We start from the raw sequence: 230,686 nt of genomic DNA, 5'->3' as shown, positions 1-230,686 counted from the left end.
CCGCATGGTGCGCCTCGCCAATCAGCGCTTGCGTCCCGGCGTCGGCGACCGCCCACAACGCCGAGGCTGACTTCGGGATCGAGAACGTGAAGTCGAACCCCGCCACCGCACGCCGCGTCCCACGCGCGCGCTCCTCGGCCTCGATCTGCGCGACCGCCTCACCCTTCGCGCCCGGACTCAGGTCCGCGTCCAGGTCGGCGATCCGCGCCTCGATGCGCTCGTACACCGACTTGTAGGCAGGGAACGACAGACCGAGCGGGTCGCCAGTCATTGGGTCGCGACCCATCCCCATCAAGAGCTGGAGCTGGGCCTCCGACACCCGATCACCGACCGAGAGCTGCCCCTTGCCGAGCGAGACGACACCTGAGCCCAGCCATTGGCCCGGTGGTGTTCCAGCCTCCACGTAGTACCTCGTCAGAGGCGTCGACAGCGACCTGTCGCCATCGGCCGCGGCGACCGTGCGGAGCAGGTACTTGTACCCGTCACCTGCACTCATCACCCGCATCGAAACCGTCACCAGAGCACCGCCTCTCGACAACCAGGTGAGCCGACGCCGACCGAGCGGAACACCGTCAACTTTGGTTGACGACCTCGACCTGCAAGACGCGTGGCAGCTTCGAGAGCGGACTGCCAATGCTTGGAAAGGGACTCGAAGGTGGTCCGCGGTGCGCAGGCCTCGTGGGTTGGCTGGCAAGCTTCGATGGCGGCTGAGCAGGTTCGTCCACCAGGTAGGTGATCAGCCTGTAGAACACTCCAAAGGGTTCGGTCCGGGGAGCGTCCGGAGCCCTCATGCACGACGGCATCCCCTGACTCGCGCGTCGCCTGAGGGTCGGGTCCGCTGTTCTCCCGATGCGGCGGAGTCGACCTCACCATCGAGCACAGCCGCCTAGCTCCCTCGGCCGCCGGCGCGGTGGAGGCGGACATCTGCCCTGCACACCGGTGGGCCACGCGACGTGGTTGCGTGCTTCTGTCGGCTGCTCGGGGTTGAATGGGAGCAGCAGCAGTGGTTCCCGAGACGATCGGGTTGGAGCGTAGGAGGCAACTCGTGCCCGAGAGTCGACATCGCTACCTCTACGAGCGCCTGGGCGACCACGACTTTCAGCAGCTGGTCAGCGCACTGCTCGCGAACCAGTTTCCCGACTACCTCCCGATGGCTCTCCGTCAGGCTGACGGCGGTCGAGACGGCCTGCGCAAGGTCGATGCTTCGAACGTGCTGATCTATCAGGTCAAGTGGTCGGTCAGCGGGAAGGAGAAGGACCCGGTCACCTGGCTTGACCAGGTCGTCAAGAAGGAGGAAGCCAGTTTGCGGCGCCTGGCCGCACAAGGAGTCCGCCATTACACGCTGGTCACCAACGTGGCCAGCACGGCTAAGGAGGAATCGGGCACGTTCGACCGGCTGGACAGCAAGCTCCAGGCGTATGCAAAAGACTTCGGCTACGAGCAGATGACCTGCATCTGGCGCGAGGCGCTCAACCCGTGGGTCGACAACGCACCGACCGAGACCAAGTGGGCCTACGCCGAGATGCTTGCGGGGTGGGATCTGGTCCGATACCTCGTCGCCGAGCACGTCGGTGCGGGTAAGGACAAGGCACATCGTGACCTGGTCCGCAAGGTCGCGGCCGCCCAGTGGGAGGACGACAAGCGGGTCAAGTTCAGCCAGTCCGATGTGGACCGAGAGAAGGTCGTGGACCTTTTCGTTGATGTCACCGCCGACCGCGTCCACACCGTAGCCAGCAAGCATTCGCAAGCACAATCAGCGACCACCTTGGGCGGTGCCGCCGCCTACCTGTTGCGAGCATCGGCGCCCTTCACCCTCGTCCGGGGCGCGCCAGGACAGGGCAAGTCGACCCTCAGCCAGTACCTCTGCCAGACCCACCGCAGGTCATTCATCCCCGAGAGCGACAGACCTGACTCACTACCCGAGCTGGATCAGCCGCGGTTCCCCATCAGACTAGACCTGAGCGATTACGCCCTCTGGCTCGGCGGCAACGACGTGTGGGACCACTCCGAGGTCCGCAAGCAACGCAAGGCCAAAGCACGCAAGAGTGAGCAGACAACGATCGAGTGCTTCCTCGCCGATCTGATGACGCACGAGAGCGGAGGGATCGCCGCTGGTGCCAAGACGGTTCAGGACATCTTCGAGCGCGTCCCCAGTCTAGTCGTGCTGGACGGACTCGACGAAGTAGGCAGCGCCACCATACGAGGCAGGATCGTCAACGAGATCGACAAGTTCGTCGGTCGTGGTAAGGCCTACACCGACCCGCCCAGAGTCGTCGTCACCACGCGCCCCAGCGCCGGTGAACTGCCCGAGCCGTCACCGAACCTGTTCGAGATCGTGACCCTCAACCAGCTCACCGTCGAGCAGCGTGACGCCTACCTGCGCAAGTGGTGCGCGGTCCGAGGGATCAGGGGCAAGGATGGTCGCGCCCTGCGGAAGAGCTTCCGGGAGAAGAGCCGCGAGCCCTACATAAACGAACTCGCGGGCAATCCGATGCAGCTGACAATCCTGCTCGACCTTCTCCATCAGCAAGGAGCAGCCACTCCCACTCAACGGACCGATCTCTACGACAAGTACGTCGAGCTGCTGTTGGCTCGCGAGGCGAACAAGCACCCCAAAGCGGTTCGCGACCACAAGGAAGAACTCCTTGAGATCATCCCGTTCCTTGGCTGGTACCTGCACGCGCACACCGAGGAATCGCAGATCAACGGCCGCATGAGCGTGGACGAACTCAAGGAGGCCATGCGGCACTTCCAGCGCACTTACGGCAACCGCGAGTCGATCGTCGACCAGCTCTTCGAGGGAGCCAGCGACCGGCTGTGGGCGCTGACCAGCAAGGTCGATGGGAGCTACGAGTTCGAGGTTCTCTCCCTGCGAGAGTACTTCGCCGCCCGATTCCTCTACCACAACGCGGGCGAGGACAACTCGGCCTTCGACAGCACGACCGTGCTGCGCGAACTGCTGCGTCGACCGTACTGGCTCAACACCGCCAGGTTCTACGGTGGCAACGCCAAGGGCAACGGCATCTACCCCCTGACCGCCGGGATCGAAGAGGAGCTGGCGCAGAGCACGTCGCCAGCCTCCTACCTCGCCACGTGGGCGTTGCTCACCGACGGTGTCTTCCTGCGCCGACCCCGCGAGGCACGCAAGATCCTCACGGCACTTTGCTCAGACGCCGGGATCACGATGCTGCTGTCCGCGCTCGACCGCCGCGACATCATCGCGCTGCCCGAACTGCCCTATCTCCCTGACGAGGACGGCGCCGACCCCACCTGGGTCCGGCTGACCACCTTGATCAGTAAGGACCCGGCCGACAGCGACAACACGCAACGGGTACGCGCTCTGCGCGAGCTGTTGAATCAGCGCAGCCAGTTCAGCGCATGGTGGTACGCGCAGCTCACCGCAACCATCGGCACACCACAGCAGAACGCATGGCTCAGACTCGGTGCCGAATGCGAGGCCGGCGCGGGAGTCACGGCATCGTTCGAGCACATCGACCTGTCCGAAGGCGCCGCCGAGCTCCTCCTCAGCACAGGGCTCATCCCTACGCCAGGAAGCTCACTCGAAGCAGCGCTTCTCGAAGCAGCATTGGATGGTGAATGCCCCCTCGTGACATCAACCCGGTCCATGCCAGCACAAGTCGCGGTGGCCTTGTCTCCGGGCGGCTTCTTTACGAGTTCCAAGACCGGTTTCGTCGGCAGTAATGAGAAGACGAAACGTCGCCGAACCGAGGCGGTCAACCAGCTCAGACGAGCCGGTTCGCCTTACGCCCAGATCGCCAAGCAACGAGCCTTCAAGGCGGGACAGAAGGGCAGTACGTTTCCCTGGGCGGATACTGCTGCTGCACTACACGAACACACTGGACGGCGCTGGCTCGCGTCGGAGATCGCCATCATCGGCGCCGCATCTCCCTTCCCGCCCGCGTACACCAAGAAGCCCGGCTCCACACCCTTCGGAAGCACGAGTCACCCTTCCGAACTCCTCGCACAAGCCCGAGCCAACAGCCGCAACGCCGACTGGTGGCGCGAACAGCTCGATGTCCTCGACGATGATCTGGCCAGATCGGAGTGGGCACTCGCTCTGTGGTGCACCGCATCCGGTCCTGTCGTCACAGAACTGTCGCCCACGCTGGAGTCCGTGCTCAGTCAGCTCCCCGCGCCACGTCGAAGCACAGTTCTGCGAGCCGCCGACCAGATCGCCCGTTACGGCTGGCTGAGCAAGCGACCGGTCACAGCCGCCACCGACGTCCCGGAGCTAGCCGCGCTGAATGAACTTCGCACCTCGGCGCCGCCGACAATTGGGCGAGACGGTGGAGCAGCTACATCACGCGACAGCTCCGTGTCGGCGCCCTCCTTACTCAGCGTTGCCCGCGAAGGGAAGTGGCTCAAAGTCGATGCGAAGCCCGCCTATAGATAGGGACAGTGCTGGGTGTCGACGACCTCACCGTGCCTGACCATGCGAGCCTGTGGATTCCTCCCACCTCTGAGCGACGTCGAGAGCGACACTCCGCTCGACGTCGTCCTCGGGAGCTTCAGCGATCGCGCGTAGCTCTATAAGCGCGCCCGGCGTGATGAGACTCGATATGCCAATCGCCGACCAGGCCGGGTAGGGCTTGGCCACATGCCGGTCCTTAATCGCGACGAACGATTCCAGATGGCTGGGCAGGTCGCCGTGGTAGGTGGTGATCTCGACCAGTGAGGCGAAGTCGCATCCGGCGACGGCCAAGTAGTCGCGTAGGTGGGTGAAGAGCTGCTCGAACTGCGCGATGGGGTCTGCCGAGACCGTCCCTCTCACCTGTTCCGGTGACGCCTGAGAGAAACAGCAGCCCTCGACTGCGTACTGCGTGGGAGAAGTGCCAATGGTTCTCGAAGCTAGTGCCTCGTCAAGAAGCGATGGGTAGGTAATCGGGCCGTCGGATCTTGGAGCCGATGGCGAAGTTGGTCTTGGGTAGGGCGCGCTTGTTCTTCCAGCGCAGGTAGCCGCCGATCGCGGCTTCCTGGGTGGCGTGGTCGGGGTAGTCGCTGCCGTCGAGGGTGAAATAGCGCAAGGCGGCGAATTCGGACTCGATCCAGTTCAACCAGGACGCGTTGGACGGTGTGAAGACCAGCTCGACGTCGTTGTCCTCGCACCAGGTGAGGACTTCGGTCTTCTTGTGCGGGGAGAAGTTGTCGCAGATCACGTAGAGCTTGCCAGCCAAGCGGCGCCGCAGCTGGCGCAGGAAGTCGAGGAACTCATGCCAGCGTTTGCGGTTCCGGAATCGGTACAGCATCCGACCGGTGGCAAGGTCCAACGCGCCGAACATGTGCCGCACGCCACCGGTGCGGTGGTAGGTCGCCCGCAGCCGAGCCGGCCGCTGGCTCGGGAACCAGCCCCGCCCGGGTCGCGGCTGCAGGTTCAACGGCCCGAACTCGTCCACGCACACCACGTGTCCGTCGGTCGGCGGGTCGTCGTAAAGCTCCAGCACCTGAGTCTTCTTCTCGGCGAAGGCTGGATCCGTCGAGCCTTTCCAGGTCTTGGTCGCCTGCCAGCTGACCCCGCCAGTCTTGAGGATCTGACGCACTGTCTCGGTACTGACGGTCTCCACGACCCGCTCGGCGATCAGGTGCTCGACCAGCTTGGACAGGCTCCAACATGTGAACGCCAACCCCAACTGTTGTGGCTCGCAGCGGGCGATCCGACAGATCTGCTCACGCGTTTCCGCGCCGATCCTCCTGGTCCGCCCGCCGCTCACTTTTGGGTCCAGCACCGTGAACCCCCGCTCGTTGAAGTCATGCACGACCCGCCGCACATAGCCCTCGGTAGTCGCGAACATCGCCGCGATGTCGGGCACCGACTGGCCCTGCGCCGAGGCCATCACGATCGTGGCCCGTCGCAGCCGCACCGGGTTCTTCGACGTCCTCGTCGTCCGCTGCAACCGCTGCCCCTCCTCGGCAGACAGCTCGCGAACGAACACCTCTGGCTTCCTCGCCATCGGATCGATCACCTCCACCGACAGAGTCGACGTCCATAACCGACAAGACAAGGGCGACACAGTTACCGACCCAACTCAACTTGACGAGGCACTAGCTGTACAACGTTCCACGAAGTGCTGCATGTCGCCAGCATCTCAGATCGGTTGGGCACACGAACGCTGGCAGACGGCCTGCGGATCGGACCGGCTTCGACGACCTTCTGCTACCGGTCCTTCTCCACGTGGGTGGTGTCGACGTCGAGTGCGATGCCGTCGGCCCCAATCAGCACGACCTCTGGCACAGGGTTGCCGGCTGAGTCGACGAGCGTGGAGTGCGCTTCGTCGGAGGCGAAGGCATGGCGTTCTCCCCACTGGCGCAATGTGACGACGACAGGCAGCAAGTCGCGACCTGCATCGGTGAGCACGTACTCCTGGCGACGGCCGGAGGTGGCGGTGCGCTGTTCGAGGATGCCGTGTGTGGCGAGCTTGCGGAGGCGGTCGGTGAGGATGTTGCGGGCTATGCCGGTGCGTCGCTGGAACTCGTTGAAGGAGCGTGCGCCGTCCATCGCGTCGCGGATCACCAGGAGGCTCCACCGGTCGCCGACGAGGTCGAGCGTGCGGGCGACCGGGCACTGCGGGTCGGTCCAGTCCAGAGCTGTGGCGCGTGTGTGGTTGTTCGTCATCACCCCTCCTGATCAGTTGCGAATTGAAACCATTGTGACGTACTGTCGGATCAGTTGCAATTTGCTACTGATCGAGGAGGTTGTCAATGGACGCGAAGCGACGATGGCTGCTTGCAGTGCTGTGTGGGGTCGCGGTCGCGAGCATCTACGCCGCCCAGCCGATGCTTGAGCCGATGGGGCGCGATCTCGGTGTGCCGGCAGGACTCACCGGCTGGATCGTCGCGACGGGTCAGCTGGGCTATCTGGCGGGACTGGTGCTGCTCGTGCCGCTGGGCGACGCCCTCGATCGTCGCCGGCTCATGGCCACGCTCCTGACCCTCACTGCGGCAGGAATGGTCCTGACAGCTTCCGCATCAGCCGCGTGGGTGGTGTTCGTGGGGCTGGCGACGACCGGCCTATTCGCCGTCGTGGTGCAGACCGCGGTGGCCTATGCCTCATCGGTCTCGACGCCGGCAGAGCGCGGCCGCAACATCGGCGTCGTGACCTCGGGTGTGGTCGTCGGCATCCTCGGCGCGCGAGTCGTTGCCGGTTGGCTTGCCGAGGCATGGGGTTGGCGCAGTGTCTATGTCGTCCTCGCGGTGCTGACATTGAGCCTGGCCGCACTCGTGCTCGTCCTGTTCCCACCAGAGACCCGCGCCCATCGACCTCTGACGTACTGGCGGATCGTGGGTTCGATGGGTGGGCTGCTCAGACAGCGCCTCTTCGTGACCCGCGCCCTCATCGCGTTCTTCTTGTTCGCGTCCTTCGGGAGCATGTGGAGCGGGTTGTCCCTGCCGCTGTCGGGTTGGCCGTGGGATCTGAGCGAGAGACAGATCGGGTTCTTCGGCATCGCAGGCCTCGCCGGGGCGCTCGGCGCGGCACGAGCGGGACGGTGGGCAGATTCAGGACGCGCGACCTCGGTCACGGGTCTTGCGTTAGCGCTGCTGATCGTCTCCTGGGCAGCGATCGCGCAACTGCCGTGGTCGCTGTGGCTGCTCGTCGCAGGCGTTATTCTCCTCGACTTCGCCGTCCAGGCTGTGCACGTCAGTAACCAACATCTGCTCACCGCCGCGCATCCAGAACGCACCAGCACTGTGATCGGGGGCTACATGGTCTTCTACTCCCTCGGCTCCGCCCTCGGCGCAGCCGCGACCACCGCCACCTACGCATCCGGCGGTTGGGCGGGTTCCAGCATCCTCGGAGCCGGATTTGCAGCCTGCGCCCTGATCGTCTGGGCCATCGACAAGCGAGCGACCCCACGCCGAGTACAAGCCCTTGATCCGAGCGTCGAGAACCTCAGCACGTGAAACCCACACGTTCGCCGCAGCAGCCCAGGTGCTGCCAGCTTGGCTTCGCCAAATCGGCCAGGAAAGACACTCCGGACTGGGCGGGCTGTCCGTGATGCGGCTCCGGTGACGCCCGATAGGAACAGTGGCCCGCATCGGTAGAACCGGTCAGGCCTCACGAATGGGTGTGTTGTCGGGGCAGCAGTGGGCTGTGGGCCCTGCGAGGTCGGCGATGCCGTCTCGGCGGGCGAGTTCAGTGATGTACAGCTGGATGACGACCAGGTCGGTGGGTGCGGTGTCGCGGAGACCTTCCACGGTCGGCAGTACTTCTTCCATCCACCACATCCCGGCCTGGGTGTGGGCGTCGACGTCGGCCTGACCGTCACGTTGTCGGCGAAATCTCCGGGCCAAGGCAGCATCGGCCAGACGTGCAGAACCAGCAGCCCACCGGCCTCAACGGTTCGAGGCACTACCGCTGGCATCGAGGGCCACGGCGACGGACCCATCGACGCTCCACCACGGTGCTCGACAACATGACGGTCCGAACCGAACTGCGGTTCGCACCGATCGTTGCGCGAACCACCGCCGTTCACCACCCCATCAGTCCGGTCGCCTACGACTGCGTGAAGGTCATCTTCGTCCGCGCGGGGTCCGCGATCCTGCTCAGCGAGTTCGGCGAGAAACCCGTTAAAGTCGGTGACGTCATTGCCCTTGCTGCAAACACGTTGTGCGGAAGCGAACCCGAAGGCTCGATCACCGTCAGCACCCTCTACCTCGACCGCGACTACATCATCGACCAGGTGTTCTGGCAGCACGCCGCGCTGCTCACGGATCGGTGGGACGCGCAGGATTTCGCCGACGAGCTGTACTCCGCGCCAGCCCAGATACTCCACCTCGGCGAGGACCGCGCCGCGATGCTCATGCCATGGCTCGACGAGCTGGTGGAACTCAGCATCGACGGCGCATCATCGGGTCGGTTCTACCGGATGCAAGCCCTACTCTTCGCGGTGCTCGACGTGACCACCCCCTACGTGAGGACCACCCCGGTGCGCCGCACGCCCAACCAGCGGAAGACCTCCCGCCGGCCCGGCTCTCCATCGCTTCGTCAGTTCGCGCCGTTGCGCACCGAAGCCCGGCAGGCGCTCAAACTGCTCCGTCACCACCCCGAGGAGCGGTGGACCCTTCAGAGGCTCGCCGCTGCCGTGCACTTGTCGCCGTCCCAGCTCGGCCGGGTCTTCGTAGACGCCTACGGCAAAACACCAATGACCTACCTCTCGACAGTGCGCGCCGAGCGATTGGCACGGCTGCTACGCGAGACCGACCTACCTGTCGAGACAGCAATGCGTCAGGCCGGCTGGCACAGCCGGGGCCACGCCGCCCGGATGTTCCGCCAGGCTGTTGGCGTCACACCGACCCGTTACCGGCAGCTCAGCAGGGAGAAGTCCATCGCCTGAACCTCGACACAGATCGTCGCATAGGCAAGACGCGTGTCGTCGGTGAGGGCTGGACAGCCCGGCGGTTGGACCACCGACGGTTTTCGAGTCCAGACTCACCCCCGTCTCGTTGCCTCACCTGGTCGTGCGCATCCCTCGTGCAAAGGGTCGCGTGTTGTGCCATCACTGGGGTGATGTGGCGGACTTCGGTGACTTGGCGGCGAGAACGGCACTGGCGATGGACTTCGCTTCTGCGAAAACTCTGCCATTCTGCCGATAGCTGGCGGTCACGACGGCACCGTCGAGAAGCAGCATCCACCGGCCTGCGAGGTCGTCGGCCGCTTCGATGCCTGCCGTGTCCAACAGCTCTGCGAGGTAGTCGGTGACGGCGGCTTTGTGTGACGCGGCGCGGCAGTGAATGGGATCATCGGGGTCGGTGACCTCGGCCATCGTGTTGATGAAGGCGCACCCTCTGAAGCGGGTGAGTCGTGCGCGTTCGGCGACCGCATCAAACACCGCGAGCGGTTCATTGCCCAGCTCACTGACGCGCGTTCGTAGCCAGGTGCGGTACTCGGCGTCATAGTCATCGAGCATCGCGGCGACCAGTTCGTCCTTGCTCGCGAAGTGTCGGTAGAACGATGCTCGGCCGACCCCGGACTCCTCTAGGAGTCGCTCAAGGCCCACTGCTCGCACACCCTCGGAGTAGAAGAGCTTCCCAGCCGTCTCCAGGAGCCTCTGTCGCGCTTTGACCGCCATGCCCTCCAGCGTAGTGGCACTTGACTCCAGACGGAACCGGTCGGTACCGTTACAAGAACGGTACCGACCGGTTCCATCTGGAGAGGAAGCGAACACCACCTGTGAAATATGTCGAAGAGAAGGACGCGCACCGAGCGCACCGTCTACCCGCCGGGGTGTTCGTGCTTGCCCTGGGCGTGTTCGTCATCGGCACGGGCGAATTCGTGCTGGCCGGCCTTATCCCGCTGTTCGCCGCAGACTTCGCTCTGAACTACAGCACGGCGGGGCAGGTGGTCACCGTCTTCGCGCTCACCTGCGCCCTCGCGGCTCCAATCTTGACTACGGTCACCGCGAAGTGGCCCCGCAAGCGAGTGCTGGTGACCGCTGGTCTGGCGTACTTGGTCGGCGCCGTTGCCACCGCCCTGGCACCGACCTTCGGGTTTCTGCTGGCTGGGCAGATCGTCGCGGCCGTGGGCACCGGCCTGTTCATCCCCAACGCGTCGGTCACCGCCGCCGACCTGGTTTCGAAGGACGCCGGAGGGCGTGCGATCGCAGCAGTGGTGACCGGTTTTACCCTCGCTGTCGCCTTCGGGGCACCAGCCGGCACCGCGATCGGTGCGCTGTATGGCTGGCGAATCACCATGTGGCTAGCGGCTGGTGTCGCCGTGCTCGGCGTTATCGGCGTGGCGATCCTCATCCCTCATTCTGTGGGGAGCACCGACACCAGTGGGCTCCGACAGCGACTGGCTCCGCTGCGCGACCGCCGCGTGCTGGCGCTGCTGGCCACCACCTTGGTGGCCTTCACGGCCGTCTACATCCCCTACACCTACATCGGTGCGATCTTCGACCCAGCCACCAGCGGTGACGGGTTGCGACTCGGGCTGCTGATGACCACTTTGGGCGTGACGGGCGCCATCGGCAATCTCGCGGCGGGTCGCCTGGTGGACCGGTACGGCGGCTCGCTGGTCGTACTCGTCGCCTTGCTGTGGCTGATCCTCAGCTTTGCGATGATTGCCTTCACCCAGACCGTCTACGCCTGGTCGCTTATCGCAATCGGGTTCTATGGCATCGCGGCCTTCGCGATCACCACTCCGCAACAACACCGACTCATCTCCCACGACCCCGACAGAGCTCCGGTCGTGCTGTCGTTGAACCAGGCCGTTCTCTACCTCGCCATCGGCACGTCGGGACTCGTCGGCGCTGCCGGGATCGAGGGTGTCGGAGCCGACCACGTCATCTGGATCGCGGCAGCACTTGCCCTCCTTGCCATCGCACTCTCGGCGTTTGGACGACCACAGAAGCAAAGAGCCGGGTCATCGCACACCCGGCCTTGACATTCATCGAGGCCCTGCTCTTCGATGAGCCGTTCTAGGCCGTCCAGATTCACGCGGGAACCGGGAGCCCGCGGACCAGGTCATCGAGCCCGGCTTTTATGCGCGCGAGCCTCATCCCTTGCTGTTCGCGCTGCTGGACGAACGTGCCAGCAGCCAGCGGCGCGAGGAGAGCCTGCGCCAGATACTCCGCGTCCGCATCGGGAGAAGCCTCATGAATCAGTGACGCTAGATGTTCGCGGTGGACCGTGTAGGGACCGCTGCGATGTCGTCTTTCCGGCGACATGGTCGCCTCGGCGGCCGCCATCAATGGCCCATAGGTGTCCAAGACATCGACGTACGCATGGAGAAACGCCCGGATGCGTTCGACTGGCTCGGCACCTGGGCCCAGCGGCGGCGGCCCGCTTGCCATCGCTTCCTGTAGGCGTCGCTCGCGCTCGTCCATCATCGCCTCGACCAAGCCGCCCTGGTCCTCGAAGCGGCGGTACACCGTGCCGACACCCACCCCGGCGGCCGCCGCGACCTCGTTCATCGTCAGGGCGGCGACGCCCTTGGCCGCGACGAGCTCTTCGGCAGCGGCGAGAATCCGTCCTCGGTTCCGCGCCGCGTCCGCACGCTCGGCGCGTGACCCTAGGCCGCTGGCGCGTGCCGTCGCCGACGCTGTCGTTGCCACGGGTGTGCCCTCCTACTCCTTCGGCGAACCTCACCTCGATCCTACCGGAGTCGATTGACATCCGGATAGCTATCCGTATAGTAGAAGCGGATAGTAATCCGGATACAGGAGGTAAATCATGGACGACGTGGGGTTGCTGCTGATTCGCGTGGTGGTTGGTGGACTGCTGGCCGGCCACGGTGTTCAGAAACTCTTCGGCTGGTTCGGTGGAGGCGACCCGGCTGAGACGGCTCGGCAGTTCGGCGCGATGGGCTACCGGGGAGGACGTGCCATGTGCGTCCTGGCTGGCCTGACCGAGCTCGTCGCCGGTCTGGCCCTCGCAACCGGCACAGCAACGGCGGTGGCGGCTGCAGCCGTGGTCGGAGTGATGATGAATGCGGCGGTAGCCGCGCATGGGAGCAACGGTCTCTGGGCGCAGAACGGTGGGTACGAGTACCCGCTGGTGACAGCGGTCGTCGCGACCGGAATCGCCGTCCACGGCCCAGGCGCGCTCTCGGTTGATTCCGTGCTCAGACTCCCGGCGACCGGCTGGGCGTGGGGCCTCGGCGGCGCCGCCGTCGGTGTGGTCGCCGCGATCGCCGTCCTCGCCTCGCGCGAACGTCAAATCCCCTCGGCTCAGGAGGGCCATGAACAAGCGGGCATGCCATGACTGATACGAGCCGGAATGACCCGGAGTCGCGTCGACAGCGGTCGTCGTTCAGCGTGCTCACCCTCGTCCTGCTGTGCGGAGCGCAGTTCATGGTCGTCCTCGACACGACCATCGTCAACGTGGCTCTGCCCGCTATCGGCAGAGACTTGCACTTCGGCTCCGATGCGCAATTGCAGTACGTGATCTCCCTGTACGCGCTGACGTTCGGCGGATTCCTCATCCTCGCCGGACGCATGGCGGACCTGTTCGGCCGCAGACGCTTCTTCCTCATCGGCCTCCTGGTCTTCACGGTCGCATCGCTGGCCTGCGGGCTTGCTCCCACGAGCGAGTGGATGCTCGGAGCGCGCGCGTTGCAGGGCATCGGCAGCGCCCTCGTGTCTTCGGCAGCACTCGCACTCCTCACCACCGAGTTCGCCGAAGGGAAGAACCGCAACACAGCGCTGGGTGTTTGGGGGGCGACCGGCGGCGCCGCGGGTGCCGCCGGCCTCATCGTCGGCGGCGTGCTGACCTCAGCCCTGGGATGGGAGTGGGTCTTCTTCATCAACGTCCCCGTGGGCGTGGCCATCGTGATCGCTGCACCCCGAATCATCGGGGCGAGCACGCCACCGACGACGGAGCGACACCTCGACCTGCTGGGCTCGGTCCTCGTCACAGGCGGCCTCGCCTTGCTGATCTACACCGCCACCCAGATCGAGCAACGCGGCCTCACGCCGGTCACAGCCTGGATGGCACTTAGTGTCGTCGCCCTGCTCGGTGCGTTCGGCCTGGTCGAACGACGCACCGAACAACCGATACTCCCGTTTCGACTGTTCCGGGCACCGGGACTCGCGCCCGCCAACGTCGTGGTCCTGCTCCTGAACGCCATCATCGCCTCGCACCTGTTCTTCACCACCCTGTACGTGCAGAACTCGCTCGGATACTCGGCCCTGCAGACAGGCTTCGCCTTCCTGCCGAATAGCGTCCTCGTCGTCCTCGGCGCCACACTGACCTCCCGGGTCCTTCACCGAATCGGGCTCAACTGGATGCTCACAATCGGGGTGGCTCTCATCGGCCTGAGTGCACTCCTACTCAGCCCCGCCCCAGCAGCCGGAAGCTACCTGCTCAACGTGCTTCCTGGATTCGCACTGGCCGGACTCGGACTCGGCATCGGCTTCACCACGGCGATGATCGCAGCGACCAACGGCGTGACGTCGCGTGATCACGGCGCGGCGTCGGGAGTCGTCAACTCCGCACAGCAAGTCGGGTTCGCACTGGGCATCGCCATCATCGTCGCCGTCGCCTCATCACTGGCCAGCGGTTTCCAGCCGAGTTCGCAGCAAGCGACGTACACCGCTGGATACCTCATCGATGCCGGAGTCGCGCTCATCGCGATGATCATCACCCTGTTCGGTTTGCGCACCTCTGGCCCGGGCGTCATCCGGCGTCAGTCAGAGAACACGTGATCCAGGTCGGCAACTATCCGGACCATGAGGAAATCGGCACGGGACGCGACCAGCTCATGAAAGCCGTCGCACTGCTTGCTGGCAACTCCTGCTGCACCCGGCTGGTCTGTCTGCTAATTGGACGGCAAGTTCAGTTCACGCCTCGCGGAGCCCCAACGTACGACCGAGCATGACGTAGACAGATGCGGCCCCGCCGGCTTGGTCATCCGCCCACCCCGATCCGAGCGCGGACACAAACTGTGCATCGCAGCGTCGCCTCGGTGGCCTATGAGTGCGTGTTATTGATCTTCGTCCGGCACGGATCGGCGATCCTGCTCAGTGAGTTCGGCGAGAAGCCGGTCAACGTCGGCGATATCGTCGCCCTCGCCTCGAACACCCTGTATGGGAGTGAGCCCGAGGGCTCGATCACCGTCACGACTGTCTATCTGGACCGTGACTACGTGATCGACCAGGTCTTCTGGCAGCACACGGCTCTGCTGGCTGACAGGCTGGAGGCGCAGGACTTTGCCGATGAGTTCTACTCCGAACCCGCACAGATACTCCACCTCGGCGAGGACCGAGCCGGGATGCTCATGCCCTGGCTCGACGAACTGGTGGCTCTGAGCCTGGATGGGCCGTCACCGGATCGGTTCTACCGGATGCAGGCGCTGCTGTTCGCGGTGCTCGATGTCATCACGCCCTATGTGAAAACGACACCCATGCGCCGATCAGAGACTCAGCGCAGAGCAGCGAATCCGAGTCCTGCGTGCCACCGAAAGCTCGAACCGTTACGAGTTGAGGCACGAGAAGCGGCGGAACTGCTGAGCGGAACGCCCGCTGAACGATGGACACTCCAGAGCATCGCCGATGCTGTTCATCTATCGCCTTCCCAGCTCGGACGCGTCTTCGTCGACGCCTACGGCAAGACCCCCATGACCTACCTGGCCACCGTCCGCGCTGAACATCTCGCCCGCTTCCTGCGTGAGACCGATCTGCCGATCGAGGAGGCGATGCGACAGGTCGGCTGGCACAGCCGAGGCCACGCCGCGCGCATGTTCCGCCAAGCCGTCGGTGTCACCCCGACACGTTACCGACAACTGGCCCGCCAGAAAGCTGCTACCTGAGGCAGCGATACAGATCACCGCAACTCCGATACAGGTATCCGCACCATCACCTGCCCCAGCAACCGAGACCACTGACGAGCTGATAGTCCGGAACAGACTCGTCGGGTTCACCACACGCCTGACGGTCACATCGTCCGTTGTCCGTCTCGTCTTGCTGGTGATCCCGGCGCACCTGATGGTCACCGAGGCCCAGCTCGGCCCGGTGCTCAGGGTATCGGGAGGACACGACGATGGCCACGACACGGGAGCAAACCAAAGCCGCACGGGAGGCGAAGCTCGACGAGCTGCACGAGCGCCTGACCGGCGCGGTCGAGCAGCTCGTCTCCGGCGAGGACTGGACTCGCGCGCTCGCATTCGCAGCACACTTCAGAACCAGATCGTTCTCTAACACCCTGCTGATCTGGGAACAGCACCAGGGCGCCTACGAGGCCGGCCTCGTGCCCGAGCCCTTCTCGTCCTATGTGGCCGGGTACCAGCAATGGCAGGGCCTTGGCAGACAGGTGCAGAAGGGCCAACCGGGGTATCAGATTCTCGCCCCGGTCACCGACCGCTTCGCCACCGCTACCCCAGCGGATGCGGAGTCGTGGCGGCGTCTGGGCAAGGGTGAGAAGCCTCGGCCCGGTGAGGTCGTGCGCACGCGGATGGTCGGCGTTCGCTCCGCCTACGTGTGGGACGCGAGTCAGACCACCGGTGACCCGATGCCCGAGCCACCGGCGCCGCGGCTGCTGGAAGGCGACGCCCCCGCCTCCGGGTACACGATCCCGTACGTGTCGACCTGGGCCGCACGGGTGGATGGCAAGGAACCCGTCGAAGTTGTGAAGGCCACCGGTGAGCGGGTCCGCAAGACCGCCCTGGCGGTCCTGGATCGGCTCGACACCACGCAGGTCGCCGACGGCACTCCGCCGGGCTTGGACCGAGACGTGGCCCACCGCGGAGCACCCGGACTCACACGCCCAACACCTCAGCAGGCTGCGCCGTTGCCTGACGCAGGTGCACGCCCGGTCCCGGTGGTTGAGGGGCGGGGGTTGTGATGGTCGAGCGTGGCGCTGTCTCCGCGGGAAGCTCAAACTGAGGGTGCGTCGAAACCAAGGACCATGCTGGGAGCGGCGGTCGCGGCCTCGTAGTGCTCGGCTCAGTTGATGTCGTTGGCAAGGCGAGCCAACATGCCGAGAGTCTGGTTTGAGATCGTCTCTGCTTAGCGTGACTCTGCGGTTGCTGCCGTTGTTGATCTGCCAGAACAAGCCAGGGCCAGAACAGGACGGAGGTCACGCTGATCCGGGCTCCCCTGCGGCGGCCTGCCAAGTCAGTCGGCGCAGGGAGTTGGCTACTAACGCCAGGGGTTCAGTGGATCGGTGAACTCTGGCGAGCAATTCTGCGCCTTCGACCATTGCGAGTACGGTTGTCGCCAGTTCGGCGGCATCATCGGCGGAGTATCCCGCCTGGCTCATTCGGGCACGAATCAGATCGGTCCAGCGCTCGAAAGCTTCGGCGGCAGTCCTCTGGAGTTCGACACTCACAAACACCGTTTCCAAGGCGGTCGTCGCCACCGGGCATCCGCGTTCCCAACTGCTCAACTGCAGCGTGTCCGCGGTATCGGAGGCGATGCGTGCGAGACACTCCGCCAGGTCGTCCGAGCTCTCCAGTGCCTGTGACAGGAGGGCCTCGAACTCTTGGGCGCCGACCGTCATGGCGGCGACCGCAAGCTCCTCCTTGCCGCCGGGGAAGTGATGGTAGAAGGAGCCCATCGGCGCATGGCCTTCGCGAGCTATCTCGCTGACACCGGTGCTCGCGTACCCCTGTTTTTGCAGCAAGCGCAGGGCGGAGACCACCAGTCGGTCGCGACTGTTCGAGCGGGTGCTTTGACGGCAACTAGTCATCACGCTACTATAGCAATCGTTCTACTATGATGAGCGCTCTAGATAGGAATTGGATGCTTCAACGACTTCACGGCCCGTCCGGCGGTGCCTTGCTGGCGCTGCTCGCGATGGGCTGGGGCTCGAACCAGTTCGCGCCGCTGATCGTGATGTACCAGTCCGAGCTTGGCGTGAACGCGGCCCAGGCGCAGGGGATGTTCGTGCTCTACGCAGTCGGACTCGTGCCCGGATTGTTCATCGGCGGGCGGTGGTCGGATCACCGCGGGCGGGCCCCCGTGGTGATGCTGGCTTTGATCGGGGTTAGCGTGTCCTCCGCCCTGCTGATGTGTGGTCCCGCAGCCCATGCCTGGCTGCATCTGGGCAGGCTGCTGGCAGGCCTTGCCTGCGGTATTGGATTCAGCGCCGGCACAGCCTGGGTCAAGGAGACAACTTCCGGCCACCATGGCCCGCGCAGAGCAGTCGCCGCCATGACATTCGGATTCGCCGGTGGCCCGTTGATCGTCGGCCTCTTGGCTTCCGGCCTCGTGGCTGCCGGCGCGAGGGCCCCAGCGGTATGGGTCTACGTGCCACACCTCGTGCTCGTCGCGGTGACTCTGGTGGTCATCAGCCGTACCTACGGCCGTGTGGATGCCAGCGCCGCCGGCCCGGCGGTCGACCTCGAAGAACGCGACGGAGGTCTGGGACTCCGAGACCCCCGCTTTGCCTGGATCGTGTTGCCTTTGGCCCCATGGGTCTTCATCACCGCATCGATAGCCCTCGCCATCCTGCCCGGCGCCATCCACTCCAGCGGCACCGGCGACCCCCTGACGTTCAGCGCCCTAGTCACACCGCTACCCGCGATTGCGGGCGTCAGCATCCAGATGCTCGTCGCCCGCCTCCACGAAAAGCTCACGCACCTGCTGGCCACCGCTATGTCACTCGCCACCGGTGGGCTGCTGTTAGGAGCGTGGGCGGTCACCGCGCAGTCACTGACGTTGACCGTAGTGGCGTGCATCGTGCTCGGGCTGAGCTACGGCGCCTGCCAAACCTGCGGGCTGCACGAGGTCATGAGGGCGAGCCCACCGGAACAGCTGGGACGCAACACAGCGATCTACCAGGCGCTGACCTACCTCGGCTACCTCATTCCCCTTCCGATCGCGCTCTTGGTCCCCCATGTCTCGCTGATCGGGATTCTCGTGGGTCTGGCCGCAATAGCCGGCCTGACCCTCGCCCTAGTCGTCAGCGCCAACATCAGAATCGAGGCACGCACGCCATGACCACTCCAACCACCGAAGGACTTCCAGAACTCCTCGACGTAGACGACATCAAGGCCGAACCGGGGTCGGCGGTAGCGACCATGGTGGTGCACGCCAAGCATCTGGCGCCGAACGGGCTGGTGCACGCCGCCTCTGTCGTCGCGTTGGCCGACACCGCCTGCGGGTACGGTTGTTTGGCCTCGCTCCCCGCCGGCCGGTCAGGGTTCGCAACCGCAGACCTGACCGCGCACTACGTTGGGTCGGCCCAGGTTGGCGACACGCTGACGGTCATCGCCACGATGCGCCATGGCGGCTCCACCACACAGTTATGGGACGCCACCGTCAGCCAACTCCAGCACGACGAGTCATGTGACATCGCGACCTTCCGATGCCTGCAAATCTTGCTCAGCCCAAAAACGCCGTCACCGACGCAACACTGAACCGAGGCCACGATGTCATATCAGCCAAACCGACCTACCATCCGTCCTATTGAGCCTGCGGACGAGGCGCGCTGGCGCGAACTCTTCCGGGCCTATCGAGAGTTCTACAAGCTGCCCGCCTCCGAAGTCGTCGTCGACCGGGTCTGGACGTGGCTCAACGATCCAAGCCATGAGACACACGGGCTCGTCGCCGTGCTTGGCACCGCGGTGAGTGGGATCGCCCATTACCGAAAGTTCGCCAGGCCCTCCACCGGGACCACCGGGCTCTGGCTCGACGACCTCTTTACCGACCCGGACGCCCGGGGCCAAGGCCTGGGGCGAGCACTCATCGACCAGCTCACCCAGAACGCGCGCGAGAACGATCTTTCAGTCGTCCGCTGGATCACCGCCGACGACAACCACCCGGCGCAGAAGTTGTACGACAGCATCGCGCGAACAACAAACTGGGTCACCTACGACGCGACTCTATAAACACCCGAACTCGTGGATCGGCTTCGAGAGTGGAAGAAGTATGGACATGGCGGCGCCGACAACGCCGCAATCGAGACTCGATCCGTAAAGCCCTGGAAGGAGAACCGCCGGTCAGCACAGTCACAGACATCGCGGGCTCAACCACAGCGATTGCTTCGCTTCGGACGGTTTGCAGGCGCTTGTTGTCCCGGCATCCGCAGGCACAGAGCGGGCTCAGTGGTTCGTCGAGCGATATGCCGAGTTCGGCGGGTGTGAACTCCACCTTCGGGGCACCTATTGATGGACTTCCCGGCGCACCGCCATCGCGCGTTCCGATTCACGTACGTGTTGGATCCAGGGGGGCGCCCGCCACCACCCATTTTGAGCACAACCCACGGATCAGGAGCACCCACGATAACTACCAAGACCCGACTCAAGCGCGTCGAGGTACAGGCCCGCGGTATCCACCGCATGTCGACGAGGACACCTGTTGCATCGACATCCTCACCCAGATCAGTGCCCTTACAAGCGGTGCCTTGGAGAACGTTGCCCTCGGACTACTTGACGACCACTTCAGGCACTGCGTCGCCGTCCACTCTAGGCCGCTGGTGCCTGTGAATACCCCAGCGGTGTAACGGTATCGGCGTGACAACGCACAGAGCCGGAGCGCACCATGATGCAGTCACCATCCCCATCGTGGGGCGGTTTTACCCCGATCATCGCGCGCACACGATCCTTCTACCAGACCATCGACCCTGTCGCCTACAACTGCCTAGAACTCATCTTCGTCCGACACGGCTCGGCGTTCCTGCTCAGCGAATTCGGTGAGCAGCTCGTCACCATCGGTGACGTCATCGCACTCGGCGCAAGCATCTTGTGCGGCGGCGAACCCGAAGACTCGGTCACCGTCACCACGCTCTACCTGGATCGGGACTACATCATCGATCAGGTGTTCTGGCAGCACGCCGCATTACTGGACGACCGGTTCGACGCGCAGGACTTCGCCGACGAGTTGTACTCCGAGCCCGCCCAAGTACTCCACCTCGGCAAAGAGCGCGCCGGCATGCTCACGGCCTGGCTCGACGAGCTGGTCACCCTCAGTCTCGACGGGCCGTCACCGGACGGGTTCTACCGACTTCAGGCGTTGTTGTTCGCGGTGCTCGACGTGATCACTCCCTACGTGAGGACCACCCCGATGCGTCGCTCGTCGACCCAGCGGAAGGCCTCCCGCCACCCTGGTCCACCCGCTCTTCATCAGTTCGCGCCGTTGCGCGCCGAGGCACGGCAGGCCGTCGAACTGCTTCGCGGGGCATCCGAACAGCGGTGGACACTCCGAGGGCTGGCTGCTGCGGTGCATTTGTCCCCATCGCAGCTCGGTCGGGTTTTCGTGGATGCCTATGGGAAAACCCCGATGACGTACCTGTCGACGGTGCGTGCCGAACGGTTGGCGCGTCTGCTGCGCCAGACCGATACGCCGGTCGAGCAGGCGATGCGGGAGGTCGGCTGGTACAGCCGGGGCCATGCCGCTCGGATGTTCCGCCAGGCGGTTGGGGTGACCCCGACCCGGTACCGGCAGCTCAGCCGGCAGCCGGCCATAGCCTGAGCCGCGCGATACACATGTCCGCATCGGCGATACGCGCATCCGCATCATTGGCGGTCCCTGACCCGTTGCGACTAATGGGCTGGTAGTCCGGTGGAGACACGTCGGGTTCACCGCCGCGCCTGACGGTCACATCGTCCTTCCGTTGTCCGTCTCACGTTTCTGGTGTTCCTGGCGCACCTGATGGTCACCGAGCCCGATCGGCTCGGTGCTCAGGGTAGCGGGAGGAGACCGGGGCGATGGTCAAGACACGGGAGCAAGCCCAAGCCGCACGAGAAGCCAAGCTCGACGAGCTGCACGAGCGCCTGACCGGTGCTGTCGAACAGCTCGTCTCCGGCGACGACTGGCGCCGCGCGCTCACCTTCGCAGCGCGGTTCAGAGCGAGATCATTCTCGAACACGCTGTTGATCTGGGCGCAGCATGGGGCGGGTTACGAGGCGGGTCGTGTTCCGGAGCCGATGCCGTCGTATGTGGCCGGATATCGGCAGTGGCAGGGCCTGGGTCGGCAGGTGCAGAAGGGCCAGCCGGGATACATGATTTTCGCCCCGGTCACCGGCCGATTCGCGACCTCCACACCATCCGATCCAGAGTCGTGGCGGCGGCTCGGCAATGGCGAGAAACCTCGGCCGGGTGAGGTGGTGCGGTCGAAGATGATCACCGCCAAGCCCGCCTACGTCTGGGACGCCTCCCAGACCTCCGGCGATCCGATCCCGGAGCCGCCGGCACCGAAACTGCTGGAAGGGGAAGCACCGGCAGGACTCTGGGATGGCCTGGCCGAGCTGGTTGAGGAGCGCGGGTTCGAGGTGCTGCGGGTGCCCCACGAGGGCATGATCCACGGCGCCAACGGGATGACCGACTACACCGCGAAGACGGTCGCGGTCCGCGAGAACATGGACCCCGCCGCGCAGGTCAAGACCCTCGCCCACGAACTCGGTCACGTTCTGCTCCACGGCCCTGACCAGGAGGATGCTCGCCAGCACCGTGGCATCGGGGAGGTTGAGGCCGAATCAGTCGCGCTGATGATCGGCGCTGCCCATCACATGGATACCAGCGGCTACACCATCCCGTACGTCTCGACGTGGGCGGCCAGGGTGGATGGCAAGGAACCGGTCGAGATCGTCAAAGCCACCGGCGAGCGAGTCCGCAAGACCGCCTCGACGATCTTGGACCAGCTCGACACCGCCCAGGTCAATGACGGGACGCCGCCGGGGCTTGACCGCGAGGCACCACAGCACGCCCCGCCGGCCCGCGACCAGGTCACGCACGAGCGGTCGGCGCCTGCACGGCCAGCGTCGCGGCGGCGGGTGGAACCACTGCCGGAACCAGAGCCCGCGGCCGTGTCGCCAGGTTCGGTGCGGGGGCTGTGATGCCTGAGCATGGTGCGTTCGCTGCCGCCCTGTTGCGGATGAACGAATCCTGGCCACTGTCGGCGGCCGCGCGGGAGTACGCGGCCGCCGCGGTTCCGGTGTTCCCGTGCCTGCCGGGCGGGAAGCGCCCGATCGCCGAGCACGGATTGCTCGATGCGACAACTGATCCCGGCCAGGTGGAGGCGTGGTGGAGGCAGACGCCAACGGCGAACATCGGCCTGCCCACCGGCGCCGCCTCGGGTGTCGTTGTCGTCGACGTCGACGTGCACGGCCCGGTCAACGGTTACGAGGCATTTGATCGCGCGGACAGGGCCGGGCTTGTCGACGGGTGGAAGTTCTTGGTGCATTCCCCGTCGGGCGGGATGCACGCCTACTTCCCGGCCATCCTGGAGTCGGAGCAGCGGTCCTGGCAGGCCGCACGTGCCGGGATCGACTTCCGCGGCGACGGCGGCTACATCATCGCCCCGCCGTCGCGCCAATTCATCAACGGCACCGAGATTCGTTATCTGGTGAACACGATCAACACCGGCCCCGCCACCAGCCTGGACGCAGATCGGCTGCGGGACTTCCTCGACCCCCGCCCGGCACTTCGTCGCTCGGCGAGCCAGGGTGTGGCGTGGGAGGTGGATGTGTCACGGCTGGCGGCGTGGGTCGCCGCCCGTGGTGAGGGCGAACGCAACCGTGGCCTGTTCTGGGCCGCGTGCCGCCTCGCCGAGAGCGGCATCCCCGCCTCGGACGGACTGGACGTACTGTCGGCGGCGGCTTCGGAAGCGGGGCTGGGTGAGCGGGAGATCGCCACGACCGTGCGCTCTGCCTATCGCACTGCCGCCCTCGGCACGCGGGAATCGTCGTCGCCGGTGCGGGGCACCTCGCCGCTGGCAGCCGATGGCTGGTTCGCCCAAGACACCACACGCCAGTCGCCGTCGAGGGTGCGGGGACTGTGATGACGGCGCACGCCCTCGACAGGCAGACGGGCCGGCGCTGGGCTGTGCTCACCGCCGTAGCAGGGACGGTGTTTATCGCTGCCGGCGCGTTCTGGCTGTCCTTCACTGCACTGGCTGATCTGGCTGCAAGGTCTGGGGTCGGTGCGGGGCAGGCGTGGGCGTGGCCCCTGATCGTCGACGGGATCATCGTCGTCGCCACCGTCGCCGTCGTCGCCCTCGCCGGTCACCGATCGGCGTGGTATCCGTGGGCGCTGTTGACCGGTGGCGCCGCCGTGTCGGTGACCGCGAATGCGATCCACGCCGTCGTCGCCGCCGATGCCGATGTCCCCGGTGTGCTGGCCGCTGCGGTCGCGGCGGTACCGCCGGTGGTGCTGCTGGCGATCACCCACCTGACGGTCATCCTCACCCGACCGGTGCCCGACGAGGCCATGCCCCGCGGCCACGCACCTGCCGAGCAGGTGCGGGGGCCTCTCGCCGCCTTCGTTGAGGAGCCAAGCCGCGTCGAGATGACGACACCCGGTCCGGCGGATGGCAATGCATCACGACCAGTGTCCTCGTTGGGGAGCGGCCGTCGCCCGGATCAGGTCATCGCTGGGCCGGGTCGTCGCGAACGCGCACAGGAGCTTCGGCGACGGGGGTGGTCGAACAAGAGGATCGCCCGCGAACTCGGTGTGCACGCGTCGACGGTCGGTCGGTGGTTCGCCGCCGCGCACCTGCTCGATGACGCCGTAGACACCAATGCGCAGGAGGCAAAGGACTCATGAGTACCGACCACGACCAGCAGCAAGCCCACCGCGAACGATCGGCCGAGCCGGACACGAGCCGCACCGCCACGGAGCCCGTGGAACAGGTTGAGGCACCCGAGGCGGTGCAGGTTGCGAAGACCGCCCGCCTCCGTGGCAACGACGAGACGCCGATTCAGGGCGCGGGCCGCCGTGTACGGGGTGTGGAGTGGGTGCGGCCCACGGACCTGCTGACCCGCCACGGCGCAGCGTTGGCCGGCCGGGGTATCGACTTCGAGGTCGAGCTGGCCCGCCGCACCCGCACCACCACGGCCACGGGCCTACGGGGTCTCGGAGATCGGGCGCGCCGGCTGCCGTCGCTGTCGGCCTTTGGCCGCAGCCACCACCCTCAGGACGCTCCGTTGAGGCCTGGGGTCGGGATGAGCTGAGCAGGGGAGCCGGTCATGCGCACCACCAAGGCACGCAGCACGAACGTCGTTCTTGGGGACGGCGTGCGCACCTGCTTGTCAGGAGGTGCCCCGACCATGACCGAGAACACGCACACCACCACTGACACGACGACCGAGCCCGGCGAGAACTTCACGACCAGCGAGGGCCTGCGCACGCTGCTGCACCAGCTCCACGCCGCCGGGCCGGGCGCGTGGGAGCACGACCCCATCGCCGCGGACCTGATGATCTTCACCGCGGAGAAGTACGCACCGCTGGCTCACAAGCACGGATTGGACCCCTGGGAGGCCGCCAGCGCAGCGTTCGACGTGATGCGCACCAAAGCAGCACGAGAGGCCGTTGATCCATGGGCCGTGGTCACCCACGCAGTGCGGATCACCTCCGTCTTCGAAGAACGCGCCCACGGGCTGCTGTGCTCGGTCCACCAGGCCAGGCGCCCACACGTCTCGGCGTTCCACGACCCCGAACGCTTCTCCGATCGCGACAACCCCCTGACCAACTACCACCCGGCGTTCCAGATCAGCGACCATGCGTCCGCCTTCGACGATGACGGAGCGGCAGCGCCCGAGGAGACTTCCCCGACCGCGACGCGGGCGTGCACATCCGCGTCCTCTGCGGTCGAGGACACGATCGCCCTGCTCAGCCTCCTGGGCTGGCCCCCAGCGGTCTCGCGAGCCGCAGTTGAGCACGTGTGCGGAGCGCTGACGAGAACCGGCACCCGCCCGGCCACCTACGAGGCGCTGCGGCGCGACAAGCACGCCCGCGCCCTCCTCGACATCCCCGGCGGCTCCTGGACCACCTTGCTGAAGACGCTACTGGGCAACCCCCACCCCGCTTACGCTGCCACCGCGACGGGTCGGGGCGTGCTGCTGCGGCTGCTGATCGGCGAGACACTGCCGGTGCTGCTGCGCGACGACGATCTCATCCTCGCCGTCTCTCTCGCAGCACCGGGCGGCTGCGGCGACCGCGGAGGTGGCCAGTCGTGAGTGCGACAGCGGGGCACATCGAGTTGGAGCGCACGGTCGTCTCGATCATGGTCGGCCGGCGGCACCGTGCCGAGCTGGGTGACATCGATGAGCTGGCCGCCTCCATCGACCGCGGCGGCCTCCTGCAACCCGTCACCATCACCCCAGACGGTGTGCTCGTCTGTGGTGCGCGCCGGTTGGCGGCGATCAAGCAGCTCGGCTGGAAGACCACCAACGTCTGGGTCCGCTCCGGCATCTCCGACCGACTCGGACATCTCCTCGCCGAGCAGGACGACAACGTCCTGCACAAGCCGCTGACCCAGACCGAGGCGGCTGCGCTGTATCGGGAACTGAAAGCGCTGATGGCCGAGGACGCCGCCCGCCGGCAGGCTTCGGCCCGGTTCAGCACCGAAAATCAACCGGGAAGTAACGGCGGTGCACATTTTGCACCACCGTCACACGGCGCACCCGGGAAGAGCCGCGAGCAGGCAGCCGCGATGATTCCCGGCGGTGCGTCCCACACCACGCTGGAGAAGATCGGCTACCTCCAGAAGATCGCCGACGACCCCACCCAGCCCGCCGACCTGCGCGAACAGGTGACCGCTGAGCTGGAGCGCATCGACGGCGGCGCGCCGGTGCACCCGATCTACGACGCTGTCCGCACCGCTGTCGAGGCCGCTCAAGAGCATCGCGAGGCCGACCTGCACCAGCTCGCCACCGACGCGCTCGCACGCGCCAAGAACGCGAAGACGAAGAAGCGCACCCCCCGGCCTAAACCAGTAACCGACGATGGTGGTGAGCCGGTGCGGTACCCGGTGCGGGCGTTCGTGCTGACCTGGACCGAACTGACCGACTGGTGGACCCACTACGACATCGACCAGCTCACCGCCGAACTCACCGCCGAGCAAATCGACTCCTTCCTTGCGACCGCTGAGGGCACGAGCCGGTTCGCTGAGGAACTGCGCGCCGCCCGCGACCGACGCACCGACATCGAATCGGTCCCAGCGCGGGGACACCTGCGCGCCCTCTGATCTGAGCTGAGCATCTGCGCGATCGCGGGTGCTCATGGTGCACCTACCGGGCATGAAGACTCCCGACCTCTCCGACCCCCGTTCCCGACACCGTGTGGTCGCCGTGCTCGCCGCTGCCGTGGCGGTCCTCCTGCTGACCGGTGTCGGCGTCTACGGCCTGATCACCGGACCACCCACCAGTGACCCAGGCAGCGATGGCGGGACCGAACCCGGGCCAGTGGTCACCATGCCCAGTGACCCGGCGCCCACCGCGACGCCGCAGCTGCCGACCGTGGCCGCGTCGGATGATCCGGAGCCCTTCGCCCGCAATGTCGCCGAGGCGCTGTTCGCTTGGGACACCGCCTCCGGGTTCATGCCTCTGGACTACACCTCCGTCATCCTCGCCGTCGGCGACCCCACGGGCGCCGAGCAGGCTGGGCTCGCCTCCGACATTGCCAGCTACCTGCCGAACCGGGAGGCCTGGATCGAGCTGCGCCAGTACGCCACCGCCCAGCACCTGACCATCGATAACCTGTTCGTTCCCGACGACTGGGACACGGCCGTCGCGCAGGCCCAGCCGAGCCAACTCGCGCCGGGCACGATCGCGTACACGATCGAGGGCACCCGCCACCGCGAAGGTCTCTGGAACGACGAAGAGGTCACCTCCGAACATTCGGTGGCGTTCACCGTGTTCCTCATCTGCGCCCCGACCTACGACACCTGCCACCTGCTCCGGTTGTCCCAACTCGACAACCCGCTCCGATAGGCGCGAGGTGATCGCTCGTGATGAAGAAGCTCGCCTTCGCTGCCCTCGCTCTGGTGTTCCTGGCCCCGTCGCTCGTGCTGGTCGGGGTCGGGGTGGTGATGAACCCTGCCGCCACCGCCACCGCCACCTGCACCGTCACCGGTAGCGGCGTCACGGTCGGCGACGTGCCCGAAGAACTCACCGTCACAACAGCGAACGGTGAGACCTTCACGTTGAACCAGGCGCAGTTGACGCATGCGGCGACGATCATCGAGACCGGCACGAGCATCGAGGGTATCGCCCGTGACGGCCTCGTCATCGCGCTGATGGCCGCGCTTACCGAATCCACCCTCCGACAGCTCGCCAACACCAGCGCCTACCCGGAATCGGCGAACTACCCCAACGACGGCGACGGCTCCGATCACGACAGCCTCGGTCTGTTCCAGATGCGCCCGCAGTCCGGGTGGGGCACGGTCGCCGAGCTGATGGACCCGACCTATCAGGCTCGGGCGTTCTTCGGCGGACCTGACGGCCCGAACTACCCGAGCCCCAGGGGGCTGCTGGATATCCCCGGGTGGGAGAAGATGGAAAAGGGCGAGGCCGCCCAAGCCGTCGAAGTCTCCGCGTATCCCGACCGGTACCGCAACTATGAGCCCGTCGCCGAGACCATCCTGACCACCCTCACTGGCGCCACCCCCACGATCACCGACGCCGTCAATGCGGGGACGTCGACCGGCGGCACGGTGGTTCCAGCGGCGACGGCGGCGGAGTCCTCGCGGGTGGTGTTCCCGCTGCCGGAGGGCACGTGGGTGCTGACCAGCGAGTACGGGCCGCGGGTTCATCCGATCTCCGGGGAGAGTTCGTTCCACGCCGGCACGGACTTCGCCGCACCGGACGGTACTCCGATCCTGGCCGCAGCCGACGGCACCGTCACCGTCGCGCAGTTCAGCGGTGGTTACGGCGGCCTCATCGTCATCGAGCACTCCATCGCCGGCCAGACGGTCGCGACGGCGTACGGGCACATGTGGGAGACCGGCATTCACGTGTCTCCCGGTGACCAGGTGACTGCTGGCCAGCACATCGGTGATGTCGGCTCTTCCGGCAACAGCACGGGTCCGCATCTGCACTTCGAGGTCCGACCGGGCGGCACCGACGGCGAGCACAGCGATCCGGCCGCCTGGCTCAACGCGCACGACGCCGCCGACCTGCCCGAACCCGCCACCGACGCCCCGGGCGGCTGTGATTCCGACACCGGGAATCCCGGCGATGAGCCCGACCCGGTCGACGGTGACCCGGGCCGCCTCGTAGACGACCCCACCAGCGACGGACGGATCACCGCCCGCCTCCTGCACCTCTACACCCAGGCCACCGCCGCGTTCCCCGACACCTCCTGGGTCTGCTACTCGCCGCGGCCCGGCACCGTCTCCGAACACCCGCTGGGGCGGGCCTGCGATCTGACCTTCGGTAACGCCATTGGCCAGCGCCCCACTCCGGCGCAGCTCGAAGCCGGGTGGCAGGTCACGAACTGGATGAAGGACCACGCCGAAGTCCTCGGCGTCGAGTACCTGATCTGGCAGGGAAAGATCTGGTCCCTCGCTCGTGACGACGCGGGATGGCGCGACTACAGCGGCGGCGGCATGCACGACCCCGGCGATGTCACCGGTGGGCATTACGACCACCTGCATGTCACGGTCCGGTCGGGGAGCTGAGCGGTATGGATGTGTTCCCGGACTTCGACGGATTGGGCGGGATCGGTGACCTGCGCGAGGTGATCGGTGCGCTACTCACCTTCGTCTTGGTGATCGCCGTGCTGATGCTGATCGTCTGCGCGATCGTCTGGGCCATCGCCGCCGCCAACGGCAACCACTCTGCCGCCACCAAGGCACGGATCGGGGCCTGGACGGCGCTCGGAGCTGCGGTTCTGGCTGGCGGTGGGGTGGCGTGGATGAACTGGCTCCTCGACCTCGGCCAGCAGCTCTGAGGCCCTGCCCGTCCTCGAACCTGTCCCGTCCCGCGCAGCTGGAGGGGCTGGCGGTGCACCTGACCGACGAACCCCTTCCGTGTTCCCCGCCCCCGGGCGGGTCCGTTCGTCAGGAGACACCATCGTGTTCGATCTCATCACCGTCCTGCCAGCGCTCGTGCCGATGGATATCAACATCGACCCCAACGATTCCGGCCTGCCCGGCATCGCCCAGCTGCGCACGATCGTCGGCGCCGTTATGACCATCGGTCTCATCCTGTCCGTCCTGGCGCTGATCATCTCGGCGATCGTGTGGGGCTTCGGCGCCAACTCCTCCAACCCGCACCTGGCGGGCCGGGGCAAGGTCGGCGTCCTCGTGTCCTGTGGTGCCGCGGTGATCTGCGGCGCGTCGGTGACGCTGATCAACTTCTTCTGGAACGTCGGCCAGCAGGTCTGACCCACCCCAATCGACTCGTCCTTTGAGGAGTGATTCCGGTGGGTGTGTGCGACGTCCCCATCATCTCGTCCGTGTGCGACACCGCCGGCGAGGCCGCCGCGTCCCTGGTCGCGGCCCCGTTCGACTGGCTCGCCCAAGCCATGGGCGCCGCCGCCGGCTGGCTGTTCGAGGCCGTCTGGACCGTGTTCGACACGACCACGCTGGTCGACGTCACGTCGCCGGAGTACGTGGCGGTCTACAACATCCTGTTCGGCATCGCGGTGTTCGTGATGCTGATCTTCTTCTGCCTCCAACTGATCACCGGACTGATCCGTCGCGATCCCACCGCACTGTCCCGCGCCGCGCTCGGGCTCGCCAAGTCGGTGCTCGGCTCGTTCGTCGTCATCACCCTGACGGCGTTGTTGTTGGAGATCGTCGATCAGCTCTGCATTGGGATCATCCAGGCCGCCGGAGAGACCACCGAATCGATGGGCGACAAGATCACCCTGCTCGCGGCCGGGCTGGTCGGCATTAACATCGCCGCGCCCGGTGTCGGGGCGATCATCACGATCTTCCTCGCCGGTCTCGCGATTGCCGCTGCTGCCATCGTGTGGCTGTCCCTCCTCGTGCGGAAGGCACTGCTGCTAGTCGCGATCGTGCTCGCACCGTTGGCGTTCTCCGGCGCCTCGTGGGATGCCACGGGGGGGTGGATCGGGAAGTGGGCGATGTTCGTCATCGCCCTGATCTGCTCCAAGCTCGTCCTCGTCGTCATGTTCCTGGTCGCGATCACCCAAGTGTCCGCGCCGATCGATGGCGACCTGTCCTCGGTGTCCGACCCGATCGCCGGGATCGTGCTGATGGCGATGGCCGCGTTCGCGCCGTATCTGACGTACAAGTTCCTGTCGTTCGTGGGCTTCGACATGTACCACGCGATCGGTTCAGAGCAGGACGCTAAACAGGCACTCAACCGGCCCATCCCGACACCCACCAAGCCCCAGGGCGGCGGTGAGCCGAAGAAGGTCCTCGACGGTGGTGAGGGCAGCAAGTCCGGTGGCGGGGGTAACGACAACGTAGGCGGTGGCGGTGGGAAGAACCCGCCGCAGCCGAAGAACCCCGCATCCCAGGCCTCTGGCGGTACTGCCGGAGCTGGCGGAGGCAAGGCTGCTGCGAGCGGGTCCGCGGGAGGCGGCGCGAGCGGCGGAGCAGGAGCAGGTGCGGGGGCTGCTGCGGCCGGTCCGGCCGCCGCGGCCGTGATCGGCGCCAAGGTCGCCAAGGACGCCGCCACCGCCGGACCCAAGGCCGGCAAAGCCCTCGGCGGCCAGGCCGAGACCGCCGCAGACGCCGCCGGGCAGACCGGGAGCACGCCACCGCCCGCGCAGACAGGACCGCCGCCGTCCTCGTCGGCACCCAAGGCTCCACCCGCTGCGGAGCCGAAGACGCCCTCGCCAGGCACATCAACGCCGCAGCCGCGTCCGCCGAAGCAACCACCGCCACCGGCTCCAAAGCCCAACGGAAAGGAGTAAGGGCGGCCATGACCACGAAGCAGAACGAGCGCACGGTGTCCTCGGAGCTGGTGCCGGTGAAGTTCTCCCGCCTCACCCGTCGAGGCGTGCTGCTGGGCCTCTCGCTATCCCAGCTCATCACCCTGGCCATCGGCGTGCTCTCTCTCGTCGGCGCGCTCTACGCCGGTGGCGGCATCCTGCTGGCCTACACCGCACCAATCTGGGTGCTGGCCGCGCTGCTGACCTGGATACCCGTCGCCGGACGCCCGGCTGTGGAGTGGCTGCCAGTGGCGTTCTGGTGGCTCTGGCGCACTACCGCCGGACAGCTCCTGTATCGGCGGCGCGTAGTGACACCGCGTCCGGTCGGCACCCTCGCTCTACCTGGTGACGTGGCCAGGCTGCGCGAGTACACCGACCCCGAAACGAACGCTGGGATGATCCACGACCCCCACCAGCAGACCCTGACGGTGATCTGCGAGGTGTCGCATCCGGCGTTCGTGCTGCTCGATCCCGGCGAGCAGGAACGCCGCGTCACCTCCTGGGGGCGCGTCCTGGCCACCGCCTGCCGCTCCGGTCGTATCGCCACCCTCCAAGTGCTGGAGCGCACGCTGCCGGATTCGGGAACCGGCCTCGCAGAATGGTGGGAGGCTCACGGGACCGACGACGACACCTGGGCAGCCACCACCTACGCCGAACTCATCGACCGTGCAGGCCCCGCCGGCGAGAGGCACGCCACCACGCTGTCCCTGAGCCTGGACCTGAAGAACGCCGCCCGGCAGATCAGGACCGCCGGTGGCGGCATCCGCGGCGCCGCCGCAGTCCTGCGTCAAGAGATGTCCACCCTCGTCGCGGCGCTCCGCTCGTCCGACCTGACACCATCCGGTTGGCTCACCCCCGGTCAGGTCGCGGTCATCCTCCGCGGGGCATACGACCCCGCGATCGCCGCGACCCTGGAGCGGCACGGCGAACTCGGCCAATCTCTTGCGACCGCCGGACCGGTCGCGGTCAACGAGTCCTGGACGAGGCTACGCACCGACTCGGCGCATCATGCGGTGCTGTGGGTCTCGGAGTGGCCGCGGTCGATGGTCTACCCGGGCTTCCTCTCACCGGTGTTGCTCTCGACCGGCATCCAACGGTCGTTCTCGCTGATCTGCACCCCGATGCGTTCCGACCAGGCCGCCCGGGACATCCGCAAGAAGAAGGTCGAGCACATCTCCGACCACGCCCAACGGGCGAAGATCGGGCAGATCGAAGACGCCGCCCACACCGCTGAGTACCAGGACGTGCTCCAGCAAGAGGCCGATCTGACCGCTGGCCACGGAGTGCTGCGCTACACCGGCCTCATCAGCGTCTCCGCCTCGTCGGTCGAGGAGCTGGAGGCCGGGGTGGCGGCGATCGAGCAGGCCGCGATCCAGGCCTCCTGCGAGACCCGGCTGCTCGTCGGGCAGCAGGCCGCCGCCTTCACCGCTGCCGCGCTGCCGCTGTGCCGCCGCATCTGACGCGACGCCTGGGCCAGTCGTGTGGCTGAGCGAGTGCACCTGACCAGCGACCCCGGATGTCGGGGCACTCGCTCGTCGCCTATAGGAGGCCCCACGATGCCCACCTTCCACGACCCACTCGCCGATGCCGCCGAAGCATCCGAAGCGCTACGCGGCCTGGCCCACGCCAGCCGGGTCTTCGACAATCCTGCCGACACCTACACCGTGTTCGGCGACATGGTCGCCGGGATGCGGTCACTGCGCCAAGTGCTCGACCAGCTCGCCACCACACACCTGGCCCATCGCGCCCGCGCGTTCGATGACAACGGCAACCACACCGCAGGAGCACAGGACGCCTTGGCCGCAGCCGACGAGCTGCACCAGGCCGGCACCCTCCTGGACCAGGCCTATGACCGACTCGATGCGGCGTTCTCCCATTCGGGACGAATCGCCTGGAACCCCGACCCCACCCTGTCGTCGGAATCCATCGAACACCAGGGACCGACCGAGGAACCCGTCTCGCGGTGGATCAGCGTCGTGTTTCTTCAAGGCGAGGAGGCCGACGACGTGCTGGAGCTGATCGACCGCGGCGGCCCGGATGCAGGCATCGAGCACCTGACGGGCTTCGACTACGGGGATGAGACGACCGACGCCGCCCTGGAGAACGGGCACGTCTACGACGAACCCCCAATCGGCCCGCTCGACCGGGTCGTCACCGAGGGCGACTACACCCTCACCTACAACCCGGCGATGGGGCACGTCAGCCTGCTCCGCGCCCATACTGTCCCGCTCGATCCGGCGCTGGACGACTCCGACGTGGTGCCGACGCGCGAGGCCATCGCCGGCAGCGGTGCCCTCGACCCGAGCGCGCCCGCCACGACTCCGGGCGCGGCGCCAGCGCCGGCGATGGCCGAGACGGACTGGTTCGCCGGCCCGGCCCGGTCGACCACATCTGTGGGGCGGGGGCTGTCCCTGTGACCGGGCAGGAGCCAGAGCGCCTGCACACCGCCGTTCTGGTCGCCCCGGCGAGGGAGCGTCGCCGACTGCGCAAGCAGCGGCGCCAGGCGGCCGCGAAGCTCCAAGCCGAGCAGCACCGCGCCGAGAAGGCGGCAGCGGAGGCCAAAGCGGAGGCGGAGCGCGCCGAACGCCGCGCAATGACCTACCTGCCCGCGGCTGGGGAGCCCGGTCCGGCGGCACTGCGCACCCCGGGCCGGTTCCGACTCCCACGACATCAGGACACGTCGGCGACGTTGGCTGGGGCGTATCCGTTCGTCGCCGAAGGCGGCCTAGGTGCGGACGGGGTGTTCGTCGGCCAAGACCTCTACTCCGGTGGCTCGTTCGTCTACGACCCGTGGGTGCTCTATGCCCGCGGGATCATCACCGCTCCCAATGTCGTGCTCGCCGGGATCGTGGGCTCCGGTAAATCGTCCCTGGCGAAGTCCCTCTACACCCGTAGCCTGCCGTTCGGGCGGCGCGTGTATGTCCCCGGTGACCCCAAGGGCGAGCACACCGCCGTCGCCCAAGCGGTCGGCGGGAGGGCGATCGTATTAGGCCACGGCCTCAACACGAGACTGAATCCCCTCGATGAGGGACACCGGCCCTCCGGGTTCTCGGATGAGGAATGGGCCACCACGGTCGCCTCCCGGCGCCGTGACCTCATCGGGGCACTGGCCGAAACGGTGCTGGGACGGGGGCTGACGCCGTTGGAGCACACCGCGATCGACCTCGCCCTGACCCAGACAGTGCGCGACAACGACGTGCCGATCCTGCCGATGGTCGTCGACCACATTCTCAGCCCCAACGCCGACGCCGACGGCGACGGGAGGTTGGCCGAGGACGGCCGGCTCGTCGGCCACGCCCTACGCAGACTGGTGGCCGGCGACCTCGCCGGCTTGTTCGATGGCCCCTCTACGGAGGCGTTCGACCCGTCGTTGCCGATGATCTCCCTCGACCTCTCACGCGTGACCGAGAACTCCATGCTCATCTCGGTGTTGATGACGTGCTCCAGTGCGTGGATGGAGTCCGCGCTGCTGGACCCTGCCGGTGGGCAGCGGTGGGTGATCTACGACGAAGCCTGGCGCCTCATGTCCCACCCCGCCCTGCTACGCCGCATGGACGCCCACTGGCGGCTCGCGCGGCATTACGGGATCGCGAACATGCTCATCTTCCACAAGCTGTCCGACCTCGACAACGTCGGCGACGCCGGCTCCGCCATGCGGTCGCTGGCCAACAGCCTCCTCGCGAACGCCGAGACCCGCATTGTCTACCGCCAAGAATCCGATCAGCTCGGCCCCACCGCCGCAGCGCTCGGCCTCACCGGCACCGAGCAGAAGCTGCTGCCGAGCCTGGGTGTCGGGCAGGGTCTGTGGCGGATCAAGGACAGGGCCTTCGTGACCCAGCACCAGCTGCATCCCGCCGAGCTCGAGCTGTTCGACACCAGCTCGCGACTCACCTCCGGGGTGACGTGATGAACCGCAAACCCCCACGCCGAGCGCCCTGGCAAGAGCCGGAGCAAACCCCGCTCGTGCTGCCACACGTCGTCATCACCGTGACCGAGGCCGGCACGCTGGATGTCACCGTCGACGGTGCCCCGTACCCGCCACCGCATGAAGGCCTCGACTGGGCGCGGAGCACCTTCGGAGCCCTGCTGGATGCCATCACCGCCGACCGCACAATCGCCGTGCGCGTCGAGGTCCACGAAAGCGACGGGAGTGTCTTCACTGACATCATCCGCGCTCGCCGCCGCACCACACCCCCACTACCGAAGACCGAACCCGATGGCCAACGCGGTAAGCGCAGCAAGAAGGCGCGAGAGCCACAACTGATCGAGGTCACCGCGGACGGATTCGTGCCCGGTGAGGACGTGGCCATCGCGACCATCGTCTCCCACACCGATGCCTCCGGCACCGGCGCTGCGCAAACTCTCCTCGACAAAGGTCAACTCGCCTCGGTGCTGCGTGACGGCACGGGCGAGGTCGTGTTGTTCGGTCGAGTCTCTGGCACCACGCATGTTCGGCGGCTGCCGTGAGCGTGCCACGGCAGCGGCAGACCGGGGGCATGGGCGATGAGCTGACCAACGCCGCCCTCATCGGGCTGGTCGGGATGTTCGGGATCGCGCTCATCCTCCGCGCCGCAGGCAGTGTGTCGGCGTTACTCACCGGCGCACCCCAACCCGAAGCGGGACCAGCATCCGGGCTCGGTGTGCTGTTCAACCCCGGCAACCCCGCCGCCGCCCTCGACAGCGACGAGCTGAACTCCGTCGCGTACTGGATCACCACCGCGTTGATGCTCGCCGGCCTCGTCGCCGCCGGTGTATGGGCGTGGGTGCGGCTGCGCCGTCACTCCCGGAAGGTCGAGACCGACCCGCGCCGGCTCGTCGGAACCGCCACCAACCATGACGTGGCACAGACCGCCTCGCCGAAAGCGCTGCTGTGCCGGGCCGGGACGCTGCGCCCCTCCCTGAACGATCCCGACGCAGGGGATGTCGGCTACCGGATCGGCACCTCCAAGGGCCGTGAGGTGTGGGCGAGCGTGGAGGACTCGATCCTGCTCATCGGCCCACCCCGCTCCGGCAAGGGCCTGCACATCGTGATCCCGGCGATCCTCGACGCCCCCGGCGCCGTCGTCACCACCAGCACCCGCCCGGACAACCTCACCGCCACCCTTCGCGCCCGCCAGCGCATCGGGCCGGTGGCGGTCTTCGACCCCCAACACCTCGCCGAAGGCATCCCCGCCGGACTGCGCTGGTCCCCGGTACGCGGGTGCGAGAACCCGTTGACGGCGATGATCCGCGCCACCGGCCTCGCCTCCGCCACCGGACTGTCCGCCGGTGGCGTGGAGTCCGGCGGCTTCTGGGAAGGCAAGACCCGCACCGCCCTCCAAGCCCTCCTACACGCCGCCGCCCTGGACCACCGGCCACCGGCTGAGCTGTTCCGGTGGACCCTCGACCCCACGGCGGCAGCCGAGGCCGTCGCGATCCTCACCAACAGCACCCAGGCGGCCACCGGGTGGGCGGACTCGCTCGCGGCGATGATCGACTCCGACCCCAAGACGAGGGATTCCATCTGGCAGGGTGTAGCCCTCGCCCTCGGAGCACTGGCCGACCCCCGCGTTCTCGATGCCGTCTCACCCGGACCGGGCGAGGCCTTCGACCCCGAACGCTTCATCCAAGAACGCGGAACCCTCTACCTTCTCGCCACCGGAGCCGGCGCCGGCGCATCTGCCGCGCTCGTGGCCGCGTTCGTCGAAGACCTCATCGAGACCGCACGAAAGATCGCCGCCCGCTCACCGGGCGCAAGGCTCGACCCGCCACTGCTGCTCGCACTGGACGAGATCGGCAACCTCGCACCCTTGCCGTCGTTGCCGACACTCATGGCTGAAGGTGGCGGCACCGGCATCACCACCCTGCCCGTCCTCCAGTCCCTCGCCCAAGCCCGCGACAATTGGAATGACAACGCCGCCGGAGCGATCTGGGACGCCAGCATCGTCAAAATCATCCTCGGAGGCGCCTCCAACTCCCGAGACCTCCAAGACCTCTCCACGCTGATCGGCGAACGCGACGAATACACCGACAGCGTGACCCTCGGCGACCACGGCACCCGCTCCAACCAACGCTCCATCCGCCGCGTGCCGATCCTGCCACCGGACCGGATCAGAACCCTGCCGTTCGGCACCGGCGTCACCCTGCTGCGCTCCGCGCCACCGATCGTGACCGACCTGCGCACCTGGCCATCACGTCCCGACGCCGATCAGCTCCGCGAGGACCGGGCCGGGATGGAAGTCTTGCTCCGCCGCCCCACCGACTCCTGACAGTCGTCCTGACATGCCGCATCCGCGGGTCCGCGTGTGCACCTGCCTGACACAGCGGCCCGAACGGATGGTCGCCATCGAGAAGTCAGGAAGGCACTGTCATGGCTATTCAGACGCAGGAGTCGTTGTCGGGCTTCATCGCCTCGGACCCGCAGTTGCGCGAGACGTCGAAGGGCGATGCCCGGTTCTACGCACGGATCGGCAAAGAGCACTTCCGGCGCGAAGACGACGGGACGTTCACCCGGATCGAAACGTCCTATCACCACATGGTGATGTTCGGCCGATCAGCCGAACACGCTCACGCGAGGCTCGCCAAGGGCGACAACTTCATCGCTGAGGGCTACACCCGCCCCGTCAGCTACGAACGCAACGGGCAGAACATTGAGGGTGAAGAGTTCGTGGCCAAGAAGGTCGGCCATGACGCCGCCCGCACCCGCTACGACGTGGACCGCACACCCCGCAGGTCTGCGGCGGAGCAAGGGGCGGCCGCGTACGAGGCACCACACCGGCCGACACCGGCGGCCCAGTCGTCGCCGCTGAGCCTGTGAACCGGGAGCGGCGACCATGACTGACGAGACCCCCGACACTCACCCCGGTGCCGGGATAGACGAATCCGTGCTGGACGAACCGGATGTCTTCGACAATCCGCCGCGGACCAGCGCTGCGGACGTGTCGGAACCACCGCACCCGGTGAACTGGAACCTGCTGACCGCACACGAGCTGGAACAAGAGTGGCTGGCTCTGAACCAGTGGGTGGACTGGCTGCGGCACACCTACGGGCTGCCCGCCAGTGTGATCCCACCGTTCTGGCACCACCACCCCGAGCTGGTGTGGGAGCTGTCCGCTCTGCATCTGCATTGGCTGTGCGCCTACGACGCCGAGCAGAACGGGTCCGCCCCCAGCGGGTGGCATCGCGACTTCGCCGAGACCCGCAACCGGCTCCGCGACTGGGTGGCCGCCTCCGGCACCCGCCTGGACCGCGACCGGCCCACCCGGCAGACCGTTTGGCCCGGCGAAGACCCCGCAACGCCGGTGGAGGACATCGTCCTCGCCGACCGCGACATGGAGTTCGTCGAATGGGTCCAAGCCGATGTGCGGCGCCGCCAGCAGGCCGAGGAAGAGTTCTACACCCACATCGACCCCGATGTCGATCCCGAGACCGGGGAGGTGCGGGACTGATGGGCTCCTATGCAAAGAAGACGAACCGCCGTCGATACGAGGACCGGTCGTTCTCCGTCCGCGCGGTCCATCGTGACCGGCCCGACCTGCACAAGCTCGCCGAGGTGCTGATCCGGCTGACCTTGCAGGAGACCGGCCGCACCCGCGCCGAACACCGGGCAACTGAACGACCCGACACCTACCGGCCCGCCACCGGCGGCGCCACGTCGGCTGCGGCTACCGCAGTGACGGACCAAGACAGTAGAATTGGCTAAGCAAGCCTCGCGTACCGCGTGAGGTGTTGTGGTCCTCAACCCCGCCGACTGGCGGGCAACACGCACCGTGGCCCCGTCGGGTCTCGTCCTACAGCCTTCGGGCTGCTCTCACGATCAACACCACCGTCCGAGCCTTCACCGGCTCACGGGCGCGAGGGTCGATCCGAGAGAGAGCAGGACCCGATGGCCAGCGCGTCCACCAACACCGGCCCCGTCCGCAACGACCCGGTACAGAGCCTCATCGACCCGCCCGACGGTGCCGCCGTAGCAGTGTCGTATCTGCGCGTGTCCACCAAGGAACAAGCGGAGAAGGGAGGCCGCGACGAGGGCTTCTCCATTCCCGCTCAGCGCGAAGCCAATCGGCGCAAGGCCGAACAGCTCGGCGCGGCCATCGTGGAGGAGTTCATCGACGCCGGCGAGTCCGCCCGCAAGGCAGACCGGCCCGAACTGATGCGGATGATCCGCTACGTCAAGCAGCACAAGGTCACCTACTGCATCGTCCACAAGGTCGACCGGCTCGCGCGCAACCGCGCCGACGACGTGACCATCCACCTCGCTCTCCAGCAAGCCGGGGTGCTGCTCGTCTCGGCGACGGAGAACATCGACGAGACGCCCTCGGGCATGCTGCTGCACGGCATCATGTCCACCATCGCCGAGTTCTACTCCCGCAATCTCGCCACCGAAGTCACCAAGGGTATGACGCAAAAAGCAGCCGGCGGTGGAACCCTCGGCAAGGCGCCCATTGGCTACCTCAACGTCCGCACCCGCGACGAGATGGACCGCGAGGCCCGCACCGTCGAACTCGACCCCGAGCGCGCGCCCCTAGTCGAGTGGGCATTCAAGGCCTACGCCTCGGGGAACTGGACTGTCAGCCAGCTCCACGACGAACTCACCTCCCGCGGTCTGATGAGTCTGCCCACACCGAAGCGCCCGTCCAAGCCTCTGGCGGTGTCCTCGGTGCACCGGATGCTCACCAACCCCTACTACAAGGGCGACGTGACCTACCGGGGCGTCAACTACAAGGGAGCCCATCAGCCACTCGTGCCCTCCGAGGTCTGGTACCAGGTCCAATCCGTGCTCACCGCGCACAAGTCCGCGGTCGAGGCGACTCAGGTTCACGATCACTACCTCAAAGGCACCATTTACTGCGGCCAGTGCGGCTCCCGGCTGATCGTCTCCAACGCGAAGAACCGGCACGGCAACGTCTACTGCTACTTCGTCTGCTCCGGCCGACACTCCAAGCGCACCACCTGTGACCGCGGCGCGATCCTCATTGCCGATGTCGAGAAGCTGATCGAGGACTACTACCAGCGCATCCAGATCACCCCAGCTCAGCACGGAGCAATCGCCGGGATGCTGCACCACGAGTTCGACCAACTCATGTCCGCAGAAGTCGAGGAACTGGCTCAGCTCACCGCCACCCGCGACCGCCTCCAACACGAGCAAGAACGGCTCCTCCAGGCCCACTACGCCGACGCGATCCCGCTCGCCCTCCTCAAGAGGGAGCAGGACCGCATCCTAGGTGAACTCGACCAAGTCAACCGGCGCATCGACGCCCACCATTGCGAGTACGCCGACGCCCGAGCCCATCTCGACGATGCGCTGGACCTGCTGGCCAACTGTGCCGACATCTACAACCGGTGCGATGACGCAAACCGTCGCCTATGCAACCAGGCGTTCTTCACCAAGGTCTATATCGACGAAGACGATCAACTCCGCGTCGAGAACAACCGGCCCTTCGAGATGCTGCTGGACCCCGAGATCAACGCCAATGCCCTCACCTGGGCCGAGAATGCAGACAAGGCCCGAACCACCACCAACGATTCTGTTGGCAAGGGTTCGAGCCTTGTGCGTCGGGTGGAGCTGGGGGGACTCGAACCCCCGACCCCCTGCATGCCATGCAGGTGCGCTACCAGCTGCGCCACAGCCCCGAAATTGGTCTCCCCCAGCCATCCAGCCGGGCGAGCGTCGTCAGTCTATGCAGACCGGCGCCAAGGACCAAATCAAGAGCGGCGTGCGTTCCGTCACGCGTCCGGCACGCCGCCGGACGCCGCTCGTCACTGCCGGGCTTCCGGCCCCGACTGCCAGGTGTCGAGCGGGTACCCGGCACCCACGTTGTGCGCCACCAGCCGCCACGCCGGCTCGGCGCCCGGCGCGGACGCACGCAGGTGGGACCAGTGCACGTTGTGCAGGCCGTGCAGCCCGCGCCACGTGGCCGGGTCGAGACCCAGCAGCCGGGTGATCGCCTGTGTGATCGCCGATCCGTGCGACACCACGACGAGCGTCTCGCCGGCACTCAGCGCATCGGCGTGCCGCAGCACCGCCTCCTCCATGCGCCGGGCGACGACGTCCTTGGACTCGACACCCGCGACGGACGGCTCCCCGCCGCTCCGCCAGACCGCGTGCTCGTCCGGCCAGCGCTCGGCGATCTCGGTGTCGGTCAGGCCCTCCCAGATGCCGAACGACCGCTCCCGCAGACCGGCGTCGGTCACGACCTCCGCGCCCACGTGCCGCGCGTACGCGGCGGCCGTGACGCGCGCCCGTTCCAGGTCGCTGGCCACCACGAGCGAGCCCTTGTGCGATGCCGCGAGCGCCGTGGCCCCCTGCTCCGCCTGCCAGCTACCGACCTCGTCGAGCGGGATGTCGATCTGGCCCTGCAGGCGCAGCCCGGCGTTGTATGCCGTGCGCGCGTGGCGCAGCAGCACGATCGTGCCCGCGGTCACCGGTGTGGGTCCCCGGCCAGGTGGATGGCGCCGTCGTCGGGGTCGCTGTACTCACCGGTGTCGCCGCCGCCCCGCGCGTCCTCCGGGAGCGGGATCGCGGGGCAGTCCTTCCAGAGGCGCTCGAGCGCGTAGTAGGTGCGGTCCTCGGCGTGCTGGACGTGCACCACGACGTCGCCGAAGTCGATCAGCACCCAGCGGGCCTCGGACTTGCCCTCCCGCCGGATCGGCTTGACGCCCTCCTTGAAGAGCGACTCCTCGACGGCGTCGACGATCGCCGAGACCTGTCGTTCGCTGGCGCCGGACGCGATGAGGAACACATCGGTCAGCACCAGCTGCTCGCTCACGTCGAGCGCGATGATCTCCTGCGCCTTGACGCTGCTCGCGGCTCGCGCCGCAAGGATCGCGAGCTCTGTAGCACGGTCTGTCGCGGTCATGCCGCACCACCTCCTGTGAAGCCGGCGGGTGACCCACCCGGCAGTATGCCCAGCAGTGCTGCGGCCTGGTCCTGCGGCAACGAGCTGTCGCCCTCGAGCACGAGCTTCCAGATCAGGAGGCCCAGCACGAACGCGACGACCACCAGGATGATGTAGTGGAGCCAGGTGTACTGCGGCCCCTCGTCCTCCTCCTCGCCCCACTCCTCGTCCGCCTCACGACGGGAGGACCGGGGGGGACCACTCGGGCCGGGGAACTGGCCGCCGGGTCCACCCGGCTGCTGCGGCCCCGGACCACCCGGCTGGCCCGCACCGGGACGGCCCGGGAACGGGGAACCGGGTGCCGCGGGACTGCCACCCGGCGGGAGCGACTGCGGTGCCGCTTGTGCGGCGCCGGACTCCCAGGGCAGCGGCGGCGCGGCGGCGCCCGCCATCCCGCTGGGGGGACCGCCCGCGGGCTGCGCCGGGCTGCCCGGGCGCTGCTGGGCGAGGCCGGGCGGTGCGCCGGGTGCGGGGGCACCGGGCCGGTTGCCGAACGGGTTCGGCGGGCTCGACGGCGCCTGTGCGGGCGCGGCCGGGCCGGCACCCCACTGCGACGTCTGGCCGGGGTCACCGGGCCGGCCGGGGCCGGCCGGACCATCCTGGCCACTAGGCATGCCGGGACCAGGACCCTGGGGTGCACCCTGTCCGCCGAACCGCCCGGACCGACCCTGCTGGGGGGCTGGCGGCACGGGAGCAGCAGACGGACGGGCACCGAACGGGCTGGGCGGACCACCCTGCGGACCGGGGCCGCCCTGCTGACCAAGACCCTGCTGGCCGGGACCCTGCTGGCCGGGACCCTGCGGCCCCGCTCCACCGGGCCCGGGGCCCTGCTGGCCGGGAGCACCAGGTCCGGGGCCGCCAGGAGCTGCAGGGCGCGCAGCGGGGCCGGCCGGCGGGGCGCCGTGGCCACCAGGACCGGACGGGGCGGCGCCCGGCCGACCCTGGCCGGGTCCACCAGCGCCGTACGGCGGCGGGTTGCCACCGGGCTGCTGCACGGGTGTCAGGCGTCCGGTCGCGTCCACACCGCGCGAGCCACCCGTCGCCTGCGGGGGCCGGGCGACCGGCGGGTTCTGCGGCGACCAGCCGCCCTCGGGCGCGGGCGCGCCGCGGTGCGGAGGCTGCTGCTGGCCGCCCTGCGGCGGGTAGGCACCACCACCGGCGCCACCGGATCCACCGGCAGCGGCGGCCGCAGCGGCAGCCTCACGCTCGCGGATCTCGCGGCGCGTCATGGGACGACCCTTGTTGTCACTCATCGTGAAGACCTCGATACAGTCCGTGCTTGGCGATGTACTGGACCACGCCGTCAGGCACCAGATACCAGACCGGCAACCCCTCCTCGGCCCGACGACGACAGTCGGTCGAGGAGATAGCTAGCGCAGGAACCTCGAGCGTCGTCACACCATCCCGAGGCAGCCCGTCCACGGAGAGCATGTGCCCTGGCCGTGTGACAGCGACGAAGTGTGCCATGTCCCACAGCTTCTCGGCATCCTTCCACCGAAGAATCTGCTGGATGGCATCGGCTCCCGAGATGAAATAGAGGTCCGCCTCGGGCCGCTGCTCACGCAGGTCCCGAAGGGTGTCCACCGTGTAGGTGAGGCCCTCCCGGTCGATGTCGACACGGCTCACCGTGAAGCGCGGGTTGGACGCCGTTGCGATCACCGTCATGAGATACCGGTGCTCCGCGGGGGTGACCCGTTGCTTCTGCTTGAATCCCGGCCGGCCCGTGGGGACGAAGACGACTTCGTCCAGCCCCAGGTGGGCGACCGCCTCGCTCGCGGCGACGAGGTGTCCGTGGTGAATGGGATCGAACGTGCCGCCCATCACCCCGATGCGCGGCCTGGTCCCAGTGGGGGCACTCATACGGTGGGTGCGCTCATCTGGTCGTCAGGCTCCCGTCTGGCGGATCAGTGCCGGTTACCGACGTTGCGGAACGCGAACGTGACGAGCAGCGCGGCCACGAGCGAGCCGAAGGCGATCAGGCCGAGGACGATCGGGGCGATCGGCTCGGCGGCGTGCTCCGAGGCAGCCTCGGCGACCAGAACGGCGGTATATGGCACGGGTTCTTCCTCCCAGTCGGACGTGCTCAGGTGGGCTTTAGTCTCTCACGGACGAATTGCGGGCCGTGCATCGCGGCTCCGGGTCGCAAGGAGATCCTGCGGAGGTCTCCGGCACGCCCGCGATCCCTCATGGTTTGACGTGCCCGTCGCCCGTGACGACCCACTTGGTCGTGGTGAGCTCGGTGAGTCCCATGGGGCCGCGCGCATGCAGCTTTTGCGTGGAGATGCCGATCTCCGCACCGAGGCCGAGCTCGCCGCCGTCCGTGAACCGGGTCGACGCGTTGACCATCACCGCGGCCGAGTCGACCTCCGCGACGAACCGGTCCGCCGCCGCGATGTCCCGTGTGACGATCGCCTCCGTGTGGCCGGAGGACCAGGTACGGATGTGCTCGATCGCCGCATCGAGCGAAGGCACCACGCGGACGCCGAGCTCCAGGGCCAGATACTCCGTTGCCCAGTCCTCGTCCGTCGCAGGGACCATGTCGGCGCCCCCGGGGGCAAAGGACATGGCTGCCGCGTCACCGTGCAGCACCACACCGGCGTCGGACAGCGCGGCGAGCGCCGCGGGCAGGAACGACGTCGCGGCGGCCTCGTGCACGAGCAACGTCTCGGCCGCGTTGCAGACGCCGACCCGCTGGGTCTTCGCGTTCATCACGATCGCGACGGCCATGGCGACGTCGGCCGTCGCATCCACGTAGACGTGCACGTTGCCCACGCCCGTCTCGATCACGGGCACCAGGGACTCGCGGACCACGGTCTGGATGAGGTCGGCGCCGCCCCGCGGGATCAGCACGTCCACCAGGCCGCGGGCCCGCATGAGCGCGACGCCGCCCTCCCGGCCGTACCCGTCGATCGACTGGACGAGGTCGGCCGGGAGGCCGCGTGCGGCGAGTGCGTCCTGCATGACCGCGACGATCACGGCGTTGGAGGCCGCGGCCGCGCTGCCCCCGCGCAGGATCACCGCGTTGCCGGACTTCAGGGCCAGGCCGGCGGCATCGACCGTGACGTTGGGCCGGGCCTCGTAGATCATGCCGACCACACCCATGGGTACCCGGATCTGGCGCAGGCGCAGGCCGTTCGGCAGGGTCTGCCCACGCACCACCTCGCCGACCGGGTCGGGCAGCCCGGAGACGTCGCGCAGCGCGTCGGCGATCTGCGCGATCCGCTCCGGGGTGAGGGCCAGCCGGTCCAGGAGCCCCGCGGACATCCCGTTCGCTCGTCCGCGCTCCAGGTCCTCCGCGTTCGCGGCCACGATCCGGTCCGCGGCGGTGACCAAGGCGTCCGCGATCGCACCGAGCGCGGCGTCCTTCGTCATGCGGTTCGCCGTGGCGAGGGTGCGCGAGGCGACCTTGGCGCGCCGGGCGACGTCGCGCACCGGGGCGGCGACGTCCACGGGCTGCGGCGTTGCTTCTCCGGCAGTCTCGCCCCCGGCACGGGCCACCTCGTCCTGGCTCACTGTCGTCATGCGTCGAGACTACGTCGGGCGAGGGCCGATGCCGAGGGCGAATCCGTGGTGCGGACACTCACCACGACGGGCGGGCTGCCCGCGGCGGGACGAAGTGCGTGAACGCCGGCTCGTGGTCCGACACGCCGGACACCGGGTCGAAGATCCCGAAGTAGTCGGGCCCCAGCTCCCAGGCCGCGCGGTTCAGCTGTCGGGGGCTCAGGCTCGGCCAGTGCCCCGCGTCGACCCGCCGTTCGAGCGCACGCAGCGCGACCAGCTCCTCGGCGACGCTGACCGTCAGGTGCGCGCCTCGCTCGACGTAGACGCTGCGGTACCGCTCGCGGTCCCCCACCTCGGCCACGCGGTCGCCGAAGGACCGCTCGTACGACGGCGGCGCACCGCCGTCGCCCGTGGTGTGCAGGGTGAGGACCGGCGACGGCGTGGTGCCCTCGGGCCGGTGCCGCACCAGGTTCGCCCGGGCGTCCGGGTCGGCCTCGACGACCGGCTCGGCGGCGAGCGCTGCGAGGTCGGCCGACAGGTCGGCGCCGGGTGCGGCAGCGTAGGCGGCGCGCACCTCGCGCAGGTCTCCGGAGTGCACGAGCCGGTGCGCCCAGTCGCCGTCGAACGACGCGGAGACGTTGCCGCCGAGCTCGGCCTCCCAGTCGACGCGGGCCGTCGGGCCGAGTCCCGTCGTGTACGCCCAGATGAGCCACTGTGCCTGGCCGTTGATCCAGTCCTCGAGGTCGTCGGGCCGGGGCCGCGTCACGTCGTACCAGCCGGTGATGTTGTTGAGCGACGCGATGAGCGCGATGCGGGCGCGCCCGTCGGGGGTCCGGACGGCCGCGGTGAGCGCGTCCACCAGCGCGGCGCGGCTCGCGACCGGGTCGCTGGGGTGCACCAGCTCGATGGGCTCGCCGCCGGCGTCCGTGCCGTCGGTGAGCAGCGCCTTGGTGGCGAGGTTGACGTCGAGGACGGTGTCGAGCATGCCGACCACGTCGATCGCGCCGCCGATCGTGAGGACGCCGTCGATCCGGTCCGGCTCCACCTCGGCGTGCTTGATCGCCGTCACCGCGCCCATCGAGGAGCCGGTGGTGAAGGTACGCTCCGGCTCGCCCACGTTCTGTTCGAACCAGTCCAGCAGGCGCGACTGGTCGCCGACGGCGGTCGGGACGGTGAAGTCGAGGCCGCCGCCCTGGAACAGCGACGCCGCGAGGGCATAGCCGCGGTCGGTGAGCGCGGCCTCGGTAGCGGGCTGGTTGGCGAGGAAGTGCGGCACGGGCCTGTCACCGAAGAACTCGGACGGGTAGTTGCCGTGGCTGTAGAGCAGCAGCGTCCCGTTCCAGTCCTCGGGGATCAGCACGCGGTAGGCGGCGCCGTCGATCTCGCCCGTGTGCTCGGTCGGCGGGGGCGCATCGTTGGCGGCCCGGGCGACCGTCGGCGCGATCAGCAGGGAGAGGAACAGCGCGGCCAGGGCCAGCAGCGCCGTCGGGATCTGTCGGGTACGTGGCATCGGGATCTCCTCGGGTAGCGCGGTGCGCACCGGTGCGCACCGCCTCACCCGGGTCGACGCGTCGCCCCCTAGGAACTCATCGGCCGGTCGAGCACCAGGTCGTCCCGGTGCACCACGACACGGTCGTACCCCTCCCCCAGCTCCTCGCGCAGCGCGTAGGTGGAGCGCCCCACCAGCGCGGGCAGGTCGCCGGAGTCGAAGGCGACGAGCCCTCGGGCGACCACCGTGCCGTCCGGTGCGACGAGCTCGACCGGGTCCCCGGCGTCGAACTGCCCCTCGGCCTTGGTGATCCCGGCGGGCAGCAGCGAGGCGCGGCCGCCCAGGACGGCACGTGCGGCGCCGTCGTCCAGGTGGAGGCGGCCCTCCGTACGAGCCGCGTGCGCTATCCACAGCCGGCGCGCCGACGTGCGCCGCCCGGTGGCCGTGAAGACGGTGCCGACGTCGTCCCCTGCGAGCGCCGCGGCGGCGTTCTGGGCGAGCGTGAGGACGGTCGGGACGCCCGCGCCGGTGGCGATCCGCACCGACTCCAGCTTGGTGACCATGCCGCCCGTGCCGACCGAGCTGCCCCGTGCGGTCACCTCGACGCCGGCGATCTCCGCGAGGTCGTCGACCAGCGGGATCCGGCGGGCGCCGGGGCGCGACGGCGGTGCGTCGTGCAGACCGTCGACGTCGGTCAGGAGGAGCAGGGCGTCTGCGCGGACCAGGTGGGAGACGAGCGCCGCGAGGCGGTCGTTGTCGCCGAACTTCAGCTCGTCGGTGGTGACGGCGTCGTTCTCGTTGATGACCGGTACTACGCCGAGCGCGAGCAGCCGCTCCAGCGCACGCTGCGCGTTGCGGTACCGGGCGCGGCGAACGGTGTCCTCGGCGGTCAGGAGGATCTGCCCGATCTGGATGCCGAAGGCCGCGAACTCCTCCTGGTACCGGCCCGCGAGCTGGCCCTGGCCCACGGACGCGGCGGCCTGCATGGTGGCGAGGTCGCGCGGTCGCGTACCGAGCCCGAGCGGGCCGATGCCCGCGGAGATGGCGCCCGAGGTGACGAGCACGATCTGGGTGCCCTCGGCCTGGCGGGCGGCGAGCACCTCGACGACGCCACGCAGTGCCCCGACGTCGAGGTGTCCGTCCGGGCCGGTCAGGGACGACGAGCCGATCTTCACCACCACGCGCCGCGCGCCGGCGATCGCCGACCGCGCGTGCTGGGCGGTCCGGACGGTCTCCGTGGGCTGAACGTCCTGGGTGCGCTGAAGATCCTGAGTGCGCTGAACGTCCTGGGGACTGTCATCCGAGGGATCGAGAGGGGTCACGCTCTCATCCTCCCCGGAGCACCGCCCGGCGCGCGCGGTCATTTCACGGGCCGGGCACCCGCCACGGTGACCGGATCGGTCAGTCGTCCTCGGGGTTCGTCCAGTGGCCGGCCTCGCGCTCGGTCCACAGCTCCCGCCGGGCCTCCGTCTTGGCGTCCATGCGCTCGTTGAACTCGCGGCGCTTGTCGCCACGCGTGGGGCGCTCGCTCTGCTCGAGCCGCAGGTCGGTACCGCGGCCGCCGAGCAGCTCGGGGCCGGTCTGCAGCGTGGGCTCCCAGTCGAAGACGACGGCGTTGCTCGGGTCACCGATGCGCACCTCGTCGCCCGCGACGGCGCCGGCCTTGAACAGGCCGTCCTCGATGCCGATCTTCGCGAGCCGGTCGGCGAGGAAGCCGACGGCCTCGTCGTTGTTGAAGTCGGTCTGCTTCACCCAGCGCTCCGGCTTGCTGCCGCGCACCTCGAACCAGAAGCCGGTCTCCGCGCCGCCCAGGCGGCGCACGGTGAACCGCGTCTCGTTCACGGCGCGCGGACGCAGCACCACCGGAGCCGGCTCCGGGGCGGGCGCGGCGGCACGTGCCTTCTCCACGATCTCGGCCAGGGCGAACTTGAGCTCGCGCAGGCCCTCGTGGCTGGCGGTGGAGATCTCGAAGACCCGCAGCCCGCGCGCCTCGAGGTCAGCCTTCACGAACTCCGCGAGCTCGCGCGCCTCCGGCACGTCGATCTTGTTGAGCACGACGAGGCGCGGACGCTCGTCGAGCGGCACCCGCCCGCCCTCGATGCCGAGGTCGCCGGCGTAGTTGGCCAGTTCGGCCTCGATCACGTCGAGGTCGCTGATCGGGTCGCGACCGGGCTCCAGCGTGGCGCAGTCGAGCACGTGCACGATCATCGCCGTGCGCTCGATGTGCCGCAGGAACTCCAGGCCGAGGCCCTTGCCCTCGCTCGCGCCCGGGATCAGGCCGGGCACGTCCGCGACGGTGAACCGGGACTGGCCGGCCTGGACCACACCGAGGTTCGGCACCAGGGTGGTGAACGGGTAGTCGGCGATCTTGGGCCGGGCCGCCGAGATGGCGGCGATCAGGGACGACTTGCCGGCGCTCGGGAAGCCCACGAGCGCCACGTCGGCGATCGTCTTGACCTCGAGCTCGATGTCGGCGGTGTCGCCCTCCTCGCCCAGCAGGGCGAAGCCGGGGGCCTTGCGCTTCTGGGAGGCCAGCGCCCGGTTGCCCAGGCCGCCCTTGCCGCCCGCGGCGACGACGTACTCGGCGCCGTCACCCACGAGGTCGGCCAGGACGTTGCCGTCCAGGTCCTTCACGACGGTGCCGTCCGGCACCTTCAGGATCAGGTCGCCGCCCTTGGCGCCGTCCTTGTCGTCACCCATGCCCTGGGTGCCCGACGTCGCGCGCCGGTGCGGCGAGTGGTGGTACTCGAGCAGCGTGGTGGTGCTCGCGTCGACGACCAGCTTCACCGTGCCGCCGTCGCCGCCGTTGCCGCCGTCGGGCCCCGCGAGGGGCTTGAACTTCTCACGGCGGATCGAGGCGCAGCCGTTCCCGCCGTTTCCCCCGGCGGCGTGAAGCACCACCCGGTCTACGAAGCTGGCCATGTCTCGATCCTCTCAAAGTGCTACTCGCAAGCACTGCTCAGTGGAGCCGCCCGGGACGGGCCGCTCGCGAAAAAGGCGAAGGGAGCGCACCGTCACCGGTGCGCTCCCTTACGCGAATGCCGAAGCTCAGACCTCGGCGGCGACGATGTCGATGACCTTGCGGCCACGACGGGCGCCGAACTGCACGGCGCCGGGGGTGAGGGCGAACAGGGTGTCGTCCTTGCCGCGACCCACGTTCACGCCGGGGTGGAAGTGGGTGCCGCGCTGGCGGACGATGATCTCGCCCGCCTTCACGACCTGGCCACCGAAGCGCTTCACGCCGAGGCGCTGGGCGTTGGAGTCACGACCGTTGCGCGAGGAGCTCGCGCCCTTCTTGTGTGCCATCTGCTGGACCTGTTCTTTCGGGACGAAGGAGAAGAAGAAGTATCTGGATCACGCGCGGGCCGTCAGGCCCGCAGCGGAAGTCACTTGATGCCGGTGACCTTGAGCCGGGTCAGCGACTGGCGGTGACCCTGACGCTTGCGGTAGCCGGTCTTGTTCTTGTACTTGAGGATCGTGATCTTGGGACCCTTCTCGTCCCGCACGACCTCAGCGGTGACCTTGACCTTCGCCAGCTTCTTCGCGTCGGTGGTCACCTTCTCCCCGTCCACGAGCAGAAGAGCCGGGAGCTCAAGGGTCTCACCGGGGGTCGCCTGGACTCGGTCCATGACGACGATGCTCCCGACGGACACCTTCTCCTGACGGCCACCAGCCTTGACGATCGCGTACACCACGTTCAACTCATCTCTCTAGTCTTGGCGTGCGCGCACGACGGGATCCATCGGCTTTGCTGTGACTCGCTCCGCCGCGGCGGTCGAGTGCGATGCGCCATGGGCACGCAGGACGGGTGCGCAGACAGCACACCGAAGCACTAGGTTACGCGAAGCCCCCGACGGGTTCAAACGGGTGCCGACGTGTCCTTGCCCACCGTCGCGGCGCGCCCACCTTCGCCGCCCGCCCCGAAACTTTCCCTCAGCCCGGACAGCAGGCCACCCTGCCGCCCCTGCCTCCGTGGTGCGGCCATTCCCGGAGTCACGCGTTGATATGGACGAAACAAAGCCAAAATGCGCCGTCTGCTAACGTCCATGACTGTTTTTTGACCGAGAATTCTTCGCCGCACCGAGAGGAACCTCCGATGGCGAGCCGCAAGAACAACGGCAAACCGACCGACCATCCCGCCCTGCTGCCCGGCCTGGGTGTCGAACGCACCAACAGCAGCTTCCGCACCAACTGGGGAGTGTTCGCGTTCGCCGCCGTCCTCGTCACCGGTGTGATCATCTGGGGAGTCGTGGCCCCCGAGGCGCTGGCAGCCGCGTCCGGCGCCGGCCTCGCCTGGGTCTCCGGCTCCTTCGGCTGGCTGTTCGGCCTGCTCACGGCCGCCGTCTTCATCTTCATGATGTGGCTCGGATTCGGCCGCCACCGCAACATCCGGCTCGGACGGGACAACGAGAAGCCCGAGTTCTCCACGGTCTCGTGGGTCGCGATGCTGTTCTCCGCCGGCGTCGGCATCGGGCTGCTCTTCTTCGGCCCGTACGAGCCGATGACGTACTTCCTCGACCTGCCGCCGGCCTACGAGAACCTCGACCCCGGCAGCAACCCCGCGATGCACGCGGCCATCGTGCAGACCCTGTTCCACTGGGGTCCGATGGCGTGGGCGTACTACGCGCTGGTCGGTGGCGCGGTAGCGTACGCCGCATACCGCAAGGGTCGCAGCCCCCTGATCTCGTCCCTGCTCGAGCCGATCTTCGGTGAGCGGACCAAGGGCTGGCTCGGCGCCGTCGTCGACTCCTTCGCGATCGTCGTGACCCTGTTCGGCGTCGCCATGACGCTCGGCATCGGCGCGCTCCAGATCGGGCGTGGCGTCGAGATCGTCGCCGGCACGGGCCCGCTCGGGAACACCGCGATCATCGGCATCATCGTCGTGCTCTCCATCGCGTTCATCCTCTCGGCGGTGTCCGGCGTCAAGCGCGGCATCCGGGCCCTGTCGAACATCAACATGGTGGTCGCCGGGCTGCTCGGGATCTTCGTGTTCGTGGTCGGCCCGACGGCGTTCCTGCTGAACCTGTTCCAGGGCACGCTGATGACGTTCGTCGGCGACGCGTTCCGCCTCATGGCGCAGACCGCCGCGACGACGCCGGACGCGCAGGGCTTCATGGACAGCTGGACCACCTACTACTGGGCGTGGTGGGTGTCCTGGACGCCGTTCGTCGGCCTGTTCATCGCCCGGATCAGCCGCGGCCGCACGCTGCGGGAGTTCGTCACCACCGTCATCGTGACGCCGAGCGCCGTGTGCCTCGTGTGGTTCACCATTCTCGGCGGCACCGCCATGTGGATGGAACAGGCCACCGGAGCGCTGAGCTCTGCTGAGTCCCCGCAGGACATGCTGTTCGCGCTCCTGTACGAGCTGCCCGCCGGCACCTTCACGTCGATCATCGCGATGATCTCCATCGTCATCTTCTTCGTGACCAGTGCCGACTCCGGCTCCATGGTCATGGCGAGCCTGTCCCAGCGCGGCAACCCGAACCCGAGCACCTGGGTCACGGTCGTCTGGGGCGTGGCGCTGGCCGCGATCGCCGGCGTGCTGCTCGTGGGCGGTGGCTCCGTGGCACTGAACGGTTTGCAGAGTCTCGTCATCATCACCGCGCTACCCTTCGCGTTCGTCGTGATGCTGGTCATGGTCGCCTGGGCGAAGGACCTCGCGCGGGACCCGCTGACCCTGCGCCGGCGCTACGCCCGCGAGGCGATCGTGCAGGGCGTACGCACGGGCATCGAGGACTACGGCGACGACTTCGTGGTCGGCGTCGTGCGCACCGAGGGCACCGACAACGGCGCGGGCGCGTGGCTCGACTCCGAGGACCCGGCGCTCACCGAGTGGTACCGGCCGGAGCATGCCGAGGTGCCGACGAACGGGTCGTCGGGCCCGGCACCGGACGCCGAGGAACCGGAACCCGTCGGGTCTCGCTGAGCCCCAGCACGCCGTCCGGGACACATCCCAGGGTAGGCACCTGGCGACCTGCATCCGCCTGTGCCTACCCTGGAACCGGGTGATCCCGATGGTCTCTGAACTGGCTGCTGAGCACGACGACATCGCACGCGCCATGCGCGCCGTCCCTCGTCGCGAGTTCCTGCCGCGGTCCCAGCGCCCGCTCGCGCACCAGGACCGGCCGCTGCCGATCGGGCGCGGGCAGACGTCGTCGCAGCCCGCGACGGTCGCCGCGATGCTCCGCCTGCTGCGGGTCCCGGTGGGCGCGCGCGTGCTCGACATCGGCGCGGGCTCCGGCTGGACCACTGCGCTGCTCGCGTACCTGGTGGGACCGCACGGTTCGGTCCTCGGCGTCGAGCGGGACGGCCGCCTCGCCAACTGGGGCGCGGCCAACGTCGCGCGGACCGGGATGCAGTGGGCGAGCATCGAGCAGGCGACACCCGGGGTGCTCGGCCATCCCCGGCCGAACGGCTGGGACCGGATCCTCGTGTCCGCGGCAGCGCCCGCGCTCCCCCGCGCGCTGGTGGAACAGGTCGGCTACGGGGGACGCATGGTCATCCCGATCCGGACGACACTCTTGCTGATCGAGCGCCTCCCGGACGGCAGGACGCGGGCGACCGACCACGGCGGGTACCGGTTCGTGCCGCTCATCGAGGACCTGGCGGAGTGAACGACCGGGCACCACGTGGTGAAGGACACCCTGCGGTCCGCGGACCGGCCACGAGCCCACTGGGCACGGATTCAAGTTCCGACTATTTGGGACTTTACCGACCAAAATAGGTCGGCAATGACAAGAACGGGTCAACGTACCGTCTACAAGCCTTCGCGAGGCGTCCACATGTGCCCCTCGCGACCGTAACCTACGGTCCCGTAGGCTCGGGGTATCTGCACCATGGACGAAATCGTCCGAATCCACGGCTGAGAAGCTGAAACCGAGCATGTGAGGACCACATGGCCCAAGCTGCCCCCAACGTCCGCGAAGGCTTCCGGCCGACGAAACCCCGCGACCCCAATGCGCAGCCGGTGACCAGCACCTATTCGTCGCTGGCACGCACCGTGCGCGACGCCGGACTGCTCCGCCGGGCTCACCACTACTACGCCTGGACCCTCGCCGCGCTCACTGTCGCGCTCGGCGGGATCATCACGGGGTTCGTCCTGCTGGGCGACTCCTGGCTCCAGCTGCTCATGGCCGGCGCACTCGGCCTGGTGCTGACGCAGTTCGCCTTCGTCGCGCACGAGGCGTCGCACCGCCAGGTCTTCGAGTCCGGTCCCCGCAACGACCGCGTGGGGCGCCTCCTCGCCAACGTGGTCGTCGGCATCAGCTACTCGTGGTGGATGAACAAGCACACCCGGCACCACGCGAACCCGAACAAGGTCGACAAGGACCCGGACATCGCGAACGACACCATCGCGTTCACCGAGGACGGCGCCCGCCAGCACCGTGGGCTCAAGCGGTGGATCAACCGCTACCAGGGCTGGCTGTTCTTCCCGCTCCTCACGCTCGAGGGCCTGAACCTGCACCTCACGTCGATCCAGTCGCTGTTCCGGGGAACGCCCGAGACCCTGCGTGCCCGCGTGCGCGAGCTGGTCCTCATCACGGTCCGCCTCAGCGTCTACATCGCGATCCTGTTCGTGGTGCTGCCCCCCGGCATGGCGTTCGCGTTCTTCGGTGTGCAGATGGCCGTCTTCGGCGTCTACATGGGCGCGTCGTTCGCCCCCAACCACAAGGGCATGGCGATCATCCCCGCCGACAGCCGCCTCGACTTCCTCTCGAAGCAGGTGCTGACGTCGCGCAACATCCGCGGTGGGTGGTTCATGAACATCCTCATGGGCGGGCTCAACTTCCAGATCGAGCACCACCTGTTCCCGAGCATGCCGCGGCCGCACCTCATCCGGACCGCCGAGATCGTGCGGGAGCACTGCGCCCACCTCGGCATCCCCTACACGGAGACGAGCCTGGCGCAGTCGTACATGATCGTCGTCGAGTACCTGAACCGGGTGGGGCTCGCGGCCCGCGACCCGTTCGACTGCCCCCAGTACAAGTCGCTCCGCAAGGTCTGACCGGACACCGGCCCCGGGCCCGCCACCGGGCCCGGGCCCGCGTGGTCGGTAGAACGTCAGGTGATCGGTAGCTCGGAATACCGATCACCTGACGTTCTGCCGATCACCCGGCGCCGATCACCCGGCGCTGATCACCCGGCGCTGATCACTCGGTCTGGTGTCTTCGGCAGCGCGCCTCGTACGACTCCGCCCCGCCCACGTGCGCGGCCACCGGAACGAGCGCGCCGCCCGGTCCGGCACCACCCGCGTCCGGGACGGGTGGTGCTCCCGGGACCCGGACGTGGAATGCCGCGTCCGCTCCGCACACGGAGCACACGGCCGTGAGCTTCCGCACCGACTCGGCCAGCGCCATCAGCTCCGGCAGGGGCGAGAAGGGCTGACCGTCGAACGTGACCGACAGCCCCGCCACGACCACCACCAGCCCCCGGCCCGCAAGATCCGAGACCACGGGCACGAGTCCGGCCCCGAAGAACTGGGCCTCGTCGATGGCGACGAGCTCGATCGCGGTGGCGGGGCCGGTGGCGGGGCCGGGGCCGGGGCCGGTGGCGGGGCCGGGGCCGGGGCCGGGGCCGGGGCCGGGGCCGGGGCCGGACTCGAGCAGGGCAGGGATGTCCGCGGCGTCCGACACCGTACGCGACGGCACGCCCTGTCCCGAGTGCGAGCTCACCCGGCCGACCCCCCGGCGGGCATCCAGGGCGTGGCTCACCACCAGCACGCCGCGGTGCGCGACCTCGGCGCGGCGCACCTGGCGCAGCAGCTCCTCCGACTTGCCCGCGAACATGGGGCCTGCGATCACTTCGAGGCGTCCAGCGCCCAGACCGTCTTTCATGGCGGCCAGTCAAGCACTCGATTACGTTGCCGCACATGCCCACCGCCGCTGAGACCGTACTGTTCCTCCCTGGCCTGGGTGCGGGTATCGACCCGTGGGCAGCTCAGCTGAGCGCCCTGCCGAGCGGGTTCACCGGCCTCGCGCTCGAGATTCCTGGGCTCGACCAGGCCGCGACTCCCGGCGCGTTCACGCTCGCAGGCGCGGTCGAGGCGCTCCGCGACCAGCTCGACGAGCGCGGGCTGGACCGGGTGCACGTCTGCGGCCTGTCGCTCGGCGCCATGACGGCCACCCAGTTCGCGCTCGCCTTTCCCCAGCGGGTCGCATCACTCGTGCTCTCGGGCAGCCAGGTGCGCCCACAGCCCGCGTTGATGTCGGTCCAGCGAACCATCGTCGGGATGCTGCCCGAGAGCACGGCCGCGGGTATGGCCATGACCAAGGCGCAGTGGCTCGGCGCCCTCCGGGTGGTCGCGAGGACGAACTTCCGAGGACAGCTCGAACGGATCGAGGCACCGACCCTCGTCCTCTGCGGCAGCCGGGACGTCGCCAACATCCCCGCGGCACGCGAGATCGCCGCTGCCGTGCCGAACGCCGAGCTGCGCATCATCCCGCGAGCGGGGCACCCGTGGAACCAGCAGTTCCCCGAGCTCTTCTCGCGGACCATCGGAGACTTCTACACCGGCTTGTCGACGGTCCGCTGACGGTGGTCCGGCGGCGCAGCACGCCCCCGGACGGCACGAGGGCCGCCACCTCGCGGTGACGGCCCTCGTCGGGATCAGGTCAGAGGCCGAACAGCCTCGCCCAGAATCCTCTCTTCTGCTCAGGCGACCTCGTCGCCAGCTCCTTTGGGCGGTTCCGGCTGCCCAGTGCCGGAGCCCCCCTCCGGCGTGTCGCTCACCGGCCGCGCGGCGTCCGGCGAGTCGGCGGAGTCCGGGGAGCCCGGGGAGTCCGGCGAGTCCGAGACCCCGGTCGGCAGCTGGATCTGGTCCAGGGTGACCGGACCGTCCTGCGCGGAGTCCCTCGGCTCGTGGGCGTGCTGCGCGGCAGCCGCGATCGTGGCGAGCGTGGCCTTGACGGCCTCGCGCGCCTCCGAGCGCTCCTCGGGCAGGCTGGCGACCGGCGCGGCCGGCTCCACCGCGGGGGCCGACTTCTCCTTGCCCTCCTTGCCACGCTTGCGGCGCGACCGCGCGGACCGCGGCCCCTCGTCGGACGCCGCCGGCGCGCTGCCGGAGCCCGAGCCGTTGCCGGACTTCTCGATGGGCTCCTCGTGCACGATGAACCCACGGCCCTTGCAGTGCTCGCACGTCTCGGAGAACGCCTCGACGAGGCCCTGACCCACCCGCTTACGCGTCATCTGGACCAGGCCGAGCGAGGTGACCTCCGCCACCTGGTGCTTGGTGCGGTCGCGGCCGAGGCACTCGACCAGGCGACGCAGCACCAGGTCACGGTTGGACTCGAGCACCATGTCGATGAAGTCGATGACGATGATGCCGCCGATGTCGCGCAGGCGGAGCTGCCGCACGATCTCCTCGGCCGCCTCGAGGTTGTTCCGCGTCACGGTCTCCTCGAGCGTGCCGCCCGCACCGGTGAACTTGCCGGTGTTGACGTCCACGACCGTCATGGCCTCGGTGCGGTCGATGACCAGCGAGCCACCGGAGGGCAGCCAGACCTTGCGGTCCATCCCCTTGGCGAGCTGCTCGTCCACGCGGTGCACGGCGAACACGTCGGTGTTCTCGGCCCACTTGGACACGCGCTCGCGCAGGTCGGGAGCGAGCTCCTCGACGTAGGCCGCGATCTCGTCCCACGCACCGGTGCCCTGCACCACCAGCGACGAGAAGTCGTCGTTGAAGATGTCACGGACCACGCGGATAGCCATGTCCGGCTCGCCCTGCAGCAGGGCCGGCGCGGAGGCCTTCTTCGACTTGGCCTGGATGGCGTCCCACTGCCCCTGCAGGCGCTCGACGTCGGCGCGCAGCTCGTCCTCGCTCGCCCCCTCGGCGGCGGTGCGCACGATCACGCCCGCACCCTCGGGGACCACCTCGCGGAGGATCTTCTTGAGCCGGGAGCGCTCGGTGTCGGGCAGCTTGCGGCTGATCCCGGTCATGCCGCCACCCGGCACGAACACCAGGTACCGGCCCGCGAGCGTGACCTGGCTGGTGAGCCGGGCGCCCTTGTGACCGATCGGGTCCTTCGTGACCTGCACCAGCACCGAGTCGCCCGACTTCAGCGCCTGCTCGATCCGGCGCGGCTGGCCCTCGAGCCCCACCGCGTCCCAGTTGACCTCGCCCGCGTAGAGCACGGCGTTGCGGCCCTTGCCGACGTCGACGAACGCGGCCTCCATGGAGGGCAGCACGTTCTGGACGCGGCCGAGGTAGACGTTGCCGGCCATCGACGCCTGCGACTGCTGCGAGACGTAGTGCTCCACGAGCACGCCGTCCTCCAGCACCGCGATCTGCGTGCGGCCGTCCTTCTCGCGCACGATCATCGACCGCTGCACCGACTCGCGGCGGGCCAGGAACTCGGCCTCGGTGATGATCTGGCGGCGACGACCGTGGTCCCGGCCCTCGCGGCGACGCTGACGCTTCGCCTCCAGGCGGGTCGACCCCTTGAGCGCGGTGACCTCGTCGGAGCGGCTCGAGCGGACGGCGGCAGCCTCGGCGCGCTCACCCCGCGTGCCCCTGCGACGACGCCGACGACGGCGGCTGCCGCCCTCGTCCTCACCGTCACCGGTGTCCTGCGCCGAGTCCCGCTCGCCCTCGTCCTCGGTGGACGCCTGTGCGTCCTCCTCGGAGTCGTCGCTCTCGTCCTCGTCCGCCGAGTCGTCCCCGTCGTCCGACCGGTTCGCGCGGCCGCCACGGCGACCACGTCCCCCTCGACGCCGACGACGGCGCGACGGGCGCACATCCTCGTCGTCGTACTCCTCGAAGTCCGCCGGGGCGAGCTCCTCGAGCGCGACGCCCTCAGCGGCGAGCTCGTCCTCGATGGCGCCGACCTCGTCCACGGCCGCGGCATCGTCCTCGCTCAGCTCGACCGGGGCGGGCTGCGGCGCTGCCTGGGCGCCCTCCGCGGGGCCAGGCGCCTCCGCGGCGGGCTCGGCCGCACTCTGCGCGGTCTCCTGGTCCTCGGGGCGAGCGGCCGGCTCGGTGCTCGGCCCCGTGCGGCGCACGGCCCGGCGGGAACCGGACCGGCGCGCCCTCGGCTCGGCCGGTGCCTCGGCAGCGGCCGGGGTCTCGGTCGCTGCCGAGGTCTCGGTCGTGGTCCTGGCTTCGGTCCGGGCCTCCGTGGACGGCTCCGCGACGGGCTCGGCCGTGCGCGGCGCCGGGGCCTCGGGGGCCGGCTCGACGGGACGGGCGACCGGGCGGGCGAACTGCGGCGTCAGGTCCTGCGGGCGCGGCGGCCCGGCCGGAGCCTGCGCGCGCCGTGAACGGCGTGCCGCCGACTCGTCCGGAGCCTGGAAGAGCAGCGCTGTCGTCGCGAGGCGCGGACCACGCGTGCCCGACGTGGTCGCAGCGGGCGACGACGCCGGCTGCGCCGGTGCCTCGGCAGCAGGCGTCTGAGCGGCCGGTGTCTGAGCGGCCGGTGTCTCGGCGGCGGGCGTCTGGGCGGGCTCCGCGGCTGGACGACGGCTGCGCCGCCCGCGGGTCCTCGGGGCTGTCTCGGCCGGAGCCTCGGCGACGGGGGTCCCGGCCGGCTCGGCGGCCGGGCGCTCCTCGGCGGGCGCGTCGGCGACGGGAGCCGCTGCGGGCTCCCCTGCCGTCGCTTCGGCTGCCGTCGCCTCGGACGCAGGCTCGACGACCGGCTCGACGACCGGCTCGGTCGTGACCGCCTTGCGGCGTGACCGGGCGCGCTTGGGCGCGGCCTCGGCAGCGGGCTCGGCAGCCGGCTCAGCGGCCTGCTCCGCGACGGGCTCCGCCTTCTTGCGGCCGCGCCGCTTCGGGGCGGTCTTCTCGGGCTCCGCCGCAGGGCCACCGGGCAGCACGATGTCGTCAAGGCTCGCGACCTCGTGGGCGGCCGGTGCGTCGGCGGGCGTCGCCACGGGCTCCGGCAGGACGATGCCGGCCGACGGGGACTCCTCGGCGGCGGGCTCGGGCGTCGCCACGGGCTCGGGCTCGGGCGTCGCCGCGGGCTGGGGCTCGGGCTCGGTGAGCTCGGCCTCGGGCTCCGCAACCGGCGTCGTCTCGGCAGTGATATCCGTCTCACTCGGGGCCTGCTCGGCAGGCGCGGCCGGCTCTGCGGCGACCGGCTCGGCCGCCGTCGGCTCGGCGGGCGCCGTGGGGGACGAGACGCCGCGCACCGCGCGTCGGCGCGGGCGCTTGGCGGCCGGCTCGCCGGCCGCGGAGGTCGCCACGACGGCGGTGCCGCTCGTGGTCACGGGCTGGGTGTCGGCCGGGGGCTCGACGGCGTCGGAGGAGCCGACGACGATCGGCTCGACGCTCGCCGTGGAGACGACGGACCTGGTGGCCCGACGACGCGGGCGCTTGGCCGGCGTGGTGTCCGCCGGAGCCTCCCCACCAGTAGTGACCTGGGCGTTCGCCGCAGATGCGTCGTGATCATCCTGTGACCCGCTGGTCGAACCGGTGGTGCTGGAAGGCGTCACGTGAGGTGCTCCTGTAGCCGGCGTCCGCTCCACACCACGCGGACCGCCAGGCGGTCGGTCGTCCGGTCACGCATCGCGGCGAAGCGACACACCGGACGGAAGTCTCGGCTGCGGCCCTGTTCCCGCGATCTTCGCGGACGCCTGCGGCCACGTTCTGTCGTGACCGCGGCACCGCGTGCGGATCGCGGGCGGTGTTGGACTCTGCAGGCCGCGCAGGGATGTGGGCCCACGCGGGTTCGACCAGTATCGCACAGGAGACCGGCCCTGCCCTTCCGGGGTCCACCTGCGTGTACAGTGGCTTGTGAAGACATTCACAAGCGACGATGAAACCCGTGTCAGGGCGCCGACCTGCTGGATCAGGCCACGCACCCCGAGGGCGACGTCGTTCGGAGACACCACAGGAGCCCGGAGTGGAAGCTCTCGACCTGGCACGCTGGCAGTTCGGCATCACCACCGTCTACCACTTCATCTTCGTGCCGCTCACCATCGGCCTCGCACCACTGGTTGCCGTGATGCAGACGGCCTGGGTCCGCACGGGGAACGAGCGATGGCTCAAGCTCACCAAGTTCTTCGGCAAGCTCTTCCTGATCAACTTCGCGCTCGGCGTTGTCACCGGCATCGTGCAGGAGTTCCAGTTCGGGATGAACTGGAGCGAGTACTCCCGGTTCGTCGGCGACGTCTTCGGGGCGCCGCTCGCGATGGAGGCCCTCGCCGCGTTCTTCGTCGAGTCGACGTTCCTCGGCCTCTGGATCTTCGGCTGGGACCGGCTGAGCAAGCGGGTGCACCTCGCCTGTATCTGGGCCGCGGCGGTCGCCGTCAACCTGTCGGCCTTCTTCATCCTGGCCGCCAACTCCTGGATGCAGCACCCCGTGGGCGCCCGCTACAACCCGGAGACGGGGCGCGCCGAGATGGAGTCGATCTGGGCGATCCTCGGCAACAACACGCTGTGGGCGGCCTTCCCGCACGCGGTGGCGGCCGCCTTCCTGACCGCCGGGACGTTCGTGGCCGGTATCGCCGCCTGGTGGATGGTGCGTCTCGTCCGGACCAGACGGCCGGAGTCCGTCGAGCTCGCCCGGAACGTCTACCGGCCCGCCGTGGTGCTCGGCACCGTGGTCATGCTGGTCTCCGGCGCCGGCGTCGCGCTGACGGGCGACGTCCAGGGCAAGCTGATGTTCGAGCAGCAGCCGGGCAAGATGGCGTCGGCCGAGGCGCTGTGCGCGGGTGAGGAGGCGGCACCCTTCTCGATCCTCACCATCGGTGACCTCTCCAACTCGTGCGAGGGCGTGCGCCACATCCTCGAGGTACCCGGCCTGTCGAGCTACCTCGGTACCGGCAAGTTCTCCGGCGAGGACAGCTACCTGCCCGGCGTGAACGACGTGCAGCAGGAGTACGCCGAGCGGTTCGGCGAGACCGACGCCGCCGGGAACCCCATCTCGTACACGCCCAACCTCGCGGTCACCTACTGGAGCTTCCGGCTCATGATCGGGTTCGCGGCAGGTTCCGCGCTGCTCGCGCTGGCCGCGCTCTGGTTCACCCGGCGAGGCCGGGTCAGCGACAACCCGTGGTTCGCCCGCATAGCCATCGCGGCGATCCCCACACCGTTCCTCGCCTCGTCGTTCGGCTGGATCTTCACGGAGGTGGGCCGCCAGCCCTGGGTGGTCGCCCCGAACCCGACGGGCATCGACCAGATCCGGCTGCTCACGATGCAGGGCGTCTCCACCGTGGTGAGCCCCGGCATGATCCTCACGTCGATGATCGTGTTCACCCTGCTCTACGGCGCGCTCGCCGTGGTCTGGTACCGGCTCATCCACCGGTACGCGATCGAGGGCGTGCCCTCCACCGTGCGCGACGAGTCGCCCGAGGCCGCCGGCGACGAGACCGACCGTCCGCTCTCCTTCGCCTACTGAGCCCGGCCTCCCCCGACCGGCAGACCGGCAGACCGACCACCCGCCAGCAGACCTGGCAGACAGACAACTGGCAGACAGACAAAAGGACGTGACCGTGGACCTCGCACTCGTGTGGTTCTTCATCATCGCGGTTCTGTGGACCGGGTACCTCGTGCTCGAGGGCTTCGACTTCGGCGTCGGCATGCTGATGTCGCTGCTGCCCCGCGGAGACGCCGCGCACCGGGAGAAGGAGCGGCGGGTGCTGGTGAACAGCATCGGCCCCGTGTGGGACGGCAACGAGGTATGGCTCCTCACCGCCGCCGGCGCCACCTTCGCGGCGTTCCCCGAGTGGTACGCCACCCTGTTCTCCGGCTTCTACCTGCCGCTGCTCGCCATCCTGGTGGCGCTCATCGTGCGCGGTGTCGCCTTCGAGTACCGCGGCAAGATCTCCGACGCCGTCTGGGCGCGCCGCTGCGACCTCGCGATCCAGGTCGGTTCCTGGGTGCCCGCCATCCTGTGGGGCGTGCTGTTCGCCAACCTGGTCCGCGGGGTGCAGCTCGACGAGGCGCACCAGTACGTGGGCGGGCTCGGCGCCCTGCTCAACCCGTTCGCGCTGCTCGGCGGCCTGACCACGCTCGTGCTGTTCCTGCTGCACGGCGCCGTGTTCGTGGCGCTCAAGACCGACGGCGCGATCCGGGTGCGGGCTCGGCGCTTCGCCGGGGCGCTGTCGGTCGTCGCCCTGGCCGTCGCGGGAGCCTGGGCGGTCTGGACGCAGATCGCGTTCTCGCCCGCCTGGACCTGGGCCGTCGTGCTCGTCGGCGCGCTGGCCCTGGTCGGCGTCCTGCGGACCAACCGGGCCGGGCGCGAGGGCTACGCCTTCACGCTCTCCGCGGTGACGATCGTCGCCGCCGTGGTGCTGATCTTCGGGTCCATGTACCCCGACGTGCTGCCCGGCCTGGCCGGTGGCAACTCGCTCAGCATCGCCGAGGCGGCGTCCACCCCGTACACGCTCACCGTCATGACGTGGGTCGCGGTGGCGCTCACCCCCGTCGTGCTCCTGTACCAGGGATGGACCTACTGGGTCTTCCGGCGCCGGCTCACCGTGGACCACATCCCCGCGCCGGCCGGTCTGACCTGGAAGAAGATCAAGGACGCGGCGTTCTGAACGGCTACGGGACCAGGAACGCATGAAGCCCCTCGACCCCCGGCTCCTGCGGCAGGCCCCCGCAGCCCGCCGGTACGTGGGACTGACGATCGGGCTGGGCGTCGCCGCCGCCGCGCTCATCGTGGCGCAGGCCCTGCTGATCGCGGCCCTGCTGGCACCGGTGGTGCGCGGAGACGCTCCGCCCGGATCCGCACTGGCGTGGCCCTTCGTCGGCCTGGCACTGGTGGTCGCCGGGCGGACGGGCGTCGCCTGGGCACAGGAACGGTACGCGCTGCGCGCCGCCGCCCGGACGATCGCCGAGCTCCGGCACGCCGTGGTCGAGGCCTGGGCGCTGCGCGGCCCGCGTCCGGCCGGCGGGGCCCACGCCCCGGCGTCGGGCAGCGGGCGCGGTGCGAGCCCGGAAGCCGAGGTCGCGACCCTCGCGACGCGCGGTCTCGACGCGCTCGAGCCGTACCTGGTGCGCTACGTGCCGCAGCTCGTGCTGACGGCGCTGGTCACCCCCGCGCTGGTCGGCGTGGTGCTGGGGCTGGACTGGGTGTCGGCGGTGATCCTGGTCGTGACGCTGCCGCTCGTGCCCGTGTTCATGGTCCTGGTCGGACGTCTGACGGCCGGGACGTCCGAGCGGCGCCTCGCCACCGTGGAACGGCTCGGCACCCAGGTGCTCGACCTCGTCGCCGGGCTGCCGACGCTGCGCGCCTTCGGACGGTCGTTCGGGCCGGGCGAGCGGGTGCGCGCGCTCGGCGACGCCTCCCGCCGAGCGACCATGGGAACGCTCCGGATCGCGTTCCTCTCCTCGATGGTCCTCGAGCTGCTCACCACGCTCTCGGTGGCGATCGTCGCGGTCGGCGTCGGACTGCGCCTCGTCGAGGGTGCCATGGAGCTGCAGCCCGCGATCGCGGTACTCGTCCTCGCACCCGAGGTGTACCTGCCGTTGCGCCGGGTCGGCGCGGAGTTCCATGCCTCGGTGGACGGGGTCGCAGCCGCCACGAAGGCGCTCGCCGTGCTCGACCGAGCGCCGTCCGCGGGTCCCGCCGCGTCCGCGGAGCACCGCCCGGTCACCGCGACGGGCGGCGTGCTCGTGCTCGAGGAGGTCTCGGTACGGGCCCCCGGCCGCGGGGTGGTGGCGCCCGCCGCGCTGACCGCGCGGATTCCGCTCGGCTCCGGGCAGCCCGGGAGCGGGCGGGTGGTCGCACTGCGCGGGCCGAGCGGCTCGGGCAAGTCGACGGCCGTGCTCGCGGTGCTGGGGCTCCTGGCCCCCGACGTCGGCCGGGTGCGGCTGGCACCACGCGGTGCGGCGACGGCCCGCGACCTGGCGGACCTGCCGGCGGACGAGCTGGAGGCCTGGTGGGCCGCGCTCACCTGGGTCCCGCAGCGGCCGTCGCTCCCCCCGGGACGCCTGCGCGACGTCGTGCTGGACGGCGCCGCACCCGGCACCGGGCCGAACCTCGCCGCGGCCGCCCGGCTGACCGGGCTCGACACGGTCGTCGCCACCCTCCCGGACGGCTGGGACACGCCCGTCGGGCTCGGAGGCGCCGGACTGTCCGTCGGCCAGCGGCAGCGCGTGGCCCTGACGGCCACCCTGCTCGACGACGCCGCGACCAAGCCCCTGGTGATCCTCGACGAACCGACCGCACACCTCGACGCGTGGGGCGAGCAGGCGGTGCTCGACACGGTCCGCGCCTGGCGCGACTCCGGCCGCACCGTGCTCGTCGTGGCGCACCGGGCGTCGCTGCTCGGGCTCGCGGACCAGGTGATCGACGTCCGCTCCGCGCCCGACGCCGCGGCCACGCCGGACCGGGAGGCAGCATGACCACCTCGACACAGCGTCCGGCCCGGGACGCGCACGCCGATCCCCTGCGCCGGGTGCTGCCGCTGCTGGAGGTCCGACCGGTCAAGGTGGCGGCGGCGATCGGACTCGGCGTCCTCGCGCTCGCCTGCGCGATCGGGCTCGCGGCCGTGGCCGCCTGGCTCGTCGCCCGCGCATCGCAGATGCCCCCGGTACTCACGCTGTCGGTGGCCGTGGTGGCGGTGCGGGCGTTCGGGATCGGGCGCGGCGTGCTGCGGTACTGCGAGCGCCTCGCCTCGCACGACGTCGCCCTGCGAGGCATGGCCGCACTGCGCGCCAACCTGTACGACCGGCTGGCCGCGGACGACCGTCCGGTCACGGTGCGGCGCGGCGAGCTCCTGGCGCGCATCGGTCAGGACGTGGACGACGTCGGCGACGTCGTCGTCCGCGCGATCGTGCCGGCGGGTGTCGCGGTGGTGACGTCGCTCGGTTCGGTGGTCCTCCTGGGCGTGCTGCTGCCGTCGGCGGGTGCGGCGCTGCTGCTCTGCCTGGTGCTCGCCGGGGTCCTGACGCCGTGGCTCGCCGCACGGGCGGCGGCGCGCACCGAGGCACGGGGCGCCGCCGCCCGGGGGGACGTGACCGCACTGTCCCTGGAGATCCTCGAGGAGTCGGCGCCGCTGCGGGTCGCCGGTCGGTTCGGCGCACGACTGGCCGGCCTCGACACGGCCGACGCCCGCCTGTCCGCCGTCGCCGACGACGGCGCCCGCACCTCTGGGTTCGCCGCTGCGCTGGGGGCGTTGGCCCAGGGTCTCGCGGTGCTCGCCGCGCTGGCGCTCGGGATCCCGGCCGCGCTGGCGGGTTCGCTGTCGGTGGAGGCGCTGTCCGTGATCGTGCTGACGCCGCTCGCCGTGTTCGAGGCGACGGCCGGGCTCCCCGCCGCCGCGGTCCAGCTCCACCGGTCGCGGGAGGCGGCGCGTCGGCTGCTGGCGCTCCTGCCCGCGTCCGATCCGGGATCGGTAACGCAGGCTGCCCCGGCGCAGGGCGCGTCGGGGGAAGCGGGGGCGCGCGGCGTGTCCGGGGAAGCCGGAGCGCCCGGCACGTCCGGGGAAGCGGGCGGCGCGCTGCTCGTGCTCGACGGCGTCGCCGCCGGCTGGCCCGACGCCGCCGGGCGCCCGCGCACCGCCGTCGAGGGGGTGTCCCTCACGCTGCGCCCTGGTTCCGTCGTGGCACTGGCCGGACCGTCCGGCGTCGGGAAGACGACGCTGCTGATGACCGCCGCCGGGCTGATCCCGCCAGTCGGTGGAACGGTCTCCGCGTGGTCGGCAGAACGTCAGGAGGTCGGCATTCCGAGTTACCGATCATCTGACGTTCTGCCGACCACACCGACCACACCGGCCACACCGAGCGCCCCGACCAGCTCAGGCCGGCTGTTCGTGGCCGAGGACGGGCATCTGTTCGACACCACGGTCCTGGAGAACCTGCGGGTGGCCCGCGGAGACGTCACGGCCGCCGAGGCCCGGACCGCGCTCGAGGCCGTCGGGCTGGGGACGTGGCTGGCCGCGCTGCCCGAGGGGCTGGACACCCTGGTCGGTACGGACGCAGCGGCGGTCTCCGGCGGTGAGCGCCGTCGCCTCCTGGTTGCCCGCGCCCTGCTCTCCCCCGCGCGGGTGCTGCTCGTGGACGAGCCCGCCGAGCACCTGGACGGCCGCACCGCGGATGCCCTGGTGAGCGCGGTGGCGGCGCACGCGCGGGCGACCGGGCGTGCGGTGCTGCTGGCGACGCACCGGCTCACCCCGCTGGCGGCGGCCGACGAGGTGGTGGCGCTCGGGGTCGGCGAGGGGGTCCGGGCGAGGGGTACGCACGCGGATCTGCTGCGGACCGACCCCGACTACGCGTGGTCGGCCGCGCAGGAGACCGACCTGCTGGACCCCGACCGGCCGGCCGCCGAACCAGGGTGAGAACCGGGGGCATCCCGGAGCCGCTCCGGCCGACCGCCGCCCTAGCGTCGTCGTCATGATCACCATCTCGGCGCTGACCAAGCGGTACGGGGACTTCACGGCCGTCGACGACGTCTCCTTCACGGCGCGGCCCGGCCGCGTGACCGGCTTTCTCGGGCCGAACGGCGCGGGCAAGTCCACGACGCTACGCATCCTCACCGGACTGGCCGAGGCGACGTCCGGCACCGCGCAGGTGCTCGGCCGCCGGTTCGCCGACCTGCCCAACCCGGGGCGGGAGGTGGGGGTGCTCCTCGACGCGTCGGCCCAGCATGCCGGCCGCACCGGACGGGAGTCCCTGGTGCTCGCCCAGCGCACCCTCGGCCTGCCCGCGGCCCGCGTGAGCGAGACGCTCGACCGGGTGGGCCTCACACCGCAGGAGGCCAAGCGGCGCGTGGGCAACTACTCGCTCGGCATGCGCCAGCGGCTGGGGGTCGCGACGGCGCTGATCGGCGAGCCGGAGGTACTCATCCTCGACGAGCCGGCCAACGGCCTCGACCCGGCCGGCATCCGGTGGATGCGGGACCTGCTGCGTGACTTCGCGGACGACGGCGGCACCGTGCTGCTCTCGTCCCACCTGCTCGCCGAGATCGAGACCATCGCCGACGACATCGTCGTGATCGGCGGCGGGCGGGTCGTTGCGGGCGGACCCAAGTCGGAGCTCCTGGCCGGCGTCGGCACCCTGGTCCGAGCCGACGACGCGGCGGCGCTGACCGCGGCGCTCGAAGCCGCCGGGCAGACGACGTCCCGCACGGACGACGGTGCGGTGCTCACGGACGCGAACCTGGCCGACGCGGGCCGCGTCGCCTTCTCCGCCGGCGTGCCGGTGACCGAGCTTCGGGCGGCCGACGGCGTGGGCCTCGAGGAGACCTTCCTCGCCCTCACCGCGCCGACCCAGCGGGACACCGCGCCCTCCGCCCCCACCACGACAGGAGCCGCCGCGTGAGCACGCAGCGCACCGCGCCCATCCCGTTCCGCCGGCTCGTCGACGTGGAGCTGCGCAAGCTGGCCGACACCCGGTCCGCGCTCTGGCTCCTGGTGAGCATCGCGCTGGTCGCCGTCGGCGCCGTCGCGGTCCTGGTCCTGTTCGCTCCCTTCCAGGCGACCTATGCCGACCTGGCCAACGCGGTCGCCTACCCGCTCGGGCTGCTGGTGCCGATGGTGGGCCTGCTGTCGGTCACGGGCGAATGGAGCCAGCGGGGTGCGCTGACCACGTTCACGCTCGTCCCCCGGCGCGGGCGGGTGATCGCCGCCAAGGCCGCCTGCGTGGCCGGGCTCACACTGGTCGCGACGGCACTGACGTTCGGGCTGGCCGCCTGCGGGGCCCTGCTGAGCGCGGCGGTCGAGGGGACGGCGCCGGTGTGGAACCTGTCCGTGGCCGACCACCTGTACCTGTTCACCTTCCAGGCCGTCGGCGTGGCCGTCGGGTTCACGCTCGGCACGATCCTGCGCCGGTCGTCCGTCGCACTGGTGGGCTATCTCCTGTTCGCGCTGGTCGTACCCTCGCTGTCCAGCCAGCTGGCCATGGCCGTGGAGTGGTACGGCGCCGCCGCGCCGTGGCTCGACCTCACGCACGCCCAGTACGCGCTGCTCGGCGAGACCGTCACGGGCGAGCAGTGGACCCAGCTCGGCCTCACGGCGGCACTGTGGATAGCCGCCCCGTTCGCCGCCGGTCTGTGGCGGCTCCGGCGCGCCGAGATCCGCTGACTGCGCTGGTCAGGCTGACCGGGCGAGAACGGGGTTGTGTTCCTCTGAGCACCGTTCAGGAACACAACCCCGTTCTCGCCTACTCCGTCAGCACCGACATGGCGGCCGCCCGGCCCGGGATCCCGCTCACGCCCCCACCCCGGCGCGCGCCCGCACCCGCCAGCAGGACCCGCGGGTGCGCAGTCTCGACGCCCCAGCGCCCGGCGTCGTCGTCGGACTCGGCGAAGGGCCAGCCGAGGTCCCGGTGAAAGATGTGCCCGCCCGGCAGCCCGACGTCGCCCTCCAGGTCGACGGGGCTGCGCACCTCGAGGCAGGGGGCGCCGTCGGCGTCGAGCGCGAGCACGTCCTCGATCGGCTCTGCCAGCACCGAGTCCAGGGACGCGAGCGTCGCCCGGAGCGCCTGGTCCCGTGCGCCGTCCGGGTCCGCACGGAAGAGGCGGGCCGGCATGTGCAGGCCGAACAGGGTGATGGTCTGCGCGTCGGTCGCGGCGAGCTCCCGGCCGAGGATGGTCCGGTCGGTCAGGGTGTGGCAGTAGATCTCGCTCGGCGGTAGGTCGGGAACCTGCCCGGCGGCCGCCTGTGCATGCGCGTGCTGGAGCTGGGTCAGGGACTCGTTGACGTGCAGGGTGCCGCTGAACGCAGCGACGGGGTCGACACCGTCGCGCAGCCGGGGCAGGCGGGTCAGCAGCATGTTGACCTTGAGCTGGGCGCCCTCGGGGGAGGTGCCGGGCGCCGCGGGCTCGCCGCCGAGCAGCCGGTCCAGCTCCGCCGGGGCGCAGCCGGCGAGCACGTGCCCCGCGGTGACGCCCTGCGTGCGTCCGTCGGCGTCGGTCCAGGCGACCTCCGCGCCCGCGGTGCCGGGGTCCACCGCGGTGACGGTCGCCGAGGTGACGATCGTGGCGCCGGCCGCCAGTGCGGCGTCGCGCAAGGCGCCCGAGACGGCGCCCATCCCGCCGACCGGCACGTCCCAGTCGCCGGTCCCGTTACCGATGACGTGGTAGAGGAAGCAGCGGTTCTGCCGCAGGGTCGGCTCGTCGACGTCGGCGAACGTGCCGATCAGACCGTCGGTGGCCGCGACCCCGCGCACGACGTCGTCGGCGAAGGTGCGGCGCAGCGCCGCACCGAGGGGCTCCTCGAAGAGCGAGCGCCAGGCTTCCTCCCCCACACCGTCGACCACCCGGTCGCGCACGACCGAGCGTGGGAGCAGCGGCTCGGTGAGGGTGGGCGCGAGGCGTCGGGCCACCTCGCCGGTCATGGCGTAGAAGCGCCCCCAGGCCTCGAAGTCGGCGTCCGACCCGGTGAGGTGACGGAAGGAGGCGCGCGTGACGGCGTCGTCCTGGCTGTCGACGAGGAGGCCGCCGTCGGCCACGGGTGTGTAGGAGGACCAGCGCCGGCGCTTCAGGGTGATGGGGAGCTCGAGCTCCTCGACCACCTGTCGCGGGAGGAGCGAGACGAGGTAGGAGTAGCGGGAGAGCCGTGCGTCCACCCCGGCGAAGGGCTGGGCCGAGACGGCGGCGCCGCCCACGTGGTCCGCTCGTTCGAGGACCAGGACCGACCGGCCGCCACGGGCCGCGTAGGCCGCGGCGGTGAGGCCGTTGTGGCCGCCGCCCACGACGACGACGTCGTACCGGGAACGCATGGAATCTGGCATGCACGTCATAGTCGCATGGGGCACTGATTACCAGCGAGGTTCCATCACAAGTTGGTATGTGACCTAATCGTGACATTTGCTCGATGGGCGGGTACGGTCATGACACCTCGCCAGTAACGGTGGGGTCCTGGTCCGGACGCCGAGCCCTGTCACCGGATCTGAGCAGCTACGACGTGACAGGGACGGGGGAACCAAGTAGGCCGGGCACGTGAGTGTCCTTGGGGTGAAGCCTCCTTGCGAGGCCGGGTGATCGCTCTCCCCATCCGAACCCGACAGCTCACTTCGTAGGCGTCCGAGGAGATCACTGGTGACCGTACTCACCGACCGCACCCATGACTGGGCGGACGACCAGGCAAACCGTCCCAGCAGCCGGGGCAGGCACCGCGCCGACGGCCCCGCGCTCACCCCCTTCACCGCACTGACCCAGACCGCCGCCGAGAACGCTGCCCGAACTGGCGCCATCGCGGTCGTCACGTCCGGCATGCTGGCGTCGGTCTTCACGCAGACCGCCCACACGGCGCCCCCCGAGACGCACACGCAGACGACGCTCGCCAACGCGACGCCGGTCAGCAACACCGTCGACTCCACGACCCGGGCCGGCTTCACCGAGAACCTCGTCACCAAGGTCGAGGTCACGCAGAACGCCGACTTCTGGGCCGAGCGCGGACGCGTGTCGGTGACGCCGTACGCCGAGACCGAGGCCGGCATCGCCGAGGCCAAGGCCAAGGCGGAGGCCGAGGCGCGCGCCGAGGCGGAGGCGGAGGCCGAGGCGAAGGCGAAGGCCGAGGCCGAGGCGGCCGCAGCAGCCGAGGCCGCAGCAGCCGCTGAGGCCGAGGCCGCCGCCGAGGCGGAGGCTGCTGCCGCCGTCGAGACCGTCGCCGACACCTCCGGCCTGGGCCAGCAAGCCGTCAACCTGGCCCTCGAGTACGTGGGCGTGCCCTACGTGTGGGGCGGAGCCTCCCCCAGCGGCTTCGACTGCTCCGGACTCATCCAGTACGTCTACGCCCAGCTCGGGGTCGACCTCCCGCACAGCTCGAGCGCGATGTCGACCGTCGGCTACCAGGTCTCCGCCGCCGAGGCCCAGCCCGGCGACATCGTGTGGACGCCCGGCCACGTCTCCCTGTACGCCGGCAACGGCATGGTCGTGGAGGCCCAGCAGCAGGGCACCCCCGTGCAGTACGGCGAGATGTGGCAGAACAACGCGGTGTTCATCCGCGTCACGGGCTGACCGCTTCTCGTACAGTTCTCCAGACCGGCCACGGGGTGGGTCGCACCGGACGTCCGGTGCGACCCACCCCGTGCTCGTCCGCGAGCACCGCGTTCGTCCATGAGCACCGTCCGGTAACGTCCCGGGCGTGAAGATCCTCGTACCGGACGTGCCCTTCGACCTCGACTTCCCGGCGCTCCTGCCCGACGCCGGAGCCTCCTTCGCTCCCGGCGGCCCCGACGTCGTCGCCACGTACGCGATGAACGACCCGATCCCCGAGGAGCACACGGACGCCGAGGTGCTGGTCACCTGGTCCAGCCCGCCCAAGATCGTCGCCGACGCCGCCCGGCGGCTGCCCCGGCTGCGCTGGGTGCAGACGCTCTCCGCCGGGCCGGACGTCGCGCTGGGAGCCGGGTTCGGCCCCGACGTGGTCATCTCGTCGGGCCAGTCCCTGCACGACGACACCGTCACCGAGCATGCCCTGGCCCTGGTCCTCGCGTCGGTCCGACGCCTCGACACGTCGCTGGCCGCGCAGCGGGAGCACCGCTGGGCCAAGGAGATCGCGTTCGCCCAGGCGGATCCCGTCACGGGCCGCGAGTACACGCTCGACGACGCGCGTGTGACGATCTGGGGTTTCGGTTCGATCGCCCTGCGGCTGGCGCCGCTCCTGACCGCGCTCGGCGCGCAGGTCACGGGCGTCGCCTCGCGGGCGGGCGAACGCTCCGGCTACCCCGTGGTGGACGCCGCCGGCCTGGACGCGCTCCTGGGCGAGACCGACCTGCTCATCTCGCTGCTGCCGGCCGTCCCGGCCACCCAGCACATTCTCGACGACCGCCTGCTGCGCCTGCTGCCGCCGTCGGCGCGCTTCGTCAACGTCGGCCGCGGCGCGACGGTCGACGAGGCGGCACTGGTGGAGGCCCTGCGGTCCGGGCGGCTCGCCGGTGCGGCGCTCGACGTCATGGAGACCGAGCCCCTGCCGGCCGACTCCCCGCTCTGGGACGCGCCGAACCTGATCCTCACCCCGCACGTGGCAGGCGGGCGGCCGCGCCGCGCGGCGCGGTTCCTGGCGGACCAGCTCACGACCTGGCGGGCGGCCGGCGACCTCCGCAACGTAGCCCCCCGCTGACCCTCCGTTGAGTGCTGGGTATGTGCGGGCTATTGGGCCGCATGCCAACAGATAGCCAGCACTCAACGAGGATTACGGGGTGCGGGTGCGCGGGGCGGGCTGGCAGACCGGGCAGCTGAATGATGAGCGGTTCATGAACGCGTCGCGGCGGACCAGAGCGCCGCAGCGGCGGCACTCCTCGTTCTCGCGGCCGTACACGGCGAGCGACCGGTCGAAGTAGCCGGACTGCCCGTTCACGTTGACGTACAGCTCGTCGAAGCTGGTGCCGCCCTGGGCGAGCGCCTCACGCATCACCTCGGCCGCCGAGTCCAGCACCCGCCGCACGTCCGCGACCCTGAGCTTGTCCGTCTGGCGTGCCCAGTGCACCCGCGCGCGCCACAGCGCCTCGTCCGCGTAGATGTTGCCGACGCCGGACAAGACCGTCTGGTCCAGCAGCGCGCGCTTGACCTGTGTCCGACGGCGGCGCACCCGCCGCACGAGGTCGTCCAGGTCCAGGTTCGGGTCGAGCAGGTCGCGGGCGATGTGCGCGACCGGCTCCGGCAGCAGGGGCAGGTCCGAGCCGTGCCCTGCCGGGACGGCCGACGGCGGGGTCGCGCTCCCCCGGGTCGGGACGTGGTCGTGCACCAGGTCCTGCACGCTCAGGTGTCCGAAGGTGCGCTGGTCCACGAAGTCGAGGTATCGCGCGCCGGAGGGCGCACCGGTCAGGTGCAGGCGGACCCGCAGGTGCGGGTGGCGCCAGTCGTCCGCGGCCGTCGCTCGCCCCGGCTCGTCGCCCAGCACCGCGGTCGGGGTCTGCTCTCCGCTGAGCACCGCCCCTCGGACCAGCAGCTGCCCCGACATACCGAGATGGGCGAGCAGGGCCGCTGCGGGGTAGGCCTCGACCGGCTCGGGCTGCACGGGCTGCACGGGCTGGACCGTGGCAGCCTCCTCCAGCGGCAGCCAGAGGAACTTGCCCCGGCGGACGGCGGCGCTCAGCCGCCGTCCGGCGAGCTGGTCACGGAACGAGCCGGGACCACCGTCGTGCCGGCGCACGCTGTACTCGCGGAACACCTCGACGTCACGCACGACGGCGCCGACGACGAGCCGGTCCAGACCATCGCGGACGGTCTCGACCTCGGGCAGCTCAGGCACCGGAGGCCGGGGCCTTGCTCTCGGAGCCGTGCACGGCGGACGCCTGATCGCCCTCGGGCTCGGACAGCGGGAACTTCTCCAGCAGCGTCCGGTAGGTCTCCTCGGCCGCCCCCTGCTCGGCGTGCTTCTTCGCGCTGCCGGAGCCGGAGCCGTAGGTGACACCGTCGATCACGACCGTCGAGTGGAAGACGCGCGCGTGCTCGGGGCCCTCGAACGTCGCGATGTAGTCCGGGGAACCCAGACCGCGTTCGGCGGAGGCCTCCTGCAGGGACGTCTTCCAGTCGAGACCGGCGCCGAGACCCGCCGCGACGTCGAGCGTCGAGTCCACGAGCCGGTGCACCAGCTCCCGCGACGTCTCGAGACCGTGCGAGAGGTAGGTGGCGCCGATCAGGGCCTCGACCGTGTCGGACAGGATCGAGTCCTTCTCGAAGCCGCGCGTGCGGATCTCACCCTTGCCGAGCAGCACGTACTTGCCCAGCCCGAGGGTGCGCGCGATCGCGGCGAGCGCGCGCTGCGACACCGTCGCCGCACGCATGCGCGCCAGATCGCCCTCCGACAGGTCGGGGTGCCGCCGGAACAGCGCCTCCGTGACCACCAGCCCCAGCACGGTGTCGCCCAGGAACTCCAGGCGCTCGTTCGTGGGGATGCCACCGGCCTCGTGCGCGAACGACCGGTGGGTCAGTGCCAGCACAAGAAGCTCGGGGTCCAGATGGACCCCGAGCTTCTCGAGCAGCGCGGTAGGTTCCGGCCTCGCCGGCGACGTCCCGCCCTTGGCCACGTCAGCCCGCGTGAACGGTCTTCAGGGCGTCGCGGTACGTGCGGCCCTTGTAGGTGCCACACGTCGGGCACGCCGTGTGCGGCAGCTTGTTGCCCTGGCACTGCGGGCAGGTGGTGAGGGTCGCTGCGGTGGTCTTCCACTGCGAGCGACGCGCACGGGTGTTGCTGCGCGACATCTTGCGCTTCGGAACAGCCACGGCTAGCTCTCTTTCGTCTCGTCCGACACGCTCGTAGATTCGAGCATGCTCTGAAGCGCCGACCAACGAGGGTCGACTACGTCATGGTGATGACCGGGATCGTCTGCCAGGCGTGCTCCGCACTCGGAGCACAGGCCGGGGCAGTCCTCCCGGCACAGCGGTTGAAATGGTAGTGCAGTCACGACCGAATCCCGAAGCGCAGGCTCCAGGTCGGCCATGTCGTCGTCGTCCAGGACGGATTCCTCGTCCTCGACGTCGTCGTCCCCCGCCTTGGCCGACGCAGCGGCCTTCTCGGGGTAGGCGAACAGCTCGGTGATGTCGACCGTGAGCTCACGGCTGATGTCGTCGAGGCAGCGGCTGCACTCGCCCTTTGCCGTGCCGCGGACAGTACCGGAGACCAGCACGCCCTCCATCACGGACTCGAGTCGAAGATCCAGCTCGAGGTCGGAACCTTCCGGGATACCGATCACAGCGGTACCGAGATCCGACGGCGCCTGCACGGTCGCGCTGTGCGTACGCATGGATCCGGCACGCCGAGACAGCTCGTGCGTGTCGAGCACGAGCGGTGAGTTCGGTTCGCGGGAAATAACAGGCTCCATGAAGGCAGTGTCCGAGAGGACGGTGAAGGGGGTCGGACCCGGCGCAATACCTCACGCCACGGGCCAAAAACCAATCCTACGACATGGATCGGGCCGCACGCGCGCCCGCAGGGGGTGACGGCCCTCACGGGCTAGCCCGTGGGCTGCCCCAGCGCCGACCGCAGCGCTGCCGTGACCCCGGGCGGAACCAGGTCGTCGACCGGTCCGCCGTGCCGTGCGATGTCCTTCACCAGGGACGACGCGACGTGCGCGTACCGCTGGTCGCCCGGCAGGAAGATCGTCTCGACGCCCGACAGGTGCCGGTTCATGAGCGCCATCGGCTGTTCCGCGTCGAAGTCTCCACCCCCGCGCAGACCCTTCACGACCGCCACCGCACCGGCCTCCCGGCAGAAGTCCACCAGCAGGCCCGGCACCACGGCGACGCGGACCCGCGACATCGCGGGCTCGGTCTGGGCCAGGGTGTACACCGCCGCGCGCACGAGCTCGGCGCGCGTCTCGAGGTCGAGCAGGCCGGACTTGCCAGGATTCTTGGCGACGCCGACCACCACCTCGTCGAACATCGTGGCGGCGCGACGCACGACGTCGAGGTGGCCGAGAGTGATGGGATCGAAGGACCCGGGGCAGACGACGGTGGTCACGCGCCCACGCTATCCGACGGCTCCGCACTGCCGGAGGGCTCCGCGTAGTACACCGCCGTCTCCCCGTAGTCCTTGCGCGCGAACGCGGCGAGGCCGACCGGCCAGGTCGGCTCGGGGGTGCGGATCGAGCGCTCGACGACCACGACGGCGTCGTCGGCCAGGACATCCGGCGCGGCCAGGTGCGTCAGGACGGCGGCGAGCGTGGTCTCGTCGAGGTCGTAGGGCGGGTCGAGAAAGACGAGGTCCAGCGCCGCCGTCGTGCCGGAGGTCGCGGCAGAGCCTGCACGCGGCCCGGCACCCGCGAGCGCCGCAGCGAACCGTTCGGCGGTCTCGGTAACGACGCGCACGGTGGTCAGCCTGAGCGTGGCGACGTTCTTGCGCGCGACGTCGGCGGCGGGGCGCGCGCTGTCCACGAGGGTCACCTCGGCGGCGCCACGGCTGGCGGCCTCCAGGCCGAGCGCACCGGAGCCGGCGTAGAGGTCGAGCACGCGGGCGCCGTCGAGCACGTCGAGGTGGGTCAGCCGGGAAAAGATCGCCTCACGGACGCGGTCGCTCGTGGGCCGGGTGCCCTTGGGCGGCACCGCGATGGTGCGGCCGCCAAGGGAGCCGGCGACGATCCTGGTCACGCCCGCGAGCCTAACGCGGCCGGCCAGGCCCCGGTTACGAGACCGCCGAGACCTGCCTCCTCGCCGGCTGCAGACTTGGTCATCACCCCGTTCGGTCACTGCAGAGTTGGTTGCGGTTTGAGAGGTGCTGAGCGCTACGAACTCTGCAGTCGGCATGGCGTGCTTCGCTCTGCGTCACGACCAAGGGGTGTCGATGCGGGCGAGGAGCGGGAGGTGGTCGCTGCCCGTCGCCCCCAGGGCGCGCACCTCGGTGACGGTGGCGCCGCGCGCGAGCACGTGATCGATCTGCGCCACCGGGAACGCCTCGGGGTACGTGAACTCGAAGCCGGCCGCCGGAGCCGTGACGAGGTTGGTCAGCGGCGCGACCGCGCCGTCGACGAGGACCGCGTTGAGGTCTCCCGAGACGATGACCGTGTCGCGCTGCTCGGCGTTGACGGCGTCCGCGAGCCGCAGCGCGCTGGCGTTCCGCAGCTCCGTCTCGAACCCGCCGCTACCGAGCCGGACCGAGGGCAGGTGCGCCGCGAACAGCGCGACCACCGCACCCTCGCGCTGGATCACCACCCGCAGGCAGCGGTCCCACGTGGCGTCCACTCCCTCGGGCCGGATGTCCACGGCTGTCGCACCCTTGAGCGGGTACCGGGACCAGATCCCGACGGTGCCCTGCGTCTCGTGGTGCGGCAGCACGTCGCCGAACTCCTGGGTGTACTGGCCGGCCGCCGCATCCGAGACCTCGGTGAGCGTCACGACGTCGGGCTCGGCCGCGAGGAGCACCTCCGCCGTGCCTGCCACGTCGGTGTTGGTGTCGCTGACGTTGTGCTGCACCACGGTCAGGTCGCCCGGTTCCGGCGCGACGGGACGCAGCTGGGGCAGGAACACCCAGATCCAGGCCGCAAGCGGGAGCAGGACGGCAAGGATCGCGAGCGCCGACCGCCGCAGCAGCGCGGCGAGGATCCCGAGCGGTACCGCCAGGCCGAGCCACGGCAGGAACGACTGGACGAGGCTGCCGACGTTACCCCAGCGGTTGGGCACGAGATCGTGGGCCACGAGCAATGCGGCAGCCACCACGGACCCGAGCGCGAGGAGCCTCCCGCGCTGCCAGGCGGTCTTTGCCGGCACGGCGGTGTGGATCGCATGTTTCGCGTCGACCGTCACGGGCCGTGACCCTATCGGCTGTGCCTTTCGGGCGTAAGGCGTAGGTCATCCCTTTCACCCAGCACGGTTTCACCCTCCCGCATCTGGCTCGCCGCGCCCCGCCGGGGGCTCAGGCCCGTTCGAGGAACTCCTCCTGGTCCTCGTCGAGCTGGGCCCGGATCGCCTCCGCGAGCTCCGGGAACTCCGCCAGGTCCGGGGACGCCCGCACGACGTCGACGGCCGCGGTCCGCGCCTCCTCGATGAGGCCGGCGTCCTTGACCACCCGCAGCAGGCGCAGGGAGCTGGTCCGGCCCGACTGCGCCGCGCCGAGCACGTCGCCCTCGCTGCGCAGCTCCAGGTCGAGGTTCGCGAGCTTGAAACCGTCGGTGGTCTCGGTCATCGCCTCCAGGCGGGCGAAGGCCGGCGTGCCGGGCTCGGCGTCGGACACCAGGAGACACAGGCCGGGGTCGGTACCGCGTCCGACCCGCCCGCGCAGCTGGTGCAGCTGGGAGATGCCGAACCGGTCGGCGTCGAAGATCACCATGGCCGTGGCCTCGGGCACGTCGACACCCACCTCGACCACCGTGGTCGAGACCAGGACCGGCGACTCGCCGGCGGCGAACCGGGCCATGGCCTCCTCCTTCTGGTCGGGCGGCAGCTGCCCGTGCAGCACGCCGACGTCGACGCCGGCCAGCTCCGGCCGGGAGCGCAGCTCCTCGGCCACCTCGAGCACGGCACGCAGCGGCGGGCGGTCGGCGGCCGTGCCGGTGCCGGGGTCCGAAGGGTCCAGGAACTCCGGCACGTCGTCGAAGTCCTTGGCCGCCTGCTTGGTGTCCTCGTCCGGGTGGATCCGCGCGCACACGACATAGGCGCGGCGGCCGGCGTCGACCTCCTCACGCACCCGGGCCCAGGTGCGGTCCGTCCAGCGGGTGTTGCCCGCGGGCACGGCGACGGTGGTGATGCCGGCCCGGCCCGCCGGCACCTCGGTGAGGGAGGACGTCTCCAGGTCGCCGAACACCGTCATCGCCACGGTGCGCGGGATGGGCGTGGCCGTCATGACCAGCAGGTGCGGCGACACCCGTCCCTTGGCCCGCAGGGCGTCCCGCTGCTCGACGCCGAAGCGGTGCTGCTCGTCGACCACGACGAGGCCCAGGTCGGCGAACTGGACGTGCTCCGACAGGAGTGCGTGCGTGCCCACCACGATCCCGGCCTCGCCGCTCGCTGCCTGCAGCAGCGCCGCCTTGCGGGCCTTCGCGCCGAGCGAGCCGGTGAGCAGCGCCACCCGGGTGCTCGCCCCGGTGCGCTCCGCCCCGAAGAGCGTGCCGCCCTCGGCCAGCGGACCCAGCAGGGCACGCAGCGTCCTGGCGTGCTGCGCGGCGAGCACCTCGGTGGGCGCGAGCAGTGCGGCCTGGCCGCCGGCGTCGACCACCTGCAGCATGGCGCGCAGGGCGACGACCGTCTTGCCGCTGCCGACCTCGCCCTGCAGCAGCCGGTGCATCGGGCGAGGGCTGGCGAGCTCCGCCGCGATCTCGTCACCGACGGTGCGCTGCCCGTCGGTGAGCACGAACGGGAGCGAGGCGTCGAAGTCCCCGAGGAGGCTCGGCTGGTCCGCGGGCAGCGGCGAGCGGGCGGTGGCGTCCTCCGCGGCGGTGCGGGCCCGGCGCTGCGCGAGCGCCGCCTGGAGCACGAACGCCTCCTCGAACCGCATCCGGTGCTGCGCCCGGTAGGCCTCCTGCAGGGTCGCCGGCCGGTGCAGGCTGCGCAGCGCGGCGGCCCGACCGGGCATCCCCTGGCGTTCCCGCACCTCGTCGGGCACCGGGTCCGGCACGTCGTCGTCGGTCAGCGTGTCGAGGACCACGCGCAACGCACCCTGGATCTTCCAGCTCGGGATGCCTGCCGCCGCCGGGTAGATCGGGATCGGCTTGGTCGCGTGCTCCAGGAGCGCCTCGTCACTGTCGAGGTCGGACTCCTCCCCCATGAGCGTGAAGTCCGGGTGGGTGAGCTGCCGGGCCCCCCGGTACAGGCCGACCGTTCCCGTGAACAGGCCCTTCGCGCCCGGGACCAGCCGCTTCTCGTGGTTGTAGAGCGAGCCGCGGTGCTTGCCGAAGAAGGTGAGGGACAGGCGGCTGTTGCCGTCCGTCACCACCACCTCCATGAGCGCGCCCCTGCGGTTGCGCATCGGCCGGACGGTCGCCTGCTCCACCCGGGCCAGGATCGTCACGTGCTCGCCCACCTCGAGCGCCGCGATGTCCGAGAGCGCGCCAGGATCGGCGTACCGGCGCGGGTAGTGGCCCAGCAGGTCACCCACCGTCCGCAGCCCGAGCTTGCCCAGGGCCGTCGCGGTCCGCTTGTCGAAGGCGCGCTCCAGCCGCTCGTCCGCCCGCTCGGTCATGCGTCCTCCTCCGTGCCCAGGTGCACCCCGTCGCCAGGCCGGCCCGTCGCCAGGACGACGAGCTCCGCCTCCGGCGCCCGCTCCGCGAGCACGGCGGCGAGCTCGTCGGCGAGCCCGTCCGGGACGTCCGCGTCGAGCAGTGCCGTCGCCAGCATCGTCGCCGGACCCGCCGTGTCCCGCAGGGCGTCGGTCGCGGCGGCTCCGCGCGCCACCACGACGGTCAGCGCGGCGAGCGCCTCGTCCACGATCGCGCGCGCGTCGACGTCGTGCGCGGCGGACCCGTCCGGCGGGCCGACCGGCAGCAGCGTCCCCAGGGCGGCCAGGGCCACGACGGCGTGGAGGTCCGTGGGCGTCGGCACCACGACGATCTCGTCGACGTCGAGCTGCGCCGTGTCACCCGCTCCCGGGTCACTCGCTCCCACGTCGGACGCCCCCACGTCGGACGCCCCCACGTCGGAAGCCCCCACGTCGGAAGCCCCGAGGAGCAGCACCCGCCGGGCACCGGTCGATGCGGCGGCACGCCCGACGTCGTCGGCCGTCAGCGGCTCGACGACGGTGCTACCGAGCCCGCCCGTGAGCAGCACGACCGCACCCGCGTGCGCGAGCTCCGCGGCCAGCCCGGGGGCGGAGGTCGCGGCGACCACGCCCCACTCGTGCTGGGGCACGGCTTCGAGATGGCGCACGTGCACCTGCGCCAGTGCGCCCGCCCGTGCCGCCTCCGCCGCGATCGTGAGCGCGCGGTCGAGGTGGTCGGTGTGGACGTGGGCCTGCCAGACGGCGGTCCCGGTGCCGGCGTCCCCGCCGACCACGACCACCGAGTCACCGATCTCGCCGAGCGAGGCACGGAGGCCAGCCGCCACGGTCTCGTACCCGGCCGAGGCCGGTGCGGTGAGCACGAACATCAGCTCCAGGCCGCCCGCGCCGGCCTCGACACCGTGCGGCCCGGTATCGGTCGGGGCAGTCGCGGCGGTCGCGGCGCTCACGTCGGTCACCGGCTGCCGGGCGCCGGCCTCGGTGCTGGCCTCGGTGCCGGTGCCGACCTCGGCGAGCAGGTGATCCAGGTTCACGGCCTCCATGCTGCCGTCCGCCACTGACACTCCGCCCGCGGCCGCGACGGCGAGGGCGTCGAGCACGAGGACCAGCCCCAGCGCCCCGGCGTCGAGTACCCCGGCCGCGCGCAGGGCGTCGAGCTCGTCGCGGCTCGCGCGGGCCGCGGTGTGTGCGGCGGCCGCGGCGGCGGTCACGATCGGCAGCGGCCCGGCGTCTGCCGCCGCACCCGGCGCGGCGCCCTCCAGCGAGCTCTCGAGGGCCCGCGCCGCCTCCGCCGCGGCGTCGGCCGCCGTGAGGATGGTGCCCGCGGCAGGCCGCGCCACCGCGGATCTGGCCGACGTCGCCGCCGACGTGAGGGCTTCCGCCGTGCCCGCGCCCCGGCGCACCGCGACCGCCAGGCCCCGGAGCCACTCGCTGAGGATCACGCCGGAGTTGCCACGTGCGCCCAGGAGGGCCGCCCGGGCGAGCGTCGCCAGCAGCTGCGTCCCCGTCGTCCCGGTGGGGGCGCCGGCGACCGCCCGGTCGCCCTCGCGGAACGTCAGATACAGGTTGGTGCCGGTGTCGGCGTCGGCCACGGGGAAGACGTTGATCCGGTCGATCGCGTCCCGCTCCCGGCGCAGGGCGGCCGTCGCCCCACGCGTCCAGGCGCGCACGAGGCTCGGGTCCTCGAGACGGACTCCGGCCGGGAACGGCTCCGGCTCGGGTCCGGCCGGCCTGCTGCCGCTGTCGACGTCGGTCACGCTCTGCCCTCCTGCACATGGCTGCACAACTGACCAGGCACCCGCCCGGACGGCTCCACCGTACCGAGCGTCCGGGCCGGTCGCGTGCGGCCGCCCACCGGCCTGACCAGGCGGCACAGCCAGGCCGACGGCGGTGTGACGCACCACCTGGCGGCTACGGTTTGAGGGCCCGGCCTGGGATCGGGTACTCTGTGGAAGTTGCCTGGCCCGCTAAGAAGCGTTGCTTGCTCTGAAGCGTCCAGGCTCCCCCTTTTTTGACCATCCATCACGTCGTGCTGTCGTTTCTGCACAGGCGTGCACGACATTCAGGAGACACCGTGGCTGCCAACTGCGACGTCTGCGGCAAGGGCCCGGGCTTCGGGCACTCAGTTTCGCACTCTCACATCCGCACCAAGCGCCGCTGGAACCCGAACATCCAGCGCGTCCGTGCGATCGTGGGCGGGACTCCCAAGCGCGTCAACGTGTGCACCTCCTGCCTCAAGGCCGGCAAGGTCACGCGCAAGGTCTCGGCCTGACGCTGCCGCAGCCGGGTCGCTGACGCGATCCGTAAATGCTTGATGAAGACGCCTGCCGGGTTTGTCCCGGTGGGCGTCTTCGGCGTTCCTGAACATTCATCCAGGACCAAAGAAGTAGTTGCGCCCCACACTCGGTGGTGAAAAGGTGAAGTCATGATGGCACCGGAAGACGTGACCATCCGCCCAGCAACGACGACCGACGCCGAAGCCATAGCTCGTGTCGACATCGCCTCCTGGCGTGGTGCTTACTCTGAGATCCTGCCCGACTCCTACCTGGACTCGCTCGAGGTCGCCGACCGGGCGGGACACTGGTCTGCCGCCCTGACCGCCCGAGGCAGCAGCATGCTCGTCGCCGAGGACACCGGGGAGATCATCGGGTTCACCAGCGTGGGCCCGTCCCGCGACGAGGACGCCGAACCCGACGACCTCGAGATCTATGCCATCTACCTGCATCCGCGGGCCTGGGGCACCGGCGTGGCGCGCGATCTGATGCGGACGGCGCTCGACGGCCTGGAGCCGGGCGCCGTCGTCAGCCTCTGGATCTTCGAGGGCAACGAGCGCGCGCAGCACTTCTACCGGCGGCACGGGTTCCAGCACGACGGCACCGAGCGCATCGACGACTTCGGCGGCCAGCCGCTCAAGCAGCTCCGCTTCCGCAAGCGCTGACCTGCCAGCCCCCCTCCACAGCCCGATGAGTTCGGTCGGATGGGATGAGATCGGTCGTTCAACTGACCGATCTCATCCCATCGGACCGAAGTCACTGGGTTCGGTCACCTGATCACGCGCTGAAGTGGTCCCAGCCAGGCTGGTCAGCGGGCAGGGCGCCACCGATCGTGACGGCCGGCCCGGCCGCGCCCACCCCGGCCTCGCCCGCCGCATGCACCCGGCCGACGGCGGACCAGCCCACCGGCAGCTGAGCTCCCGCCGGGAACGTCGCAAGCAGCCCGTGGTCCTCTCCCCCGGCCCAGACCCACCGCCCGACCAGCCCGTCGATGTCGGCGTTCCCCGGGCCCCAGCCGGGATCGCCCAGCCCGGTCGCCGCGGCCACGGCACGCGCCGCCGAGCGCAGCGCGTCCCGGTCGGCGGCGAACGCTCCGGCGTCGAGGTCCAGCCGAACGCCGCTCGCGCGGGCGATCCGGCCGGCATCGCGCAGCAGGCCGTCGGACAGGTCGAGCATCGAGGTGGCTCCCGCCCGCGCTGCCGTGATGCCCGCGGCGAGCGGTGGTTCGGGTCGCAGGTATGCGGCGACGAGCCGCTCCCAGGCATCCTCGAGCAGCACCCCGTCGCCGACCTCCAGCGGGGCGGCGGACAGCGGCGTGCGGACCAGCCCCGCCTCCAGGAGCGCCAGCCCGGCCGCCGACCGCCCCCGCACCCCGGCGTGCGCGACGACGTCGCCCGGCCGAGCGCCCGACCGCAGCACCGGCGGGCGTCCCTCCAGGTCGCCGTGCACGGTGATGCTCACGACCAGGCACGGACCGCCGGACAGGTCACCACCCACGGCGCCCGCACCGACCGGTGCGCAGGCGTCGGCCAGGCCCGTGGCCAGGCCGGTCACCCAGTCCAGCTCGGTGTCGCCCGGCACCACGAGGGAGGTCACGAGCGCGGTGGGGCGGGCCCCCATGGCGGCGATGTCGGCGAGGTTCTGCGCGGCGGCACGCCGTCCGACGTCGTAGCCCGTGGACCAGCGGGTGCGGAAGTGGCGGTCCTCGACGAGCACGTCGGTCGACACCACGAACCGGCCGTCGGGCGCCGCGAGCACCGCGGCGTCGTCGCCGGGGCCGAGCAGCGTGGCGTTCCCCCGGGGCAGCAGGGGCACTATGCGTTCGAGGATCTGCTCCTCGGAGAGGTCGCGGACGCGGGTCACTGGTAGACCCTAAGGGCCAGGCGCGGCCGGGCGGCGCAGGACGGCCACCGCGCGAGCCGCACACCGGCCGCGAACGGGCACCGGGGACGGCCACCACCCCGGGACAGGTAACGTATCTCCGTGCTTCCCGCCCGTTTCCTCACCGCTCTGACCGCCGCCGCCCTCACCGTCGTGGCACTGGCCGGCTGTGCGCGGACGATCGGGGTGGAGGTGGCCCCGGAGGCCGCCGACCCGCTGTGCGCCGAGGTGATGCTGGCCGTGCCGGACGAGCTCGGCGGCGACCTGCCGAAGGTGCCGACCGACGCGCAGGCGACGGCGGCGTGGGGCGAGCCGGGCGCCGCGGTCACCATGCGGTGCGGCGTGATACAGGACGGGCCCTCGGCCGACTGCCAGCACGTCGACTCGGGGGACGGGACCGCCGTCGACTGGATCGTCACCACCGACGACGCGGGTACCTGGTCGTTCGTCACCTACGGCCGCGAGCCCGCGGTCGAGGTGATCGTGCCGCCGGCCGTCACCGAGGACCACTCGACGTCGTTCATCGCCGACCTCGCCGGCGCCGTGACACAGGTACCTGCCACGAAGGAGTGTCAGTGAGCCCGGCCAGCCCAGCGCCAGCCCCCGCCCCGCCCGTGCAGTCCCGGCGCGAACGTCTGCGCGACGAGCTGCGGCGGGAGGTGCTCGACGCCGCGCGCCACCAGCTCGCCGGGCAGCACGGCCTGAGCAAGCTCACGATGGCCGCCGTCGCGAAGGAGGTCGGCGTCACCCCGCCCGCGCTCTACCGGCACTTCGAGAACCGGCAGGACGTCATCGCGCAGCTCTGCGTGCTCATCGTCGAGGAGGTGCTGGAGGAGCTCGCCGCCGCCGTCGCACGGCAGGATCCGGGCGACATCGCCGCGGCGCTCGTGGCGTCGACCCGGGCCTCGCTCGACTGGGCGGTGCGCAACCCGGCGGAGTTCGACCTCGTCATCGGCTCCGGGATCCGCGCGGAGCTCGCCGACAGCCACGCCCTCCAGCGCCGCATGGCCGAGATGGTCGGCGGGCACTACGTGCCCCTCTTCCGCGAGCTGGCGGCGTCGGGCGTCCCGCGCCCGGCCGACGACGAGATCGGTCCCGAGCTGGCCGAACAGGTCCGCCGGTACCGGGACGCGGTGGGTGGATCCGATCTGCCGCTCGGCGTCGCGCACCTCATGGTGACCAGCTGGCGGCAGGTCTACGGCCTGCAGTGCATGGCGGTCTACGGGCACCAGGAGTTCGCGTTCGGCGACCATGTGGCGCTCCACGAGGACCTCGTCTCCGCGCTGCTGGTCCAGATGGGCCTGGAGCCGCGCCCGACCGTGCGCTGACCCGAACCGGCGCTGAGCCGACCAGACCCGGGCCCGGCGGACGGTCAACGCACCATCGAGTCCCGGCTGGCCTCCAGGGTGTGCAGCGTGTCGGCGTTCGTGATCAGCTGGACGGTCCCGTGGTAGGAGATGGTCGGGTCCTTCATCGCCGCGGCCAGCAGCGCCGCGAGCGCCGCGAGGTGCCGGGCGTCGTGCGCGCAGATGCGGTGCACGTGCTGCGTGGCAGTGACCATCTGCAGGGCGAACACCGGGTACTTCCACAGCGGCTTCCAGAACTGGGTGCGCTGCCAGGCGCGCGCCGCCGGCCAGGCGAGCCCGGCGCAGGCCATGGCGACCGCGGCCTCCCACGGGACGGCGTCGGCCCCCACCATGCGGAGCAGCAGCACGACCACTGCGACGATGCAGAAGGGGAAGGCCACCTGGTTCGCCCAGGCGCCGACGGGCTGGGGTTTCGCGACGCCCACCACCTCGACCCGCATGACGTTGCTCAGGGCGAAGGTGGTGAGCCCGATGGTGAGGGTCCCGTTCGCGACCCGCACGTCACGCGTGGCGTACCTGTAGCGGGGTCCGCCCCACATCCTGCCTCCTCAGACGCCATTTCCGGCCGGGTCGGCCGGGGTGCCGACCGGTGCCGACGACCGGTGCCGAGAGGCAGGGTACAGGCGATCAGCGCAGGCCGGTGGGCCGCTCCAGAGCGAGCTGGATGAGCTCGTCGATCAGCTCCGGGTAGGTCAGTCCGGAGGCGTCCCACATGCGCGGATACATCGAGAACGGGGTGAAGCCCGGCATGGTGTTGATCTCGTTGACCACCACCTGGTCCTCGGACGTCACGAACACGTCGACCCGGGCCAGACCCTCGGCGTCGACCGCCTCGAACGTCCGCACGGCGATCTCCTGGATCTCCTTGATGACGTGGTCGGGCAGGTCGGCCGGGCAGGAGAGCTCGACCGCCGCCTCGTCGAAGTACTTGGCCTCGTAGTCGTAGAAGCCGTTCTTGGTCTCGTCGGTGACCAGGATCTCGCCGGGCAGGGAGGCGCGCGGGCGCTCCCCGCCGCGGCCGCCGAGCACGGCGCACTCGATCTCCCGGCCGACGATGCCCGCCTCGACGATCACCTTGGGGTCGTGCGAGCGGGCTTCCTCGACGGCGGCCTCCAGGTCGTCCAGCGAGTCGACCCGGGACACGCCGAGCGACGACCCGGCGCGGGCCGGCTTGACGAACAGCGGCAGCCCCAGGGGCTCGATGGTCTGCAGCACGACGTCGCGCCGGTTCGCCCAGTCGCCGGGCTTGATCACGGCGTACGGGCCGATGGGCAGGCCCTGGCCGGCGAACACCATCTTCATGAAGTGCTTGTCCATGCCGACGGCGGACGCGAGGACGCCGGAGCCGACGTAGCGCGCGTCGGCGAGCTCGAGCAGGCCCTGGACGGTCCCGTCCTCGCCGTACGGGCCGTGCAGGAGCGGGAACACCACGTCGACGTCGGCGAGGGCCGACGGGACCTGGCCCGGCTCGAGCACCCGCAGCGCGGCGTCGCCGACGGTCAGCGGCAGCACCACCTCGGCGGAGGACGCCGGGACCTCCGGCGCCCTGCCGTCGGTGATGGCCCAGCGCTCGGGCTCGTCGGCGGCGATGACCCACTGCCCGTTCGGGGTGATGCCGACGGGCACCACCTCGTACTTCGAGCGGTCGATGGCGCCCATCACGCCGCCGGCGGTGGCGACGGAGATCCCGTGCTCGCCGGAGCGTCCACCGAAGAGGATCACGACGCGAGTCTTGCGGGCAGCGTCCGGCGTCGGCACGGGGCTCGTGGAGTCCCCGGCGGAGGCTGGTTCAGGTGTGTGGTGCGACATCGCGCCCGACCCTACCGGACCTGCCGTACGAGACCCGTGCGCAAACGGCCCTATGGCGCCGCCTTGAGGTCCTTGCGCAGGATCTTGCCGGACGCCGACTTGGGCACCACCTCGATGAACTCCACGGCGCGGACCTTCTTGTACGGCGCGACCTGCTCGGCGACGTACGCGATGACGTCGCCCTCGGTCAGTGACTCCCCCTGCGCGGTCACGACGAACGCCTTCGGGATCTCGCCGGCCTCGCCGTCGGGCAGGCCGATCACTGCGGCGTCCGCGATCTTGGGGTGGGACAGCAGGAGCGCCTCCAGCTCGGCGGGCGGCACCTGGTAGCCCTTGTACTTGATGAGCTCCTTGAGCCGGTCCACCACCCGGAACACGCCGTCGGCGTCGACGGTGACGATGTCGCCCGTGCATGAACCCGTCGGGCTCCAGCGTGTCCGCCGTCGCCTCGGGGTTGCCGAGGTAGCCGACCATCACGTTCGGCCCGCGGCACAGGAGCTCGCCGGGGGCCGAGACGCCCTCGGCGGGCTGCTCGATCTCCGTGCCCGTCGCCGGGTCGACGATCTTGGCCTCCATGCCGGCGACGAGCAGGCCGACGGTCCCGGGCGAGATGTCCGCGCGGTCGAACGGGATGCAGTGCGAGACCGGCGACATCTCGGTCATGCCGTATCCCTGCAGCACCCGGACGCGGTCGCCGAGCCGGTCGAGCACGGCCTGGGCGAGCTTCTCGTCCAGCGGCGCGGCGCCCGACAGCACGGCCCGCACGCTCGAGATGTCGTGGGCGTCCACGAGCGGGTGCTTCGCCAGGGCCAGCGCGATGGGCGGCGCCACGAACAGGAACGTCGCCCGGTGGTCCTGGATCACCCCGAGGTACTGCGCCAGGTCGAACCGGGGCAGCGTCACGAGCCGCGCCCGGGTGCGCAGCGCCAGGTTGAGCAGCACGGTCATGCCGTAGATGTGGAAGAACGGCAGCACGCACGGCACGACGTCGTCCGACCTCACGCCGATCGCGAGGGACTGCGCCACGTTCGCCACGAGGTTGGTGTGCGTCAGCATGACGCCCTTGGGGCGGCCGGTCGTGCCGGACGAGTAGGGCAGCACCGCGAGGTGGGTCGCGGGGTCGAACGAGACGTCGGGAGCCGGGTGCGGGTCGGCCAGCAGGTCGGCCAGGGTCGCGTAGCCCTCGACGCCGCCGTCGAGCACGACGAGCTGCTCGTCGGTGAGGCCGGCGCCCCGTGCCCCGGCCTGGCCGGCCGCGAGCAGCGGTGACACGGTGATCATCAGCCGGGCGCCCGAGTCGGCGAGCTGCTTGGTGATGTCGGGACCGGTGGCCAGGGCGTTGACGGTGGTGACGGTGACCCCGGCCCGCAGCAGACCGTGGAACACGGTGACGTAGGCGGGGACGTTGGGGGCGTGCAGGGCGACCACGTCGCCCACGCCGAACCCCCGCGCCGCCATGGCGCCCGCAACCGCGTCGATCTGCGCGAGGAGGGAGCGGAACGTCGTCCCCGCCCCGCTGACGCCGTCGACCACCGCCACGCGGTCCAGCTCGTCGGCGGCGATATCGGCGAACAGGTACTCGTAGACGCTGACCGGCGGGATCTCCACGTCGGGCAGCGGGCTCCGGACAACCATCATCGGTCTCCTTCACTTCGGTCGCCGGACCACCGTCGGCCCGGCACGGGCGTCGGTCCCCCATTGGACCGGCGCAAGAGCATTGTGCAGGTAGACCGCTCCGTCACGCGCGGAACGCGGCGAGCAGGACCGGGATCAGCCGGCTCCACGACGGCGCCGCCGCGTAGCCGGTCAGCCGCCGGCCCGTCTCCGTCCCGCTCCGGGAGCCGCTGAACCACGGCGGCTTCGGGAAGAGGGAGAGCTCGCCGTGCAGCACGCTGCGGGGGAACGGGCGGAACGGCCCCGTCACGACGCTGCGCTCGGGCTCGGCCAGCAGGTGCCCGTTGTGCACGACGTCGATCCCGGAGCCGACGTCGGCCAGCGTGTGCCCGGGGAACGCGCCCCAGGTGGCTCCGGGCAGGAGGAAGCCGACACCCGTCCAGGCGTTGATCGCGATGTTGCCGTAGCGCAGGTCGGCGATCGCGGCGTCGAACGCCGCACCCAGCGCCGCACGGTCCTGGGGCCGCACGACCACGTTGGCGCCCAACGTCCCGGCCAGGGAGTCGTTGGCGAAGCCGACGGCGTTCCGCAGGAAGTCCGCGCCCTCGCCCGGCAGCCCTGTCCAGGCCAGCACCGGCGCGAAGTACTCGTCGGCGCACGCCGGGTCGCCCGGTGCCACCTCCATCAGGAGGCGTCCGCTGACGTGCTCGGCGTCCGGGTGTGCCCGCTCGGCGCGCGCGACCTTCGCGTCCGTGCCCGGGTACCACGGCGTCCGGCCCGGCATCGTCGCCAGGGCGCGGCGCAGCTCGGCGAGGAACGCGTCCTTCTGGTCCCAGTCCGCCGACAGCACGACGACCTGGCCCGCCACGCAGTTGTGGCCGGCGTTGTGCAGGCGCATGGAGACGAGGTGCTCGGCCTGGAAGCGCAGGTCGGCGGGGCTCCACCGGCCCGGCACCACGATGATGGGCGCGACGCCGCCCAGCTCGCTCGTGATGGGCACCCGCAGCCGGGGCTCGTTCGCCGTCCTGCGCCGCTCGGCGTCCTCGCCGGTGCCCCACACGATGGCGTCGTGCGTGCCGGCGGACCCGGTGATGTGCACCTTGTCGATGCCGGCGTGCTGCGTGAGGTAGGCACCGACGGCGCCGTCGCCGTTGACCACGCGGACGACGCCCGCCTCGATCAGCGGCGCCAGCGCCCTGCGGTACACCCCGAGCAGCGCACCGAACGTGGGGTTGAGCTTCACGAGCGAGGCGCGATTGTGCGCGGCGAGCTCGTAGAAGGCGTCCAGCGGCGCGATGGACGAGATGTTGCCGGCACCCAGCACCAGGCCGACACCCCCGTACTCGCCGACCTGACCCGCCCGCAGGCCGGCGCCGTCGCGCACCTGCCGCTCGGTCACGCCCGGCGGCATCCAGACCTCGGCCGTGAACCCGTTGAACAGCACCCACTCCTTCGCGGTGCGGGGCAGCACGCGTACCGCCACGCGTCCGCCGGGCGCGGTACCGACGGCGAGCCCGTCGAGGGGCGAGCCGCCGGCCGCGAGCGCCTCGTACGACCGGGCGTAGGTGGCGGCGCTCTCCAGCGCGCCGTACGGGCCGGTCATCCATTCCTCGCCGGCGTACGGGGCGGACGGCGCGACGTGCTTGGCCGCTGCGGCGGTCGTGGCCCATTCCTCGGCCACCTCGGCGATCGACGTGTGCACCCGCCGGAACAGTGCTCCCCGGTCCGCGACGGGCAGCTGGGCCCAGCGCTCCGCACCGACCTTGAGCTCGTCGATCGCCCGGTCGAGCTCGCGCTCCGTCGTGGCTCGCGTGTCCGTCACGCTCATCAGCTGTCTCCTTCGACCGCTCGGCATCCGACCGTCCCCGGGGCCATCACTGACCCGGGCTCCAATAGCCTGGGCCCCATAGCCTAGGGCTCCGTACCCGCCAGACGCGAGACCCAGTACCGGTTTACATTTTGGCCTTCAGTGCACAACGCGGCGCCTCCGCCGTTAGGCTGCCTGGCATGTCGGACATCGTTGGAGACGGGCGCCATGACCTCCGCGATGCCCTCGAACGCCTGAGCGCGCAGGTGGCGGACGGCATCCTGCACGCGGAGCCGACCTCCCAGGAGACCCGGTTGCCCGCCGCCGTCGTCCAGCCGCTCGTGCGGGCGAACGTGGCGGAGATCCTTGCCGCGCTGGCTGGTGAGACGTCGTCTCTCGCGCCCGCCCGGGAGACCGGCCGGGTCACCGCCGCCGAGGGGATGCCGCTGGACCTGCTCCAGCACGCCTACCGCCTGGCCGGGCTGCGCATCTGGGAGGAGCTCGCGCGGCGGCTGCGGTCCCAGAGCGACACCGCTGCCCTGCTCCGGGCCTCGTCCCGGGTCTGGTTCGCCATCGACCGCTCCTCGAACGTCGCCGTGCGGGCGCACCTGGAGACCGCCGCCGGCCTGGGCGAGAACATGGCCCGTACCGAGCTCCTGCGCGGAGTCCTCACCGGGGCGGTGCACGATCTGGAGACCGCACGGCGCGCGCTCGGCCTGCCCGCCGACATGATGCTGATGGTGGCCGTCACGGCGGCCGGAACGCCATCGGTCCCGGCGCCCGGTGCAGCACCCGCCTCGGAGGGCATCGGCGTGGAACCCACCCGGGTGACCACGCGCCGGCTCACGCACGAGGGCGCCCGGCTCACACTGGTGGCCGCCCCGACCTCCGAGGAGGCCCACGACGCCGTGGCCCGCCTCGCCGTGAACGCCCGGACCGGTGCGAGCCGGCCCTTCACCAACCTGGCCCACGCACCGGCCGCCCTGGCTCAGGCCCGCACGGCGGTGCGCTCCCTGCCGCCGGGGCAGTTCGGGCTCGCCCGCTACGGCGACCGTCCGCTGGACGCCCTGCTGGTGGCCGACGGCGAGCGGGCCGCCGAGCTCGCCACCGCCGTGCTCAGCGGCCTGCGGGACCGCGACCCCCGGGACGAGGAGCTGCTGCTCGCCACCATCGAGGCCTGGTTCGAGCACGGCGGGTCGGGTACCAAGGCGGCCGCGGCGCTGCACTGCCACCGGAACACGGTGCTCAACCGGCTGGCGCGCGTCGCCGACCTGACGGGCCGGGACATCAACGACCCGCGCGCCGCCGCCGAGCTGTACGCGGCGGTGCGGGCGCTCCGCCTCCAACGCGACCCGGCCTAACCCGGTCGCCGGGGCTCCTGACCCTGGTTCAGCAGGCTGGAGAGAGCCGTTATCCCGGTCTTTGTGGTCGCTCGGAGCCTGTTGAACCCGAATCAGCCCGGCGGTGCAGCACAACGTCCAGGCCTGGGGCTAGCCTCGTCGGGTGACCTCCCTCCTGTCCGACGAGCTGCTCGCCACCTTCCGTGACCGGGCCGCCGACTACGACCGCGACAACGCCTTCTTCGCCGAGGACCTGGCCGATCTCCACGCCGCGGGCTACCTCGGTGCGATGGTGCCCGCCGGCCTGGGCGGCGGCGGTCTCTCGCTGCGCGAGACGGCGCGCGAGCAGGCCCGGCTGTCCGCCCACGCGCCGGCGACGGCCCTGGCCGTGAACATGCACCATGTGTGGGTGGGCGTGGGCCGCTACCTGCACGAACGCGGCGACTCCTCGCTGGACTGGCTGCTCGCCGAGGCGGCGTCGGGCGAGGTGTTCGGGTTCGGCTACTCCGAGCCGGGCAACGACCTGGTCCTGCTGGGCTCACGCACCGAGGCACGGCCCGACGGTTCCGGCGGGTACACGTTCCACGGCACCAAGATCTTCACGTCCAACTCCCCCGCCTGGACCCGGCTGGGCGTGCTCGGCCTCGACTCGTCGAACGGCGAGCGCCATGGGGCCGAGCCGCGGCTCGTGCACGGGTTCGTCACGCGTGCCGGCGGCGGTTTCGAGATCCTCGACGACTGGGACACGATCGGCATGCGCGCCTCCCAGTCGCGCACCACGATGCTCGACGGCGCCCACGCGCCCGCCGACCGGGTGCTGCGCCTGTTGCCCCCCGGCCCGTCGCTCGACCCGTACGTCCTGGGCATCTTCACGTCGTTCGAGGTGCTGCTCGCCGCCGTGTACGCGGGGATCGCGGACCGGGCGCTGGAGCTCGCCGTCGAGGCCGTGGGGCGGCGCACGTCGATGAAGACCGGCAAGCCGTACTCCCAGGACCCCGACGTGCGCCGCCGCGTCGCCGACATGGCGCTCACGCAGGACAGCGTGTGGCTCCAGATCGACGGGATCACCCGCGAGCTCGAGGCCTCGGCGTCGGACGGCACGCTCGACCGGGGCGCCGGCTGGTTCCGGGCCACCGCGGGCCTGAAGGTGCGGGTCACCGAGGCTGCCCGGGACGTCGTGGACCAGGCGGTCCGGGTGTCCGGCGGGTCGACCTACTTCAACACGTCCGAGCTGGGTCGCCTCTACCGGGACGTGCTCGCGGGGATCTTCCACCCGTCGAGTGACGACTCCGCCCACGCGACGGTCGCCCAGTCCCTGCTGGGCCCGCTGGACTAGCCGGGGGGCACGCCGGACGGTCGGTAGAACGTCAGATGATCGGCAGCCCGGGGTGCCGATCACCTGACGTTCTACCGACCACCCGGGCGATCTACCGGCCGGCCACCCGAACCGGGGTCAGGTCCGGAGCGCCTGGTCCAGGTCCCGCCAGAGGTCCTCGATGTGCTCGATGCCGACCGACAGGCGCAGCAGGTCCTCCGGCACCGTCACGGCCTCGGTGCCCCAGCGACGGCGGCGCTCCAGCATGGACTCCACGCCGCCCAGGGACGTGGCGGGGAGCCACAGCCGCACGGCGTCCACGACGGCGTCGGCCCGCTCCACCGCACCCAGCCCGGCCCGCTCCCTGGGCCGGACGCCGATGATCGCGCCGAACCCGTTCATCTGCGCCCTGGCCCGCTGGTGACCGGGGTCGTCCGGCAGCGACGGATGCCGCACCTCGGCGACCTCCGGGTGGTCCGCGAGCCGTCGGGCGAGCTCGGCGGCGTTCGACTGCGCGCGCTCGAAGCGCAACGCCAGCGTGCGCAGGCCGCGCAGGGCGAGCCACACCTCGAACGGCCCGGGGATGGCACCGTGCAGCGTGCGGTGCTCGCGCAGGGTGGCGGCGAGCCCGGCGTCGCGGGTCACGAGGGCGCCGAGCACGACGTCGGAGTGACCCGCCAGGTACTTGGTGACGGAGTGCAGCACGATATCGGCGCCGTGCACGAGCGGCCGCTGGCCCAGCGGCGTCGCGAACGTGTTGTCGACGACCGAGCGCACCCCGCTCGCGCGCGCCGCGCCGAGCACGGCGGGCAGGTCCGCGACCTCGAGCATCGGGTTGGTGGGCGACTCCACCAGCAGCAGGTCCGCGCCGTCGAGAGCCGCCACCACGGCAGCCGTGTCGGTGATGTCGACGTGGCGCAGCGTCACGCCGTGCCGATCCCTGACCTGGTCGGCGAGCACCATGCCCGCCTGGTAGGCGTGGCGCGGCAGCACGATGGTGCCGCCGTCGGGCACCAGGGCGAAGACGGCGGCGATCGCCGCCATGCCGGAGCTGAAGACGATGCCCTCGCCCGCACCGGCGTCGCCGTCCGTCCCGTCGCCGCTCTCCAGGGCGACCAGCGCCTGCTCGAACGGGTGCCAGGCATCGTTGTCGCCGCGCGCGTACGACAGCTCGCCGGGCGTGACCACGCCACGCGACACGTACGTCGAGTTGAGCGGGAGGGACGGGTTGATGTGCCCGCCCTGGACGCGTTCGGGGCGCCCGGCGGAGACGACGATCGTGGCGGGCGAGAGCTCGGAGTGCTCAGGGGTAGTGCTCATGACGGCGAGAATACGGCGGACCGCGCCCGTGGCGACCGGCCCGTCCGCCACCGGACGGCACGTACCGGACTCCGCGGTCACCCGGCACAGCGACCCCAACACACGGCATCGCATCATCGGCGTGTCACGTGCGGTCCGTTGGGGTCGCACCTGGCGCGGTGGCCGTCAGAGGTCCGCGCGAGCGGACTGCACGTCCGACAGCGCCGCTCGCTGCCGCCGGATCACCAGCGACATGAGCGCTGCCCCCGCGCACAGGGCTCCGGCGCCGTACCAGACGGCGTCGTACGAGCCGGTCACGTCACGCACCAGGCCGCCCGCGAACGCCACGACCCCGGCCCCGATCTGGTGCGCGGCGAGCACCCAGCCGAACACGATGGGTGCGTCGTCGCCGTAGAACTCGCGGCACAGGGCGAGCGTGGGCGGCACGGTCGCCACCCAGTCCAGCCCGTAGAACACGATGAAGAACACCATCGGCAGCTCGACCTGCGGAGCCATGAGCGACGGCAGGAACAGCAGGGCGACACCCCGGAGCGTGTAGTAGACCCCCAGCAGCACCCGGGGCGAGAAGCGGTCGGTGAGCCAGCCGGATCCGATGGTGCCGATCACGTCGACGACACCGATCACCGCGAGCAGGCCGGCGGCGACCGTGATCGGCATGCCGTGGTCGTGGGCGCCCGGTACGAAGTGCGTCCGGACCAGCCCGTTCGTCGTCGCGCCGCAGATGGCGAACGCGCCGGCCAGCAGCCAGAAGGGGCCGGTGCGGGCGGCGTCGAACAGCGCGGTGACCGTACGCTTCGCCACGCCGCGCACGGGCGCCGGCTTCGGGGCGTACTCGCCGCCGTACGGCGCCAGCCCCATATCGGCCGGGTGGTCGCGCAGCAGGAGGACGACGAGCGGGACCGCCGCGAGCGCGGCGATCGCCACCGTGGCCGACGCCGGACGCCACCCCTGGTTCTCGACGATCCACGCCAGCAGCGGCAGGAACACGAGCTGGCCCGACGCCGTGGCCGCCGTCAGCACGCCGGAGACCAGGCCACGCCGGGCGACGAACCAGCGCCCGGTGACCGTCGCGGTGAAGGCGAGCGCCATGCTGCCGCTGCCGATGCCGACCAGGAGGCCCCAGCCGAGCAGGAACTGCCACGGCTCGGACATCCAGACCGTCGACAGTGCGCCGCCCGTGATGACGACCAGCGCCAGCGTGACCACCGGCCGCATGCCGAACCGGTCCATCAGGGCGGCGGCGAACGGCGCCGTCAGCCCGTAGAGCACCGACTGCAGGCCCACCGCGAGGCCGATCGTGGCGCGTGACCAGCCGAGCTCCGCGTTCAAGGGTTCCACGAAGAGTCCCGGCACCGCGGTGAACGCGGCGGCACACATGATGGTGACGAAGCTGACCAGCGCCACCCACCAGGCCGGGTGGACGCGTGGTGCGGGACGGCGCGGCGGGCCAGGCGGGGCGGCGGGGGCCGGGCGCTCGGGTGGGCCCTGGGGCGCCGGGACGGCGGCGGTCTGCGTCATGCCGTCAGCATGGGCGAGCGCGCCGGCCCGAACCAGTGGCCCGGGGGACAGCCATCGCTAGGATCGGGCCATAGGATGTGGCCATGGGCCTCCATCGCGTCGCAGTCCTGATCCGACCCGGATTCATCCCGTTCGAGCTGGGCATCCCGCACCGCATCTTCGGCACGGCGCGCGACGCGGCGCTCGCGCCCCTGTACGAGGTGGTGACCTGCACGCCGGGCGGCCCGGGGCTCGTGCAGTCGGACTCCGACGTCGCGGTCCACGTGGCCCATGGTCCTGAGGCGGTGGAGAACGCGGACACGGTCGTGGTCCCGGCGTCCCACGAGTACGGGCCCGTGTACGAGAAAGGGCTGCTCACGCCGGAGCTCGCGGAGGCGTTCCGCCGGATCCGGCCCGGTACGCGGATCGTGTCGATCTGCACCGGGGCGTTCGCGCTGGCCGCCGCCGGCCTGCTCGACGACCGGCCGGCCACCACGCACTGGGCGACGACGGACCGGTTCCGGAAGCTGTTCCCGCAGGTCCGGCTGGACCCGGAGGTGCTGTTCACCGACGACGGCGACGTACTCACCTCGGCCGGCGTCGCCTCGGGGATCGACCTGTGCCTGCACCTCGTGCGCCGCGACCACGGGGCCGCCGTCGCGCAGGACGTCGCCCGCCGCACCGTGGTACCGCCGCACCGCGAGGGCGGGCAGGCCCAGTACATCGAGCGGTTCCTGCCCGACCCGGACGGTGCCGGTACGGTGGCGACCCGCGCGTGGGCGCTGGAACGGCTCGCCGAGCCGCTCACGCTCGCCGCGATGGCCCGGCACGCGGCGGTGTCGGTACGGACGTTCACCAGGCGGTTCCGCGACGAGACCGGGGAGAGCCCCGGGCAGTGGCTCACCCGGCAGCGCATCGAGCACGCCAGGACCCTGCTGGAGTCCACCGACCTGCCGATGGAGCAGATCGCCCGCCGGTGCGGCTTCGGCACCGCGCAGTCGCTGCGGGCCCACGTCCAGTCGACGCTCGGCGTGACGCCGACGGCCTACCGCAGGACGTTCCACCGCGCGGCGTGAACGAACCACCGAGGTGGGGCTCCACGATGCGGGGCCCCACCTCGGCGGTCGGTCGGTCCGTTGCGGTCAGTCCTCCGGGACCGGGTAGGGGAACGTGTCGGTGACACCGATCAGGTCGTACTGCATCCGGGTCGGGTCGAAGCCGTCCTCCCAGTCGCCGTTCGTGACCTCGTTGCACCGGTACGACTGGTACGACTGGTCCGTGGTCTCGCCCACCTCGATGTCGCTGAACGAGAAACCACAGCCGCCCGCGTCCATGTGGATCCCCCGGGTGCCGCTGTCCGGCATCGCGCCGGCCGGGTCCGGGATCACGTCACCGATGACCATCTGCTCAACGGTGTTGCGCACCGGGTGGGGCTCCTGGTTGGCCACGCCGTACGTGTAGAACGCACCCATGTCCCCGGAGTCCAGGCCCGCCTCCTCGAGCCTGATGTACCGGAACGTGTTGTCGTCCGTGTACTGGTCGCCGTCCACCACCTCGGGCCGCGACTCGAGGCTGATGCCGTAGCGCGACGAGTGCCGCACGTGCACGTGCTCGACGGTGTTGCCACCGGTGTCCATGAGCTCGATCCCGGCCGAGTCGCCCGGCACCAGCTCACCCACATGGTGGATGTAGAGGTTCCGGAACGTGTGGTCGTGGGACAGGTCCCCCTCCCCCGGCCAGCCGCCCTCGACCTTGATCCCGTCGGCACCGAGGTTCTCCATGAGCGAGTTCTCGACGGTCAGCTGGTCGTTGGCGAACAGCGCATAGACGGCGTGGTACCCCGTGTCGCGCAGATGCATCCCGGTGAGCGTGATGTCGCTCGTGTTCTCCAGGGTGATGGCGCCGAACCGGTTGCGGGGCATCTCGATCTGCCGGTCGTACTCCGGGTACTTGTGCACCTCACCCGAGTCGCCCGAGCTGATCCACCCCGTGCGGTACCAGCCGACGTAGTCGGTGTACTGCACGCCGATACCGTCGAACGTGATGTCGTGCGCCCGGTCCTCGGGCGACGCACCCTTGATATCGATGGTCCTGGCGACGGTCGGTCGCATGACCTGCACGTCGTCCATGTCGCCGTGCGGCTTGTAGTACACCTCGCCGGCCTCGTGATCGAGGTAGTACTCCCCGGCCTGGTCCAGGAAGTCGAGGGAGTTCTGCAGGAAGTAGCGCGACCCGCTGCGGCTGTTGATCATCGCGTACCGCGTCCAGTGGTCCAGGATGATCTTGTTGTCGCTGTCGGCGGTGTCGGCGTTCTTGATCGGCACCGTGTCGGTGAACCAGCTCCACGAGCCGCCCGACCAGATGGTCACCTGCGCCGGCCAGCTCGTGTAGGAGCCGAGGTCGGCGGACTCGTCCCACTCGCCGGGGTTGTACCCGATCTGGTCCCGGACCCCTTCCTTCTCCGGCTCGATGAGCCGCGAGAACAGGTAGGGCGCGTGGGTGTCCTCCGACGTCCGGTTCGGGTGGCGGGCCGTCGTCGCCCGCTCCTCGTCGACGAAGAGCGTGTAGAACGGTGTGTCGCCGTCCACCTTCGCCTTGTAGATGCCGTCCTCGTGCGGCTCCCAGCCGGTGATCTCCTCCGCACCGACGAGGTTGGCCTTGCCCGGGCCGTCCGCGCTGCGGTAGACGACCTGGTGCCCGCCCCCGCCCGAGTCCTGCTCCGTGAACTCGATGGTCTCGGTCACGGGATAGTCACCCGCCGCGAGGTTGACCGTGACGTCGCACTTCATCCGGTTCTCAGAGCGTTATTCAGCTGGCCAGTCGGTAGAACTCCAGGTTGACGATCACGTGGATGACGGTTGGGAGTTCGCTCAGGCGTCCGCGGTAGCCGGTGGCGAGGGTCTTCCACTGCTTGAGCAGTCCGATGGCTCGTTCGACCGGGGCGCGGAAGCTGGCTACGGCGCGGTTGAACGCGATGTCTTCGGGTGTGCGCTCGACATCCTTCGGCTTCTTCAACGGGGTCCAGTCGGTGTGCCGGCTGTAGGCGCTGTCGCCGAAGACGGCCAGCTGCGGGTTGTGGTCGGTGGCGGCACGGATCTGGTAGCCCCACCCCACCAGGTCCAGGGCCACCGAGTCGTGGCGGCGGCCGGGCACGGGGTCTGAGACGTCGGTCAGGGTGCCGTCGGGCCGGGCCGCGACCTGCACGTTGAGTGCCTGCTTGCGGTGCTTGCCGTTGAAGTTCTCCTTCCCGGTCGCGGTGCGGTTGCCGGTCGGGACCGGGGTCCCGTCGATTAGGACGACGCCGGAGGCGAGAGCGTCGGTCAGGCGGGCGCGGTCCATCATCGTGACCATGCCCAGGATCGGTAGCAGGTAGCGGTAGATCCGCGAGACCGTGGACTGGGAGACGCCGTGCAGGTCTGCGGTGACCTGCTGGGCGAGGTTGTGGCGCACCATCACCAGGACCATCACCACCGCCTGGTCGACCGGCATCTCGAAGTCGTACCGCTGCTCGTCGGGACGGGCGGCGTGGACCTGGTGAACGCGGCCGATCAGCTCGGAGGTCTGGGCAGGGCTCAGCCCGCAAGTAGAGTGGTACGGCATCGGTCCTTCGCTCGGCTTGATGGGGTCTCGACAACCACGATCAAACCGGACGCAAGGACCGTTGCGCTATCTGCCCGATCTTGACCCTGACAAGCAACGATGCAGGTCAGGGCGTCACACAGTCATGGGCACTCCCAAGCCGCTGAATAACGCTCTCACTGTTGAGACCCATCTCCCGGATGTGGTCACGGGCCTTGGCCACCGACTTCCACGGATCGTCGGCCGTTCCCTTGGCCTGGTCGTTCCCCGACGGGGAGACGTAGAGCTGCGGGCACGCGCCGGAGGTCACGGCGGTGGTCAGGCGGTCGAGTGCGACGCCTCCGCCGGTCATCGTGGCGACAAGACTGAACGCGGCGACCGCCACGGTACTGTTCCGAATCCACTGCCTGGACATCGTCGTCAGCCCTTCGGGGTCGGGTAGGGGAAGGTGTCCGTGACGCCGATCAGGTCGTACTCCATCTGGCCGGCGTCGAAACCGTCCTCCCAGTTGCCGTTGGTCACGTCGTTGCAGCGGTAGGACTGGTACGACTGGTCCGTGGTCTCGCCGACCTCGATGTTGCTGAACGAGAAGCCACAGCCACCGGCATCCATGTGGACGCCGCGGGTGCCGCTGTCCGGCATGGCGCCGGCCGGGTCGGGGATCACGTCACCGATGACCATCTGGTCCACGGTGTTCTTGATCGGGTGCGGCTCCTGGTTGGCGACGCCGTAGGTGTAGAACGCGCCCATGTCCCCGGAGTCGAGCCCGGCCTCGTCGATCCGGATGTACCGGAACGTGTTGTCGTCCGTGTACTGGTCGCCGTCCACGACCTCGGGCCGCGACTCGAGGCTGATGCCGTAGCGCGACGAGTGCTTCACGTGCACGTGCTCGACGGTGTTGCCGCCGGTGCCCATGAGCTCGATGCCGGCGGAGTCGCCGGGTACCAGCTCACCCACGCGGTAGATGTAGAGGTTCCGGAACGTGTGGTCGTGGGACAGGTCCCCCTCCCCCGGCCAGCCGCCCTCGACCTTGATCCCGTCGGCACCGAGGTTCTCCATGAGCGAGTTCTCGACGGTCAGGTGGTCGTTGGCGAACAGCGCATAGACGGCGTGGTAGCCGGTGTCGCGCAGATGCATCCCGGTGAGCGTGATGTTGCTGGTGTTCTCGAGCGTGATGGCGCCGAACCGGTTGCGGGGCATCTCGATCTGCCGGTCGTACTCGGGGTACTTGTGCACCTCGCCCGAGTCGCCCGCGCTGATCCAGCCCGAGCGGTACCAGTCGACGAAGTCGGAGTACTGCAGGCCGATGCCGTCGAACGTGATGTCGTGCGCGCGGTCCTCGGGCGACGCACCCTTGATGTCGATCACCTTCGCGACGGTCGGCCGCATGATCGTGACGTCGTCCATGTCGCCGCGCGGCTTGTAGTAGAGCTCACCGGCGTCCTTGTCGAGGTAGTACTCGCCCGGCTGGTCCAGGAACGCCATCGCGTTCTGGATGTAGTAGCGCGACCCGCTGCGGCTGTTCACCATCGCGTAGCGCGTCCAGTGCTGGAGGGTGGCGAAGTTCTTGCGGTAGTCCTGGCCGATGATCGGCACCGTGTCGGTGAACCAGCTCCACGAGCCGCCCGACCACACGGTGACCTGGGCGTCCTTGAGCGGGTTGTGGTCCGGGGTGTCGTCCCAGGCCGGGTCCCAGTCGCCGTCCTCCCAGTAGAGCCAGGAGCGCACGGCCTCCTTCTCCGGCTCACCGAGCACGGAGAACAGGTACGGGGCGTGCGTGTCCTCCGACGTCCGGTTCGGGTACCGCGCCATCTCGGACCGCTCGCCGTCCTCGAACAGCGTGTGGAACGCCTGACCGGGGTCCACCTTCGCCTTGTAGATGCCGTCCTCGTGCGGCTCCCAGCCGGTGATCTCCTCCGCACCGACCAGGTTGGCCTTGCCCGGGCCGTCCGCGCTGCGGTACACGACCTGGTGCCCGCCCCCGCCCGAGTCCTGCTCCGTGAACTCGATGGTCTCGGTCACGGGATACTCGCCCGCCGCGAGGTTGACCGTGACGTCGCACTTCATCCGGTTCTCACTGTTGAGACCCATCTCCCGGATGTGGTCACGGGCCTTGGCGACCGTCTTCCACGGGTCGTCCTGCGATCCCTTGCCCTGGTCGTTCCCGGTGGGCGCGACGTAGAGCTCCGGGCACGCGCCGGAGGTCACGACGCTGGTGAGCCGGTCGAAGGCGATCCCTCCGCCGGCCATGGTCGTCGCCACCAGGCTCAGTGCTGCGACGGCGACGGTGCTGTTCCGGATCCATTGTCTGGACATCGGTGTCCTTTCGTGGGTGTGGGTCGTGCGGGTGGCCGGAGCCGCCGGGTGGGTCCCGGGGCCCGGCGACCGGTCAGGTCAGCGGCTCGACCACGTACGTGGCCCCGCGCTGGGTGTCGAAGACGGCGAGGCCGTCCTCGGGCCGGTCGACGTCGACCGGACCACCAGGGCCGGACACACGCACCGGCCCGTCGGTCCGCAGCCGGACGGTGTTGCCGGCCAGCGACCGGAGCCGGGCCGTGCTGAGGCGCCGGTCGGCCCAGGTGATGGAGAGCTCGAAGGCGCCGCGGGCGCGCAGCCCGCGGACCCGGCCCGCCGGGAAGGCGTCGGGCACGCAGGGCAGCAGCCAGACCTCGCCGGAGTGGCTCTGCACGATGGTCTCGTTGATCGCCGACGTGCCCCCGAAGTTCCCGTCGATCTGGAACGGTGGGTGCAGGTCGAACAGGTTCGGCGCGGTCCGGCCGGGCGAGAGCAGCTGGGTGAGGTGGGTGTACACCCCGTCCGCCTGGAGCAGCCGGGCGCGGATGTTCATCTTCCACGCCAGTGACCAGCCGGCCGTGACCCACGGCCCCCGCAGCTCCAGCGAGCGGTCCGCCGCCGCGGCGAGGTCGGGGGTGCGTCGCGGGGTGATCTGGTCGCTGGGGAACACGCCCCACAGGTGCGACACGTGGCGGCTGGTCTCCGTGGCCGCCTCCTCCCAGTCGATCAGCCACTCCTGGAGCTGGCCGAGGTGGCCGATCTGGTTCGGCGGTAGCTGGTCGCGTGCGGCGATCGCGTCCGCGGCCATGGCACGGTCCTGGCCGAGCACCGCGGAGGCCTTGTCGAACGCCGTGAAGAGGTCCCGCAGGATCTGCATGTCCATGGTGGGACCGGCGCAGATGCTCACGCTCTCGCCGTCGACCTCGTGGTGCTTGATCTCCGGGGAGTGCGAGGGGTTCGTCACGAGGTAGCCCGTCGCGTCGTCCCGGACCATCGTGTCGAGGAAGAACTCGACCGCTCCGCGCAGGACGGGGAAGTACTCGCGCAGCACCTCGAGCTCCCCGGTGTACTCGTAGTGCTCCCAGAAGAGCAGCGAGAGCCACGCGCCGCCCATGGGCCAGACGCCGTAGAACGCGAAGTCCACCGGGGCCGACCCGCGCCAGAGGTCCGTGTTGTGGTGCGCGACCCAGCCCTTGGCGCCCCACATCTTCTTCGCGGTCCGGGCGCCGGACTCGGCCAGCTCCTCGATCATCGCGAACAGCGGCTGCCAGCACTCGGCGAGGTTGGCCGGCCCGGCCGGCCAGTAGTTCATCTCGCAGTTGATGTTCAGGGTGTACTTGGACTGCCACGGCGGCAGCATCTTGTCGTTCCACAGGCCCTGCAGGTTGGCCGGCTGGCCCGGGGAACGGGAGCTGGAGATCAGCAGGTAGCGGCCGAACTGGTAGTACAGCGCCGCGAGCTGGGGGTCGTGCCCGTCCCGGAAGGCCGCGACGCGCTGGTCGGTCGGCAGGTCGACCGACGGGGAGGTGCCGAGGTCGATGTCGACCCGGCCGAACATCTCCTGGTAGTCCCGCACGTGCGCCCGGCGCAGGAGCCCGTACCCCTGGGCCGGCGCCTCCTCCAGCGGCGCCACAGCCTTGGCGAAGTGGTCGTCGCTGACGTCGAGATAGTTCCGGTGGCTCGTGCCGATGGAGACCACCAGCGTGACGGCGTCCGCCCCGCGCACGCGCAGCCGCGTGGCGTCGCAGGCCACGGAGCCGCCCTCGGCCAGGGCCCGTGCCAGGCTGACGAAGCGGACCTTGCCCTCGAGCCCCTCGGCCTCGCCGCTGCGGCCCTCGAGGGCCAGCGTGCGGGTGTCGTACGCGTGGGTCGACGTCTCCTGGAGCGACCCGTAGCTCGCGTCGAAGGAGATGCCGCCGGGTGCGTCGGAGGTGAACCGGGCGACCATCAGCTGGTGGGCGTGGCTGCTGAACACCTCCCGCGTGTGGCGCACGCCGTCGACCAGGAACGTCGTCGTGGTGATGGCCGTGCTGAGGTCGAGCGACCTGCGGTACTCCGTGACGTCGCCCGCCACGTCGGCGAAGTCGAGGTGCAGGTCCCCGACCGGCTGGTACTGCATCTGCTCCGTCGGCCGGCCCATGAACCGCTCGTCGGCCAGCCGCTGGGCCTCGCCCCACTTCTCCTCGTTGATCAGTCGGCGGATCTCCGGGAGCGCCTCGGCGCCCCGGGGGTCGGCGTAGTCGTGCGGCCCGCCGGCCCACACGGTGTCCTCGTTCAGCATGAGCTTCTCGGCGGCTACCCCGCCGAACACCATGGCGCCGATCCGTCCGTTGCCGACGGCAAGCGCCTCCAGCCATTCGGTCGCCGGGGCGGTGTACCAGAGCTGCATGGGGTTGGTCTCCGGTGCGTCGGCGGCGCCACTGGGGCTCGCCGCCGCGCTGACCGGGGCCTGACTGGTGAGGGCGATAGCGCCCGCGGTCAGACCTGTGGTGCGCAGGAGATCTCTTCGCGTGATCGGTTTCATCGCAACCTTCCTCGTTCGGGCTCGCCAGTGAGTCGAACTGCGTGAGGTAAATGTAGTATATAACATGTCTCACAAGTCAAGAGTGCGGACCGGATGGATCTCCGGCGGACGCGGCGCCGGAGCCCGGGCGCGGGCCGCTCAACGGTGTCCGGCCGGCCTCTGACCAGCCACGGCACCCGAACAGGCTCTACGCTGGAAACATGGGACGAGCCGGACACCGCACAGCCTCGACAGCCGCAGCACTCGCAGCGGCCGCCGCGTTGCTCCTGGCCGGGTGCACCAGCGGTCAGCCCAGCTCGCAGGAGCCCGGGGTCGGCTTGTCCAGCCCTGCGCCCATCGCCTCGGCGCCGGGCGACTCGCCGTCCGCGGACGACGGTTCAGCGGGCGATGGTGCAGGGGGCGATGGTGCAGGGGGCGACGACACGGACGACACGCCGGAGCCGACCGCGTCCGCCACGGAGACCGCTGCGGGCCCGCCCTTCCCCGCGAACACCCGGCCCGACACCGCCGAACCGTCGGGCGAGGGCAACACCTTCCTGACCGTGACGGACATCCGCGTCGCGGAGCACGACCGGTACGACCGCGTCGTGTTCGACCTCGACGGCACCGGCGACGGCGCGCCCGGCTGGCGGGTCGAGTACGTGGACCAGGCGTCCGACGACGGCTCGGGGCAGGCCGTCGAGGTCGACGGCGACGCGATCCTGCGCGTGTCGCTGTCCGGCACCGCGATGCCGGCGGACAGCGGCGTCGAGGAGTTCCCGGGCGAGCGCGTCGAGCCCGACGACACCGACTCCGTGGAGGAGATCGTGTACCGCCACTGGTTCGAGGGCTACACGACGACGTTCGTCGGCGTGGAGGACGACCGGCGCCCGTTCCGGGTGTTCCTGCTGGAGGACCCGACGCGGGTCGTGGTGGACGTCCAGCACTGACCGCTCAGCCGGCGACCTCGGACTTCTGGGGCCGCGCGAGCAGTGTCGCCGCGAGCTCGGACAGGGGCAGCTTGCCCGCCAGGACGTCCACGACGCCGGCCGTGATCGGCATCTCGACGTCGTGCGCGCGGGCCAGCTCCAGCACGGACTGCGACGACTTGACGCCCTCCGCCGTGCCGCCGGTCGCCGCGATGGCCTCCTCGAGCGTGAGCCCCTCGCCGAAGTGCTTGCCGAGCCGGTGGTTGCGCGACAGCGGCGACGCGCACGTCGCCGTCAGGTCGCCCATGCCGGCCAGCCCGGAGAACGTAGCGGCGTCGGCCCCCAGCGCGAGTCCGAGGCGCGTGATCTCGACGAGACCGCGCGTGATGAGCGTCGCGATGGTGTTCCAGCCGAAGCCGCGGCCCTGGGCCATGCCCGCCGCGAGGGCGATGATGTTCTTCACCGCTCCGCACAGCTCGACGCCCACGACGTCGGTGTTCGTGTAGGGCCGGAAGTACCCGGTCCAGCACGCTGCGGCCACCCGCTGGGCCGTGGCCTCGCTGCGCGAGGCGACCACGGTCGCCGTCGGCTGCCGCTCGGCGATCTCCGGTGCCAGGTTGGGCCCGGAGACGATGGCGACACGCTCGTCCGGCAGGTCCAGCACCTCGGCGATGACCTGGCTCATCCGCTTGTCCGTGCCGAGCTCGACCCCCTTCATCAGGGAGACGACGACGGCGTCCGGTTCGACCAGGTCCTTCATCGACGCCAGGGTCGCGCGGGCCACCTGCGACGGCACCGACACCACCACTATCGACGCGCCCTGGAGCGCGACTGCGGGGTCGGTGGTGCCGTGCATCGCGGGCAGCTGGACGCCGGGCAGGTACTTCTCGTTGCGGTGTGTCCGGTCGACGGCGTCGAGCACAGCGGCGTCACGACCCCACAGGGTCACGTCGCATCCGGCGTCGGCGAGGACCATCGCGAAGGTTGTGCCCATCGATCCGGCGCCGAGCACGGCAACCTTGGTCGGGGCGGCGGTCAGGGGCGCGCTCAGGGGCGCGGGCGCGCTCACGGGCGCTCCACCGGGGGGTAGCTCGTCATCTTTGCCTCGTACTCTGGGTGCTTGCGCAGGTCGAACCGCGGGGTGGGGGCCACCTCACCACGGATCTGCTCCAGCTCGGTGGTGATGGCGTCCATGATGCGGCTCGTGGCCTCGCGCAGGGTCGCGGTGTCCTGGGGCCGGTCGTACAGGTCGCTGAGGTCGACGGGCGGGCCCGTCTGGATGGTCACCTTCTTGCGCGGGTACGGCCAGCGCAGCCGACCGTACCGGGGCATGATCTCCGTGACCCCCCACTGGGCGACGGGGAGCACCGGCAGGCGCGTCGTCAGCGCGATGCGGGCCACGCCGGTCTTGCCCTCCATGGGCCAGAGCTCGGGGTCCCGCGTCAGCGTGCCCTCGGGCAGGATCGCGACGCAGGCGCCGTCACCGAGCTGGTTGGCGGCGTTCTTCAGGGACTGTGTGGCCTTGGCCGACTCCCGGTCCACCGGGATCATCTTGGTGCCCCGCAGGGCCCACCCCGTCAGCGGCGAGGTGAACAGGCCGCGCTTGGCCAGGATGCGCGGCTCCCGGCCGTTGTCGAAGAGGTAGTGCGCCAGCGTCAGCGCGTCGAGCTCCGTGACGTGGTTGGCCGCGGCGATGAACCCGCCCTTGGCCGGGAAGTTCTCCCCGCCCTTCCAGTCGTACTTGCACAGGGAGAACATGAGGTTCCGCACGATGAACGCGATGAAGCGGTACATGCGTGACTCGGGGCGTGGGATGGACACGGTCCAGAACAATACTCGGCTCCCGACGTGTCAGACGCTCACGTCACCCGAGTGACCTGAGCGTCCGACACGTGGAGGGGGTCAGCCGCGGGCGACGTCGGCGCCCAGGGCCTCCAGCTTCTCCTGGAAGTTCTCGTAGCCGCGGTCGATCAGGCCGATGCCGCGCACCGTGGACCGGCCCCTGGCTGTGAGCGCCGCGATGAGGTGCGAGAACCCGCCGCGCAGGTCGGGCACCTCGATGTCGGCGGCGGAGAGCGGCGTCGGGCCGGAGACGACGGCGGAGTGGTGGAAGTTGCGCTGCCCGAACCGGCAGTCGCGGCCGCCCAGGCACTCCTTGTAGACCTGGATCGTCGAGCCCATCTTGCGCAGCGCGTCCGTGAAGCCGAAGCGGTTCTCGTACACGGTCTCGTGCACGATCGACAGGCCCTTGGCCTGGGTGAGCGCGACGACGAGCGGCTGCTGCCAGTCGGTCATGAAGCCGGGGTGCACGTCGGTCTCGAGCACGATGGACTTCAGGTCGCCGCCGGCGTGCCAGAAACGGATGCCGTCGTCCTGCACCTCGAACCGGCCGCCGACCTTCCGGAACGTGTTGAGGAAGGTCATCATCTCGGGCTGGGTGGCGCCCTTGACGGTGATGTCTCCCCCGGTGGCCAGGGCCGCCGCGGCCCAGGACGCGGTCTCGATGCGGTCGTTCAGGGCGGTGTGGGTGTACCCCTCGAGGCGGTCGACGCCCTCGATGCGGATCACGCGGTCGGTGTCGACCGAGATGATGGCGCCCATCTTCTGCAGCACCGCGATCAGGTCCATGATCTCGGGCTCGATGGCCGCGCCCGAGAGCTCGGTGATCCCGTCCGCGCGGACCGCCGTGAGCAGCGTCTGCTCCGTGGCGCCCACGGACGGGTACGGCAGGGCGATCTTGGTGCCCTGCAGGCGGCGCGGCGCCCGCAGGTGGATGCCACCGGCCCGCTTGTCGACGACGGCGCCGAACTGCCGCAGGATGTCGAGGTGGAAGTTGATCGGCCGGTCGCCGATGCGGCAGCCGCCCAGGTCAGGGATGAACGCCTCGCCGAGCCGGTGCAGCAGCGGTCCGCAGAACAGGATCGGGATGCGGCTGGAGCCCGCGTGGGCGTCGATGTCGGCCACGTGGGCCGACTCCACGTTGGACGGGTCGAGGTCCAGGATGCCCGCGTCGGTGTCGTACTTGACGTTCACGCCGTGCAGGTCCAGGAGCCCCGAGACGACCTTGACGTCACGGATCTGCGGTACGTTCCGCAGCACACTGGGGGTCTCCCCCAACAGGGAAGCCACCATGGACTTCGACACGAAGTTCTTTGCGCCTCGAACGGTGATGGTTCCGTTCAGCGGGGTGCCGCCGTTCACATACAGCAGATCGTTCATATGCTCGTCGTCGTCTCGTTCGTTCCGATGATGGTTGTCGATGGGCCCCGGGGGCGCCCGGTCGATCCTGCCCCCCACCGCCGGTCGTGCCAACACGCGCACGGACGGGAGTATTCACCGTTCACTACACCTTCACGCACGACGCACGCCGGCGCAGTGCGACACGCCACGTGCCCCCACACCCGCGCGGAACCGCCGTGGGCCGGCTGCGTCAAGGGATATCCACAGAATGAGACGCGGTTCCCGGATCGCGGACACGCTGCTTAGTGTCCCGGCCATGAGCACCTCCGCATCACCGACCGTCGGAACCACCGGCGAGCAGGGCGCGCCTCCGGCAGGCAACCCCCGGGGCCGCGTCGTCGTCGCGTCCCTCATCGGTACGTCCATCGAGTTCTACGACTTCTACATCTATGCCACCGCCGCGTCGCTGGTGTTCCCCGCGCTGTTCTTCCCGAACGCCGAGGACCCCACCACCCAGCTCCTGTCGTCCTTCGCCGTGTTCGGTGTCGCGTTCGTGGCGCGACCGCTCGGCTCGGTGCTGTTCGGCCACTTCGGCGACCGGGTCGGCCGCAAGGCCACCCTCGTGGCGTCGCTGCTCACGATGGGTATCGCGACGGTCCTGATCGGGCTCATCCCCGCGGCGTCGACGCCGGGCTGGGCCCTTGCCGCGCCCGCCGTCCTCGTGCTGTGCCGGTTCTGCCAGGGGCTCGGCCTCGGTGGTGAGTGGAGCGGCGCCGCGCTGCTGGCGACGGAGAACGCGCCCCGGGGCAAGCGGGCCATCTACGGCACGTTCCCGCAGCTGGGCGCACCCATCGGCTTCATCCTGGCCAACACGGTCTTCATCTCGCTGTCGAGCGCCCTGACGCCCGAGCAGTTCGCCACCTGGGGCTGGCGCATCCCGTTCCTCGCGTCCGCGATCCTCGTGATCATCGGCCTGTGGGTGCGGCTCTCGCTGCTCGAGACGCCGGCGTTCCGCAAGGTGGTCGAGACCTCCGCCGTCGCGAAGGTGCCGGTGGCCCGCGTGTTCCGCACGTCGTGGAAGCAGATCGTGTCCGGCACGTTCATCATGCTGGCCACGTACGCGCTGTTCTACCTGATGACGACGTTCACGCTGAACTACGGCATCGCCTCGACCGACCCCACCGACGGCTCCCCCGCGGGGCTCGGCTACGAGAAGATCGACTTCCTCTGGATGCTGATCATCGGCGTCGTGTTCTTCGGCATCTTCACGCTGGTCTCCGGGCCGATGGCGGAGAAGTTCGGTCGCCGTGCGCACCTCATCTGGGTCACCGTGGCGATCGCGCTGTTCGGCGGGGTGTGGGTGCCGCTGTTCTCCGCGGGCCACATCGGCGTGCAGAGCCTGCTGATCATCGGCTTCACGCTCATGGGCCTCACCTTCGGCCCGATGGCCGCCGTGCTGCCCGAGCTGTTCCCGGCCAACGTGCGGTACACCGGCTCCGCCGTCGCGTACAACCTGTCGTCGGTGCTCGGTGCGGCGGTCGCGCCGTTCATCGCCGTGTGGCTGTGGGCGAAGGCCGACGGCTCGCCGGTGCTGGTCGGCGTCTACCTCGCCGCGATGGCGGTCATCACGTTGGTCGCGTTGCTCCTGGAGCGCGAGACCCGCGACGTCGACTACGACGACAACGTCACGTCCTGACCCTCGCCTCGTGGACGGCGTCGAACGTAGGTCTGGTCGCTTCATGAGCCCCGTGCGAGCGACCAGGCCTACGTTCGACGTCGGATAGCGTGACGGCGTGGAGACGACGGCCCTGATCGCAGCGTGTGCCGCCGTCGTACTCGGAGCCGGGCTGCAGCGGGTCGCCGGGATGGGCCTGGGCATGGTGGCGGCCCCCGTGCTGACGGTGCTCCTCGGCGCCTCGGTGGGCGTGCTGGTCAGCAACGTGGCGGCGATCGTCACCGCCCTGCTCATCCTGCGCGCGCTGCGGGACCGGGTGGACTGGCGGCGCGTCGTCACGATCCTGCCGCTCATGCTGGTGGGCTCCGTGCTCGGTGCGCTCACGGTGCGCGAGGCGAACTCCGCGTGGCTGGACGTGATCGTGGGCGGTTCGGTACTGGCCGCACTCGTCGCCTCGGCGCTGCTGCGCCGCCGCGTCCGGGTCAAGGGCCGCTCGGTGGCCGTGGTGACCGGCCTCGCGGCGGGCTTCATGAACACGACGTCGGGCGTGGCCGCGCCGGCGTGGACGGCGTACGCGCTGGCCACCCGCTGGGACCACCGCTCGTTCGCCGCGACCCTGCAGCCGCTCCTGATCGTCATGAACACCATGTCGGTCGCGACCAAGCTGGGCCTCGGCGCGATCCCAGCCGGCGCCGTGCCCGCCTGGTGGGTGTGGCCGGTGCTGCTCGCGGCCGTGCTCGGCGGGGTGGGCGTCGGCACCGTCCTGGCGCGCCGGATCCCCACGCGGGTCGCGGCCCGCATCGCGCTGACCGTGGCCGTGGCCGGTGCGGTGACGGCCCTGACCCGGGGCCTGCTCACGATCTGATGGCGACCGCGGTCACTCGTCTTCGGCGAACACCACGTCCCGCTTGCGCCGGATCGACGGCAGCACCGCGACCACCAGCGCGAGCACGGCGAGACCGAGCAGCACCCCCGAGATGGGCCGGGTGACGAAGACCGTGGGATCGCCGCGCGAGATGAGCAGGGCTCTGCGCAGGTTCTCCTCGAGCAGCGGACCGAGCACGAACCCGAGGAGCAGCGGCGCGGGCTCGCACCCCGACCGCACGAGCACGAAGCCCAGCACCCCGAAGACCGCCACCGCGAACACGTGGTACGGGTTCTGCCCCAGCGAGTAGGTCCCGATACAGGCGAACACCACGATGACGGGGAACAGCACCGAGTACGGCACCGAGAGCATGCGCACCCACAGCCCGATGAGCGGCAGGTTGAGCAGCACCAGCAGCACGTTGCCGATCCACATGGAGGCGATCAGGCCCCAGAACAGGGTGGGCTGCTCGGTCATGACGTTGGGCCCTGGCGTGATGCCCTGGATGATGAACGCCCCCACCATGAGGGCCATCACGGGGTGCGCCGGCAGCCCGAGCGTGAGCAGCGGGATGAACGACGTCTGCGCCGCGGCGTTGTTCGCCGACTCCGGCCCGGCCACTCCCTCGATCGCCCCGTGCCCGAACTCGCCGGGGTTCCGCGAGATCCGCTTCTCGACGGCGTAGGAGGCGAACGAGGCGAGCACGTGCCCGCCACCGGGCAGCACACCGAGCAGGGAACCCAGCCCCGTGGCGCGGAGCACCGGGCCCACGATGCGCCGCAGCTCCGTCCTGCTCGGCCAGAGGTTGGCCACCCGGCTCACCATGCGGGTCCTGGTGCGGGGGTCGTGCAGGTTGCGCAGGATCTCGGCGACACCGAACACGCCGACGGCGACCGCGACGAAGCTCAGCCCCTGATAGAGCTCCCGCACGCCGAACGTGAAGCGCGGTGTGCCGGTGTACAGGTCCTGCCCCATCGTGCCGAGCAGGATGCCGAGCACGATCATGGCGAGCGCCTTGATCGTGGACCCGCTCGCCAGGGCGATCGACGCGATGAGGCCGAGCACCACCAGCGAGAAGTACTCGGCGGCGCCGAACGAGGTGGCGGCCCGCGCCAGCGGCGGCGCGGCCACCGCGAGCACGACGGTGGCGACGGTCCCCGCGGTGAACGACCCCAGCGCGGCCACCGCGAGCGCCACGCCGGCCCGCCCGGCGCGCGCCATCTGGTGCCCGTCGATCGCCGTCACCGCCGCCGACGACTCCCCCGGCAGGTTGAGCAGGATCGCCGTCGTGGACCCGCCGTACTGGGCCCCGTAGTAGATGCCGGCGAGCATGATGAGGGCCGACGTCGGGTCGTCGAACCCGAACGTGATCGGCAGCAGCAGGGCGATGGTCGCCGTCGGCCCGATGCCGGGCAGCACGCCGACGGAGGTGCCCAGCGCGACACCGAGCAGGCAGAACAGGATGTTGTGCCATTGGAGCGCCTCGGAGAAGCCGAGCGCGAGGTTGTCCAGGAGGTCCATCGCGTCCCCTACCCACCGAGCCAGTCGCCGAACAGCGCGAGGCGCAGCTGCAGGAGGACCACGAAGATGACCCAGCTCGCCAGCGTCAGGCCGGCGGCGATGACGAGCGCCCGTACCGGTCCGGTACCGCGTCGTGCGAGCGCGGCGAGCAGCCCGGTGCCGAACGTCGCGGGCAGCAGCCCCAGGCCGTCGGTGGTGAGCGCGAAGAAGGTCACCGCGGCGAACACCGCCACGGTGGGGCGCCACTGGATACCGGCGAGCGGCCGTGGGTCGAGCTCCTCGGTATCGGCCGGCACCGTGTCAGGCAGCTCGGCGTCCGCCACCGTGCCGGCGGGCGCCTCACCCGGGGCCGGGTCCGGCGCGACGTACGCCTTGATCGCCGTGCCGAGGCCGAGCGCGACGAGCACGATGCCGAGGACGAGGGGCACGTAGCCCGGCCCCATCTCGAGGAGTGATCCGAGCTCGTACCCGAGAGCGCCGACCGCGAAGGCCGCACCGAGCCCGACGAAGATCAGGCCCGCGACGAGATCGCTCGTCGAGCGGGGGCGCAGGGTGCCGATCTCAGCCTCCCTGGCTGGCGCCGATGATGTCGGCCCAGGTCGCGGTCTGCTCCTCGAGCAGGGTCGCGTGAGCCTCCGGAGTGGCCTGCTCCTCGCTCACGGGGGCCGTGCCGAGGTTCGCCATCTGATCGATGACGCCCTGGTCGGTGAGCGCCGCCTGGAGCGAGTCGGTGAGCTGGGTGACCACCTCGTCGGGCGTCTCGGCCGGGACGTACAGGCCGTGCCACACGCTGACCTGGATGTCGGGCTGGCCGGCCTCCGTGGTGGTGGGCAGGTCGGGCAGGGCCTCGATGCGCTCCGGCGTCGTCGCCGCGTAGGCCTTGACCTCGCCCGCCGTGATCTGGCCCGTCGTGTTCGTGGTCTGGTCGCACATGAAGTCGACCTGACCGCCCACCAGCTCGGCCATCGCGGGCCCCGTGCCGTCGTACGGGACGGCGGTGACCTCGACCCCGAGCGCGTCGGTCAGCAGGAGACCGCACAGGTTGGACGCGGATCCCTCGCCGGCGTGCGCCATCGTCACCGTGTCGGCGTTCTCCTGGACGTAGGTGACGAACTCCTCGAACGTCTCCGGCTCGAAGTCGGAGCTCGCGATGATCGTCATGGGCACCTCGGTGACGAGGCCTACCGGCTTGAAATCGGCGATCGGGTCGTAGGCGAGGTCGTCGTAGAGCGCGGGCGCCGTGGACATCCCGATGTGGTGCATGAGCACGGTGTAGCCGTCGGGGTCTGCGGTGGCGGCCTGGCCGGCGCCGACGGTGCCGCCCGCGCCGTCGATGTTCTGCACGACCAGCTGCACGCCCAGGTCCTCCGACATGGGCTCGGCGATCATGCGGGTCACGGTGTCGGTGGGACCACCCGCGGAGAACGGCACGATCACCTCGATGTCGTCCTCGGGATACGCGGCGGGGTCAGTGCCCGAGGAGCAGGCGGCGAGGGTGAGGCTGAGGCCGGCCAGCGCACCGAGGTACGCGGCCACCTTCCGGGTTCCGGCAGGGGTCATGTCCGTCTCCGATCATCGTTGATCCGGCAGAGGTTGATCCATAGTGAGGTTGCGCAGGGGGTGAATCCGGTCGAGACCGTGACAGTACCGCCGCACCTGTGACACCCGCCACAAACTTATGACGGTTTGACCGAATGGTGACCTCGGCCGGGCCGCGTCCGCCAGGTCCTCGGGCGCGAGCCGCGTGACGTGCCGACGGTGCTGGCCGAGGCGCTCACGGCAGATCGGCCCGCGTGACGCGAGCCCGCCCCTCCGCCCCGTCGGCCACCGCGCGCACGCGGCGGACGCGTTCCCGCATGAAGGCTCGCCGGTCGTTGAAGAAGGCCTTGGGCATCCGTTCGCCGGCCAGCCGGATCACGCGCCCGGACCGCGAGTCCACGACGTCCACGTCCACCCTGAACTCGTCCGCGACAGCGTCGCCGAGCTGTGTGCTGTAGCCGGCGGAGCGCTCGGCTCTCGCTCTGCGCTCCTCCACCCAGCTGAGGGGGCCGCCGAACCGCCCACCGAACAGCACGACGGACACGAACCACGCCAGCCCGATGGCCAGCAAGTAGGCGGGCCGCAGGTGCACGGCGGCGAGCAGCGTCAGGATCAACAGCACGATCGACGCGGTACCAGCACCGAGCCACAGCTGTCCCCAGAATCCAGCAGAACGGCCAGGCAGGACGTCGCGTCGCAGGTCAGGATGCTACTCGCTCGCCATCACGTACCTCACGGTTCGCCGGTGCAGCTGTCCGGCTGAGGATACTGCCCCGCGGCTTGCCGGACGGCGATGAGCACCGGCCCTGTGCGCCGTCTGTATATGCGGGCGCCAGGACGCGCCACATCCGAGACGCAGGAGGACACCATGACCGAGCAGTCCGTCACGAGCCCCGCTACGACCGGGTCTCCTGGCCGTCCGCCCGTCGTCGACTGGGACACCTGGCAGGCCACGCGCGAGGAGTTCCTCGCGCGGGAGAAGGCGCACACCCGAGCGGGCGACGCACTGGCCGCCGAGCGCCGGCGGCTGCCGATGGTCGAGCTGGACGCCACCATGCAGGTCACCGGCGCCGACGGACCCGTGCCGCTCGTCGACCTGTTCCAGGGCCGCGACGAGCTCGTGGTCTACCAGCACATGTGGCACGACGGCGACCCGTTCGAGGGTCAGTGCCCCGGCTGCACCATCAACGCCTGGCACATCCAGCAGGCCGCCCCGTACCTCGCCGCGCGCGGGGTCTCGTTCGCCATGCTGACCGAGGGTCCCTGGGACGAGGTCGCCCCGTTCCTCGAGTTCATGGGCTACACCGAGCCCTGGTACTCGGTGCGCGGGCTGGAGGCACCGGTCGGCGTGGACATGGGCCACATCGCCTGCTTCCTGCGCGACGGCGACCGGGTGTACCTCACCTACCGGACCACGGGACGGGGCAACGAGCCGGCCTCCGGGGTGTTCGGCCTGCTCGACATGACGCCCTACGGTCGCGGCGAAGCCTGGGAGGACATGCCGGACGGGTGGCCGGAGGGCCGGAACTCGTGCTGGTACTGGGCCACGGACGCCGACGGTGGCGCCACCTGGGGGCCGACCCGCCGGCCGGTGCCCCAGTGGACGCGGCCGGGGGCGACGCCGGTAGCACCCGGCGCCGGCCACGAGCACCACCACTGAGTCGCGACGGCGCGCAGGGCGCGGCCGGCGGCTCAGGGTGGGCTCATGGGCTCGGGGTAGGCGCTAGATGATGGTGCGCCCCTCGGCCTTGGCCGCACGCACCTCGCGGTAGAACGCGCGCCCGATCACGAAGAGCACGCCGGCCACGATGACCGGCCAGACGAGCACGTAGAGCGTGAGCAGGAATGTCATGAGATCTCCCCTCGGACCGCGACGGGCTCACCCGGGCGCGGCTCGTCGTCCGGGCGGTCGGCGCCCGGTTCGTTGTCGAAGTCGCCGGTGCGCTCCTTGATGAGCGCGAAGTCGAACGTCCCCTTGTTCAGCAGGGTCAGGGCGACACAGACGATCGTGCTCACCGCGTAGGCGACGAGTGATCCGGACAGCACCGGGTAGATGTGCAGGAACCCGATCGCGAACGGAGCGGCCGCGAGCGTCGCGACCGTGCCCACGACGAGCGCGACCCGCTTGCCGAAGAAGCCGAAGGCCATCAGCCCGAGCACGATGCCGATGCCGACGGTGGACAGGACGTCCGAGGCGAGCCCCAGCCCACCGGAGAGGTCGACCCAGGAGAAGCGGACCGGCAGGAAGGCGGCGAGGCCCGCCACGACCGCGATGCTGAAGGCGGCGTTCGTGACGCGGCCCCAGTAGAAGCTCGCGATCACGGGGAACACGAGCGCTCCCCACAGCGCGCCGACGAACACCAGCAGGTCCAGGATGTTCAGCTTGGTGCCCGCGAAGACGAGCGCCGCCGCGATGGCGATGACCATCGTGATCCGGCCGATGAGGACCATCGTGCGTGGGTTGGCGCGCTTCTTCCCGGCGATGTTCTGGCCGTAGACATCCGTCATCACGATCGACGAGAGGGCCGTGAGGTCGGAGTCCGCCGTCGAGGACAGCGAGCCGATGATCATCACGAAGAACAGGCACAGGAGCACCGGGTTCAGATACGTGGCGGCCATCTGCGGGATCAGGTTGTTCAGGTCGCCACCCAGCGGCTCGACCCCCGCGTACAGGGCGATGACCCCGAGCATCCCGACGCCGATGATCGTCGCCCCGTAACCGAACGTCGCGGTGACGAAGGTCTTCTTGATGAGGTCCTCCCGGACCGCGAAGAGCCGCTGGGCGATGGTCTGGTTGCCGATCGCGTACGCCAGCACCGCCGCGATGTACGGCGCGCCCTGGTTGAAGAACGCGTCCGAGGAGAAGAAGTCCTGCTGCTGGCGCGTGAGGTTCTCCGCTCCGGTCTCGAACAGGCCCGGCCCACCGGCGGCGAAGAACACGATCGGGATGATCACCACGACCGCGCCGAGCATGGCGAGCACCTGGGCGAAGTCGGTCAGCACCGACGCACGGAACCCGGACCACAGCGTGTACAGGAGCACCCCGGCCGCGATGGCGATGATGCCCTGCGTGAAGGTGTAGGGCGTGAGCATGTCGACGAGCGCGCCGCCGGCGATGAGGTTGGACGTCAGGCTGATTACGCTGCCGAGCACGTTGGAGCCGGCGAGCATGAGCTGGCTCGAGCGCCCGTGCCGGGCGAACATGACCTCGGCGATCGTGTGGGCGCGGGGCGCGACGGCGCGGATCCGGCGCCCGAAGGGGTAGATCAGCAGGATCATCAGGGCGCCCCAGAGCCCGTAGTGGATGGGGCCGGAGATGCCGTACGTGTAGCCGGAGGTGGCGGAGGCGTACATCGACGACGCCCAGATCCAGGTGGCGGTCATCGACGCGGCGGAGATGCCGAACCCGATCTTGCCGCCGCCGGTCATGTAGCCGTCCGCGTTCTCCTTCTTCTTGCTGATGCGGACCGACATGTAGAAGCTGCCGCCGAAGAACAGCAGCATCAGCAGGATGACTACGGGACCGGATAGATGTTGTAGTTCGCCCAAGGCGTTCTCACTTTCTCGTCAGGGATCGGTCCGGAAGCCGGACCGGATGAACGGGTGCAGTGGGAACGGCAGCTAGGTGGGCGGTATCCGCCGTCGGTGGAGTGGACCCGTCGCACGGGGCCGGGTGGTGCTGTGCCGTGCTGGCCGGCAGTAGAGCACAAAGCTCCTTTCGTTCGTCCACGGTCCGGGCCCGGGCGCACTTCGGCGCAGGCCAGCGACCTTCAAGTGCCGGCACAGGTCCGTGCCGGCGAGGCAGTGACGGACCCTGCGGGCTCGCGCGGGATGGCGCGGCGACGACGAAGGGGCGGAGTTCCACCGGGCGCAGCGCGGGGCGCTGGCGGTCGGGATCCGTCGGAAATGGTTCTACCACATCAAGGCAGTGGAATGCCCAAGCCGCATGCCTGCTGGTCGTCGCCGCTCATGAGGCTCATTCGGACATCAAGCACGCCTCACCGGCCCTCAGCGTGTGATCTCTGCGGGGGGTGATCTCTGCGTCCCGGCGGGTGGCGGCGTCGAACCCGCCGTACTTTGGATGCTCCGGGGGCGGATCGGGTTCGCCCAACCTACCCGGACGCCTTCCGCCACATGGAGGTGGTGAACATGAAGCGCGTCTTCATGGTGTTCGTCGTCGCTGCAGGCCTGAGCCTGGGCGGTGGAATGTCAGCGCAGGCCGGTGAGACCAGCGGGACCGGGGCTCCGGTTCCCGGCGGGGCCAACGCCAGCTCGGCCTGCGCGTACTCGGGGCTGGACCTGCCCGACGACCAGGAACCCCAGCCGCCCGAGTTCGACGACGACTTCGTCACGGACGGACACGTCCAGACCTACGGCAAGTGGGTCAGCCATGGCTTCAAGGGGGTCGTGCCGAGCCCTGGCGAGGCCTGCCGCGGCAACCTGGGATCCGAGGGGTAGTCGGCGGGGAGCAACTCAGCGGGGTAGCACCTCGGCCCGTCCCCGCACGGGTGTCGCCCAGGTGGCGCCACCCGTGCGGTCCCCGGCCCCTCCGGCGCGGCTCCGCGGGGCCCGGACGACGGCTCGCTACGATCGCGCGGTGCCGGTTCCCCCGCCCCTCCCTGGGCTCTCGTTCACCGCGATCGACTTCGAGACCGCCAACCCGAACAAGGCATCGGTGTGCGCCGTCGGTGTCGCCCGGGTGCGCGACGGACAGGTCGTCGAGACCCACGGGACGCTTGTCCGACCGCCTGCGGGACACGACGAGTTCGGGTACTACAACGTCCGTGCCCACGGGATCCAGGCCCGGCACGTCACGAGCGCCCCGTCGTGGCGTTCCGTGCACGCGACGATCGTCGACTTCATCGGCGCCGACCCGATCGTGGCCTACAACGTGCCCGCCGACCGGCCGGTGTTCGAGAAGGCGTCAGCGGTCTACCGGCTGCCCGCGCCGCCCAACGAGTGGGTCGACGCGCTCCGGATGGCCCGGCGGCACCTCGTGCTGCCGAAGTACTCGTTGCCGCACGTCACCACCGCGCTCGGGCTGCCGTCCTTCACGCACCACGATGCCCTCGCGGACACCATCGCCGCCGCGCACGTGACGGTCGCGCTGTGCCATCGGTTCGGGCTCATCGGGCTCGGTGACAACGGGCTCGGTGACAACGCTGCGATCAGCGGTGCGCCGGCGGTCGGCCATGCTGCGCGTCGTGCGCCATGACGGCGAGGATCTCCCACACGGTGTGCGCGGCGGCGAGGCCGGTCAGCTGGGCGTGGTCGTAGGCGGGTGCTACCTCCACGAGGTCGGCGCCGACGATGCCGAGCCCCGTGAGCCCGCGCAGGGTGGTGAAGAGCTCCCGCGTGGTCAGGCCGGCGACCTCCGGTGTGCCCGTGCCCGGGGCGTGCGCGGGGTCGAGCACGTCGATGTCGACCGAGAGGTAGACGGGACCGCCGTCCACCCGGTTGCGGATGCGCTCGATGATCGTGCCGACGCCCTGCGCCTCGTAGTCGTCGGCGCGGATGACCTGGAACCCGAGGGCCTCGTCGGCCTCGAGCTCGGACTTGTCGTAGACACCGCCGCGCAGGCCGACGTGGACGCACCGGCCCAGGTCGAGCAGTCCCTCCTCGGCGGCGCGACGGAACGGCGACCCGTGCCACACGGGCGCGCCGTGCAGGGTGTCCCAGGTGTCGAGGTGCGCGTCGAAGTGGATCACCGCGACCGGGCCCTGGCGCTTCGCCACGGCGCGCAGGAGGGGCAGCGCGATGGTGTGGTCGCCGCCGAGGGCGATCAGGCGGGTCCCGTCCGCCGCGAAGGCGTCGGCCTCGCTCTCGATCGTGGCCACGGCATCATCGATGGAGTACGGAGAGACGCCCAGGTCACCGGCGTCGACCACCTGGTGCACCGCGAACAGCGAGACGTCGTGGGTCTGGTGGTACGGGTGCAGCTGCCGGGAAGCCTCCCGGATGTGGCTCGGTCCGAAGCGGGCACCCGGGCGGAAGCTCGTGCCGGCGTCGAAGGGTATGCCCAGCACTGCCACGTCGGCGTGCGCGACGGAGTCGCGCGTCGGCAGCAGGGCGTAGGTCGCGATGCCCGCGTACCGGGGCATGCCGGGTGTGTCGTGCTGGCCGATCGGCTCAGGACGGTGGGTCGGGTCGTCGGTCATGTCCGCTCCGTTGATCTCGGCAGGGTGCCGCGTTGCTGGTCATCCTCAGGGCGTCCCGGGGTGGCGTCAACCGGCTCAGTGGGGTCCCGCACCGTGTGGCACAGTGTCGACGGCCAGGAGCCGATGGCCATCGGTCGATGGCCATGGGAGCCCGCGAGGGCGCACGCCGTCGAACAGGCCCTCGCCGACCATGCCGGCCGACAAGGACACCGACTGGATCCGCGACGGGCACGACTTTCTCGCCGAGTGGGTCGCCGAACCGCTCAACCACGCCGTCAGGACGCGCGTCGTCTACACGGAAGGCCTGACACCCGGGCAGGCCGCTGCACGGATCGACGTGCTCGGGTCGGCGCCGAGCCACGCGGGCTGAACGGTCAACGGCCAGAGCAGGCACACCTCAGGGTGTGGGCACCCGGCGTCGGATGCGCTCCAGGATGCTCCGGGTCGCGACCCGGTGCAGGCGCGAGTCGATCACGAGGAGCCGGTAGACCGCACCGAGCACGCCCGGGAACGTCGCGTCGGTGTGTGCCTCGAGTCGCGTGCCGTCGCCGTCGGGCCCCAGCCGGAAGGTGAGGGAGTAGACCGAGAAGCGGTGGACGCCGTCGAGCGCGAGGCTGCCTGGTGGGTCGGCTGCCGTGACGCGGAAGCCCGGGACCACGGAACCTGCGGCGAGCGGGCGCGGGCCTGAGGCCCGGCGATCGCGACAACCGATCGTTCGCACGTACCAGGACGGTTGCCCGACCACCTCGACCTGGTCGAGGACCGCGCGCCACACCACCTCCGGCGAAGCGCCGATCGTCATGGCATGCACGTCACGGTAACGCCGCGGACCGACCATGCTGGGACCCTACCGGCGCGCACGCGCGATACGCCCTCAGTCGAAGATCGCCGCCAGGAGCCGTCCCGCGCCTCGGAAGATCCAGACGAACCCTCGCCACAGGGCGACGGCGGAGCTGACGAGATCGGCCATCTCCCAGAGCCACCCGATACCCCGGCCCACGGCTCGGAAGGGCCGTCCCACCTGGTACCAGAACCCGTGCCGTCGATGCCGCGTCTCGGTCATGGAGCGCAGGATGCCATGGCGCGGGGTGCGGAGGCCGACAATTTCACGCGCTCGTCGTGGCCTCCAGCAGGCAGACGCCGCCGGGGCGACGGGGTAGACCACCAACGCCCCGCCGATGAGGCACATCGCGGCAGACATCGCTGCTTCGACGGCGAGGACCACCTTTCCGCCAGGCTTCGAAAGTTCCCCCGTCGTGTGCTTCTTGACGTCGCGCCACCAACGAATCGAGGTGATCGCGCCGATCGCGATGAAGACCCATCCCATCAACGGAACGATTCCGAAAAGGTGCGTCACGACAGGTAAGGATGCCAGCCGGGCAGTACCGAGCGGACGACGGCGATGTGCTAGCTGCTCTGTCACCTCGTACGCGGCCTACGTCAACCCCTTCCTGAAATTCACCGAATGGGTAGAATTCTGGCCGGATGCCAGCCGGAGGGGGCGTGGTCGTTGGCCATGAAGTGGAACGGGATTCTACTCATAGGCATCGGTATCTTCATGATGACCGCGATATCCGACGTCACTGTCCGTCTCATCGGGCTTGGCCTGTGGTGGTTCGGTTCCCTGCTGCTCGTCCACTCCTTCCTTGACAACCGCGGTGCGCGGCGATTCGTCTGGGTGGTGGGAGTCGGCGCGGCCGTGTGGGCCTACTCGGCGGGCTGGGCGGCGCTGGCCACCGAGGGGGTCGGGCAGCTGGTCGTCGCCATCGTGAGCGTGCTGCTCTCCTTGGTCACGTTGACGCGCCAGGTGCGATCCCCGGATCGGTTAGAGCCGATCGGCGGTTCGACCACCTCCGCCAACGCCTACCTGCAGTCGGCCTTGAGCCGCTGGGACCTGGCCAGGAGACAGCTGGCGATGGGACAGCACCTGCGGGCCGGGCTCAACTACCAGGACGGCGTCGACCACCTGCTGATCTGCGCCAGCATGACCCGGGAGGCGGACGAGAAAGCGACGACGATGCCCCGACCCGATGACCTCATGCCCGTGTACCACGCCATCGCGGCGGTGGGCAGGGAGGGGATTCCGGTGATGGAACGGGTGCGGGCGACCGCTCCGATCCGGTTCCACGCTCGCATCGTGCTCGCCGCGGCCCACCTGGCGGATCCGACGGCGGGGAGGCCGGAGCTGATCAGGAGGGCCCTGGCCGCCGAGGCCGGTTCCGTGCCGGGGCTCGACCTCAACGGGGATGGTCCGCTGTCGGCCGAGACCCGGATAGCGCAAGCCGCGCAGGTGCGCCTGCTCGTCGCGAGACTGATGGTGGACCGACCCGGCCTCCGCTGGGCGGCGGTTCCGCCCTGGCTGGTCGGGAGCGGCGGCGCGGTGTCCTTCGCACGGGAGAAGAGCAGGTTCCGGCAGGCGGTTCTGCCGAGCTGTGCCGGCCTGACTCTGGACGAGGAGACGCGGCAGCTCGCGCAGGAGAGCGCGCTGATGTACCGCGAGCTCTGCCGGGAGGTACCGGGTTACGAGTCGGACCGGGACCAGGCCGAGCGACTTCTCGCCACGATCCAGGCCTAGCTCGTGTACCTCGAGCTGCTCGCGCTGTTGGGCGGCGCTCTCGTGCTGGTCTTCTACGCGGGCAGTGGCCGGTTGCCCTTCATCACGCGCTTCCGGTACCCGTTGACCGGACTGGGCTTCCTCAGTTTCGCGGGGGCGTCGTACCTCGCCACGACACGGGACGTGCCGAAGGGGTGGGGATTCGACTCGGCGTCCGTCGCGTTCGTCCTCGCCGGGGGCGTCGCGTTGGTCCGCATCGTCCTGGCCGAGCGACAACGGGCCGCCGACCCGGCGTACAACCCGCAGGCCGCGGCCACCTGGTACGCAGAGGGCCAGAACCACCTGCGGGTCTTCCTCGCCAGGGACGACCTGGCGTCCCTGGACCGAGCCGTCGACCTGTTCCGGCAATCCGTCGACGCGACAGCGACTCATGCCTCGCACCTCACGCACCTCACCGCCCTGCTGACGGCGTTGCAGGCGCGCTACGAACAGCTGCGGCGCCTCGACGACCTGGACGAGGCCATCGACTACGGCCGCAGAGAATCCGGATCCGACGGCGGTGTGCGCCGCGGCCGGGTGCTGTCCATGCTGAGCACCGCACTGCGCATGCGCTACGACAGCGTCGGCGCCGCGGGCGACCTCGCGGACGCCCACGAGGCCTGCCGGACGGCGATCAGCCTGGTGCCGTTCTACAGCCGCCACTACCCGCGCTGCAGCAGCGAGCTCGCCGCGTTGCACCGGGCCGAGTACGAACGTACCCAGCAGCCACGATCCCTCGACCTCGCCGTCGAGCACGTGCAGAAGAGCCTGCGCTCCGCGCGCGTGCTCGGCTCGGCGCGCATGGTGGACCTGACGACCCTCTGCGCCCTGCTCGCGGAACGCGGAAGACGGACGAAGAACATGCGGGACCTGGACGACGCCGTCGACATCGGCAGGCAGTCGCTACGCATCGTCCAGCCCGACGACCAGCTCTTCCAGCCATGCCAGAACAACCTTGCCCTTGCTCTGCGCGCGCGCTTCGAGCTCCAGCCCCGCACCGCCGACCTGGACGAGGCGATCCGCCTCGCGCACCGCGCGACCGCGTCGGTCGCCCCGACCGCCCCGCAGCGGGCGGACCACCAGCTCAACCTCGCCCTGGCGCTGCACGACAGGTACCGGTACGAGCAGCGCCACACGGGCGAGCACGCCCGGACCGGCCGGGAGATCGACTGGGCGCTCGAGGCCGCACGCGATGCCGCGAACCATGACGCGGCCAACGTCCCCACCCGGATCAGGGCGGGGCTGGCCTGGAGCGACATCGCGGCCACGACCGGCAGGCACGCCGACGCCGTGACGGCCCTCGCGGGGCTGATCGAGCTGCTCCCCCGGGTCGCGTCCCGTGAGCTACGCCGAGAGGACCAGGAGGACCGGCTCGGCCGGTGGACCGGCATCGCCGCGAACGCAGCCGCCTGTGCACTGGCCGCCGGCCAGGAGGACACCGCGCTGGTCCTGCTGGAACAAGGGCGTGGTGTGCTGCTGTCACGCGCCCTCGACGCCCGCGCCGACCTCACGGCACTGCACGCCAGGAACCCGGCGCTCGCCACGGAGTTCGAGGAGCTCCGCGCGGAGCTGGACACGGCCTACGACACGTCGGCGACTCTCGGTGACGTGCTCGAGCTGGCCGGGCCGGCCGAGAGCTCCGCCGATGCGGGGATCGCCGGAGCCGACGACCGAGCCAGACGCATGCGGCGCGCGCAGACGGAACGCTGGAACGATCTGCTCGCTCGGATCCGGGCCGAGGACGGGCTCGCCGACTTCGCCGGCACGCCCCAGCTCGAGCGGATACTCGAGCAGGGTGCGGACGGGCCGGTGGTGTACCTCAACGTCAGCGAGTATCGCTCCGACGCGATCATCCTCCGGCCGGAGGGCGTAGTGACGGTGCCCCTGCGGGTCACGCCACGACAGGTGGCCGAGCACACGCGACGGCTGCACCTCGCGCTGCACCCGGGCAACATCACCGACCTCGAGCATCAGCAAGCCATCCATGACGTGCTCGGCTGGTTGTGGGACGACGTGGTCGAGCCCGTTCTCGATGCCGCGGGCGTAGCGGCACCCGCTTCCGGCGAGGCCCTGCCGCGCATGTGGTGGATACCCACCGGGGCGCTGGCACTGCTCCCGATCCACGCCGCCGGACGGCACACCACCGAGAGTGACCATTCCCTGCTGGACCGGGCGATCTCGTCGTACGCACCCACCGTCCGGGCGCTCACGGCCACGCGCGAACGGCGCGTGGCTCCCGCCGCACCGCGCCCGCTGGTCGTCGCGATGTCCGAGACGCCGGGTGCGGAACCGCTCGGAAACGCCGAGGCCGAGGCCGAGATGGTGCGGAGCCTCTTCCCGGGCGGCCTGCTGTTGCAGAACGGCGAGGCGACCCGGCAACGGGTGCTCAGCGAGCTGCCCGGCCACACCTGGGTGCATTTCGCCTGCCACGGCGTGATCGACCGCGACATCCCGTCCCGGAGCGAGCTGCTGCTCCACGACCACCACGAGCGGCCGTTCACCACCACCGACATCTCGCGCCTCGATCTGCCGGAGCCGGCTCTGGCCTACCTGTCGTCGTGCGAGACCGCCCGCACCGGACCGCGACACACCGACGAGGCCATCCACCTCGCGTCCGCGTTCCAGCTCGCAGGCTTCCCCGACGTCATCGCGACCCTGTGGAAGATCCCCGACCGCGTGGCGCACGCGTTCACCCAGGACACCTACACCGAGTTCCACCGCACCATCCGGTCCGGCAGCGCACTGACCGCGGCCCGCGCGGTGCACGAGGCGACACGCGCGGCCCGGGCGAGGTATCCGAACCTTCCTGGGCTCTGGGCCGGCTACGTGCACATGGGCCACTGACCGCCTACGCCGAGTCCGGCGCGGAACTCTGGTCGGCGGTGGCGCTCGGGTCGACAGCCGAGGCGGACGGCCCGGCGGGGTCCAACGGTCCCTCCGCCGGTTCCGGGACGTCGTCGTCCGGGGTGTAGCCCCGGTAGCGGAGGCTCTCGTCGAGCAGCTCCTGCTCGTGCGGCGTCAGCTCAGGCCGTTTCATACGGGCTCCTGTTCCTTCGACGACTGTCCGGTTTCGGCAGGCAGCACCAGCTCGATCATGTCGATGTCGCTCGCGCGGACGTGCAGCCCGCCGCTCTGCGTGATCGGCCGGACGAAACGGCCGTCCGGGCCCATGATCCACGCGGTCTGGAGGTAGACCTCAGGAGCCTGCGGATACGAGGTGGCGTAGGAACGGGTGCCGTACCAGCCGCCCGCCCACGCGCCGTCGTGCAGCCGCACCCGGACGAAGCAGGAACCGCGGTTCTGGAACATCCGGTCCCAGGCGGTGGGCGTGCCGCGGTAGCGCGCTCGCGCCCCGCGCCGCTGCCACCAGGTGACGCACCCGGCCGCGACCGCGGGGATGACGATGAACAGGAGCAGCGCCAGCAGGCCCACCAGCCGCGCCTGCTCGGCGACACCGTCCCAGCCGCGCGTGCCGATGCTGCGCGCCAGCCGCACCAGCGCGGGGCCGGCCACGATGAGGTACAGGGTGTCCAGCAGGATCGAGGCCGCGATGGACCGCAGGACCCGCTCCCCCAGGTCACGTTCGCCGGGAACAGGTCCACGCCACCGTTCGCGCAGGAACTGGTAGGTGATACCGGGGAGGACGACGAGCGCCAGCAGACCCAGCTGGAGCACCGTGGAAGGGGCCTGGCCCATCTACACTCCCCACTCCCCGAAACGGGATCGAAGCGGCTCATCAGCAGCGGGACAATGGTTCCATACCGGGCCGTCGTTGTCCCTCTCCCCTGCGGTTCGCCCGCTGACCTTTATGGTGTGGCGGCACCCCACCCCGAGCCGTCAGGGAGACACGTGACGTCCTTCGAGCACCTGCCGACCGTCCGCAGCGACTACGACGCCAAGGCGGAGGCCTACGCCGCGTTCATCGGGGACGCGTTCCTCGACCACCCGCTGAATCATGTGCTGGTCCATACCTTCGCCGACCTGGTCCAGCAGGGCGGCGGCGGACCTGTGGCCGACGTCGGCTGCGGGCCCGGGCACGTGACCGGCTATCTGCGCGACCGGGGCGTCGACGCCTTCGGTATCGACCTCTCGCCCGAGCTGGTAGCGCTGGCCCGCGAAGCGAACCCGGGCGTCCGGTTCGACGTCGACGACATGGGCGCGCTCGACGTCGCGACGGGCCGTCTCGCGGGGGTGCTGGCGAACTACTCGATCATCCACACGCCGCCGGACGTGCTGCCCGGGGTGCTCGGTGAGTTCAGCCGGGTCCTGGCGCCTGGTGGGCACCTGCTGGTGTCGTTCCAGGCGCTGGCCGATGCTGAGGGGACGGCCGAGGGCTTCGGGCACAAGGTCTCGCCTGCATGGCGGTACTCGGTTGGTCATGTCGTCGAGGTGCTCGGGCGGGCCGGCGTCTTCGAGGTTGCGCGGCTGGTGGTTGCTCCGGGTGAGGACTCGGTGCGGGGGTTTCCGCAGGGGTTTGTGCTGGGGCGGAAGGGGGTCGGGTGAGGCTCAGCGCTCGTTGAGCCAGTCCGCTGGGTAGCGATCCCGAAATGCGTCGGCGGCTTGCTGCGTCCGTGCGCTGATCAGGATTGCCGTGTCGTCAGCCGGGACGCATGCACGATTCGTAGACCAGCCATTGGACCACCGCAGCGGAGAACGTCTCGGTCCATGGCTCCCACCGTTCCTGCGACTTGTCCGCGAGTCCGCCCAGCACGACGACGGGTGGGTCCTCTTGGTCCAGGTGCTCCGTGAGAATGCCCCACCGGCAGACACCCTGGTTCTCGTGGCGAACGATCAACGCGCCTGCGTCGACGTACATCTGCCTGCCGACGATGGACAGCAAGACGTCCTGGTTGCTGAACAGGTCGTGGCGCCGGCCGGCAAGCCCATAGAACTCACGCACCGCCGATGGCAGGCGGACGCCAAGATCGGCCTCACGCGTGCGGATCTGGTCGGGAAGTACCCCGGATGTGGCATCCAGCGGTCTGCCGAGCCAGCACTCGGCGAACCGTGCCAGGAACCGCCACGCTGATGAGCGGTCCTGTGCCGCTTCGGCAGCCTCGGGAGCAACGTCGAAATGATCAGCCGTCACGGGCGTCCCCGCGAGCAAGAAGCTTCAGCACTTCATCGCTGACCGGCTTCTCGCCGGGTAGCGCCCAGGCATACTCGTCGTGCTCAGTGAGCTGAATTTCCCCAGGCTCGACGGAGACGGCCCAGGTGTGCTGTCGCGTGTGCTTTCCGGACCCGCTCGTGTACTCGAAGGCTCCCAGGTAGGCCGACACACTTGCGACGGATAGCCCGGTCTCCTCGGCGACCTCCCGCCTCAGTGCCTCGTCAAGGTCCTCGCCAGGATCGACCTTTCCAGAGGGAAGTTCCCACGTTCCGCCCCGGAAGTCGTCGACAGGGCGTTGGAGCAGCAGTGCCGTCGCGCCGTCTCGGATGACCGCGCCGACGACTTGCTGCTGGATTCCGTCGGCGGTGTCTTGCGCGGTGAGTGCGTCGGTGGTGGGCAGGTCGGTCATCGCGCCTCCTGGAGCAGGTGGGTGGGCTCAGGACGATGATTCTGCCGGGGACGCGCAGCCAGCAGGGACCACTTTGTGTGCGGGCGACGGTCGCGCGGTCCAGCGTCTGACGAGGCGGACCGCCCAATGGACCAACTAAAAGTTGATCATGTGGTTCTGACGCGGTGGATCGTTGGAATTCTGCGGTTTCCAGCATAGCGGGGGCGGGGCGTGCCTGCTGCGTGCCACTCCGGAACGTACACATTCAGCAGCAGCCAGAGCCACGGCTGGGCCGAGATCCCGACGCGCATCGTGAGCGAGTTGGCCGTGCATCCCGAAGCGTTCCAGGCGAAACCCGACGATGGGCAAGGAAACTCACCCCGAACGTCACCCACTAAGCCCATCACTGGCCCGGTCCTCGCGAGTATCGTCGGCCACGATTCTCAGTCCTGGTCTACGCCGACGAGCCGGGAACGAGCCGGACAACTTTGACCGCGGCGCCAAGGCCAATACGCGGGAGGCGGAGAGCGATGTCGCACAGAGCCACCGATGCCCCTGACGCAGAATCTGCGGTCCGTCGTCTCGCTGGTCAATTGGCTGCTGTCGGTGGCAGAGCAGTGCGACTCGATGGCGATGGCGAGCCGAGCTTCGTCGTGCTCCACCCGAGGATCGGGCTGGTCGCCGTTGATATCGACGTAACCGACGCAGCGGTGGGTGATCCGGCGCCCTTCCTGAGGCTCAACGAGAAGGTCCACACGCTGCGCCAGACGCTGCGGATCGATGCTGCCACGCCGATCGGGCGCGTGGTGCTCCACAGCAAGCATTTGCTCGCTGAGCCCGCCCGCGGCATCGGCGGGCGGACGAGCATCAGTTCCAAGCAGCTTGCCAATTCGGCGTGGCTGACCAGTCTGAACCCCCAGCCGCTGGCCGACGAACTTGCTGCGCAGATTGCCGGGCTGCTCGAGCCCACCTTCACCTTCACCACGACTTTCCGCAGCAGCTCACATGATGCGGGTGCAGGGGAGCGTGAGGAGCTCCGCGTCACCCTCGACGGCCAACAGGCTGCGATCGCGCAGCGGGACGACCTCGACGTCGCACTCATCCATGGGCCGCCGGGCAGCGGCAAGACGCTCGTGCTCGCGGCGCGCGCGCGTTGGCTCTCCACGCAACACCCGGATTGGCGGATCAAGGTCCTCTGCTTCAACAACGCGCTGGTGCCCTATCTCAAGAGCCTCGTCGACGCGTATCCCAATGTCGAGGTATCGACCATGTGGCCGTTCGCCCAGGAGTACGGCGTCCGGTTCTCGTTCGCCGACGATGCCGTGAACTACCGGTCACTTGTACGCGCGAAAGCGAGCGGGAGACTACCTATCGCCGACGGCATCCTGCTCGACGAAATGCAGGACTTCAGTCCGTCATGGTGCGCGATCGTCTACGAAGCGCTGGCACCGGGCCGCGGCGGTCTGGTGATGGCAGGAGACAGCGCGCAGGCGTTGTACGGCGTCAACGTCCTCCCGCCGGTTCTCAAAGAGCACGGAGTCGAGAAGCTTTACCTTGAACGTCCCTATCGGAGCACGCGCAACATTCTCGGTGCTATCGGGGGGCTCCACGACGAGTTCTCGGTCGCGTCTATCGACCAGGCGCCCGACGGTGAGCCGGTCGAGTTGATCTGGGCCAACTCACCCGCAGAGCAGGCAAGAGCGATCGCATGGGAAGCCCACCTGATGCTGTCCAGCAGTGAGCGTGAGGCCGGCGACATCGCGGTGGTGATTCCGAGGTATAAGGGAACCCTCCGCTTCATCTGCCCCGCATTGGAGGCAATGAAGATCCCCTTCACGACCGTGGTCACCAAGGAAGATAAGAAGAACTTTGACCGCACTACAAACACCGTGAAGATCATCACGCCCCACTCTGCCAAGGGCCATGAGTTCCCGGTGGTGTTCTTGTTCGGTCTCGATACCCTGAAAGCGTTCGATCCAACAGACGGGGAGTCGCTGAAGATCGGCCGGGCCTGCTTCGTCGGCGCGACGCGGGCCAAGGATCAGCTCCTCATCACCTACACGAAGCACAATAGCTATCTCAACATCCTGAGCGCCGACGAGACCTACGTCCGTCGGTGGCTGTGGCCCGATCAGTACGAAGGGGCTCCTGAGAATGGCTGAACTCGTCGTCTACGACTACGTGGGCCCAGGCGAGCAGATGACCGCCGAGACGCTGGCCGAGGCATTGCCCGACACCTGGCTCATTGTCGTTGGCCGGGCATTGCCGACGCCGCAGAAGGACGATGTCGACCTTCTAATCGTCGGCCGCAACCGTATCTTCGTCTTGGAGCAGAAGCACTGGGGCCCCCGGATCGTGGTCGAAAACGGCGGTTGGCGGGTCAAGGGCGGGCTGCGGCAGAGCCCGATCGGCCGGAACACCCAGGTGGCGAAGATCCTCGCCAGCGTGCTCAAGGACGCGATCACCGGATACACCGCCGCCGCGAAGGGCGCCCACCTTGTGCAGGCGCGCGTCGTACTGTCCTACCCAGGCCTCGACCTCGACACGAGCGTTTACCCGTATGACGACTCGCAGATCCTGCTCCTCGACGAAGCTGCGGCCGCCCTGGTGGAAGCCGACGCCGCAGCCACAGAGCTTCACAAGGTTCGAAATGCGGCCGTCGAGTTCGTCAGCGGGCTTTCGGTGCGGGCCGCCAAGCCGACCAACCTCGGCCCCTTCGAGGTCGCCGCCGAGGTCGAGGGTGTCGGGCGTTCGCGCGTCTTCCACGGCAGGGACGGCGACGGAGACCCGGTCGTGCTCCGTGCATATCCCATGGATGGCTGGGGGCCGGGGGTCGACGTGAAGCAGCTCGTGAAACACGAGCGCCAGGCGACCAAGCAGATCGCCGACATCCAGCGGTCGTGGAGCGTCGAGGCGACCTTTGAGGACGACGGGAGGCGCTGGGTAGTACTCCCCATCCGTCCGATCACAAGCGTCTCGCTCGCCCGGCACGCTGCGGCCGGGAAGCTTAAAGTCAAGAGCAACCAGGGGATCACCAAGCGGGCCGCAGACATCGTCCTCGACGCGTTCGAAGCCCTCGCGGAGGTCCACGAGAAGGGTGTGGTCCACCGCGGGCTGATGCCGGATCGGATCCTGGTCGGCAAGAACGATCGGGTCATGTTCCGCGACTTCTACCTTGCGCACGCCGAGTCCCAGGTCACAGTCGGCCCGATTATCGCCGACACGGTAGATGGTTCAAGGCCGTTCCGCGCGCCCGAGGGCGAGTTCGTAATCAGCGCTGCAACCACGAAATCGGACGTCTATTCACTTGCCTTGAGCCTGCTCTGGTGGATCAATGGCCAGGTCGCTGTCAAGGACGCGGGTGCGATCAGGGCCATTCCTGGCGCAGTTGGACAACTTGGCTCAGTGACAGACGCCCTCCTTGCATGCCTAGCCGAGAATCCGGCCGACCGACCCGACGCGGCGGATGCTGCGAAGCATGTGCAGGAGTTACTGCGGCCGCCGCCACCGCCTGAGAAGCCTCTCGTGCCGGCAGCCAGCAATGGGCCGCCGGCAGACGTGTTCGGGGTGGGCGGCACGATTGACAATGGCCGCTACCGCATCGAGCGCATTCTCGGTCAAGGAGGATTCGCGACGTCCTGGCTCGCCCTGGACACCAAGCTCGGGGTCTCCCGAGTCATCAAGCAGTACGTGAACCCGGGCGCAACCTGGCAGGTGAAGCAGGAGTTCGACTCCGCTCAGAAGCTCAACAACTCGCGGTGTGCCCGCGTCTGGGACTGCTCGCCGGAGCCGCCGGTCTACCTTGTCTCCGACTACGTCGAGGGTCAGAGTCTTCGTGACCTGGGCATGCAAGGTACCGCTTCCGAAGAGGACTACCGCCAAGTCGCCCTCGATGCACTCGAGGGCCTTGCCTACATGCACGGTGAAGGGCACCTCCACCGCGACGTCAGTCCCAACAACATCATTGTGAAGGATGATGGCCGTGCCGTCCTGATCGACTTCGGTTTGGCCATCGCCCGGGCCGATGCAGCGTCGGTTGCGGGCACACCAGCATTCATGGCCCCGGAGGTTCAAGGGGCAGGGACATGGTCGGTATCCGCCGATCTCTACGCACTCGGAGCGAGTCTGCTGCAGGTGATCCTCAATCGGTCACCGTTCAGCGGTTCGGACAAGTCGAATCTCGAACCGCTCTCTCCCGAAGAGGAGGAGACTTGGGGGCCGAATGGCGTCGCAATCCTCAACACGCTCTTCAAACTGGTTGAGCCGCGCCCTGAGGACAGGCCGCTGTCGGCGAAGGAGTTCGCGAACTACCTCAAGACGGTGGCTGCCCCCAGGGTCGAAAAGGGGAAGGAGGAGATCAATCCGACGGTCCTGAGCCTGCGCCGCCTCTACCGCGGCAGCACTGTCGGGAACGCCGGTAACCGCGGCCTGGATGACCCGTTCGCACGGCAGACATACGTCGAGACCCGCCTCGACACCCGCCTCACACCGAGCGTGCTCGCTGGTGAGCTCGACATCGTCCTTCTGACCGGCAACCCTGGCGACGGAAAGACCTCATTCCTATCGACCCTGCGAGAGCGACTGCTCGAAGCCGGAGCCCCCGACATCACACTGGCGACCGCAGCCGGCTGGCGGATGAGCCTCGGAGACCGCACCTTCGCGGCCGTCTACGACGCTAGCGAGGCCCGCGACGGCAAGTCGTCGGACGAGATCCTCGCGGAGGCCCTTGAGGGGGGCGCCAAGCACACAGCGCTTATCGCGATCAACGATGGCCGTCTTCTGAATTTCTTTGCTCAATACCAGGACGTCTATCCGGAGTGCTACGTCGCTGTCGATCGCTACTCGCGTGACATGCCGACCGAGAGTCCACGGATCGCGATCGTCGACCTGAAACGACGTTCCGTCGCTCCGACGGGGCCTGACGACGGACTGGCTGGCGCCGTGCTGGACTTGTTCGCCGCCGATCAGTTCTGGACCGACTGCGAGACCTGCACGGCTCGCGGTGTTTGCCCGATCCTGGCCAACCGGAACATGTTGCGCGGGCCGGGCAAGCGGCCGCTGCTCGAACTCGTTTCGATCTCTCACCTTCGCCGCAAGCGCCGCGCCACGTTCCGCGACGTCCGTTCGGCCATTGCATGGACGATCACGGGCGACCACGGCTGCGAAGACGTCCATGCGGCAATCGCCGAGGGACGCGACCTGCGAATGGCGGACGACGCCGTCGCGTTCGACCTCGCGTTCCAGGGGGGCAACCCGGACTACCTCGTTGCGGAGTGGGCGACGGTCGACCCGGCTGCGCTGGCCGCTCCCGGTGTCGAGCGTGCGTTGCGTGACGGGACGTTCGGTCTCAAAACGGGCCTTCGCCCGGGGTCGGAGAATCGTCAGCTCTTCTTCGACGGTGCCGCAACGAGTCCGGTGGGTCGCGCCGAGGTCCGTGCGTACCGCTACTTCGACGAGTTCGTCGAAGTACTCGCCGGACGCATCGACGTTCGGTTCGTTCGCGAGAAGGTCCTCCTCGGGCTCAGCCGCGTGCTTGGGGCGCACGGATACCCGGGGGCTGCTCTCGCGCTGCGCGACGGCAAGAGCGACGGCTGGTCGGTCCTCCGTGAGATCCCGGCGGAGGAGTTCTCCCTGCTCGCTCTCGACACGGACGCGACGTACGTCGAAAAACAATCCGATGGCCTGCGGTTGTCACACAGGCTCGGCAATCTCGTATTAACTCTTGATTCGTACGAATTAGTCCGGCGTGCGGCCGACGGCGAGCTCCTCGGCGATGCCGGTTCCGATGCGGTGAAGCTGGAGCTGAGCGCTTTCGGCAACCTACTGCGCACGACTCCAGCACACCAGGTCCTTGTTGTCGATCCCGCAGGTCGTGGCGATTCCGTTCGCATCGCCGCCGGCGTTATCAAGCGAGAGGAGGCGTAGGCATGAAGATCGAACTTCCGAAGAACCTCCGCACATTCGCCTTCCGAGAGCTCACGGTCATCGAGCCCAATGACACAGACGTTGAGCGCATGCTCACGCAGATCTTCGAGATGGCGATCAAGCAGGGGCGCACAGCCGCGAATGTCGCAGCGACCAAGCTGTATGACGAGAAACGTGCCTCGCTGGCATCCAGCGACCACCTCGCGGGATTTGACGATGCACGTGGCCAGGCGGTCCTCGACGGCTGGCTGAGGGCGTCGGTCGTCGAGATGGGACGAGTGGGCCGTTCCCGTGCGACTGAACAGATGCAGTATGTCCGCCCCAGGACCGTCGCCGTCTTCAGGTCTGGCTTCCCCAGCCGTGCCCGCCATCGTGGTGCGGACCTGGTGGTCTACCGCGAGTTGCTGCGCGAGGTCATGGCTCGTCGTCCTGGCGAGGGAGAGGGCAAGGCGAAGACATGGATCAACGAGCGGTTCAGGGCGGCATTCGGCCCGGGCGTCGTCTTCAGTGATGCGCCGAAATGGGCACCGACTTACGACGGCATAGCTGACATCGACATTACCGCCCGGCTGTCGCTGCACTTCCTCGAGGAGTTCGAGGCAAAATCGGCGGCGCCGGACAAGGACGTGGCCTACGACTCGCCCGTACCTGCGGCGACCCGTCCGCTGGGCGCCGACGTGCTCGACTACATCGAAGCGTATGGCGAGCGAGCGCCTTCCCTAGTTATGTCGCAGCACCTCGCCGCGCTAATCGGCTTGAGGCTCTTCCAGCTCCCGCTGCGGACCGCTCTTGCCACGCGCTCCCTCCTCGAGACCGGTGAGCTCCCTGCCGACATGACCGACGCCGCTGCTGCCAACCCGCTGGAGCAGTATGTCGACTTCACCGGCGACAAGGGCTCACGGTCCGACCTGCTTGCTCGTGAGTGCGTGCAGCGCGACCTCGAAATCACCCGTCAGTTCTTCTGGGACCGGCTCTATCTCCTCTCGATGCGCACCGCTCCAGCCGTCCGCCCCATGTTCGATGACGACTCGCTGAAGCCCGCAGAGAAGATCGCCCTGCTCGCTAACTCGAAGAATGCCGCTCAGGTCGTCAGCCACCTCGAGTACATCCTGTCGCTCATCCAGGACGAGAACGCCCAGACCGACGACGAGGACACTGCGTCGTTCCTTACCGCCATGGCAGCCAACACCAGACCCATCGCCCATCGCGTGGCCGACGTCCTTGTCGAAGCGCTCAAGAAGCGTGGCTACGAGAACGCATTCAAGTGGTTCTGGTCGACCGGCGGCATCCAGACCGATGTCGGAATCCTGGCTGGAACCCTCAACGTGAAGCCCTCCTGGACCTATGCGCCGTCTGACAACCTACTTGCATCGCTCCTCGCAATGACGTTTGCTCGCCAAGGCGGCGGTCCCGCGCATGCCGAGCTAACCATCGGCGCCGTGCTAGCACAGTTCGAACGGCGTTTCGGACTCGTCGTTGACCGCCCGCCGGCCGTGCTGGACACGGCCGAGAATCGGGCCGCGGCCGGGAAGAACTTCGAGGCGTTCAAGTACCGCCTCCAACTGCTCGGCGTCTTCGATGGACTCAGCGACGACCTCAACGCCCAGCGTGTTCGCAATCCACTGGTCAACCTCATGGAGGGCGAATGAGAAACCTTGTGCAAATGTCGCTTGCTGATCGCGTCATCCACTCCGTAGCTAACGCCGAGTTGGGGCACTGCGTCCGCGTCGACGACATCGTCGAAGCTGACGCATTCGAGCTCGCCGGACTTGTGCGACAGGAGGTCGACGCGGAGAAGTTCCGTGTAGCGGTGCTCGCCTCGCAAGGCCACGGCGGCGCAGTCACGGTCGAGACGGCCGTCGGCATTCGCAACGACAAGTCGCACGTCTTTGTGCTCCTGGTCCCCCCGGGTCAAGCACACGCTGCGAGTTCGTTGGACAACTCGTTCGAAAGACTCTCGCTGGTTGACGAGCTGGAGCAGGTCGCGGCCGATCTCAAGGCCGAGGTTTCTCGTCGATGGCCCGCGTTGCCGGTGACGCCGCTCCTGCGCAAGGTCCGAGTACCGATTGAGGCGAGACTCGACTTTCTGGCTGCGGTGCTGGAGGCCGACGACGACGTTGCCTTCGGGCAGGAGCTGTGGCGGGTCGGCCTGATCGTTGACCGCTCGGACGCGGCCCGACTTCGGGCCAACCTCGAGCGGAACGCCGCGGTGGTCGCCAATGTCGCCACCCCGACCGTCGCGACGGCGACCGTCCGCGAACGACTGCGCAAAGCTCGGGTCGCACCCGGAGGCGTATTCGAAAATCTGGTCGGTGTGCTCAGCCCCTCGGCGGGCGACCTACGCAACACCATCAACTGGACCCGCCGGCTGTTCGAGGAACACGGCATTACGCTCGCCGACATCCCCCTCGACAGCGACGTCGAGTCGGCGCTCATCGATCTGCAGATGGAGAGCTTCACCAAGGCGGACGGCTCCGTGGAAGCCTTCAGCAAGCTGCAGGCCTCGGAAGGCGGAGCCCTGTTCGTGAAGACCTCGCCGGAGAACCCGAGCACCCTGGGACTCAAGTGGAAGACAAAACCGGGCAGGCCGACCGACGTTGCCAACTGGCTCCTGGAGTTGCTCCCGCCAGCCGACCTGCGCGACGACGAAACGTCGTCGACCCTTGAGACCAAGATCAAGGCCACCCGGATGTCAGCGACACTCAAACTCGACCTGGGTGCGGACGACCTCGCCGCCGGAGCGCTGTTTGTCGTGCGGATCACCGCGCTTGACGCCAACGGCACGCCGATGCTGCTCGCCGACGGGAAACCGGCGGTCGGTGACAGCGACCAGTTCGAAGTCATCATCGAGGAGTCGCTGGCCGAGAGGTCAACGCGGAAGACATCGGCAAGGTCACTGGCGGAAGCCCAGCTGCGGGCCGTGCTTTCGGGCGCAGCAGGCACCGAGATCGACATGCAGGCCTGGGACTTCCGAGGCAGGGTCTTCTCGGTCAGGGTCGGCAAGCACCTGGGTGCTCAGATCCGCATCGCGCCGACCATCGTCCATCTGCAGAGACTGCTGATCGCCGACCCCACGATCACCGCGTTCGAGGCCACCTCCGACTTCGGCGAGCCGATCGACCCTGCCGATGCCACGGCGCTGCGCAGGGATCTCCCGGCCGCGTTCTCGAAGAAGCGCAGGGAACTGTTCGCGCTGCTTACTGAGGGAGCGCCCCAGGACGTGCCAGAGGTGTTCCGGTGGGATGCCGCCGCCCGACAGCTCGCGATCGAATACGCGCAGACGTATAAGAGGGCGCTTGACGCGGCCACGGGCGCAACGCGCAACGCACTCCTGCGGCTGGACACGCTGGCGCTGAAGGTAGGGACGTCGCTGCGTTCCGAGCGCGCGGTCGTCGTACTCCCTATCCAGCCGCTTCGTGTCGCCTGGATCGCCACACACTTCGGCGTCGTCGAGTCCTGGTGCGCCGACCTGATCGACCTCGGCGGCGCCAAGGCGCGCCGACTAGTCGTCGACGAAGACCTCTTCGCACGCGTCCAGCCGGCGAACCTCCCGTTCACCGCGCTCAACGCGGGCCGCGAAGCGCTGGTCTACTTTGACGAGGTCGCGTTCGGGTCCGCAGTTTTCCTCGAGCCTGGTCTCACTGAGCCCGAAGCGGTTGCCTCTACCGTGTACGGCGCCCTAGACCTTCCGCGGGAGTCGGCGGCGCTGACGTCGGCGGCGGCGATGGTGTCGAGTCGGCTCAGGGATTTTCGGCGGTCACATCCCGAAGGCGAGGCCCTTCGTATCGCGGTGATGAATCCCGGCGACGGCGAAGTCGTCGGCCTGGCGGTCGAGTCGCTGCTCAATGTGTCGACGGAGAGCGAGGAAGTCGCCTCCACAACGCCGCCGCGGGCGGAGGTCGTCGCATACGGCCGCAATGCCGGCTTCGCATCCCCCCTGCCCCGACTGACCGAACTCCAGCAGACCCTGCAGCTAGCTCAGGTGCCTGGCCAGCAGAGCCACTTGACGCCCCCGCTGGGTATCGCGATGCGTACCCCCGACGCGCTTGTGGAGGACGAGCGCGCCAACCACATCTCGCTCATCCAGGACATCACGGCGCTGGATCTATCGCAGGCAGTAGAGGAGGGTTCCGACCGTTCCACCGCCTTCTACGACCTCCTCACTCCGGCCATCACGACTCGGGTCGATGTCGGCGGCAAGCCAGGTTGGGTCACGTCACCCGCACTCTCGTCGACACAAGATGCGCCGAGCCGTGTGGTCGTGGACGCACACAGGGCGCACCAATCTGCGCTCGGAGAGGAGCTCGGGTTCGACGCTCCGCCCGCGCTTCACATCGGAATCGAGCCCGACGGCCTACAGGCAATCCGAGTGCTGCACGAGCTGTCGGACTGGGTGATGACCCTCGACCGATTCGTCGGTCTCGACCTCTACGAGGACCCGCTCGCGATCGGCCTCGGCAGCGACAACTACATGCTCGACTACGCGCCAGACTTCATCGAGGGACTTAGCCACCGGCTCACGGTGACGACCAAACATCGCGCCGAGGTCGCACGGATCTTGGAGCGCGCGATGGACGAACTTGGCCTCGATGCCATCAATCAGTCGGTGACGCCGATCATCGACAACCTGCTCGCGATCTCGGGCAGGCTCGTACTGCGGCTGCAGGGGAGCGATTCCTACGCACGCGAGGCGGTGAGCCTTGCCGCATTGATTGCTCATCTGAATGCCCGGCGCAAGCTCGAGGACACGATCATCGTCCCGGTCGACTCCCACGACGAGATCTTCGGACGAGCGGCCCGAGAAACGGATCGCGCGGCACGGCGGTGTGACCTTCTGCTGGTACGGGTGCAACGCAACGGGCTCCGCATCGAATGTGTCGAGGTCAAGTCCCGCAAGGCCGCTGCACTACCGAGCCAACTCGCCGACGACATCGTCGATCAGCTCGAGGAGACGAAGCGTCTTCTGGTGGCGCGATTCTTCGCGACCGACCCTGCCCGCGTCGACGCGGCCCTTCAGCGCGCCCGTCTGGCCGGGATGCTGCACTACTACGCCGACCGTGCAGTCGTGAGCGGCACGCTGTCCGCCGTCAAGCTCGCGGACGTACACAAGCTCATCGACCGCCACCTCGAAGGCAGCACTCCGGTAGAGATCTCAATGCAGGGCTACGTCATCAGCCTCTACGGAACGGCCGGAGTCCCCACGCAGCACCGCCAGGTGCCGATCGCTGTCCTCACCGCGGCGGATATCGGGCAGGCGGGGTTCTCGACAAAGTTCGAACCAGAGCGCAACACCTCCTTTGAGCTTGCCCACGACACGGCCCGCGACATCGCCGAGGCGACCTCGGCAGTGAACGTCCCTCCCACGCCCGATGCCACGCCCGATGCCACGCCACCCAATCCCGAGCCCGAGCTGGGGCCCGCTCCGGTCTCGAGCCAAACCCCGGCGTCTGCGGCTCCCGCGTCCGCCGCAGGTCCCCCGGAGCACGTCGATGTCGTACTTGGCAAAGATGGCCAGGGCGGCGACGTTGTGTGGTCGGTGAGCACCAAAGGCAGTCCACACGCGTTCGTAGTCGGCATTCCCGGGCAGGGGAAGTCTGTGACGACTCGCCGGATCGTGCGGTTGTTCGCGGAGGCCGGATTGCCAGCATTGCTGTTCGACTTCCACGGCGATATGGCCGCCGATCCGCCGGCGGGCGCTAGCGTTTTCGACGCGAGCGAGGGGCTGCCATTCAGCCCGTTCGAGGGCGTCCTGACAACCGGACCCGCGCTCAACGCCTTGGCCTTCGAGACCGCCGAGATCGTCGCGTACGTCTCCGGGCTCGGCGAGATCCAGCAGTCACACGTCTACAAGGCAATCCAAGAAGCCTACAAAACAGTTGTCGACGGGGAAACGCGTCGCGCACCGACGGTCGAGCAGTTCGCCGACTCGCTTGACCTGGTAGAAGCAGCAGCAAAAGGCAAGCACGCTCGCGAGCGCATCCGTCCACTGACGGACTTCGGCCTGTTTGCCGGCAGCGCTGTCGGGACCTTCGATCCCCGCGAAGGAGGCATGGTGATCGATGTCAGCTCGATCCCGCTGGAGCAGGTCCAGCTCGCAGCCGGCGCTTTCCTGCTACGCAAGATCTACCGTGACATGTTCCAGTGGCCGCAGGACGGGAGGCTCAAGCTCGCCGTCGTACTTGATGAGGCCCATCGGCTCGCGAAAGATGTGACCCTTCCTAAGCTCATGAAAGAGGGGCGCAAATACGGCGTCGTGATCGTGGTCGCGAGCCAGGGTGCCGCCGACTTCCACAAAGACGTCGTGGGCAACGCAGGTACCAAGATCATCTTCCGAACAAACTTTCCGGCCAGCAAGCAGGTTGCAGGCTACCTCCGCGGCAGGTCGGGACAAGACCTCAGTATGGAGATTGAGAAGCTCGGCGTTGGCCGGGCGTACGTCTCAACGCCAGACTCTCCGCAGGCCCGGAAAGCTTACATGGAGCCCTGAGCCGCAGGACGACACCGCACCCGCACTTTCCGCGTCGGAACTGGTCCGAGTCTCCAATGCCTGTGGACCGAGTCGCGCAGGTCCAGGCGCAGTATGTGCTCCTGGGATTCAGTATCTCCGCTTGCAGGTCCTGCAAGCGGTCCAGTTACTCGGTACTTCGTCTGCCACATTCCAGATGCTGATCGGGGTCGCGATGGTTACCGCAAGGGTGACAGCCCAAGGGCAGCATCCAATGGTCAAGTGTCCACTCCACTGGCACGGTCATGCGTTCGGCTCGCATTCGCCACCGCACCCACCTCCACAGCGATGGTCGAGCACGCTCGAACCTCGCTCAGCGGTATCCGCCGGAGTTCGTTCCGTTCACTCCGGGCCTTCCCCCACCGTCTGCTGGATCTTGTGGAGCAGGTACGCCGCCTCAGCGATCGCCGCGATGATCTCCGGGCTCCCGATCGCCTCGCCGGTCATCTTCTCCATCAGGCCGGGCACGTCGAGCACGGCATCAATGACCTTGTTCGGCACGGTCGGGCTCTTGCGGAACTGATCGATCTCGTTGGCCTCGATCTCGGCCACGACCTGCAGGTCTTGAGACACCTCAGTAGCTGCCGAGCGCACGAAACCCTCTACCGTCCCGGGCTCGAAGTCCCCGGCGAACAGCGAGTTGATGCGCTGGATGATCTCGCTCAGAGCGACAAGTCTCGGGTCCCGTGATGCCGCCCCAGAGCCGGCCCCAGCAGCGGGAGTGAGCACGGCCTGTCCGCTGAGGGCGAGGTCGAGCTGCCCGCGGTCGACCTGCTTGACCCGCTTGAGCATGACGTCGGACAGGTCCACCTCGGCTGTGAGCCGGTCGACGGCGATGACCCGCACGAGCTGGCGGAGGAACACCGACAGCTTCTCCAGCGACGTGTTGCCGTAGTCGACGACCTGGGACATGAAGTCGTAGAGCCTGACAAACGTGCCGGCGTCCTTGCGGAACAGCTCCAGCCGCTCGAGTTCTGTTTTGTCCTGGCGGGTCTTGGCCGAGGCGTAAAGGGTGGCGAATGTGTCCTTGGAGCCCTTGATCGCCGCGGCCAGCGCCCCGTGCCCGGACTGGGTGAACCACGCGTGCGCGAATGCTTCGACGTCGTCGGCGGTGTAGATGTCAGCCTCGGCGAGCTTGGCCGCGATCTCATGCACGATGTTCGGGTCGGTAGTGGTCTCGATCCGCGCCTCGGTGAAGTACGGCTCGAACGACGCCTGGATCTCAAGCGGGTCGTTGACAAAATCTAGGACGAACGTCTTCTCCTTCACCTCGCCCGCCGGCGCACGGTACGTGCGGTTCAGCCGAGACAGGGTCTGGACGGCATTGATGCCGTCCAGCCGCTTGTCGACGTACATCGCGCACAGCAGCGGCTGGTCGAACCCGGTCTGGAACTTGTCGGCCACGATCATGACGCGGTACTGCGGCGCTTTGAACTCCTCGGCCAGGTCCAAGGACGCCAGGTCGGGGTTCATGCTCGCCTCGGTGGCGCTCTCCAGGTGGTACTCCTCGTCGTCCAGGGATCCGGAGAACGCGACCATCGCCCGCATGTCGCCATACTTCTTATCTCGCAGATACTTGTCGATCTCGACCTTGTATCGCACAGCAGCCTTACGCGACGACGTGACGACCATGGCCTTGGCATGTCCGTCGAGCAAGTGGGCAACGTTGGCGCGGAAGTGCTCGACGACGATGCGGACCTTCTGCCCGATGTTCGACGGGTGGAGCTTGACGTACTCCATGATCGCCCGCGACGCGGCCTTCTCGTCGACCAGCTCCCCGTCCGTGTCGGTGTACCCGGCGGTCGCGTCCACACCGTGCTCGATGGCAGCTCGTTCGATCTCGTACGCCGTGGAGTAGGTCTGGTAGCCGCGCAGCACGTCGAGGATGAACCCTTCCTCGATCGCCTGCTTCATGGAGTACAGGTGGAACGCCTTCGGTGGCCCGTCAGGATCGTCGGGGTGGGGCTGACCGAACAGTTCGAGCGTCTTGGCCTTCGGGGTCGCGGTGAACGCGAAGTAGGACAGGTTCGCCGGGGTGGCACGTCGAGTCATCTGCTCGCCAATCAGGCGCTCCAGGTGCTGCTCGACGGCGGAGTTGACTACGTCTTCGTCGTCGAGCGCCTGGCCGTCGGTAACCTCGTTCCCGCCCGTCGACAGCACCTTCCGCACCTCCGACGCCGTCGCGCCCGTCTGGGACGTGTGGGCCTCGTCGACGATGATCGCGAAGTTGTGGTCGCGCAGGGCAGCGTTCTCGGCCAACTCCTTCATCACGAACGGGAACGTCTGGATCGTCACGACGACGATCAGCCGCTTGTCCGTCAATGCGTTGGCCAGCGCCTTGGACTTCGACCCAGCCCTGCGGACCTCGGTGTCGTCGATCGTGACGACAAGATCCTTGCGGTCATCGATCTGCCGCACCGCCGCCTGCAGCTGGTCGTCCAGCACGTTGCGGTCGGTGATGACCAAAACCGTGTCGAAGACCTTCTCGTTCGCATCGTCGTGCAGGCGCGCCAGACGGTGCGCGGTCCACGCGATCGAGTTCGTCTTCCCCGAGCCGGCCGAGTGCTGCACCAGGTACCGGCCGCCCGGGCCTTCGGTCCGGGCGGCGTCCAGGAGCTTGGTCACGACCTCCCATTGATGGAACCGCGGGAATAGGATGGTCGAGGACTTCGACTTCTTTCCGCTGATCGGGTCGGTTGACTCCCGGTGCCGTACGAACATCAGGGCGCCCAAGACGTTCAACCACGCATCACGTTGCAGCACACGCTCCCACAGGTACGACGACGCAGGCCCCCGCGGGTTCGGCGGGTTTCCAGCGCCACCGTCGAGTGTGCCGCGGTTGAACGGCAAGAAGTACGTCTTCGCTCCAGCCAGCTTCGTGGTCATCCACACCTCGTCGTCATCGACGGCGAAGTGCACGAGCGCGCGGTTCCCGTGGCCCAGCAGGGGCTGCCCCTTGGGGTCGCGGTCGTACTTGTACTGGTCAATCGCGGATGACACGTGCTGCTTGAAAAAGGTCTTCAGCTCGGCTGTCGCCACGGGGATGCCGTTGACAAAGAACACCAGATCGATGGCGCGGCTGTCGCCCTTGACCGGGGAGAAGTACACCTGCCGCATGACCCGAAGCCGCACCGCTGCATAGTCCGCAGTCGTCCTCGGGTTCTTCGACGTCGCTGGCTTGAACTGGCACATGTTGAACTGCGCACTCAAGTGCGCGAACGGACGCCGCAGCACGTTCAAAGTCCCGCCACCGTGGGACATCGGGGCATCCAGGCGTTTGGCCAGCGCCGCGAGGAACTGCTGCCGCTGCTTGGCCTCCGAGGTCGAACCGACGGTGACGACCTTCGCCAGCTCGTCCGGCTGCGTCTCCTCCAACCAGGCGAACACGTCGTCCCGGAAGAGGGCTAGGGTCGCGTCGTAACCAGTCTCGTCCGGCGCGTACAGCCAACCGTGGGCGGCCAGGTACTCGGCAATCTCGATCTCAAGAGCGAGTTCCGCGGACGCGTCCGACATCACGCAGCCTTCCCCGTCAAGACGTCGATTTGTCCCGTCACCGCAGCCGTGATCAGGGCGGCTCGACGCTCCTTCGACAACGCGATGTTGTACTCAGCCTCAGCAATCAACGCGTCGATACGATTGGTCGCCGACTCGATGGCGGCGACGATTCCACGTTGCTCCTCAAGCGAGACGAACGGCAGCGTCAGCCCGCGGATGTCATCCAGCGCGAGCTGCATCTTCGCTCCGCCAGCGGCGCTCTGGTTCAGCTGGTCTTGCCCCTCGGTTGTCAGCATGAAGAAGCCGACGAACCTCGGGTCGAGTCTTGCCAGGTCCAGTCGGCACAGCGCGACGTGCTGGCTCACGTAAGCATCGACCCAATCGTCGTCCACCACAGCGACGGACCCCAGGTAAGCCGTTATCGAGAACAGCAAGTCTTCCTTCTTCAGGCGTGTACGTGAGCCCTCGGTGATATCCGGGGGTAGTTGAACGAACTGAACTTCACCACGTAAGGCGAGACTTGCCCGAGGTAGGTTCCCAATCCGCAGGAAGCGCTCACCAGTGTCAGCGTAGTAGTCGCCCCACCCGCGGGAACCGCTCGTCAAGAACCGAATCGCCCTGCGCAACTGAACGCGGTTGCCGGCAAATGGTTGGAACGCCGTGTCAACCTCCGCTTGCCTGCGCTCGCGGAGGAGTTCGATCAACCGCTCCTGTTCGGCGATTAGTGTGTCGATCTGAGCGGTCTCAGCGTCAAGGAAGTCCGCAATCCGCCGCTGCTCGTCCAACGGCGGCAGTGGGCACTCGATGGAAGCGATGTGCTGCAGGTTGAGGCCATCGCGAAGGTCTCCACCAGCGAGGTTGCGGACCGAGTGGTAGTTCGACGTCAGCCAGTACTGCAGGAAGCGGTACTCCAGATCCTTGCCGGGGACGATCGCAGCCATGGACTGGTTCGTCGTGGCGCGGACCTCGGTCCGCGCTGCTAGGCCCTTCGTCCTTCCTTGTCCAGCGAGTGCAATCACAACCGACCTTGGAGGCACCCACCGCGCGCTGCTGCTTGCGTATGCCTCGGTAGTGATCAGTGCGGAAGGCGCGGTGATGACCCAGTCATTCACTGAGCCCGAGTTAAGCCAAGGGATCGTACCGTCGGTCCAGAACTCGAGATTCGACTTGTCTGGCGTTCCACCTGCGTAGATCTGGGCGAGCCAGCGAAGCCTTCCCGTTCGCCAGGCATCGGGAAGATGTGGTGCCCAGAGCACGCCAGTCACTGCTCGACCTCGCGCAGGAGCTCCAAGATTCGCGCGACGGACGCCTCTAGGTCGGCGTCGATATCGGCGAGCGGCCTTGGCGGAAGGTACTCGTAGAAATGTCGGATGAACGGAATCTCGTAGCCGATCTTGGTCTTTTCCCAGTCAATCCAGGCATCGGGCACATGGGGCGCAACCTCGGCGTCGAAGTATGCCTGGACAGTCGTCTGCTCGGCGTCGTGAGCCTTGATGTTGCCGCCCCAGCCGAAGGGAACAATCTCGGTGTCGCGCAGCCCGGTGTCGGGTTCGGGTCGGCCCTTGGAGTCGGTACAAATGTCGGCGTTCTCGTCACGCTCGCCGAGCACCTGCCACAAGGCCTTACGCTGGGGCGTCGTCAGGCCAAGGCCGTTGGAGCCGATGTGCTTACCGACGTCGCGCAGAAACTCCTCACGGTCGAGGTAGAGCCGGTCGTGGAACGACGACAGCACGTCGACGAGCCCGTCGACCTTGGTCAGCGGCTTCGATGCCGCCACGCTCTCCAGCCGCTCGGACGTGACCTGGAAGTTCAGCCGTAGCGGGCGCTCGATCGTCACCGACCAGTAGGCAAAGTCGAGGTTGTCGAACACCTTCGACCGCGGCCCGGCAGCAGCCGCGTCCGCGACGGCCCCGGCCTCGTCGTCGGACACCGCACCAAACCCGGCGTAGGTGCGAACGATCTCTTCGCGGGCTTTCGCGGAGATCTCCACCCGCTTTGAGCCGAGCGACTTACGCATCTTCGTGCCGAGCTTCGTGGCGTCGATGAGCTGGACCTTGCCGCGGCGCTCAGGCTGCTTGGTGTTGTCCAGGATCCACAGGTAGGTCGCGATACCGGTGTTGTAGAACATGTCGTTCGGCAGCGCGACGATCGCGTCCACCAGGTCGTTCTCCAGCAGATGCCCGCGGATCTCCGACGGTCCGGAGCCGGCGCCGCCGTTGAACAGCGGAGACCCATTCAGGACGATGCCGCCGCGCCCGCCGTTGCCCTTCGCGTCCACGGGACGCATCTTCGAGGTCACGTGCATCAGGAACAGCATCGACCCGTCGCCCACGGACGGCAGGCCGGGGCCAAAGCGGCCGTTGGTGCCGCGGGTGTGCTCAGCACGGACCGCCTTCTCCGACCCCTTCCAATCCACCCCGTAGGGCGGGTTGGACAGCACAAAGTCGAACGTCTCCCCCGCGAACAGATCCTCCGCCAGCGTGTCTCCCAGGCGAACGTTGGCGATGTCCTGCCCCTTGATGAGCATGTCGGACTTGGCGATCGCGTACGAAGCCGGATTGATCTCCTGTGCGTACAGCGCGAGGTTCGCCTTCGGGTTCAACTCGCGCAGATGGTCCTCCGCCACCGAAAGCATGCCGCCCGTACCTGCCGCCGGGTCATAGACCGCACGGGTGATGCCCGGTGCGGCGAGGGCGTCGGTGTCCTCGGCGAAGACGAGGTCGACGAGCAGGCGGATCGCGTCGCGCGGTGTGTAGAAGTCGCCGGCCTCGGCATTGGACGCCTCGAAGTCCTTGAAGATCAGGTGCTCGAACAGGTCACCCATGCCGGCGTTGTCGACGTTCCCCGTCGACAGGTCGATCTTCGCGAAGGCCTGGGTGACCGGGATCAGGCGGTCGGCGGCATCGAGCTGACGGATTCGCGCCTCGAAGTCGAAGTGCTTGAACACGTCGACCTCGCCCGAGAACCCGTTGACGTAGTCGACCAGGTTCGCCGCCAGGTTGTCCGGATCCTCGAGCGCCATGGCGAGGGTGTACGACGAGGCGTTGTAGAACGGCATCCCAGTCGCCCGACGTACCAGCGCACGGCGCATCGTCGCGTCGTCGGACTTCTCCACCGCCTCGGCCATCGCTTCCCGATGCGGCGCCATCACGCACTCCAGGCGGCGCAAGATCGTGAACGGCAGCACCACCGACCCGTACTGGTGCGGCTTAAGCGGGCCACGCAGGAGGTCCGCGATCGACCAGACGAAATTGCTCAGCTGACTCAAGAAAACTCCTGCTCCACACGCCACAGCGCGGCGTTGCTCATATCAATTGAGATGGTCGATGGTCGGGCGACGCCCACCTCGAGACCTGCCACGACTCTAGCGACCTGCGACGATACGGGCAGCAGTACCTTGGTGTCTGGCATGGGTGAGGTTGCTCGTCGTTTCGCGTCAGGACTGCATCACGTCGACGGTGCCCGCAGCAATGGCTTCAACAAGGGCCTCCTGTGCAGTCGCTACTCGAGACCCAAGCTCCTCTGCCACCGACTTCAGGCGACGCAGCTCGCGGATCTGCTCGGCCACGGCCTGCTGGTGCGCGATCGGAAGGATCGGAACCACGAGGTCTTGTACGCGGAACCGCTGCACGGCAGTCCCGGTCGACTTCGCCTCGTTCTGCGGTGTCACGAGCAAGGCTGCCAGGTAGTCCGGGTCGATGACTTCGTCATGGATCCGAAGGACGACGTGGTCCGATCGCACGACGACATGGCGTCCTTCCTCATCCACCCGAGCAGCAAGGGTTCCGAGCCCGAGTACGACGACGTCACCGATTTTGGTGATGGTCGGGTAGCCGTCGAGCAGCTTCGGGTCAGTCTTCTTCTCCGTCGAACCGCCGCGGATCCATTGCGCGTTGACGACATCGAGCCCCCGCCCTCGAGCTGCTTCGGGTATTTCCTTTCCCCTGACCATCGCACGGATGATCGTCAGCTGACCCGACTTCATCAGGTCTCCCAGGCTCACGAGGTGGGCATGACCTTCTGACCGGCGCAACGCCGGCCGGATTTCGTCAGGTGAGGCTCGCTGGATCTTGTGAACCGTCGCCGCAACATCGTCGAGCTTCCCGAGAACTGCATGGATCCCAGGCGCTTCCTTGTCCACGGCGATCCAACGGGACGGAGTGAGGACCCATCCGTTCGCTGCGAGTTCGGTGATCGGCACAGCCGCCGAGGGCAGCCGCTCCGTCACAGACGTCTGCTCGCGCCACGTACGCACGACGTGAGCAACAGCCTCGTGGTCAAGGTCCTTGTTTTGCGTTGCATCAACGAGCAACACTCGCTCGGGATCGGCCGATTGTCCCGGCCGCGTCAGGATCCACAGAGCGAGCGGGACGTGGGTCGTCATCGCGAGGCCAGGGGGAAGACCGATGACCGCCTCGACTGTGCCCTGTCGGATCAGCTCCTGCCGGACCTTGCCACTCATCGCGGTGAACAAGGTTCCCAGAGGCGCCAGAACGAAGGCTCGGCCGCCGTCCGCGAGATGTGCGATGGCGATCTGCGGCCACAGCATGTCCGCGCTGGCCGAGGAGACACCGAACCGCAACCGCTCGTCGAGATAGAGGTGGTGCCGGTTCTGTACCCGCATCCCGTACGGCGGGTCCATGACGACGACGGCCGCATTGGCAAGACCGAACTTGTCGTCCTCGATGGTGTCGCCCAACGCGATCGTGGCCCGGGTCTCTCCCCGGATCAAAACACGCTGAATTGCTTGAGCCCAGACCCCCGGGTCGATCTCCTGCCCGGTCAGAGCAGTACGGCCCTTTCCCTGCGCACCAACAGCAAAGAGCATCCTCGCCGAGCCGGCGACCGGGTCGTGAACCGGCCCGGGAATGTCGGCTGCCAACGTCGCGATGAGGTTGGTGAGATCGAGACTTGTCGCCGTCGTGTCGTATCCGCGCTTGACCGAGAGCGTCAACCGATCGTGGAACGCCTCGAACGCCTCGTCCAGCTGTTGCGGCTGCAGGCGCGACAGCTCCTGAAGGAACTGATGAAGAGGTGCCCGTGCACTCGCCGTGCCGGACCGCAACCAACGGCCACCGATCAGGACGTCGAAGATGCCGCGGAAGTCGGGATTCAGAGACTCGTACGCCGCAGCACCCTCCTGGATCGGCTGGAGACCCCCGTGCACGACAGGACCAGGCCACCACACCCGCTCGGGCAGCCGCTCTTCGAACCCTGGCGAGTTTGGATCGGAGACATACCGCCAGACGATCAACGCGCTCGCGACATCAGCGATCTCTTGCGGAGATCCGAGCCCCCGCAGCGCATCGAGCGCCCCCCACAACACCCGGTCGGGGCTCAGTCTCTTGATCTCTTTGCCGTTGGCGGCCAGCCAGGCCCGGATCTCGGCGTCGTCGAAACGAGGGTTAGCAGCGGACCCCGCGACGGGCTTCGGGAAGTCGTCGCGACGGGTTCGCCAGTTGCTAACGGTCGAGCGACCGACGCCGGCCAGGTCGGCGATGTCGGCGGCGGCGATTGTCAGCCGGGTGGTTGGGGTGCTCATCAGGCGATCCTCGGGATACGAGTCTTCGGTGCGGAGACGTAGACGGACGGAAGGTCAAGGTAGATCAGGTCCGGCCCTGCGGCCATGCGCATCTGGCGGGAGAGGCCATCGCTTGGCGCGATGACGATCACGTGCAACCCGGCCGCCTTCAGCGCCGCGACTGCCGGCGCGAAGATATGGTCGCCAGAGCAAACCACGACCTGGTCGAACCGGGAAGCGATCCAGGCGACGTCGCTGAGAGCGTCCAGCAGCTCGTGGTCAGCACCGTCCTTGCCCGACCGAACACGGCGGTCTGCTGACAGCGACCAGCCATACCACACGGCCCTTGCGTTGTGATCACTGGACGCGATCACCGTCTGATCGCCCGGCTCAGGCGTCACCTTCGTGAAGATCCGCTCTCGGCACCAAGTCACCTGGCTGAGGGTCAGGTGCGGCCAGCAACCCATGTTCTCGATGTCGACGACGTAGTAGGTCCGAGTGGAGCCCGGCGCGCCGATCGAGGCCGGGATGGAGCTGTGGTGGTGCCGGGGCATTGATGGTCCTCGTCTCCCGCAGTGCAAACCAACTGGCTGACACGACGAGTCTAGAACCGATCGACCAGGCTTGCAAGAGTGAGTGATCGATTCACAAGCTCCGAGCTAACTGTTCTGTTCACAGTTGAAGGGTGGTCCGGGGTACAGAGGGCCGCCCGATGGCTGGATAGAACCGCGGCCGCAAGGCTCCAAGATCACCCCTTAGCAGACCTGCGGAATCTCGGTGTCCCCACGTACGACGCTGGTAGCCTCCGGTCGATCCCCTCGTGAAGGAGCAAGTAGGTGACCCGCGAGACGCTGACATGGCTCAACACGATGACTCTCATCGGTCACACCGACCGCCGAGGCACGGCCTGGCACTACAAGGCGTCCGAACAGGGCGGGGAACCGAACCACTACCCCGGAGCGATCCCCCTCAAAGACGTGAGAGCAAGGCTCTTCAACTGGGAAGGCGTCCACCGCCGCGTGGCTGTCGAGCTCCCGGCGTCCACCTTCACCGAGGCCACCCACTACGGACTCGACAACAAACCGATGCGCTGGGAGGTCATCGGCAACCGATCCGCGCTAGACCGTTCCGACCGCGATACAGGCGCCGTCTTCGGCGTCGTCGGACCGGACTACAAGATCCACCAGTACTCGGACTGGCTGCTTGAGAACGTTGCCGGCCTCCTGCACGATGGACTCTCCGTCAGCTCAGCCGGACTACTCAAGGGCGGTGCTGTCGCCTGGGTCGAGGTTTCTGTCCCCGAGAACCTCATGACCGACGAGGGCGTCGAGTTCCGACCGAATCTCCTGGCGACCACGACGATGGACGGCTCGTCGGCGACCGTCTACAAGCGCACGATCACTGATGTCGTCTGCGACAACACCCGTGCGGTCGCGCTCAAGGAGAGCGGAGCGGAGTTCAAGGTGCGCCACTCGAAGAACTCGGAGCTAAGGCTGGAACAGGCTCGAGACGCCCTGCAGATCGTGGACACCGCTGCCGACGAGTTCCGACGCCAGGTCGCCGAGCTCTGCGCGATCGCGGTGACGGAGGACGACTGGCAGCTCTTTCTCGATCGGACCGTCCCGTGGGGAACGAAGACCGGGAAGCCGGACAACGACTACATGCGGCTGCTGAAGGAGGAGCGACGGGAGAACCTCACCTACATCTACCGAAACGACCCTCGGTGCGCCCCCTGGCACGGCACAGCCCACGGTGTCGTCCAAGCGGTAAACACCTACGACCATCACGTCCGCCTCCCGCAGAAGAAGGAGGACCAGGAGCCAGACCGCGTGTCGTCCTGGCGTACGGACCGAAACCTGCAGAGAACGGTGGACGGCCTGTTCGACGAACTCGATCGAGAAACGTACTTGGACCTCGAGGCAGTGCTCGAACAAGCAGCCTGACATGGCCTTCCACCTGCCGCCCCGGACACCGGAGCATGCAGGCGACCACGGAGCCGAACTTCATCGCGTTCAAGAGCGCGACTACGACCCCGTCAGAGCGCAAGCAGAGCTATCGTCTTCGACGGCGACGTCCACACTGCCAGAGCGCGCAGGCCCGGAAGGTTGTCGAGGATGTCGCCGCTCGCCTCGCGGCGGAAACAGAAGCGGAGACCATCGATCTCGTCCGGCCTACCTGCGTGATCGAGCTCCAGCGCGTCAGCCTGTCCGACGGCGGCCAGCCCGTCGAGGCCACCCGGATGGTCTCCCCAGCCGCCGGCCGACGACTGCGCTACGAGATCACTCCATGACGGACCGCCGGCCTCGCCACGAACAGATCGCTGCCGAGCTGCGCGACCAGGTCCTCTCCGGCGACCTCGCACCCGGCACGCTGATCCCCTCGACCGCGCACCTCGTCGCCAGGTTCAACGCTGCCAACGCCACGATCCAGCGCGCTCTGCGGAACTTCAAGGACGCGGGCTTCCTCGACTCCCGAGTCGGCAAGGGCGTGTATGTGCGGGTGGTACGCCCGGTCGTCGTCGAGGTCGCCGCCTACCTGCCACCTGGAGACGGATTCGCTACGACCTGCTCGATGTCGACACGGTCACGCCGCCGCGGATGTCGCCCTCGCACTTCGGCTTCCCGACGATGGAACCGCCGTCCGCCGCCGACGCATCTTGCTCCACAACAGCGCACCCGTCGAGGTGTCGACGTCGTACTACCCGGCCGACCCTGTCGCTGGAGCGCCGCTCGCCCATCGCAGCAAAGTTCCCAAGAGTGCGCCTGCCGTGCTCTTACGGCTCGGGATGCCCGAACGTAGATTCATCGACCGAGTCTCGGCGCGCCAGCCCACCGGCGAGGAGATCGTCCTTCTGACCCTACCGGGCGGCCTCCCTGTACTGCGCCAGTTGCGCACTATCCTGGCGGACGACGATCACCCGGTCGAGGTGAGCGTTCTGATCCAAGGCGCGCACCCGTACGAGCTGCAGTACCGACAGGACGTTCCGAAAGGATTGGGTCCGTGACTCAGTACCCAGTGCCACCTGCACTCGCCCCACTCCTCGGGTCCCACGAGGCACAGGAGCAGCTTCCGGTCGCCTTCGACCCCGACCGGTGGGCGCGCGAACTGCAAAGTGTCCTTAGCGAGGACGTCGTCAGGCTTGCTCTCGAAAGCGAGGCCACCACGACGCTGGTCCGGCCCGGCCGACGGTCCGTGGCGCGCCAAACGATTGCTACTCTTGCCGACGCCACTGACCTGACCGACGATGACCAGGTCCTGTCTCTCTGGCTCCTCATGCTCGCCTGGGGGAACGGAGAGCAATCCCGGTGGGGCTTCCAGAACGCCGCAAACGCGCTCGCACAGCCGGACGTCCTGCTGGACAACCTCCGAATGACAGCAGCGATCCTCCGGGGAGCCGAAGATACCGACGAACTGGCCGTGGCTTACCGTGCGTGGCGGCCGGGTTCCTACGTCAGTGAGTCGTTCTTCAGCAAGTGGTTCGCCTTCGCCGGACGGCGCGACGGACGTATCTGGCAGCCGCTCATCCTGGACGAGAACGTCTGGAAGACGCTCAACGACACGCTCGGGCTTACAGTCTCGGACCTGGTCGGCAGCAAGAAACCCGCCGCGAAGTACCAGGCGTACGTGGAAATCGTCCACGAGTGGGCAGAGTCGCCCAACCATGCACAGTGGATTGAATGGGTCCTGTTCTCCCAGAACGGCAAGCCAGTCGGGGGGCCTATAGGCTGATCTGCTCCGCTGAGCGGAATCCTGTACGCAACGGACCGCTTCATCCGAACCGCTACATTCAAACACCGTGCCCGCAGACTACGCTCGCCCCTCATGAGTTCCGAATCTGCTGTTGGCAGTTTACGGTTCTGGCGTGCGCTCGCTTTGGTGGGCATACTCTTCTTCGTCGTGATGTTCGCGAACGGCTGGTTCGCTCCTTGGAAGAGTCCAGTTCTCTTTGATTGCCCGCCAGTGGATGATGGATCCTACGCGCGACTCGATCCGACCGTCTATCACGACGGCTGCGTATATCTCGACCCCCAGACGAACCGCCGCTAGGAGCACCAGCACATGCCTTGGATCAAGCGTAAGCACTCGCACGTTGTGAGAGTTGCATACCCCAAACAATTGCACGGAGCCGATCCATTGGAATGGGCACGTCAAAATCCGGATGCAGGGTATGCGTTCCTGTGGCCCAGCAATAATCGACCATCGCTGGGAACCTGGGCATACACCAGCACAGGCGCACGCGTCGTCATCGTCGGGTACTACGCCAACCATGCGCGTGATCTGGACGTACTCGTCACCGATCAGTCGTAGCGAACGCGCTCACGGTCGCCGATGCCAGACCAAACCTCGCATCTGAGATGCCCTGATGTTCCGACCCAGCTGCTCCCGCAGGTGATGGGTGCGTACGCATTGTTCCGACGACGAGTGCATGTACGTCGGACTCACAGGGACCAACCTGCGCAGCCGGTTCTCAGCGACGCACCTGGCCACCACGACGAACCTGAGCCGTAGCACGCTGCGAGCGAGTGTCGCCGCATACCAACTCGGGGTGACACGGGCGACGGCCCGCAGCGGCTCGCCGATCCTGACCGCCGACCAAGTGGGCGTCGTCAACGGGTGGCGACGCGCTGCGACGTCGCGTGGTTGACCTCCTCCCTCAGGCTCGCAGTTGTCGCCCTGGAGAAGACCAGTGATGCAGCCGTTCCCGGCCGGACAGGCCTACCAGGCCCAGCCCGTCGCGCACTCGCGTTCCCGCTCGGCGTGGTCGCGCCTGGCCCGTTCGTCGGCCTCACGGCGCACGCGTCCGGCATCGGCCCGCGCATCAGCCAGGAGCACCGGCACGCGTTCCATCGGTTGCGGCACGAACCGGGCGACCGGTCGGAACTCGATGTCGCCGGTTGCGGTGATGGCTTCCAACGCTCGGGTGGCGAGCGCGTAGGCGTTGCCGCGCTCTCCTCCCCGTACTTCGGGGCCCAGCGGGTGGATGAGGTCGGTGACTTGATACCGGTCGCGGTAGGCCAACACATGCCTCATTGCCGCTTTCCATGTGTCGCGCGCGGGGCCGGGTGGGGGTGGTGGAGTGATGTTCTCCATCCATAGGTCTGGGTCGGTCAGAGCTTGCTGGACAAGGATGTCTAGGCGGGTGGCGATCAGGTCGGCGTGCCGTACCAGCCATGCGTGCACGTGCTGGTCGGTCACTACCGGCGGCCGCTCGGTCCCGGTCGTGTCGTTCGTCTCGGCGGTGAGGTCAATCTCGGGGCCGGCGTCTGCCTGTGCCGCGGCCAGGATGCGTTCGGCGAGGTGGTCGGTCATGACCGACCGCACCATGGCGACGTCGAGCTGGACATGGGTGGTCGCGCGCGGGGTGTTGCCGACGGTCTGTGCGACGTTGTCAACCAACGCCGGCCACTGCGTGAGCTCCACGCGCTTGTAGAGGTGGTCGACCAGGGCGCACAAGAGGGAGATCTGCTGGTCGCGGTGATCGATGGTCCGGATGTGCTGGAGGTTGGGTTCCATCGCGAACCACTCCAAGGGCACCGGCTCGGCTAGTGCGGCGGCAAGCGTGTTGGGGTCCTCGACGGCGACCTGGGCGGGGTCGGCCGGCAGGTCGAGGGCTTGCGCATGGGCGGCCTCGCGTGGTGTGAGTGCCTCCCAGACGCGGGCGGCGGCAGTACGGCCGGCGGTGTCGGGGTCGAGGGCGACGATCAGGTCGGTCAGATCCCGGCCGGTCGCGTCCCGCAGCGCTTGGAGGTGCTGCTGGGTGACACCGGTGCCGCCAGCCGCGATGGGCACGATCTCGACTCCTGTCTGCTGGGCCAGGCGGGCGGTGGCGAGGTGGAGGGCGGCGTGGTCGGTGGGTCCCTCGACCAGGACGGGACGTGCCCCAGCCGCCAGACGGGCGACCGCGTCGGCGTCCATGCCGTAAAGGAGCTCACCCTTGCGGTAGGCGGCGGTCTCGGGGCTGTTGAGGTACTTCGGTGCCCGCCCGTCGCCCGCGGTGGCTTCTGCGGGGTTGATGCGCCCGGTGACGCCGACGACGGTGCCGGTCTGGTCGCGGTAGGGGAACACGATCCGGTTGCGGAACTTGTCGATCACCCGCCCGTTGCGGGTTCTGGTGGCGACCCCAGCGGTAATGAGCTGGTCGGGCGTGTACCCAAGGGACTGCAGATGGTCGGTCAGCCCCGTCCACGACGCGGGGGCAACGCCCCAGTCCGCGTCGGTCAGGCCCCGGCTGGCCATGTACCGGGTGGCCCACGACTGAGTTGCGTTCTGCCGGGTCCACCACACCCAGGCATGCTCGGTGATCTCCACCACCAGGGCGCGCTCCCCCGGATCGGCCGGTGCCTCCGATCCCGCCGCGCCGACGGACGTGGCGGCACCTGTCCGCTCCTCGTCCGTCGCCACCGAGTTCCCCACGCCCGCCTCCCGTTGAGTCGTGGTGGGCGCGGTCGCGTCGTGGCCCCACAGGAGGTCCTCGGTGGTGTCGGGTGCAGTAGTGATCCAGGCCGGTAGCCCTCGCACGGTGTCGTGGGGGCGGGGTACGCCGATGCGGTGGTGCAGGACCTTCGCGATCGACCGAGCACCCCCGAATCCCTGCCCTGTTGCGCGCCGGACGACGGCGGCTGCGTCGGTGCCGGCAGCTTCGTGCTGGGACAAGCGCTTGGCCAGCGCCGGCCACGCCTCGTCCGCCAGCACCAGATCCGCCATCCGCTCTGGCAGCACGGAGCGAAGGGCCCGGGCGAGACGGCCGGTGCGGTCGGGCTCGAGGAAGGCGAGGTAGGCGTCCTCGTACTCCGGAACCAGGCGGGCCAGGGAGTGCGCGTAGTCCCACTCCTCCTCGATGACACGGGAGGCGGACTTCTCCTCGCCGTCGCGGTCCAGAACGCCCTTGAGCGCGTTCAGGACCGCGCGCTCCAGGTCCGGCTGCCGGTGCGGGTCCAGGTCGAGGACGTCGTCGGTCTCGACGTAGACCCGGTTCGAGTTCCGTCCGCGGGTGATGGCGGTGTAGAGCTCGTTGCGGGTCATGCCGACCCCGACCATCGCGTGGCTGGTGTCCACGGTCATGCCCTGCACCCGGTGGATCGTCGTGGCGTATCCGAGCTCGACATGCGCGGCGACGTAGTCGGCCGGGAGCACCACGGTCGCACCGGTGTCCAGGTGTCGGGCCTGCAGGGCACCGTCGCGACCTCGGGCGACGACGCGCCACAGGTCGCCGTTCTTCACCCAGTCCCGACCCCAGTCGACGTCACGGTCGTCATGCTTGGCGTGCAGATGGCGGTTGTTCAGCCGGGTAACGATGACGTCGCCGATGCCCGCGCGGTTGTCATCGCGCAGAGTCACGCCGTCTTCCTCGACCTCGCCGCGGGCGACGCGGTGCAGGCGAGCGCGAGCAGATAGGTCGGTCACCAGATCGTTCGTCGCGGCGATCATGATCGTCTTGCGGCCGTGGTCGGAGTCGGTCTGCCAGTTCGCGAACATCTCCTCCGCCATCTGCGCCGCCGACCCGCCCAGGGTGCGGTGCCGCGTGACGTAGAAGTCCAGACCCCGATGGTCACCGTCGCGGAGCTGGAGGGAGGCCTCGGCCTCCCCGGTGGTCTGGAACCGGTGGATCTGCGTCAGCTCGGCCGCGCCCGCCTGCTCCGCGATCAGGCGGAGCGCCCCGCCGGCCGCGACGGCGCCGAGCTGGGCAGGGTCACCGAGCAGCCGGACGCTGCCCCTGGCTTGTCGGGTGATGGCCAGGACCTGCGCGAGGGCGAGGGTGCCGGCCAAGCTGGCCTCGTCGACCAGCACAACGGTGCCTTCGTCGACCGTGAGGCGTTGCCGAAGGCGTTCCCCACCAGCGCCCTGGTTCGCCAGGAGGAACATGTCCAGGGTCTCCGCGGTGATTCCCGGGTCGCCGAGGTCGGCGCCGAGGACTTCCGCGGCGGCGGCCGACGGCGCAAGCGCGATGAGCTTGCCGCCCGCGTCCTGGACGGCGGCGGCCAGGGCCCGCATCGCGGTGGTCTTCCCAGTCCCAGCCGGGCCGATCCCCGCGGCCAGGACGGTGCTGGCCGCGAAGTGCGCGACCAGCTCCCGCTGCCCTGGATTCAGGACCCGACCAGTCTCGGCCTTCACCCGCTCGATGCCACGGTCCACCTCGGACGACGACTCGATGATCAACCCACCGGCGGTGCGGGCAGCGGCCAGGAGCTGGTCCTCGGCTTCCAGCACCGCCAGGGACGTGTACCGGGTGGAGCCGTGCACGAAGTACACCGACTCGCCGTCCTTGCGGTGCATCACGTCCGGGGGTTCGTTCAGGTCCGGTGGCGTGATCTGGAGGCTGTCGGCGACGGCGTGCCCGGTGATCGTCGCGGCCAAGGCCAGCAGGTCGGTCCCTGTGTGGGCGTGTTCCCTGGCGAGGCGGGTGGCTTCGGCCTGCAGGTGGTAGGTCGTCCACGTCGCCCGCTTGCCCGCCACGTTGGTCAGGCACGCGTCGACCAGGTCGCCGTCTGCCAGCACCTCCTCCGCCAGTCCCGCGAGCACAGCTTGGCGGCTGGTGGGTGTGCGCCACCGCAACTGCCGGAAGACCTGCGCGTGCGGCCACGCTGTGGCGAGGCGCTCGACGGCGTCGGTGACGCCCTGGAACGTCCACCGGGTGATCCCTCTCCCGGCAAGGTCTTGGGCGACAGCAGGCCACAGGTCTTTCGCCTCGTCGACCACAACCCGCCCGGTCCCGGACTGCGGGTGCAGCGCGGTGGCGAGCATCCGGGCCACCGCCGCCCGGCTGCCTAGGACGCTGGCGGCGACACCGGCCCACTGCGGCAGCCGGTCACGTAGCCCGAAGGGAGCGCCCTTGGCCTGGCGGGTATCGAGGTTGGCCTGCTGCGCCAACCCGTACGCCACCTTCGTACCCGGCTCGTGCCCGTACTTCGCCCGATACTGCGCACGCAGCGTCTCGTACGACTCCTTGATCGCCGCCCGCCGCCTCGAGAACGCGTCACGCAGCACCTTCGGGATCCCGACGATCTCTCGCACACCCTGCTTGCCCCTCCCTCGGGTCTCGGTGTGGAACGCGACCCCGAGACGCTCGACCAGGAGCTGCTCGATCCGGGTGTTGTACCGCTCCGAGGCCGCGACCTTGAGGCCGAGAAGGACGCGTCCGTCCAGGGCCCGCCACTCGCCGTCCACGCCACGGACCTTCGTGGAGACCGCAACATGAGTGTGCAGATTCGGGTCCCCGGTACGGGAGTCCAGGTGATCGAACGCCACCGCCGTCAGGCCATGGGTATCGATCTGCCGCACACCACCCGCGCCGGCCCGGGTGAGCGCGCCCTCGGCCTCGATCCACGCCAGCGTGTCCCGCCACGCCTGGATATGCGCCTGGGTGATCGCCGCCCGCGTGGCCGGATCGCCCAGGCCCCACAGGACCGAGATGCTCTTGGACGGCGTGAAGACCAGGTCGTACCCCGCTACCGCGCGGCGCGGCTGCTGCCCGCGCTTGGCCAGCCACTGCGTGACGTCGGCGTCCGTGACCGTGCCGGCGCCCTTGTCGTTCCTCTCCTGCTGTGCCACGGTGCGCGCGACGGTCCACCGGATCAGGTCCCGCTCGATCCCCGCCTCCGGTGGACGATCATGCTCCGCCGCGAATGCTGCGAACGCGGTGTCAAGGGCCTGCTTGTACCCGTCGTCGGGGCGGGCTTTGAACTCGGGGAACGCTCGCCCCAGCGCGCCTTCTCGCTCCGCGTCGCGTTTCGACATACCGCGGGCCAGGGCCTCGACCTCCAGACGGTCCGCGTCCGGGTGGCGGCCCTTGCCGTACAGGGACAGCATCTGCTTCTCGGCCACCTGCCCGGACACCCCGAGCTGCTCCAACCCCGAACCGACCCACTGGCCAGGCGGGTTGCCGTGCTGCATGTAGTAGTCCGTCAACGACATGCCCCGCTCACGCGGGACGTCCCCCGAGGCGACCTGCTGGGTGAGATATGTGTACCCGCCACCGGCGCTGAGCACGTGGACCGTCATCACGTCCCCCACCCCTCCCGGCAGGGCTGGAGCGGGTCAACTCAGAGTTGACTCGGGACCGCTCACAGCGTTGTGCATTAGGTGTGTGGCCTTCGTCGGGCGGTCCGCGGGACCCGCTGTCCGCTGGTCTCGCCTGCCCGCCATATCCGCGCAGCCGCTGCGCCGTGTCAGCCGTGTGCCGTGCGCCGTCGCGCCGCCTGTGCGTCGCCGTCGCTGCTCGCCGCTTGTGTCGCTGCTGCCTGGTCGCGCGAAGGTCGCGGGTGTGGCCCCGGGTCTTTTGCATGCCAAGAGCCCGCACAGGTACCGAACGGGCCGTGGACTGGATACCGGCGAAATCTGTGGCTGCCCCCTGTGTGCACGTCGAGGTGACCACTCCCCGTGGCGGTTTCAGTATTCGTTCGACGCTGGGCAGTTTCGTTCGACTCTTGTGTCCAGCGAGGATGGGAACGCCGTCGTTCAAGTTGGATGACGATGAACGAGGAGCCAGCGAGTGACCATCAACCACGACCAGAATCCCCTCCCGGCCGCGGCGCCGATCGTGTCAAACGTTCCCGGCTCCTTCGCCTGGGGTGTGCTGACGCGAAGGCACCCGGACCTGATCGCGACCGTTCGCCGGCTCGTGCCCTACCCACCAGCGATCCAGGAGTCGCTCGACCAGCTGCTGATGACGATCGACGGCACCATTCCGCCGCTTCCAGCCGGCTCGCACGACCTCGCGACGTGGCAGGAATGGGCGGCCCCGTACCTGGGCCGCTCATGGGTCGACGTTCCGTTCCTGTGGGCCGAGTCCTACTTCTACTGTCTCCTGCTGGAGGCCACCGGCTACTTTGGCTCGGGACCGTGGGCCGGGATCGACCCGTTCGCACCGCAGAAGAACGCGGAGCTCAACACCCCCGATCTTGCCCGCGATCTGAGAGACCTTGACCGTCTCGTTGCGGCCCCGGACCAGGCCAGCCTGTCCGCGGCTCTGGCTGCCTCCCTGTGGGGCAATCGCGCCGACCTCGGCTTCCGGATCTCCGACCCGGGCGCACAGGGCAAGGACCAGGTCGATGATCTCGTCGCCGACGACTCGGCGGAGCTGTGGCGCCTTCTGGACGCAGGCGCTCCGGGCAGGGTGCACCTGATCGCGGACAACGCCGGCCGGGAGCTGGCCGCCGACCTCGTCCTGATCGACCGCCTATTGGTGACCGAACGCGCCGCGATCGTGGCACTGCACCTCAAGCCTCACCCCTACTACGTCTCCGATGCCACGACCGCCGACCTGCTACAGGTGCTACGGCGCCTGGAAGAGGCCCGCGACACCGCCAGCGGAATCGCCGCCCGTCTCACGGCCGCAATCGGCGATGGCCGACTCCAGGTGCACGCCCATTCGTTCTGGTGCAGTCCGCTGACCTTCCAAAAGTTGCCGACCGACCTCGCCACCGAACTGGCCGAGGCGACCGTCGTGATCATCAAGGGCGACCTGAACTACCGCCGCCTCGTCGGCGACGCCCACTGGGATCCCACCACCTCGTTCCAGGACCTCACGTCCTACTTCCCCGCCCCGCTGGCCGCGCTACGGACCCTCAAGTCCGACGTCGCCGTCGGCGTGGGCCCGGATCGGCTGGCGCACCTGGAGTCCAACGCGCCTGGATGGCGCACCGACGGCACCCACGCGGTCATCCACGTGCGCTCCTGAGCTCGCTGTCCCGCCCTTCCGCGGTGGTCTGATTCGGACATCCAGCGGACGGCGTGCTCGTGCCGCGGCGTGAGTCGCCTGTGCGGCCCGCGTCCCGCCGTCGTCTACTGTGACTGCACTCGTCCGGATCGGTGTCATGGAGGTCGTCGGCATGAGCGCTGCGGAGGCTCCCGACCTGCACGTGCCTTCGCCGTTGACGGAGCTGCAAGACAATCGCCTGTCTGACGCGGGTGTGCGGGTGCTGCTCAAGCGGGACGACCTGATCCACCCCGAGCTGCCGGGCAACAAGTGGCGCAAGTTGAAGTACAACCTGGCCGCTGCACGCGACGCCGGCGCTCAACGTCTGCTGACGTTCGGTGGCGCATACTCCAACCACATCCGGGCCGTAGCGGCCGCAGGCCAGATCTTCGGGTTCGACACGATCGGCGTGATCCGCGGGGAAGAGCACCTCCCGCTGAATCCGTCGCTGCAATTCGCCGTCGAGCACGGCATGCAACTGACCTACCTGGACCGGACCACCTACCGGGCCAAGACCAACCCGTCGGTAATCGACCGCCTGCGCCAGCAGTTCGGGAGCTTCTACCTGATCCCCGAGGGCGGCAGCAACGCCCTCGCGCTGCGGGGATGCGCCGAGCTGGTCGACGAGATCGACCAGGACTTCGACGTCATCTGCTGCGCAAGCGGCACCGGCGGAACGCTGGCCGGCATCGCCGCGGCCCTCACCGCTTCACGTGCCGCCATCGGATTCTCGGTGCTGAAGGGTGGGGACTTCCTGCGCGACGACGTCGCCTCCTTCCAACGCGACGCCTACGGCCGCGTCACAGAAAACTGGTCGATCGAGACCGGCTACCACTTCGGCGGGTTCGCCAAGACGAACGACTCTCTGCGCGCTTTCATCGACGACTTCGAGAGCAAGCACGGCCTACGGCTCGAGTGGGTGTACGTCGCCAGGATGATGTACGGGCTGTTCGACCTGATCGAACAGCGGTGGTTTCCACCGGGCACGACCGTGGTCGCGGTCATCTCCGGACCAGCGTTCGCCACCGACGGATGATCGGCTTGGACTATCACACGACGTCCTATCGTCCGGTAAAGCTGCCATGTACGGTCGCGGCGTGGAGCAGGGGCCCGAGGCGGTCGCCGCCTTTCTCGACCGGGAGTCCCGACAGGTGTGGGCTCGTCATCGGATCACCGGTGAGCCGGTATTCATCGCTCCAGGCACCGCAGCGGAAGTCCGCAGGACGGCCCGCGCAGAGTGGACCTGTCTCGTCCCGGAGTGCGAAGAGCTGATCTCGACGCGCGGCGGATCGAAGCGCGACCACTTCTTCCACGTCACGGCCGTCGAGCACCCGGGCAGCTCGAAAGGAGCCAACCACCTTGCGTCCAAGGCCATGCTGGCTCGATGGGCAGCTCAGGAAGCGAGCAGTGACGCCGTCGTCGTCGAAGGACAGAGCATCAAAAACGTCGAGCTTGAGCTCAATCGCCGTCCCGACGTCCTGGTGACCTGGCCAACGGGTCAACGACTCGCACTGGAGGTCGAGTACAAACACTTTCCCGCCGAACTCTGGGCTGCGAAGCAGACCGACCTCGACCGCGAAGAGGTCACAGTCACGTGGCTTGTGGGCCACACGCGCGTGCAGCTGGATCCGAAGTTTGCATCCGCGGTCCGCGTGCCAGCACTTGGACGAACGCTCGCAGCGGCGGATCGGCATGTGCTTGTCATCAACCCTGTCACTCGCCAGATCGGCACGCTGGCCGGTGACCGGCGGTTCACAACGCGGCTCAAGTGGGAATCCACTGCGTGGTTGCGCGTCGACGAGCTCGATGCCTGTGTTCTGGACCCCGATAGGGGGCTGGTGACACCGACGATGCGGAGAATCGACGCCGCCATAAAGGGGGCCGCCCGTGCTGCCGCAGGAGAAGCTGCTGACGAACGCGCGATCGAGGAAGCACTGGAAGAAGAGGAAAATCGGCGGCGTGCCGCTTGGCTCACGTCGAGAGCACGCCGCTTGGTTCACCGCGTGTGGGGCAATTCCCCTCGCCTGCTTATTGACCCGAGCGATAACGACTGGGCGATCGAAGCCATCCCGGTTTACTGGCACACCGTGCTATACGAAGCTCTGATCTACAACAGACTGGGACGCGACTTTGCACTCGATGACTGCTGGACCGCGCTCCGAGTGGCGTCGATCACCTAGACACACGACGGCGACTACGCCCTCAAGGCTCTGACGTCGTACCTCGACACGTTCGTCGATGCGGGCCTCGTCGCGCCAATCGGACCCGAACGATGGCGCGCCTGTGGCCGAATCAACCAGTGGAAGCAGTTCCGTGGCCGCATGCCTCGCGCCTGACGGCCGGGCCGATACACCCGGCGGCTCCAACCTGGCCGCCATCTGTAGCAACCATTCTCAGAACAACCGCCCCATCCTCGAGACGACGTCCGCTGGCGGTGGCGGTGGCGGTGGCATTAGCACGAGTCGAGTCAGGTGTACGTAGTCCAGACCGCATCCGTGTCGTCAGCGCGAAAGGTGTCGAACCGGTAGCGCCATTGTTCCCGGATGCGGGGGCTGGAGCGCAGGGCTGGTAGCACGCTGGTGACCAGTTGGAGCTCTCGGATACGACGGAAGACCGGGAATCCGGGCCAGTCAAGGATGTCGATGCCATAACCCTTTGCGAGCTGGCCGTGGTAGTCGATCGGGTAGTGAAAACGCAGTCGTCCGACAGCAGCGGGTGTCAGATCCCACTCCCGCGGCCCGGTGCAGGTTGAATCGAAGTCGCACAGCACGGGTCCATCGGGGCCGGCGATCAGATTGCCCGCGAACACATCACCATGGATAGGACCGGGCTCCAGGAGGAAGTCGACCTCAGCGAGGTCCACCTCAAGTTCGTCGGTGACATCAGCGAGGTATTGACGTTCGTCGTCAGTCAGGACGTCTTGAGCAGCCAGGCGAGTACGGACCGTGCCAAGCTGATCCCAGGCAGGCAGACGATCGGGAGCGTCTGGGAGCGCATGGAAGCGCCGGGCGATGCGGCCCAGGTCATAACCGGTGGGACGTGGTCCGACGTCAGGCACCTGACGCCACACGGTGACCGCGTGGCCATTTACGGCGAGTGGCTGTGCGACGCCTTCGAGGAGACGAACGGTCGGCATGTCGTGCTGGGCGAGCCATTCCGCAACTGCTACGACCTTCGCCGCCCTCCTCGCAATGGCGTCGGAGCCGGCGATGCGGATCACGTATGGGTCGCGGGACAGCGCGAAGACGGCGTTGTTGGTGAACTTGATGAGCCGAGCTTCGGCTGGGTTGGCGCCGATGTACTCACAGGTGCTGGCTAGTACTTCGTATGGCCAGTCGACATCGCCTTCTTGTTCCGGCTTGGCGCTACGGTTGCCGATGGTGTTCGTGGTCATTGTCCTCAGACAGCAGGTTGCAGTTCTGTGATGCGTTGGGCGAGATCGTCCGCCCCGACGCGCAATGGCTGCGCAGCGGCTTCGACGCGCAGCGGTTCGAGCCGGTCGATGGTACGCACGGACCGAACGGAAGCGGCCCCATCGATCGCCTGATGACCGTAGGCGATTCCCTCGTCATGGGCTCCGATGCGCAGGTGCGCGACGGCCAGGCTGATGTGCTCGAAAGTACGGCTGCGCGCCATCTCCGGACCCCGGAGCCGGACCGTGGTGGTGACGAGCTCTATTGCGCGCTCCATCTCCTGGTCTTGCGGGTCCGGCAGGGATGTCAGGGCCGCGCCAGTCACTGCGTGCAGATCCGTCTCACCGAAGAACCGCACCCACGACGCCGCCTGGTCGAGGTCAGCAGCACCGAACGCGTCCTCGGCTGCTGTTACGGCGTGGTCCATCTTGGGTCGATCTCCGAGGTAGGCGTACGCCCACGCCATATTGACCCACAGCATCGAGTCCGTAACACCGCAGGAGTCCTGAGCGACGAGCTGTCCAAGTTGGAAGAACCGCAGCGCCTCCTTGCTCAGGTCTCGGTGCAGGTGCAGACGCCCCAACCGGTAGAGGATGTTCGCCGCCAAGGAGTCGTCCCCCGCGTGGCGCGCCTGCTCCAGCGCTCGGGCGAAGTGCCTGCGAGCAGTGGAGAACATTCCGACGTCGAACGACGCCCAGCCCGCAAGGTTGTGCAGGTCGGCGAGCGCGATCAAAAGGTGCCGCCGAGTCTCGTCGGTCGCGTCGGCCGCCAGAAGCTGTTGAGACCAGCGCACCTGGGCTGAGATCGCGTCCCTGCAGGCACCTCCGCCGTGCGCGTAGTCGACCGCACGCATCGCAACAGTCAGCGCCTGCACGTGTTCGACGTCGACCATCCCGATCCGTGAGGGGGCCGACGCTGTTAACCGGTCGACCGGCTCGGCCCATGCTGGATCGGCGCTCTGTTCTGGAGCCATCGCGATGGAGGCAAGCTGGCCCAGGAGCAGGCGAGCTTCTTTGCGCTCCTGCCCGTCTGGCAACACCTCGATAATCGCGGGCTCCTTACCGGGCCCGGGAGCCAGCAGTGTCTCCAGGTCTTGCAACGTGACCTGAAGCGCCTCGGCCAGGCGAGCCCGGACCCAGAGGCCGGGCTCCATGAAGCCGGTCTCCCAGCGTGCGACGGTTGTTCGCTCGACGTCGCACCGCGCGGCGAGAACCTCCTGGGTCAGGCCAAGGGCACGGCGTCGCTCCGCGAGCCTGCTCCGGCGGTTCCCCATGGCGTCCCCCTGAAGTGCGGCACCTGGGCCGCTCACGGTCGATCGTCTGGCTCGTCCACGGTATCCGCAGGCCGCTTCGGGATCTATGGGCCGGGAGGGGCATATCCGAAACGCTACAAACCCGCTACAGCCCTGCGACTCGCGAGCACTGCGGCGGTGCGCACGCTACGGACCTGCTACACGACCGCCGCCTCCGCGCCCTACGGATGGGTAGGCCGTGCCGATTCGATGAGAAGGACCTGGAGCCTGTCGCGTCGATGCGGGCTCATGCGTCGAACGAGGAGCGAGCCATGCACCCCACCACACCGTCGTTGCGTGCTGTCATCACGGTGCTCACCGAGATACTCGAAGGGCTCGGTGAAGACCGTGTCGCCGGCCTGACACTCATGCGCGGCAGCCTTCGGATCGAGCCGTCCGCATTGGCGGACGGCGCCATGATTGCCCGTGAGCTGGGCCTCGCGTCGCGGCTCGATCACCGCATGGCGGTTCCTGCGATCACCGACTGGTCCGGGACCGTCGGTGGGTTGGAATGCCACGTCCGAGCACTCGCCGGGGCATCCCTGTGAATCGACAGCGGCCAGTCGCGTTGGGCTACGTTGCCGCTCGGGGCGACACGAACGCGGCCGACCAACGCACCCTCGTGACCTGCTACGCGTCCGCTGAAGGGCTTGCCCTGGCAGAGGTCCTTGACGACCACCGTGACGGCCTCACGATCAGCCAGATCGCAGACGCCGCCCGGCTGCGCGGCGCCGCGATTGTCGTTATCCCTGCGCAGTCACAGCTCGCCGGCGCCTACACACGCCTCGCTTACGAGCTGGAACAGCACGGCATCCGGTGTGTACTGATCGGCACGGCAGCCAGCAAGCCGGTGCAGCCCGGACGGATCACGGCGTTATCGGCACAGGCCGCAGCTGAGGTGGCTTCGCTATGAACGCTGCACCCACAGATGCGTGGACCAATCATCTGCTCGTGGCGCTGGACATCGACGGCACTCTGATGCACCCGGATGGCTACATCACCGAGGAGGTGCATCAGGCGGTCGACCTAGCCCGTGCCGCTGGGCACCACCTGGTGCTTGCCTCTGGCCGGTCCTTGGTTGGTCTACTGCCTGTCGCCGAGCGGCTCGGCCTGACCGACGGGCACGCCGTGGCATCCAACGGCGCGCTGACGATCCGTTTAGAACCCGACGCACCAGGTGGACACCGATTTACGCGCACACAGCTGTTCGATCCCGCAGCCGTGATCCGCGCGGCACTGTTACACGACCCGAGTGTTCGGGTAGCTGTCGAGGAGCCAGGTTGGGGGTGGAGGGTGAACCGGTTGTTCAACTCCGATGTGCTCAACGGTGAGCAGAAGTGCACTTCGGTCGCAGATCTGTGCGCGACGCCAGCGACCCGGGTCGTGCTGTCCGCTCCCGCGATCCGGCAGCACCTGGACGCGCTGGGCGGGGCGGGTGTGACGGTTACACCCGCCGGTCCAGGCTGGCTCGACGTGACGGGTGCTGGTGTCTCCAAGGCGACCGCGCTGGAGCAGCTCCGGACCAAGTTGGGAGTCCCTCAAGAGGGCACCATCGCGATCGGCGATGGGACCAACGACATCGAGGCCTTGACCTGGGCCGCCCGGGGTATCGCAATGGGCCACGCCTCGGCGCCTGTCCGCTCGGCAGCCGACGAGGTCACCGGCACGATCGATGAGGACGGCGCCGCGACAGTGCTCAAGTCACTCGTAGACGGCACCGTCGACACGTCGGGCTGGTCGCCACTGCCGGCGCAGCTCGCCATCGGTGTCGCTACGGCGCCCGGACCAGTCTTGGTCCGGGTGCAGCAAGGGGCGGGTGCTGCCCTGGAAAGAGCCGAGATCCTGACGTTCGTGGCAGGCAGATGGAGGCGTCATGGCGCCGTGCCGGCAGCGGCTGGCTTGTTGATGCTCGACGTCACCAACGCGCTCGACGCTGCGGGGCTCGAGTTTCCTCGAACAGACCTTGGTCTGCGAGCCCGCTGGACCAGGACCGAGACGGACAGTGACCGTCCCAGCTTCGATCTACCTCTGTGGCAGGCTCGACGCACCTCGCGCATCGACCTCAGCCGAGAGTTTTATGCCCAAGCTATCCACCAGGGTCGGTCGGGCCGTGTCGAAACCGAGTAGGCCAGCAAACGTCGGACCACGGTCAATCCGATCTGTGCGAGCGAGCGCTGAGCAGCCACGGGATCACCTGATCCCGAGGCACGTCGTGCAAAACACCATCCTTGTCGCGGATGCGGAAGATGGTCGCGGCGGCGTCTCTTGTGCCGAGCGCGATCACATTCTGGATGCCGAGCCGGTGGGCATCTCGCAGGTGCGCCGCCATGGGCTGGTTCAGAGAATCCGTCCAGACCGCAAGACCGGCGGAGCGAGCTGCCCGGCTCAGCTCGTCTGCGGTTCGGACCGTGCTCGGATCGAGGCTGAGCACCATGACGTCAGCGGCGGCCTGCGCTGCTCGCTCGACCAGGTCGCCCAGTCGTTCGAGCCCGACCATAGCCGCGTTCGCACGCACCGGCCGCCGAAGGAAGCGCCGGGCGAACGCGCTGTAGTCGCCACCGTCCCCGAGGAGCCGTTCTTCGTCGGCCGGACGAATTGTGAACGACGGCGCGTCGTGGAACTCGCTCGCATGGAGCGACGAGAGATCGACCGTCGCTGTTGCACCAGCAGACTCCGCGGCCTCAGCAAGTGCGTGGGCACGAACGATCCGGCGCCGGACCGAGTCCGGCAGATCAGTCCAAGACTCCACGTTGTTGGCACTTGGATCGTCGACAAGCCGCTCTGCCAGACGAACGAGGATGCCCTCACCATCAATATCTGCAGCGATAGCGGGTCGTTCCGCAGGTCGCACACGTCGAAGGACATTGAGCAGGTCGGTAGAGGGAACAGCCATCGCGGTGAGCCACGTCCCGGGGTCCGCGATCATAAAGGTGGCGGCGACTTTTGGCGCGACGAACTCGGCGAGGACTTGGATCTGCCGTGCCGTGGAACGGTCTTCGTCCGTAGCGAGGCTCTCGGTCAGGTCAAGCAGCCCAAGATGGTGAAAGTGCCTACGGGGACGTCGCTCATACCGGAACACGGGAGCGGCGTAACTGATGCGTTGACGCGGCAGGTCCCTTACGGTCGCAAGCCGAAGCGCTGCAGGCAGACTGTCCGAAGCAAGCGCGAGCCGACGCCCCTTTCGGTCGTCGAACTCGTACGTCCTGTTCTCCCCCGCGTGATGGCTGTCAGTGAACGTCGGAGCGAACCCGACCGGAGGAAGAGTCACCGCCTGATAGCCGTGAGAACCGCACAGGTCGAGCCACTCGTTCTGCAGTCGCCGCCGGATCGCCGTGATCTCGGGAAGTACGTCGTCGAACCCCCGAGGCAGCGTCAGATGCTGTGGTCGCTGGTGCACGGCGCCTCCATAGTGGATTTAGCAGACTGGACAATTAGGTCATCAGCATCATGAGGTCGTGGGAAGTTTCAGGGCGGAGAGACATGGGTATTGCAGGTGTAGGCGTGGTCTTCGGAGGGCAGTCTCCCGAACACGAAGTGAGCCTGGCCAGCGCCCGGGGTGTCATAGAGAACGCTCAGTTGCTGGGGTGGGATCTGCTCCCGGTAGGCGTTGGCCGCGACGGAACTTGGCACCTCGGCCCGGGCGCCCTGCACGTGCTCTGGCAACAGTCGGACCAGAGACGGATCCCCGGTCGCGATACCTTCCAGGCTGAGCCGGGGCCCGTCGTTTCGTACCCCGCCTTGCCACCTACTGATGCGTTTGCTGGCTTTCCGGTCGTGTTGCCTGTCACCCACGGGGGCTGGGGCGAGGACGGCACACTTCAGCAGATGCTTCTTGCAGCCGGCCTGCACCTGATCGGCTGCGGTCCACAGGCATCCGCCGACTGCTTGGACAAGGCCCGGGCGAAGTCGGTCCTTGCCAAGGCTGGCATTCCCGTCACCCGCGGGACGGTTGTGCCCCGTACAGCCGCCGACGCTCCCGACCTGCTGCATCGCTTGGTCGAGCGCGTCGGACCGCCGCCATGGTTCGTCAAGCCGCAGTCCGGTGGGTCGAGCGTCGGGATCAGCCGAGTCGATTCGCCCGACGACGTTCGGACAGCCCTGCAGCGCGCGCTCGTGCATGACGAGGGTGTGGTCGTGGAACAACTCGTCCCGCACCGCGAGCTCGTAGTCGGAATCGTCGGCCGGAGCTCGTTGATTGTTTCTCCGCCAGGTGAATGCCGCCCTGTCGGGGACCTGTACACCTACGAGGAGAAGTACGCAGTGGGCAATCCGCTGTTCACTTGTCCCGCTGACCTCGACAGCGCCACGACCGATGAGGCTCGTGCCCTCGCGGATGCGGCATACCGGGCTCTGAACTGCGACGTGTTCGCTCGGGTCGACCTCTTCCTCGACCAGCTGACTGGAAAGCTCCTCGTCAACGAGGTCAACACCATTCCGGGAATGACAAGCACCAGCGTCTTCCCCAAGGTGATGCGTGCAGCAGGTCTGGACTATCCGAACCTGCTGCACGCGCTCCACGCTGCTGCCTTGGAGTAACCGTCAGGCCCGGGACCAGGCAGCGGGGTCGGCGACAGACTGCTCCCCCGAGGCCATGTCCTTGACCTCGTGGTCCCTGCCGTCCTCGAAAGGCGGGAACCAAACGAACGGGATCTGTTTGCGGGAGGCGTACTTGAGCTGCTTAGCGATCTTGTCTGCCTGGTGGTACAGCTCAACGTTCAGGCCCCGTCCACGCAGCGTGGCTGCAGCGGACTGAGCATCAATTCGTCGATCGTCGCTGGGAACCACGACCAGGACATCCGTGGGACTGCTCGGACCGGTCTGAATCAGCCCCTCGGCGACGAGCTTGGCGAAGATCCGTGTCAGGCCGATCGACAGCCCGATGCCCGGAAGCTTCTTCCGTGTGAAGCTGCCTGTCAGGTTCTCGTAGCGGCCACCAGCGCTGATACTCCCGTAACCGGGCCAGTCGAGGAACTTGGCCTCATAGACGGTGCCCGTGTAGTAGTCGAGTCCACGTGCGATGGACAGGTCCGCGGTCACGGTGCCTGCCGGGAGGTCCGCGAACGAATCGAGGAGTTGCCCGAGTTCGGTAAGGCCCTCTTCCAGAAGGTCGGACTTCACACCCAGGGCTCGGATCTCGTCGATGACGGTCGAGTCTGTGCCACGGATAAGTGCCAACGACCGGGTCGCAGAGACCTGGTCGGCGGTGAGGCCGACGTCAGACGCCAGGAGATCGGAAACGGCATCTGGGCCGATCTTGTCGATCTTGTCGACGACGCGGATGACAGCCATCGTGTCGTGGATGCCGAGGCCCTCATAGAAGCCCTGCAGTACCTTGCGGTTGTTGACGTTGACCGTCCAGGCCGGCAGATCGAGAGCAGTGAGGACCTCAACAACGATGCGCAGAAGCTCGGAGTCGAAGTGCAGCGGGACATTGTCCTGGCCGATGACGTCGATGTCGCACTGGGTGAACTCGCGGTAGCGGCCTTCCTGCGGTCGTTCACCGCGCCAGACTCGCTGGATCTGGTAGCGCTTGAAGGGGAAGACAAGCCTGCCGGCGTTCGCGGCCACGTACCGCGCGAACGGAACAGTGAGGTCGAAGTGCAGTCCGAGGCTGGCGTCGGTCTGGTCCTTCGCATCGGCCTGGAGGCGCTGGAGGGTATACACCTCCTGCGAGGTCTCCCCCTTGGACTGCAGCACGTCGAGCCGTTCAACCGACGGAGTCTCGATGGAGCAGAAGCCGTAGCTCTCGAAGATCTGGCGGATCTTGTCGAGCCAATGCTGCTCGACCAGCCGGACCTCGGGCAGCCACTCGGGGAAGCCGCTGATCGGGTCGGGTCGAACCAGCTGTTCGGTCATTCGGAGTGCTCCTCGTCGGCTGCTTCGGGTAGTTGCTTCCAGTGCGCGTAGCCCGGGCACGGATTGCCGCTCAGTAGGTATCTACTGAGTACGGACGAATCATCTACTTGAGTGCGGATGATCGTCCGCGGACTGCGGATGATTCTAGGTCGTCTGCCAGAGGTCGTGCCGATGGTCGAAGAGGTCCAAGCCCTGCTCGACGACGGACTGGTACCAACCGGGCTTGCCTGCGATCTCGTGGTGGTGTGCAACCACGCGGCTGAGGAACAGTGTTTCCAGAAGGTCGACCGGGACAGCTCCGCCGGCACCCATGGCTTCTGGGCTGATCCAGGTGGCGAGGGCGTCGCGCCAGAGCGGCCATGGCAACCCCTGCATCGCGTCGTCCGCCGTTGCCAAGTCGGCCAACTTACTTGCGATATTCGGTGCGAACATCAGGAACGCGTGTTCTTCAGCATCGTGCCGAAGTCGGCTCGCCGTGCCGTGGGCGAGCCGGTCGATGTCGTGGTCGCGATCCGGGACGACGAAGGCCGAGTCAACGGGTGTTCGGACGCCCATCGGTACGAGCCGTGTCGGCGGCGGCCCGGCGGCGATTCGAGCTCGTGCTCGATGCTGAACACTCAGCGCGTTCTCTCTGAATTTCCCGCCCATTCGGTAGTCGTCGTCGGTTACACCTGAGAAGCTGCGTAGCTTGTTCCGCCGTTTGGCACCCAGGCTGATGCAGGTCCAAGCCTCCGTTGTGGCCAGCGATGCGATGAGGAAGTCGCCGCCGTAGCGCAGGTCTCCATCAGTCCACTGCTCACTGAGCACTTGTTGAGCCGCACGCCGAGAGAGTGCAACATCACCGCAGAGCGGCTCACGCAGATCCACGCCGTAGACGCCAGCGAGCGCCGGGTAGGCGAGGTGGTAGGTGAGGTCGCCGCCGTTCCAGCGTGGAGGGCGAATGGGGTAGCAGTAGTCGGCTCCTTCATGCAGAGCCTCGGCGAGACCGTGGATCCATTCCTGCGGCACTTCGGCGAGGTCGGTGTCGACGGAGATCACGGCGTCGAAGCTGTCATCGGTCACGTGTTGGAGGATGGCGACGGTGTTGGTTCCCTTGCCGGCAGCGTGCTCGGTGGTGGCGACGCGCTTGGGGAAGTGAGTGGTGGTCTCCAGGAAGCGGTTTGTGGTGTTATCGGTTGAGGCGTTGTCGCAGTTGAGGAGTAGTGCATCGACAGGAAACGGCAGTGCCAGCAGCGCTAAGTCGATGTCGCTGGCGACTTTGGCGATGGTGTCGGCCTCGTTGAAGCTCGGCAGGCCGATGAGGAGCCTGTAGGTCATGGGATCCAGATCACCTCGGGAGACTCCGCGAGCTCTTGTTCGGTTCGTAGACAGAGGCCGTCAAAGTGAGTGATCGTGCCGTCGGTGATCGCTACGTGAAGGATGAAAGGCAGCTCGGCCCGATCCACAGGGGCGAAGGTCTCTGCGTCGGCGACTGTCACGTACAAGATCTGGAAGGTCGTCAGAGCCGCTTCGAGCTGTTCCCGGACTGCGTCGACGATGACCGTGGCATTCGTCTCGCCGTCGCAGATCAGTCGCCGCCCGGTCTCGAGTGCGTGGTAGACCGCTCCGACTTCGGTGAGCCGTTCCAGCGGTAGGAATCGGAGCCGTGAGGAGACGGGTACGCCGGTGTCGCGGTAGCGCACGCAGGGCACGTGGCGGATGTCGCAGTCGATCAGCAGGTCCTTGACGGCGCGCTGCACGAGGAGCGACTGCTCGATGTCCTTCATCCCGAAGTAGCTCGCGGTCGGGCGGCACAGGGAGATCCATCGGATCGCTCCGGTGACCTGGCCACGTGAGGCGTAGTCGAAAACTGAGCTGTTCAGGCGGTGAGCCCGGTCGCCCTGGTCAACGTAGGTCGCATAGTCGGGCGGGTACATCTCAGTGTCGTCCGACGAGATCACGATGTCGGCGCCACAGTGCTCGGCGAACGCAACGTCCTCTTCGAGGTCGTACTGGTACACGCTGCCGGGGAAGAGCTGGATCTTATTCGGGTACACGGTGACGATGGTGTGGTCGTTCTCCCCTGCCGCCCGCTTGATCACCTCGCCGTGTGCGACATGCAGTGCGCCGAGCGTGTGGACCGAGCCGATGCTCCGGCCAGTACCCCAGAGTTCCCTCAAACGCGGACGCGCCTTGGCTACGGACGTGTAGTGCTCGACAGGCATAGGTCGGCTCCCTCTCGCGGTGGAAAATCCGGTCCAGCGGACGGCGGCGCGAACTCCGTGCCGCCGCCCGCACAGTGTCTGGCTGCCTGGTGTCAGGTGGACTTACCTGTGTCGCGCGCCAGGAGGGAGGTGAGATCGTCGACCAGCTCGCCGATGCTCTTCGCTCCCGGATCGGCGTCGCCCAGTGCTGTGGCGAGACCTGCGCACCGGTCGGCGAACAGGAGACCGCGCTGCCCACCGAGGCGGCTACCTGTGAAGTCGGTCTTCACGGCGCTCGCCCGGAACAGGGAAGTGCCCTGCAGGTCGGCATCGGCGAGGACGGACTGGTTGATCCGGGCATAGGTTGCCCAGGCGTGTCGGATGGACGCCCCGGTCAGATCTGCCGCCAGGTACGCCTGGGTGAGGTTCGCACCGTCGAGAGTCGCACCGGTCAAGCGGGCTGACGGCGGTGGGTCGCCGACGATGACAGCCCGGTACAGGTATGCCCCAGAAAGGTCCACGTTGCGCAGATCGCAGCCGCGGAACGTCGCATAGCGTCCCGCGAAGCCCGTGAGGATCGCCTCGGCGAACGAGCACTCAGTGCAGGTCATGGCCTCAGCGCGCACACTGCGCAAAGTTGCCTCGACGGCACTTACGCGGGTCCAGGTGGAACCTCCAAGGGCTGCCTCGTCGAAGGTCGCCCGCGCCAGGCTGCTGTCGATCCACCGCCCGTCGGTCAGGTCGGCGCCGGTGAAGTCAGCTCCTGGCAGGTCACTGCCCCCGACGTCGATCCCAGGTGCATGCAAGTCGCGGGCATCCAGCCGCTCGGCGCGCACCTGGACGAGTTTCAAGCCCGCGAGGTTTGCGCTTGAGAGCGCCATCCCGTCGGCCGTCGTCGGACGCTGGATGCTGGCGTCACTCCCCCGCGCCCCCTTCAGCACCAGCCCGGTCATGCCGCTGCGGAGGAACGTTGTCCCACTGAGGTTCGCACGTGAGAGGTTTGCCCGGTCGAGGCGGCTCTCGTTGAACAGTGAGCCGTGCAGGTCGGCCCCCGTCAGGTCGGCGCCTGCAAACGAGCACTGGTAGAAACTCGTCCCAGCGATCTCGGCGCCGGCGAGGTTGGCATCGGTGAGGTTGCATCCGTGGAACAAGGCACCGGTCGCGTCGACCAGCCCGCTTAGATCGGCACGCACGAAGGTGCTCGCCTGCGCCGCCAGAGAGTGAACATAGGCGCCGGCCAGGACAGCGTCGGTGAAGTCCGTACGCTCGATGCCTGCGCAGACCAGCGCCGCTCCTCGCAGGTTCGCTCCGACCAGCCGGGTGCCGAACAGGGAGGCCCGGTTGAGTACAGCATGACGTAGGTCCATACCCGATAGGTCGAGTCCCGAAAGGTCTGACTGGGTGAGGTTCAGGCCAGTCCCCATGCTGGTGAGCAACTGCTCGGTGAGCGCTCGGACTCGATTGATCCCGGCCTGCCGATCCGAGCTCTGCGCCGCTTCTCGCAGGACGTCCGCATGGCTCGGTGGCCTGCTGCTTGTCTCAGGTTCCGTCTCCAGGTCGTGGTGCTCTGGTGCCTTGAGTTGATCCACGCCGCATACCTCCACACTGTCGAGTGGGGCCAATTCCCCTTTGCCGTCGTTTTGCTTGATCGTTGCCCATCGAAGCGATTTTCAGAGGCGACGCCTAGCGCATCTCTGCGGCGTCTCTGTCGCGTCCTTGTAGCGGCGACGCTCTGACCTGCGCAAACGTTGCTTGACGCGCCGCCGCCGATCGCAGTACAAGCCCCCGGATGAAAGCCCGCGCTGTACCGTCGACGTCGTGGTCGATTCGCCGGGGGGCAACCGCGTGACGCAGACAGACACGACGACTTACGGTCCGATTGGAGTGCGAACAGGCTCCGATGCCTCGCGCGCTTACTCACGGGAGCCCACCATCAACGACGCCTACGGCCCTGATCTGTGGCTGGCCCACGACGACGTCGGCCTGGGGCCGCTCCGCGCCGACCTGGTCGAGACCTACTGGCGCTGGGAGAACTCGCTACCGGTCATGGCCGGCTACGCCCGCCAGACACCGGAATCCCTCACCGAACGCACCGCTGGTCTTGAGGCCCAGCTTGAAGGCAGCGCTGACCAGACACGCTTCACCATCTACCGTCGACACGACGACACCTGGACACCAGTCGGGATGACGTCCCTGCTCATCGACGACCGCTACCGCACCGCCGAGTTCTTCATCTACATCGGGGAACCCGACCACCGCGGGCACGGCACCGGCACTACCGCAACCACGATGGTTCTTGACTGGGCCTTCCACGTCACCGCTCTGCGCTGCGTCTACCTCGAGGTCCTGGCCAACAACACCGCCGCCATTCGCGCCTACGAAAAGGCCGGCTTCCGCACCGTCGGCACCAGACGCCGCACCGGCTCCTGGCTCGGCCAACCCGCTGACGAGATCATCATGGACGCCGTCCCTGAGGAGTACAGCGGACCGCGACTCGTCGAAGCCGCCGTCCTCGGTACCCAGCGACCCCACCTATGACGGGTACTTCTCGGGACGCCCTGAGCGCGGTCCTACCGACATTCGGATTGCGGGTTCGTTGGGATGACCTTGAGTTGCGCTTGCCCGACGACGTCGAGCTGCTCGCGCTCGCCAGTCTCGCCGCCGATGGCGTGCACAACCCCGAGGTCGCCCCGTTCTCCTGGCCATGGACACGGGGCACCCACGAAGAGGTCAAGCGGAATGTCCTCGCCCACCAGTGGAAGAACCGGGGCCGGACCGCCGCCGACGACTGGGCGCTGTCGCTTGCCGTGTTCCGCGACGGCGAGATCGTCGGGGAGCAACAGATCTCCGCGAAGAACTTCCAGGTCACCCGATCGGGACGTACCGGCTCCTGGCTCGGGCTTCGACACCATGGCCAGGGCATCGGCACCCGAATGCGACTCATGGCGCTGCACCTCGCCTTCGAAGGGCTCAACGCGGCAGAGATGATCAGCGAGGCGTACGACGACAATCCCGCCTCGAACGCCGTGTCCCGCCGTCTCGGGTACACGGCAAACGGGTGGCGGGCGACCGTCAGGGAAGGGCAGTCGGTCATCGAGCGCAGCTACCGCATGACCCGAGAACTATGGGACGCCCGGCCGGACGATCTGCGTGCCGAGATCGCAATCGACGGAGCGTCGTCGGTCCGCCAGCTGTTCGGAATCGATCAACCGAGGCAGTCAACGTACAGGGAGAACGCATGACACAGACCGATGCGCAGAGCGGCATCGACGCCGACCCGACGTTGAGTTCCGAAGCCTTGCGTGAGCGGATGATCGCTGAGCTCATCGAGTCTGGCGTGCTCTCGGACCCGAAGATCGAGGCAGCGTTCCGTGCAGTACCCCGCGAGCTATTCGCACCTGCTGGCACCCCGGCAGACCTGCCATACGCGATCCACGATGCCTTGCGGACGCGGTTCGGCGACGACGGCAAGGCCCTGTCCTCGCTGTCCGCACCAACGATGCACGCCGGCAACCTCGCGCAGGCCGAGATCCAGGAAGGGCAGCGCGTGCTGGAGATCGGGTCCGGCGGCCCCAATGCCGCCATGCTCGCCCACCTTGTCGGACCCACCGGCACCGTGGTCAGCGTCGACATCGACGAAAGCGTCTGCTCACGCACCCGCACCGGCCTCCAACATCTCGGCCTGACCGACCGGGTCGAGGTCATCACCGCCGACGCCGCCGAACTCCTCGGGCGCGGCGTGTTCGACCGGATCATGGTCACCGTCTCCCCCTGGTCCATCCCGCAATCCTGGATCGAGCAGCTCGCGCCCGACGGGATCCTGGTCGTCCCCCTCCAGATCGCACCAGGACTGCAGCGCATCATCGGGTTCCGCAACGAGGACGGTCGACTCGTCTCGGAGTCAACGGTCCCGGGTGGGTTCGTGCCCCTACAAGGCGCGGGGCTGTTCAACCCGCCCTCGGTCCAGCTGACCGGCCCGTCGGGCAAGCCCGTCACGTTCACGTTCCCCGGTACCAAGGTCCCCGAAGGAATCGCGGTGTCGGACGACGTCCTGGCGACCGAACCGGTCGAGGCCTGGTCCGGCGTGATCTACAAGAACCGCACCATCTGGCTCGACCTGCTCACCTACGTCCTGGTCCAGCCGGGCGCCTGCGCGTTGGAAGCCGAGGACCCGGCGGACCGCGGCTCGGACATGTCGTTCTACCCGGCCCTCGTCGACGGGGCTTCGTTCGCGGCTCTGCACCGCCGTCCCGCCACAGAGACCACGCTCGAAGTCGGCGCGATCGGCAAAGGCCCCGACGCAGCCCGCCTCACCCGACGGCTCGCCGACACGATCGCCCGCTACGGCGCCGACTACCGAGGCGCCGAACCGCTGTTCCAGTGGTGGCCCGTCGGTACCGAGCCAGACGAGGATGTCTCATCGTCCGTGGCGGTCCTGCCACGCCCGCACGGCACGCTCGCGATCAACTGGCCCGTGCTCATCACCTAAGCGCCGTCTACGGCGGAGTCCTCTGCCGGTCCACCCCGCCGACAGGTTCGACCAAGCACGAACCCATTACTGACCTCAGGAGTAGCAGACGACCATGACCCGCCTCGCCAAGTCCGTCCAGACCGCAACCATGCTGCTGCGTGGAGCCGACCTGGCCGGCTATCAGGCGGTCAGCGACCTGCTCACCGAGACGACGGCCCGCCGCACGATGGACCTGTCGGACCTCTCACCGTCCGAGCAGGCCGAGCTGATCGCAGCCCGTACCCAGCAGCTACAGCCGTCGACGCCCGCGCTCGCCGAGCGCGTCGCCAGGGCCGCTGCCGAGGATCGGAAGTTCATCGCGAAGTTCGGCATCGACCCGACCGGCTCGGAGGTCCACCTCGGCCACTCCGTACCGATGATGCTGCTGTCCCGGTTCCAACGGATGGGCCACCAGGTCGTCTTCATCGTCGGCGACATCACCGCGAAGATCGGCGACCCCTCGGGGCGGTCCGACGAGCGCCCGACGCTGACCGACGAGGACATTGCCCGGAACCTGGCGACCTACAAAGATCAGGTCACCCCGTTCTTCGACTTCTCGCACGCCCAGTTCCGCTACAACGGCGACTGGCTGCGCGATGTGAAGCTTCCGCAGATCATCGAGATCCTCGCGAAGATCCCGGTCTCGATGCCGCTGCAGCGCGAGGACTTCCGCAAGCGGCTCGAAGCTGGCCAGGGGCTGTCGATGGCAGAGCTGATCTACTCCGTCGTCATGGCCTTGGACTCGGTCGAGATCAACAGTGACGTGGAGATCGGCGGGATCGACCAGTTCCTCAACATGCAGATGGGCCGCAAGGTCATGGAGATCAGCGGCCAGACGCCCGAGATCGTCGCGGCGACCTCGCTCATCGAGGGCACCGACGGCACAGGCGCGAAGATGTCCAAGTCGCTGGGCAACTACGTGCCTGTCGCGGCCCCGGCAGGCGAGATCTTCGGCAAGCTCATGTCCGTGCCGGACCGGTTGGTCGAGCCCTACTTCCGCGCGCTGTCGGAGTGGACCGATGCCGAGCTCGCCGTCGTCATCGAGCGGCTCGAGGCCGGGACCCTGCACCCGATGGACCTGAAGAAGATCCTCGCGGGCGAGGTCACTGCTGCGGTCCACGGCGTCGACGCCGCGATGAAGGCTCGTAAGGAGTTCACCGCCCAGTTCTCGAAGCGCTCCTTCAGTGACGTCTCCGATCTCCCGGTCGTGGCGGACCTCGACGCACCGGTCACCGAGGTCGTGAAGGGCCTCGGATTCGCGAAGTCAAACGGCGACGTGCGCCGCGTCGCAGAGCAGAACGGGCTGCGGATCGTCGTCGAGCTCGACGGCGGGCAGGAGCAGACGACGCTGACGCCGGACGACGCCCGCGAGAGCCTGGCAACGGTCCTCGCGGGGATCGACACGGCGGCCGGCGAGGTCTTCCTCAAGGTCGGGCGCAAGCTGGCCAAGATCGCCGGCTGAGCCCATGGTCGGCGGCGCCCCCGGGGGTCCGCGCCGTCGTCTTCAATCTCTTGGAACTCAGGTCGCGGCGCTGACCGCCGTCGGTCGCTTCTGGACGGCAGCGTGGCTTGCTGGAACTGCCGTGGAGCCTGGCTTCAGAAGCGGAGTTCGGGGATCGCAGCCAGATCGATGCCATACCGGTCGTAGACCTTCATCGTGTTCTCCCCGGTGAGGTCATCGGCGCCGAAGCCGAGCAGGCCGGCGATTCGGATCACTTCCTCGGCTGTTGCGGCTTCGATCTCCAGGTAGGTGGGAATCCGCGGCCAGCTGTCGATCTCGATCTCAGCGCCGTCCAGAACGAAGCTCACCCGCTTGTTCTCCTGGTACGACTTCGCGGTGAAACCGAGCATCCCGAGCAGCGCATTCGTCTCCTCGAAGCTGTCGACGACGACCTCGGTCTCATGGGTGCCATCGATCGCGTCGCTCTTGATCTCCTTGACCGTGAGTGTCATTTCCTGGCCTGTGTCCCGCAACCGGATCCACTTGGACATGTCGCCGGGGACGATGTCGTAGACGTACCGGCGCATCAGCTTCTCGCCGAGCTTCTGGCCACCCTTGTCGAGGATCGTCCGCTCGACGGCGGCAGGGTCGATGTCGAGGATCTTGCCCTCGTGCTCGATCGGCACAACGGGTCCTTTCGGTTGGCAGCATCACGCTCTCCGTCGAACTGCGATTAGGTCATCGCACCATGCGGATCAGGGCGAAGGACCGGCTCGACGGGTTCGTCCCCCCGCGGCGGACTCTCGAGGTCGATCCTCGTAGCGAGCAGCCAGGCGAGGCAGTCGTCTGAGATGGCCTCGTGGAGGAGACCCAGCATGTTCACGCCGGCTCACCCAGGGCGAAACCCTCGACGCTGTCCCACCAGATGCGTGGGCCATCACCGAGAACTGCGAGGAGTACTGGCTCGGCCAGAGTGATCTCGCTCGTGTGGGGGTACCAGTCAACCAACGAGTCGGGGAGGAACGAGACATCGATGCCGAGGTCTTCAGCTTGACCTGTCATGACATCGACCATCTCGTCGAACTGGTGGATCTCCACATACGGGTATCCGCCTTGGGGCAGCGCGAAGCAGGCACTCGCCCATCGGTCGCCAGCCGACCGGTTCTCGACACGCGCCCCGTACTCCGGGCGACCGAGCAGATCGACGACAAGTTGGACGGCCATCTCCGGATCGATCTCACGAAGCGCGGCGAGCGCGCCCACGGAGTACGGCATGGCGCAAAGGTACCGGTCACTACGACGACGCTATTGCGGCCAATCCGCCGGGGATGATCTTGGGGCTTGGCCATCGTCCCTACCGATGATCTGCGATCGGTGCGCCGCGTCTTCGACCGGTCTTTGGCCGCTGATCCCGTTCTCGTCGAGGGCGTTAAAGACGTGAAGGCCGCCGTTCCCGGTTCCGAGCCACATGCCGGTCGTGAGCCACGTCGAGGCACTGCCACACGGCCCGGTGACCGAATGAGTTGTGAACTCGAACGTCGTAGTTCGGACATCTCGGATCGTCTCGTGTTCGATGGCCTCAAGTGCCGCGTGGGCAGCCCGACGCCATTGCAAAGGCCACTCGACCCAGCCCCGAGGCGTCTCGGTGAGGTCGATCGTGTTCCACGTGATCGAACAGTCGTCGAACTTCTCCCAGCACACTTCCAGTTGTCGGCCGCTGGCGAGCCGCAACACCACAGGCAGATCGGCGAACCACTCGTCGAAGTCCAAGTTCCACACGATCCAGGTCTCGGCGACCTGATCGCTGACGAGATCGCCGAGCAGCCGAGCCTGGCGTTGAAACTGTTCGTCTGCGGGCAGGAAATCTGGCCGCCAGCCGGAGACGTCGGGGTCAGGCATCATGTGAGCGCGCCTGCCGGGTTCGGCTTCGGTCGGGCCACCGCCAGCCGAGAGTCTTCCGCTGCGGGTGCGAGCCGACCGTTTCGATCAGCGTGCGAGATCCGGACACTTGTGTCGCGGTGAGGTGGTAGTCCGTCCACAAACCAGCATCGGTCCGCTGGCCACCAGTTCGACGGGTTCGGCCCATTCGATCCAGTCGGCGACGTCGCGCGACCCGTCACGGCTCCCGCCCTTGCAGCCATGTCGCGATCTCGGCGACGCCGTCGGCAGTCAGCCCGACGGAGGACTCGACCTGGAACAGCAGCGCAGGCCCAGGATGGTCGAGGTCGACGAACCGGCGGTCCGTCTCCGTGATGACGTCGTCGACCCATACGAACGGTCGGCTCGCCGCAACCCGGACCAGGGCGCGCGTCTTCCACCCCAGACCGTCCGGGTCGCCATCGCCATAGGGCGGCAGGTCCGCGACCGACAGCTCTGGTAGCCCGACCCGCGGCCCGATCACCTTGTTCGCGTCACCCATCCAGGCGGTCGCCCACACCAGGTCGCAGTGCAGACCCAGCAGGAGCGGACCGAGGGCCGGATCGATGAGGTCGAGCTCCGGGCGCGGCATGTCAGGGTCCTCGGGCTTACCGTCGCGAGGCAGAGGCAGCATCCCGGGCCCGCCGAAGGGCAACAGCGTGCCGTCGACGTCGAGGAACAGCAGCGGGTGGGCAACAGTCACGCCCGCACGATAGCGGCCTGCGAACAGCGGCGGGCACCGGTGTGCCCCGCCTTCTCAGACGAGAGGAGGCGGGCGGTGCGCACGAACGCGCACCGCCCAGGGGATGCGGCAGATCGGGACGCCAATCTCGAGCGTCTCTGTCGCGAAGCGCGCCCCACGACGACAAATAGGTGCGCGCTCCTGACCAGGGCGTACGCCCCGCACACCAGCTGGTGTGCGCTCCAGGGTGTGCGGAAAGTGCGCGCACGATCTGCATGATCGCGCCCATGAACACGAAGTCGAGCACTCCCCCGACAGATCCCGCGTCGCACGGCGACCCGAGCATTTCGCACGGCCCGCGACCACCAGACACCGCGGCCAATCTGCACGAGTTGGGGGGCATGGACGACCCACGCATCGACCTGCGTGAACGCCACGTCCCCCGAGCGCCGGGACTGCAGAATGCGCGCCCAGGGGGACGTCGCGTGGTACCTCGACGGGTACAGGTGCATGTCACGGTGCAGGACATGGACGCCACCGATCGCATGACGCCGCCCGCCCCGCTCGGCCAGCCGGCAGAGCCACGCAGATTCACTTCACCGGAAGGCCTGCGCCAACTCTTGCTTCGACTGCATGACGCAGGCCCCGACGTCTGGTCCACCGATCCGGAGGCAGAGGCCCTGCTTGAGCACTGCGCCCACCGGTTCGGTGCGCTGGCCCGCCGGTACCGGCAGACTCCGCACGACGCCGCGGTGGCCGCGTTCGAGGTGCTGCGTGCCGCCGCGACCGCGCGTGCCGTGGATCCGTGGGCGGTGGTGACCAGAGCGGTGGAACTGACCGTGCAGGCGAACGAGCGCGCAGACGCCCTGCTGTGCTCGACCGGCAAGGCCCGACGCCTGATGTCCGGCGAGCACCACGACGTGGTCCGGTTCGGCGAGCGCGATGACGACGACCGCTCCTGGACGGACCACCTCGACGCGAACGCTGATGCCCGGCGCCGGTCGCCGGACGACACTTCCGCCGACCCGAGTCCAGTCAACGGCGTCGCTCCAGGGGAGGTTCCGGTGGCCGTGGCGAACATCGTCGAGCTGCTCGTGGCGCTCGGCTGGCCCCGCGCCGTCGCGACGAACGGCCTGGACTACATCTGCTCCCGCCTGGTCGAGGCCGGCAACCCAGCCACCGCATTCGAGTACCTGCGGCGTGACCTGACGCCACTGACCCTGCTGGACATCCCGCACCGCTCGTGGACCGCCCTGTGCCGCATCGTCCTGGGACCCGATGATGGCCTCGGGCAGGTCTCCGGTCTCCTGCGCCGTGTCCTGTCCGGCGAACCGATCGCCACTCTGCTGGCGGATCAGAAGCTCGTCGGCCAGGTCGCCCGTTCCTCACCGTCAGGACACAGGGCCATCGTGCCCGCGACAGATCGATCGGGCATGACACGGACGGTGCGCAATGCCTGACGACGCCGACGCCCTCGCCGGAGCGCTCACCGTGACAGTTGATTCGATCATCGTCGGGGCTCGCCATCGCAAGGACGCTGGCGACCTTGATTCGCTCGCCGCGTCGATCGACCAGCTCGGGCTGCTGCAGCCCATCACCGTCACGCCGGACCGGGTGCTGGTGTGCGGGTGGCGGCGCCTGGAGGCCGTCAAGCGCCTGGGCTGGGAGTCGATCAAGGTCTGGGTGCGCTCCGGGATCTCCGACCCGGTCACAGCACTGCTGGCCGAGCGCGACGAGAACACCCAACGCAAGGACTACACACCGCTGGAGAAGGAAGCCCTCTACCGCGAGATCAAGGGGCTGCTCCGCGAAGATGCCGAACGTCGTCAGGCCGAGACACGGTTCGGCGGGGCGCGGCGGAACGAGAACAAGAAGACAGCCATGGCCGATGCCAGCGGTGGAGTCCACCGGACCTCACCGGGACAGCCTGAGGGCAGGACAGATGCCGCGCAGGATCAGTCAGGACGGGGCAAGGTCCGGGAGCAGGCAGCGCTGATCGTCACCGGCAGCAAGTCGCAGAACACGCTCGAACGCCTCAGCATGCTCGTCGACCTCACCCGCGACACCACCCGGCCCGACCACATCCGCAACCTCGCCACTGAGGCCCTGGCTCGGATCCAGGACGGGCACCCGGTTTATCCGGAGTACGCAACCGTACGAGCAGCCGTCGCCGCGATGGATCCCGACCAGCAGACCATCGAACCCGTGACCGCCGCCGATTTCCAAGAGGTCCTGGCTACGGTCAGGAAGAACGCGAATCGCGCTCATGCCTCAGGCAACGGCGTGGACACGGTCACAGACCGCGAGAGTGCTCACCCTGCCGACAGGCTGCACTCCGCCCCGGCCAGCCTCCGCCAATGGGCCTCGATCTGGCCTGGCCTCAGGGGCTGGTCCGCCCGGTACGACCCCACGGTCGTCGCCGAAAATGCGTCCGAGGCGGACTGGGCCACGTTCCGCGAGGTTCTCGCGGAGACCAATGCGTTTGCTCGGCGAGCGATGGCCGCACGGAATATGAACCGGCCGCCGTCCAGCGCTGGCAGCGACCAGACCCTTTTCGACGTCCCGAACCCAGTTCCAGATGAAAACGGATGACAACGAGTGTCGTGGCCCGGCACGATCCCACGAGTCTCGGCTCCGTCAAGGGGCTTTCCTGGCTGCTGCCGTGCGGATGCATCCGGAGGTCCACCTGCTCGCGTAGTACCACTGTCGGTGGCGCCGCCTACGCTGTCTCCCGATGGATCTTGACCTCGTCGATCAGCTCCGGGAGCGCCACCCCGCGTGGCGCCTGCTGCGCGCCCGCAACGCCCCACTGATCCTGTCCTTCCTCGGCGCGCACTTCATCGACGCCAACCATGGCCCGACGGCGGCCGGCCACCTGACGGCGGCCCTCGACGACGTCCTGCTGGACCTGCACCGAACGGATCCCGACCGCTACCCGTCCGACCCGCAGGCATACCTCGACGACTGGTCCGGCACCGAGTCTGGCTGGCTGCGGCGCTACTACCCGGCGGACTCCGACGAGATCCACTACGACGCGACGCCCGCGCTCGAGCGGGCCTACCGGTGGGTCGAGGGCTTGCAGGCGCGGTCCTTCGTGGGGACCGAGTCACGGTTGCACACCCTGGTGGAGCTGTTGCGGCAGATCGTCCACGGCACGCAGGAAGACCCGGCAGCGCGGCTCGCCGAGCTGCAGCGACGTCGGGCAGAGATCGACGAGGAGATCGCACAGGTCAAGGCGGGGAACGTCGCGGTCATGGACGAGACCGCGGTACGCGACCGGTACCAGCAGTTCTCCTCGACCGCTCGCGAGCTGCTGTCCGACTTCCGCGAGGTGGAGGAGAACTTCCGGGCCCTGGACCGGTCGGCGCGCGAGAAGATCGCGAGCTGGGACGGCGGCAAGGGCGGGCTGCTCGCCGAGCTGGTCGGCAGCCGCACCGACATCGCCGCCTCCGACCAGGGGCGCAGCTTCCAGGCGTTCTACGACTTCCTGCTCAGCGAGGACCGCCAGGACGAGATGGCCGGTCTCCTCGCCCAGGTGCAGGTGATCCCGAGGATCGGCGCCGACCAGCGGTTGCGCACCGTGCACCACGACTGGTCCGACGCCGCCGAGCGCACCCAGCAGACGGTCCGCAACCTGTCCGAGCAGCTGCGGAGGTTCCTCGAGGACCGCGTCTGGCTGGAGAACCGACGTGTCCTCGACCTTGTCCGTTCCATCGAGGCGACCGCGATCGCCGTCCGCGCAGCGCCTCCGTCGGACTCGTCAGGAGTCGGGCTCGAGGTCGACCAGCCCGGGGTTGCCGTCGCGCTCCCGTTCGAACGGCCCCTGTACGACACGGTCCCGGCGTCGGCGGTGGACAGCCTGATCGCGCCCGAGGAGCCCGACCCTGCTGAGATCGACGCCCTGCTGGAGCAGCGGTTCGTGGACACCGCGCGCCTGGTCGACAACATCCTTGCCGTGGTGCCGCCGCGTAGCACCGCCGTCCTCAGCGATGTCGTGCTGATGTACCCGGTCGAGCAGGGCGTCGCCGAGATCGTGGGCTACCTGTCGCTCGGCGACCAGGAGCAGATCGCGGTCGACGTGGACGACACCGAGCAGATGGTCGTCGAGTACACCGACCCGGACGGCGTCCCGCGCCGGGTCACGATGCCGAAGGTGACGGTGACCCGTCGATGAGGACCCCGGAGGAACAGGCGATCGGCACGGCCGTGATCGGCCTGATGCGTGGCGTCGTGTACCGCGAGTCGGACGAGACCCGGTGGGTGGCGCTGGGCCGTCACGCGGGGCCGGTGCGGGACCACTTCGCGGCGATCGGCGTCGACGTGGTGATCGACGATGTCGAGGGTTACGCCTACCTGCGCGCCCGGGAGGCGGAGGATGGCGAGGAGCCGCTCCCCCGCCTGGTCAACCGGCGTGCCCTGACCTACAACGTGAGTCTGCTGCTCGTGCTGCTGCGCAAGCGCCTCGCCGAGTTCGAGGCGACGGGTGGCGAGGGACGCCTTGTCCTGAGCCGCGACCAGATCGTCGAGATGCTGCGGGTGTTCCTTGCGGAGTCGACCAACGAAGCGCGTGTACTTGACCAAGCGGTGCGCACGATCGGCCAGGTCAGGGACCTGGGCTTCCTCCGCGAGCTGCGGGGGCAGACGGACCTGTGGGAGGTGCGCCGCGTCCTGAAGGCGTACGTCGACGCATCGACCATGGGCGACTTCGACGCGAAGCTCACCGAGTACGCGACCGCCCAGACAGGAGGCGGGTCCGATGACTGACGCATTGTTCTCGGCGGTGGAGGTCGAGTCGGCGGACCGGCTCACCGGCTACCGCCTGCAACGCATCGAGGTCTACAACTGGGGGACGTTCCACAAGCACGTGTGGCCGCTCTCGCCGGCGGGGCAGACGTCCCTGCTCACCGGCGACATCGGCAGCGGCAAGTCGACCCTGGTCGACGCCGTGACGACCCTGCTGCTGCCGGCCAACCGCATCGCGTACAACAAGGCCGCCGGGGCCGACAGCAAGGAGCGCACGCTGCGCTCGTACGTGCTGGGCCACTACAAGTCGGAGCGCAACGAGACCACCGGCGCGTCCCGGCCCGTCGGGCTGCGCGACCACACGTCGTACTCGGTGATCCTGGGCGTCTTCGGCAACGCCGGGTTCGACGAGACGGTGACGATCGCTCAGGTCTTCCACCAGCGGGACCGCACCGGTCAACCCGACCGGTTCTTCGTCACCGCGCAGGCGGACCTCTCGGTCGACCCCGACTTCAGCGGTTTCGGCGCCGACCTGAAGGCCCTCAGGTCCCGGCTGCGCGCGGCGGGTGCGCAGATCGACAACGGGTTCCCCGACTACTCCCGGCGGGTACGACGGCTGCTCGGGATCCGTTCGGAGCAGGCGATGGAGCTGTTCCACCAGACGGTCTCGATGAAGTCGGTGGGCAACCTCAACGAGTTCGTCCGCGGCCACATGCTGGAGCCCGCCGACGCTGCGAGCCGTGTGAGCGGCATCGTCGACCACTTCGAGAACCTCACGAAAGCACACGAGGCCGTCCGCCGAGCGACCGACCAGCTCGCGGCTCTCGACCCGCTGATCGATCTGTGCGACCGCTTCGACGACACCGTCGAACGGCTCCAGTCGCACGTGGGCCAGCGAGACGCCGTCGCTCCGTATCTCGCCGAACGGGCCATGTCGATCCTGGCGGCCACGCTCGACCAGGACCGCACCACCCTGGCCGCCCGCGAGGGCGAGCAGCGGGACCTGGAGCGTGACCGGCAGTCGCTCGCCCCGCAGCGTGACCGCCTCGTCGGCGAGCGGCAAAACGCAGGTGGCAACCGACTCGGCGTGTTGGAGGAGGCCATACCGAAGGCCGAGCGGACCCTCCAGGACCGTACCGACCGGCGCCGGACCTACTCGCTGCTGCTCGACCAGGCGGGCCTCGACGACGTCGCGTCGTCGTCGGAGTTCACCATCCGCGCCGCCGACGTCGCCGCCCGACGCGCGGGGCTTCAGGGCGAACGCGACCGCATCGACGCCGACCGGCTGCCCCTCCTGGAGCGCCGCTCTGAGATCAACCGCACGGGCTCGGCACTGCTCCAGGAGATCTCCGGACTGGAGAGCCGGCGCAATAACCTCCCGGGCCGCCTGGTCGAGCTCCGCAAACGGCTGTGCGTCGAGCTGGGACTCGACGAGGCGGACGTGCCGTTCGCCGGCGAGCTCGTCGACGTGCGGGACGAGCACACAAAGTGGCGCGGCGCCGCGGAGCGGGTCTTGCGCGGTTTCGCGCAGAACCTCCTGGTGCCCCAGCGTCTGTACGACGACGTGACCGGCTGGGTCAACGCCCACCACCTCGGCACCCGGCTGGTCTACCTGCGGGTCCCCGAGCGCCGCGTCCCGTCCCGGCCGGCGGACCGCGGGCCGGGGCTGCGTCTGTACGACGTCCTGGAGGTCGAGGACGGCCGCTTCGCCGGCTACCTGACGGCCGAGCTCGCGTACCGGGCCGACCACCGGTGCGTCGACGACGTCGGCCAACTGCGCAGGGAGGACCGCGCCGTCACGCGCGAGGGCCTGGTCCGGGACCGGGACCGGCACGAGAAGGACGACCGTACCCGCGCGGACGACCCGCGCACATGGGTCCTCGGCCGCGGCAGCGAGCAGAAGATTGCGGCGCTCACGGCCGAGGCCACCGCCCTCCAGGAGGAGCTGAACGGGGTTAACGACCAGCTCGGCGCGTTGGAAGGCCGGCGGGACGACCTCGACGCCAGCGCCGCGGCCCTGGCGGGCCTGGCCCAGTACCCGACCTGGCGCGAGATCAACGTGGCCGGGGCCAGCGACGAGCTGACGGCACTGACCGGCGAGCGCGACCGGCTGGTCGCCGGCTCGTCCCGGCTAACGGAGATCGACCGGCAGCTCGGCGAGCTCGCCGAGCAGGAGCGCACGTTCGCCGAGCAGATCGGTGCCCTCGGCGAGGCGATCGGCGGCCTCAAGGGCGGCATCGGGGCTGCGGAGCGCCGTCTCGGCCGGGAACGCTCCATCATCGACGCACTTGACGAGACCGCCCTCGCGGGCGCCCGGGACTGCTATCCCCTGCTGGAGGAACGTCTGGGCCGCAAGGTCCCGGCCACCGTCGAGGAGTGCGATGCGACTGCCGCGACGCTACCGCGCGCCATCAACGGGGCCGTCGACGAGGCGCAGCGCCAGCGGAACGCCTACGTGACCAACATCCAGCAGCAGATGGCCGAGGTCCGGCGCCGCTGGCCCGAGGCGACCACCGAGATGGATGCGAGCGTCGCGGCGATCGGTGAGTACCGGAGTCTGCGGGACCGGGTGCGCCGCGACGATCTGCCGCGGTTCGAGGCCGAGTTCAAGCACCAGCTCAACACCAACGCCGTCCGCGAGCTGACCCAGTTCTTCTCCTGGCTGCGCCGGCAGGCCGAGCAGATCGGCGACCGGGTGGAGCGGATCAACGACGCGCTCTCGGCGATCGACTACAGCCCGGGCCGGATCGTGCGGCTTGTCGCCGAGCCGACGCCCAACCAGGAGATCAAGCAGTTCCGGTTCGACCTGCGCGCCGCGACCACCAACGTGCTCAGCCCGGACGACGCGTACACGGAGCAGCGGTTCGAGGAGGTGCGCCGCATCATCGAACGGTTCCGCGGCCGGGAGAACCACGCCGATAGCGACAAGGCGTGGACGCGCCGGGTGACGGACGTGCGCAACTGGTTCACGTTCGCCGCCTCCGAGCAGGACCGGGAGACAGGCGACGAGCACGAGCACTACACCGACTCCGACGGCAAGTCCGGCGGCCAGAAGGAGAAGCTCGCCTACACGATCCTGGCCGCGTCGCTCGCCTACCAGTTCGGCCTGGAGTGGGGGGCCGAGGCCTCGCGCGACTTCCGCTTTGCCGTCATCGACGAGGCGTTCGGCCGTGGCTCGGATGCCTCGACCCGGTACGCGCTCGGGCTGTTCGCCAAGCTCGGCCTCCAGCTCCTGATCGTGACCCCGCTGCAGAAGGTGCACGTGATCGAGCCGTACGTGCACTCGATCGGCTTTGTCGACAACCCGACGGGTGCCTCCTCCCGCGTGCACACCCTCACCATCGAGGAGTACCACGAGCGGCGTCGCGAGCATGCCGGGCAGGGAGGCGCGTGAGCGGCCGGGCGGCTCGTCCTGCCGCGCGTTGGACGACGCCGTCGGACATCGCTGCGAAGGTACGCCGACGATGGGAAGACGGCAGCCTGCTGCGCGCCCTCGCGGCGGGCGACCCGTTCCCGGTGCTCGACATCCCGGTCCACGGCCCGTCAGCCGCCGACCTCGGCGAGCGCTTCGACGAAGCGCGCGACTGGGTGGCCTCCCTGGATGCCGGCTCACGCGGCGGCCGGGCGTACGACCTGGTCAGCACCAGCGTCGGTGGCCGGAACATCGGTCGCACAGAGCTTCCCGGGCGTGCGGTGGTCGCGTCGTACGACCAGGCGTGGCGGCTTCTTGGCGTCCTCGACGACGTCGCGGCCTTCGGCCGCGTGCTCACGATCGCCGACCAGGTCCTGCCCGACGACGCCGTCCGCGCCTGGGTGCTCGAAAAGCCACTGCGAGCGCTGGCACTGGAGCCCGAGTGGCCGGCGATCACCGCCGCCTACCGGTGGCTGCGGGACAACCGCGGCTCCGGCAGATACCTGCGTCAGGTCGACGCACCTGGCGTGGACACCAAACTGGTCGAACGGCACCGGCCGGTGCTCGCGGAGATGCTCGGCGTCGCCTCACGCGCCGCCGGTTTCACGACCGACCTCGGCCTGTCCGCCAAGCCCGCGATGGTCCGGCTGCGCTGCGCACCAGGCCTGCTCGGCCTGCCCGACGTCGTGACGGACGTGACGCTGCGCCTGGACGAGGCCCGGCAACTCGCTCCCCGTGCCATCACGCAGGCGCTGATCGTGGAGAACGAGGTCACCTACCTCAGCGTGCCGGTGCCCGTCGGCGGGCTGGTCCTGTGGGGCAAGGGGTTCGACGTCGACCAGCCTGCCTCGCTCCCCTGGCTCCGGGACACCCACGTAACTTACTGGGGCGACCTCGACACCCACGGGTTCGCGATTCTCGACCGCCTCCGCGCGTGGCTTCCGCAGGCGCGGTCGGTGCTGATGGACCGGGACACACTCCTGGCCCACGAGGAACGCTGGGGTCAGGAGGATCGTCCCACTGCGGCCGCGCTCACCCGCCTGACCGAGGCTGAGGCGGCGCTCTACGCCGAGCTCGTCACCGACCGGCACGGGACGCGAGTGCGCCTGGAGCAGGAGCGGATCGACTGGGCGTGGGCTTCCGGCCAGTTGCCCGCCCGACCCGCTGGTGAGGCACCTGAGTAACCTGTCTTCGCAGGTGAGAGCCCCTGCCGCTAGGGTTTCGGTGTCCGTGCCCCCGATGTTCCCGGAGCCTCCCGACGGTGAGCGAGTACCAGTACTACGAGTTCCTCGCGGTAGACCGGCCGCTGTCTGCCGACCAGCAGGCCGCGGTGCGAGCCCTGTCGACGCGGGCACGGATCACGTCCACCTCGTTCGTCAACGAGTACCACTGGGGCGACTTCAAGGGCTCCCCGGACGAGCTCGTGCGCAAGTACTACGACCTGCACCTGTACTACGCGAACTGGGGCACGCGGCGCCTGGTGCTCAAGGTCCCGGCGGTCGCGCTGTCCGGGGTGGACCTGGACCAGTACATCGTCGGCGAGCACATGGACGCCCGCCGGTCCGGGAAGAACCTGATCCTGGACCTGGGGTCCGAGGGCGATACCGAGGACTACTGGGACGAGGACGAGGAATGGACGCTCGGCGACTTCGCCGCTTTGCGGTCCGAGCTGCTCGGCGGCGACGTCCGGCCTCTGTACCTCGTGTTCCTTGCCGCGATCGGCGTGTGGGCGATCGACGAGGACGCGTTCGACTACGCCGACGGTGACGTCCTTGAACCTCCTGTCCCAGATGGACTCGGAGAGCTGACCGGGGCGCAGCAGGCACTGGCCGACTTCCTCCGCCTGGGCACTGACCTCCTGGCCGAGGCGGCAAGCACGAGCCGGCCGCGCGACGCCGTCGGGCAGCCCGCCCCGCGGGAGTGGGTGACCGCGCTGCCGACGAAGGTGAAGGACGACGCACTGGTCGCGCTGCTGGCGGGCGACCATGCCGCGGCGAGGGCCCGGCTGCTGCGCCGGCTCGGAGGTACTGCCTCGACCACGGCGACCGAAGGTACGCGCACGATCGGTGAGCTCCTGGACGCTGCCGAGAAACGCAGGCAGGAACGAGACGAGCGCTGACCGTACGCAGCGCCTCTCCGCCGTGGTCGGTACGGTGGCCCGGTGAGCGATCACCCCGACCCCTCGCCGACCTCCGGGACGACGGCGGGAGCTTCCCCGACCGTGCTCCGGCTCCGGATCGACCTCGACGACGCGCACCCACCGATCTGGCGTCGACTGGACCTGCGCTCCGACCTCACGCTCGACGTCGTGCACCAGGTCATCCAGGACGCGTTCGGGTGGGCGGACTCGCACCTGCACCGGTTCGCCGTCGGCGGGAGCGTGTGGGACCGCGGCGCCCAGCTCTTCCTGTGCCCGTACGACGTCGCCGAGGGCGAGGCCGAAGGAACCCCGGAGGAACAGGCCCGCCTCGACCAGCTGCTGAGCGAGCCCGGGGACGTGCTGCGGTACGTGTACGACTACGGCGACGACTGGCAGCTCACGCTCCGCCTGGAGAAGACCCTGCCCGCCGAGCCGGGCACTCCCCCGGCCGTGTGCGTGGACGGAAGGCGCGCAGCACCACCGGAGGACTCCCGATTCGAGTACATGAACGAGGGTCTGGCCGCTCTCGTCGAGGACCCGGACCGGTTCGAGCCCTCCGAGGTGAACGGGCTCCTCGAGCGGCCCTGGTACGCGCTCCGCGCCCGCGGCCTGCACCCACGCCTGCTGGAGCTGGTGAACATGCTCTCGCTCACCAACGACGGCGCCGAGCTCGGCACTAGGCTCGCCGCCCTCCCGGACTCACCAACCCGGCCGCCCGACGGCGAGCTCCGGACCGCGCTCGGTGCTCACCTGTGGTTCCTCGACCAGGCCGGCGACGGCGGCATCCCGCTCACCACTGCGGGCTACCTGCGCCCTGCGGCCGTGGAAGAAGCAGCCACCTGGATCCCCACGATGGCGGACTGGATCGGCAAGGCGAACCGCGAGGACCTCACCTACCCGGTAGCGGCCTTCCGCGAGGCGCTGGTCAAGAAGCTCAAGCTCCTGCGCAAGTTCAAGGGAGCGCTGCACCTCACCCGCGCCGGCGGCGCCGCCCGCGACAGGCCCGCGAGGCTGTTCGACCACCTCGCCGCGTCGATCGCCCCGCCGCAGGAGCGCGGGCGGTTCGTCGTCGACGCCGATCTGCTGGTCCTCGCCTACGCGGCCGTCACACCTGACGGCGAGCTGCCCCTGGACCGGATCGCGGCCCACCTGACCGACCTCGGCTACGAGCACGACGACGGCCGGCCGGTCGCCGGACACGTCCTCCATCAGTACGCGGCCAACGTGCACGACGTCCTCGTCAACGTCGACGCACCGCCCGCAGGACGTCGAGCGCGGAGTCAGATCAGCACGGTCGCGGCGACGCTGGCCCACGCAGCTCTGCGGCACTGAGATATATCGGCCTCCTCCACCTACGGCTTCCTTGCCTCCACGACAACCCGACGAGATCGAGACGAAGCTGAGCAGCAGCCCGACGGCTCGACGATTCACCGGACACTGCGACGCGCTCGGTACTGCGGAATTGATGCGGTCCCGCCCGGTCTGGGACCGTTGCAGCATGTCCTTTTTGTCAGGCCTGCCGCGCGCTTGGGTGACCTTTCAAGTTCCTGGCACAGCGCCGCAGAGGCTTCTTGCCACCTACGTTGGTTACGCGAACGACCAGGTCCCTCCCACGCCGGTTGATGTGGCCGACCTCGCGTGGTTGGAACGCGCAACTCGCCATCCGATGGACTACATGGCCAGTGCTTTCGACGATGCCGTGCGGGACATCTCCGCACAGGGCGTGACCGACCTCGCCGGAAGCGACACCACACTGCCCGACGACCTCACCTGGTTCCTACAGGATGGCGGACTCCGTGACCGGCTGCGCAGCGCGACCAGCTCCTACTTCGATCTCGGAGATACAGCCGTCACCGTCGACGGCGGTCGCTTGGTGCACCTGATCTCCGACTCCCAGTGGGTATTCCACTGGCTGCTCTACCTTGGCGAGGACGGCAGTTCAGCGGTAGTCGGTACCGGCTTCCCCGCTGGGTTCGACCTCGACGCGGACGAGTACGAGGACGCGGACTGCCTCCACGAGGACCGGCACTACATCCTGGTCGCTGACTCCTTCGCCGAGTTCATCTGGCGGTGGTGGATGGACAACGAGATCTTCTACCGAGCTGTCGTCGGGAAGGCGAGTCTGACAACGGAGCAAGAGGCGTACGTCGCACAGTACGGTCCCCCGACAAGCCTCGACTGACCTAGAAAGTGGGGGAAGTGCGTCGAGGTTGCGCACGACCGCTCCGCTGCCGCCGCCGTCGTGCGGTTCGCCCGGGCGATCATGCGGCCGAGCTGGATCCCCCAGGACCAGGCGTTCAGTCCCACCAGAAGACCCACATGCCCAGGTCGAGCAGACTCGCTGCGTACTCATCGAACGTCTCGTGACGGCCCTGGTAGGTGCTGTCGGGGCAGAAGATCAGGTGCTCGTGCGCGATGGCCGTGGCGTGCTCCAGGTCGGTGGGCGGGTGAGCGATCGTCAGCCCGATCTGGGCCGAGGACAGCACCACGAGCCGCGCTCCGAACCGTTCCTCCCACGAGCGCAGCACCGCGGTGAGCTGGGTCTTCGTCGCGGTGTGGTTCGCCGCTCCGGTCCAGCCCGTGACGGCCAGGACGTCGGCGCTGCGCTGCGCGGGCACCAGAGCGAGGCCGTTGCGGGGTGCCGTCCTCGGGGCAGCGCCGAAGTCGCGGACCACGGAGTCGGCAAGGTAGTCCGCCGCTGCGCGGTCCGCCGCCCCGCGAGCAGCGGCGGTGAGCCCCGACCACCGGCTGAGGACGCCATCGTCGTCGACCCCGTAGAAATCCGTGTACTGCGCCTTGATGTCGCGCAGAGCAGTCTCTGCGTCCAGCGCGTCCAGCGCGTCCACTTCAGCGAGCGGGACCTGCGGTCCCCAGGGACACGGCCCATCGTCGGTGAAGTCCACGACAACCGGGTACAGACCGGTCCGGCCCGCAGCGGCCCGCAGCGTTGCATAGGGGGTACCGATGTCCTCGAGGAAGTCCGTCGTCACCCATGCCCGCGGGTCGACTACCCCGGCACCCGTCCGGCCGGACCAGGGCACATAGGTCAGCATGCCCGGCGGCAAGTCTGCGGGTAGGTGGGGAAAGGGCGTGGTCACGGGGAAGAAATCGGCGACCAGGCCACCCTTGGTGGCAACCGCTGCGGCGACCGCCGCGTCCACCGCGTCCACCGCCCCGGGTAGCGGAACCCCAATCGCTCGGGCGTGGAGGGCTCCGAAGACGCGATGACAGAGCACCGACACCACCCGCCGTTCCAACCCGGTTGCAGCTTCCACGGCCTCGTACGCACTGACCATCTCCATGGCCGACGTCACCGTGCGCAGCACCGCTTTGACCAGCCCGACGACGTCCACACCAGCCGGCAGCACTACCTTCTGGTCCGGGAGCATGCCGCCGAGGACCACACCCTGCGAAGTCTCAGTCATGGCCCGGACCATAGCCGCAGATCTGACACGGCTTTCCACCGAAGCCGCATTTCCACGCCGAGCCCGATGAAGAGACGCTTCTTAGCCGTGAGCGCCTGGCAGGATTCGCGGCATGACACCGCGTCTTCAAAGAGCGCTGGACGACGTCGACCGCGTGTTCGGCGACTTCACCTGCGCTGCGGACAACCCATGTACGCACTGCTACGGCGACGACGGCGTGCCGGAGCTAGAAGTCTCCGGTGCGCAGATCGACCCCGTCACGCTCGGTTCGCTGGCATACGAGTCACTGGGCATCCTCCAGGACCACGAGGCGATGGTCCGTCGAATCCTTCCCCAGCTCGCGCGCGCCATGGCCGACGGGACGGTCCACACTTTCTGGGCGGATCAACACTGCCTGGCACGCTTTGACTGGCGCGGTTGGCCTGCGCCGCAACCGGAGGTGATCACAGAGTTCGTCGCCGCCTGGTGGGCGGACTTGATCACCACACCCGATCCGCATCACAGCGTCACCGACGCCTTCGCAACGTTCGCCGCCCTGACCGGTGACGTCGGCGCAGCCTTGGCCGCCTGGCCCGATCACCCGGTCGCGAACCGGCATCTCGCGACAGCGAGCAACTTCTGGCTGCACGACCTCGTGCACGACGACGACCCGCTCGACCTCCTGCTGCGCTATGGGCCGGCACCGGCCGTGCAGGTCATGTCCGACTGGTACACCGGCGTCGGGGCCGACCGGCTCCGACGCACCGACGACGAGCACACGGACACAGTCGCTCTGCTCGCCCTGCCCGTCGCGGAGCGCATGACCAAGCTCTACGGCGCGACCTTGCCCGAGACGCCGACCTGACCAGCTGCCCAACACCCAGAAGACTTCATCGCCACGTTGGATGAAACCCGCCTGGCGCTGCCCACGCTCTCGATACGCTCCAGGCCGTGAGAATCACCGACTTCCGGCCGCGGCAAAGCAAGGAAGCCGCCCGGCTCGTAGCTGACGCGCTGGCCGACGATCCACTCAGCATCTACATGGTGCCGGACACCAAGCGACGCGCGCTGCCCACCCTGATCCACTTCCGCGAAGCACTGCGCCTGATCACACCCGCCTCGGCCGCACGAGTGGCAGTGCAAGACGGGCGGATCATCGGGCTGGCCCTCTGGGAAAACGTCATCGCCCACGAAACCTACAACCCGATCGACCCGCGCCTGGCCCGCGTCACCGGGAAACTCCATCGCCGCATGGGAGACGCCTGGCCCCACCTCGTCGCCGTGCACACTGCGCTACGCCCCGTGCTCGAGGGTGAAACCGGTTGGCTCCTCAGCGCCCTCGCAGTACACCCCGACCACCAGAGCATCGGCATTAAGGATGCCCTCATGCGCGACGGGCTCTCCGAAGCGGACCTGGACGGCGAGACCGTGTCAGCCCTCGCGTCCACCCCGGGCGAAGTTACGTCCTTCCGACAGCACGGCTTCGTGATCACCGAGACGATCGACGAGCTCCTGCCAGGAGCCCCGACACTGTGGAAGCTGAGACGGCCCGCACTCAGCGCTGCGCCCCACCCACCCGCGTCGGCTGACACACCCGTGTGACGCCAGGTCGCGCAAAGAGCGCGCAGTGCTTGCCACATGCCACCAGGGCGTCCAAACAAGGGCGAGTGAGTGCGGTTCCGGTCTCTCGAGCCTCCGCGCCCAGGCACACCCACATACAGTCGCTCCCGATCCCACCCGCTCCCCGCGGTGGCCCACCCCACGACGAGCCATACAAGGTCAGGACGCCCACTAGCGTCCGATCGAACAGCGCGGTGGAGTCGGTCACGAGTGCTACGTTCCGGCACATGACGGTACCGAAGCTGGTCGAGACCGCTCCCGGGAGGTTCTCGTTGCTGCTGCACGCCGGGACGACGCCGGTCGACGCACTGGTCGAGGAACTCGGGCACGAGCCGAACGGATACTTCTGGGAGGGCGTCGCGCGCAGGCTGGTCGCTACCGAGGCTCCTTCTCTCGGGAGCCGGTTCGACTACGACCCGGAGGGCGACATGTTCTGCGCCTACGGCGAGGACCAAGCCGCACTCGAAGCGTTGGGCGAACTGATGGATGGCGTCGCCATGGACGGCAGCAGGATGCGGAGCCTGGTCGCTGCAGCCGATGCGGACGGGTTCGATTTCGACGACTGAGCTGCGAGAGCTCCACGCCGCCCGGCGAGGCATCTTGCGGGCTGAGTCGGGAACCGGCACATGGCGGGGCGCCTGCCGGAGTTGGGTGCACACCTGTGACATAGAGCCGGAACTTCCGAAAGGAGCCCTCATGCCGCACATCAGCCCATTACCCACCCACCTGGTCCCGCTGGCCGACGCCGCCAAGCATTTTCATGTGTCCGTCAAGACGCTGCGTCGCCGCATCGCCGACGGCACGATCACGGGCTACCGCCTGGGCCGTCTGATCCGGGTCGATCTCGACGAGCTGACCCAGCGTCTCGTCGTCGCGATGCCAACAGCCCACTCGGCATGACTCCGCACCGAGAGGTGCATGGCCGCAGAGGTTCGCCCTTGCGCCCTGGTGACGATGGCATGAGTTGGACAAGCTCTTCGAACACTCTGAGGATTGCGTGGTGCAGATCAAGGTGTGGTACTCCGACTGGCAGCTGCAGTGCTGCGGAGCCCCATTCGCTGTGGGGGATGACATCGAATGGGGGATCTCCCACGGCGGTCACGATGAGGTCCTGGAGGACATCTTCGACGAGGCAGTGGCGGCCCAGTCCTTCGGCAGCGAAGAGCACCACAGCGATGTCGACGAGACGATCCAGGGGACAGTGACCGCGATCGCAGTTGTGCGTGCACAACTCGAGCAATCGGCGAACAACCCTCAGGCGCAATTCGCCGCAGCAGGGACCGGGACTGCCGATCCGGCGCAACGAGCCGACGGCCGCGAAGGCGACCGTGGCGATCACCGCCTCTTCGGGTACCTAGTGGACATCGATGTCGCGAGCAAGGGCGCTTAGCACCCTCGCTCTTGCCACCGGGCCTGATCAGTGACCAGTCATGTCAGCCGACGTTATGACCCCCGCTCTTGATGCGTGCTTCCTCCAGCCGGATCTCCTCCCCCGCCGTCACACTCATGCGTGCGGCGAGCTCGATGTCCCGGGCCATCGTCGCCTTCTGGTACCGCAGCACCACCGTCACATCGGAGTGCCCACCACGACGCATGAGCTCGGCCAGGGTCGCTCCCTCCTGCGCAATCCGGGTGAGCCCCGTGTGCCTCAGGTCGTGGAACCGGTAGCCGTCCGGAAGTCCCGCCACCGCGCCCCGAGCGGCCGCCCAGATGCCGTTCCATCGCGACGCCGACAGGTACTGGTTGCCCCGCACTCCACCAGGAACCACCGGCGCCGTCCGTCCCCGCCCCACGTTCTGGTCGAGATGCTCGCGCAGCCGCTCGATCATGAGCGGCGGGACCGACATCGACCGGAGGCCGCTGTCCGACTTCGGATCCGTGAGCTTGCCCGTGCTCCCGTTCTTCTGCCGACGCACGTACAGCGTCGCCGCCGTCCGGTCGCTGTTCCAGACGATGTCGTGCCGCTGCAGCCCCAGCACCTCCCCGCGCCGCAGCTGGCACCACGCCGCGAACAGCACGGCGATCCGCCAGAGCTCCGGCACGGCCTCGTAGAGCGCGTCGACCTGAGTTGGCGTGGCGACGTCGTCCTCGGGCGTGTGGGCGTCGTCGTGCCGCACGGACTTCCGGGTCGGCGTCGGCACGTCCGGCATCTTCGCGAGGAGCCCGTCACGCACCGCTGCCCGGAGGATCATCTTGAGCACGTCGACGGCGTCGCCGGCGATCCCGTTGTGCCTGGCGTCCTCCTTGAGCACCGACGGCATGGCGACGAGCTTGATCACGAGGGCACGCACCCGCTCGGCGTCGATCTCCCGCACCTTCATGTCCCCGAGCGGGGCCATGAGGTAGTTGCGCACCCGCCCTCGGTACGCGAGCACGGTGCCCGGCCGGCGGAGCTTGCCGCCCTTGCCGGGCTCGGTCGCGATGCGCTCCAGCCACCGCTCGGCGTACTCGCGGAACGTCACGTCCCGCGCCGCTGCAGCCTTTGCGGCGGCCCGACGCCGTCGGACGGCCTCGGCGGGCGGAAGCCATTCCCCTCGGCTGATCGCCGCGTGCACACCGTTGAGCCACTCGCGCGCGTCTCCCTTGGTGAGGAACGTCAGCGGCTTGTCGTCCTCGGTCCGCGCCGAGTAGGTCTGGTCGTCCGGCCCCGTGTACCGGGCCTGCCAGCGCTTCGAGGGGAGCTTCCGCAGGCTCCCCCACGCCTCTCGACGCTGCCTGGCCGTCGTATCGCTCCTGGTCATCCCCATCGGTCAACCTCCTGGTTCGTGTCCGCCGTCGTGCCATCCCCGTGCCATAAGTGGCGGGAATTTGGGACCGTTCACGTCCATAGGTGTCCAAGACACCCCAGGACGCAAAGAGGCCCGGATCCGCGGAATTCCGCGGATCCGGGCCTCTGACCAGGTTCGACTCCCGAGAAACCGGGAGACCGGTCTCAGAAGTTGATCATGTGCCCGGCAATACCGTGCACCGTCTCCTGCACCGACTCCGACAGCGTCGGGTGGGTGTGCACGTTGCGCGCCACCTCGTCGGCCGTGAGGTCCCACTTCTGCGCGAGCGTGAGCTCGGGCAGCAGCTCGGAGACGTCCGGGCCGATCATGTGCGCGCCCAGCAGCTCGTTGTACTTGGCGTCCGCGACGAGCTTGACGAAGCCCGTGGTGTCGCCGAGGCCGTGCGCCTTGCCGTTGGCCATGGTCGGGAAGTTCGACACCTTGACGTCGTAGCCCTCGTCGCGCGCCTGCTGCTCCGTGAGGCCGAAGGAGGCGACCTGCGGCGAGCAGAAGGTGGCACGCGGCATCATGCGGTAGTCGCCCAGCGTCTGGGTCTCGGCCCCGGCGATGGTCTCGGCGGCGACCACGCCCTGCGCCTCCGCGACGTGCGCCAGCATGAGCTTGGCGGTGACGTCACCGATGGCGTAGATGTGCGGCACGTTGGTCCGCATCACGTCGTCGATGGCGATGGCGCCGCGGTCGGTGAGCTCCACGCCCGTGCTCTCGAGACCGAACCCGCTCACGTTGGGCGCGAAGCCGACGGCCATGAGCACCTTGTCGACCACGAGCTCGCCCGGCTTGTCGTCCTTGACGCCCTTGTACGAGACGGTGACGGACGAGCCGTCGTCCTTGACGGTCTGGACCGCGGTCGACGTCAGGACCTTGATGCCCAGCTTCTTGTACTGCTTGGCGATCTCCTTGGAGACGTCCGCGTCCTCGTTCGGCAGCGCACGGTCGAGGAACTCGATGATCGTGACGTCCACGCCGTAGTTCTTCAGGACGTAGCCGAACTCCATGCCGATGGCGCCGGCGCCGACGATGGCGATCGACTTGGGCAGCTCCCGCGTGAGGATCTGCTCCTCGTAGGTCACCACGTTGGAGGACAGCTCGACACCGGGCAGCAGGCGCACCTCGGAGCCGGTCGCGATGATCGCGTTGTCGAACGTCACCGTCTCGGTGCCGCCCTTGTTGAGGGCCACGTCGATGGTGTTCGCGTCGCGGAAGGTGCCGCGGCCGTCGAGCTCGGTGATCTTGTTCTTCTTCATCAGGAAGTGGACGCCCTTGACGCGGCCGCCGGCCACGTCGCGCGAGCGGTCGAACGCCTTGCCGAAGTCGAACGTGACGTCTCCGGTCATGCCGAAGAGGTCCTTCTGGTGATTGAAGATGTGGGCCAGCTCAGCGTTGCGGAGCAGAGCCTTGGAAGGGATGCAGCCCACGTTGAGGCAGACACCGCCCCAATACTTCTCTTCGATGATCGCAACGGACTTACCGAGCTGGGCAGCGCGGATGGCGGCGACGTAGCCGCCGGGGCCCGCACCGAGGAGTACGACGTCGTAGTGGGAAGCCATGGGACAAGGGTATTCGTGCGCGCCAATCGCCGTGACGTGACTTCGGTCTCGTTCGCACTACGACCTGCTGGGCCGCGGGTTTCCTGCCGGGTCCGCGGTCAGCGCACGCTGTCGACGCCCAAGTTCGCCAGGGCGTCGGCCCGCTCGTTCCCCGGGTCGCCGGCGTGGCCCTTGACCCAGACCCAGCTGACCTCGTGCTGGGCCACCTCGGCGTCGAGCGCCTGCCAGAGGTCCACGTTCTTGACCGGCTGCTTGGCCGCCGTCTTCCAGCCGTTGCGCTTCCAGCCCACGATCCAGGTCTTCATACCGTTCATCACGTACGACGAGTCGACGTGGATGATGACGGTGCTCGGGCGCTTGAGCGCACGCAGCGCCTCGACGACGGCGGTGAGCTCCATGCGGTTGTTCGTGGTGACCTTCTCGCCGCCGAACAGCTCCTTCTCGTGCTCGCCGAAGCGCAGCAGCGCGCCCCAGCCGCCCAGGCCGGGGTTGCCCTTGCACGCGCCGTCGGTCCACATCTCCACGGTGCCCTGACCGGTCGCGTCGGTCTCGATGAGGCTGGTCTCCACGGTGCTGGTGCTCTCGCTCTGGGTGCTCTCGACGGCGCTGGTCACGGCCTCACCCTAACCGTGTCAGTGGTCCGGCGTAGCGTGGTCGATGACGTCGGACGAGCACCCTGGACGCACGGAGGAACGGCATGAAGTTCGGTTTCATCAGCAGCTTCGGAACCATCGACCAGCATGTCGCGCTCGCACGCGAGAGCGAGGCGCACGGCTGGGACGGATTCTTCACGTGGGACGCGATCAACCTCGACGGGGAGTGGGCCATGCCGGTCTACGACCCGTTCGCCGTCCTCGCCGCCGTCGCGGCCGTGACGGAACGCATAGCCCTCGGCGCGATGGTGTTCGCCGTGCCTCGCCACCGTCCGTGGGAGCTTGCACAGCGTGCCCTCACCGTGGACCGCTTGTCCGGCGGGCGTCTGGTGCTGCCCGTCGGCGTCGGAGTGACCGATGACCGCGGGTTCACCTCGGTCCCGGGTCAGGCCACGGGGCTGAAGGAGCGGGCCGCCCTGCTGGACGAGACGCTCGAGTGGCTCGAGCGATCCTGGTCCGGGGAGGAGTTCGAGTTCCGCGGTGAGCAGATCAGCACGGGACCATTCCGCTTCCCGGAGCGTCCCGTCAACGGCCGCATCCCGGTCTGGCCGGTCGGCGTGTGGGACGCGGAGCGGCCGCCCACCAAGAACCTGCAGCGCACGCTGCGCTGGGACGGGATCGTCCCGCAGCTGCGCGGCACGGCGGACGACCTGGCGTCGGAGCACATCACCGGGCTGGTCGAGTGGCTCACGGAGCACCGGTCCGACGAAGCGGTCGGGAACCGCACGGCGGGCCGCGGCGACGACCGGCCGTTCGACGTGATCCTGCAGGGCAAGCTCTCGACGGACCCGGCCGAGGCGGCCGAGCAGGCCCACATCATGGCCGACGCCGGGGTCACCTGGTGGATCGAGTCCTGGTGGGATCCCTCGAACGACTCGCCCGAGTCCCTCCTGGAGAAGGTGCGCCAAGGACCGCCCGCAACCTGATCCGCCGCTTCCACTCCGCGGAATACCCCTTCCATTTGTGTCCGTCTTGTGACTAGTGTCCCTGGGCAACGGCTCCCGAGCCACGGGACCGGACGCACTGGGAGGCTGCATGTCTAGGAACGCCCGACCTGACCTGAAGCACGACACCAAGCGACGCTGGACGGCAGCCGCCGCCGGCTCCGCCCTCGCCCTGGGCACCTGCCTCGTGCCCCTCGCGGCGGCGCCGGCGGTTGCCCTCCCTCCCGAGTCGCACTGCGGGACGGAGCCCGGCAACAACAACGACGGGTTCGTGAACCACGCCCAGCTCACCCGGTCGCTCGACCGGATCGAGTCGACGTCGGGCGGCGAGGTGGACGTCGAGGTAGCCGGCCACAGCAACCAGGGCCGCGAGATCTACACGGCTCGGGTCGGGCACGGCGACACGGTCGTGCTCGTCGAGTCGCAGATCCACGGCAACGAGAACCACGGCACCGAGGCGCTGCTGGACCTGCTGGGCTTCTGGGGCGGCAACAGCCCGGCCGCCGCAGCGATCCGCGACGAGGTGACGATCGTCGCCGTACCCCGCCTCAACGTGGACGGCGGGGAGCGCGACACCCGGCAGAACGAGATGACGTGGGAGGACGCCGTCGCCGAGTTCCCGCAGCTGGAGGGTTCCGCTCCCGCCTGGAACTACAACGCGAACGTCCAGGGCTTCGACATCAACCGCGACTACCACCCCGACCTCGACTACGTGCCCGACCCGGCAGACTTCCCGGGCAACAGCGCGGACACCGGCTGGTACATCACGCCGGAGGCACAGACGCTGCGCGAGGTCTACCGCGGGCTCGAGGGCGAGTTCGGCACTGTCGACTACTTCGTGGACCTGCACAACCAGTGGTCGTGCTACGCCACGGAGGACATGGAGAACATGTCGCCGCTGTCGATCTCGGCCCGGTTCATCGCCGACCCGACCGAGTTCGGCGACTGGCCGAAGTTCGACTACGACCACTCCCGCCGCGCCAACGTGGCCGTCTACGAGGCGCTGCAGGACCGCGGCGAGGCCGGCTTCGGCGACATCACGCTCTACCCGCAGGACACGAACCTGCCGGGCACGGCCCTCGGTGCGTTCGCACTGCGGGGCAGCGCCACGGTGCTGTTCGAGACGTCGAGCCAGACGCAGTACGACGGCATGAAGCGCAACGGCATGCTGCGCAAGCAGATCGAGATCGGGCTGGGCGGCCTCGTGGAGTCCGTCGCGGACGGCTCGATCGACGGGCTCGACCCCGCGAGCTACGAGGACATCCCCGAGCGGGTGTTCCTGCCCGCGGACTGACGCCACTACGGAGCGGCGGCCACGAAAGCACCGTCGCCACGTAGCACCGTCATTGCGCAGCACTGTCACTACGCAGCACCGTCACCATGCAACGCCGAAGGGCCTGCACGGTCCTGGAGACAGGATCGTGCAGGCCCTTCGGGGTTCCCGGACGCTCGGGCGGCCGGTCGCGGGGTCAGCGCCGCCGGGTCAGACCGGGCGGGCCGCCTCGATCTCCACGGACGGGAGGTGCCGGGCCGGCAGCGTCTTCGGGCGCCACGACTCCCGGGTCTCCTCGAACGCGGCGATCTTGTCCGCCTGCTGCAGGGTGAGCCCGATGTCGTCGAGCCCTTCCATCAGGCGCCACCGCGTGTAGTCGTCGATGTGGAACGGCACGGTGACGTCGTCGGCGGACGCGGTCTTGGCCTCGAGGTCCACGGTCACCTCGGTGCCGGGCTTGGTCTCGAGGATCTTCCACAGGATCTCGAGGTCCTCCGGCGAGACGACGCCCGCGACGAGGCCCTGCTTGCCCGAGTTGCCGCGGAAGATGTCCGCGAACCGGGAGGACAGCACGACCCGGAAGCCGTAGTCCTTCAGCGCCCAGACGGCGTGCTCACGCGAGGACCCGGTACCGAAGTCCGGCCCGGCCACGAGCACCGAACCCGCCGAGTACGCCTCCTGGTTCAGCACGAACGAGGGGTCGCCCCGCCACGCGGCGAACAGCGCGTCCTCGAACCCGGTGCGCGTGACCCGCTTGAGGTACACGGCGGGGATGATCTGGTCGGTGTCGACGTTGCTGCGCCGCAGCGGGACGCCGACACCGGTGTGGGTGTGGATCTTCTCCATGGTCAGTGCTCCTCTCAGCGCAGCGTGGGCCGGCCGGCAGCGGACCCGCTCGCGACGGGCATGGGCAGGTCGACGACGGACTCGCCGAGCGGGGACGCGCCCACGCCGTCGAGCGGGGAGCCGTCGAACGTGGTGATGTCGATGGCTTCCGGCAGGTCCAGGTCGCCGACGCTCGACAGGGTGCCCCGGATCGCCGTCGCGGCGGCGACCAGCGGCGACACGAGGTGGGTCCGGCCACCCTTGCCCTGGCGTCCTTCGAAGTTGCGGTTCGACGTCGACGCCGACCGCTCCCCCGGCGCGAGCTGGTCCGGGTTCATGCCCAGGCACATGGAGCACCCGGCGTTGCGCCACTCGGCGCCGAACTCCTTGAAGATCACGTCGAGGCCCTCGGCCTCGGCCTGCAGCCGCACGCGGGCCGACGACGGCACCACCAGGACGCGCACCGAGTCGGCCTTCTTGCGGCCCTTGACCACCTTCGCGACGGAGCGCAGGTCCTCGATGCGACCGTTGGTGCACGAGCCGATGAAGACCGTGTCGACCTGGATGTCGCGCAGCGGCGTGCCGCCGGTCAGCCCCATGTACTCCAGGGCCTTCGCCGCGGTCTCGCGGTCACCCTCGTCGGCGATCTCCGCGGGAACCGGCACCGACGCCGACAGGGGCAGGCCCTGCCCGGGGTTGGTGCCCCAGGTGACGAACGGCTCCAGGTCGGCGGCCTCCAGCACCACCTCGGCGTCGAACGTGGCGTCGTCGTCGGTGCGCAGCGTCTTCCAGTACTCGACGGCGGCGTCCCAGTCCTCGCCCTCCGGCGCGTGCGGGCGCCCCTTGAGGTACTCGAACGTGGTCTCGTCCGGAGCGATCATGCCCGCGCGGGCGCCGGCCTCGATCGACATGTTGCAGATGGTCATCCGGGCTTCCATGGAGAGCGCGCGGATGGCCTCGCCGCGGTACTCGAGCACGTAGCCCTGCCCGCCGCCGGTGCCGATCTTGGCGATGATCGCCAGGATGATGTCCTTGGAGGTCGTGCCAGCGGGCAGCGTCCCGTTCACCGTGACGGCCATGGTCTTGAAGGGCGCCAGCGGGAGCGTCTGGGTGGCGAGCACGTGCTCCACCTCGGACGTGCCGATGCCGAACGCGAGCGCGCCGAACGCGCCGTGCGTGGACGTGTGCGAGTCGCCGCACACGACGGTGAGGCCCGGCATCGTCAGGCCCAGCTGCGGCCCGACCTGGTGCACGATGCCCTGGTCGGCGTCGCCGAGGCTGTGCAGCCGGACGCCGAACTCCTTGGCGTTGGCGCGCAGCGTCTCGATCTGCGTGCGGCTCGTCACGTCGGCGATCGGCCGGTCGATGTCGAGCGTAGGAGTGTTGTGGTCCTCGGTCGCGATCGTGAGGTCGGGGCGCCGCACCTGACGTCCGGCGAGGCGCAGCCCTTCGAATGCCTGAGGGCTCGTGACCTCGTGCACCAGGTGCAGGTCGATGTAGAGAAGATCTGGCGAGCCGCCCTCGCCTCGACGCACCAGGTGCGCCTCCCAGACCTTCTCCGCCAGCGTGCCGGCCATTGCGGTTCGCCTCCTCGTCAGAAACTACTTTGGGCTTCGACTTGCAATCTCACGTTCCGAGACGGCAATATCGCGGTATGGACGATACTAGCGGAGTCGGCGTCTTGGACAAGGCGGCGTCCGTCCTCGGGGCACTCGAGGCCGGACCGGCCACCCTGGCGCAGCTCGTCTCCTCCACTGGCCTGGCTCGCCCGACGGCGCACCGCCTGGCCGTGGCACTCGAGCACCACCGCCTCGTGGCCCGCGATATGCAGGGTCGATTTGTGCTGGGGCCGCGCCTCAACGAGCTGGCTACGGCCGCCGGTGAGGACCGCCTGCTGGCGGCCGCGAACCCCGTGCTCATCGCGCTGCGCGACCACACGGGGGAAAGCGCACAACTCTACCGTAGGCAGGGTGACCACCGCGTGTGCGTCGCCGCCGCCGAGCGGCCCGTCGGCCTGCGCGACTCCATCCCTGTGGGGGCGACGCTCAGCATGAGCGCGGGCTCCGCGGCCCACGTGCTGCTCGCCTGGGAGGAGCCGGACCGCCTGCACCGCGGCCTGCGTGATGCCACCTTCACCGCCACCATCCTCTCCGGTGTCCGACGCCGGGGGTGGGCCCAGTCCGTCTCAGAACGTGAGCTCGGTGTGGCCTCCGTCTCGGCGCCCGTGCGCGGGCCATCGGGCCGCGTCGTGGCCGCGGTCAGCGTGTCCGGGCCGGTGGAGCGCCTGTCGCGCCAGCCCGGCCGGCTGCACTCGGCCGCCGTGGTCGCCGCGGCGAACAAGCTCACCGAGGTGCTGCACCGGTCCGGCGAGTAGCCGGACCGGTGTCCGCGGGGTGTGCGGCCGGTGAGCGGTCGGTGAGTGTTGGTTCGCCACGCCGGGCCAGGTGATTCCCCAGGTCGGGGTCATTTCAGTAGTGTCGTTCGAGACGTGTGCACACCAGGGGCTCACGCGCCAACGTCGGAGGAATCTGATGCCGCCCAAGGTGAGGCTCATCATCATCTGGCTCGTCGTGATCTTCTTGCTGTACTCGGTGATCAACGACCCCGAGCGCTCCGCCGACATCGTGCTCGCCCTCTGGGACGTCATCTGGGGAGCCATCGCCAACATCGGCACCTTCTTCGAAGAGCTCTTCACCGGGTCCATCGGCCGCTGACGGCATAGGGTCGGCGGCGAGCCTCGACACATCCGACCGCATCCCGGGGAGACCGCATGAGCGCGACCGCGGACTTCGTCGTCCCCCACCGCGTGCTGCAGCGATACATCCTGGCGAACGAGAAGGTCATCATCGCCACGCACCGGCACTGGGCCATGCTGTGGGAACCGATCCTCACCACCGCGGTGGCGTTCGTGCTGGCCGTGAGCATCCTCGTCACCGTGGATCCCAACGTCCGGGACGACCTGGGCTGGGTGTGGGTGCCGTTCGTCGTCCTGGCGGCACGCCTGCTGTACAAGTGGCTGGAGTGGCGGGCCCGGTGGTTCGTCATGACCGACCGACGGCTGCTGCTGCTCGACGGGTTCCTGGTGCACCGGGTGGCGATGATGCCATCCGAGAAGGTGACCGACCTCGGGTACGAGCGCACCCCGCTGGGCCAGGTGCTCGGCTACGGCACGTTCGTCCTCGAGACCGCCGGCCAGGACCAGGCCCTCGACCGGGTCACCTGGGTGCCCCGGCCCGATGCCCGGTACCGGCTCATCATCGCGGCGCTCTTCCACCCGGACGCCGCCGACGCCGAGGCGGCAGCACAGTCGGCCAACCCGAGCATCCGGCCGCCGGCCGCCCCGCCGGAATCCGTCCCGGCCCCCGCACCACCGGCTCTCATGCCGCGGATCGGACGACGCAGCAATCCCCCGACGCAGCGCATCGAGCTGCCGACCGGCCGGGGTGACGGCGACCAGGGCAGCCTGGCGGAGGAACACCCGGGTGCCGGCGCGACCAGCTCGGCCGCGGACGCCGGCGGGGCCACCCGGCCGGCCACGAGCGGCAGCGGGGCCCCAGCGGCGTCGGCCGGCAGCTCGGGGCGCGGCCCGGTCGCGGGAGGCATCCAGCCCGGCAGGACGACCGACGGCGGCCACGGCGAGCACGTGCCCGGCGGCCCCACCGCCGACCCGAACACGTCGGACGTGCGCCCCGAACCCTTCATCGAGGGCGGCAAGGACCCCAAGATCCACTAACCCCGGCCCGCCCCGCGCCCACGGCCCCAACTGCAGACCTGGTCGCGCCCACGACCCTGACTGCAGACCTTGTTGCGGCTACGACCCCTCAAACCGCGACGAGCTCTGCACCGGCGCGCTAACCCGCTAACCCCCCAACGGCGGCGCACCAGACGGCGAAAGGCCCGGTCCGTGTGGACCGGGCCTTTCTGCTGTACCCCCAGTGGGATTTGAACCCGCGCTACCGCCGTGAGAGGGCGGCGTCCTAGGCCGCTAGACGATGGGGGCCAGAACGGATCCGCCGGCTGAAGCCGATGGACCTGCGTACCCCCAGCGGGATTTGAACCCGCGCTACCGCCGTGAGAGGGCGGCGTCCTAGGCCGCTAGACGATGGGGGCCAGAACGGATCCGCCGGCTGAAGCCGATGGACCTGCGTACCCCCAGCGGGATTTGAACCCGCGTTACCGCCGTGAGAGGGCGGCGTCCTAGGCCGCTAGACGATGGGGGCCTGAACTACCGGTTTGAGGACCGGTTGCCGGTGAGAACCGTAGCGCACCTTGTTGCCGATTCGCATCGACTACAGTGCGCTGCGCTCTGCGCTGGGGTACCAGGACTCGAACCTAGACTAAGTGAACCAGAATCACTCGTGCTGCCAATTACACCATACCCCATGGGGGTAATAGCCGTCCGGATACACCTGTTTCCAACAGGCTTTCCGTGGAGGCCTTACCGCTGGAGAACACTACCTGACCTCGGACGGTGGTCAAAACGGAAAGAGCGTGCTGTCCGTCACGCACCGCCGTCAGACCGTGTCCGGACCGCATCGGACCGGTTCCCGGACCGGTACGAGGCACGCAAGAGGCCTGCTGAGAGCCCGCACGCCCCCACCGGGACCGCCTAGCTGCCGCCGTAGCCGAGGGCGGTCGGGAGGTCGGCCAGCGTCTCGATCACCACGACGCCCGCGGCCCGCAGCGCGACCGGGTCCTGTGGGTCACGCAGGGCGCCGTCAGGCAGCGCAGGACCGCCGTGGTAACCCGGACCCCGCCGGTGGCCCTTCCGGTCCAGCCAGACGCCCGTCAGGCCCGCCTGGCGAGCCGCCAGCGCGTCCACGGTGGGCTCGTCGCCCACGTACGCGGTCCGGGCCGGCTCCGTGCCCAGCAGGCGGGCACCCTCCCGGAACACCCGCGGATCGGGCTTGCCGAAGCCCAGCGTGTCGACGCCGACCAGCACGGGCAGGTCGTCGAGCCCGGCCAGCGCGAGCTTGCGCTCCTGCAGCCGCGCCGCGGCGTTCGTCACCACGCCGACGCGGATCCCCGCCGCGACGGCCGCGTGGACCGCGGCCAGGGCGTCCTCGTGCGCCGTCCACGACTTCTCGAAGGTGCCCCAGAAGAGCTTGTCCCAGGCCGCGAAGGACTCCTCGGTGACGGGCGCTCCGCCGAAGGTCTCATGGAGGAGCACCGCTCGGAGCCGACGCTGCGTGACGTGGTCCAGCTTCCCGCTCGTGTAGCGGGCGTAGTAGCCGCCCGGGTCGGTACGCCAGTGCGACAGGATCTCCGGCTCCCGCTCGGCCGGCACGTGCGGGAGATACTCCACCCGCACGGCGGCGAGCGCCAGCGCGAAGGCTCCCTTGGTGTCGACGAGGGTGTCGTCGACGTCGAACAGGATGCCGTCGGTCATCATGCCGTCGGTCGTCATGACGCCGGTCCCGCCACGGGGGCTTCGGGCACCACGACGGCCGGCCGACGGCGTCGGGCCCACCACAGCACCACGGCGGCCGTGATGACCGTGCCCGTGATGCTGGCGGCGCCCTCGACGGGCGCCACCTCGGTGATCAGGAGCGAGTCCTCCAGGCCGTCGTAGGCGATGGCGAGGCCGAACGCCAGCAGGTTGTTCGCCACGTGCAGGGCGACCGCGCACTCCAGTCCACCCGTGCGCCAGACCAGCACGCTCGCGACCAGGCCGAACACGAGGCGGTCGCCGAACAGCCATGGGCTCTGCGTGCCGTGCGCCAGCGCGAAGAGCAGCGCCGTCACGATCGCGGGTACCGCGATCGCGAGCCATCGCCACCGGAGCAGGCTGCCGATCCACTGCGACAGCCAGCCGCGGAAGAAGTACTCCTCGCCGGCGGCCTGCAGCGGTGTGGTGAGGAGGATCACGAGGGCGAGCGCCAGCCAGCCGGATGCCGGGGTGAGCGGCCACCAGCCGTCCTCGTCGGCGCCCGAACCCGGCCCCGCGCCGGTACCGGACCCGTCGTCGGCCGGCAGGTCCAGCTGGCTCAGGAGCAGGTCGCTGCCGAGGGTCAGCGGCACCAGGAGCAGCAGGGCGACGCCCAGGGCGCCGAGCAGCAGGCGCCAGCGCACCCGCCCGAGGACCGACGAGACGAGTCCAGCCCGCCGGGCCTGTGCCCAGGTCGCCACCAGGGCGAGCGGGATGCCGAGCGCGAGGCCGAGGTTGGTGACGAGCAGGCCGACGGGTGAGACGAACCAGGCGTCGGTGATCGACGACGGGTCCGGCAGCTGCACGCCGACCGCCTGCGCGACGATGAAGGCGAGGGCGTACAGCAGCATCGCCCCGAACAGCAGGATGGTGCAGACCGTGACCGCGGCGAGCCCGAGCAACGGCCGCCACCACCGATGCCGGGGCCCTCGGAGAGCCTGTGGATACTCGCGCGGCGGGGGCGGCGGAAGTGCGGAGGTCGGCGCGGCGTCAGGCGTCATGGCGTCGGTCACCCCAGCACGTTAGACCAGTACCCCGAACGGGAGGTGCACGCCACGGGTGCCCGCGACGAACACGAGCGCCCCGCGGCGGGGCCCAGCGCACGCCGGGACCGCTACTCCGCCCCGGCGGGCACCTCCGCCGGCGTCGAGGCGGCGTTCTCGGCCAGGCGGGCCTGCGCCGCGTCGATGCGCGCGAGCGTCCGCTCGCGACCGAGCACCTCGAGCGACTCGAACAGCGGCAGGCCGACCCGGCGGCCCGTCACGGCGACCCGGACCGGGGCCTGCGCCTTGCCCAACTTCATGCCGTGCGCCTCGCCCACGGTGGTGACGGTGTCCTTGAGCGGCTCGGCCGTCCACCCGGCGAGCGCGGGGTCCGCCAGAGCGGTGCGCACGTCGGCGAGGAGCTCGGCGGCGCCGGCCTTCATGGCCTTGTTCCAGGAGTCCTCGTCGATGGCCGGCTCGTCGAGGAACAGGAAGTCGACGTTGTTCGTGATCTCGGACAGCAGTGCCACCCGGGAGTGGGCGAGCGGCGCGACGGCGTCGAACACCGCGCTGTCGAACTGCTCCTCGGTCCACGGCGCGTGCGGGGCGTGCAGCCACGGGTCGCAGGCCGCCGCGAACTCCGGGACGCTCAGGGCGCGGATGTACTCGCCGTTGAAGGCCGTGAGCTTCTTGATGTCGAAGAACGCGGACGAGGAGTTGATGTCCTCGACGCGGAACCGGCGCACCAGCTCCTCGAACGGGAGGATCTCCTCGTCGTTGCCCGGCGCCCAGCCGAGCAGCATCAGGTAGTTGACCATGGCGTCGGGCAGCACGCCGTCGGCGAAGTAGTCCTCCAGCGCCACCTTGTCGCGGCGCTTGGAGAGCTTCTGGCGCTTCTCGTTGACGATCACGGGCATGTGCGCCCACTGCGGCGGGGTCTGGCCCAGCGCCTCCCACAGCAGCTGCTGCTTCGGCGTGTTGGGCAGGTGCTCCTCGGCGCGCATGACGAGGGTGATGTGCTCGTCGATGTCGTCCACGACGTTGGCCAGCAGGAAGACCGGCGAGCCGTTGCCGCGCGCGATGACGAAGTCCTCGAGGTTGCGGTTCGGGAACGTCGGGTTGCCGCGGATCAGGTCGACCACCCGGGTCTCGCCCTCGTCCGGCGTGCGGAAGCGCAGGGCTCGTCCCTCCGCGTACTCCAGGCCGCGGTCGCGGCAGAAGCCGTCATAGCCGGTCTGCTGGTTGCCGGTGCGCGCCAGCACGTCGTCGCGGGTGCAGTCGCAGTAGTACGCCTTGCCCTCGGCGAAGAGCCGCTGGGCGGCCTCCTTCTGGATGCCCGCGTTCTCGGACTGGTAGTACGGCCCTTCGAAGGCCGGGTCGTCCTGGGTGATCCCGAGGGCCTCCATCGCCGACAGGATCCCGTCCACCCACTCGGGCTGGTTCCGCGAGGCGTCCGTGTCCTCCATGCGCAGCACGAACGTGCCGCCCTGCTGCTTCGCCACGGCCCAGTTGAACAGCGCGGAGCGGGCGCCGCCCACGTGGAACATGCCGGTGGGGGACGGTGCGAAGCGGACGCGGACGGCCGCGTCCGAGCCGGTCGAGGTGTCGGTTGCTGAAGTCACGGGCCTAAGCCTAGGCCGTGGGACCGACAGCGCCGTCCCGTACGGCCCGGTTGCGCCGGTCGCCGACCAGCAGCCCGACGGCGTAGGCCAGCCAGGCGGCGGCCGATCTGGTGGCGAGCCCGATGAGCATGAGCACGCCCCACTCCTCCTCGTCGCCCCGCCAGGGCGTCTCGGCGACGTAGTAGACCGAGCAGGCGATGACGAACAGGACGAGGGCGACGCCGAGCGCACCCCAGGCGTTCTGGACGCCCTGCAGCCGGAGCAGGACGACGGCGAGGAGGATGGCGGCCAGCACGGCGACCGTCACCACGAGCGCGAACAGGAGCGTGATGCCGACGTAGTCCGGCCCGAGGTCGCCGGACGCCAGATGGATCAGGTCCGCCGCCGCGGTGACGCCGAACGCCACAGGGGTCAGGACGAGGAACCGCCGCACGGTCTGCATGGCTCATGATGACCGGTGCGCGCGGCGGACGCCACGAAACCCGCTGCTCAGCGGCCTGGACGGGTTACGGGAACCGCCTCTGGCCGGTCCGCCAGGCGCTTCACGTACCGGCGCGTCGGCACCGGCACCCACCCGTCGGCGGTCTCGGCGTGGTAGTCGAGCGGCCCCGTGTCCGACCAGCCCTGACGTGCGTAGAACCGCCGGGCCCAGTCGTTGCCTGCCACGACGGCGAGCCAGACCTCCGCGTGTCCCGCCGCGGCGACCCGGTGCTCGCCGTCGGACAGGAGGTGGCCGGCCAGACCTGAGCCACGGTGCGGGGCCGCGACGAACAGCTGCTCCACCTCGTCGCCCTCGACGGTGACGAACCCGATGACCTCGCCGTCGCCCACACCGGCCACGGCCACCGTGGTGCCCGGCACCCGGCTCTGGGCCCGCGGCCCGAACGACGCACGGGTCCGGAGCGCCTCGAGCTCCGGCGGCACCAGGCCGCGGTGCCCGTCGCCCCAGGCGGCGTGCCAGACGTCGGCGATGCCGGGGGCGTCGTCCGGCGCGGCCTGCCGGAGCTCGACGTGCCGCACGCGCAGCGGCTCGAGCAGGAACCGGTCCTCGTCCTCGAGCACCACGGGTTCGGTGCGCCAGCCCGGCCCCGCGTACCCGACGAGCGCCGCGGTGTCCCGCCAGCGGCTCACGTACGTCAGGGTGTCCGGTCCGACGACGATCTCGTCGCCGAGAAAGCCGTCGAGCGACGCGAACTCCGTGATGCCGTCCTCGATGAAGGCGCGGAACTCGTCGAGCATGCCCGGCCGCACGTGCGCGGTGGAAGACCTGATGATCATGCGTCGATCATGCGGCACCGGACCGTGTCCGGGCCAGGGCCACCGACTCGAACAGGTCGGGGGTCGGCAGCGCGTCGGACGGCCACCAGCGCACGTCGAGCGACTCGTCCGAGACGACGGGCTCCGCACCGGCGTCCGCCACCGCGACGAACCGGACGTCCAGGTGGTGCACCGGACGTGCCGCGTCCCCGGTGCCGGGCCGGCAGAAGGGCACCACGTGCTCGTCCAGGTGGACCGGCACCGGATCGACGACCAGCGACAGCCCGGACTCCTCACGCGCCTCCCGTTCGGCGACCGCGGCCAGGGTCGCGTCCCCGGCCTCCAGGTGCCCGCCGAGCTGGAACCAGCGCTCCGCCTTGCCGTGCAGGGTCAGCAGCACGCTCGCGCCGTCGTGCGACAGCACGAGGACCGACGCCGTCAGGTGGTCCGGTACGCAGTCGCGGAACACCCCTCGGCCGGGCCCCGCATCTGTGGACGCAGGGCGCTCGAGGTGCCGCACGTACCGGGCCCGGAGCAGCTCCTGCTCCGGCGTCGGCGCGGTCCAGGCGCGCAGCACCCCGAGCGCGTCACCGTGCAGCGACGCGCCGTCGTCCAGCGGCACGTCAGCGGCGCACGATCGGGTTGGCCAGGACGCCCAGGCCCTCGACCTCGCACTCCACCCGGTCACCGTGGTCGATCCTGCCGACGCCGGCCGGCGTTCCGGTGAGGATCACGTCGCCGGGGAGCAGGGTCATGGCCTCGGAGATGTACGACACCAGGAACGGCACGTCGAACACCATGTCGCGGGTGCGGCCGTCCTGGCGCAGCTCGCCGTTGACGCGCGAGCGCACGCCGACGTCCTCCGGGTTGAGGTCGGTGTCGACCCACGGGCCCAGCGGGCACGACGTGTCGAACCCCTTGGCACGCGCCCACTGCCCGTCGGTGCGCTGGGCGTCGCGGGCGGTCACGTCGTTCGCGACCGTGTACCCGAGCACGTACGACGACGCGTTCTGCGGCGTGACGTCCTTGCACACCTTCGAGATCACGACGGCCAGCTCGGCCTCGTACGAGACCTCCTGCGTGAAGTCCGGCAGCACCACCGGGTCGTCGGGGCCGACCACCGACGTGTTCGGCTTGAAGAACAGCAGCGGGCTGGCCGGCACCTCGCCGCCCATCTCCTTGGCGTGGTCGACGTAGTTCTTGCCGACGGCCACCACCTTGGAGCGCGGGATCACCGGGGCGAGCAGCCGGACGCCGTCGCCCAGCTCGATGCGCTCGCCGGTCGGCATCGCCGGCATGTAGAGGGGGTCGCCGCCCAGGACAGCGAGGAAGGTCTTGTCGCCCTCCTGCTGCACGAGGGCGAAGCGGGGGTCGTCTCCGGTGGTGAATCTAGCGATACGCACGTGCTCAATCTACGTCCCCGTCGCCGGCGGAGCGTCAGGCGCGGGCGAGGACCTCACCATTGAGGACCGCGAACCAGCCGTCGGGCGCCGCTGCCCACTCGCGCCAGCCCTGGGCGAGCTGTTCCAGGGCGACGTCGTCCGCGAGCGCCGAGTCCTTCGCCTGGACCGCGAAGTTCGACTGGGTGCAGCGTTCGGCCCAGAGGCCGCCCCACCAGGTGCGGTCGTCGGGCGTCGCGTAGCACCAGACGCTCGCACCGGGCTCGATCGACTCCGGGTCGAAGCCGGCGTCCCGCACCCAGGAGGCGAGGCGGCGCCCGGCGTCGGGCTCGAAGCCGTAGGTGTGCGTGACCTCGTGGTAGAGCATGTTCCACTCGGTGAGCTCGGCGGACTCCGGGAACCAGGTCATGGCCTCGTAGTCGGCGTCGCGCACGGCGACGAACCCGCCCGGCTTCGCGACGCGCTTCATCTCGCGCAGCGCGGCGACCGGGTCGGACAGGTGCTGCAGGAGCTGGTGGGCGAAGACGACGTCGAACGAGTCGTCCGCGAACGGCAGCTCGTAGGCGTTGGCGTGCTCGAAGCTGATGTTCTTGGTGCCGTGCGCGTCGGCGAGGCCGCGGGCGGACTCGAGCACGTCGTCGGACGCGTCCACGCCGACGACGCTCCCCTGCGTGAGCCGCTCGGCCAGGTCGACGGTGACGGTGCCGGGGCCGCAGCCGACGTCGAGCAGCGTCATGTCGGAGAGCAGGTGCGGCAGCAGGAAGGCGGCGGAGTTCGCCGCCGTCCGACGGCGGTGCGAGCGCAGCACGGACTCGTGGTGCCCGTGCGTGTAGGACTCGGACTCCTTGGTCAGGTCCTTCACCGCGCCGGGGCTGCTCGGTGCGTCGACCGCGTCGATGGGGTCGGTTCCTGCGGGCTGGGCCTCGTCCCGGACGGTGCCCCTGGGTGTCTCCCTGGGCATGTCGTTGGACATCTCACTGCGGGCCATATCGTGCTCGTTGGCGCTGCCGGTCATGGGCGCACTGTATGTGCGCCGTGCGGGGCGGCACATCTGCGTTCTCATCCCTCGGGACGGGCTGTCCAGCGGCTCGCCCGGTAATCCGGGGGCCTGCGCCCGGGTTCACCCGGTCGCTCGCCCGGTAGTTCACCCGGGAGGGCGTCCGCTCGGCACCTCGACGGCGTGGCCCGCGCGCGTCGGCGTCGGCCACACGGAAGGATGCCCGCATGCCCACGCTCGCCCAGCCCTCCGACCGGTCTGCCCCCGTCTCCCCGGGCACCTTCGGCGGTGCGGTCCGCGGGGCCGCCGGCCGCATCGGCCACAACCTGCTCGGCGGCTCCGGCCGCGTGGTCGGGGCGGACCTCGCCCGCGGGATCGCCGTGCTGGGGATGTTCACGGCGCACGTGGGCATCACCTCGGCGGACGTCGGCACGCTCGAGGGCTGGCTCGGCCTGGCGCACGGGCGGTCGTCCATCCTGTTCGCGACGGTCGCCGGGCTGTCGCTCGCACTGTTCACCGGCGGCTCGGAGCCGGTCGGGGGCGCTGCGCTGCGCACCGCCCGGTCGCGCATCCTGGTCCGGGCCGTGCTGCTGCTGGCCCTGGTCGCGGTGCTGGACCTGTTGGGGACGCGGGTGCTGCTCATCCTCGGCTTCTACGCCGCGTACTTCGTGCTCGCCCTCCCGTTCCTGCGGATGCCACCGGGGCGGCTCGCGGCGGCGGCGGTGCTCGTCGCGGTGCTCGGGCCGTTCCTCGTGTACTACGGGCCGGAGGCGCTGGCCCGTGCCGAGCTGCGTCCGCCGCACGACGGTTCCGGTGCGGCCACCGACTTTCTCCTCACGGGGCACTATCCGGCACTGGTCTGGATGGCGTACGTGCTGGCCGGGCTGGCGGTGGGGCGCTGCGACCTGCGGTCCCCCGCTCTGCACCTGGGTCTGGTCGCGGGCGGGTTCGGCCTGGCCGCCGTGAGCTCGATCGCCTCGGCGCAGCTGGTCGCCGATGCCGGGGGTGCCGCCGCCATCGAGGACCGGCTGGCCATGACGTCGGCCGAGAGCGTCGTGCCGCCGCCCACCTGGTCCGACCCCTGGCCGCCGCTGGCCGGCCTGTACCTCGAGGGCCCGCACGACGACACGATGTTCGAGGCTCTGGGCTCCGGCGGGTTCGCGCTCGGTGTGCTCGGGCTGTGCCTGCTCGTCGGCGCGGCGGTCCGCGGGGCCGCGAGGACCGGGGCGGACGGGACACCCGCGCCCGCCGACGCGGCACCGGCCGGACGGTTCGTGCGAGTGCTGCGCGGGGTCCTGCTGGTGGTCGTCACGCCGCTGGCCGCCGTCGGCGCCCTGGCCCTCACCGTGTACTCGGTGCAGATCTTCACCATCTGGTGGTGGACCCGCACCTACTGGGACCTGCTCGACCCCGCGACCAACGAGCCGCTCGGGTGGATGGTGCTCATCACCCTGGCCGTGGCGACGGCGTGGCGGGCGCTGTTCGGCCGCGGCCCGCTGGAGCGGCTGTTCGGGTGGGTCGCCCGCACGGCCTTCCCCCGGGTGCCCGACGAGCCTGGCCCGCAGGGGCCGCTCAGTCCCTGAGGCGCCCTCGTCATCTGGCGATGACATGGGATGAAAACGATGTCTCACGGACGACTGGTTGACGCCTCCGCACTGGCCCTGCCACAGTGTGAGAGCGCTTCCATCATTTGTTAGCGAAGCGTTCGATGTGAGATTCGCAAGTCCTTCATCACCCTCGACGACGCGGGAACGAGCTGAGCCGGGCATCGCAGCGGCGGTGCGGCTCCGAGAGGACAACGATGTTCCATCCTTCTGCCAGCACTGATTCGACCGCCGATCCCGACGGAACGGCACAACCGCCCGGCGCTGACCGGCGCAGGTCTCGACCCCGGCGTCGCGAGTGGCGTACGCGCATGGCTGTCCTCACCGCAGCCCTCGTCGCGCTCTCCACGATCAGCGCCGTCCCGGCCGTGGCCGCCGACCCGACGCCCGAGGGGGCGGGGAGCTACACGACCGACCAGGTCGGCCCGGCACCCGAGGGGTGCGCCCCGCTCGCCACCGACGCCCGCGCGTTCATCACCGACTCGGCACCCGCAGGGGCGGTGCCGACCAATGACTGGTGGTCCTCGCTGAGCTTCAAGAAGTTCGACTGCTCGATGAGCGAGCCGCTGCACGCGCACCCGGTGTCGTACAAGCCGTCGCCGGACGGCCTCGGCCTCTCGTACACACAGCAGCCCACCCTCTACGGCACGCCCGGTGGGATCGGGGAGTTCCACTACCCGTACAGCCAGGACCTCGTCGTCGGCGTCGCGGGCCTGAACGCGTCCGTCGCCGAGGTCGCGGACTGGAGCGACTGGACCGTCACCCCGTCGTGGAGCGACGGGACACGTTCCATGACGGCGACGATCGGGCACGGTCTGCCCGTCACGTGGTTCGAGATGGCGGGTGGCGACGCGCTCCTCTCTGGTGGGTCGGACCTGCGAGTGTGGCTCGACGACGGCGCCCGCATCGGATTCAGCACGGGCGGCGCCGACTACGTCGCGTTCGCGCCGACCGGATCGTCCTGGACAGTCTCGGGCAGCGAGCTGCGCAGCGACCTCTCCGGCAAGGGCTACCTCTCGGTCGCCGCGCTTCCCACGACCCCGGCCGACGACGACGCGGCGCGCACCGCCCAGGCGGACTCGTACACCCCGTACGCCTACGTCGAGGTGACCGGTACCCGCGCCGACTACGTCTACGACGAGGCGACGAGCATCGTCCGTACGACGTACTCCCTGACGACCGAGGCGCACGAGGGCACCAACACGGGCACGATCGTGGCGCTCTACCCGCATCAGGACGTGTACCTCGAGGGGTCTGCCGGCGACGGGCCCGGCGACGGCGTCGCCGCCGACCGCACCTATGAGTCGGCACGCGGCACGATGACCACGCTGGTCGGAGCGACGTCGTTCACGACGGGCACCCCGTTCACCGGTGTTCTGCCAGAGGTCCCGTCGGTCGCTACCGCGGACGGTGACGCGAACGCGCGGCTCGATGCCCTGCTCGACGCCGAAGCGGGTGACCCGATGAGCGTCGACGGCGCCGACACCTACTGGACCGGCAAGGCGCTCGGCCGCGCGGTGCGCATCGTGGAGATCGCCGACCAGCTCGACCGCACGGACGTCCGCGACACGGCCCTCGGACAGATCGAGGCCGTGCTCACGGACTGGTTCACCGCCAGTCCCGGCGAGACCGAGCAGGTGTTCGCGTACAACGAGAACTGGGGCACCCTGGTGGGCTTCCCCGCCGCGTACGGGTCGGACCGAGAGCTGAACGACCATCACTTCCACTACGGGTACTTCATCGTCGCGGCCGCCACCCTCGCGCGGTTCGACCCGGCATGGGCCACCGACCAGGAGTTCGGCGGGATGGTCGACCAGCTGATCGCGGACGCGAACAACTTCGACCGCACCGACCTGCGCTACCCGTATCTCCGGGATTTCGACATCTACGCCGGCCACGACTGGGCGGCGGGCCACGGCGCGTTCGTCAACGGCAACAACCAGGAGTCGAGCTCGGAGGGCCAGAACTTCGCCAACGGCCTCATCCAGTGGGGTGTGGCGACAGGGGACGACGCCACCCGCGATGCCGGGATCTACCTCTACGCCACGCAGACAGCGGCGATCCAGCAGTACTGGTTCGACGGGTCCGGCGCGATGCCCGACGCCTTCGGCCATTCCACCGTGGGCATGATCTGGGGCAGCGGCGGGGCCTACGCGACCTGGTTCAGCGGTGAGCCCGAGATGATCCAGGGCATCAACACCCTGCCGGTCACGGGCGGTCATCTCTACCTGGGCCTCCGCCCCGATGATGTCGCGGCCAACTACGACGAGCTGGTCGCCGCCAACAACGGCGACCCGACGGTCTGGCAGGACATCCTGTGGTCCTACCTCGCGCTCGGCGACGGCGACCGGGCGCTCTCCGCACTCGACGCCGACCGCAACTACCCGGTCGAGGAGGGCGAGAGCCGTGCGCACACCTATCACTGGATAGCCAACCTCGCCGCGCTGGGTACGGTCGACACGACGGTGACCGCAAACTCTCCCGTGGCTGCCGTGTTCACGAAGAACGGTGAGCGCACCTACGTGGCCTCGAACATCACGCAGTCACCGCTCACGGTCGCGTTCTCGGACGGGACGTCGCTCGCGGTGCCGGTCGGGAAGACCGTCGCCTCGGGTGCGCATGCGTGGAGCGGGGGCGGCGCACCGGGCGGCACCGAGGATCCGACCGATCCGACGGATCCGCCCGACCCGCCCGACCCGACCGATCCGCCCGGTGACGCTGAGACGACGTTCTACCTGACCGCAGGCGGCGCCCTGGTCACTGATCCGGGCACTACCGGCACGTTCGTACTGGGCGCGCGGGAGGGACCTGACGCGGTCGGTGACCCGAGCACCGGCCTGACCGCCACCGTGGAGCACGTCACGGGCGAGTTCTCCGGCCTGGGCACGGCGTTCGATCTCGGTCTGGACGCAGAGTCGAACGTCGGCAACGGAACGCGGCTGCGCGTCTCCTACGATCTCGACGGCGACGGGTCCTTCGACCGGGTGGAGTCGTACCGCTACTTCGCCACGGATCCGGTACCCGGCTTCGAGCGCTACACGTCGGCGAACCACGCGCTGGAGAGCTCCTCGGGCACGCTCGGTGACCTCACCGACGGCACGATCAAGGTGGAGATCTGGAACGTGATCGGCAACGCGAGCTCGCTCCTGAACCTCGCGGACTCCGTGGTGGAGGTGCCGTTCGGGCCGTTGACGGTGAGCTGACGAGCATCAAGAAGGTGCTGGCCGCGACTGGTCATGGGGATCGACCAGTCGCGGCCGGCGCCATGGAGCCACGCGGTCAGCCATGTACGACCGGTCCGCCCTGACTTCCCGGATCTGGCTTCCCGGCACCGGCGTCAGAAGCTCACCTGTCCGACGATCGTCGTGACGGTGTCGCCGCCGACCCACACCTCGCCGTCGGGCAGCTTCTCGACGTGCACGCGGCCGCTGCGACCCAGGACCGTCCCCTGCGATGCCACGTAGGACGACGGCAGCACGTCCCCGCCGAGCCACTGCGCGATACCCGCGTTGAGGCTTCCCGTCACCGGGTCCTCGCCGACGCCGATCGACGGCACGAACGCGCGCACCTCGACGGCGGGCTCGGTCGCGCCGGGCCCGTAGGTACCGGCTACTCCGGTGCCGGCGCCACCGGGCCCGTACTCCCCGACCACACCGAGCTCCAGGTCCCCCATCGCCACGAGATCCGGGTCCAGGCCGAGCACCGTCTCCGCGTCCCGCAGCTGGACCGCCACCCAGCCGGGGCCGTTGTCGACCCACGCCGAGCGGACGATGTCGGACACGTCGATGCGCAATGACCGTGCGATCTGCGCGAGATCGGCAGCATCGACGGCGCCCGAACGCAGGAGCGGGGGCGCCGCGAACGCCAGACGCTGTCGCGGTTCCTCGGCCCGGCCCCCGCCCTGCTGCTGCTCCTGGCCCTGGCCCTGGCCCTGGCCCTGGCCCTGGCCCTGGCCCTGGCCCTGGCCGACGGTGCTGCGCCGCAGCCGCACGAGTCCGACGCCGCACTCCTGGACCACGCCCTCCCCGCGGGGTGCTCCACCGGCCTCGAGCCACGCGTGCGCGGTCCCCAGCGTCGGGTGCCCGGCGAACGGCAGCTCGCCACCCGGCGTCCAGATCCGCACGCGGTAGTCGGCGCCGCCGTCGCGCCCCGCATCCGTCGGCGCGAGCAGGAACGTGGTCTCCGAGAGATTGGTCCACCGCGCGAAGGCGGCCATCTGGTCGTCGGTGAGTCCGTCGGCGTCGTGCACGACGGCGACGGGGTTGCCGCTGGTCGGAACCGGTGAGAACACGTCGACCTGGCGAAACGGGTGGCTCATGCCGCTTACGTTATCGACCCGCGCACGCCTGTCCGGCGCAGCACCACCTGTCAGATCGGGAAGATCTCGTCCAGCTCGCGGAGGTCCTCCGCCGTCGGCATCCAGGTCCAGGCCTGTGCGTTGGCACGAACCTGCTCGGGCCGCGTGGCCCCGGCGATCACCGACGACACCTCGGGCCGGGACAGCAGCCACGAGAACGCGACGTCGGTCTCGGTGACGCCACGCTCCTGACAGAACGCGCCGAACCGGTCGAGCGCCTCCCAGGGGGCGGTCTCCAGCAGGTGGCGCTTCGCGGTGACCAGCCGGCTGCCGTCGGGCCGGGCGCCGCCCGAGTACTTTCCGGTGAGCAGGCCGTTCGCCAGCGGGAAGTAGGGCAGCAGGCCGATCCCGTAGGCCTGCGCCGCGGGCAGCACCTCGTGCTCGACGCCGCGGGACAGCAGCGAGTACTCGTTCTGCGCCGAGACGAACCGGGTGCCCGAGCCGGCCCCCGACCCCATGGAGCGCGCCACGTGCTCGGCGTCGGCCACCTGCCAGCCCTTGAGGTTCGAGTGGCCCACGTAGCGGACCTTGCCCGCGCGGACGAGGTCGTCGAGGGCGGCGAGCGTCTCGTCGATCGGCGTCGCGGGGTCGGGCGTGTGCAGCTGGTAGAGGTCGATCCAGTCGGTGCCGAGGCGGCGCAGGGAGGCCTCGGCGGCCCGCACGATGTACCGGCGCGAGCCGCGCGCCGCGAAGTCGGTCCCGTTCGCCCCGCGCATGTCGAGGCCGAACTTCGTGGCGACCAGGACGTCGTCGCGGCGGCCCTGCAGGGCGGCGCCGAGGAGCTCCTCGGACAGCCCGGGACGAGCGCCGTACCGGTCAGCGGTGTCGAAGAAGGTCACCCCGGCGTCGATGGCGGCGTCGACCAGGGCCCGCGCGCCCTCGCTCGTCTCGGAGGCGGTGCCGGTGCGGCCGAGGTTGTTGCAGCCCAGGCCGATGACGGGAACGGACAGGCCGGAGCGCCCGAGGCGCCGCAGAGGAAGGTCGGACATGCTGGCACCCTACGACGGTCCGCGACCGGGCCGGCGGCGCGTTCCGACGGCCACCACCTCTCTTCGAGGCCTAAGCTAATTCGCTTTCAGGCCGCGGAAAGCGAACTAACTTAGGCCTCGAAAAGAGTGGGCGGACCGGCCGGGTGGGCCCGGCGGCGGACTCGGCGGACTCCGGCGGACTCCGGCGGACTTCCGCCGGCCGGGTCGCGGGCAGGTCGGGCTCGAGCTGGCGACCGCGGCTCCGGCCTTACCCTGGAGCGGTGAGCACAGTCCTCGGGGAGACGACCGCGCCCGGTGCGCGCGGCACCGTCGTGCGCCCGGCCGACGCGGCGCCTGCCCAGGTGCTGCGCTCCCCTGAACGGCTGCGCTCCCCAGAACGGCTGCGCCCCGCGGAGTGGCTGCCGGTCGCAGCGGCCCACGCCCGGCGAGCGGACGAGCTCACCGCCGTCTGGCGTGCGGCGCGCGCCGCCGGACGGAAGCACGCGATCGAGGACTTCCTCTTCACCTACTACCCCACCCGGATCACGCACCTGCGGCGTTGGCACCCGGGTGCGGGCGTCGTGCTCGTACTGTCCGACGGCGGACCGGGCGCCCCCACCGCGGATCCAACCGGCCCAGACCCAGCCGGCCCAGACCCAGCCGGCCCAGGCCCGGTCGGCCCCGAACCCGCCGGCTCAGACCCGACCGGCCTCGACCCCGCCACCTCGGACCCCACAGACCCGGAGGACCGGACCGCGTGGCGCTGGCACAGGTCCGTCGCGGCCGACCCCGACGCACCCGACACACCCGACGCCGACCCCGCCGCACCCGACGCCGTCACCCTCGACCTCGACGCCTTTCTCGCGGACCGCGGTGACACCGTGCGGTACGTGCGCGACCTGCTGTCGGCGACCGCGGCGCGCCCGGGGACGTTCGGCTGCTTCGGGCTCCACGAGTGGGCGATGGTCTACCGCGACCGGGACGCGGGTCGGGATCAGCGGCACCCGCTGCCGCTGCGGCTCGGGCACGCCGGCACGGACGCCGTGGTCGAGTCGAACCCGGTGCGCTGCTCGCACTTCGACGCGTTCCGGTTCTTCACGCCGGAGGCGACCGGACGCAACCAGCTCCGGCCCACCCGCGCCACCCAGGTCGGTATGGAGCAGCCGGGCTGCCTGCACGCCAACATGGATCTCTACAAATGGTGCCTCAAGCTCGGCCCGGCCGTGCCGGGCGACCTGCTGCTGGACGCGTTCGAGCTGGCCCGCGACATCCGGTGGACCGACATGGCCGCGTCGCCCTACGACGTGTCCGAGTACGGCGTCGCGGCGCTCGAGATCGAGACCTCGCAGGGCAAGGCCGAGTACGTGCGCCGGCAGCGCGAGTACGCGCGACGGTCCAACGACCTGCGCTACCGGCTGATCGAGGTCTGCGACACCGTGCTCGGCACGCGGCCCCGCACCAGCACCGCCGCGACCAGCATCGCGACCCAGCCGAGCACGGTCACCGCCCAGAACGGCACCGCGTCCTGAACCGACGCCTCGGTGAGCAGCTGGAGCGAGGAGAGCGGCACGGCGTGAGCGAACACGGCGGGCCAGATCACACCGCGCCGCTCGACCAGGGCCGCGAGCAGAGGCGCCCAGGCCGCGATCCCGAGGGTGGGGGCGAGGACCTGCTCGCCCGTCAGCGCCCCCACGGCCAGGTACGTGAGGTGCAGCGGCAGGTGCCAGACCATCCAGACCGCGCCGATGAGCAGCGACGACCGCCAGAACCCCAGCCGCCGTAGCGCCAGCTGGAGCTGTCCGCGCCACAGGACCTCCTCGCCGAAGGTCGAGAGGGCGAAGAGCAGGGTCCCCAGCACGATCGTCGGCAGCGCGGCGAGCAGTACGCCCGCGGACTTGAACTGCGCCCCGAACAGCAGCCCGGCGAGGGCCGGAGCGACGAGGGCCGGCACCATGACCGCGAGCGCCAGCCCGTAGGAGGCGAACAGCTCGCGCGGCGAGGCGGGCCGCAGCCGCCACAGACCGGCGAGCCGGCGCCGGCCGAGCACGACCAGGATGGCGACCAGGCTGGCGAGCGCCGGTAGGTAGCGACCGGCCAGGACGACGGCGTCCGGTACGTCCTGGCCGGCGACCAGGAACGGGACACAGACCGCGGTGATCAGGACGAAGGCGGTGCCGACGGCGACGGCGGCGGCACGGGACTCGGCACGGGACTCGGCTCTGGGGCTCATGGGGACAAGTCTTCTGTCGGCCCGGTTTCTGCACATCGGGGAGGCCCCTGGCCCGGCCCTGGGTTCTCCCTGAGTAGGTAGTTGCCCTACTTGTCCTGGGCCGTCCTGCTTTCTAGCGTCGATGACGTCGCACCCCAGCACTGCCGCAACCCCGCACTCCCGCATCCCAGCACTCAGGAGCAGTCCCACCAGATTCCAACTCCACACCCCGAGGTGAGCCCCATGAGATTCACCGCACTGCGTACACCTGCTGTCAGAGCCCTGCTCGGCGTCTTCGCCGTCCTGGCCCTGACCCTGACGGGGCTGGTCGCCGCCCCGCGTTCCATGACCCCCACGGCGGAGGCCCACGGCTGGGTCGTGTCGCCACCGAGCCGCCAGGACCACTGCGCCACGCGCACCGTGAGCTGGTCCTGCGACGGCGTCGAGTACGAGCCGCACAGCGTCGAGGCGCCCAAGGGCTCGATGCTCTGCTCGGGTGGTAGCCGCTTCACCACTCTCGACAACGACTCGCTCGCCTGGCCGCGCACGACCATCAGCAGCACGCAGAGCTTCCAGTGGACGCTGACCGCCAGGCACCGCACCTCCACCTGGGAGTACTTCGTGGACGGTCAGCTCTTCAAGACCGTGAACGACGGCGGCGCGCAGCCCGGCTCGACCGTCACCCATACGCTGACGGGTCTGCCGAGCGGCAACCACAAGATCCTCGCCCGCTGGAACGTGTTCGACACGGGCAACGCCTTCTACGCCTGCGTGAACGTGAACGTGGGCGGTACGGGATCGCCCGAGGACCCGACCGACCCGCCCGGTGACGAGTGCACCGCCGCACCCTGGGAGTCCACCGCCACGTACCTGGGCGGCGACCTGGTCACCTACGCGAACCACACCTATCGCGCCAAGTGGTGGACGCGGGGCGAGATTCCGTCGTCCAGCGACGTCTGGGTGGATCAGGGCGCCTGTTAGCCCCGAGCCACGCATCGAAGGAGCGGAGCGTTACCGGCCGGCGGCCGGTGCCCGACAGTGGGCACCGGCCGCCGGCACGCGATGTTGTGCAGTGCCCGTGAGCGCCACGAACCAGGAGCACTTTTTCACCCGCTCTATGGGACGATGGTGGCGTGTCGAGCGCGCCCGTCGGCATCAGTCCGACGCCCGTCGAAGTGCCGCCCGTCGTCGATGCCGTGGCAAGCCGGCTGCGGTCCGGCGCGACGGTCGTCCCCGTGTGGCGCAACGAGTACGGCGGTCTCACGGTCCGGCTCGAGGCGGGGAGCACGCGCCGGAGCACCTACCTCAAGTGGGTGCCGCACGGCGCGCCCTGTCCCGACCCGCTCGCCGAGGCCGACCGCCTGGTCTGGGCCGGCTCGTTCAGCCCGGTCCCCCGGGTGCTGGACGTCGGGCGGGACGCGCACGGCTCGTGGCTGCTCACGGCGGCCGTCGAGGTGGGCGGTGCCGTCGCGACGTCGGCCATCGAGCCCCGGTGGCGCGCTCTGGCCGTGCGGTCCGCGACCGCCGTCGGGGCGGGCCTGCGTCGCTTCCACGACGCGCTGCCCACGGACACCTGCCCGTTCGTCCGGACGGCGCCGACCCGCATCGCCGCCCTCCGCGCCACCCCGGCCGCTCTCCTGGCCTCGGCAGACGGCACGACGACGGCGGTGGGCGTCCCGCCACCCGTCGACCGGGCCGTCGTGTGCCACGGTGACGCCACCGTGTCGAACACGCTGTTCGACCGGGCGGGCCGGTTCGCGGCCCACGTCGACGTCGGGGACCTGGGCGTGGCGGACCGCTGGTCGGACATCGCGGTGACGACGCGCAGCGTGACCCGCCGCTACGGTCCCGGGCTGGAACCGCTCGTACTCGCCGCCTACGGCGTGGCACCCGACCACGAGCGCACCACGTACTACCGCGCACTGTGGGACGCGGAGGAGGCCGCTCGCACCCGGGCGATGGCGCCGGGAGGCCCACGGCAGGCTCAGCGGCGGCGCGCGTCGTAGACGCGGTGCATCAGCAGCTCGATCGGTCCGCGCGGCCACCGGCGCAACCAGAGCGGCGCCAGCACCATCAGCGTCACGGAGACGCCCGCCCAGATCGCCACCGCCTGCCACGGGCCACCGCCGGCGAGTCCCAGACCCCAGTCGTAGCAGAGCGCCGAGGCCAGCACGTTCTGCAGCACGTAGCACGACAGCGCGGTCCGCCCGACCGCCTCGATGCCGCGACGAAGCAGGCCGGCCGGCCCGCCCCGCTCGACGAGGGTCGTGCCCAGCGCCAGGATCCCGAGCGCCACCCATGGCGCGACCAGGTAGCGGTCGACGAGGAACCAGTCGGGCCCGGCCCAGGTCGTCAGCGCGTTGAGCGGGACGCCCGCACCGAGCCCCACCCAGGCGAGCCGGCGCCGCAGCCGCGCGCCGTCCTCGGACGCCGAGAACATGCCCGCCCGGACGAGGCGGGAACCGACCAGGAACAGGATGGTGGCCGAGGGCACGATCAGGACCAGCTCGATCCGGAACACGTCGACGTGCGTCAGCCGGAGCAGCACCTGGTCGAGCCAGCTGGCAGTCGACAGAACGGCCGACGAGGCCGGCGCCGCCCCGCCCGCCGCACCCGGCTCCGCCGCCACATCCGGCTCCGCTGCCACATCCGGCTCCGCCGCCGCACCGGACACGACGAGCAGCGCCGTCACGGCGATGATCCCCGCGACGTAGACCCCGGCCAGCACGCCGGCCCAGGCCCGGACCACCCGGTCGCTCCGCCCGATCAGGTACGCAGCCAGCAGGGACGCGATCGCGTACCCCATGAGGACGTCGAACTCGAAGACAAGGATGTAGTGCACCAGGCCCTCGACGAACAGGATCCCCGCACGCAGCGCGTACCGGCCGGGCCACGGCAGACCGCGTCGGACCATCGACCGGTACTGCAGCTCGAGCCCCACCCCGAACAGGAGGGTGAGCAGGCCCAGGAACTTGCCGTTGGCCAGAGCCTGCAGCACCCGCTCCGCCGGATCGGCGCCGGCGAAGCCGCTGGAGATCCACTCGGCCGGCCCGCCGGGCGTCGTGAAGATCCAGATGTTGCTCGCGAGCGTGCCGAGGATCGCCACGCCGCGCAGCACGTCGAGCGCGGCGATCCGCCCCGCCCCGCCGGGCGTCCGGT

The 230,686-nt window shown here is 69.2% G+C and carries 195 protein-coding genes, 5 tRNA genes, 6 pseudogenes and 1 riboswitch (2 of these 207 only partly in view); of the genes and pseudogenes, 106 read left to right on the top strand and 100 right to left on the bottom strand.

Annotated elements, in window-relative coordinates; translation table 11 throughout:
* On the bottom strand, positions 1-505 hold the beginning of the coding sequence (gene mobF, locus ACFSL2_RS23840) for a MobF family relaxase (RefSeq protein ID WP_377200886.1). The gene continues 3,029 nt to the left of window position 1, outside the view; 505 of the gene's 3,534 nt are visible here — the first part of the coding sequence; it begins with the start codon at positions 503-505; the stop codon falls past the left edge of the window.
* 540 nt (positions 506-1,045) lie between these two features.
* Here mobF (ACFSL2_RS23840) and ACFSL2_RS23835 point away from each other — a divergent pair.
* Positions 1,046-4,414, top strand: a complete 3,369-nt coding sequence (locus ACFSL2_RS23835; RefSeq protein ID WP_377200215.1) for an NACHT domain-containing protein — start codon at positions 1,046-1,048, stop codon at positions 4,412-4,414.
* Positions 4,415-4,438: 24 nt separating this feature from the next.
* On the opposite strand, the gene ACFSL2_RS23830 is transcribed toward ACFSL2_RS23835, so the two are convergent.
* The 3 genes from ACFSL2_RS23830 to ACFSL2_RS23820 all read right to left on the bottom strand — a co-directional run bounded on the left by ACFSL2_RS23830 (position 4,439) and on the right by ACFSL2_RS23820 (position 6,631).
* On the bottom strand, positions 4,439-4,792 hold the full coding sequence (locus tag ACFSL2_RS23830) for a Rid family hydrolase (RefSeq protein WP_377200214.1): 354 nt from the start codon (positions 4,790-4,792) through the stop codon (positions 4,439-4,441).
* Between the two features lie 88 nt (positions 4,793-4,880).
* Complete coding sequence (locus ACFSL2_RS23825) at positions 4,881-5,987, bottom strand: IS630 family transposase (protein WP_377200213.1); 1,107 nt, start codon at positions 5,985-5,987, stop codon at positions 4,881-4,883.
* Positions 5,988-6,172: 185 nt separating this feature from the next.
* Positions 6,173-6,631, bottom strand: a complete 459-nt coding sequence (locus ACFSL2_RS23820; protein ID WP_377200212.1) for a winged helix-turn-helix transcriptional regulator — start codon at positions 6,629-6,631, stop codon at positions 6,173-6,175.
* 86 nt (positions 6,632-6,717) lie between these two features.
* On the opposite strand from ACFSL2_RS23820, the gene ACFSL2_RS23815 reads away from it, so the two are divergent.
* Positions 6,718-7,917, top strand: coding sequence for an MFS transporter (locus ACFSL2_RS23815; RefSeq protein WP_377200211.1), 1,200 nt, complete (start codon positions 6,718-6,720; stop codon positions 7,915-7,917).
* A 147-nt stretch (positions 7,918-8,064) separates the two neighbouring features.
* Here the strand turns inward: ACFSL2_RS23815 and ACFSL2_RS23810 are convergent, their stop codons facing one another.
* Complete coding sequence (locus tag ACFSL2_RS23810) at positions 8,065-8,232, bottom strand: hypothetical protein (RefSeq protein WP_377200210.1); 168 nt, start codon at positions 8,230-8,232, stop codon at positions 8,065-8,067.
* Between the two features lie 197 nt (positions 8,233-8,429).
* Here ACFSL2_RS23810 and ACFSL2_RS23805 point away from each other — a divergent pair, with 197 nt between their 5' ends.
* The gene (locus ACFSL2_RS23805) at positions 8,430-9,350 is read left to right on the top strand and encodes a helix-turn-helix domain-containing protein (RefSeq protein ID WP_377200885.1); all 921 of its coding nucleotides are present in this window, start codon (positions 8,430-8,432) and stop codon (positions 9,348-9,350) included.
* 162 nt (positions 9,351-9,512) lie between these two features.
* On the opposite strand, the gene ACFSL2_RS23800 is transcribed toward ACFSL2_RS23805, so the two are convergent.
* Positions 9,513-10,085 (bottom strand): TetR/AcrR family transcriptional regulator, encoded by a 573-nt coding sequence (locus ACFSL2_RS23800; RefSeq protein ID WP_377200209.1) that lies wholly within the window; start codon positions 10,083-10,085, stop codon positions 9,513-9,515.
* Between the two features lie 20 nt (positions 10,086-10,105).
* Here ACFSL2_RS23800 and ACFSL2_RS23795 point away from each other — a divergent pair, with 20 nt between their 5' ends.
* Entirely contained in the window at positions 10,106-11,398 is a 1,293-nt protein-coding gene (locus ACFSL2_RS23795; protein ID WP_377200208.1) for an MFS transporter, read from the top strand.
* A gap of 49 nt (positions 11,399-11,447) precedes the next feature.
* On the opposite strand, the gene ACFSL2_RS23790 is transcribed toward ACFSL2_RS23795, so the two are convergent.
* Positions 11,448-12,068: a TetR/AcrR family transcriptional regulator gene (locus ACFSL2_RS23790; protein WP_377200207.1), complete on the bottom strand. Its 621-nt coding sequence runs from the start codon at positions 12,066-12,068 to the stop codon at positions 11,448-11,450.
* A 118-nt stretch (positions 12,069-12,186) separates the two neighbouring features.
* Here ACFSL2_RS23790 and ACFSL2_RS23785 point away from each other — a divergent pair, with 118 nt between their 5' ends.
* The 4 genes from ACFSL2_RS23785 (at position 12,187) to ACFSL2_RS23770 (ending at position 16,293) form a co-directional block, all read left to right on the top strand.
* The gene (locus ACFSL2_RS23785) at positions 12,187-12,717 is read left to right on the top strand and encodes a DoxX family protein (protein WP_377200206.1); all 531 of its coding nucleotides are present in this window, start codon (positions 12,187-12,189) and stop codon (positions 12,715-12,717) included.
* 53 nt (positions 12,718-12,770) lie between these two features.
* Positions 12,771-14,159, top strand: coding sequence for an MFS transporter (locus ACFSL2_RS23780; RefSeq protein WP_377200205.1), 1,389 nt, complete (start codon positions 12,771-12,773; stop codon positions 14,157-14,159).
* A gap of 182 nt (positions 14,160-14,341) precedes the next feature.
* Positions 14,342-15,262 (top strand): helix-turn-helix transcriptional regulator, encoded by a 921-nt coding sequence (locus ACFSL2_RS23775; RefSeq protein WP_377200204.1) that lies wholly within the window; start codon positions 14,342-14,344, stop codon positions 15,260-15,262.
* 230 nt (positions 15,263-15,492) lie between these two features.
* Positions 15,493-16,293, top strand: coding sequence for an ArdC family protein (locus ACFSL2_RS23770; RefSeq protein ID WP_377200203.1), 801 nt, complete (start codon positions 15,493-15,495; stop codon positions 16,291-16,293).
* Positions 16,294-16,527: 234 nt separating this feature from the next.
* Here the strand turns inward: ACFSL2_RS23770 and ACFSL2_RS23765 are convergent, their stop codons facing one another.
* Positions 16,528-17,091, bottom strand: a complete 564-nt coding sequence (locus ACFSL2_RS23765) for a TetR/AcrR family transcriptional regulator (RefSeq protein WP_377200202.1) — start codon at positions 17,089-17,091, stop codon at positions 16,528-16,530.
* 101 nt (positions 17,092-17,192) lie between these two features.
* Between ACFSL2_RS23765 and ACFSL2_RS23760 the strand changes: the two genes are divergently transcribed.
* The 25 genes and pseudogenes from ACFSL2_RS23760 to ACFSL2_RS23640 all read left to right on the top strand — a co-directional run.
* Complete coding sequence (locus ACFSL2_RS23760) at positions 17,193-18,392, top strand: MFS transporter (protein WP_377200201.1); 1,200 nt, start codon at positions 17,193-17,195, stop codon at positions 18,390-18,392.
* Positions 18,389-18,811 (top strand): PaaI family thioesterase, encoded by a 423-nt coding sequence (locus ACFSL2_RS23755; RefSeq protein ID WP_377200200.1) that lies wholly within the window; start codon positions 18,389-18,391, stop codon positions 18,809-18,811. Before ACFSL2_RS23760 ends, ACFSL2_RS23755 begins: the two co-directional genes overlap by 4 nt.
* Before the next feature lie 12 nt (positions 18,812-18,823).
* Complete coding sequence (locus ACFSL2_RS23750) at positions 18,824-19,282, top strand: GNAT family N-acetyltransferase (protein WP_377200199.1); 459 nt, start codon at positions 18,824-18,826, stop codon at positions 19,280-19,282.
* Positions 19,283-19,690: 408 nt separating this feature from the next.
* Positions 19,691-19,848: pseudogene (locus ACFSL2_RS23745) on the top strand (metal-sensitive transcriptional regulator); the annotation flags it as partial.
* An 86-nt stretch (positions 19,849-19,934) separates the two neighbouring features.
* Positions 19,935-20,864, top strand: coding sequence for a helix-turn-helix transcriptional regulator (locus tag ACFSL2_RS23740; RefSeq protein WP_377200198.1), 930 nt, complete (start codon positions 19,935-19,937; stop codon positions 20,862-20,864).
* A 236-nt stretch (positions 20,865-21,100) separates the two neighbouring features.
* Positions 21,101-22,228 carry an ArdC-like ssDNA-binding domain-containing protein gene (locus ACFSL2_RS23735; protein ID WP_377200197.1) on the top strand — a complete coding sequence of 376 codons (1,128 nt, stop codon included), beginning with the start codon at positions 21,101-21,103 and terminating at the stop codon, positions 22,226-22,228.
* Positions 22,228-23,172, top strand: coding sequence for a bifunctional DNA primase/polymerase (locus ACFSL2_RS23730; protein WP_377200196.1), 945 nt, complete (start codon positions 22,228-22,230; stop codon positions 23,170-23,172). The genes ACFSL2_RS23735 and ACFSL2_RS23730 overlap by 1 nt, the downstream gene beginning before the upstream one ends.
* A complete protein-coding gene (locus ACFSL2_RS23725) occupies positions 23,172-23,936 on the top strand; it encodes a DUF2637 domain-containing protein (RefSeq protein WP_377200195.1) in 765 nt (254 codons plus the stop codon). Before ACFSL2_RS23730 ends, ACFSL2_RS23725 begins: the two co-directional genes overlap by 1 nt.
* Positions 23,933-24,343: a hypothetical protein gene (locus tag ACFSL2_RS23720; RefSeq protein ID WP_377200194.1), complete on the top strand. Its 411-nt coding sequence runs from the start codon at positions 23,933-23,935 to the stop codon at positions 24,341-24,343. The genes ACFSL2_RS23725 and ACFSL2_RS23720 overlap by 4 nt, the downstream gene beginning before the upstream one ends.
* A gap of 96 nt (positions 24,344-24,439) precedes the next feature.
* The gene (locus ACFSL2_RS23715) at positions 24,440-25,348 is read left to right on the top strand and encodes a hypothetical protein (protein ID WP_377200193.1); all 909 of its coding nucleotides are present in this window, start codon (positions 24,440-24,442) and stop codon (positions 25,346-25,348) included.
* Entirely contained in the window at positions 25,345-26,358 is a 1,014-nt protein-coding gene (locus ACFSL2_RS23710) for a ParB N-terminal domain-containing protein (RefSeq protein WP_377200192.1), read from the top strand. The genes ACFSL2_RS23715 and ACFSL2_RS23710 overlap by 4 nt, the downstream gene beginning before the upstream one ends.
* Before the next feature lie 52 nt (positions 26,359-26,410).
* Positions 26,411-27,103, top strand: coding sequence for a hypothetical protein (locus tag ACFSL2_RS23705; protein ID WP_377200191.1), 693 nt, complete (start codon positions 26,411-26,413; stop codon positions 27,101-27,103).
* A gap of 20 nt (positions 27,104-27,123) precedes the next feature.
* Entirely contained in the window at positions 27,124-28,791 is a 1,668-nt protein-coding gene (locus ACFSL2_RS23700) for a M23 family metallopeptidase (RefSeq protein WP_377200884.1), read from the top strand.
* A gap of 5 nt (positions 28,792-28,796) precedes the next feature.
* Complete coding sequence (locus ACFSL2_RS23695; RefSeq protein WP_377200190.1) at positions 28,797-29,063, top strand: DUF6112 family protein; 267 nt, start codon at positions 28,797-28,799, stop codon at positions 29,061-29,063.
* Between the two features lie 124 nt (positions 29,064-29,187).
* Positions 29,188-29,499, top strand: a complete 312-nt coding sequence (locus ACFSL2_RS23690) for a DUF6112 family protein (protein WP_209902329.1) — start codon at positions 29,188-29,190, stop codon at positions 29,497-29,499.
* Positions 29,500-29,537: 38 nt separating this feature from the next.
* The gene (locus ACFSL2_RS23685; protein ID WP_377200189.1) at positions 29,538-31,001 is read left to right on the top strand and encodes a conjugal transfer protein TrbL; all 1,464 of its coding nucleotides are present in this window, start codon (positions 29,538-29,540) and stop codon (positions 30,999-31,001) included.
* Positions 31,002-31,009: 8 nt separating this feature from the next.
* Positions 31,010-32,479 (top strand): SCO6880 family protein, encoded by a 1,470-nt coding sequence (locus ACFSL2_RS23680; RefSeq protein ID WP_377200188.1) that lies wholly within the window; start codon positions 31,010-31,012, stop codon positions 32,477-32,479.
* A 96-nt stretch (positions 32,480-32,575) separates the two neighbouring features.
* Positions 32,576-33,436: a hypothetical protein gene (locus tag ACFSL2_RS23675; protein ID WP_377200187.1), complete on the top strand. Its 861-nt coding sequence runs from the start codon at positions 32,576-32,578 to the stop codon at positions 33,434-33,436.
* Positions 33,433-34,926 carry an ATP-binding protein gene (locus tag ACFSL2_RS23670; protein WP_377200186.1) on the top strand — a complete coding sequence of 498 codons (1,494 nt, stop codon included), beginning with the start codon at positions 33,433-33,435 and terminating at the stop codon, positions 34,924-34,926. The genes ACFSL2_RS23675 and ACFSL2_RS23670 overlap by 4 nt, the downstream gene beginning before the upstream one ends.
* Positions 34,926-35,486: a hypothetical protein gene (locus ACFSL2_RS23665; RefSeq protein WP_377200185.1), complete on the top strand. Its 561-nt coding sequence runs from the start codon at positions 34,926-34,928 to the stop codon at positions 35,484-35,486. The genes ACFSL2_RS23670 and ACFSL2_RS23665 overlap by 1 nt, the downstream gene beginning before the upstream one ends.
* Before the next feature lie 29 nt (positions 35,487-35,515).
* Positions 35,516-37,267, top strand: coding sequence for a type IV secretory system conjugative DNA transfer family protein (locus tag ACFSL2_RS23660; protein ID WP_377200184.1), 1,752 nt, complete (start codon positions 35,516-35,518; stop codon positions 37,265-37,267).
* A gap of 101 nt (positions 37,268-37,368) precedes the next feature.
* On the top strand, positions 37,369-37,815 hold the full coding sequence (locus tag ACFSL2_RS23655; RefSeq protein ID WP_377200183.1) for a single-stranded DNA-binding protein: 447 nt from the start codon (positions 37,369-37,371) through the stop codon (positions 37,813-37,815).
* 16 nt (positions 37,816-37,831) lie between these two features.
* Positions 37,832-38,446, top strand: coding sequence for a hypothetical protein (locus ACFSL2_RS23650; protein WP_377200182.1), 615 nt, complete (start codon positions 37,832-37,834; stop codon positions 38,444-38,446).
* Positions 38,446-38,700 carry a hypothetical protein gene (locus ACFSL2_RS23645; RefSeq protein ID WP_377200181.1) on the top strand — a complete coding sequence of 85 codons (255 nt, stop codon included), beginning with the start codon at positions 38,446-38,448 and terminating at the stop codon, positions 38,698-38,700. Before ACFSL2_RS23650 ends, ACFSL2_RS23645 begins: the two co-directional genes overlap by 1 nt.
* 183 nt (positions 38,701-38,883) lie before the next feature.
* Positions 38,884-39,948, top strand: a pseudogene (locus ACFSL2_RS23640) (recombinase family protein); the annotation flags it as partial.
* Between the two features lie 610 nt (positions 39,949-40,558).
* Here ACFSL2_RS23640 and ACFSL2_RS23635 read toward each other — a convergent pair.
* The 12 genes from ACFSL2_RS23635 to rplU all read right to left on the bottom strand — a co-directional run bounded on the left by ACFSL2_RS23635 (position 40,559) and on the right by rplU (position 50,581).
* A tRNA-Ala gene (locus ACFSL2_RS23635) sits at positions 40,559-40,631 on the bottom strand.
* Between the two features lie 126 nt (positions 40,632-40,757).
* Positions 40,758-41,423 carry a histidine phosphatase family protein gene (locus ACFSL2_RS23630; protein WP_377200180.1) on the bottom strand — a complete coding sequence of 222 codons (666 nt, stop codon included), beginning with the start codon at positions 41,421-41,423 and terminating at the stop codon, positions 40,758-40,760.
* Positions 41,420-41,857, bottom strand: coding sequence for a ribosome silencing factor (rsfS, locus tag ACFSL2_RS23625; RefSeq protein ID WP_377200179.1), 438 nt, complete (start codon positions 41,855-41,857; stop codon positions 41,420-41,422). Before rsfS ends, ACFSL2_RS23630 begins: the two co-directional genes overlap by 4 nt.
* Positions 41,854-43,149, bottom strand: coding sequence for a hypothetical protein (locus tag ACFSL2_RS23620; RefSeq protein ID WP_377200178.1), 1,296 nt, complete (start codon positions 43,147-43,149; stop codon positions 41,854-41,856). Before ACFSL2_RS23620 ends, rsfS begins: the two co-directional genes overlap by 4 nt.
* Complete coding sequence (gene nadD / locus ACFSL2_RS23615; protein WP_377200177.1) at positions 43,142-43,756, bottom strand: nicotinate-nucleotide adenylyltransferase; 615 nt, start codon at positions 43,754-43,756, stop codon at positions 43,142-43,144. Before nadD ends, ACFSL2_RS23620 begins: the two co-directional genes overlap by 8 nt.
* 44 nt (positions 43,757-43,800) lie before the next feature.
* The gene (locus ACFSL2_RS23610; protein WP_377200176.1) at positions 43,801-43,953 is read right to left on the bottom strand and encodes a hypothetical protein; all 153 of its coding nucleotides are present in this window, start codon (positions 43,951-43,953) and stop codon (positions 43,801-43,803) included.
* Positions 43,954-44,080: 127 nt separating this feature from the next.
* Positions 44,081-45,418, bottom strand: a complete 1,338-nt coding sequence (locus ACFSL2_RS23605) for a glutamate-5-semialdehyde dehydrogenase (protein ID WP_377200175.1) — start codon at positions 45,416-45,418, stop codon at positions 44,081-44,083.
* A 58-nt stretch (positions 45,419-45,476) separates the two neighbouring features.
* Positions 45,477-46,907 carry an alpha/beta hydrolase gene (locus ACFSL2_RS23600; RefSeq protein WP_377200174.1) on the bottom strand — a complete coding sequence of 477 codons (1,431 nt, stop codon included), beginning with the start codon at positions 46,905-46,907 and terminating at the stop codon, positions 45,477-45,479.
* Between the two features lie 68 nt (positions 46,908-46,975).
* A complete protein-coding gene (gene proB, locus ACFSL2_RS23595; protein ID WP_377200173.1) occupies positions 46,976-48,208 on the bottom strand; it encodes a glutamate 5-kinase in 1,233 nt (410 codons plus the stop codon).
* A 79-nt stretch (positions 48,209-48,287) separates the two neighbouring features.
* Entirely contained in the window at positions 48,288-49,808 is a 1,521-nt protein-coding gene (gene obgE / locus ACFSL2_RS23590; RefSeq protein WP_377200172.1) for a GTPase ObgE, read from the bottom strand.
* 126 nt (positions 49,809-49,934) lie between these two features.
* The gene (gene rpmA / locus ACFSL2_RS23585) at positions 49,935-50,192 is read right to left on the bottom strand and encodes a 50S ribosomal protein L27 (RefSeq protein ID WP_274992861.1); all 258 of its coding nucleotides are present in this window, start codon (positions 50,190-50,192) and stop codon (positions 49,935-49,937) included.
* A gap of 80 nt (positions 50,193-50,272) precedes the next feature.
* The gene (gene rplU, locus ACFSL2_RS23580; protein WP_357462616.1) at positions 50,273-50,581 is read right to left on the bottom strand and encodes a 50S ribosomal protein L21; all 309 of its coding nucleotides are present in this window, start codon (positions 50,579-50,581) and stop codon (positions 50,273-50,275) included.
* A gap of 401 nt (positions 50,582-50,982) precedes the next feature.
* Between rplU and ACFSL2_RS23575 the strand changes: the two genes are divergently transcribed.
* From ACFSL2_RS23575 to ACFSL2_RS23565, 3 genes are all read left to right on the top strand, one after another.
* Positions 50,983-52,812 (top strand): BCCT family transporter, encoded by a 1,830-nt coding sequence (locus tag ACFSL2_RS23575; RefSeq protein WP_377200171.1) that lies wholly within the window; start codon positions 50,983-50,985, stop codon positions 52,810-52,812.
* Between the two features lie 88 nt (positions 52,813-52,900).
* Complete coding sequence (locus tag ACFSL2_RS23570) at positions 52,901-53,500, top strand: protein-L-isoaspartate O-methyltransferase family protein (RefSeq protein WP_377200170.1); 600 nt, start codon at positions 52,901-52,903, stop codon at positions 53,498-53,500.
* A 353-nt stretch (positions 53,501-53,853) separates the two neighbouring features.
* On the top strand, positions 53,854-54,891 hold the full coding sequence (locus ACFSL2_RS23565; RefSeq protein WP_377200169.1) for a fatty acid desaturase family protein: 1,038 nt from the start codon (positions 53,854-53,856) through the stop codon (positions 54,889-54,891).
* A 145-nt stretch (positions 54,892-55,036) separates the two neighbouring features.
* Here the strand turns inward: ACFSL2_RS23565 and ACFSL2_RS23560 are convergent, their stop codons facing one another.
* Positions 55,037-55,720, bottom strand: a complete 684-nt coding sequence (locus tag ACFSL2_RS23560; RefSeq protein ID WP_377200168.1) for a thymidine kinase — start codon at positions 55,718-55,720, stop codon at positions 55,037-55,039.
* Between the two features lie 35 nt (positions 55,721-55,755).
* Between ACFSL2_RS23560 and ACFSL2_RS23555 the strand changes: the two genes are divergently transcribed.
* Positions 55,756-56,418 (top strand): alpha/beta fold hydrolase, encoded by a 663-nt coding sequence (locus ACFSL2_RS23555; protein ID WP_377200167.1) that lies wholly within the window; start codon positions 55,756-55,758, stop codon positions 56,416-56,418.
* 119 nt (positions 56,419-56,537) lie between these two features.
* Here the strand turns inward: ACFSL2_RS23555 and ACFSL2_RS23550 are convergent, their stop codons facing one another.
* Positions 56,538-60,314, bottom strand: a complete 3,777-nt coding sequence (locus tag ACFSL2_RS23550) for an Rne/Rng family ribonuclease (RefSeq protein WP_377200166.1) — start codon at positions 60,312-60,314, stop codon at positions 56,538-56,540.
* Positions 60,315-60,724: 410 nt separating this feature from the next.
* On the opposite strand from ACFSL2_RS23550, the gene ACFSL2_RS23545 reads away from it, so the two are divergent.
* From ACFSL2_RS23545 to ACFSL2_RS23520, 6 genes are all read left to right on the top strand, one after another.
* A complete protein-coding gene (locus ACFSL2_RS23545; protein WP_377200165.1) occupies positions 60,725-62,221 on the top strand; it encodes a cytochrome ubiquinol oxidase subunit I in 1,497 nt (498 codons plus the stop codon).
* Between the two features lie 94 nt (positions 62,222-62,315).
* Positions 62,316-63,365 carry a cytochrome d ubiquinol oxidase subunit II gene (gene cydB / locus ACFSL2_RS23540; protein ID WP_377200164.1) on the top strand — a complete coding sequence of 350 codons (1,050 nt, stop codon included), beginning with the start codon at positions 62,316-62,318 and terminating at the stop codon, positions 63,363-63,365.
* Between the two features lie 22 nt (positions 63,366-63,387).
* On the top strand, positions 63,388-65,175 hold the full coding sequence (gene cydD, locus ACFSL2_RS23535) for a thiol reductant ABC exporter subunit CydD (RefSeq protein WP_377200163.1): 1,788 nt from the start codon (positions 63,388-63,390) through the stop codon (positions 65,173-65,175).
* A complete protein-coding gene (cydC, locus tag ACFSL2_RS23530; RefSeq protein WP_377200162.1) occupies positions 65,172-67,109 on the top strand; it encodes a thiol reductant ABC exporter subunit CydC in 1,938 nt (645 codons plus the stop codon). Before cydD ends, cydC begins: the two co-directional genes overlap by 4 nt.
* Positions 67,110-67,164: 55 nt before the next feature.
* Positions 67,165-68,091: an ABC transporter ATP-binding protein gene (locus ACFSL2_RS23525; RefSeq protein WP_377200161.1), complete on the top strand. Its 927-nt coding sequence runs from the start codon at positions 67,165-67,167 to the stop codon at positions 68,089-68,091.
* Positions 68,088-68,852, top strand: a complete 765-nt coding sequence (locus ACFSL2_RS23520; RefSeq protein WP_377200160.1) for an ABC transporter permease — start codon at positions 68,088-68,090, stop codon at positions 68,850-68,852. The genes ACFSL2_RS23525 and ACFSL2_RS23520 overlap by 4 nt, the downstream gene beginning before the upstream one ends.
* 79 nt (positions 68,853-68,931) lie before the next feature.
* Here ACFSL2_RS23520 and ACFSL2_RS23515 read toward each other — a convergent pair whose 3' ends face one another.
* Positions 68,932-70,512 carry a phytoene desaturase family protein gene (locus ACFSL2_RS23515; RefSeq protein WP_377200159.1) on the bottom strand — a complete coding sequence of 527 codons (1,581 nt, stop codon included), beginning with the start codon at positions 70,510-70,512 and terminating at the stop codon, positions 68,932-68,934.
* Positions 70,513-70,643: 131 nt separating this feature from the next.
* Positions 70,644-70,809: riboswitch (cyclic di-AMP (ydaO/yuaA leader) on the top strand.
* A 1-nt stretch (position 70,810) separates the two neighbouring features.
* Between ACFSL2_RS23515 and ACFSL2_RS23510 the strand changes: the two genes are divergently transcribed.
* Positions 70,811-71,731 carry a C40 family peptidase gene (locus ACFSL2_RS23510; protein WP_377200158.1) on the top strand — a complete coding sequence of 307 codons (921 nt, stop codon included), beginning with the start codon at positions 70,811-70,813 and terminating at the stop codon, positions 71,729-71,731.
* 127 nt (positions 71,732-71,858) lie between these two features.
* Positions 71,859-72,836 carry an NAD(P)-dependent oxidoreductase gene (locus ACFSL2_RS23505; RefSeq protein ID WP_377200157.1) on the top strand — a complete coding sequence of 326 codons (978 nt, stop codon included), beginning with the start codon at positions 71,859-71,861 and terminating at the stop codon, positions 72,834-72,836.
* 72 nt (positions 72,837-72,908) lie between these two features.
* Here ACFSL2_RS23505 and mutM read toward each other — a convergent pair whose 3' ends face one another.
* From mutM to ACFSL2_RS23460, 9 genes are all read right to left on the bottom strand, one after another.
* On the bottom strand, positions 72,909-73,967 hold the full coding sequence (gene mutM, locus ACFSL2_RS23500; protein WP_377200156.1) for a bifunctional DNA-formamidopyrimidine glycosylase/DNA-(apurinic or apyrimidinic site) lyase: 1,059 nt from the start codon (positions 73,965-73,967) through the stop codon (positions 72,909-72,911).
* On the bottom strand, positions 73,960-74,745 hold the full coding sequence (gene rnc, locus ACFSL2_RS23495; RefSeq protein WP_377200155.1) for a ribonuclease III: 786 nt from the start codon (positions 74,743-74,745) through the stop codon (positions 73,960-73,962). The genes mutM and rnc overlap by 8 nt, the downstream gene beginning before the upstream one ends.
* Position 74,746: 1 nt before the next feature.
* Complete coding sequence (rpmF, locus tag ACFSL2_RS23490) at positions 74,747-74,941, bottom strand: 50S ribosomal protein L32 (RefSeq protein WP_108495103.1); 195 nt, start codon at positions 74,939-74,941, stop codon at positions 74,747-74,749.
* Positions 74,942-74,943: 2 nt separating this feature from the next.
* Positions 74,944-75,540: a YceD family protein gene (locus ACFSL2_RS23485; protein WP_377200154.1), complete on the bottom strand. Its 597-nt coding sequence runs from the start codon at positions 75,538-75,540 to the stop codon at positions 74,944-74,946.
* Between the two features lie 131 nt (positions 75,541-75,671).
* Complete coding sequence (gene coaD, locus ACFSL2_RS23480; RefSeq protein ID WP_377200153.1) at positions 75,672-76,178, bottom strand: pantetheine-phosphate adenylyltransferase; 507 nt, start codon at positions 76,176-76,178, stop codon at positions 75,672-75,674.
* A complete protein-coding gene (gene rsmD, locus ACFSL2_RS23475; protein WP_377200152.1) occupies positions 76,175-76,804 on the bottom strand; it encodes a 16S rRNA (guanine(966)-N(2))-methyltransferase RsmD in 630 nt (209 codons plus the stop codon). The genes coaD and rsmD overlap by 4 nt, the downstream gene beginning before the upstream one ends.
* A 174-nt stretch (positions 76,805-76,978) precedes the next feature.
* Complete coding sequence (locus ACFSL2_RS23470; protein ID WP_377200151.1) at positions 76,979-77,956, bottom strand: endonuclease/exonuclease/phosphatase family protein; 978 nt, start codon at positions 77,954-77,956, stop codon at positions 76,979-76,981.
* Between the two features lie 109 nt (positions 77,957-78,065).
* Positions 78,066-80,327 (bottom strand): ATP-dependent DNA helicase RecG, encoded by a 2,262-nt coding sequence (locus tag ACFSL2_RS23465; RefSeq protein WP_377200150.1) that lies wholly within the window; start codon positions 80,325-80,327, stop codon positions 78,066-78,068.
* A complete protein-coding gene (locus tag ACFSL2_RS23460; RefSeq protein ID WP_377200149.1) occupies positions 80,324-82,117 on the bottom strand; it encodes a DAK2 domain-containing protein in 1,794 nt (597 codons plus the stop codon). The genes ACFSL2_RS23465 and ACFSL2_RS23460 overlap by 4 nt, the downstream gene beginning before the upstream one ends.
* Before the next feature lie 317 nt (positions 82,118-82,434).
* Here ACFSL2_RS23460 and rpmB point away from each other — a divergent pair, with 317 nt between their 5' ends.
* Positions 82,435-82,632 (top strand): 50S ribosomal protein L28, encoded by a 198-nt coding sequence (rpmB, locus tag ACFSL2_RS23455; RefSeq protein WP_119143026.1) that lies wholly within the window; start codon positions 82,435-82,437, stop codon positions 82,630-82,632.
* Positions 82,633-82,785: 153 nt separating this feature from the next.
* Positions 82,786-83,298, top strand: a complete 513-nt coding sequence (locus ACFSL2_RS23450) for a GNAT family N-acetyltransferase (RefSeq protein ID WP_377200148.1) — start codon at positions 82,786-82,788, stop codon at positions 83,296-83,298.
* Positions 83,299-83,410: 112 nt separating this feature from the next.
* Here ACFSL2_RS23450 and ACFSL2_RS23445 read toward each other — a convergent pair whose 3' ends face one another.
* Complete coding sequence (locus tag ACFSL2_RS23445) at positions 83,411-84,496, bottom strand: thiamine-phosphate kinase (RefSeq protein WP_377200147.1); 1,086 nt, start codon at positions 84,494-84,496, stop codon at positions 83,411-83,413.
* Between the two features lie 120 nt (positions 84,497-84,616).
* Here ACFSL2_RS23445 and ACFSL2_RS23440 point away from each other — a divergent pair, with 120 nt between their 5' ends.
* Together ACFSL2_RS23440 and ACFSL2_RS23435 are read left to right on the top strand one after the other, a co-directional pair.
* Complete coding sequence (locus ACFSL2_RS23440; RefSeq protein ID WP_377200146.1) at positions 84,617-85,093, top strand: DUF3515 family protein; 477 nt, start codon at positions 84,617-84,619, stop codon at positions 85,091-85,093.
* The gene (locus tag ACFSL2_RS23435) at positions 85,090-85,842 is read left to right on the top strand and encodes a TetR/AcrR family transcriptional regulator (RefSeq protein ID WP_377200145.1); all 753 of its coding nucleotides are present in this window, start codon (positions 85,090-85,092) and stop codon (positions 85,840-85,842) included. The genes ACFSL2_RS23440 and ACFSL2_RS23435 overlap by 4 nt, the downstream gene beginning before the upstream one ends.
* A 44-nt stretch (positions 85,843-85,886) precedes the next feature.
* On the opposite strand, the gene ACFSL2_RS23430 is transcribed toward ACFSL2_RS23435, so the two are convergent.
* From ACFSL2_RS23430 to ACFSL2_RS23410, 4 genes and pseudogenes are all read right to left on the bottom strand, one after another.
* On the bottom strand, positions 85,887-86,420 hold the full coding sequence (locus ACFSL2_RS23430) for a hypothetical protein (protein ID WP_377200144.1): 534 nt from the start codon (positions 86,418-86,420) through the stop codon (positions 85,887-85,889).
* An 88-nt stretch (positions 86,421-86,508) separates the two neighbouring features.
* Positions 86,509-87,690: a D-alanine--D-alanine ligase family protein gene (locus tag ACFSL2_RS23425; RefSeq protein ID WP_377200883.1), complete on the bottom strand. Its 1,182-nt coding sequence runs from the start codon at positions 87,688-87,690 to the stop codon at positions 86,509-86,511.
* Between the two features lie 519 nt (positions 87,691-88,209).
* Positions 88,210-89,325 (bottom strand): annotated as a pseudogene (locus ACFSL2_RS23415) (AMP-binding protein); the annotation flags it as partial.
* A 103-nt stretch (positions 89,326-89,428) separates the two neighbouring features.
* Complete coding sequence (locus ACFSL2_RS23410; RefSeq protein ID WP_377200143.1) at positions 89,429-91,132, bottom strand: aldehyde dehydrogenase family protein; 1,704 nt, start codon at positions 91,130-91,132, stop codon at positions 89,429-89,431.
* 179 nt (positions 91,133-91,311) lie between these two features.
* Between ACFSL2_RS23410 and ACFSL2_RS23405 the strand changes: the two genes are divergently transcribed.
* Entirely contained in the window at positions 91,312-92,472 is a 1,161-nt protein-coding gene (locus ACFSL2_RS23405) for a PucR family transcriptional regulator (protein ID WP_377200142.1), read from the top strand.
* Positions 92,473-92,614: 142 nt separating this feature from the next.
* A complete protein-coding gene (locus ACFSL2_RS23400; protein ID WP_377200141.1) occupies positions 92,615-93,787 on the top strand; it encodes an acyl-CoA dehydrogenase family protein in 1,173 nt (390 codons plus the stop codon).
* Positions 93,788-93,904: 117 nt separating this feature from the next.
* On the opposite strand, the gene ACFSL2_RS23395 is transcribed toward ACFSL2_RS23400, so the two are convergent.
* Complete coding sequence (locus ACFSL2_RS23395; RefSeq protein ID WP_377200140.1) at positions 93,905-95,086, bottom strand: trans-sulfuration enzyme family protein; 1,182 nt, start codon at positions 95,084-95,086, stop codon at positions 93,905-93,907.
* 165 nt (positions 95,087-95,251) lie between these two features.
* Entirely contained in the window at positions 95,252-96,604 is a 1,353-nt protein-coding gene (locus ACFSL2_RS23390) for an MFS transporter (RefSeq protein WP_377200139.1), read from the bottom strand.
* Between the two features lie 83 nt (positions 96,605-96,687).
* On the opposite strand from ACFSL2_RS23390, the gene ACFSL2_RS23385 reads away from it, so the two are divergent.
* Positions 96,688-97,659: a GlxA family transcriptional regulator gene (locus ACFSL2_RS23385; RefSeq protein ID WP_377200138.1), complete on the top strand. Its 972-nt coding sequence runs from the start codon at positions 96,688-96,690 to the stop codon at positions 97,657-97,659.
* 66 nt (positions 97,660-97,725) lie between these two features.
* On the opposite strand, the gene ACFSL2_RS23380 is transcribed toward ACFSL2_RS23385, so the two are convergent.
* The 5 genes from ACFSL2_RS23380 to ACFSL2_RS23360 form a co-directional block, all read right to left on the bottom strand.
* A complete protein-coding gene (locus ACFSL2_RS23380) occupies positions 97,726-99,372 on the bottom strand; it encodes a right-handed parallel beta-helix repeat-containing protein (protein WP_377200137.1) in 1,647 nt (548 codons plus the stop codon).
* Positions 99,373-99,391: 19 nt separating this feature from the next.
* Positions 99,392-100,183, bottom strand: coding sequence for a transposase family protein (locus ACFSL2_RS23375; RefSeq protein WP_377197979.1), 792 nt, complete (start codon positions 100,181-100,183; stop codon positions 99,392-99,394).
* A gap of 106 nt (positions 100,184-100,289) precedes the next feature.
* Positions 100,290-100,547 (bottom strand): hypothetical protein, encoded by a 258-nt coding sequence (locus ACFSL2_RS23370; protein WP_377200136.1) that lies wholly within the window; start codon positions 100,545-100,547, stop codon positions 100,290-100,292.
* Between the two features lie 35 nt (positions 100,548-100,582).
* Entirely contained in the window at positions 100,583-102,478 is a 1,896-nt protein-coding gene (locus ACFSL2_RS23365; RefSeq protein ID WP_377200135.1) for a right-handed parallel beta-helix repeat-containing protein, read from the bottom strand.
* 73 nt (positions 102,479-102,551) lie between these two features.
* Complete coding sequence (locus ACFSL2_RS23360; protein WP_377200134.1) at positions 102,552-104,981, bottom strand: glycoside hydrolase family 95 protein; 2,430 nt, start codon at positions 104,979-104,981, stop codon at positions 102,552-102,554.
* Positions 104,982-105,181: 200 nt separating this feature from the next.
* Here ACFSL2_RS23360 and ACFSL2_RS23355 point away from each other — a divergent pair, with 200 nt between their 5' ends.
* On the top strand, positions 105,182-105,910 hold the full coding sequence (locus tag ACFSL2_RS23355; RefSeq protein WP_377200133.1) for an AMIN-like domain-containing (lipo)protein: 729 nt from the start codon (positions 105,182-105,184) through the stop codon (positions 105,908-105,910).
* A gap of 4 nt (positions 105,911-105,914) precedes the next feature.
* Here ACFSL2_RS23355 and ACFSL2_RS23350 read toward each other — a convergent pair whose 3' ends face one another.
* The 3 genes from ACFSL2_RS23350 to murA form a co-directional block, all read right to left on the bottom strand.
* On the bottom strand, positions 105,915-106,958 hold the full coding sequence (locus ACFSL2_RS23350) for an NAD(P)H-dependent glycerol-3-phosphate dehydrogenase (RefSeq protein ID WP_377200132.1): 1,044 nt from the start codon (positions 106,956-106,958) through the stop codon (positions 105,915-105,917).
* Positions 106,955-107,710, bottom strand: a complete 756-nt coding sequence (locus ACFSL2_RS23345) for a lysophospholipid acyltransferase family protein (protein ID WP_377200131.1) — start codon at positions 107,708-107,710, stop codon at positions 106,955-106,957. The genes ACFSL2_RS23350 and ACFSL2_RS23345 overlap by 4 nt, the downstream gene beginning before the upstream one ends.
* An 81-nt stretch (positions 107,711-107,791) precedes the next feature.
* On the bottom strand, positions 107,792-109,108 hold the full coding sequence (murA, locus tag ACFSL2_RS23340) for a UDP-N-acetylglucosamine 1-carboxyvinyltransferase (protein WP_377200130.1): 1,317 nt from the start codon (positions 109,106-109,108) through the stop codon (positions 107,792-107,794).
* 277 nt (positions 109,109-109,385) lie between these two features.
* On the opposite strand from murA, the gene ACFSL2_RS23335 reads away from it, so the two are divergent.
* Positions 109,386-110,765: an MFS transporter gene (locus ACFSL2_RS23335; RefSeq protein ID WP_377200129.1), complete on the top strand. Its 1,380-nt coding sequence runs from the start codon at positions 109,386-109,388 to the stop codon at positions 110,763-110,765.
* A gap of 97 nt (positions 110,766-110,862) precedes the next feature.
* Positions 110,863-111,609, top strand: coding sequence for a TSUP family transporter (locus tag ACFSL2_RS23330; RefSeq protein ID WP_377200128.1), 747 nt, complete (start codon positions 110,863-110,865; stop codon positions 111,607-111,609).
* Positions 111,610-111,621: 12 nt separating this feature from the next.
* On the opposite strand, the gene ACFSL2_RS23325 is transcribed toward ACFSL2_RS23330, so the two are convergent.
* The 4 genes from ACFSL2_RS23325 to ACFSL2_RS23310 form a co-directional block, all read right to left on the bottom strand.
* Complete coding sequence (locus tag ACFSL2_RS23325; RefSeq protein WP_377200127.1) at positions 111,622-113,130, bottom strand: tripartite tricarboxylate transporter permease; 1,509 nt, start codon at positions 113,128-113,130, stop codon at positions 111,622-111,624.
* 8 nt (positions 113,131-113,138) lie between these two features.
* Positions 113,139-113,642: a tripartite tricarboxylate transporter TctB family protein gene (locus ACFSL2_RS23320; protein WP_377200881.1), complete on the bottom strand. Its 504-nt coding sequence runs from the start codon at positions 113,640-113,642 to the stop codon at positions 113,139-113,141.
* Between the two features lie 49 nt (positions 113,643-113,691).
* Positions 113,692-114,690, bottom strand: coding sequence for a tripartite tricarboxylate transporter substrate-binding protein (locus ACFSL2_RS23315; protein ID WP_377200126.1), 999 nt, complete (start codon positions 114,688-114,690; stop codon positions 113,692-113,694).
* 214 nt (positions 114,691-114,904) lie between these two features.
* On the bottom strand, positions 114,905-115,291 hold the full coding sequence (locus tag ACFSL2_RS23310; protein ID WP_377200125.1) for a hypothetical protein: 387 nt from the start codon (positions 115,289-115,291) through the stop codon (positions 114,905-114,907).
* A gap of 246 nt (positions 115,292-115,537) precedes the next feature.
* Here ACFSL2_RS23310 and ACFSL2_RS23305 point away from each other — a divergent pair, with 246 nt between their 5' ends.
* On the top strand, positions 115,538-116,329 hold the full coding sequence (locus ACFSL2_RS23305; protein ID WP_377200124.1) for a DUF899 family protein: 792 nt from the start codon (positions 115,538-115,540) through the stop codon (positions 116,327-116,329).
* Positions 116,330-116,392: 63 nt separating this feature from the next.
* Here the strand turns inward: ACFSL2_RS23305 and ACFSL2_RS23300 are convergent, their stop codons facing one another.
* Both ACFSL2_RS23300 and ACFSL2_RS23295 read right to left on the bottom strand, forming a co-directional pair.
* Complete coding sequence (locus tag ACFSL2_RS23300) at positions 116,393-116,521, bottom strand: putative transporter small subunit (protein ID WP_377200123.1); 129 nt, start codon at positions 116,519-116,521, stop codon at positions 116,393-116,395.
* Positions 116,518-118,173: a sodium:solute symporter family protein gene (locus ACFSL2_RS23295; protein WP_377200122.1), complete on the bottom strand. Its 1,656-nt coding sequence runs from the start codon at positions 118,171-118,173 to the stop codon at positions 116,518-116,520. The genes ACFSL2_RS23300 and ACFSL2_RS23295 overlap by 4 nt, the downstream gene beginning before the upstream one ends.
* Positions 118,174-118,818: 645 nt before the next feature.
* On the opposite strand from ACFSL2_RS23295, the gene ACFSL2_RS23290 reads away from it, so the two are divergent.
* The gene (locus ACFSL2_RS23290) at positions 118,819-119,127 is read left to right on the top strand and encodes a hypothetical protein (RefSeq protein ID WP_377200121.1); all 309 of its coding nucleotides are present in this window, start codon (positions 118,819-118,821) and stop codon (positions 119,125-119,127) included.
* 139 nt (positions 119,128-119,266) lie between these two features.
* Positions 119,267-119,884: an exonuclease domain-containing protein gene (locus ACFSL2_RS23285; RefSeq protein ID WP_377200120.1), complete on the top strand. Its 618-nt coding sequence runs from the start codon at positions 119,267-119,269 to the stop codon at positions 119,882-119,884.
* On the opposite strand, the gene speB is transcribed toward ACFSL2_RS23285, so the two are convergent.
* Positions 119,838-120,827, bottom strand: coding sequence for an agmatinase (gene speB / locus ACFSL2_RS23280; protein ID WP_377200119.1), 990 nt, complete (start codon positions 120,825-120,827; stop codon positions 119,838-119,840). The genes ACFSL2_RS23285 and speB overlap by 47 nt on opposite strands.
* Before the next feature lie 190 nt (positions 120,828-121,017).
* Here speB and ACFSL2_RS23275 point away from each other — a divergent pair, with 190 nt between their 5' ends.
* Complete coding sequence (locus tag ACFSL2_RS23275; RefSeq protein ID WP_377200118.1) at positions 121,018-121,197, top strand: hypothetical protein; 180 nt, start codon at positions 121,018-121,020, stop codon at positions 121,195-121,197.
* 27 nt (positions 121,198-121,224) lie between these two features.
* On the opposite strand, the gene ACFSL2_RS23270 is transcribed toward ACFSL2_RS23275, so the two are convergent.
* Complete coding sequence (locus ACFSL2_RS23270) at positions 121,225-121,629, bottom strand: SRPBCC family protein (protein WP_377200117.1); 405 nt, start codon at positions 121,627-121,629, stop codon at positions 121,225-121,227.
* A 72-nt stretch (positions 121,630-121,701) separates the two neighbouring features.
* Entirely contained in the window at positions 121,702-122,154 is a 453-nt protein-coding gene (locus ACFSL2_RS23265; RefSeq protein ID WP_377200116.1) for a hypothetical protein, read from the bottom strand.
* 231 nt (positions 122,155-122,385) lie between these two features.
* On the opposite strand from ACFSL2_RS23265, the gene ACFSL2_RS23260 reads away from it, so the two are divergent.
* Complete coding sequence (locus ACFSL2_RS23260; RefSeq protein WP_377200115.1) at positions 122,386-123,402, top strand: hypothetical protein; 1,017 nt, start codon at positions 122,386-122,388, stop codon at positions 123,400-123,402.
* 3 nt (positions 123,403-123,405) lie between these two features.
* On the top strand, positions 123,406-126,264 hold the full coding sequence (locus tag ACFSL2_RS23255; RefSeq protein ID WP_377200114.1) for a CHAT domain-containing protein: 2,859 nt from the start codon (positions 123,406-123,408) through the stop codon (positions 126,262-126,264).
* Between the two features lie 4 nt (positions 126,265-126,268).
* Here ACFSL2_RS23255 and ACFSL2_RS23250 read toward each other — a convergent pair whose 3' ends face one another.
* Positions 126,269-126,457 carry a hypothetical protein gene (locus ACFSL2_RS23250; protein ID WP_377200113.1) on the bottom strand — a complete coding sequence of 63 codons (189 nt, stop codon included), beginning with the start codon at positions 126,455-126,457 and terminating at the stop codon, positions 126,269-126,271.
* A complete protein-coding gene (locus ACFSL2_RS23245; protein ID WP_377200112.1) occupies positions 126,454-127,116 on the bottom strand; it encodes a DUF6338 family protein in 663 nt (220 codons plus the stop codon). Before ACFSL2_RS23245 ends, ACFSL2_RS23250 begins: the two co-directional genes overlap by 4 nt.
* A gap of 153 nt (positions 127,117-127,269) precedes the next feature.
* On the opposite strand from ACFSL2_RS23245, the gene ACFSL2_RS23240 reads away from it, so the two are divergent.
* A complete protein-coding gene (locus tag ACFSL2_RS23240; RefSeq protein ID WP_377200111.1) occupies positions 127,270-127,923 on the top strand; it encodes a class I SAM-dependent DNA methyltransferase in 654 nt (217 codons plus the stop codon).
* 94 nt (positions 127,924-128,017) lie between these two features.
* On the opposite strand, the gene ACFSL2_RS23235 is transcribed toward ACFSL2_RS23240, so the two are convergent.
* Positions 128,018-128,527 (bottom strand): hypothetical protein, encoded by a 510-nt coding sequence (locus tag ACFSL2_RS23235; RefSeq protein WP_377200110.1) that lies wholly within the window; start codon positions 128,525-128,527, stop codon positions 128,018-128,020.
* Positions 128,499-128,939 (bottom strand): NUDIX domain-containing protein, encoded by a 441-nt coding sequence (locus ACFSL2_RS23230; RefSeq protein WP_377200109.1) that lies wholly within the window; start codon positions 128,937-128,939, stop codon positions 128,499-128,501. Before ACFSL2_RS23230 ends, ACFSL2_RS23235 begins: the two co-directional genes overlap by 29 nt.
* Before the next feature lie 596 nt (positions 128,940-129,535).
* Here ACFSL2_RS23230 and ACFSL2_RS23225 point away from each other — a divergent pair.
* Genes ACFSL2_RS23225 through ACFSL2_RS23210 form a run of 4 tightly spaced genes read left to right on the top strand, consistent with a single transcriptional unit; the run spans position 129,536 to position 141,330 of the window.
* Positions 129,536-131,080 (top strand): 3'-5' exonuclease, encoded by a 1,545-nt coding sequence (locus tag ACFSL2_RS23225; RefSeq protein ID WP_377200108.1) that lies wholly within the window; start codon positions 129,536-129,538, stop codon positions 131,078-131,080.
* Complete coding sequence (locus tag ACFSL2_RS23220; protein WP_377200107.1) at positions 131,073-134,843, top strand: protein kinase domain-containing protein; 3,771 nt, start codon at positions 131,073-131,075, stop codon at positions 134,841-134,843. The genes ACFSL2_RS23225 and ACFSL2_RS23220 overlap by 8 nt, the downstream gene beginning before the upstream one ends.
* A gap of 2 nt (positions 134,844-134,845) precedes the next feature.
* Positions 134,846-136,492 carry a methylation-associated defense system protein MAD7 gene (gene mads7, locus ACFSL2_RS23215; RefSeq protein WP_377200106.1) on the top strand — a complete coding sequence of 549 codons (1,647 nt, stop codon included), beginning with the start codon at positions 134,846-134,848 and terminating at the stop codon, positions 136,490-136,492.
* A complete protein-coding gene (locus ACFSL2_RS23210; protein ID WP_377200105.1) occupies positions 136,489-141,330 on the top strand; it encodes a helicase HerA domain-containing protein in 4,842 nt (1,613 codons plus the stop codon). Before mads7 ends, ACFSL2_RS23210 begins: the two co-directional genes overlap by 4 nt.
* A 360-nt stretch (positions 141,331-141,690) precedes the next feature.
* Here the strand turns inward: ACFSL2_RS23210 and ACFSL2_RS23205 are convergent, their stop codons facing one another.
* The 6 genes and pseudogenes from ACFSL2_RS23205 to ACFSL2_RS23180 all read right to left on the bottom strand — a co-directional run bounded on the left by ACFSL2_RS23205 (position 141,691) and on the right by ACFSL2_RS23180 (position 150,918).
* Positions 141,691-144,861 carry a type I restriction endonuclease subunit R gene (locus tag ACFSL2_RS23205; protein ID WP_377200104.1) on the bottom strand — a complete coding sequence of 1,057 codons (3,171 nt, stop codon included), beginning with the start codon at positions 144,859-144,861 and terminating at the stop codon, positions 141,691-141,693.
* Entirely contained in the window at positions 144,861-145,784 is a 924-nt protein-coding gene (locus tag ACFSL2_RS23200; RefSeq protein ID WP_377200880.1) for a restriction endonuclease subunit S, read from the bottom strand. Before ACFSL2_RS23200 ends, ACFSL2_RS23205 begins: the two co-directional genes overlap by 1 nt.
* A 108-nt stretch (positions 145,785-145,892) precedes the next feature.
* Positions 145,893-146,099 (bottom strand): annotated as a pseudogene (locus tag ACFSL2_RS23195) (hypothetical protein); the annotation flags it as partial.
* Positions 146,100-146,104: 5 nt separating this feature from the next.
* The gene (locus tag ACFSL2_RS23190) at positions 146,105-148,111 is read right to left on the bottom strand and encodes a type I restriction-modification system subunit M (protein WP_377200103.1); all 2,007 of its coding nucleotides are present in this window, start codon (positions 148,109-148,111) and stop codon (positions 146,105-146,107) included.
* 168 nt (positions 148,112-148,279) lie between these two features.
* On the bottom strand, positions 148,280-150,385 hold the full coding sequence (locus ACFSL2_RS23185; protein ID WP_377200102.1) for an N-6 DNA methylase: 2,106 nt from the start codon (positions 150,383-150,385) through the stop codon (positions 148,280-148,282).
* Entirely contained in the window at positions 150,385-150,918 is a 534-nt protein-coding gene (locus ACFSL2_RS23180) for an NYN domain-containing protein (RefSeq protein ID WP_377200101.1), read from the bottom strand. Before ACFSL2_RS23180 ends, ACFSL2_RS23185 begins: the two co-directional genes overlap by 1 nt.
* A 282-nt stretch (positions 150,919-151,200) precedes the next feature.
* On the opposite strand from ACFSL2_RS23180, the gene ACFSL2_RS23175 reads away from it, so the two are divergent.
* From ACFSL2_RS23175 to ACFSL2_RS23155, 5 genes and pseudogenes are all read left to right on the top strand, one after another.
* Positions 151,201-152,307 (top strand): DUF932 domain-containing protein, encoded by a 1,107-nt coding sequence (locus ACFSL2_RS23175; RefSeq protein WP_377200100.1) that lies wholly within the window; start codon positions 151,201-151,203, stop codon positions 152,305-152,307.
* Between the two features lie 35 nt (positions 152,308-152,342).
* Positions 152,343-152,654 (top strand): GntR family transcriptional regulator, encoded by a 312-nt coding sequence (locus ACFSL2_RS23170; protein WP_377200099.1) that lies wholly within the window; start codon positions 152,343-152,345, stop codon positions 152,652-152,654.
* Positions 152,651-152,848, top strand: a pseudogene (locus tag ACFSL2_RS23165) (GntR family transcriptional regulator); the annotation flags it as partial. The gene ACFSL2_RS23170 and the pseudogene ACFSL2_RS23165, both read left to right, overlap by 4 nt.
* Before the next feature lie 7 nt (positions 152,849-152,855).
* Positions 152,856-153,368, top strand: coding sequence for a UTRA domain-containing protein (locus ACFSL2_RS23160; RefSeq protein WP_377200879.1), 513 nt, complete (start codon positions 152,856-152,858; stop codon positions 153,366-153,368).
* On the top strand, positions 153,365-154,093 hold the full coding sequence (locus ACFSL2_RS23155; protein WP_377200098.1) for an 8-oxoguanine DNA glycosylase OGG fold protein: 729 nt from the start codon (positions 153,365-153,367) through the stop codon (positions 154,091-154,093). The genes ACFSL2_RS23160 and ACFSL2_RS23155 overlap by 4 nt, the downstream gene beginning before the upstream one ends.
* Before the next feature lie 987 nt (positions 154,094-155,080).
* On the opposite strand, the gene mobF (ACFSL2_RS23150) is transcribed toward ACFSL2_RS23155, so the two are convergent.
* The gene (mobF, locus tag ACFSL2_RS23150) at positions 155,081-160,363 is read right to left on the bottom strand and encodes a MobF family relaxase (protein WP_377200878.1); all 5,283 of its coding nucleotides are present in this window, start codon (positions 160,361-160,363) and stop codon (positions 155,081-155,083) included.
* A gap of 490 nt (positions 160,364-160,853) precedes the next feature.
* Between mobF (ACFSL2_RS23150) and ACFSL2_RS23145 the strand changes: the two genes are divergently transcribed.
* The 3 genes from ACFSL2_RS23145 to ACFSL2_RS23135 all read left to right on the top strand — a co-directional run bounded on the left by ACFSL2_RS23145 (position 160,854) and on the right by ACFSL2_RS23135 (position 164,239).
* The gene (locus tag ACFSL2_RS23145; RefSeq protein WP_377200097.1) at positions 160,854-162,041 is read left to right on the top strand and encodes a damage-control phosphatase ARMT1 family protein; all 1,188 of its coding nucleotides are present in this window, start codon (positions 160,854-160,856) and stop codon (positions 162,039-162,041) included.
* Between the two features lie 136 nt (positions 162,042-162,177).
* Complete coding sequence (locus ACFSL2_RS23140) at positions 162,178-163,095, top strand: 1-aminocyclopropane-1-carboxylate deaminase/D-cysteine desulfhydrase (protein WP_377200096.1); 918 nt, start codon at positions 162,178-162,180, stop codon at positions 163,093-163,095.
* A gap of 61 nt (positions 163,096-163,156) precedes the next feature.
* Complete coding sequence (locus ACFSL2_RS23135) at positions 163,157-164,239, top strand: competence protein CoiA family protein (RefSeq protein WP_377200095.1); 1,083 nt, start codon at positions 163,157-163,159, stop codon at positions 164,237-164,239.
* Positions 164,240-164,526: 287 nt separating this feature from the next.
* On the opposite strand, the gene ACFSL2_RS23130 is transcribed toward ACFSL2_RS23135, so the two are convergent.
* The gene (locus ACFSL2_RS23130) at positions 164,527-165,453 is read right to left on the bottom strand and encodes a phosphotransferase enzyme family protein (protein WP_377200094.1); all 927 of its coding nucleotides are present in this window, start codon (positions 165,451-165,453) and stop codon (positions 164,527-164,529) included.
* A gap of 5 nt (positions 165,454-165,458) precedes the next feature.
* Positions 165,459-166,745 carry a helix-turn-helix domain-containing protein gene (locus tag ACFSL2_RS23125; RefSeq protein ID WP_377200093.1) on the bottom strand — a complete coding sequence of 429 codons (1,287 nt, stop codon included), beginning with the start codon at positions 166,743-166,745 and terminating at the stop codon, positions 165,459-165,461.
* A 290-nt stretch (positions 166,746-167,035) separates the two neighbouring features.
* On the opposite strand from ACFSL2_RS23125, the gene ACFSL2_RS23120 reads away from it, so the two are divergent.
* The 3 genes from ACFSL2_RS23120 to ACFSL2_RS23110 all read left to right on the top strand — a co-directional run bounded on the left by ACFSL2_RS23120 (position 167,036) and on the right by ACFSL2_RS23110 (position 168,890).
* Entirely contained in the window at positions 167,036-167,311 is a 276-nt protein-coding gene (locus ACFSL2_RS23120; RefSeq protein WP_377200092.1) for a hypothetical protein, read from the top strand.
* Positions 167,312-167,385: 74 nt separating this feature from the next.
* A complete protein-coding gene (locus ACFSL2_RS23115) occupies positions 167,386-167,676 on the top strand; it encodes a hypothetical protein (RefSeq protein ID WP_377200091.1) in 291 nt (96 codons plus the stop codon).
* Positions 167,673-168,890: an HAD family hydrolase gene (locus ACFSL2_RS23110; RefSeq protein WP_377200090.1), complete on the top strand. Its 1,218-nt coding sequence runs from the start codon at positions 167,673-167,675 to the stop codon at positions 168,888-168,890. Before ACFSL2_RS23115 ends, ACFSL2_RS23110 begins: the two co-directional genes overlap by 4 nt.
* A gap of 22 nt (positions 168,891-168,912) precedes the next feature.
* Here ACFSL2_RS23110 and ACFSL2_RS23105 read toward each other — a convergent pair whose 3' ends face one another.
* Positions 168,913-170,160 carry an ATP phosphoribosyltransferase regulatory subunit gene (locus ACFSL2_RS23105; protein ID WP_377200089.1) on the bottom strand — a complete coding sequence of 416 codons (1,248 nt, stop codon included), beginning with the start codon at positions 170,158-170,160 and terminating at the stop codon, positions 168,913-168,915.
* A gap of 50 nt (positions 170,161-170,210) precedes the next feature.
* On the opposite strand from ACFSL2_RS23105, the gene ACFSL2_RS23100 reads away from it, so the two are divergent.
* Positions 170,211-171,299 (top strand): D-alanine--D-alanine ligase family protein, encoded by a 1,089-nt coding sequence (locus ACFSL2_RS23100; protein WP_377200088.1) that lies wholly within the window; start codon positions 170,211-170,213, stop codon positions 171,297-171,299.
* Between the two features lie 3 nt (positions 171,300-171,302).
* On the opposite strand, the gene hisS is transcribed toward ACFSL2_RS23100, so the two are convergent.
* The 4 genes from hisS to ACFSL2_RS23080 form a co-directional block, all read right to left on the bottom strand.
* The gene (gene hisS, locus ACFSL2_RS23095) at positions 171,303-172,619 is read right to left on the bottom strand and encodes a histidine--tRNA ligase (protein ID WP_377200087.1); all 1,317 of its coding nucleotides are present in this window, start codon (positions 172,617-172,619) and stop codon (positions 171,303-171,305) included.
* 144 nt (positions 172,620-172,763) lie between these two features.
* Positions 172,764-173,936, bottom strand: coding sequence for a hypothetical protein (locus ACFSL2_RS23090; protein ID WP_377200086.1), 1,173 nt, complete (start codon positions 173,934-173,936; stop codon positions 172,764-172,766).
* A complete protein-coding gene (locus ACFSL2_RS23085; protein ID WP_377200085.1) occupies positions 173,933-174,823 on the bottom strand; it encodes a pantoate--beta-alanine ligase in 891 nt (296 codons plus the stop codon). Before ACFSL2_RS23085 ends, ACFSL2_RS23090 begins: the two co-directional genes overlap by 4 nt.
* A gap of 92 nt (positions 174,824-174,915) precedes the next feature.
* Entirely contained in the window at positions 174,916-176,391 is a 1,476-nt protein-coding gene (locus ACFSL2_RS23080) for a pentapeptide repeat-containing protein (RefSeq protein ID WP_377200084.1), read from the bottom strand.
* Between the two features lie 229 nt (positions 176,392-176,620).
* Between ACFSL2_RS23080 and ACFSL2_RS23075 the strand changes: the two genes are divergently transcribed.
* The 4 genes from ACFSL2_RS23075 to tyrS all read left to right on the top strand — a co-directional run bounded on the left by ACFSL2_RS23075 (position 176,621) and on the right by tyrS (position 180,774).
* Positions 176,621-177,340: a GNAT family N-acetyltransferase gene (locus tag ACFSL2_RS23075; RefSeq protein WP_377200083.1), complete on the top strand. Its 720-nt coding sequence runs from the start codon at positions 176,621-176,623 to the stop codon at positions 177,338-177,340.
* Positions 177,337-178,044 (top strand): GNAT family N-acetyltransferase, encoded by a 708-nt coding sequence (locus tag ACFSL2_RS23070; protein WP_377200082.1) that lies wholly within the window; start codon positions 177,337-177,339, stop codon positions 178,042-178,044. Before ACFSL2_RS23075 ends, ACFSL2_RS23070 begins: the two co-directional genes overlap by 4 nt.
* Complete coding sequence (gene fxlM, locus ACFSL2_RS23065; RefSeq protein ID WP_377200081.1) at positions 178,041-179,291, top strand: methyltransferase, FxLD system; 1,251 nt, start codon at positions 178,041-178,043, stop codon at positions 179,289-179,291. The genes ACFSL2_RS23070 and fxlM overlap by 4 nt, the downstream gene beginning before the upstream one ends.
* Positions 179,292-179,385: 94 nt before the next feature.
* Complete coding sequence (gene tyrS, locus ACFSL2_RS23060; protein WP_377200080.1) at positions 179,386-180,774, top strand: tyrosine--tRNA ligase; 1,389 nt, start codon at positions 179,386-179,388, stop codon at positions 180,772-180,774.
* Positions 180,775-180,908: 134 nt separating this feature from the next.
* On the opposite strand, the gene ACFSL2_RS23055 is transcribed toward tyrS, so the two are convergent.
* The 4 genes from ACFSL2_RS23055 to ACFSL2_RS23040 all read right to left on the bottom strand — a co-directional run bounded on the left by ACFSL2_RS23055 (position 180,909) and on the right by ACFSL2_RS23040 (position 183,373).
* A complete protein-coding gene (locus ACFSL2_RS23055) occupies positions 180,909-181,439 on the bottom strand; it encodes a class IV adenylate cyclase (protein WP_377200079.1) in 531 nt (176 codons plus the stop codon).
* Positions 181,440-181,632: 193 nt separating this feature from the next.
* Positions 181,633-182,028: a hypothetical protein gene (locus ACFSL2_RS23050; protein WP_377200078.1), complete on the bottom strand. Its 396-nt coding sequence runs from the start codon at positions 182,026-182,028 to the stop codon at positions 181,633-181,635.
* Positions 182,029-182,058: 30 nt separating this feature from the next.
* Entirely contained in the window at positions 182,059-182,655 is a 597-nt protein-coding gene (locus tag ACFSL2_RS23045; protein ID WP_377200077.1) for a hypothetical protein, read from the bottom strand.
* Between the two features lie 214 nt (positions 182,656-182,869).
* A complete protein-coding gene (locus ACFSL2_RS23040) occupies positions 182,870-183,373 on the bottom strand; it encodes an HAD domain-containing protein (RefSeq protein ID WP_377200076.1) in 504 nt (167 codons plus the stop codon).
* Between the two features lie 599 nt (positions 183,374-183,972).
* Between ACFSL2_RS23040 and ACFSL2_RS23035 the strand changes: the two genes are divergently transcribed.
* The 9 genes from ACFSL2_RS23035 (at position 183,973) to ACFSL2_RS22995 (ending at position 195,829) form a co-directional block, all read left to right on the top strand.
* On the top strand, positions 183,973-184,812 hold the full coding sequence (locus ACFSL2_RS23035; protein WP_377200075.1) for a hypothetical protein: 840 nt from the start codon (positions 183,973-183,975) through the stop codon (positions 184,810-184,812).
* Positions 184,805-185,944 (top strand): ParB N-terminal domain-containing protein, encoded by a 1,140-nt coding sequence (locus ACFSL2_RS23030; RefSeq protein ID WP_377200074.1) that lies wholly within the window; start codon positions 184,805-184,807, stop codon positions 185,942-185,944. Before ACFSL2_RS23035 ends, ACFSL2_RS23030 begins: the two co-directional genes overlap by 8 nt.
* Positions 185,945-186,086: 142 nt before the next feature.
* A complete protein-coding gene (locus ACFSL2_RS23025; protein ID WP_377200073.1) occupies positions 186,087-187,526 on the top strand; it encodes a DUF3375 domain-containing protein in 1,440 nt (479 codons plus the stop codon).
* Positions 187,523-188,116 (top strand): DUF4194 domain-containing protein, encoded by a 594-nt coding sequence (locus ACFSL2_RS23020; RefSeq protein WP_377200072.1) that lies wholly within the window; start codon positions 187,523-187,525, stop codon positions 188,114-188,116. The genes ACFSL2_RS23025 and ACFSL2_RS23020 overlap by 4 nt, the downstream gene beginning before the upstream one ends.
* On the top strand, positions 188,109-191,489 hold the full coding sequence (locus tag ACFSL2_RS23015) for an ATP-binding protein (protein ID WP_377200071.1): 3,381 nt from the start codon (positions 188,109-188,111) through the stop codon (positions 191,487-191,489). The genes ACFSL2_RS23020 and ACFSL2_RS23015 overlap by 8 nt, the downstream gene beginning before the upstream one ends.
* Positions 191,486-192,691, top strand: coding sequence for a Wadjet anti-phage system protein JetD domain-containing protein (locus tag ACFSL2_RS23010; RefSeq protein WP_377200070.1), 1,206 nt, complete (start codon positions 191,486-191,488; stop codon positions 192,689-192,691). Before ACFSL2_RS23015 ends, ACFSL2_RS23010 begins: the two co-directional genes overlap by 4 nt.
* A 77-nt stretch (positions 192,692-192,768) precedes the next feature.
* A complete protein-coding gene (locus ACFSL2_RS23005) occupies positions 192,769-193,626 on the top strand; it encodes a hypothetical protein (RefSeq protein ID WP_377200069.1) in 858 nt (285 codons plus the stop codon).
* A gap of 42 nt (positions 193,627-193,668) precedes the next feature.
* Positions 193,669-194,979 carry a plasmid pRiA4b ORF-3 family protein gene (locus tag ACFSL2_RS23000; protein ID WP_377200068.1) on the top strand — a complete coding sequence of 437 codons (1,311 nt, stop codon included), beginning with the start codon at positions 193,669-193,671 and terminating at the stop codon, positions 194,977-194,979.
* Positions 194,980-195,271: 292 nt separating this feature from the next.
* A complete protein-coding gene (locus tag ACFSL2_RS22995) occupies positions 195,272-195,829 on the top strand; it encodes an SMI1/KNR4 family protein (RefSeq protein WP_377200067.1) in 558 nt (185 codons plus the stop codon).
* 115 nt (positions 195,830-195,944) lie between these two features.
* On the opposite strand, the gene ACFSL2_RS22990 is transcribed toward ACFSL2_RS22995, so the two are convergent.
* The gene (locus tag ACFSL2_RS22990; protein WP_377200066.1) at positions 195,945-197,072 is read right to left on the bottom strand and encodes a DUF4253 domain-containing protein; all 1,128 of its coding nucleotides are present in this window, start codon (positions 197,070-197,072) and stop codon (positions 195,945-195,947) included.
* Positions 197,073-197,226: 154 nt separating this feature from the next.
* Between ACFSL2_RS22990 and ACFSL2_RS22985 the strand changes: the two genes are divergently transcribed.
* The 5 genes from ACFSL2_RS22985 (at position 197,227) to ACFSL2_RS22965 (ending at position 200,061) form a co-directional block, all read left to right on the top strand.
* On the top strand, positions 197,227-197,916 hold the full coding sequence (locus ACFSL2_RS22985) for a hypothetical protein (protein WP_377200065.1): 690 nt from the start codon (positions 197,227-197,229) through the stop codon (positions 197,914-197,916).
* 86 nt (positions 197,917-198,002) lie between these two features.
* Positions 198,003-198,653, top strand: coding sequence for a hypothetical protein (locus tag ACFSL2_RS22980; RefSeq protein WP_377200064.1), 651 nt, complete (start codon positions 198,003-198,005; stop codon positions 198,651-198,653).
* Between the two features lie 245 nt (positions 198,654-198,898).
* A complete protein-coding gene (locus tag ACFSL2_RS22975) occupies positions 198,899-199,237 on the top strand; it encodes an Imm51 family immunity protein (protein ID WP_377200063.1) in 339 nt (112 codons plus the stop codon).
* A gap of 130 nt (positions 199,238-199,367) precedes the next feature.
* Positions 199,368-199,571 carry a helix-turn-helix domain-containing protein gene (locus ACFSL2_RS22970; RefSeq protein WP_377200062.1) on the top strand — a complete coding sequence of 68 codons (204 nt, stop codon included), beginning with the start codon at positions 199,368-199,370 and terminating at the stop codon, positions 199,569-199,571.
* 100 nt (positions 199,572-199,671) lie between these two features.
* On the top strand, positions 199,672-200,061 hold the full coding sequence (locus ACFSL2_RS22965; RefSeq protein WP_377200061.1) for a DUF6578 domain-containing protein: 390 nt from the start codon (positions 199,672-199,674) through the stop codon (positions 200,059-200,061).
* A 43-nt stretch (positions 200,062-200,104) separates the two neighbouring features.
* On the opposite strand, the gene ACFSL2_RS22960 is transcribed toward ACFSL2_RS22965, so the two are convergent.
* From ACFSL2_RS22960 to rnhA, 3 genes are all read right to left on the bottom strand, one after another.
* Positions 200,105-201,412 carry a tyrosine-type recombinase/integrase gene (locus ACFSL2_RS22960; protein ID WP_377200060.1) on the bottom strand — a complete coding sequence of 436 codons (1,308 nt, stop codon included), beginning with the start codon at positions 201,410-201,412 and terminating at the stop codon, positions 200,105-200,107.
* 191 nt (positions 201,413-201,603) lie between these two features.
* Complete coding sequence (gene lpdA / locus ACFSL2_RS22955; protein WP_377200059.1) at positions 201,604-203,007, bottom strand: dihydrolipoyl dehydrogenase; 1,404 nt, start codon at positions 203,005-203,007, stop codon at positions 201,604-201,606.
* 98 nt (positions 203,008-203,105) lie between these two features.
* Entirely contained in the window at positions 203,106-203,525 is a 420-nt protein-coding gene (gene rnhA, locus ACFSL2_RS22950; protein ID WP_377200877.1) for a ribonuclease HI, read from the bottom strand.
* Between the two features lie 179 nt (positions 203,526-203,704).
* On the opposite strand from rnhA, the gene ACFSL2_RS22945 reads away from it, so the two are divergent.
* Complete coding sequence (locus tag ACFSL2_RS22945; RefSeq protein ID WP_377200058.1) at positions 203,705-204,586, top strand: LLM class flavin-dependent oxidoreductase; 882 nt, start codon at positions 203,705-203,707, stop codon at positions 204,584-204,586.
* Between the two features lie 109 nt (positions 204,587-204,695).
* Entirely contained in the window at positions 204,696-205,898 is a 1,203-nt protein-coding gene (locus ACFSL2_RS22940; RefSeq protein WP_377200057.1) for a M14 family zinc carboxypeptidase, read from the top strand.
* A gap of 189 nt (positions 205,899-206,087) precedes the next feature.
* Here ACFSL2_RS22940 and leuD read toward each other — a convergent pair whose 3' ends face one another.
* On the bottom strand, positions 206,088-206,723 hold the full coding sequence (leuD, locus tag ACFSL2_RS22935) for a 3-isopropylmalate dehydratase small subunit (protein ID WP_377200056.1): 636 nt from the start codon (positions 206,721-206,723) through the stop codon (positions 206,088-206,090).
* A 14-nt stretch (positions 206,724-206,737) separates the two neighbouring features.
* Positions 206,738-208,279: a 3-isopropylmalate dehydratase large subunit gene (leuC, locus tag ACFSL2_RS22930; protein WP_377200055.1), complete on the bottom strand. Its 1,542-nt coding sequence runs from the start codon at positions 208,277-208,279 to the stop codon at positions 206,738-206,740.
* 77 nt (positions 208,280-208,356) lie between these two features.
* Between leuC and ACFSL2_RS22925 the strand changes: the two genes are divergently transcribed.
* From ACFSL2_RS22925 to ACFSL2_RS22915, 3 genes are all read left to right on the top strand, one after another.
* On the top strand, positions 208,357-209,076 hold the full coding sequence (locus ACFSL2_RS22925) for an IclR family transcriptional regulator (RefSeq protein ID WP_026365378.1): 720 nt from the start codon (positions 208,357-208,359) through the stop codon (positions 209,074-209,076).
* A gap of 157 nt (positions 209,077-209,233) precedes the next feature.
* Entirely contained in the window at positions 209,234-209,416 is a 183-nt protein-coding gene (locus tag ACFSL2_RS22920; protein ID WP_377200054.1) for a hypothetical protein, read from the top strand.
* A 56-nt stretch (positions 209,417-209,472) separates the two neighbouring features.
* Complete coding sequence (locus ACFSL2_RS22915) at positions 209,473-210,435, top strand: PH domain-containing protein (protein WP_377200053.1); 963 nt, start codon at positions 209,473-209,475, stop codon at positions 210,433-210,435.
* 194 nt (positions 210,436-210,629) lie between these two features.
* Here the strand turns inward: ACFSL2_RS22915 and ACFSL2_RS22910 are convergent.
* From ACFSL2_RS22910 to ACFSL2_RS22855, 12 genes are all read right to left on the bottom strand, one after another.
* Positions 210,630-210,702 (bottom strand) — tRNA-Glu (locus tag ACFSL2_RS22910).
* Positions 210,703-210,739: 37 nt separating this feature from the next.
* Positions 210,740-210,812: transfer RNA gene (locus ACFSL2_RS22905), tRNA-Glu, on the bottom strand.
* Between the two features lie 37 nt (positions 210,813-210,849).
* Positions 210,850-210,922: transfer RNA gene (locus tag ACFSL2_RS22900), tRNA-Glu, on the bottom strand.
* Between the two features lie 91 nt (positions 210,923-211,013).
* Positions 211,014-211,085: transfer RNA gene (locus tag ACFSL2_RS22895), tRNA-Gln, on the bottom strand.
* Positions 211,086-211,311: 226 nt separating this feature from the next.
* A complete protein-coding gene (locus tag ACFSL2_RS22890) occupies positions 211,312-212,109 on the bottom strand; it encodes an HAD family hydrolase (RefSeq protein WP_377200052.1) in 798 nt (265 codons plus the stop codon).
* Entirely contained in the window at positions 212,106-213,143 is a 1,038-nt protein-coding gene (locus ACFSL2_RS22885) for a CPBP family intramembrane glutamic endopeptidase (RefSeq protein ID WP_377200051.1), read from the bottom strand. The genes ACFSL2_RS22890 and ACFSL2_RS22885 overlap by 4 nt, the downstream gene beginning before the upstream one ends.
* 101 nt (positions 213,144-213,244) lie before the next feature.
* A complete protein-coding gene (gene gltX, locus ACFSL2_RS22880; protein WP_377200050.1) occupies positions 213,245-214,735 on the bottom strand; it encodes a glutamate--tRNA ligase in 1,491 nt (496 codons plus the stop codon).
* A gap of 10 nt (positions 214,736-214,745) precedes the next feature.
* The gene (locus ACFSL2_RS22875; RefSeq protein ID WP_377200049.1) at positions 214,746-215,177 is read right to left on the bottom strand and encodes a hypothetical protein; all 432 of its coding nucleotides are present in this window, start codon (positions 215,175-215,177) and stop codon (positions 214,746-214,748) included.
* A gap of 47 nt (positions 215,178-215,224) precedes the next feature.
* The gene (locus tag ACFSL2_RS22870; protein ID WP_377200048.1) at positions 215,225-216,013 is read right to left on the bottom strand and encodes a GNAT family N-acetyltransferase; all 789 of its coding nucleotides are present in this window, start codon (positions 216,011-216,013) and stop codon (positions 215,225-215,227) included.
* Between the two features lie 7 nt (positions 216,014-216,020).
* Positions 216,021-216,614 (bottom strand): NUDIX hydrolase, encoded by a 594-nt coding sequence (locus ACFSL2_RS22865; RefSeq protein ID WP_377200047.1) that lies wholly within the window; start codon positions 216,612-216,614, stop codon positions 216,021-216,023.
* A gap of 1 nt (position 216,615) precedes the next feature.
* Complete coding sequence (locus ACFSL2_RS22860; protein ID WP_377200046.1) at positions 216,616-217,395, bottom strand: fumarylacetoacetate hydrolase family protein; 780 nt, start codon at positions 217,393-217,395, stop codon at positions 216,616-216,618.
* A gap of 34 nt (positions 217,396-217,429) precedes the next feature.
* Positions 217,430-218,407, bottom strand: coding sequence for a class I SAM-dependent methyltransferase (locus ACFSL2_RS22855; RefSeq protein WP_377200045.1), 978 nt, complete (start codon positions 218,405-218,407; stop codon positions 217,430-217,432).
* 209 nt (positions 218,408-218,616) lie between these two features.
* Here ACFSL2_RS22855 and ACFSL2_RS22850 point away from each other — a divergent pair, with 209 nt between their 5' ends.
* Both ACFSL2_RS22850 and ACFSL2_RS22845 read left to right on the top strand, forming a co-directional pair.
* The gene (locus ACFSL2_RS22850; RefSeq protein WP_377200044.1) at positions 218,617-219,972 is read left to right on the top strand and encodes a heparan-alpha-glucosaminide N-acetyltransferase domain-containing protein; all 1,356 of its coding nucleotides are present in this window, start codon (positions 218,617-218,619) and stop codon (positions 219,970-219,972) included.
* A 332-nt stretch (positions 219,973-220,304) separates the two neighbouring features.
* Positions 220,305-223,196, top strand: a complete 2,892-nt coding sequence (locus tag ACFSL2_RS22845) for a glycosyl hydrolase (protein ID WP_377200043.1) — start codon at positions 220,305-220,307, stop codon at positions 223,194-223,196.
* Positions 223,197-223,330: 134 nt separating this feature from the next.
* On the opposite strand, the gene ACFSL2_RS22840 is transcribed toward ACFSL2_RS22845, so the two are convergent.
* Together ACFSL2_RS22840 and ACFSL2_RS22835 are read right to left on the bottom strand one after the other, a co-directional pair.
* Positions 223,331-224,311: a PhzF family phenazine biosynthesis protein gene (locus ACFSL2_RS22840; protein WP_377200042.1), complete on the bottom strand. Its 981-nt coding sequence runs from the start codon at positions 224,309-224,311 to the stop codon at positions 223,331-223,333.
* A gap of 50 nt (positions 224,312-224,361) precedes the next feature.
* Positions 224,362-225,339 (bottom strand): aldo/keto reductase, encoded by a 978-nt coding sequence (locus tag ACFSL2_RS22835; RefSeq protein WP_377200041.1) that lies wholly within the window; start codon positions 225,337-225,339, stop codon positions 224,362-224,364.
* A gap of 260 nt (positions 225,340-225,599) precedes the next feature.
* On the opposite strand from ACFSL2_RS22835, the gene ACFSL2_RS22830 reads away from it, so the two are divergent.
* Positions 225,600-226,847: a 3-methyladenine DNA glycosylase gene (locus tag ACFSL2_RS22830; protein WP_417629353.1), complete on the top strand. Its 1,248-nt coding sequence runs from the start codon at positions 225,600-225,602 to the stop codon at positions 226,845-226,847.
* A gap of 50 nt (positions 226,848-226,897) precedes the next feature.
* Here the strand turns inward: ACFSL2_RS22830 and ACFSL2_RS22825 are convergent.
* Positions 226,898-227,272, bottom strand: a pseudogene (locus ACFSL2_RS22825) (CPBP family glutamic-type intramembrane protease); the annotation flags it as partial.
* 498 nt (positions 227,273-227,770) lie between these two features.
* Here ACFSL2_RS22825 and ACFSL2_RS22820 point away from each other — a divergent pair.
* Entirely contained in the window at positions 227,771-228,508 is a 738-nt protein-coding gene (locus ACFSL2_RS22820) for a lytic polysaccharide monooxygenase (protein WP_377200040.1), read from the top strand.
* A gap of 152 nt (positions 228,509-228,660) precedes the next feature.
* On the top strand, positions 228,661-229,533 hold the full coding sequence (locus ACFSL2_RS22815; protein ID WP_377200039.1) for a phosphotransferase: 873 nt from the start codon (positions 228,661-228,663) through the stop codon (positions 229,531-229,533).
* On the opposite strand, the gene ACFSL2_RS22810 is transcribed toward ACFSL2_RS22815, so the two are convergent.
* Positions 229,512-230,686, bottom strand: the 3' portion of a protein-coding gene (locus ACFSL2_RS22810) for a DUF418 domain-containing protein (RefSeq protein ID WP_377200038.1). 58 nt of this gene lie beyond the right edge of the window; 1,175 of the gene's 1,233 nt are visible here — the last part of the coding sequence; the start codon falls outside the window, past its right edge — the gene reads right to left on this strand; it ends in the stop codon at positions 229,512-229,514. The genes ACFSL2_RS22815 and ACFSL2_RS22810 overlap by 22 nt on opposite strands.

Source organism: Promicromonospora aerolata (genome assembly GCF_042682255.1).
In the GTDB taxonomy this organism is placed as follows: Bacteria; Actinomycetota; Actinomycetes; order Actinomycetales; family Cellulomonadaceae; genus Promicromonospora; species Promicromonospora aerolata.
This window is presented reverse-complemented; position numbering and strand designations above follow the sequence as displayed.

Coding starts and splice junctions, on each gene's coding strand:
- ACFSL2_RS23820 (WP_377200212.1), bottom strand. CDS start 6,631: ATGACGAACAACCACACACGCGCCACAGCTCTGGACTGGACCGACCCG.
- ACFSL2_RS23815 (WP_377200211.1), top strand. CDS start 6,718: ATGGACGCGAAGCGACGATGGCTGCTTGCAGTGCTGTGTGGGGTCGCG.
- ACFSL2_RS23810 (WP_377200210.1), bottom strand. CDS start 8,232: ATGGAAGAAGTACTGCCGACCGTGGAAGGTCTCCGCGACACCGCACCC.
- ACFSL2_RS23805 (WP_377200885.1), top strand. CDS start 8,430: ATGACGGTCCGAACCGAACTGCGGTTCGCACCGATCGTTGCGCGAACC.
- ACFSL2_RS23800 (WP_377200209.1), bottom strand. CDS start 10,085: ATGGCGGTCAAAGCGCGACAGAGGCTCCTGGAGACGGCTGGGAAGCTC.
- ACFSL2_RS23785 (WP_377200206.1), top strand. CDS start 12,187: ATGGACGACGTGGGGTTGCTGCTGATTCGCGTGGTGGTTGGTGGACTG.
- ACFSL2_RS23775 (WP_377200204.1), top strand. CDS start 14,342: ATGCGGCCCCGCCGGCTTGGTCATCCGCCCACCCCGATCCGAGCGCGG.
- ACFSL2_RS23770 (WP_377200203.1), top strand. CDS start 15,493: ATGGCCACGACACGGGAGCAAACCAAAGCCGCACGGGAGGCGAAGCTC.
- ACFSL2_RS23760 (WP_377200201.1), top strand. CDS start 17,193: ATGCTTCAACGACTTCACGGCCCGTCCGGCGGTGCCTTGCTGGCGCTG.
- ACFSL2_RS23755 (WP_377200200.1), top strand. CDS start 18,389: ATGACCACTCCAACCACCGAAGGACTTCCAGAACTCCTCGACGTAGAC.
- ACFSL2_RS23750 (WP_377200199.1), top strand. CDS start 18,824: ATGTCATATCAGCCAAACCGACCTACCATCCGTCCTATTGAGCCTGCG.
- ACFSL2_RS23740 (WP_377200198.1), top strand. CDS start 19,935: ATGATGCAGTCACCATCCCCATCGTGGGGCGGTTTTACCCCGATCATC.
- ACFSL2_RS23735 (WP_377200197.1), top strand. CDS start 21,101: ATGGTCAAGACACGGGAGCAAGCCCAAGCCGCACGAGAAGCCAAGCTC.
- ACFSL2_RS23730 (WP_377200196.1), top strand. CDS start 22,228: ATGCCTGAGCATGGTGCGTTCGCTGCCGCCCTGTTGCGGATGAACGAA.
- ACFSL2_RS23725 (WP_377200195.1), top strand. CDS start 23,172: ATGACGGCGCACGCCCTCGACAGGCAGACGGGCCGGCGCTGGGCTGTG.
- ACFSL2_RS23720 (WP_377200194.1), top strand. CDS start 23,933: ATGAGTACCGACCACGACCAGCAGCAAGCCCACCGCGAACGATCGGCC.
- ACFSL2_RS23715 (WP_377200193.1), top strand. CDS start 24,440: ATGACCGAGAACACGCACACCACCACTGACACGACGACCGAGCCCGGC.
- ACFSL2_RS23705 (WP_377200191.1), top strand. CDS start 26,411: ATGAAGACTCCCGACCTCTCCGACCCCCGTTCCCGACACCGTGTGGTC.
- ACFSL2_RS23700 (WP_377200884.1), top strand. CDS start 27,124: ATGAAGAAGCTCGCCTTCGCTGCCCTCGCTCTGGTGTTCCTGGCCCCG.
- ACFSL2_RS23695 (WP_377200190.1), top strand. CDS start 28,797: ATGGATGTGTTCCCGGACTTCGACGGATTGGGCGGGATCGGTGACCTG.
- ACFSL2_RS23680 (WP_377200188.1), top strand. CDS start 31,010: ATGACCACGAAGCAGAACGAGCGCACGGTGTCCTCGGAGCTGGTGCCG.
- ACFSL2_RS23675 (WP_377200187.1), top strand. CDS start 32,576: ATGCCCACCTTCCACGACCCACTCGCCGATGCCGCCGAAGCATCCGAA.
- ACFSL2_RS23665 (WP_377200185.1), top strand. CDS start 34,926: ATGAACCGCAAACCCCCACGCCGAGCGCCCTGGCAAGAGCCGGAGCAA.
- ACFSL2_RS23660 (WP_377200184.1), top strand. CDS start 35,516: ATGGGCGATGAGCTGACCAACGCCGCCCTCATCGGGCTGGTCGGGATG.
- ACFSL2_RS23655 (WP_377200183.1), top strand. CDS start 37,369: ATGGCTATTCAGACGCAGGAGTCGTTGTCGGGCTTCATCGCCTCGGAC.
- ACFSL2_RS23650 (WP_377200182.1), top strand. CDS start 37,832: ATGACTGACGAGACCCCCGACACTCACCCCGGTGCCGGGATAGACGAA.
- ACFSL2_RS23645 (WP_377200181.1), top strand. CDS start 38,446: ATGGGCTCCTATGCAAAGAAGACGAACCGCCGTCGATACGAGGACCGG.
- rsfS (WP_377200179.1), bottom strand. CDS start 41,857: ATGACCGCGACAGACCGTGCTACAGAGCTCGCGATCCTTGCGGCGCGA.
- ACFSL2_RS23620 (WP_377200178.1), bottom strand. CDS start 43,149: ATGAGTGACAACAAGGGTCGTCCCATGACGCGCCGCGAGATCCGCGAG.
- nadD (WP_377200177.1), bottom strand. CDS start 43,756: ATGAGTGCCCCCACTGGGACCAGGCCGCGCATCGGGGTGATGGGCGGC.
- ACFSL2_RS23605 (WP_377200175.1), bottom strand. CDS start 45,418: ATGACGACAGTGAGCCAGGACGAGGTGGCCCGTGCCGGGGGCGAGACT.
- ACFSL2_RS23600 (WP_377200174.1), bottom strand. CDS start 46,907: ATGCCACGTACCCGACAGATCCCGACGGCGCTGCTGGCCCTGGCCGCG.
- obgE (WP_377200172.1), bottom strand. CDS start 49,808: ATGGCCAGCTTCGTAGACCGGGTGGTGCTTCACGCCGCCGGGGGAAAC.
- rpmA (WP_274992861.1), bottom strand. CDS start 50,192: ATGGCACACAAGAAGGGCGCGAGCTCCTCGCGCAACGGTCGTGACTCC.
- ACFSL2_RS23575 (WP_377200171.1), top strand. CDS start 50,983: ATGGCGAGCCGCAAGAACAACGGCAAACCGACCGACCATCCCGCCCTG.
- ACFSL2_RS23570 (WP_377200170.1), top strand. CDS start 52,901: ATGGTCTCTGAACTGGCTGCTGAGCACGACGACATCGCACGCGCCATG.
- ACFSL2_RS23560 (WP_377200168.1), bottom strand. CDS start 55,720: ATGAAAGACGGTCTGGGCGCTGGACGCCTCGAAGTGATCGCAGGCCCC.
- ACFSL2_RS23555 (WP_377200167.1), top strand. CDS start 55,756: ATGCCCACCGCCGCTGAGACCGTACTGTTCCTCCCTGGCCTGGGTGCG.
- cydD (WP_377200163.1), top strand. CDS start 63,388: ATGAAGCCCCTCGACCCCCGGCTCCTGCGGCAGGCCCCCGCAGCCCGC.
- cydC (WP_377200162.1), top strand. CDS start 65,172: ATGACCACCTCGACACAGCGTCCGGCCCGGGACGCGCACGCCGATCCC.
- ACFSL2_RS23525 (WP_377200161.1), top strand. CDS start 67,165: ATGATCACCATCTCGGCGCTGACCAAGCGGTACGGGGACTTCACGGCC.
- ACFSL2_RS23515 (WP_377200159.1), bottom strand. CDS start 70,512: ATGACGTGCATGCCAGATTCCATGCGTTCCCGGTACGACGTCGTCGTC.
- ACFSL2_RS23485 (WP_377200154.1), bottom strand. CDS start 75,540: ATGGAGCCTGTTATTTCCCGCGAACCGAACTCACCGCTCGTGCTCGAC.
- ACFSL2_RS23465 (WP_377200150.1), bottom strand. CDS start 80,327: ATGACCGAGCGGGCGGACGAGCGGCTGGAGCGCGCCTTCGACAAGCGG.
- ACFSL2_RS23450 (WP_377200148.1), top strand. CDS start 82,786: ATGATGGCACCGGAAGACGTGACCATCCGCCCAGCAACGACGACCGAC.
- ACFSL2_RS23430 (WP_377200144.1), bottom strand. CDS start 86,420: ATGTGGGGCGGACCCCGCTACAGGTACGCCACGCGTGACGTGCGGGTC.
- ACFSL2_RS23425 (WP_377200883.1), bottom strand. CDS start 87,690: ATGTCGCACCACACACCTGAACCAGCCTCCGCCGGGGACTCCACGAGC.
- ACFSL2_RS23410 (WP_377200143.1), bottom strand. CDS start 91,132: ATGAGCGTGACGGACACGCGAGCCACGACGGAGCGCGAGCTCGACCGG.
- ACFSL2_RS23405 (WP_377200142.1), top strand. CDS start 91,312: ATGTCGGACATCGTTGGAGACGGGCGCCATGACCTCCGCGATGCCCTC.
- ACFSL2_RS23395 (WP_377200140.1), bottom strand. CDS start 95,086: ATGAGCACTACCCCTGAGCACTCCGAGCTCTCGCCCGCCACGATCGTC.
- ACFSL2_RS23390 (WP_377200139.1), bottom strand. CDS start 96,604: ATGACGCAGACCGCCGCCGTCCCGGCGCCCCAGGGCCCACCCGAGCGC.
- ACFSL2_RS23385 (WP_377200138.1), top strand. CDS start 96,688: ATGGGCCTCCATCGCGTCGCAGTCCTGATCCGACCCGGATTCATCCCG.
- ACFSL2_RS23380 (WP_377200137.1), bottom strand. CDS start 99,372: ATGAAGTGCGACGTCACGGTCAACCTCGCGGCGGGTGACTATCCCGTG.
- ACFSL2_RS23375 (WP_377197979.1), bottom strand. CDS start 100,183: ATGCCGTACCACTCTACTTGCGGGCTGAGCCCTGCCCAGACCTCCGAG.
- ACFSL2_RS23365 (WP_377200135.1), bottom strand. CDS start 102,478: ATGTCCAGACAATGGATCCGGAACAGCACCGTCGCCGTCGCAGCACTG.
- ACFSL2_RS23360 (WP_377200134.1), bottom strand. CDS start 104,981: ATGAAACCGATCACGCGAAGAGATCTCCTGCGCACCACAGGTCTGACC.
- ACFSL2_RS23355 (WP_377200133.1), top strand. CDS start 105,182: ATGGGACGAGCCGGACACCGCACAGCCTCGACAGCCGCAGCACTCGCA.
- murA (WP_377200130.1), bottom strand. CDS start 109,108: ATGAACGATCTGCTGTATGTGAACGGCGGCACCCCGCTGAACGGAACC.
- ACFSL2_RS23335 (WP_377200129.1), top strand. CDS start 109,386: ATGAGCACCTCCGCATCACCGACCGTCGGAACCACCGGCGAGCAGGGC.
- ACFSL2_RS23325 (WP_377200127.1), bottom strand. CDS start 113,130: ATGGACCTCCTGGACAACCTCGCGCTCGGCTTCTCCGAGGCGCTCCAA.
- ACFSL2_RS23315 (WP_377200126.1), bottom strand. CDS start 114,690: ATGACCCCTGCCGGAACCCGGAAGGTGGCCGCGTACCTCGGTGCGCTG.
- ACFSL2_RS23305 (WP_377200124.1), top strand. CDS start 115,538: ATGACCGAGCAGTCCGTCACGAGCCCCGCTACGACCGGGTCTCCTGGC.
- ACFSL2_RS23300 (WP_377200123.1), bottom strand. CDS start 116,521: ATGACATTCCTGCTCACGCTCTACGTGCTCGTCTGGCCGGTCATCGTG.
- ACFSL2_RS23295 (WP_377200122.1), bottom strand. CDS start 118,173: ATGCTGCTGTTCTTCGGCGGCAGCTTCTACATGTCGGTCCGCATCAGC.
- ACFSL2_RS23290 (WP_377200121.1), top strand. CDS start 118,819: ATGAAGCGCGTCTTCATGGTGTTCGTCGTCGCTGCAGGCCTGAGCCTG.
- speB (WP_377200119.1), bottom strand. CDS start 120,827: ATGACCGACGACCCGACCCACCGTCCTGAGCCGATCGGCCAGCACGAC.
- ACFSL2_RS23275 (WP_377200118.1), top strand. CDS start 121,018: ATGCCGGCCGACAAGGACACCGACTGGATCCGCGACGGGCACGACTTT.
- ACFSL2_RS23270 (WP_377200117.1), bottom strand. CDS start 121,629: ATGACGATCGGCGCTTCGCCGGAGGTGGTGTGGCGCGCGGTCCTCGAC.
- ACFSL2_RS23265 (WP_377200116.1), bottom strand. CDS start 122,154: ATGGGATGGGTCTTCATCGCGATCGGCGCGATCACCTCGATTCGTTGG.
- ACFSL2_RS23260 (WP_377200115.1), top strand. CDS start 122,386: ATGATGACCGCGATATCCGACGTCACTGTCCGTCTCATCGGGCTTGGC.
- ACFSL2_RS23250 (WP_377200113.1), bottom strand. CDS start 126,457: ATGAAACGGCCTGAGCTGACGCCGCACGAGCAGGAGCTGCTCGACGAG.
- ACFSL2_RS23245 (WP_377200112.1), bottom strand. CDS start 127,116: ATGGGCCAGGCCCCTTCCACGGTGCTCCAGCTGGGTCTGCTGGCGCTC.
- ACFSL2_RS23230 (WP_377200109.1), bottom strand. CDS start 128,939: ATGACCGACCTGCCCACCACCGACGCACTCACCGCGCAAGACACCGCC.
- ACFSL2_RS23220 (WP_377200107.1), top strand. CDS start 131,073: ATGGCTGAACTCGTCGTCTACGACTACGTGGGCCCAGGCGAGCAGATG.
- mads7 (WP_377200106.1), top strand. CDS start 134,846: ATGAAGATCGAACTTCCGAAGAACCTCCGCACATTCGCCTTCCGAGAG.
- ACFSL2_RS23210 (WP_377200105.1), top strand. CDS start 136,489: ATGAGAAACCTTGTGCAAATGTCGCTTGCTGATCGCGTCATCCACTCC.
- ACFSL2_RS23205 (WP_377200104.1), bottom strand. CDS start 144,861: ATGTCGGACGCGTCCGCGGAACTCGCTCTTGAGATCGAGATTGCCGAG.
- ACFSL2_RS23200 (WP_377200880.1), bottom strand. CDS start 145,784: ATGGCTGCGATCGTCCCCGGCAAGGATCTGGAGTACCGCTTCCTGCAG.
- ACFSL2_RS23185 (WP_377200102.1), bottom strand. CDS start 150,385: ATGAGCACCCCAACCACCCGGCTGACAATCGCCGCCGCCGACATCGCC.
- ACFSL2_RS23180 (WP_377200101.1), bottom strand. CDS start 150,918: ATGCCCCGGCACCACCACAGCTCCATCCCGGCCTCGATCGGCGCGCCG.
- ACFSL2_RS23170 (WP_377200099.1), top strand. CDS start 152,343: ATGCAGGCGACCACGGAGCCGAACTTCATCGCGTTCAAGAGCGCGACT.
- ACFSL2_RS23160 (WP_377200879.1), top strand. CDS start 152,856: ATGTGCGGGTGGTACGCCCGGTCGTCGTCGAGGTCGCCGCCTACCTGC.
- mobF (WP_377200878.1), bottom strand. CDS start 160,363: ATGACGGTCCACGTGCTCAGCGCCGGTGGCGGGTACACATATCTCACC.
- ACFSL2_RS23140 (WP_377200096.1), top strand. CDS start 162,178: ATGGAGGTCGTCGGCATGAGCGCTGCGGAGGCTCCCGACCTGCACGTG.
- ACFSL2_RS23130 (WP_377200094.1), bottom strand. CDS start 165,453: ATGACCACGAACACCATCGGCAACCGTAGCGCCAAGCCGGAACAAGAA.
- ACFSL2_RS23125 (WP_377200093.1), bottom strand. CDS start 166,745: ATGGGGAACCGCCGGAGCAGGCTCGCGGAGCGACGCCGTGCCCTTGGC.
- ACFSL2_RS23120 (WP_377200092.1), top strand. CDS start 167,036: ATGCACCCCACCACACCGTCGTTGCGTGCTGTCATCACGGTGCTCACC.
- ACFSL2_RS23110 (WP_377200090.1), top strand. CDS start 167,673: ATGAACGCTGCACCCACAGATGCGTGGACCAATCATCTGCTCGTGGCG.
- ACFSL2_RS23100 (WP_377200088.1), top strand. CDS start 170,211: ATGAGGTCGTGGGAAGTTTCAGGGCGGAGAGACATGGGTATTGCAGGT.
- hisS (WP_377200087.1), bottom strand. CDS start 172,619: ATGACCGAACAGCTGGTTCGACCCGACCCGATCAGCGGCTTCCCCGAG.
- ACFSL2_RS23090 (WP_377200086.1), bottom strand. CDS start 173,936: ATGACCTACAGGCTCCTCATCGGCCTGCCGAGCTTCAACGAGGCCGAC.
- ACFSL2_RS23085 (WP_377200085.1), bottom strand. CDS start 174,823: ATGCCTGTCGAGCACTACACGTCCGTAGCCAAGGCGCGTCCGCGTTTG.
- ACFSL2_RS23070 (WP_377200082.1), top strand. CDS start 177,337: ATGACGGGTACTTCTCGGGACGCCCTGAGCGCGGTCCTACCGACATTC.
- fxlM (WP_377200081.1), top strand. CDS start 178,041: ATGACACAGACCGATGCGCAGAGCGGCATCGACGCCGACCCGACGTTG.
- tyrS (WP_377200080.1), top strand. CDS start 179,386: ATGACCCGCCTCGCCAAGTCCGTCCAGACCGCAACCATGCTGCTGCGT.
- ACFSL2_RS23050 (WP_377200078.1), bottom strand. CDS start 182,028: ATGCCGTACTCCGTGGGCGCGCTCGCCGCGCTTCGTGAGATCGATCCG.
- ACFSL2_RS23045 (WP_377200077.1), bottom strand. CDS start 182,655: ATGATGCCTGACCCCGACGTCTCCGGCTGGCGGCCAGATTTCCTGCCC.
- ACFSL2_RS23030 (WP_377200074.1), top strand. CDS start 184,805: ATGCCTGACGACGCCGACGCCCTCGCCGGAGCGCTCACCGTGACAGTT.
- ACFSL2_RS23025 (WP_377200073.1), top strand. CDS start 186,087: ATGGATCTTGACCTCGTCGATCAGCTCCGGGAGCGCCACCCCGCGTGG.
- ACFSL2_RS23020 (WP_377200072.1), top strand. CDS start 187,523: ATGAGGACCCCGGAGGAACAGGCGATCGGCACGGCCGTGATCGGCCTG.
- ACFSL2_RS23015 (WP_377200071.1), top strand. CDS start 188,109: ATGACTGACGCATTGTTCTCGGCGGTGGAGGTCGAGTCGGCGGACCGG.
- ACFSL2_RS22990 (WP_377200066.1), bottom strand. CDS start 197,072: ATGACTGAGACTTCGCAGGGTGTGGTCCTCGGCGGCATGCTCCCGGAC.
- ACFSL2_RS22975 (WP_377200063.1), top strand. CDS start 198,899: ATGACGGTACCGAAGCTGGTCGAGACCGCTCCCGGGAGGTTCTCGTTG.
- ACFSL2_RS22970 (WP_377200062.1), top strand. CDS start 199,368: ATGCCGCACATCAGCCCATTACCCACCCACCTGGTCCCGCTGGCCGAC.
- ACFSL2_RS22960 (WP_377200060.1), bottom strand. CDS start 201,412: ATGACCAGGAGCGATACGACGGCCAGGCAGCGTCGAGAGGCGTGGGGG.
- lpdA (WP_377200059.1), bottom strand. CDS start 203,007: ATGGCTTCCCACTACGACGTCGTACTCCTCGGTGCGGGCCCCGGCGGC.
- rnhA (WP_377200877.1), bottom strand. CDS start 203,525: ATGTGGACCGACGGCGCGTGCAAGGGCAACCCCGGCCTGGGCGGCTGG.
- ACFSL2_RS22945 (WP_377200058.1), top strand. CDS start 203,705: ATGAAGTTCGGTTTCATCAGCAGCTTCGGAACCATCGACCAGCATGTC.
- ACFSL2_RS22940 (WP_377200057.1), top strand. CDS start 204,696: ATGTCTAGGAACGCCCGACCTGACCTGAAGCACGACACCAAGCGACGC.
- leuD (WP_377200056.1), bottom strand. CDS start 206,723: ATGGAGAAGATCCACACCCACACCGGTGTCGGCGTCCCGCTGCGGCGC.
- leuC (WP_377200055.1), bottom strand. CDS start 208,279: ATGGCCGGCACGCTGGCGGAGAAGGTCTGGGAGGCGCACCTGGTGCGT.
- ACFSL2_RS22925 (WP_026365378.1), top strand. CDS start 208,357: ATGGACGATACTAGCGGAGTCGGCGTCTTGGACAAGGCGGCGTCCGTC.
- ACFSL2_RS22920 (WP_377200054.1), top strand. CDS start 209,234: ATGCCGCCCAAGGTGAGGCTCATCATCATCTGGCTCGTCGTGATCTTC.
- ACFSL2_RS22915 (WP_377200053.1), top strand. CDS start 209,473: ATGAGCGCGACCGCGGACTTCGTCGTCCCCCACCGCGTGCTGCAGCGA.
- ACFSL2_RS22890 (WP_377200052.1), bottom strand. CDS start 212,109: ATGACGACCGACGGCATGATGACCGACGGCATCCTGTTCGACGTCGAC.
- ACFSL2_RS22875 (WP_377200049.1), bottom strand. CDS start 215,177: ATGCAGACCGTGCGGCGGTTCCTCGTCCTGACCCCTGTGGCGTTCGGC.
- ACFSL2_RS22870 (WP_377200048.1), bottom strand. CDS start 216,013: ATGATCATCAGGTCTTCCACCGCGCACGTGCGGCCGGGCATGCTCGAC.
- ACFSL2_RS22855 (WP_377200045.1), bottom strand. CDS start 218,407: ATGACCGGCAGCGCCAACGAGCACGATATGGCCCGCAGTGAGATGTCC.
- ACFSL2_RS22850 (WP_377200044.1), top strand. CDS start 218,617: ATGCCCACGCTCGCCCAGCCCTCCGACCGGTCTGCCCCCGTCTCCCCG.
- ACFSL2_RS22845 (WP_377200043.1), top strand. CDS start 220,305: ATGGCTGTCCTCACCGCAGCCCTCGTCGCGCTCTCCACGATCAGCGCC.
- ACFSL2_RS22840 (WP_377200042.1), bottom strand. CDS start 224,311: ATGAGCCACCCGTTTCGCCAGGTCGACGTGTTCTCACCGGTTCCGACC.
- ACFSL2_RS22835 (WP_377200041.1), bottom strand. CDS start 225,339: ATGTCCGACCTTCCTCTGCGGCGCCTCGGGCGCTCCGGCCTGTCCGTT.
- ACFSL2_RS22820 (WP_377200040.1), top strand. CDS start 227,771: ATGAGATTCACCGCACTGCGTACACCTGCTGTCAGAGCCCTGCTCGGC.